Consider the following 230,141-nt stretch of genomic DNA (forward strand, 5'->3'; position numbering starts at 1 on the left):
ATGGTGTTCACCTGCGGCACGGCCGCGATCAGCTTGTCGACCGGCACCTTCGCGGCCGTGTACGTGGCGCTGTTGGCGGCATCGGCGCCGGCGCCGGCGATCGTGCCGCCGGTGGCGAGGATCACGACGTTCGGCTTCTTCACCGCTGCGGCGGTGCCGGACTCGGGCATCTCGCGGGCGCCGAGGGGAGCCGCCCCGAATCCGCCGGCCAGGGCCAGGGCGAAGATCGCTCCGCGCAGGGGTAGGGCCGCACCGCTTCGGCAGGAGAACATCGGAAATCCTCGATGGTGGACGGGAGGACGAGTCGGACTCGACGCGGGGATGGTAGCCGCGCCTCGGTCCGAGGCAAGGATCATGCAGGGCTCGGACATGCAGGGCGCGGCGGATCGTTACGCCCGCTCGGGCGTTAGTCGGGGTTGTTGTCCGCTCGGAGGTAAGCCCCATGCTGAATCTCGCCGGCCTGCTCGAGGAACTCGAGCGGAGCGAGCCCGCACGGGCCGCGATGTCGATCCTCGAGGCGTCCCTTGCCCGCCGCTCGGTGGAAGAGCAGGGGGCCTTCTGGCGCGCCGTCGACATCTACTACGTCTCGCGGAAGGCCCCGCCGGAGGCGACCGACCCGGCTACGGCGACGGCTGCGCCGGAGCTGGCCGCGGTGTCGTAAGGCCCGGCCGACAGGAACGGCGCCGCTTTCGGCTTCGCCTGCGGCGCCAGGCATCGACACGGACGGCAGAAGCCGTCGTGGCTTCGGGGTCGAAGCGCCGCGTTCAGGCGCGCACCGGCACAGCCGGGGTCCTGCCCCCGCCGCTCTCGGGCTCGGTGCCCGCGCGCACCGCGCCACGGGTCTCGGGCATCAGTGCGAAGTACAGGACGAAGCCGAGCGCCGCGATGGCCGCCAGCGCCAGGAAGGCGGTGGAATAGCCGGCGGACACGATGATGACGCCGGCGAGCGTGGCGCTCAACGAGGCGCCAATTCCCTGAGCCGTGGCCACGGCGCCCTGGGCCGCGTTGAACCGGCCGCCGCCGCGGGTCAGGTCGGCCACCACGATCGGGAACAGCGCGCCGTAGACGCCGGCGCCGATCCCGTCGAGGAGCTGCACGCCCACCAGCCAGAACGGGTTGTCCGACAGGGTGTAGAGCACGCCGCGCAGCGCCAGGATCCCGAAAGCGGTCAGGAAGATCGGCTTTCGGCCGATCACGTCGGCCTTGGCGCCCACGAAGATCGCCACCGGCACCATCACGCATTGCGCCGCCACGATGCAGACCGCGATCAGCGACGTCGCGTGGTCTTTGCCCGACAGGTGCGTCAGGAGCTGGCCCACCGAGGTCAGCATCGCCGCGTTGGCGAGGTGGAAGATCGCGCAGAGCACGGCGAACAGGAGCAGCGCCCGGTTCTGCAGCAGGGTGGCGAGGCCCGAGGGCTTCTCCTGGGCCTGCTCCTCCTCCTCGGTCATGCCCCGGGCGAGGTCGTTGTCGATGGCGTCGGCCGGCACCATCAGCATGGCGCCGATCGAGAGCGCCGCCAGGATGCCCATCAGCCAGAACACGACCACGGGCCCGAAGAAATAGGCCAGACCGCCCGCCAGCGCGGCGGAGACCGCGTTGCCGGCATGGTTGAAGCCTTCGTTGCGGCCGATCCGCTTGGCGAACATTTTCGGGCCGACGAGGCCGAGGGTGATCGCGGCGAGCGCCGGAGGGAAGATCGTGCCGGCGACGTGGGCGATCGATTGGGTGGCGGTGACGAGGTAGAAGTTGGTGATGAACGGCAGGACGAGGCAGCTCGCCGTCACCGCGATGGCACCACCGATCACCACCGCGCGCTTGTGGTTGGTGGCGTCGATCAGCGCCCCGGCCGGCGTCTGCGCTACGAGGCCGAGGATCCCCGCAATGGTCATCACGAGGCCGGTGGTGGCCTCGTTCCAGCCCTGGTCGGGACCGCGCACGGCGATCAGGTAGATGGCGAGGTAGGGGCCGAGGCCGTCACGCACGTCCGCGAGGAAAAAGTTGAGCGCGTCGAGGCCGCGCAAAGCCTTCGCGGAGGTAGTCCGGCTGCCGCGCGCGCCCGCGCCTGTCTCGATCCTGTCCATCCCGCCGCGATCCCCCGATCGACGAATGGCCCGGTCCCGATCCGGGCCGCGCCGTCGCATGCGGGGCTCGACGCCCGCGCGTGCCAACGGTTCCCGGCCGCGGCAGTCCTCACGCCGGATGTGAACGCTTCTCCGGTCCCAGAGGCGTCAGCTCGGGTCGATGTCCCGCGCAGCGTCCGGATTCCCGACAGCTTCTGTCGTCTCTTCTGACAGATCGGCCCCTGGCGCAGCGAGGCCATAGCGCTCGATCTTGGCGTAGAGGAGCTGCCGCTGGATGCCGAGTCGGCGGGCGGCGCGGGCGCGGTTGCCGTCGGCCTCGCGGAGCGCGGCGGCGATCATGGTCCGCTCCAGGCGGGCGACGGCGCCGGGCAGATCCCCGGCCAGCCAGCTGTCCGCCGTATCGCCGCCACGCCGGTCGGTCCGCATCGCCGGCAGGTCGATCGCCTCGGCCGCGATGGCGCCACCGCGCACCAGCATGGCCGCTCGCTCCACGACGTTGCGCAACTCCCGGACGTTGCCGGGCCATTCGTAGGCCAGCAGGCGCGAGGCGGCTCCACCGCTGAGGCGCTTGCCCGAGGGCACGAGGAAATGCTCGGCCAGGGGCACGATGTCGGCGAGGCGCTCACGCAGGGGCGGCAGGGTGATCGGTACGACGTTCAGCCGGTAGAACAGGTCGGCCCGGAACCGACCCTCGGCGACCAGCTGCGGCAGGTCGCGATGCGTCGCCGCCACGAGGCGGACATCGACCCGGGTGGACCGACCCCCCAGCGGGGTCACGACGCAATCCTGGATCACCCGCAGGATCTTGGCCTGCATCGCCGCCGGCATGTCGCCGATCTCGTCTAGGAACAGGGTGCCGCCCTCGGCCTCGTGGAAGGCGCCGGCGCGGTCCGCGATCGCGCCCGCGAAGGCCCCCCGGACATGGCCGAACAGCGCGCTCTCCAGGGCATCGGCCGGGATCGCCGCGCAGTTCACCGGGATGAACGGCCGCGCGCGGCGCCGCGAGAAGGCGTGCAGGGCCCGGGCGACCTCTTCCTTGCCGGTGCCGGTCTCGCCCTGGATCAGGATCGTCGACGCGCTGTCGGCGACGAGGCCGATGGTCTTCTGGATCTTCCGCATGCCCGCGCTCGATCCGATCAGAACCGGATGCTCCGGCGGCGGGGCGGCGCTGCCCGGATCGAACCGGGCCTCGCGCAGCATCGCGTCGAGCACCGCGGCGAGGTCCGCGCGGCCGATCGGCTTGGTGAGGTGGTCGTGCGCGCCGAGGCGCATCGCCTCGATGGTGTTGGCCGGGCTCGCGAAGGCGGTCAGCACCGTCACGGGCGGGGGCTCCGGCAGGGCACGGATCCGCTCCAGCGTGGCCATGCCGTCGAGGTCGCCGGGCATGCGCAGGTCGAGGAGCACCGCCGCCACCGGCCCCTCGTGCAGCCGCGCCAGCGCCTCCGAGCCGGACGCGACCGGGACCGGTGTATGTCCGAGATCGGTCACCGTCTCGGCGAGCCCGTCGCGCAGGGCTCTGTCGTCGTCGACGATCAGGATGGTTGCCATGGCAGATCCAGGACAAAGGTGGTCTCGGGGGCGTCCGCGACCAGCCTGGCCTCGCCGCGATGCGCCAGGGCGATCTCGCGGACGATCGCGAGGCCGAGGCCGGTGCCGTCGGGCCGGCTGGTGACGAAGGGCTCGAACAGGCTGGCGCGAATCGCCGGATCGATGCCGGCGCCGGTATCGGCGACGCTGAGGCGCAGCCGCAAGGCGCCGTCGGCCGTGACGCGTTCGGCCCCGAGGCGGATCCGGCCGCCCGGCGGCGCGTGCTGCAGGGCGTTCAGCAGCAGGTTGTCGAGGGCCCGGGCGATCTGCGCCCGGTCGAGATGCGGATGGTCCGTGGCGGGCAGTCCGTCGACGGCGATCGCGACCCGAACGGAGCGCGCGTGCGCCAGATCCTCGTGCAGATGCGCGCATTCCGCCAGGAGGGGCGCCACCGGCGTGGGAGTCCGGTTGAGCGCCCGCGCCTGCGTCAGGTTGAGGAGATCGCGCAGCAAAGTGTCGACCCGGGCGATCTGGCCGAGCACCGTCTCGAGGGCGGAGGCGGCGCGGTGCGGATCGCCGCTGACCAGGGCGTTCTCGGCCTTCAGCCGCATCGCCGCGATGGGATTGCGGATCTCATGGGCGATGCTCGCCGCCAGCCGGCCGACCGCGGCCAAGCGCTCGGTCGCCACGATGCGGGACTGCGCCTCCCGCAGCCGACCGCCTGCGGCGTTGAGGGCGTCCACCAGCCGGTCGAGCTCCCGCTCGCCGGTGCGGTCGAGATGCGGCAGATCCTCGCCGTCCGGGCGCGGCGCTGCGAGTGCCGCTTCCAGGCGGGCGATCCGCCCGGAGAAGCCGTACAGGAACCAGCCCAGGAAGGCCGCCGACCCGAGCACGGTCGCGGCCAGGAAGCCGAGCCCGGCGAGGAAGCGCGTGTAGGTCGGGCCGTCGTTGACATGCGCCCGCGCCATCGCCCACGCGGTGAGGCCGGCCTCCGGCCCGTGCAGGGGGCAGGCCTGAAGCATCAGCACCTGGGTCCGGCTCGGCCGGCGGTCCGAGACCGCGTGGTCGACGCGCAGGGCCTGGGCGTTCAATGCCGCGATGGCGTCGTGCTCGGCCGCCGGAAGGTCGGTCTTCGGTCCGGTCCCCTCGTAGGTCGGATAGGCGTAGGCCACGGACTTGCCCGAGGCGCTCCAGATCCCGCCCTCGATGCCGGGGAAGCGCGCCAGCGCGGCGGACACGGTGCCGACGCGGTCGCCCTCTGTGATTCCGCGGCCGCGGGCGCGGACCAGGGCGGCGTAGCGGTCGATGATCTCGCGGCAGGCGCGCCCGACCGCGAGATCGGCCTGCGCCACCTGGACGCCGGTCGATTGATTGTACACGCCGAACATCAGGTAGGCGGTCGCAGCCGCGGAGGCGAGCAGCAGGACCCAGAGCGCGAGCAGCCGGGCGCGCAGGCTGTAGGCCGTCACGACGAAGTCCGACCGGGCATGGCGCTGGCTCCTGCGGCGGCGCCGTGCGCGCCCGGACCCATCCCTAAGCCAAGGCCCGGCCCGGTGACCACTCGAAGACCGCACGCGGGCCGCGATGCCGAGTGAACCGCGCGCGAGCCGTCCCGAGCCAGGCCCGGGACCGCCGGGAGAGGAGCACAGCGTCCGGTGTTCCTCTCGGTAGCAAGACAGTCAGTCGTCGACGGGAACGCGACCGCTCACTTGCGGTTCGTGATCAGGCTGTCGACGTTCTTGTTGGCTTCCTTATTCTCCTTCCGCTGCATCGCCACCTCGTGCTTGGTGTCCTTCATCGACATCTCATCACGCTTGCCCTGGGGCATCTCCTTCGGGGCCGCCAGAGCGGGCGTGATAGACCAGACGCAAGCCAGGCAAAGAGCAGCGCGTGCCGTAGTCTTGAACATGATGCCTCCTCCATTCAATCGATAGTGCAGGACGTCTTGGTGATGTCGCTGGTTCCTCATGCGTGGATCACGGACGTGCGATCTGTCGCGGCGTCGACATGGCGCGTGCAGGCGGGCGTCGCGCGGATGCCGTCGTCTCAGGGCGGACCCGACGGGTTGACCGGCAGCGCGTCGCTTCCGAGCTGCAGGCAGGTCAGCATCGCCACGTAGGATGGGGCGCCGCCGATCTGGCTCTCCGCCGCACAGGTCCGGCGCTCCGCCACGTCGAACGTGGCCCAGCGCCTGATCAGGGTGCGCCGCGCGGCAGCCTCGTCGGACAGGCAACCCCGGTAGCTCGCCCGATCGACGGCGCTGGATCCCGCCCGGTGCTCCGGTGCGCAGATCGCCCGGATATTGAAAACCGGAACCCCCGACGCCCGCGCGGACGCCGTCAGGGTTCCGCCGAGGAGCAGTTCGAGTCCCAGGACGGTCGAGATCCAGAATCGCCGCACGCGACCCTCCCGTGTACGTGCCGACCGGGCCGCGCCTGAGATCCATCGGGCGCGGCCATCATCAGCGGTCGTTCACTGGCCGGTCTTGGCACCCGCGGTCGTGCCCGTGGCCTGCGGCGCGCCCTTGTCGGCCGCGGCGGCGGTCGCCTTCTGAGGCACCGCGACCGCATCGATCACGTCGAAGCGCATGTTGTCCTGGGCTGTCTTCAGAGCCGCATTCGCTTCGTAATACTTGCCCTGTCCGATCAGCGCCGCCGCTTGGTCAACATTTGCGATGGTCGTGTTCAGCGGCAGAACTGCCATCGTGAAGTTGACGTCGACATGGGCGAGCTTGAGCTTCTCCAAGGCGCCTTTCTGGTCACCCTGTGCGAGGTTCTTGTTCGCCTCGGTCACCGCCGAGGCCTTGGTGGGCGTGGCCACGAAATCGTCGCCCAAGGTCAGCTGCGCGTCGACAGGCACCCAGGCGACCTGCTCCTTGGAAGCCGGCTTGGCTCCGGCCTTGTCCCCCGGCGCGGTCGCCTTGTGAGCGGCCATGTCGGCCGGCGACTTGAGCTCGGCCTCGGCCTTGGTGAACACCGCGTCGTCGGACTTGGCCTTCGCGAAGGCCGCCTGAGCCTTGGCGATCATGTCCTTGGCCTGGCCGGGATTGGCCTCGAAGATCGCGAGGCGGGTAAGCTGGAGATCCCTGAAGCCCTGCGCGCCGTCCTTCGAGAGCTTGCCGACATCCTTGTCGATCGCGGTCTGGCTCGCGCTGACCTGCGTGCCGTTGTGCTGGGCCGCCTGCTCCGCCGCGTAGGCCGTTCCGCCGACGATTGTGGTGAGCACGAGGGCCGCAACCATGGATTTATGGTAGGACATAATGAAATATCCCTCTATTACCGGAGAAAAGGCCTTCATCTGCATTGGCCTTATTCATTCCGTGTTCAGATAATAGACCGGCGATGATTTGGTGGCATGTCCGCAAGATTAAAAAACGGCAATGCGGCTGCCGGCATCGGACATCGGACGGCGATGGCGATCCCTCGGCGGCGTCGCGGGTTCCTCCGCGGCGCGCGCTCAGCGCGGCAGGAAGCGGGCCGCGCGCGCTTCCAGCAGGCGGACCAACGCGGGCGCCATGAACGCGTAGGCGTCGGGGACATCGAGGCAGACGAGGCGGACCCCGCGCAGATGTGCCCCGAAGCGCCGCATCAGCTTGCGCCGGTGCGCGGGCTCCATGACGACGACGATCTCGGCCCAGGCAAGATGGTCGACGTCCACCGGCTCGTCGGCGTCGGGCGACACGCCGGCGCTGGCCGTCTCGATCCCAGGGACGCGCGCGAAGATCTGCTCTGCAGTCGGGCTGCGGGCGCGCGCCCGGCCGCAGACGAACAGGATCCTCACACGCCCTCCGCCAGGACGGATTGCCGCTCGAACAGGGCCCGATACGCCCCGTTCGGGCGACGCTTCAGGGTTGCGTGGGGGCCGTCCTCGACGATGCGGCCGCGGTCGAAGACGAGGATGCGATCGAGGGCCCGCACCGTCGACAGCCGATGGGCGATGACGATGGCGGTGCGCCCGCGCATCAGTCGGATCATGGCCTCCTGCACCAGCGCCCCGGATTCCGAATCCAAACTCGAGGTCGCCTCGTCGAGGATCAGGATCGGCGCATCCGCCAGGAAGGCGCGGGCGAGCGCCACGCGCTGGCGCTCGCCGACCGAGAGCTTGACCCCGCGCTCGCCGACCAGCGTGGCGTAGCCCTTGGGCAGCCGCCCGATGAAGGCGTGCGCGTTCGCGAGATGCGCCGCCCGCTCGATCTCCTGCGCCGAGGTGCCGGGGCGGGCATAGGCGATGTTCTCGGCCAGGGAGCGGTGGAACAGCACCGGTTCCTGGGGCACGATGGCGACCTGAGCCCGCAGGCTCGCTTGGCTCGCCGACGCCACGTCCTGTCCGTCGATCGCCCACATGCCGCGGGAGATCTTCCGGACCGTGGAGCCCGAGAAGGTGTTGGCGTGCCACTCCGGGGAGAAGCGCTGGACCCGGCCGAAGCCGTTGCGGACGATGCCGCTCATGGTGTGCAGCGAGAGCGGCACCACCAGGCTCCACGCGACATGCCGCAGCACCGCGGTGGCGAGGCCGAGCCCGGTCATCGCCAGGAAGGCGGGCCACGCCGCCTCCAGCGCCGCGCGGCGCTCGTTGCCGGAAAGGGCATCGACCAAGCGGCCCGCGTAGAGCGGCAGCAACACTTCCGCCAGGGTGGCGAGCGTGATCGCGCCGGTGAGACCGGCGACGAGGGGCCAGCGCCTGTGCCAGCTGCGGACGACGAAGGCCAGGACGCGACGGACCGCGTCCGCCTGCCGGGGCGAGGACAGAGACATGCATGTGCCCAACGCGGGCAGGCGTCGGCTCCGAGCGACGCGGGCGCACCATCGCGAAGGATGCGCGCCGGCGAAATGAGACGGGCGTGTATTCAGGAGCGCCGGGCAGCGGGGCCGGGCGAAAGCGGGAAGCGTTTAGCCGACCCGCACGGGGGCGCGGTCAAGTCCTGCGGGGAGGACGGCAAACACAGCACTCATGCAGCTCCCTCCCGATGCCAGCGCGACAGTTCCCGAGGCTAGGAGAGCCCGAACTGATTCGCAACGCGCGGCGCACGGTCGTGCCAATGTGGGTTGCGCCGCGCCCGGAACGCTTCTCAGTCGACTGGGCGGCCGCCTCGCGCCGACCGGCGCGCCGGGATCCGTCCCGATGAGGGCGCCAACCGGTCACGCTTTGTTGAAAAGCTGACGCAGGCCGGTGTAAACATGTCTGTGCAAGTCTGGCCTCTGGCCAACGACCTGGTTGCGCGCTTCTTGATTGCTGCGACGCATCCGCAATTGGAGACGGACGGTGTCGCACTCCCTGGTGGACCGGGACGCGCTCGATGAACTCACGGCCGTCATCGGCGCGGAGAAGCTCGTCGGCCTCCTCGACCGGTTCGTCGTCAGTCTCACCACCGCCTTCGAGGGGCCGGATCGCGCCAATGACGATTACGGCCGCGAGGCGCATACGCTGGTCTCGATGTCGGGCATGCTCGGCTGCGCCGAGCTGTCCCGGGCCTGCCGCGGTCTCGAGGAATCCGCCAAGGCCGGCGACGATCTGACTGGATCGCTGATCGACCTCAGAACCCTGCGCGACCGGACGATCGCGGCCCTCCGGGACCTGCGGGCGCAGACCCGGCTCAGCGCCTAGCGCCGGGCAGCAAAGTCCGGATCAGGCCGCCATCACGGCGTCGAGGGGCGCCTCGAAGGTCAGCACCGCGCCCTCGCGGGGATAGCTCAGGTGGGCGGTCCCGCCGAAGCTGTGGGCGAGGCTGCGGGCGATGAGACGGGTGCCGAAGCCCGTCCGGGTCGGAGGCGTGACGGGCGGTCCGCCGCTCTCCTCCCACCGGAACCGGAGCGTCTGCCCGCCCGCCGCCTCCGCGACGTTCCAGGTGATGCGGACCCAGCCTGCGGCCACCGACAGCGCGCCGTACTTGGCCGCGTTGGTCCCGAGCTCGTGCAGCATCAGCGCCAGGGTCATGCCGTGCCGCGGGCCGAGCGTCAGATCGGGGCCGGCGATGCGGAAGCGGCCCGCCACGCCGTCCCCGTGGAGGGACACGGCCCCCTCGACCAGGCCCGTCAGTGAAGCCCGGGCGAAGGAGCCCTGCAGCAGGACGTCGTGGGCCTTGGCCAGGGCCAGAAGCCGCGCGGCCAAGGCCTCGCCGGCCGCCTCCAGCGAGGGCGCGTTGCGCATCGTCTGCGTGGCAACGGCCTGGACCATGGCCATCGTGTTCTTCATGCGATGGGCGAGTTCCTGCATCAGCAGCGTCTGGTTCGCCTCGGTCAGCTTCAACTCGGTGATATCGCGTGACACGGCCAGGATGCGCTCGGGCCGGTCCGGTGCCGCGCCGATCGGCGTGACGGCCACGTCCCACCACCGGATCGTGCCGCCGGTCTCCGACTGGGCCTGAAACCGGCTCGGGCGTCCGATCCGCGCCCGGTCCAGGGCCGCGGCCACGGCCTCCCGATCCTCGGCGCGCGTCCAGGCCTCGATCCAGGGCCGGCCGATCGCCTCCGCCTCGTCCGCGGCGGCGGACAGGGCCGGGCCGTCCTCGCTGGCGGTGATCAGGCACCCGTCACGGTCCAGCAGTTCCAGGAAATCGTTTGTGGCTTGCTGTGACCCCGACGGGAGCAGCCGGTCGGTGGCGCGTGGTGCCATCGCCGAGCCGAGCCCGGAAGATCCCCGGAATGTCGGCCTGTGCGGCGTCGCAATCCATTCGGCCGCCAGGCGCCCGGCTTCGACACGGCTCGCCGCTTCGACGATCCGACCGAGCCGCCGGCTCCGCTGCCGTTCCCGGTCCGCCTGCGTTGTGGCCTGGGAGAGCAAGTGGCGCAGGCGGATGTTCTCCGCTTCGAGCGTCTCGACGTGGCACTCAACCCCGTCGATCCGCGGCCGTACGATGTCCGCATCCATCGCCCGCCTTCCCCCCTCGTCGTCGCGACGGGGCGCCCGTGCAAGGCGCACCGCCGGAGGTCTCCCGATCACGCGGCGCGGCGACGCGAAGTCGGAGCCTGAGCGGCACTGGCGGTCTGAACCGCTTCTGGTGCCGTCTGGCCACTCGCAGCCAAGCGAATCGCTGGACGTGTCACGCTAGCATGGCGCGCGGGATAATCAAACGAGTACGGTATTCGGTCGCAGGTGAGACGGTTTTAATTGCCGAGTGCAGGCGCGAAGACGGTTACTTATTTCGCATCAGCAGCACGAGCCAGCCGATCCCCAGGATGAAAATAATTAATCCGATCGAGACGAAGACGGGGGTGCCGAGGTCGATCAGCCGGGGCGCGAGCTGGGTGGCGAAGGCCGCCACCACCAGGGCCACGGCGACCCGCGCGGCGGCGCGCTCGATGCCGCGGGTGACCTTATCGAGGCCCTTCACCTCGATCTCGACGGTGACGCGCCCCTGCTTGAGGCGCACCAGCATCAGGTGGATCAGGGTCGGCAGCTCCGAGGCGGCACCATACAGACCCACGCCCAGAGCCTCGGCCTTCTGCTTGAGGGCCGAGAGCGAGAACTGCGTCTGCATGCTGGCGCGCACCGTGGGACCGGCGGCGGCGAACAGGTCGAAGTTCGGGTCGAGGTGGCGCATCACGCCGTCGGCGGTCACCAGCCCCTTGAACAGGATGGCGAGGTCGGTGGGCATGGCGAGGTCGTTCTCGCGGGCCATGTTCATGAAGTCGGTGAGCACGAGTCCGAGATTCAGCGGAATCGACGAGTGGCTCTCCACGAAGGACTGGGCCGAGACCTGGAGGCGGGTCAGGTCCGGGTTGCTGGTGCCGGTCCAGTCGAGGAGCACGGCCATGAGGCCGTCGGCATCCTGCTTGAGCATGGCGCCGATCAGCACGAGCAGCTGCGAGCGCCGCCGCTGCGACAGCCGGCCGATGATGCCGAAATCGATGAAGCCGATCTTGTTGCCGGGCAGGGCCAGCATATTGCCGGGGTGCGGATCGGCGTGGAACACGCCCTCGATCAGCGCCATCTGCAGGAACGCGTCGGTGCCCTTCTGGGCGAGCAGCTTCTTGTCGATGCCCGCCGCGCGCAGGGCCGCCTCGTCGTTGGGCGGGATGCCGTGGATGAAGTCCTGCACCAGCACGCGCTCGGAGCAGTATTCCCAGTGGATCTTCGGGAAGACGATGTCGTCGCGGTCCTCGAAGATCTGGGCCAGCAGCTCGCAGTTGCGGGCCTCGTTCAAGAGATCGAGCTCGCCGTTCAGCCCGTCGGCCAAATGGCGCATCTGCTCCCGCGGCTGGTAGCGGGCCATGTCGGGCCACTCGTTCTCGACGATGCGGGCGCCGTGCGCCATCAGACGCAGGTCCGCCTCGATGATCTTGCGCAGGTTCGGTCGCAGCACCTTGACGATCACGTCCTCGCCGGAGTGCAGCCGCGCCCGGTAGACCTGGGCGATCGAGGCCGAGGCGATGGGGTTGGTGTCGAACTCGGCGAAGACCTCGAAGGGCGAGCCGCCGAGATCGAGTTCGAGCTGCGGGCCGATCTGCTCCCACGTCACCGGGACGACCTGGCTGTGGAGCTTCTGCAGTTCCTCGGTCCAGGCCGGCGACAGGAGATCCGGCCGGCTGGCGAGGACCTGCCCGAACTTGATGAAGGTCGGCCCGAGCGCCTCGATCGCCCGGCGCAGCCGCTCGGGCTCGGACAGGCGGGTGACGTCGACCCGGGGCTGACGGCGCGGCACCAGCGGCAGGTAGCGCAGGCCGAGCCGGTCCACGACGCGGGTGACGCCGAAGCCGATCAGGATCGTGGCGATCTCGGACAGCCGCTGACGGTCGCGGGCGGCAACGAAGGCTGTCTTCAGCATGAGTGGGGCGATCCGGTCGGACGGGATTGGGCGTCCGGACAGCACGAGCATAAGGACTTTTTTGCGGTCGCGAACCCCGGGAAGCCCGTCGCGGCCGAGAGAGCCGTCGCCGCAGGCGTCAGGCGGGGGCGCGTTCCCGATCCTTCCGCCCGTGCAGGATGCGGACGATCAGGAGAGCCGCGCCGTCCGCGACAGGGTCGATCCCGTGCGCGTGCGAGTGGGGGCGCACGGGCGGTCCGACGTCACACTGTCCAGGCGCCGTTCGGGGATGGGATGCCGGCATCCGGAACGCGTCGAACAGGCCGTCGCGGTGGCGCCCGCCGCGCAGGCCTCGGCGACGCTGTCCTGATCGCGTCGGACCGGGTCGCGCGCGCAGTCACTCGCATGCCTTTCGCGGCCCGTATCGGCTGCGCTTCGGTTCCAGGCTCCATGGCCTCGGGATGGCCCCGGGCAGCAAGACGTTCATCCGGCCCCCCCTGCGCTCCGGGGCAAGGTGTGCCGACGACGATCAAGAGCTTGACCGGATCCGGCCGCGTCGTGCGTTTCAGAAGGCGGGCTCCAGCCCGCTCGCCCGGTACGCCGCAGCCGCCGCCGGCGTCGTCAGGCCGGCCAGGAACCGGGCGGCGCCGGCCCGGTCGGTCGCATCGCGCAGGATCGCGGCCGCGAAGGTCGTCACCTCCTGCACCGGCTCGGGGAAGGGGCCGACCACCGCGATCCCCGGCACCACCATCAGCTCGCTGATCTGCTGGACCGCGATGTCCGCCTCACCGGAGACGAGCTTCTCGGCGGTGAACCCCTGCGGGATGATGGTCGCCCGGGCGTTGACCGCGTCGGCGAGGCCGAGCCGCGGCAGCAGGCCGGCGAAGTAGATCCCGCTGGCCCCCGCCCGGGAATAAGCCACGGACCGCGCCTCCACGAGGGTGCGTTTCAGCGCCTCGACGCTCGTGATGTCCGGATGAGGAGCGCCCGCCTTGACGGCGATGCCGTAACGCGAGCGGACGACATCGACCCGGCTCTCCGGCTCCACGCGGCCTTCCGCGATCAGCCGGTCCATGGCGTCCGACAGAACCACCACCGCGTCGGCCGCCTCACCCTCGGCGAGCGCCTTCATGATCACGGTGGTCGGCGCCCAGTGGATCGCCGTCCGGCCACCCGCAGCCTCGCAGGCCGGGATGACATGCGCGTCGAAGGCGCCGCGCACCACCAGGGCGCATTTCAGCCGTGTCACCGTCTGCGCGTCTGCCATGTCGTGTTCCATCGGGTTGCGTGGGCGACTGTCGATCCACCGATCGGATGGCCGCGCCCGGACTTCATCAGGATGCGGCGTCCGGAGGGGCGCGCCGTCGCCCGGAAGCCTGGGCGCCGTCACCGCGGTGGCGCCGCCCGTGAATAATCGATCCCCGCGAACCCGCCGCCCTGGTAGCGCTCGACCACCGGGTCGCCGCTGGTCTTGCCTTCCAGGGCCGCGGCGTAGGAATCCGCGCTGTCTTGCGGGGTCCAGCCGATCACGGCGCGCCCGTCCCGCCGCCACCATGTCATGCGGCTGTTGTTGGACGCGGCCCAGATCACCACCGAACCGGCCGGTCCGAGGCTCGGCGCCAGGGTGGCGCGGGCGATCAGCCGGGTCAGGTCGGCGTAGGACAGCCAGGTCGCCAGCATCCTGGCGTCGGTGGGCTCCGGAAAGCACGAGCCGATCCGCAGGAAGACGCTCTCCACCCCGTGCTTGTCGCGGTAGAGGCCGCCCATCAGCTCGCCGTAGGCCTTGGACAGGCCGTAGAAGCCGTCCGGCGCCAGGCTGCAATCGTCGTCCAGTACCGCGGAGCGCGGGTGGAACCCGATGGCGTGGTTCGAGGAGGCGAAGATCATCCGCGCGCCCTCGCGGCGGGCCGCCTCGTAGACGTGGTAGAGGCCGCGGATATTGGGGCCGATCACCGTCTCGAACGGATGCTCCACCGAGATCCCCCCAAAGTGGAGGATCGTGCCGCAGCCCTCGGCCAGCCGCAGGATCGTTGGCCCGTCTTCCAGGTCGGCAAGCTGGAAGCGCGCCCCCGCGGGCAGGGGGTCGGGGAAGGGGACGCGGTCGGTGAGCCGGAGGGTCCATCCCTGTTCGCCGAGGGCGCGGGTCAGCACGCGCCCGAGCGCGCCCGAGGCTCCGGTCAAGAGGACGGGTTTCTGCGGGACGGTCTCGGTGGTCATTGGATGCGGCTCCGGAGAGCGCTCTCGGCCGACGGTGTCCCCGGTGCGGCGTGGGAGAACGCGCGATCGATAGGGATAGACAGCTGCGCGCGGTGGCGGGGCCACGATACACGGCAGCGATGCCGTTCTCACCTCGCGACGCGCAGGGCCCCTCTCCCGTACGGGAAAGGGGATCCGCGCTCCGCTCGGATTCCGTCCGGTCACGCGGCCCGTTCGGAACGGACCGTGTCCCGGATGTCGGGTTTTGTCCCGCAGTCCGTGACGGTCGGCTGCAATCGGGTACGGCGATGCGAGCGGCGAGGGTGGCGGTGAGCCCCGCGGCTGCACGACGCTCATGGCCAACGGCGCCCCTGCCTCAGCCCCGCCGCGGGATGCGGCGGAGGAAATCGGGGTTCAGCTCCGACAGGCGGTTCACGCCGATCAGCGCCATGTCGCGGTCGAGCTCCTCCTTGAGGATCTGCATGGCGAGTTCGACGCCCGCTACCCCGCCCAGCGCCGCGGCGAACATGAAGGGCCGGCCGAGCAGGACGAAGTCGGCGCCGAGCGCCAGGGCCTTCATCACGTCGGTGCCCCGGCGGATGCCGCTGTCGACGATGATCTTCAGGCCGCCTTTCCGGGCGGCGATCTCCGGCAGCACGTCGAGGGGGGCGACGGCGTAGTCGAGCTGGCGGCCGCCATGGGTCGAGAGGATCACGCCGTCGACGCCGCACGACCGGGCGATCTCGACATCCTCCGGCGCCAGGAGCCCCTTCACCAGCAGGTTGCCGGACCAGCGCTTGCGGATCGCCTCCAGGTTCTTCCACGAGAGCTGGTCGCGGGCGATGGTGTTGCGCACCGCCCCCTGCGACATCATCGGCGGTCCGCGCGTCGCCTCGGTGTTCTCGAAATGCGGCGCCCCGTGCTGGAGGAAGGTCCGGGCGACGGTGCCCAGGAGCCAGCGCGGGTGCGTCGCGCTCTGCCACGCCACCTTGGGCGTCACCTTGATCGGCATGGAGAAGCCGCTGCGGGTGTTGTGCTCCCGGTTGCCCAGCGTCGGCGTATCGGCGGTGACCACGAAGGTCCGGTAGCCCGTGACCTCGACCCGGTCGAGCAGACGGTCGATCCGGTTCTGATCCCCCGGCAGGTAGCCCTGGAACCAAGCCTGCGGGTTCTGGGCGTACACGTCCTCCAGCTTGATCAGCGAGGACGCGCTCAGACACATCGGCAGGTTCATCCGCCGCGCCGCCTCGGCCAGGACGAGGTCGCCCCGGTAGGCGATGAAGGCGGCGCCACCCAGCGGACCGATGCCGAAGGGCGCCGCGTAGGTCTGGCCGAACAGCGTCGTGGCGGTGTCGCGCCCTGAGGTGTCCCGCATCAGCCGGGGCAGAAGGGCGTAATCGGCATAGGCACCGCGGCTCTGCGCCAGGGCCGATCCGGTCTCGACCCCGCCGGCCACGTATTGAAAGATCATCGGCGGCAGGCGTTTGCGTGCGTGCCGCTCGAAATCGTCGAGCGCCAGCAGGTCGCGGAACCGGTAGGGCGTGACCGCGTCGCTGCGCTTCAGGCTGGTGACGATCGCCTGCGGGGCGGCGATGCCCGCCGCCGTCGCGTCGGCGCCGCCGATGGTTGGCGCCGCGCGCTCGGGCGTTCTCAACTCGGACGCTGGCCGGTCGAGCGTCGCCATCGGATCCTCCTCCGGGCCGCCCCGATACACGGCTGTCTTGAAAGCGCTTTCAGATAGTCAGGAGGCGAGAGGGGTGTCAATATACTGCTGGTTCGAGGGTCCGGCCGCGTCTGGCGTCGACGTGCTGCGGATATGCCGTCGATCCGGGATGATGCGCATCGCGCTGACCGTCGATGCTGGCTGAGGGAAGCAGACGATTTCGACGCGGGAGCTGACCGGGGCTTTGCCTGGAGACATTCTCGACCCGCCATCCCGGGGCCCGGTGGCGCGGGATGTCGCCCGCCGCGCCGGTGTTTCCACCGCCACCGTCTCCCGGGTGCTCAACGGCTTCGCCGGGGTCCGGGCCGACAAGCGGGAGGCCGTGATGCGCGCCGCGCAGGACCTCGGCTTCGTCGCCAACGGGGCGGCCCGGGCGCTCTCGACGCGCCGGTTCATGGCGGTCGGCGCCGTCGTGCCCAACATCGAGAACGAAGCCTTCGTGCGTGTCCTGTCGAGCTTCCAGGACCGGCTGCGGCAGGCAGGCTACACCCTGGTCGCCGCCAATGCCGGCTACGACCTGGAGGACGAGTTGCGGGAGGCGACCTTCCTGCTGGAGCGCGGCGTCGACGGGCTGATGCTGGTCGGCGACATCCACCATCCGGACCTCCATGCCCGGATCGCCCGCGCCGGGATCCCGATGGTCCAGACCTTCAGCCTGTCCCGCGAGCGCCCCTGCGTGGGCTTCGACAACGCCGCCTCGGCGGCCCGGGCGGCCAACTACCTGATGGATCTCGGGCATCGCCGGATCGGTGTGATCTCGGGCCTGCGCAAGGACAACGATCGCGGCGGCGCCCGGGTGACGGGCATCGCGGCGGCGCTCGCTGCCCGCGGCCTCGGTCTCGCCCCGGAGCACGACATCGAGATCTCCTACGGGATCGGCGGCGGCCGCGACGGATTCCGCCAGATGCTGGCCGGCGGAGAGCCGCCGACCGCGATCATCTGCGGCACCGACCAGATCGCCTTCGGGGCGATGATCGAGGCCCGGGCGCGGGGGCTCTCCATCCCCGGAGACCTGTCGGTGATCGGCCACAACGATTCCGACTTCGCGCCCTTCCTGGACCCGCCGCTCACGACGATCCGCATCCACTCCGCCGAGATCGGGCACGCCGCCGGCGACCACCTGATCGCTCGGATCCAGGGCAAGCCGGTGGTGCGCCTCACCGAGATCGACGCCGCGTTGATCCTGCGCGCCAGCACCGCTCCGCCCGGGCGTCGCGGAACCTGACCTGCGCTATCTTGCTACCCATTTGAAATCGCTTACAACACCACGACCGGCCGCGGGCCGGCGCTTCGACCAGCCCGGGACACGGCATGGCTCCCCGCATCGTCCTCCTGCACGCGACACCGGTCGCCATGGCACCGATCCAGACCGCCTTCGCGGAGAACTGGCCGGAGGCCGAGACGGTCAACCTGCTCGACGATGGTCTCTCGCTGGATCGGGCGAAGGAGCCGGCCGCGATCTCGGAGGCCATGATCGAGCGCTTCGTGCGGTTCGGCCGCTACGGCCACGACATGGGTGCCGACGGCATCCTGATCACCTGCTCGGCTTTCGGGCCGGCCATCGACCGACTGATGGAGGCCGTGCCGGTGCCGGTGCTCAAGCCGAACGAGGCGATGTTCCGTGCCGCCATCGCCAGGGGCGAGCGCATCGGCATGCTGGCGACTTTCGGCCCCTCGGTCGGCACGATGACGGACGAGTTCGAGGAATTCGTCGCCGAGACCGGACGTCCGGCGAGCCTGCGGACGATCCTGGTGGACGACGCGATGGCGCGTCTGCGCGCCGGCGACGCCGAGACCCACAACCGTCTGGTCGCCGAGCGGGCACCGGAGCTTGCCGATTGCGACGCGCTCATGCTGGCGCATTTCTCCACCTCCCGGGCGGCCGAGGCGGTGCGCAAGGCCGTGGACGTCCCGGTCCTGACTGCGCCCCATGCCGCGGTCGACCGGATGCGGGCGATGGTCGAGACCGGCGGGAGCGCCTGAACCATGAAGCTCGGTGCCTTCCAGGACCGTCTCAGCGGCCATTGCGGTTTCCTGTTCACGGAGCTGCCGCTCTCCGAACGCTTCGCGGCGGCGGCCCGGGCGGGGTTCCGTGCCGTCGAGCATCCCAACCTGTTCGCGACGCCGGCCCGGGAGGTCGCGGGCTGGCTGGAACGGGCGGGCGTGCCGCTGGTCCAGACCGGCTTCCCGGCAGGGGACGCCGCCAAGGGCGAGAAGGGCTTCGCGGCGCTGCCCGACCGGGTCGCGTACTATCGCTCCACCATCGAGCCGACCCTCGACTACGTCGCGCAGCTCGGCTGCCGGATGGTCCACCCGATGGCGGGCGTCCGTCCCGCGGGGGTCGAGCGGGCGCGGCTCTGGGACACCTACCTCGACAACCTCGCCTTCGCGGCCGATGCCGCCGGGGCGCGCGGCATGACGGTGATCGTGGAGCCGATCGGCCCCGGCTCGATCGCCGACTACGTGATCGACGACCCGCTGGTGGCCGTCGAGGCGATCCGGGCGATCGGCCGCGACAACGTCAAGCTGCTGTTCGACGCCTATCACTGCGTCTGCCTCGGCCACGATCCGGCGGCGCTGATCCGGGCGCACGCGCCGCTCATCGCCCATGTCCAGATCGCCGACGATCCCGGACGGCACGAGCCCGGGACCGGCACGATCGCCTTCGACCCGATCTTCGCCGCCCTGGAGGCGGTCGGCTATTCCGGCTTCGTCGGCTGCGAGTACCACCCCGCCGCCGGCACCGAGGCGGGGCTCGGCTGGATTCGGGCGGCGGCGGTCTAGGGTTCGGGCCGGATCCTCAGAACCGGGCGGCGACGCCGCCGATGATCGTGCGGGGCTGCCCCGGCGTCGCGTAGCGGTTCTGGAACGCGCGATCGTAGAACGTCGCGTCGAACACGTTGTCGACGTTCAGGTAGATCCGCACGCCCGGTGCGATCTGATAGTACGAGATCAGGTTGACCAGCGTGTATTGCGGCAGGTTGAAGGTCGAAAGCGCCGTTCCCGCGGCGCGCCGGCCGACGAAGTCGAGGCCGCCGCCGAGCCCGAGCCCTTTCAGGTCGCCGCTCTGGAACTCGTAGACGGTCTGGAACGCGAGGCTGTTGGCGGGCACGTTGGCGATGCGCGTGCCGACCGGCAGGGTGTTGTCGCGGGCGACGGTGGCGTCGACCCGCGTGTAGGTCCCGATCACGCGCCAGCCCGGGGCCAGGTAGCCGGCGGCGGTCAGGTCGAAGCCGCGGCTGCGGACCGTGCCGGTGGCCACGCTGAAATTCGGGTCGACCGGATCGGTGCTCAGGATGTTGGAGCGTCGGATCTCGAACAGGGCGGCGGTGGCATCGAGACGGCCGTCGAGGAGGCTGACCTTCGCGCCGGCCTCGTAGCCCTCGCCCGCCTCGAACGCGAAGGGCCGGCCGCTGCGATCCGTGCCGATATTGGGCCGGAAGGAGCGCGCGTAGTTGCCGTAGACCGCCACCGTGTCGGTCAGGTCGTAGAGCAGGCCGAAGCGCGGCGTCGCCACCAGGCCCTGCAGGCCGGTGGTGGCCTTGGTCAGGTTGTTCGTCGAGACCAGCCCGAGATCCTCGACCCTGACGCCCAGGAGGGCGTGGAGTCGGGGCGTGAGGTCGATCTGGTCCTGCACGTAGCCGGCGTAGCTCTCGGTCTTCTGCAGGAAATTCGTGACCCGCGCGGTGATCGGCGGCAGCGGCTGTCCGTAACGGGGCGCGAGCAGATCGAGGAGGAACGGGTTCGTCGCCACATTTGAGCGGTCGAACACCTCGCGATAGCGATAGAGCTCGTATTCCAGCCCGAGCAGGAGCGTGTGGCGGAACGGGCCGGTCTCGAACTTGCCTGCGAGATTCGCCTGCAGGTCGAGGTCGGACCATGTCAGGTCCCGCCATTCCAGCGTCCGCCTCTGGGTCCGCCCGTTCGGCAGCAGGCCGATGGCGCCGACCCCGTAGCCCGACAGGTTCCCGCCGAGCACCTGGGCCCCGGCATTCAGCACCCAGTCCTGGTCGAACCGGTGCTCGACGCGCAGCTGGCCGAGGGCGTTGTCGACATGGGCCGGGGGCAGGCCCGGCTCGCCGATGAAGCGGCTGCGCGGCAGGGCGCGCAGGTTGCCCCCCAAGGGCACGATGCCGCGGTCGAAGGTCTGCGCGGTGCTGATGAAGTCACCCTCCAGGGTGATGGTCGTGTCCGCGTTCGGCTTCCAGGCGATGACGGGGGCGAGGGCGTAGCGGTCGCTGGTGACGAAGTCCCGGAAGCTGCCGTTGTCCTCGACGGCGCCGGTGATGCGCGCCAGAACCTGCCCGCTCTCGTCGAGGGCGCCGGTGGCGTCGAAGGTGCTCCGCTTGGCGCCGAAGCTGCCGTACTGCGTGCCGACCGTGAGGGAGCGCGCCGCGAGGGGTTGCTTGGTCACGATGTTGAAGGTGCCGCCGGGGTCGCCGCGGCCGTACAGGAAGGCCGACGGTCCTTTCAGCACCTCGATGCGCTCGATGGAGACGATGTCGGGGCTGTTCGGGTAGCCGCGGTTGATCGGGAACCCGTTGCGGTAATACTCGCCGGTGGCCAAACCGCGGATCGTGAATTCGGTCAGGCCGAGGCCGCCGAAATTGTTGCCGCGGCCGACGCCCGCGAGGTCGAGGGCCGTGTCGATCCGCGTGGCCGCCGCGTCCTCCAGCACCTCCTGCGGCACCGCCACGATGGTCTGGGGCACCTCGCGCACGGGCGTGTCGGTCCGCGTGGCGCTCACCGCCCGCGTGGCCCGGTAGCCGTCGATGCGGGACGGCCCGTCGCCGGTCCCGGCCACCGAGAGCTCCTCGAGCTGGACCTCCTGGGAGTTGTCAACGATAGGTTGTGCCCAGCCGGAAGTCGGAAGAAATACTGGAGCGAGGAAGAGAGAGATTCGGGCCGCGCGCCTGGAAACGCCGCGCGATGCCTGCGTGCAAGGTCTTGCACAGTTACGCCAAACCACGATGTCGACCGTTCTGTTTCGGATGGCGCCAGATACGGTGCAGAAACATTCACGGTCAAGCTTGATTGCGAAAGGATTCGCAAAGCTAGATTTCGAATAATTACAATCTGATCGGGATCGACAGTTCGGCCGGGCTGGCGGAGCGCGCGGCGTACGGTTGAGCAGCTCCGTTGTTGCCTCGAACTTCCGGTGCTCGTGTGTGGACGAGCGAGCGGTGGATGTATCGGAGCCGTTCGGCCCCATCATCTCGGGCCGCTTCGCCGAGCCCGGGATCCAGCCCCACCGAGGCGAGAAGATCTCGCACGGACCCCGGCTCCGGATCGCCCGCCTCCGGCATGCAGCCTGCGGCAACGGGATCGCCTTCGACCCGGGATCACGGCGCGACGTCGCGGCTGAGCCGGCGTCCAATATCGACGCGGAGGCGAAGCTTCTTCAGCCCGGCACCGGCTCGCGGTCAGGCGCCGCCGAGCAGCCGAGCCCGACGCTCCAGCACGGCGGGCCAGACCTCCGGGTTGACGAGCCGCGGCGGCGTCTCGCCCCGGAGCAGGCCGATGATCTGCTCCGCGCCCCAGGCCGCTACGGTGCGCCGCGCCTCGTGGGTGACGCCGGCGGTGTGGTAGGTCGCCACCACGGTGTCGAGCTGCAGCAGGACCGAATCGAGGGGCGGCGGCTCCGGCGTCCAGACATCGAGGCCCGCCCCCGCGAGGTGTCCGGCGGTGAGCGCTGCGGCGAGCGCCGCCTCGTCATGGATGCCGCCCCGGGCCGTGGTGATGAACAGCGCCCCCGGCTTCATCGCCGCGAAGGCCCGGGCGTCGAAGCTGCCCCGGGTCGTGTCGTCGAGGGGGCAGTGCAGGGAGACGATGTCGGACTCGGCGAGCAGCCGCGTTCGGTCCACCGGCTCTGCGCCGCGGGACCGGATCTCGGCGTCCGGGAGCAGGGGATCGTGGGCGAGGACCCGCATGTCGAAGCCGCGGGCCAGCTTGGCGACCGCCCGGCCGGTATGCCCGATCCCGATCAGGCCCAGGGTCGCGCCGCCGATCTCGTGGCCCATGAGCGATTCGCGGGTGAAGCCGCGCGCGGTCCGGAGCAGGCGGTCCGAGACGCAGATCTTGCGCGAGACGGCGAGCATCAGGCCGATCGCCAGCTCCGCCACCGAGCGGGCATTGCCGCCCACTTGGTTGATCACCGCGACGCCGGCCCGGGTGCAGGCAGCGGCGTCCACCGTGTCGAAGCCCGCCCCGCCCGACGAGATCGCCAGAAGGTTCGGGCATTCGGCCAGCAGGGCGTCGCTCACGTGCCAGCGGAGCGGCAGCTCGTTCCGCGCCGGAGAGACGTGGAAGACGTGGGCCTGCGCCAGAAGCGCCCGGAGCTTGTCCTCCGGGCCCTGCAGGTCGCCCACCTGCAGGTCGATATCGGGCTCGGCCCTCAGGCGTTCGTCGAAGGCCGGATCGATCCAGACGTTGAACCGGCAGACGCGCTTGAGGGCCGCCACATGTTCAGCCCTTCACCACCGCGTCGATCGCATCGATGACGTGGTCGATGTTGTGGGTGTTGACCGCGGCCACGCAGATCCGGCCCGTCTCCAGGGCGTAGACCTCGTGCTCCTCGCGCAGGCGGGTGGCCTCCGCGGGGCTGAGACCCGTGTAGGAGAACATGCCCTTCTGCGTCTTGATGGCGTCGAAGCCGCGCTCGGGGTGGCGCTGCTGCAGGCTGTCGGCCATCCGCTCACGCATGGCGCGGATCCGGTCCCGCATCTCGCCGAGCTCCCGCTCCCAGTCGGCGCGCAGCTCCGGATCGGTGAGCACGATCTCGACGATCGCGGCGCCGTGGGTGTGCGGGTTCGAGTAGCTCGCCCGCACGAGGCGCTTGGCGAAGGACTCGACCTTGGCCTTCGCGGCCGGATTCTCGGCCACGATGGTGAGCGCGCCGACGCGCTCGCCGTAGAGCGAGAACGACTTCGAGAACGAGGAGGCGACGAGGAACTCCTGGCCCGACTCGGCGAAGAGGCGCACCGGCTCGGCATCGGCATCGAGGCCATTGCCGAAGCCCTGATAGGCGATGTCGAGGAACGGGATCAGGCCGCGCTCCGCCATCAGGGGCACGAGGTCGCGCCACTCGTCGAGGCTCAGATCGGCGCCGGTCGGGTTGTGGCAGCAGGCGTGCAGCACCACGATCGACCCCTTCGGCAGATCCTGGAGATAGGCCTTCATGGCCGGATAGTCGGCGCCGCCGGTCTCGGCCGAGAAGTAGGGATAGTCGACCACGGTGAAGCCGGCCTGGGTGAACAGGGCCTTGTGGTTCTCCCAGCTCGGGTTGCTCACCGCCACGGTGGCGTTCGGGAAGAGCTTGGCCAGCACGTCCGCGCCGGTCTTCAGGGCGCCGGTGCCGCCGATGCTCTGGAGCGTCGCCGCCCGGTTCTGGGACAGGATCGGCGCGCCCTTCCCGAACAGCAGCTCCTGGACCGCGTCGCGGAACGGCTTGGTGCCCTCGATCGGACGATAGGTCTTCGGCAGGCCCTTCTCGATCCAGCGCTTCTCGGCGGTCTGCACGGCGCGCAGGCGCGGCACCTTGCCGTCCGCATCCGTGTACACGCCGACGACGAGGTTGAGCTTCTTCGGGCTCGGGTCGGCGTTGAAGGCCTCGAACAGGCGCATGATCGGGTCGAGCGGCGCGTTCTGGATGCCGGCGAACAGCGAGGTCATGATCGTCAATCGTCCCAGAGGGTCTCGGCCGGCGACGCTTGGAGGGGCGCCGGCACGCCCGGCGACGGGCCGGGCCGACGCCCTTATTCCGCACATCGCGCCCGCCCGCCAGCGCTTCTGCGCGCATCAGCGTCCCGATCCGTTCAACGATCCGGTGACGTCGCTCTTCCGGATGGGGCTCCGACGGCCCTAGAGTGCCGCCATGATGCGTCGCCTCATCCCGATCCTCGCCGGTCTCCTCGCGGCTAGCCCGGCCGTCGCGCAGGCTCCGGTCCGGATCGGGCTATCGGCCCCGCTGACCGGGCCGGACGCCGCCTTCGGCCAGGGGCTCCGGCAGGGGGCCGAGCAGGCGGTGGCCGATCTCAATCGCGCCGCCGGCGGGCGCCCGCGCTGGGTCCTGGTCCCCGCCGACGACGGCGGCGAGGCCCGGCAGGCCGCCGCGAACGCCAGGAAATTCGCCGCCGACGGCGTGCGCCTCGTGGTCGGGCCGCTCGAATCCGGGGCGGTCGCGGCCGCGGCGCCCGTCTACGAGGAGGCCGGGGCCGTCATGGTGGCGCCCGCGGCGGCCTACGGGCCGCTCACCGGCCGGGGCCTGTGGAACCTGTTCCGCCTGGGCCCGAGCGACGCCCAGCAGGGCCGGGCGGCCGGAGCCTACCTGGCGAAGGCCTTCGCGGGGCGCCGGGTCGGGATCCTCAGCGACCGCTCCACCTTCGGCCGGGGCCTCGCCGACGCGGTGGCGGCGCGTCTGAAGGAGGCCGGCACGCCGGAGGTGCTGTTCGACGGCTTCGCCCGGGGCAGCCGCGATTTCTCGGACCTCGTCGCCCGGCTGAGGGCGGCGCGGCTCGATGCGGTGTATTTCGGCGGGCTCGCGCCCGATGCCGCCACCCTGCTCCGCGCTTTGCGCGCGGCCGGCCTCGGCACGACCCTGGTGGCGAGCGATGGCATCCTCGACCTGAGCTTCGCCGCGGCGGCCGGCGCAGACGGGGACGGGACCGTGATGACCCTGGCGCCCGATCCGCCGCGCCTGCCCGAACCGCGCGGCGCCCGCCCGGCGCCGCGGAGTCCCGAGGCCGAGAGCGTCGCGGCCGGGGCCTACGCGGCCGTGGAGCTCCTGACCCAGGCGACCGAGCGCGCCCGGGCGGCCGATCCGAAGACCGGCCGCATCGCCGACGGCCGCAAGGTGGCCGAGGCCCTGCGGGCGGGGCCGTCGCGGACGCTGCTCGGATCGGTGGCCTTCGATGCCCGGGGCGACCGCTCCGCAGCGCCGATCGCCCTCCGGATCTGGCGCCGGACCGCGGATGGGCGCCTCGACTATGCCGGCAACGACGCGGAGCCCTGAAAGCCGGCGATGAAAACCGGCGAAACGTGTCGATGACGGAACGGGTTCGGCGTCCGTGACTTGCGGCGGGTTCCCGCGGGGACTACATGCGGGCGGTGCTGCTGAGCTGGCGCGGGCGGTCCACCGGATCGGATCCGCGCCCTGCGGCGTTTCCCGAGCTCGATGACAGCTGAACACGCATTGCCGGAACGCCTGCTGCCGGACGGTCCGACTGGAGAAGGTGCATGGCGAAAGAAGAATTGATGCAGTTCGACGGTCTCGTGATCGAGATCCTGCCGGACGCGCGCTACCGCGTGCAGCTCGACCAGGGCCACGAGATCGTGGCCTACACGGCCGGCAAGATGAAGAAGAACCGCATCAAGACGCTGGCCGGCGACCGGGTCACGGTCGAGATGTCGCCCTACGACCTTGAGAAGGGGCGCCTCGTGTTCCGCCACAAGGACGAGCGCTCGTCCGGTCCCCGTCCGCCCGTGCGGGGCGGCCAGTTCCGCCGCCGGTGAGGATCCGGGGCGCGAGCCGGGCTTCCCCGGCCGCGTCCGCCTACCTGCTGCTGACCGTCACGGCGCTCCTCTGGGCCGGCAACGCCGTCACCAGCCGCTGGGCGCCCGGCCACGTCTCGCCCCAGGTCATCACGACGCTTCGCTGGGCGGTCGCCTGCCTGGTCCTCATGCCCTTGGCCGGCACCCGCCTCCTGGCCGCTTGGCCGGAGCTTCGGCCCCACTGGCTGCGCATCCTGCTGATGGGCGGCCTGGGCTACACGGCCTTCAACTGTCTGTTCTATGCGGCCGGCGTTCATACCGGCGCGATCAACCTCGCCCTGTTCCAGGGGGCGATCCCGGTCCTGGTGATCGTCCTGAACCGGCTCGCCTACCGGGTGTCGGTCACGCCTGGGCAGGTGCTCGGCGTCGTTCTGACGCTGATCGGCGCGGGGCTCGCCGCCACCCATGGCGACTGGTCGGTGCTGACGAACCTCGCCTTCAACCGCGGCGACGTGCTCGTCTTCGCGGCCTGCCTGCTCTACGCGGGCTACACGGTCGTCCTGCCGACGCGCCCGAAGGTGCCGGCGCTCGTGTTCTTCGCCGCGATGGCCATCGCGGCGTTCGTCACATCCCTGCCGCCCCTGGCCGTCGAGTGGGCGACGGGGCACGCCGTCTGGCCCAACCGCGCGGGCTGGATCATGGTCGCCTTCGTCGGCCTCGGGCCTTCGCTTCTGGCGCAGCTCTTCTTCATGCGCGGCGTCGAGCAGATCGGCCCGAATCGCGCCGGCCTGTTCGTCAACCTCGTGCCGATCTTCGGCGCGATCCTCGCCGTCCTGCTGGTCGGCGAGCCGTTCGGGGCGACGCAAGCGCTCGCCCTGGCCCTGGTGTTGGCCGGGATCGCCTGCGCCGAGCGCCTGAAACCGGCGCTCGCCGCGGAGGCGACTCCGGAAGCCGCCTATTCGCAGACGCGAACGCGGCGGATGTAGACGTCGCCGTAGGGATCGATGGTCCGGCGGCGCTCGAAGTGGCAGACCGGGCCGTAATCCTCCTCGACGTAGACCGGCGGCGGGGCGCGGTAGACCGGGCGGCCCGGATAGTAGCCGTTGTTGGCCGACGCGATGGCGCCGCCGACCGCCAGGCCGCCGAGCACGCCGAGGGCGGCCGCGCCGCCGGCACCGATCCCGTCGCGGGCCTGGGCGGCCGGTGCGAGGGTGGCGAGGCTCCCGACGACCAGGCTCGTCGCGAGAAGGTACTTCATGACATCCCCCTGAAAGCAGGCGATTCGCGCCGATCGATCGGCACAGTCCTGCTAGCACACCCGAGCTTTGGGGCGTTTGTTCGGCCGCACATGCCGGCTTGACGCGAGGTGCTCCGCCGCACCAAACCCGGGGGGAGAGCGAGAGGGGCGGCGACCGGCATGGTGACACGGGGCTTCGTCGGACGCAGGCAGCCGCCGGAAACGGGCGCGCGCCTGCCGCCGGGTCAGTATCTCACCGACGATTTCCCGATCCTCCAGATCGGTCCCAACCCGACCGTTGACCTGTCCACCTGGACGTTCACGCTGCGCGCGGGATCGCGGCCGATCAAGGCGTGGAGCTGGGCGGAATTCGAGGCGCTGCCTCGCACCACCTGGAAGGGCGACATCCACTGCGTCACCAAGTGGTCGAAGTTTGACACGACCTGGGAAGGCGTCAGCTTCGACGACCTGCTGGCGGATGCCGGGATCGAGGCGCCGACGAACTTCCTGCTCGCGGAATCCCACGACGACTACACCACGAACGTGCCGGTGGCCGACCTCGTGGGCGGTCGCGCCCTGGTGGCGACGCGCTACGAGGGCCAGCCGATCCACCCCGATCACGGCGGCCCGGCGCGGCTCTTCGTGCCGCACCTCTACTTCTGGAAGAGTGCCAAATGGGTGAAGGGCCTGCGCTTCACCCAGGTGGACACGGCCGGCTTCTGGGAGCTGCGCGGCTACCACATGTACGGGGATCCCCGGCGTGAGCAGCGCTACATCGGTGATTGAGTCGGTGATCGAGCCCGTCGTCTTCCGCTGGCACGAGGCGGAGATCACCGCGCTCTCGCCGGTCACGCCGCACGTGAGGAGCGTCCGTCTGCGCTGCAGCCTCGCCGAGGCTTACCGGGCCGGGCAGCACGTCGATGTCCGCCTCACCGCCGAGGACGGCTACCAGGCGCAGCGCAGCTACTCCATCGCCTCGGCCCAGAACGGCAGCGGCACACTGGAGCTGATGATCGAGGCCCTGCCGGACGGCGAAGTCTCGGGCTGGTTCTCGCATTTGGCCGAAATCGGCGACAGGGTCGAGCTGCGCGGGCCGATCGGCGGCTCGTTCTCCTGGGACGGCCCCGATGGCGGGCCGCTGCTCCTGGGCGGCGGCGGGTCGGGCGTGGTGCCGCTCCTGGCGATGCTGCGGCGGCGGGCGCAGGGCTGGCGGCAGATCCCGGCGGCGCTGATCTACTCGGCCCGCACCCGGGCGGAGGCCATCGCGGTGACCGAGCTGGAGCGGCTCGCGGAAGCCGATCCCAACTTCTCCCTGCATCTTGCGACGACGCGCGAGCCCGGCGGCAAGCGGATCGACGCGCCCCTCGTCGCCGATGCCCTCGCGCGGATCGGGGCGCCCGGGAAGGTCTTCCTCTGCGGCTCCAACCGGTTCGTGGCCGCAGCCTCGGACCTGATCCTGGCGGAGGGCGTCGCGCCGGGCCTGATCCGCACCGAGCGCTTCGGCGCCTGAGCGCCGGGGCCCCGCGCCGGCATGGCGGGGCGAGGGCGGAGTCGATCGGGTCCCCGTCTTCAGGACCTGACGGAGCCCGTCACGGAGTGCGCAGAGGAAAGGCCGTCGGTGACGAACCCGATCCCCGCGAGGATCACGGGCTGAAGATCAGCACGAGGTAGACGAAGAACAGCACGAGATGCACCGCGCCCTCCAGCACGGTGGTGCGCGAACCCGAGAAGGTCTGCGCGCTGAGGATCAGCGTGACGGCGAGGAGGGTCATCTCGGTGGGCTTGAGGCCGAGCACCACGGTCTGGCCGGTGAGCAGCCCGATGGTCAGGATCGCCGGCACGGTGAGGCCCACCGTCGAGGTGGCCGCGCCGAGGCACAGATTGATCGCCCGCTGGAGTTCGTTGCGGGCCACGGCCTTCAACGCCGAGATCCCCTCCGGGGTGAAGACGATGGCGGCGATCAGCACGCCGCCCAGCGCCGAGGGCGCGCCGAGGGCCGCGATGCCGTGGTCGAGGATCACCGCGAGGCTCTTGGCGAGGATCACGATCGGCAGGACATTGGCGAGCAGCAGCCCGATATGCTTGGCGATGCCGCCCCCCGAGATCGAGTCGGCGCCATGGGGCGCCTCGGCGCTCTCGCGGGCTTCCGCATCGATGAAGAAGTCGCTGTGGCGGCCGGTCTGGATCAGCAGAAACACGCCGTATAGGGCGAGGGTGAACACCGAGAACGTCACCGCCTGCAGGATCGTCAGGGTGCCGTCGCTGGTGGAGCTGGTGAAGTTCGGGATGATCAGCGCGATGGTGGTGAGCGGGATGATCACCGACAGGAAGGCCGAGGCGCCCTGAAGGTTGTAGCGCTGCTGGTGATGGCGCAGGCCGCCGACCAGGAGGCCCAGCCCGACCACGCCGTTCAGCACGATCATCAGGACCGCGAACATCGTATCGCGCCCCAGCGTCGGCGCGTCCTTGGCCGACAGCATCACGGCGGAGATCAGCGCCACCTCGATGATGACGATTGAGAGGGTCAGCACCAGGGTGCCCAGGGGCTCGCCCAGACGGTGGGCCAGTTCCTCGGCCTCGTGCACCACCCCGAAAGCCGCCCAGACGATCACCGCGAGCAGCCACGCGAACAGGCCGCCGGCGAAGAGCGGCCGCGACAGGTCTCCGAGCCAGTCCTTGCCGAACCACGCGAAGGCCAGAACCGTCGCCCAGGCTACCGCCACCCGCAGGGCTGCCATCATGATGAACGTGTACTCCGGTCGGGGCGCGTCGCGGCTGCGACAGGCGAAACTTGACCGTGCCTTAGCAGGTCGCCGCACCAGAGTCGGCCCTTCGTCCCGGCTTCGTCCCGGCTTCGCACCGCTCGCAAGGACGCGGTCCACGGCCCATCGTGAGGGCGGAGGTTCGAGCACCCCGCAACCGGCGCGTCCCGGATTGAGCGCCTGCAACCGCCCCATGCTGCGGCGGGAGTGGTCAGGCGGCTCGCGACGCGTTACCGTCTCGACACCCGAATAAAGTCCGGCGCCTGATTCCCCCGCCGCGCGATGGCGCGCTGCCGGGCGCGGCACGGCCGTTGAGAGTTTCCGAAGCTTGCCTTTCCCGACCCTGCCCGCCCCCCTCGCGCGGGCCCTGAGCGACCGCGGCTATGCCGATCCGACCCCGGTCCAGGCCGCCGTGCTTGAGGCCGCCGCCGGCTCCCGCGACCTCCTCGTCTCGGCCCAGACCGGCTCCGGCAAGACCGTGGCCTACGGCCTCGCCATGGCCAGTATCCTGATCGGGGAGGCCGACCAGCTGCCACCCCCGGCGGCGCCCCTGGCCCTCGTGATCGCCCCGACCCGGGAACTCGCCCTGCAGGTGCAGCGCGAGCTGTCCTGGCTGTACGGGCCCGCCGGCGGCCGCGTCGCGGCCTGCGTCGGCGGCATGGACCCGCGCCGGGAAAGCCGGATGCTGGCGGAGGGCACCCACATCGTGGTGGGCACGCCGGGGCGCCTGCGCGATCACCTCGAGCGCCGCAACCTCGACCCGACGGCCCTGCGGGCCGTGGTCCTCGACGAGGCCGACGAGATGCTCGATCTCGGCTTCCGGGAGGATATCGAGTTCATCCTCTCGGCGACGCCGCCGGAGCGGGCCACCTACCTGTTCTCCGCGACCCTGCCGAAGGCGATCGAGACGCTGGCCGAACGCTACCAGCACGGCGCGCTCCGTCTGGCGATCAAGGGCGAAACCAAGGGACATGCCGACATCGCCTACCGAGCGGTGCGGATCATGCCGCGGGAGACCGAGCACGTCGTGCTCAACCTCCTGCGCGAGGCCGATGCCGCGACCGCGATCGTCTTCTGCAACACCCGCAACGCCGTCCGCCATCTCCAGGCCAGCCTGACCGAGCGGGGTTTCTCCGTGGTGGCGCTGTCGGGCGAACTCGGCCAGGGCGAGCGCAATGCCGCGCTCCAGGCCCTGCGCGACGGCCGCGCCCGGGTCTGCGTCGCCACCGACGTGGCCGCCCGCGGCATCGACCTGCCGTCCCTGAGCCTCGTCATCCACGCGGACCTGCCGCACGATGCCGAGGTGCTCCAGCACCGCAGCGGCCGTACCGGTCGCGCCGGCCGCAAAGGCACCTCGGTGCTGCTCATCCCCAATTCCCGGCGACGCCGCGCCGAGCAGATGTTCGCCATTGCCAAGGTGAGCCCCGAATGGTCGGGGCCGCCCTCGGCCGACGAGATCCGGCGCCTCGACGGCGAGCGCATGCTCTCGGATCCGCTCTTCGCCGAGCCGCCCGCCGAGGAGGATGTCGCGCTCGCCGAGACGCTGCTCGCCGGCAAGAGCCCGGAGGAACTGGCTGCCCTGCTGGCCCGCGTCTACCGCACCCGCCTGCCGGCTCCCGAAGAGGTCAGCGATCCCGGAGAGGGCCGCGCCCCCCGGGGCGAGCGTCCGCCCTACGACCCGATGGATCCGGAGCGGATCGCCGCCATGGGGCCGGCGGTCTGGTTCCGCCTCAACCTCGGCCGCCGCGACAACGCCGACCCGCGCCGTCTGCTGCCGATGCTGACCCGGCGGGGCGGCATCGGGCGTCAGGAGATCGGCGCGATCCGGATCTTCGACCGCGAGACCAAGTTCGAGGTGCGGGGCAACGCGGCGGCACGCTTTGCCGAAGCGTTCGCCCGCAATGGCTCGCCGGATATCCAGGTCGAGGCGCTGGTGGGCGATGCGGGGCCGGATGAGCGCAGGGACCGACCGGGTGGTCCGAAGGGTTTTGCGAGCCCGCGCGCCGGGAAGCACCAGCGCAAGGTGGATCGCACCGGGCCGAAGAGCGATAAGGCCGGGCGCCATTCCAGACGGGCCTGAGCGCCGGATCGGAAGACTTGCCCGGCCCCCGCGCGTGGGGGCCGGAGCCGCAGGTCAGAACACGTTCTTCACGGCGTTGCCGAGGGCGTCGACGCTCTCCTTCAGCTTCCGGCCGGCTGGTGCGAGGGACGGGAGCTTGATCCCGAGCACCTCGGTGTCCTCCGCCTCGGCGGGTTCTGCCTGAGCCACGGTCGCGGGCGCTGTGCCGGTGGCCTTCTCGGCCGCCCGCGCCGGCGCAGGCGCCTTGCGGGTCGCCACCGCCTTAGAGGCGGGCTTCTCGGGGCGCTCGATCTTCTGGACGCGCTCGACCTTCTCGGCGCGCTCGACCGGCGCCGGGCGCTCGGTCCGCTCGGTCGCGGGAGCCGGATTCGGCACGGCCGGTTCAACGAGTTCGCGGGCCCGGACCGTCTCGGACGCGCGGGGCGTCTGGAGCGACGCCGTGCGGGTCGACGCCAGCGGCGCGACCTCCCGCGTGGCCGCCACCGGCATGACGGGCGTCGGGACCGGGATGCGCTGCGTCGGCGGGACCGGTGCCGCGGCGACCTTGGCGGGCTGTGAGGCGGCCGAGGGCGGGGCGGCGGGGGCCTTCGCGGGCGTCACGATGGGCGAGAAGGCCTCGGGCAGCGCGACCATCCGCAGGGCCGGCGCCTCGGGCTTGGCGGGCACCGCCGCCGCCGGCGCTGCCTGGACGGAGCCCTTGATCACGGGCAGCCCGTCCTTCAGCTCTGGCCAATCGGCGGCCTGCTTGGACGCGACGATCCGCACCGGCGTCGGCGCCGCGAGGCCGGCCATCACCGTCGAGGCGGCAACGCCGAAGCCCACCAGCGCGCCCGCGCCGGCTACGCCGAACAGCACGACCTTGAGGTTCAGCGACGGCCCGGGCTTGGCCGACGGCCTCCGGTCGGGCCGGGTCTCGGACGGGTCGAGGTTGAGATCGATCATGGTCCGGGGTCTCTGACTCGATACACGCCGCGCGCGACCGGGCTCCCCATGACCGGCCGCCACTCTTCGAGGATTCGAAGCTGGTTCGACTCTGTTGGCGATAGAGAAGCTGCAATACGGCGCAATGATGTCGGCCCGAATTGCCAGCCCAGCCAGTCGTGACCCGGCTATCCACAACATAACGCGCCGCCGCTTAAGAATCGGTATTCGGACCGCCCGTGCCGATGCGCGCGTCGGGGTCCGCGCGGCCATGGCCCGGTCGGCCGCGGGGCGCGGCATGGACTTCGCCGGCACGGTCGCTATGCGTCACGGCGTGAATACGAGCCCGACCCTGACCCCGAGATCCGCGGTACCCGCCGCGCCGAAGAGACCCCGCCCCGGCCTTTGGCCCTGGTCCGGCTGGTCGACGCGCGCGCGGCTCGTCGCGGTGGTGCTGCTCATCGATGCCTTCGCGGCTTTGATCTCCTGCGCGGTCATCGTGCTGAACGCCCGGTCGGCGGTGCGCGTCGAGACCCGCGCCTCCCTCGCCACCGTCGAGTCGCTGGTGGCCGACACGATCCGCCTGTCCGACACGGCCTCCCCCGACACGCTGCTCCAGACGCTCGACCTCCGCTTCAAGGTCCTGCGGCATGTCCGGGTCGCGGTGCTCGATGCGGATGGCGACCAGATCGGCCGGCCGTTGCCGCCGACCCGCGCGGACCGGGAGGCACCCCACTGGTTCGCCGACCTGATCATGCCGCCGATCGAGCGCCACGCCCTGCCGATCGTCGTCGACGGGCGTCGGCTCGGGACGGCGCAGATCACCACGCAGCCGATGGACGAGATCGACGAGATCTGGGGCTATGCCCGTGCGCTCTCGCTGACCACCCTGGCGATCAACGCCGCGATGCTGATCGCCCTCTACATCGCCCTGGGCCGGATCCTCGCGCCGCTGCGGCGGCTCGGCGCCGGCCTGACCCAGCTGGAGCATCACGACTACACGGCCCGCCTGGAGCCGCCCGGTGCCCGGGAGCTGGCGGTGATCGCCGAGCGGTTCAACAAGGTCGCCGAGGCCCTGGGCGAGGTCCGGGCCGCCAACGGCCGCCTCAACCGCCAGCTTCTGACCGCCCAGGACGACGAGCGCCGCCGGACAGCCCTGGAGCTGCACGACGAGTTCGGCCCCTGCCTGTTCGCCCTGGAGGCCAACGCCGCCTCGATCGGCCGTATCGCCTCCGGCTCCGCCGAGCCCAGCCGCGAGAAGCTCGCCGCCCGGGCGGCCGAGATCAGCGCCATCGTCGGCCAGGTCCAGACGGTCAACCGGGAGCTCCTGAACCGCCTGCGGCCGCACGGACTCGGTCAGGCGCCCCTCGCGACCTGCCTGGACCTGCTCCTGCGCGGCTTCGGGCAGCGCCACCCCGGCCTCAGTTTCGTGGGCCGGTTCGACGGTCTGGCCAAGGGCTACGGCGACCTCGTGGACCTCACGGTGTTCCGGTGCGTGCAGGAGAGCGCCACCAACGCCGTGCGGCACGGCGCCGCGACCCGGGTGGAGGCCGAGGCGACCGAGGCCGAGGGCCGGCTCGACCTCACCATCCGCGACAACGGCACCGGAATCCCCCCGGAACACGGCACCGGGCTCGGTCTGTCGGGGATGCGCGAGCGCGTGGAGGCCCTCGGCGGCACCTTCGCCCTTGACAATGCCGGCCCCGGGGCGATCGTCCGGATCATGATCCCCGTTCCGCCTGACCGGGGCGACGAGACCAGCACCGCGCCGAGCGCATGAACGCCATCGCATCCCAGATCGACGCCGCCGCCACGCGCCTGCCGGTTCTCGTCATCGATGATCACCCCATCGTCCTGCAGGGCTGTCGACGCGTCCTGGAGGATTCCGGCGTGGAGACCATCGCGGAGGCGACCACCGTCGTCGGCGGCTACCGGATCTTCCACCGGCTCCGTCCGCCGGTGGTGATCTGCGACCTGACCTTCCAGGGCAGCGGCATGGCCGGCCTCGGCCTGATCCGGCGCATCCGGGCGGTGGCGCCCGAGACGCGCATCCTCGTCTTCAGCATGCACAACGACCCGGTGATCGTCGCCCGCGCCCTCGAGGCGGGGGCCCTCGGCTACGTCCTCAAGGATCACGCCTCCGCCGAGCTGTTCGAGGCCTTCGCCAAGGTGCGTATCGGCGAGGTCTACCTCGACCGGCGGCTGGCCACCGAGGTGGCGATGCTGCGCGCCGACGCCCGCCGCGCGCCGGAATCGCAGCTGACCCCCCGCGAGCAGCAGATCCTGGCGCGCCTCGCCCAGGGCCGCTCCTACGGCGCCATCGCGGCCGACCTGTCGGTGAGCTACAAGACCGTGACGAATGCCTGCTCGCAGATGCGCCAGAAGCTCGGCGTGCGCACCCTCGCCGAGCTGATCCACGTCGCCGTCACCCACGCGCAGCGGCAGGGCTAGGGCGTGGCGTCTCTCGGACTGGCCGAGGCGGGCGCGCCGGTCTCGTTCTCGCAGGAGGCCTGGGCGCGCAACGCCGCCGCCTACGAGACCATCCGGTCGATGCCGTTCAATGCCGAACTCGCCGCCGGAACGCTGCCGCAGGGTCGGTTCCGGCACTACATCGTGCAGGACGCGCACTACCTGATCGGCTTCGGCCGGGCGCTGAGCCTCGCCGCCGCGAAGGCGCCGGATCCCGACGCGATCGTGCAGTTCTCCCGGGCCGCGCAGGAAGCGATCGTCGTCGAGCGCGCGCTCCATGGCGGCTTCTTCCGCGACTACGGCATCGGCCCGGAGACCTTCGCGGCCACGCCCCTGACGCCGGCCTGCGATCATTACGTCTGCTACCTGCTCGCCACCGCCTATGCCGATCCCTTCGCGGTGGTCTGTGCCGCGCTGCTGCCCTGCTTCTGGATCTACAAGGCGGTGGGCGACGACATCTTCGCCCGCGCCGCGCCCGGCAACCCGTACCGCGCCTGGATCGACACCTATGCGGGGGCTGACTTTGCCGAGGCGGTGGCGGCCATGATCGCCGCCACGGATCGGGCCGCGCGGGACGCGTCGGCGGCCGAGCGCGCGCGGATGCATCAGGCCTTCACGCAGGCCACCCGGCTGGAATGGCAGTTCTGGGACAGCGCCTACCGCGACGCGGCCTGGTCCCTGTGACCGGCCCGGCGCGCCCGTGACCGCGCCGGAGGCTCGCCGCCGGGATCTCGTCGCCGCGGCACTCGCCGCCGCCCTGGTCCGGCCGCTCCGTCCGGCGCAGGCCGCCGGCTCTGCAGACGCGCCGGACCCGATTTCGCCGGAGCCGATCCCGCTGGACCGCCCCGTCCGGATCGCCATGCTGCTCTATCCGGGCCTGACCGCCCTCGATCTCGTGGGCCCGCAGACCTTCCTGGCCGGCCTCGCTCCGGGCAGCCTCCACCTCGTCGGTGCGGAGACCGGTCCCGTCACGAGCGATACCGGCCTCGCCCTGGTGGCGACCCACAGCTTCGCGACCTGCCCGGCGGATCTCGACGTCCTGTTCGTGCCCGGAGGCGACGGCACGCCCGCCCAGATGGGCCATGCGGCGCTCCTCGCCTTCCTGCGCGACCGCGCCGCCCGGGCCGGCTGGATCGTCAGCGTCTGCACCGGATCGCTGATCCTGGGGGCGGCCGGCCTCCTGCGGGGCTACCGCGCGACGTCGCACTGGAGCGTGCGCGACGCTGTGCTGCCGCTCCTCGGCGCCGAACCGGTGGCGGAGCGCGTCGTGTTCGACCGCAACCGCGTCACCGCGGCCGGGGTCTCGGCGGGGCTCGACCTCGGGCTGGCGCTCGCCGCCCGCCTGCGCGGGGCCGACTACGCCCGCACCGCGCAGCTCGTCGCCGAATACGCTCCGGCACCGCCGTTCCGGGCCGGCACACCGGCGGAGGCCGGTCCTGCCGTTGTCCGGGCCGCCGAGGCGATTCTCGCGCCGCTGGTGACGGGGGCCGAGGCCGTGGCGCGCCGTTGAGGGCCGCGCCGGCGATGCAACTTCGCCACGGTCGGGCGCCACGTGCGGCGCCGTGCTTGACGGAGCGACGCCGGGGACCGAACTGTTGCGCTGCACGATCCCCCCGGAGCCGCCATGTCCCTGATCGCACGCCTGCGCGCCTACGCGGCCGAGGCTCTCGGCGTCGGCAACCCCGAGACCGTGGACGAGACGCATCTCGCGGCCACGGCGCTCCTCGTCCACGTCGCCCGCGTCGACGGCATTCTGGCGCCGGCCGAGAGCGAGCGTCTGTCGCGCCTCGTCCAGGGTCATTACGCCGACGGGCCGGATGCGGCACGGGCCCTGATCGAGCGGGCCGCCGCCATGGACTCGGAGGTGCGCGACGTGGCGAGCCTCGTGGAGATGATCCCCCACGAGGCCGACCGGGCCGAGCGCGAAGAGCTGCTGACCATGGCGTGGTCGGTCGCGGCGGCGGACGGCAACGTCGACGAGTTCGAGGAGGCGCTGGTCGAGCGCCTCGGCCGCCTGCTCGGCTTCGACGAGGCCGCCATCTCGGCCGCCCGGCGGAGCGGTCAGCAGGGTGTCGCAGCCGCCTAGCCCTCGCGTCCCGCCATGATCGCCAGTCTGGCGCTGATCCTGCTCGCCCAGCTGCTGGGCGAGGTTCTGGCGCGCGGCGCGGGCGTGCCGGTGCCGGGGCCGGTGATCGGCATGGGCTTGATGTTCGCGTTCCTGCTGCTGCGCGACAGCGCGGGGCTCGGCCTGTCGCGCTTCCTGCCGAAGCCGCTCACCGATGGGACGCTCGAAACGACGGCGCGCGGCCTGCTGATGAACCTGTCGCTCCTGTTCGTTCCGGCGGGGGTCGGCGTCGTCGGCCGCCTCGACCTACTCCGGGCCCAGGGTGCCAAGCTCGCCCTCGTGCTGATCGTCTCGACGGCGCTGTCGCTGCTGGTGACCGTCCTGGTCTTCCGTGCCGTGGCCGCCCGGGTCGAACGGCGTCGACCCGACGGAGAGCCCTGACGCATGGGCGGCGATTTCTCGCTCTGGGTCTATCTCGCCAAGACGCCGCTCCTGTGGCTGACGGTGACGCTGACCGCCTACGTCCTGGCGCACCGGATCGCCGCGGCCACGGGCCGTCACCCGATCGCCAACCCCGTGCTCATCACCGTGGCCCTGGTCGGTGCGGTCCTGGCCATCACGGGCACGCCCTACGGGACCTATTTCGAGGGTGCGCAATTCGTCCACTTCCTGCTCGGACCCGCCACCGTGGTTCTGGCCATGCCCCTCTACGAGCGGCGTGCCACGGTCCTGCGCGCCCTCGCGCCGATGCTCGCGGCCCTCGCCGCCGGCTCGGCCACCACGCTCGCCGTGGTCATCGCCCTCGCGCGGCTCCTCGACATCCCGCAGCCGGTCCTCGTCTCGCTGGCCCCGAAATCCGTGACGTCGGGGGTGGCGATGGGTATCGCGGAAGCGCTGGGCGGCGATCCGACGCTCACGGCCATCCTGGTGATCCTCACCGGCATCATCGGGGCGATCCTGGTCACGCCGATGATGAACCTCCTGCGCATCCGCGACATGCGCGCCCGCGGCTTCGCGGCCGGGCTCGCGGCCCACGGCATCGGGACGGCGCGCGCCTTCCAGGTCAGCGAGGTGGCCGGGACCTTCGCGGGCATCGCTATGGGGCTCAACGCCTTCGTGACGGCGATCCTCGCCCCCCTGGCGCTGCACCTGCTGTTCTGAGGCCTCAGGCGTCCAGACGGTCGGCCACCGCCTCGGCGAGCGACAGGCTGGAGGTCAGCCCCGGGCTCTCGATCCCGAACAGGTGCACGATCCCGGGCAATCCGTGCTCCGCCGGGCCGTCGATCCGGAAGTCGGCCGCCGCCTCGCCCGGCCCCGTCAGCTTGGGGCGCAGGCCCGCATAGTCCGGATACAGCGCCCCGTCCGGCAGACCGGGCCAGTACCGCCGGATCGCGCCGTAGAAGGCCTCGGCGCGCCGGGGATCGACCCGGTAATCGAACCCGTCCACCCATTCCACGTCGGGCCCGAAGCGGGTGCGTCCGGCGAGGTCGAGGGTCAGGTGGATGCCGAGGCCGCCGTCGATCCGCGGCGCCGGGTAGATCAGCCGCGAGAAGGCCGGCTTGCCGGTGCAGCCGAAGTAGTTGCCGCGGGCGAGGCGCAGCCTCGGGACGCGCTCGGCCGGGTAGCCCTCCGTGCGGGCGGCCAGGGCCGGGGCGCCGAAGCTCGCGGCATTGACCACCGCGTCGAAGGCCATCGTCCCCGGCTCGGCACCGCCGAACGCGACCTGCCATTGCCCGTCCCGCTGCGTCAGTCCCTCCACCGGGGTGCGCAGGGCGAGGGCGCCGCCGTGGTCCTCGATCTCGCCGAGCAGGGCGAGCATCAGCGCATGGCTGTCCACGATGCCGGTGCGCGGCGAATGCAGCGCCACCGTGCAGGTGAGATTGGGCTCCAGGCGCCGGGCCGCATCGCCGTCGAGCAGCTCCAGGCCCGCCACGCCGTTGGCCTCGCCCTGCCGGCGGATCGCCGCGATGGTGTCGGCCTCGGCATCGTCGGACGCGACGATCAGCTTGCCGCAGGCGCGATGCGGGACACCATGACTCGCGCAAAAGTTGTATAGTCGATGCGAGCCCGCGACGCAGTGATGCGCGCGTTCCGAGCCGCTTGGATAGTACATGCCCGCATGGATCACCTCCGAGCTTCGGGCCGATACGCCGGTTCCGAAGGCCTCCTCGGCTTCCGCTACCACGATGGCGTGTCCGCGCAGCGCGAGCGCCCGCCCGATGGCGAGACCGACGACGCCGGCTCCGACGACCAGGACCTCCATGTTTTCGGGCTCTCCATCGCGCCCCGACGGGCAGGTGAGTCTTCAATACCGCACTTCAATCGGAACCACGACGCGTCCGTTGATTCGTCATTGACCCTAAATCTCAATCCTAAGTAGAAATATCGGCGTCACAAATGCGCGTCTCGGTTGTGGCGACGGTGATCTGGCGCATAATGGGTCATTCACCGCCTCCGGCCGGGGCCGAAACCGTCTCACGAACATAGATCCGGCCGTCGGCGGCGAAGCATCCGACGGAAGCCACGAGAGCCACAACCGAACAACGTCGAACCGAGGTGATGACCATGCCGACGACATCGCCGAGCGTCGAACTCGCCGCAAAGATCCTGAGCGCCTACGTCACGCGCAACAGCGTCCCGGCGGGAACGCTCCCCGACCTGCTCTCCGAGGTTCACCGCTCCATCACCGCCCTGGACCAGCCGGTCGAGCCGCAGGTGAAGCGCCCGACCGAAGCACAGATCCGCGCCTCGATCCGGCCGGACACGCTCATCAGCTTCGAGGACGGCAAGCCCTACAAGGCCCTGCGGCGGCATCTGACGATGCGCGGCCTCACGCCCGAGGCCTACAGGGCCAAGTGGGGCCTGCCGGTCGATTACCCGCTGGTCTCGGCGGTCTACAGCGCCCGCCGCTCGACGATCTCCCGCCAGATCGGGCAGGGGCAGCGCCTGCGGATGCAGCAGGCCGCGGAATAGCCGGCGCGATCCCTCGCCGGTGCCGGCGAGGGGCGATTGTCACGTCCAGTCCAAGGCCGGGACCTCGGCGCCCGCGGTCGCCACCTCCTGGATCAGCAGGGCCACGAGCCCCGACCATCCGGTCTGGTGCGCGGCGCCGACCCCGCGACCCGTGTCGCCGTGGTAATATTCGTAGAACAGGACCAGATCGCGGAAATGCGGATCCTCCTGTTCGATCCGGCTGTCCCCGTAGACGGGCCGTCGCCCGTCCGGGCCGCGGGTCGAGAGTCCGATCAGACGCCGTGACAGGTGGGCGGCGATCTCGCGCAGCGAATAGGTCCGTCCGGAACCGGTCGGTGCCTCGACCCGGAAATCCGGGCCGTAATAGTCGTGGAAGCGGTTCAACCCGGCGATCAGCAGGTAATTGACCGGCATCCAGACCGGGCCCCGCCAGTTCGAGTTGCCGCCGAACAGGCGCGAGCGCGACTCCGCCGGCTCGTAGGCGAGGCCCAGGTCGCTGCCGTTCCAGGCGAAGCAGAACGGCGCGTCCGCATAGACGCGGGAGACGGCCCGCAACCCGTGCTTCGAGAGGAACTCGTTCGGATCGAGGGCGCGCTGCAGCAATGCCTTCAGCCGGTGCCCGCGCAGCAGCGACAGCAGCGCGGTCTGGCCCTCGCCGGGTTCGTTCCAGCGCGAGACCAGGGTCGCGAGGTCTGGGCGGTTCTTCAGGAAGAACAGCATCCGGTCGCGCAGCGATGGAAGCCGCTCCAGATCGCAGGCATTGATGACCGCCACCGCGAAGATCGGGATCAGACCGACCATGGTCCGGGCCCGGATCGGGAGCCGCTGTCCGTCACGGGTCTCGATCACGTCGTAGAAGAAGCCGTCCAGCTCGTCCCAGACACCGGCGCCGGTGGCAGCCGCGATGAGGAGGAAGTGCTCGAAGAACTTCTCGGCCATGTCCTCGTAGGTCGGGTCCTCGAGGGCCAGCTCGATGGCGATCCGCATCAGGTTGAGAGCGTAGGTCGCCATCCAGGCCGTCGCGTCGGACTGGGTCAGCGAGGCGCCGTCGCCCACCGGCTTCGACCGGTCGAAGATGCCGATGTTGTCGAGGCCGAGGAAGCCGCCCTGGAACAGGTTGCGGTCGTCGGAATCCTTGCGGTTCACCCACCACGTGAAGTTCAGGGTGAGCTTGTTGAAGATCCGCTTCAGGAAGGCGTGGTCCGGCGTGCCGGTCAGCGCCCGGTCCAGCTCGAAGACCCGCCAGGCGGCCAGCGCGTGGACCGGCGGATTGGCGTCTCCGAAGCCCCATTCGTAGGCCGGCAGCGCGGCGTTCGGATGGGTGTAGGCCTCGTCGACCAAGAGCAGGAGCTGGTTCTTCGCGAAATCGGGATCGATCAGCCCGAACACGATCGCCTGGAGGGCCAGATCCCAGGAGGCGAACCACGGATACTCCCAGGCATCCGGCATCGAGATGATGTCGTTGGCCCGCAGATGGGCCCAGTCGCTGTTGCGGCCGTGCCGCCGCTCCGGCGCCGGTGCGGGCTGCGCCGGGTCGCCGGTGAGCCATTCGCGCACGTCGTAGTGGTAGAGCTGCTTCGACCAGAGCATGCCGGCGAGGGCCTGCCGTTGCACGAGCCGCATCTCGGGATCGGCGATCGGCGCCTGAAGCGCTCCGTAGAAGTCGTCGGCCTCCGCCTCCCGGTCGGCGAAGACGGCGTCGAAATCCGCGAAGGGCTCGCCCGGCGCGGTCTCGGGGCGCAGGCGCAGGCGCAGGGTCCGCGTCTCCCCGGGGCCGAGATGGAGATCGTAGCGGGCGGCGCACTTGGTGCCCGACAGGGCGTTGGCGGCGGCCCGGTTTCCGCCCGCGACGCACCGGTCGATCCCGTCCTTGTAGAAGCCCTCGGCCGAACCGGTGCCGAACAGCCGATGCGTGTTCGTCTCGTTCTCGGTGAACAGCAACTCGCCCGCACCCTCGGCGAAGAAGCGCAGGCCCAGCATCTCGGGATGGCGCGCCCAGACCGAGCCATCCGAACCGGCCATCAGCTCCGGCTTCTGGACGCCCTGCTTCCAGGACCATGTGTTGCGGGCCCAGAGCTGAGGCAGAAGCGTCAGGTCGGCGGGGTCCGGACCGCGATTGGTGGCGGTGACCCGCATCAGGATGTCGTCCGGAGACGCCTTGGCGTAGGCGATCGCGACGTCGAAATAGCGGCCGGCGTCGAACAGGCCGGTGTCGAGGAGCTCGTATTCCGGGTCGTCGAGACCGCGCCGCGCATTCTCCTCGACCAGCCGCTCATACGGAAAGGCCGCCTGCGGGTACTTGTACAGCATCCGCATGAAGGCGTGGGTCGGGATACCGTCGAGGTAATAGTAGAGTTCCTTGACGTCCTCGCCGTGGTTGCCCTCCTGATTGGTCAGGCCGAAGAGGCGTTCCTTCAGGATCGGGTCCCGCCCGTTCCACAGGGCGAGGGACAGGCACCAGTTCAGATGCCGGTCGCCGAAGCCGCCGATCCCATCCTCGCCCCAGCGGTAGGCGCGGGATCGGGCGTGGTCGTGGGGCAGGTAGTCCCAGGCGTCGCCGCCCGGGCTGTAATCCTCCCGCACCGTGCCCCATTGCCGGTCGCTGAGATACGGCCCCCAGCGGCGCCAAGCCGGGTCGGAGCGGGCCTTCACGAGACGGCGTCCCTCGGCGGTCTCGAAGAGGTTGCGCGGCACGCCGTTGGGCTTGGTCATAGGCTCGCTGCTCCTGCCCCCGCGGTCGCATCAACCGATAGTGCCGCGCCGCCGACAGAAAAAGTCCGGGCCCGCGCCGCGGCCCGATCCGCGCGGGATCGGGTCACACGATGCGGATCGACAGGTCCGGCAGGCCCTCGATCGAGCCCGCGAGCATGTCTCCCCGCACCACCGGCCCGACATTCTCGGGCGTGCCGGAATAGACGATGTCGCCGGCCTTGAGCTCGAAGGCCTTCGACAGTTCGGCGATCTGCTCGGCCACCGACCAGATCATATCCGACAGGTCCGCGTCCTGCCGGAGCGTGCCGTTGACGGAAAGCCGGATGCGCCCGCGCCCCGGATGCCCGACCCGTGCGACGGGCAGGATCGGCGTGATCGGCGCGGAGTGGTCGAAGCTCTTGCCGATCTCCCAGGGCTTCTTCTGGTTGCCCATGCCGCGCTGGAGATCCCGGCGGGTCATGTCGAGGCCGGTGGCGTAGCCGTAGACGTGATCGAGCGCCTGCCCGACCGGGATGTCCCGGCCGCCCGATTTCAGCACGGCGACCAGCTCGATCTCGTGGTGATAGTTCTGCGTCAGCGACGGATAGGGATGGTCGGCGAGGCCGTCCGCGACCACCTGCACGGCGTCTGCGGGCTTCTGGAAGAAGAACGGCGGCTCGCGGGACGGGTCGGAGCCCATCTCGCGGGCATGGGCCGCGTAGTTGCGGCCGATGCAGTAGATCCGCCGGACCGGGAAGACCTGCGCCTCGCCCAGGATCGGAATGGTGACCTGTGGCAGCGCGAACAGTGTGCCCGGCTGCGCCTCCCCTGCAGCGGCCTGACCGAGGGTCCCGGCACCGCCCACGGCGACCGCCCCGAGCACGTGACGCCTGTTGATCGTGGCCATGACCTTCGTCCCTCTGCCCGGCTGCGTGCTGCCGCGGACCGCACAACTCGGTCGGCGATACGACGGGGCTGCCCCGGCCGCCAGCGGATGCGGGCCTGGTCGGGGATCCTCAGCCGGCCCGTGTCACCCGGATCCCGCTCCGGTCTGCCGCGACGCGTAGCCGGGTGTAGTCCGCGATCGCGGGATGGCCGGTCGTCACCGGCTCGTGATGGGTCGCGGTGACCACCACGATGCCTGCGCCCGCGGCTTCGGCCGCCCGGATGCCGGCCGGGGCGTCCTCGAAGACGAGGCACTCCGACGCCGCGGCACCGAGGCGTTCGGCCCCCAGCAGGAAGCAATCCGGCGCGGGCTTGCCCTGCGCCACGTCCTCGGCGGCGACCAAGAGGTCGGGGACCGGCATGCCGGCCGCCGCGAGCCGGCGCTCGGCGAGCCGCCTGGGCGCCGATGTGACGATCGCCCAGCGCTCGCGCGGCAGCGCCTCCAGGAACGACTGCGCGCCCGGGATCGCGATGATGTCGCCGACATCCTCCATCTCGGCCTCGGTGATCGCGGCGGCCTCGGCTTCGGGATCGACGCCGGGCAGGTTCAGCCGCCGGATCGTCTCCACCGAGCGCACCCCGTGGATCGTCGGCAGGAAGGCGGCCACGTCGAGGCCGTGCGCCTCGGCCCAGCGCGACCAGATCCGCTCCGCCGACGCAATCGAGCTGATGATCGTCCCGTCCATGTCGAACAGGAGCGCGGCCAGGGGACGTGTCGGGAAAAATGTCTCGGGCATGGGGGACCGCTAGGCCGCCGCCGCCGCCCCGGCAACCGACCCGCGCGCATGGCCGCGTCACGCGGGCTGGCGAGCCTCCGGGGCCGACTCGGCGCGCGAGCGGCGCGCTGTCGCGGGAGCCCGGCCCGCTTCACGGGCCGATGCCTTTGGTGTAGCGCGGGTGCAACCCCGGGCCGTCGGCGGCCCTGCAACCGCGAATATCATCCGACCATGCCGAGCCGCATCGACGCCACCTTTGCCCGCGCCCGCGCGGAGAACCGGTCCGTCCTCGTCACCTACGTGATGTCGGGCGATCCCGATCCCGAGACCTCGCTGGAGGTGCTGTCGGCGCTCCCGGGTGCCGGCGCCGACATCCTGGAATTCGGCCTGCCGTTCACCGACCCGATGGCGGACGGTCCGGCGATCCAGGCCGCCGGCCTGCGGGCCCTGAAGGCGGGCCAGACGGTCGCGGGCACCCTCGACCTCGTGCGCCGCTTCCGCGCCGGCAACGACACCACGCCGATCGTGCTGATGGGCTACTACAACCCGATCCACACCTACGGCGTCGACCGCTTCCTCGACGACGCGGTGGCGGCCGGCGTCGACGGGCTCATCGTCGTCGATCTCCCGCCCGAGGAGGATTCCGAGCTGTGCCTGCCGGCCCTCGGCAAGGGCCTCGCCTTCATCCGGCTCGCCACGCCCACCACCGACGAGCGGCGCCTGCCGGCGGTCCTCGCGAACACGGCGGGCTTCGTCTACTACGTTTCCATCACCGGCATCACCGGCACGGCGACACCGGATTTCGGCAAGGTCTCCGAGGCGGTCGCCCGCATCCGCCGCCACACCGAGCTGCCCGTGGTCGTCGGCTTCGGCGTCAGGACCGGCGCCCATGCGACGGCGATCGCCAAGGGCGCGGACGGCGTCGTGGTCGGCTCCGCCCTCGTGGACGCCCTGGTGCGCTCCCTCGACGGCGAGGGCCGGCCTCAGGCCGGAAGCGTTGCGGCGGTGACGGAGCTGGTGCGGGAACTCGCCGCGGGCGTGCGGGCGGCGGGCGTCGGACGGGCCGCCTGACGGCCGGATCGGGGACCCCTGGCGGCGGCGTGCGCCGCACCTGATATCTGCGCGGGCTTGAAGCGGACGGACGCAAGTCGATGGTCGAACCGATGAACTGGATCTCGGAGGTGGTGCGCCCCCGGATCAAGACCCTGTTCAAGCGCGAGACGCCCGAGAATCTCTGGGTCAAGTGCCCGGATACGGGGCAAATGGTGTTCCACAAGGAGGTGGAGGCGAACCACTGGGTCATTCCCGGCTCCGAGCATCACCTGAAGATGGGCGCCCAGGCGCGCCTGAAGATGATGTTCGACGAGGGCACCTGGATCGACGTGGCGCTGCCGGAGGTCGCCACGGACCCGCTGAAGTTCCGCGACGAGAAGCGTTACGTTGACCGGCTCAAGGAAGCCCGGGCCAAGACCGGCCTGCAGGATGCGTTCAAGATCGGGTTCGGCCGGGTCGGCGGCCTGCCGATGACGCTCGCGGCGCAGGAATTCGGCTTCATGGCGGGCTCCCTCGGCATGGCGGCGGGCGAGGCCTTCGTGCGCGGCGCCGAGACGGCGCTGGAGAAGCGCACGCCCTACGTGCTGTTCGCGGCGTCGGGCGGTGCGCGGATGCAGGAGGGAATCCTGTCCCTGATGCAGATGCCGCGGACCACGGTGGCGGTGCGCCGGCTCAACGCGGCGCGGCTCCCCTACATCGTGGTGCTGACGAACCCGACCACCGGCGGCGTCACCGCCTCCTACGCCATGCTGGGCGACGTCCACCTCGCCGAGCCGGGCGCCCTGATCTGCTTCGCGGGACCGCGGGTGATCGAGCAGACCATCCGGGAGAAGCTGCCGGACGGTTTCCAGCGGGCGGAGTACCTGCGCGAGCACGGCATGGTCGATCAGGTGGTCCACCGGCACCAGCTCAAGGAGACGATCACGCGTCTCTGCAGCCTCCTGACCCAAGCGCCCCAGGCCGCCGCGCCGGCGGCACCCTCCGAGGCGGCCTGACCCGGCGATGGCCTCGTCCGATGCCCTGATGGCGCGCTTCCTGGCGCTCCACCCCCGCACCATCGACCTGTCCCTGGGCCGGATCGAGCGGTTGCTCGCGCGGCTCAACCATCCCGAGCGCCGCCTGCCGCCGGTGATCCACGTCGCCGGGACCAACGGCAAGGGCTCGACCATCGCGTTCATGCGGTCGATCCTGGAAGCCGGCGGGCTGGCTGCGCATGTCTACACCTCGCCGCACCTCGTCCGGTTCCACGAACGGATACGCATCGGCGGGATCGGCGGCGGCCACTTCGTGGACGAGGATCGTCTTGCCGACGCGTTCGCCCGCTGCGAGACGGCCAATGCCGGCGAGCCGATCACGATGTTCGAGATCACCACGGCCGCGGCCTTCCTGCTGTTCTCCGAGAGCCCGGCCGACGTGCTGCTCCTGGAGGTCGGCCTCGGCGGCCGGCTCGACGCCACCAACGTGATCGACCGGCCGGCCTGCGCGGTGGTCACGCCGATCGGCCGCGACCACGCCGAGTATCTCGGCGACACGGTCGAATCGGTCGCGACCGAGAAGGCCGGGATCTTCAAGCGCGGCTGCCCGGCGGTGATCGCCGCCCAGGATTACGCCGAGGCCGATGCCGTCCTCTGCCGGCGTGCGGAAGCCGTCGGCGCCGGGCCGGTGTTCGTCGGCAACCAAGACTTCTCCGTGCACGAGGAACGCGGCCGCCTCGTCTATCAGGACGAGACCGACCTGTTCGATCTGCCGCGGCCGCGCCTCGCCGGGCGCCACCAGCTGGTCAATGCCGGCACGGCGATCACCGCGCTGCGCGCCGCCGGATTCGGCGATATCGGCACGGCGGCCCTGGAGCGGGGCCTCACCGAAGTCGATTGGCCGGGGCGTCTGCAGCGTCTCGGTCGCGGCCGTCTGGCCGCCCAGCTCGATCCCGGCACCGAGCTGTGGCTCGATGGCGGCCACAACATCGACGGCGGCCGGATCCTCGCGGCCGCCATGGCGGATCTCGGCGAGAAGAGCGACGTGCCGCTCGTCCTCGTGGTCGGCCTCCTCGGCACGAAGGACGCCGACGGGTTCCTGCGCAATTTCGTCGGACTGGCCCGCGCCCTCGTGGCCGTCCCGATCACCGGGACCATGGCCGCGCGCCCGGCCGAAGAGGTCGCGCGGATCGGCGAGGAGGTGGGTCTCTCCACCTACGCGGCGCCGAGCATCGAGGCAGCCCTCGCCCTGGTGCGGGACATCGCCTTCGAGCGCCCCCCGCGAATCCTGATCTGCGGATCCCTCTACTTGGCCGGCATGGTTCTCGCCGCCAACGACACGCCGCCGGTCTGAGTCGTCTCCAGTGCGGCCGACCTGCGCGCGGCCGCCGTATCAAGTGGCGGGAACGCCGGACATCTGTGAAGTCCGGATTTTGCATTCGAAAATCCGTCGAATCGCCGCAATCGCGCGGATGGAAACCCGTCCACGGCCACGCTTTCCTCCCGCTGTGGCAGCTAAGCTACATCCTCCCGGGGCTCGATCGCATAATTTCATCGGCGATCGGGCTTATGCTGGGGATCACAGTAATGAAGAAGCTTCTCACGTCTCTCGCGGCTTTCACCGCACTCACCGCTGCCGCTTCGGCCGCCGACCTTCCGCGCCGCGCTGCGCCGCCGCCGGTGTTCACGCCCGTTCCGGTGTTCACCTGGACCGGTGCCTACTTCGGTATCAACGCCGGCTACGCGTTCGACGCCAGCAGCAACTCGACCCGCGGCTTCGTGCAGACGCCCGGCAACCCGGTCGCTCTCGTCCCGGGCGGTCTCGTTCCCTACCAGGCCCTGCTGCCGAACGGCTCGTCGCTGATCTACAGCAACGACAGCCGCGAAGGTTTCTCGGGCGGTGGCCAGATCGGCTACAACTGGCAGCTGACCCCGGGCTCCGGCGCCGTGATCGGCTTCGAGGCTGACGCCCAGTACCTCGACTTCGGCCGTCGCGCTCGCTTCGCCACCAACGCCGTGGCGATCAACCCGGGCTTCATCCCGGTCAACGGCACGCTCAACACCATCGACTTCTTCGGCACCGTCCGCGGTCGTCTCGGTTGGGCCTTCGACCGGACCCTGGTGTACGCCACCGGCGGTTTCGCCTACGCCACCGGCACGGATGACGGCGCTCGCGTCGGCCTGCAGAACTTCGCTGGCCGCCGGAACGACTTCAAGACCGGCTGGACCGTCGGCGGCGGTGTCGAGTACGCCCTGCCCACCGACTCGTTCCTGAACTTCTTCCGCTCCTCGGCCGTCACGCTGAAGGTCGAAGGTCTGTACGTGAACCTCGACAACAACAACGGCCGCGCCCAGGCGCCGCTGGTTGGTGCTGCGATCTCCCCGGTCGGCCTCGTGCCGGTGTACTCGCTCTCCGGCATCAGCCGGAACGAGAACGCCTTCGCCGTCGTCCGCGCCGGCCTGAACTACAAGTTCGGCTCGTACTAAGACCTGATACCGGATCCCGGGCTCGACCCCGGGATCCACCAACAATCTTGGGCTCGAAACCGAGAAAGCCCGGCCTCGCGGCCGGGCTTTCTTTTTTATCGTCTAGGTCTTGGGAGTGGCTCAGGCGGTCTGGGCGCCGATCCAGCGCGACAGGTCGCCCTTCGGAGCCGCGCCGACCTTCTGGTCCACACGCTCGCCGTTCTTGAACAGCAGCAGCGTCGGGATCGAGCGGATGCCGTACTGGGCGGCGATCTGCGGATTCTCGTCGACATTGACCTTGGCGATCTTCACCTTGCCCTGCAGGTCGGTGGCGATCTCCTCGAGCGCCGGACCGATCTGACGGCACGGGCCGCACCACTCCGCCCAGAAATCCACCACGACGGGCTCGGCGGACTTGAGAACGTCCTGCTCGAAGCTCGCGTCGGTTACCTTCACCGTCGCCATAACGTTACCTTTCGGAAGCCGCCGTCCGTCGGACGGCGTCGAACGGGCAGGGGCCCGTGCGGTCCCGCCAGAATTGGCGACGCCCCGGCGCGCGGTCAAGAAGTCCGACCGACCCGGCCCGGCGGCCGTCGCGGTGGGCGCACCACCCATGTGCGGTGCCGCATGCCGGTCGCCGTGCTCGCCCGGACGGCCGGAACGGACCATTCACGCCTCGATGCCGACCCGGTCCAGTGCCGCCGCAACGTCGTCGGTGCCGAGGGTGCGGATCACCGGGCCCGAGGTCCAGACGAGGATCGGCTGGATCGTCCGGCCCGGATAGATCTGCGCGAGAAGGCGCGCATAGAGGGCGATCTGGCCGGCCTCCGCCGCGGGGAGGGGGGCGTCGGGTTCGGGCGGGCGGCCGGTCTTGAAATCCGCGATGCGGACGACGTCCGCCGTCACCGCGAGGCGATCGACGCGTCCCTGAACCGCGCGCTCCGCGCCGGCTGCCCGGACACGCCCCGACAGGGCCACCTCGGCGCGGGCATCCGGGCTGAAGAGAGGCGCGAGATCCGGGTCATCGATGATTCGAAGGACCGACCGGACGATCGCGTGCGGGGCCGCGCGCGGGAGGCCGGGCGCCCGGGACCGCACGAAGGCGAGCCCGGCCGCTTCCCGGCGGGCGGGCTCCACGCGGGGCAGGTGCTGGAGCAGGGCGTGGATCAGGATCCCGCGCCGCCGGGCCTGCGCGTCCGCGAGGCGCGGCGGCGGTACGCGCGCGCCGTCCGCCGCCTGGAGTGCGCCGGACGGGCTCAGGGCCTCGACCTCCGGTTCCGGCGGGACCGGGCTGCGCAGCCAGTCCGGCTCCGGCTCCGGAGACCGCGTAGCCGCGGAGGCCGCCGCCGCCGGGGCCGGCATCTGCGGGGCGCCATCCTGCCAGAACGTCGCGGGTCCGTAGGACAGGTCCAGCGTCCGGCCGGCACCGAGCGCCGCCTCCAGGCCGGCATGGATCATCCGGCACCACGCCGCCTCGCTCTCGCGCTCGTGGCCGCGGAAGGGCGCGACGATGAGCCGGTCGGCGGCGCGGGTCATGGCGACGTAGAGCAGGCGGTTGTGCTCCTGCCGGGCCTTCGCGAGCAGGGCCGCCCGCGCGGCGTCGGTGGCGGCGCAATCCTGGGTCCGCCCGCCCGACCAGACCGGCGGCAGGGCGATCTCCGTCGCCGGGAGCGGCAGGAGGGGCGGATCGTTGCGGCCCAGGGGCTCGCAGCCGTCGAGGATCACCACGACCGGCGCCTCCAGACCCTTCGCGCCGTGGACCGTCATCACCCGGACCTCGTCGCGGCCCGATTCGAGGTCGCGTTTGACGGTGTGACCGGCCTCGGCACCGACGTAGCGGGCGAGGAAGCCGCCGAGGGACGGCGCGTCCTCGCCGGTCTCGGCCTGGGCGGCGGCTGCGAGGAACACGTCGATGGCGTCCCCCGCCTCGCCGCCGAGACGGGCCACAAGCTTCGCCCGTCCCCCCTGCGGCCCGAGGAGCCGCGCGTAGAAGCCGAACGGGCCGTGGAGCCCGGCCAGCGCGATCCACCCCGACAGGGCCTCGAGCCCGCGCCTTGCGGCCGGGTCGCCGGACGCGGCATGGCGGTGCAGGGCGTCCTCCAGAGTCTCTGCGAGATCGCGGCGGGTGGCGATCCGCACGAGGTCGTCGTCGGTCAGCCCGACGAGCGGCGTCTTGAGGGCGGTGGCGAGGGTCAGGTCGTCGGCCGGCAGGAGACCCGCCCGCCCGGCGGCGACCAGATCGGCGACCGCGATATGGGCGGAGACCTCCAGCCGGTCCTGCCCGGCGACCGGAACGCCCAGTCCCTTCAGGGCGCGGATCACCTCCTCGAAGGCGGGCCCGCGCTTCCGGACCAGGATCAGGACGTCCCCGGGGCGCCAGATCCGACCGGTGGCGTCCCCCGTCGTGGTCCAAGTCCGCACCGCCTGCGCAACCCGGCGGGCTGTGACGATCGCCGGGGCGCTGGTCTCCGGCGCGTCGACGGGAGCGGTCCAGGCATCCGGCTCGGCGGCGGGTTCCGGCTCGGCGATCGGCCACAGCTCCACGGCGCCGGGCGCCCCGGGCCGGGCGCTGGCATGCACGGTCGTGCGCACCGTGTCCTCGAAGGACAGGCCGTCATTGTGCGCATCGATGGCGAAGACCGCGTCGACGGCGCGCAGCACGAGGTCGGTCGAGCGGAACGACAGGGTGAGCGGCACGTCCTCGAAGGTCAGCCCGGCCGAGCGCGATTCCGCGATCCAGGATGCGCGGGTCAGGGCGAATTCCCGCGGCTCCGCACCCTGGAAGCCGTAGATCGACTGCTTGGGATCGCCCACCGCGAAGCGCGTGCGGCTGCCGGTCCGAGCGCCCTCGCCGGCGGCGAATTCCTGCGTGATCGCCCGCAGGATCGCCCATTGCTCCGGATTCGTATCCTGCGCCTCGTCGACCAGGACGTGGTCGATCCCGCGATCGAGCTTGTAGAGGACCCAGCCGGCCCCGACCCGCCCGAGCAGATCCAGCGCCTTGTGGATCAGGTCGTCGAAATCGAGGGCGCCGAGGCGCGCCTTCTGGGCCTCCACGCGGCGGTGGATCTCGGCGGCGATCCGGAACAGGGCCTGCGTCCGGGCATGGGCCCGGGCGGCGCGCAGGCGGTCGAACAGCGGCTCCAGCCGATCCCGCTCGGCGAGCAACGCCGCCTTGGCATCGGCCGGCACGCTCTTGGTCCCGAGGCTGCTGTCGGCCTTGGGCTCGTCCTTCTGGGTGAAGAAGACCGCGCGGTAGAGGGCCAGGGCCTCGGACCGGTCGGGAAGATCCGTGGAGCCGGTCCGTTCGGCCTCGGCGGCCGCCAGGGCGTCGGCGAGCTTCTCGTCGTTGGCCTTGCCGGTGCGGAGTGCCGCGATCAGCGCTTCCCGATCCTCCGGACGGCACCCGGGGCCGCCGTCCAGGATCCCGGCCTCGATCCGTTCGGCGGAATCCTCCGGCGCCAGGCCCAGCGCCCCGTGCAGCCGCCCGAAGGCTTTCTCGAGGCCTGCCGCATCGCCGATGAAGCTCCGGGCCCGCATGGCCGAACGGATCGCGGACCGCAGGGTGTCGCCCGTCGCCTCGGGCGTGACCCGCGCCAGGGCGGCGCTGAGCGGCGTGTCGCCGTTCGCCACGGCATCGGCCAGCACGTTGGCCATCTCGATGTCGAACAGCTCCTGGGCCTTGGACTCGTCGAGCACCACGAAGCGGGCCGGCACGTTCGCCTCGAAGGGGAACATGTGCAGCAGCCGCTCGCACAGGGCGTGCAGGGTCTCGATCTTGAGGCCGCCCGGCGTCTCCACCGCCCGGGCGAAGAGGCGGCGCGCCAGCCGCAGGCGCTCGGGCCCGGCGCGCTCGCCGGTGAGGTCGGCGAGTTCGGCGGCGAGGGTCTCGTCGTCGAGCGTCACCCAGCGGCCGAGGAGCCGGAAGACGCGGATCGCCATGTTGGCCGCGGCGGCCTTGGTGAAGGTCAGGCAGAGGATCCGCCCGGGCGGGGCACCGTCGAGGAGCAGCCGCACCACCCGGTCGGTGAGGACCTTGGTCTTGCCGGCGCCGGCATTGGCCGAGACCCAGGCGGAGGCGCGCGGATCGGCCGCCCGCCGCTGGTTGGCGCGAGTGAGGTCATCGACGACGAAAGGGGCGGGGGCGTGCGAAGTGGCGCTGCTCAACGGTCCGGTCCGGCTCGGCTGCCGGGTCTCTCTACAACAGAAACGCGCCCGCGGGCCCGCCAAGGCGTCACAGCAGGCATTGCGGGATTGCCCCCGGCGCGGCGGCGTCCCATGGATGCGGACGATCCTGTCCGCGACACCGAACACGCCCGTGACCCAGCCGACATCCGAGCCGGCGCGCCCGCCGATCCGCTTCCGCGGCCGCTCCTTCATGGCCACCGTCCTGGCGCCGATACCCCCGGTGGCCGAGTGGTTCGGCGACCTGGACGCCCTCAATCGCCGCGCCCCGAACTTCTTCGCCGGCCGGCCCGTGATCCTCGACCTGTCCGGATTGCGGCTCACCCGCGAGGATCTCGACGGGCTGCTCGCCGAACTGGCTGCGCGCAACATCGCCGTCCTGGGGATCGAGGGCGCGGCGCCGTCGCTCCTGGGGGCGGGCGCCCCGCCGGCCCTCGCGGGTGGCCGGCCCGCGGGCGAGGTCGCCACGCCGGACGAATCCGCCTCGGACGCGTCCGCGTCGACCGAGCCCCAGCCCAAGGAGACGGCCCGCTCGCTGATCCTCGACGCCCCCGTGCGCTCCGGCCAGACCGTGCTGCACCTCGAGGGCGACGTCACGGTCCTGGGCGCCGTCGCCTCGGGCGCCGAGGTCATCGCCGGCGGCTCGATCCACGTCTACGGCGCCCTGCGCGGCCGCGCGATCGCCGGCGCGGCCGGAAACCCGACGGCGCGGATCTGGTGCCGCCGGTTCGAGCCGGAGTTGGTGGCGATCGACGGCCTCTACCGCGCCGCGGACGACCTCGACCCGGCCTTCAGAGGGCAGGCCGTCGAGGTGCGGCTGCTGGAGGATGCGATCAAGCTCAACCTGTTCGAGCGGGGTTGAGCGGCGTTTCCCCGCGGACGTTCGGGCCGTCGGTCGAAGGACGGGGCGCCTGACTCCGCTCGCGGGCGGGCCGTGAAAGCGTCCTCCGCTGCTCCGATACAAGGATCCCGGCAGAATTTGCCGACCGGATCAGAAACTTAACCCTTCGGTAACCATACCCGCCGTCAATGGTCCGGTAAGGACTCTTAACGGGCGGACATGAGCGAGACCCACCCCGAGCCGATCGATCCGGAGACCGCCCCCGCGGCGGCTCCTTCCGCGCCCCGGCCGCTCAGCCTGCGCGGACGGGCCTTCAAGGCCCTGGCCCTCTCCCCCGAGCCGCCGCTTCCCGAGTGGCTCGCGGGCCTCGACGCGGCGCTCAAGCGCTCGCCGACCCTGCTGAAAGGCCGGGCCGTCATCCTGGATTGCGCCCAGCTCAAGCCCGAGCCGGACGCCCTCGAAATGTTAATGAACGAACTCAAGGCCCGCGGCATCGCGGTCCTGGGCATCGAGGGCGCCGACACGGTCCTGGACGGCCTGCCGCCGCTTCTCGTCAAGGGACACCCGTCCGAGAAGGTCGAGATCCCGAGCGTCCCGGCCGAGCCGGAGCCGCAGGTGGTCACCTCGATCACCGTCGAGGGCTCGGTCCGCTCCGGCCAGAGCGTCATCAATCCCACCGGCGACGTGACCGTGATGGGTTCGGTCTCCTCGGGGGCCGAGATCCTGGCCGGTGGTTCCATCCACGTCTACGGCGCCCTGCGCGGTCGCGCGATCGCCGGAGCCGCGCGCAACCCGCGCGCACGAATCTACTGCCGCAAATTCGAACCCGAGTTGCTGGGGATCGACCGCCTCGTGCGGACGGCGGAGGACATGGGCACGGCCCTGCGCGGCAAGGCCGCCCAGGTCTGGCTCGATGGCGGCAACATCCGAATGGCAAGCCTGGATTAAGGGAGATCGACGCGTGGCAAAGGTTCTCGTCGTCACATCGGGCAAGGGCGGCGTCGGCAAGACGACGACGACCGCAGCCCTCGGAGCGGCCCTCGCCCAGGGCGGGCAGAGCGTGTGCGTCGTCGACTTCGACGTCGGCCTGCGCAACCTCGACCTCGTCATGGGCGCCGAGCGCCGGGTCGTCTACGACCTCATCAACGTGGTCAACGGCGACGCCAAGCTCCCGCAGGCGCTCATCAAGGACAAGCGGCTGGAGACCCTGCACCTGCTGCCGGCCTCCCAGACCCGCGACAAGGACGCGCTCACCGACGCGGGCGTCGCCCGGGTGATGGACGAGCTGCGCGACAAGTTCGACTGGGTCATCTGCGACTCCCCGGCCGGCATCGAGCGCGGCGCCCAGCTCGCCATGCACCACGCCGACGTGGCGGTGGTCGTGACCAACCCCGAGGTCTCCTCGGTGCGCGACTCCGACCGGATCATCGGCCTCCTCGATTCCAAGACCGCCAAGGCGGAGAAGGGCGAGGACATGGAGAAGCACCTGATCCTCACCCGCTACGACCCGATGCGGGCCGACCGCGGCGACATGCTCAAGACCGAGGACGTGCTCGACATCCTGTCGATCCCGCTGCTCGCGATCATCCCGGAGAGCCAGGAGGTGCTGCGCGCCTCGAACCTCGGCTGCCCGGTGACCCTCAACAACCCGCTCTGCGCCCCGGCGCGGGCCTATGCCGATGCGGCCCGCCGGCTCAAGGGCGAGACCGTTCCGATGAGCCTGCCGGTCGAGCGCAAGTCCTTCCTCGACAAGCTGTTCATGCGGAGGGCGGCGTGAGCATCCTCGGACTGTTCCAGAAGCGCAGCTCCGGCGCGGTCGCCCGCGACCGCCTGCAGCTGATCCTCGCCCACGAGCGCGCGGAGTCGGGTCGCCCCGACCTCGTGATCCAGCTCCGGGAGGAGATCCTGGCGGTGATCGCCAACCATGTCGCGGTCGAGCCCGACAAGGTGAAGGTCACCCTGGAGCGCGGCGAGGGCGTCTCGACCCTCGGCCTCGACATCGAGCTTCCGCTCGGTGCCTCGGCCAAGCTCGACGCCAAGCTGGCGGCCAAGCTCGCCGAGGTCGCGGCCAACAAGGGGTCGGCCAAGCCGGCCTCCTCCAAGAAGGCCGCTTGAGCCGGGCGGGGACCATCCCCGCCGGCACGGTAGACCGCAAGCCGCGCCCGGCCCGCCGGGTGCGGCTTCGTCGTGCCGGTCCCCTGTCGATCCGCGGCCTTGGCTCTCGACCGGGCGCGCCGTCGCACCATGTCGCAAATCTCGGGGGAGATTGGTGAAAGGGTAGCCATGCCGAGCGCCGCGACGGATGACGGGATCCGGCTCCACTACGAGGAGAGCGGTCGGGGTACGCCGCTGATCTTCGTGCATGAATTCGCCGGCGACCATCGCAGCTACGAGGCGCAACTGCGCCATTTCGGAAGGCGCTACCACGCGATCGCGTTCAACGCCCGCGGCTACCCGCCTTCCGACGTCCCGGAGGCCGTCACCGCCTACTCGCAGGCGCGTGCCGCCGACGACATCCTGGCCATCCTCGACCATCTCGGCGCGCCGAAGGCCCATGTCGCCGGCATCTCGATGGGCGCCTTCGCAACCCTGCATTTCGGCCTCCGGCATCCCGACCGCGCGCTGTCGCTCTGTCTCGGCGGCTGTGGCTACGGCGCCGAACCCGAGCGGCAGGCGATGTTCCGCGCCGAGGCCGACGCCACCGCGGCGATGCTGCGTCGCGACGGCATGGCCGCTTTCGTCGAGCGCTACGCCGTCGGGCCGACGCGGGTGCAGTTCGAGGCCAAGGATCCGCGCGGACATGCCGAATTCAAGCGGATGCTCGCAGAGCACTCGGCCCTCGGCTCGGCCAACACCCAGGCCGGCGTGCAGAAGGGCCGCCCGTCGCTCTACGATCTCACGGACGCCTTGCGCCGCATGGCCGTTCCGACCCTGATCGTCGCCGGCGACGAGGACTGGCCCTGCCTCGCCCCGAGCCTCATGCTGAAGCAGGTGATCCCGTCGGCGGCCCTCGCGGTCCTGCCCAATACCGGCCACGCCCTCTCCGTCGAGGAGCCGGATGCCTACAATCGACTCCTCGACGAATTCCTGGCGCAGGTGGAGAGCGGCCGCTGGCCGATGCGCGATCCCCGGGCGATCTCGGCGACGATCACCGGGATCAAGGGCTGACCGGATCCCGGGGGATCAGACGGAATCGCGCCGGCCGGTCCGGCTGCGTCGTCACCACCGCCTGGGGCAGGACCGGTTCGCGCTCGTCGAGCACGAGCCGGAATCGCGCCAGCAGACGCGCCAGGGACAGGACGGCCTCGCTCAGGGCGAACTGCGCGCCGATGCAGACCCGGGGGCCTGCTCCGAAGGGCAGGTAGGCGAAGCGCCGCGGCGCGGGGGCGCCCGGCAGGAAGCGGCCCGGATCGAACGCGTCCGGATCCGACCACAGCGTCCGGTGCCGATGGAGTACCCAGGGGCTGACCATGACGATGTCGCTCGCCTTCACCGCATGCCCGGCAACCGAATCGGGACCGAGCGCCCGCCGGACGACCACGAACGCCGCCGGATACAGCCGCAGCGTCTCGTCGATCACAGCGCGGGTGAGCGGCAGGCGACCGTCGCTCTGGCAGCCGGTGGGATCGGTCAGGTCGGCGCTGCGCGCCTCAGCGGCGACCCGCTCCTGCATCTCCGGGGCGAGGGCCAGCAGGTAGGCCGCCCAGAACAGCGTGCCGGCCGTGGTCTCGTGGCCGGCCAGGATCATGGTGGCGACCTGGTCGCGCAATTCGTCGGCGGTGAAGGCAGCCCCCGTATCGGGATTGCGCGCCGCCGCGAGCAGGTCGAGGAGGTCGCCCGCGTGCGGCCTGTCCCGCTCGGCGTCCCGGCGCGCCGCGATGATCCGGTCGAGGAACGGGATCCAGCGGCGGCGGAACCGCGCGCGGGACCAGTCGAGGGGCACCGGCCAGCCCGGGGGGATCACGATGTCGAGGAGATGCGGCCGGCCCATCCGCTCGGCATATTCGGCGATGAACCGGCGCAGCTCCGCGCCGCGCTCGTCCATGCCCACCGAGAACATGGCGCGCCCGGCGATCTCGAGGGCGAGCCTGTAGAACGACGTGAACAGATCGACCGGCCCCGTCGCAGCCTCGGCGGCGATCCGATCCATCCCGTCCGCCACGGCGGCGTCGATATGGGGCACCAGCCCGTCGATGGCCCGTGGCGTGAAGGCGGGCGCAAGGGTCCGGCGCTGGTGCCGCCAGGCCGAACCCTCGCTGATCAGGAGTCCGTCGCCGAGGATCGGGCGCAGGATGCGGGTCGTTCCGGTGGTGCGGGCGTAGTTCGCCTGATTCTCGACCAGAACCCGGCGGATCGCCTCCGGGTCGCTCAGGACGAAGCTCGACCGTCCGAGAAGCCCCCGGCGGGTGACCGGCTCCTCGAAGGCGCGCCGGGGGAACCCCTCCAGCGCGTTGTCGCGAATCGAGCGCAGGTAGGCGGCGAGCAGCAGCTCCCGCTCCGGCGGCGCACGGTGCGGCGGCACCACGCGCGGCAGGCCGGCAAGGCTCGGGGTCGTCCGGTCCGGTCTCGCGCTCGCGTCCGAAAGTATGGGCATGTGGCGCCATCCTGTGCCGAAGACGGGCAAGCCTGTAAACCGCCGCCGGCACGCCGCGCGGACCGGTCACGCCTACGTCATTCCGCGGCCGTCCGCAGGCGCGTTTCGGCACTTCCGAGCGCCAATCGCGCGGGGAAGCGGGCCGGATCCGAGTCCGTCGAGAGGCTGGCCACCAGGCTGGCCCGGGGCAGGGTGGCCTCCGTCACGTCGAGCAGCGTCCCGACGCCGCGCTCCAGATGCTCGTCCACCCGGTCGACCACGAGGATCTCCGGCTCGCGCAGGATTGCCCGGGCGAGGCCAATTCGCACCCGGACCCGCTCCGGCAGGAGCTGCCCGCGATTTCCGACCTCCTTCTCGAGGCCGCGCCGCTGGATCGGCCGCTCCAGGTCGAATTCCCGGAACACCGCGCGGGCTTCCCGCTGGATCAGCGTCTCGCCGTGCATCCGCACCGTGTCGATGCGGCCGAACAACAGGTTGTCCAGCACGGTGCTGCGCGGGTTGATCCGGTTCGGATCGTAGGATTCGACGTCGTATCCGTCGTCGCCGTGCATGAAGCCCTGCACGACACCCCGTGCGCCGACGATCCGCTTGGTCAGCGGTTGATTGAGGAGGCCGAAGCGCATCCGCGGCTCGACATAGGCCAGGGCCAGCGCCAGGAAGGCCACGCTGTCGGCTTCGCTGAGGCGCCCCGCCGCGGGCAGGCGACCGAGGCGGCGCAGGTAATCCGGCAGCGCGTCCGGGGTGATCAGCGAGAACCGCCGGAACAGCGGGTGGCCCGGCGGCACGTCGGCGAAAATGTCCTTCAGGTTGCTGGCGATTGCGACGCCCATCCGGTCGAGTTCGTCGAGGAGCTTCACCTTCTCCAGCGCCTCGCGGAACATGGGCACGCCGGCGAGACGGCGCGGATCCGTCAGCGACGTATCCCGGGGGACGCCGAACAGCAGGTTCTCCGCCACGGTCGCCTGATCGTTGTAGCGGCCCCGGGCGAACGGAATCACGAGGTCGGCGAGGCCCTTCTGGGCGAAATGCTCCCGCAGGTGCTCCCGCGCCGCGATCATCCGCTGGCCCACCGGCGTGTCGTGGGCCACCGAACTGAGGGCGCCGAGCCCGAACCTGTAGAGATCGTCGCCGAGGTCGAGCCGGCCGAGCAGGTCGAGCAGACGCTCGTCGAGATCCAGGGCGTCGCGAACCCCGAGGCGTCCGAAATCGATCCAGGGATCGTCGACGCTGTCGCAGGGATTGCCGGTCTTCACCGCCTCGTTGATCCGCGTCTTGCTGAGATCGAGGATGTGCGTGCGCAGCGGCTGGACGCGCAGCCCGTACAGGACATTGTCGCGCAGCGTTCCCGGGAACAGCACGGGTTGGATGCCGGCATACGCGATGCGGTGCGCGTGATCCCGTCGCGGCAGGGTGGACAGGTCGTGATCGCCGATCCGGATCGTGCCCCCGGGCGGTAGCTGCAGCCCGGCCAGGACCCGGGCGAATTCCTGCGCCACCGGGCCGGCCGGCACCAGGGCAAGCCGCCCCGGCAGGCGGATCTCGGCGTCGCCGACCTCGATCGGGGCGCCCCCCTGCGGATCGCGCAGGGACAGGCCTTCGAGACGCAGCGGGCTGCCGAGGCGTGGCGGCGGCAGCTCGGCTTCGCGCTCCACCGGCCGCAGGCGGTGCGGGCCGAAATGGGCCGCCACGGTCTCGTACTTGACCTCGACGTCGAGGCGCTGCTGATCCCAGTCGATCAGCTCCTTGAGGGGCGGGGGCAGATCGCGATAGGCGGCGAGCACCGCCACGAGCTGGCCGATGTCGAGCTCTCCCTTCAGGGCGAAGTACCCGCCGATCGCGTAAAACAGGAACGGCGTCACCTGCGCGAGCAGGTTGTTGAGGTACTTTACCGCGAACTTGCGGCGGTAGATTTTCAGCCGCAGATCGTAGAGGTCGTAGAGCCGCCCGCCGATCTCGGCCCGCTCCCAGCGGCCGGTGTCGTTGAGCATCACCGCCTGCAGCCCGTCGAGCACTTCGGCGACGCGGCCGGCCAGGGCCCGGGAGGCGATCTGGCGCTGCCGGCTCAGGCGGATGATCTCCCGTCGCAGCCGCGGAATCACGATCATCTGCACGGCGACCATGCCGCCGGCCGCGATGCCGAGCCAGATGTTCTGCATCATGATGAAGGCCAGCGCGGTGGCGGCCTGGCAGCCCTGGAACACCGGCACCACGATGGCGTCGCCGATGAAGGCGCCGATCGGCTCGACCTCGTCGCGAATGATCGTCGCCGTCTCGGAGGATTTCACCTCCCGCTGCGTCTCCGGCGAGAAGCGCAGCATCAGCGCGAAGAGCTGGAAGCGCAGGCGGCGCAGCATCCGCTCGCCGAGCATGCCCTTCTGCAGGTTGATCCAGAACTTGAACGCGCCGTTGATCAGGACGAGGCCGAGGAACAGGCTCGACAGGCTCAGGAGCAGCTCGAAGCGGTCGAGCTGGAAGCCCTCGAACAGGTGCGTCGTGCCGCCGCCGAGCGCCGCGGGCCAGTCCACGGTGAGTTCGAGGAATGGGGCGGTCGCCTCGCCATGCGCGTAGGCCTTGCCGGTGATCGCGTCGTTGACGATGCGCTTCGGCAGGTCGAGGGAGGCGAAGTAGAACGGGAGCGACGCCAGCACGACGGCGCAGATCCTGAGCTGATTGCCCTTCGAATAGCGCCAGATGTACGGGAACAGCCGCGGCTCAAGCGCGCGCATCGTGTCCTTCCGACGAAAGCCCGCCCTGGCGGCCCGAGGGCCGAATCGCCGCAGTCGGACGCTTGACCCTGGTCGATACGCTACCCGAGGGATCCGGTTTCATCCAATACACCCCGATACGGACGGCGGCGCGCCGGTCGCGGCGTGATCGCGCCGTCATATAGGGTATCCTGCGATGCGGGGGGCATGCAGATCTGCCCTGCAACGGCGGCTCGCGCCGGGCCCAGCCGCAGGCGTGGCGCCGGTGCCGCAGTCGGGAGCCGCCCCCAGCAATCCGGCCCGCGCGGTGCGCCCATGACGTCAGCGGCCTTGCTCAAGAGCGCGCGTCCTTATATTGCGACGCAACCACCACGACTCCGTACCTGAACCGGCGCGGACGGCCGCGCCGCGCGGCCGCCAGGGAGCCGGCACAACCCGTTTCGGGCCGCCATGAATCTGCGCAACATCGCCATCATCGCTCACGTCGACCACGGCAAGACGACGCTCGTCGACAAGCTGCTGGCTCAGTCCGGCACCTTCCGCGAAAATCAGCGGGTCGAGGAGCGGGCGATGGACTCGAACGACCTCGAGAAGGAGCGTGGCATCACGATCCTCGCCAAGGCGACGTCGGTCGTCTGGAAGGACACCCGCGTCAATATCGTCGACACCCCCGGCCACGCTGATTTCGGCGGCGAGGTCGAGCGTATCCTGTCGATGGTCGACGGCGTGATCGTGCTGGTGGATGCGGCCGAAGGGCCGATGCCGCAGACCAAGTTCGTGGTCGGCAAGGCGCTCAAGATCGGCCTGCGTCCGATCGTGGCGATCAACAAGGTCGACCGGCCGGACGCCCGGATCAACGAGGTGGTGAACGAGGTGTTCGACCTGTTCGCGGCCCTCGACGCCACCGACGAACAGCTCGACTTCCCGATCCTCTACGGTTCGGGCCGTAACGGCTGGATGGCCGACAGCCCGGAGGCCGACCCGTCGGTGGGCCTGGAGCCGCTGTTCGACCTCGTGCTGAAGCACGTGCCGCCGGCCAAGACCGAGGATGGGCCGTTCCGGATGCTCGGCACCCTGCTGGAGGCCAACCCCTTCCTCGGCCGGATCATCACCGGCCGGATCGCTTCGGGCTCGGTGAAGCCCAACCAGTCGATCAAGGTCCTCGACCGCACCGGCAAGGTCGTCGAGACCGGCCGCGTGTCGAAGATCCTCGCCTTCCGCGGCCTTGAGCGTGCGCCCATCGACGTGGGCGAGGCGGGCGACATCGTGTCGATCGCCGGCCTCATGAAGGGCACCGTGGCCGATACCTTCTGCGACCCGCAGGTCGACACCCCGATCCAGGCGCAGCCGATCGACCCGCCGACGGTGACGATGTCGTTCATCGTCAACGACAGCCCGCTCGCGGGTACCGAGGGCGACAAGGTCACGAGCCGCATGATCCGCGACCGCCTGTTCAAAGAGGCCGAGGGCAACGTCACGCTCAAGATCGAGGAGGCGGCCGACAAGGACTCGTTCTACGTCTCGGGCCGCGGCGAGCTTCAGCTCTCGATCCTGATCGAGACCATGCGCCGCGAGGGCTTCGAGATCGCCGTCTCGCGGCCGCGCGTCGTGTTCGAGCGCGACGAGGCCGGCGGGCTCCTGGAGCCGATCGAGGAGGTCGTGATCGACGTCGACGAGGAGCATTCCGGCGTCGTCGTGCAGAAGATGTCCGAGCGGAAGGCCGAGATGCTGGAGATGCGGCCGTCGGGCGGCAATCGCCTGCGCCTCGTCTTCCACGCCCCGACCCGTGGCCTGATCGGCTACCAGGGCGAGCTGCTCACCGACACCCGCGGCACCGCGATCATGAACCGGCTGTTCAAGGCCTACGAGCCCTACAAGGGCGAGATGCCGGGCCGGCGCAACGGCGTGCTGATCTCCAACGACCAGGGCGAGGCTGTCGCCTACGCCATGTGGAATCTGGAGGACCGCGGCCCGATGATGATCGAGCCGGGCTGGAAGGTCTACCAGGGCATGATCGTCGGCGAGCACAACCGCGAGAACGACCTCGAGGTGAACGTGCTCAAGGGCAAGAAGCTCACCAACATCCGCACCACGTCGAAGGACGAGGCCGTGCGCCTCACCCCGCCGATCCGTATGACCCTGGAGCGCTCGCTGGCCTGGATCCAGGACGACGAACTCGTCGAGGTGACGCCGAAGTCGATCCGCCTGCGTAAGGCGATCCTCGACCCGAACGACCGCAAGCGGGCGGAGCGCTCCAAGGAAAACGCCGCCTGAGCTGAACGACCGGCAACCGGGCGCTCAGGCCCGGTTGCTGATGCAGCCCTTATGTCCGGCTGATCTCGGGCCCATCGAACCCTTATGCCGGGGACAATACCTCGGTGCGGCGGACCCGAGAGGCCCGCGTGAACCCCGTGACACCGATGTCCGTCGCGTTGAATCCAATCCCGTCGCTCCCGCCTGCCGCCTCTGCGCCGCCCTCCTATCTCGTCGGTCAAGACGGCGAGGGGCATTGGGTGGCCGTGGAGGCTGGTGGGCGTGCCGGAGGTATCTTCCGCAGCCGTCAGGATGCGATCCGCTACGCCTGCCTCGAGACCGGCTGCCGCCCCGGCGACGTGCCGCTGGCGGCTGGACCGATCCCTCTCCGCCTCTCCTGAGCCGCGAGCAGCCGCACCGCGTCGCGGTGCGGCTCTGTCGCGTCAGCTGCCGCCGGGATCGGTCTCGTCGTTCTGCGTGCCTCCGGAGGGCGTGCCCAGGCCGGGCTTGCCCTCGGTCTTCGCGTTCGGGTCCTTCACCGCGTCGGGGGCGACGTTCTTCGGCTTCTCCGGCTGCGGATCGGTCTCGCGGCGCTCGGTCATTCCTGGGTCTCCTGCTCGGCGCGTGAATGGCCGCCCGCGACTTTGGTGTCGGCGGCCGGGCCCCGCGAGGCTTTCTGGTCCGAATGGCCGCCGGAAGAACCGCCGATGGCGGGCGGCGCGCGTCCGGGCTCGCCGGTCGAACCCCAGCCCTCCTTCGACTCGCTCCGTGGCGTTCCACCGGATCCCATGTCGGTGATCGCCGCCTGCTCGGGTGTTTGGTGACCACCCCCGGCCGGCGGGGTTCCGCGCGACCCGACCGCGTCGTCAGGCTTGCGGGTGACCGTCTCGGACTCGCTCGTCGCTCGGCTCATCAGCGCTTCCCGTCGTCCTGACCGACGGCGGCGGTGGCACGGTCGATGGCTTCGCCAAGGTCGGTGCCGCTCCTGGCCTGGTCTTCCATCTGGCCGAGCTTCTCGCGCGAGGTCCCGATCTCACTGGCCTTGTCGGCTTCAGGACTTTCCCGCGGCGTCTGTCCGGTCTGCTCTGTCATGGCTCGCCTCGCTGCCTCTTCGAGGGACAACGGAGGCGGCGCAGGAGGGTTGCGGGGGCCGAGGCGATCGACCGTCGGCGGTCCCCTGATGTCAGGGGCCGACGATCCGCGGCAGGACGGCCTCAGTCAGGCGACGCACGGAATCCTCGGCAGCCCCGCGATCCGCCGCGCGGGCCTCGATCGTCAGCAGATCGCCACCCCGGAGGATGACGGCGGTCGCGCCCGCACCGCGTTCCAGCGCGTAGACACTCAGCCAGCCGATCGCCGGGCCGGCCGGCAGGGCCGAGAGTCGGCAATCCGGGTTCCGCCGAACGCAGAGCGTTTCGAGCGCGCCGAGGGACGTCCTGCCGGAGCGCACCCGCTCTTCCGTCCCGTCGGTCAGGCGCCCGAGCTGCAGCTCGATCGTCGGCGCACCCCTGCAGGACGAACAATTCACGCCGAGATGAAGCGGTGCCGCCTGCGCGGCGGCCTCCGGCCCGAGGGCGGTTCTGGAAGCTTCGGCCAGCCCGGTCAGGTCGTGCAGCGCGAAGCCCTGCGCCAGCGCGGCCTGAGCCCAGAGGCTGAGCAGAAGAATAAGGAGACCGCGCATCAGAGAATCGCCACCCGATCGACGGGTCTGGCGTTACCGGAAAGGCTTTTCCGGATCTAGATGCGGCGCTTTTCGGAACGGCGCGAACTATATCAATTGGTCTGTAGTGTTTATAGGCAAAATGGACGGAACTGAAGTTTCCAAAGATCACTTTTACTATTCGAAGGTTCTCTTGGCGTAGTGGTCCCATTCGGGCGGTGCGCCAAATCCGGCCTCTGTGGGGTATATGTCTCGCGCCGAACGGTGCCGGCGCGACTCCCGGGACACCCGTGTTGGAGCGGCCCGAGGGCCGCTCCGATAGCGCCTAACCGATTCCGTCGAACAGGGCCGACGAGATGTAGCGCTCGGCGAAGGAGCAGGCGACGGTCACGATGCGCTTGCCCTGGAATTCGGGCCGCTTGGCCAGTTCCAGCGCCGCGGCGACGTTGCCGCCGGTGGAGATGCCGCCGGGGATGCCTTCCAGGCGGGCGAGGGCCCGGGCGGTCTCGAAGGCGGCCTGATTGGTGACCTTCAGGACGCCGTCGAGGATGTCGGTGTGAAGGTTGTCCGGAATGAAGCCGGCGCCGATACCCTGGATCTTGTGCGGGCCGGGCTGGCCGCCGGAGATCACCGGGGAATCCTCCGGCTCCACGGCGAAGACCTTCAGGTTCGGCAGGCGCGGCTTCAGCACCTCGCCGACGCCCGTCACGGTGCCGCCGGTGCCGACGCCGGCCACGAACGCGTCGAGCTGGCCGCCGGTGTCGCTCCAGATCTCCTCGGCAGTGGTCTTCCGGTGAATCTCGGGGTTGGCGGGGTTCGAGAATTGCTGCGGCATCACGGCACTGGGGATCTCCTTCAGGAGTTCCTCGGCCTTCGCGATCGCGCCCTTCATGCCTTGTGCGCCGGGGGTGAGCGCCAGCTCCGCTCCCAGGAAGGCGAGCATCTTGCGCCGCTCCAGCGACATGGTCTCGGGCATCACCAGGATGAGCCGGTAGCCGCGGGCGGCGGCCGTGAAGGCGAGGGCGATGCCGGTGTTGCCCGAGGTCGGCTCGACCAGCGTGCCGCCAGGCTGGAGCTTGCCGGAGGCCTCCAGCGCGTCGATCATGTTGACGCCGATGCGGTCCTTGACGCTGGCGATCGGGTTGAAGAATTCGAGCTTGAGCAGGATCTCGGCATCGACCCCGTGCTCCTTGGGCAGCCGGTTGAGGCGCACCAGCGGGGTGTTGCCGATCGTCTCGGTGATCGAGCCGTAGACCCGGCCGTGGCCGACCTTCGCCGGTGCGTTGATGGTATCGGCCATCGGGGAACTCCTGCGCGTGTTGAGGGATCTGACAGATCTCGGGTCCGGGACGGGCCGCGCCAAGGGATCGCTCACGCGAGGCCGGCCCGGCCGGTTCCGGACGGGAGGCTGCGATATCGCGTTGCCGCGGCCGGAGCAATCGGGCTAAGTGCCCTTACCGAAAGTTCTTTTCATTATTTCCAGGGCATTCGGCCCCGGATGGAAGGCCTTTATCGATTGGTCCGAGCCTGATGGAATTTCATTCTCCAGCCCGCGTCGAGACGACCGGCGGGATCGGCGCGTCGTCCGCATCGGGAGGGCTGGGACGGCCCCGAGGGCCGACTCGTCGGGTCGCTCTGTTGGCCGGCTTCGGGGTGATCCTGGCGCGGCCGACCTGGGGAAGCGAGGTGGTCCGCCTCGTGCTCGCCACCGCGACGCCGGGCGGCGGCTTTCCAGCCTTCGGGGAGACGCTCGCCCACGCCATCGCGGCCGTCGACCCGACTTTGGCGATCGAGCGGCGTGCCACCGGCGGGTCGGCCGAGAATGTCGGCCTCCTCCGCACCGGCCGGGTCGATCTCGGCCTCGTACAGGGCGCGTACGCCTATCCGGCCCTCGCCGAAGGCGGCGACCTGACCGTTCTGGCGCCGATGTACCCGACGCCGGGCCTGTTCGTGGTTCCGGCCGGCAGTGCGATCCGCTCCGTGTCGGATCTGCGCGGGCGCAGGGTCGTGCTCGGCACCCATAATTCGGGGCTCACCGTCATGGGCCGGAGCGCCCTCAGCGCCTCGGGTCTCGATCCCGAGCGGGACATCAGCCCGATGCTGCTCGACCGGGCCGGCGACGGTCCGGCCCTGGTGCGGGAGGGCCGCGCCGACGCGCTCTGGGGCGGCGGCCTCGACTGGCCGGGCTTCCATGCTCTGGCCGCCGATCCGGGCGGAGCCCGCTTCTTCGGGCCGTCCGAGGCGGGGATCGCGCGCCTCGCGCAGCCGGGCGCGGCGACGCGGCGCCTGACAGTCCCGGCGGGCAGCTTCGCCGGCCAGACGGACCCGATCGAGACAGTCGGATCCTGGAGCTTCGTGCTCGCGCGGCCCGGACTCCGCGAGGACGCGGCCTATCGCGTCGCGGCGGCGCTGGCGCGCACGGACTTGCCCACCGCCCAGCCGAAGAACCTCGTCGGCCTCGTCCCGGCGGACAGGATCAATCCCGGGACCGCCCGCCTCCTCCGCGAAGCGGGCGTGAGCCTGCGCTGAGTCCGCCGGGCTTCAGCGGAAGGAGGCGACGCGGCGGTCGCGTTTCCGCTCGGCTGCCGGCTGGTAGGCGATCTCGGCGTGGTGGGTGCAATAGGGCAGCCCGGTGATCGACCGGGCGCCGCAGAACCGGAATTCCGGGGTCGTCGGATCGCCAAGCGGCCAGCGGCACATGGATTCCCGCAGGTCCATGATGGTCACGCGTTGCGAGACCGCCAGAGCCACTGGCTCCGGAGCCGGCACGGGCGCGGGCGCGGGAAATTCGGGGGCCGGACGATGGGCGAGGATCGCTACCGGCTCGGGCGCCTGTGTCTCGACCACCGCGATGGCGGTCTCGATCTCGACGGTCTTCGACGGCGGCGCGGCGGCGGGAGCCTCCTCGCCACCCCGGGCACGCCCGGCCAGACCGAGGCGATGGACCTTGCCGATCACCGCATTGCGGGTGACGCCGCCGAGCTGCGCCGCGATCTTGCTGGCGCTCTGCCCGTCTTCCCACAACCGGCGCAGCAGCGCCACGCGATCATCCGTCCAGCCGAGAACCGGTTCCATCATCCCCTCCGCCCCCTGCGGCTCGGCTGCGTTCCCGAAAGCGAGGCCGTGTGTTCAGGCCGCCGGACGCCTTATCTCGGCCGACCGTGTCGCCGCGCAGACCGCGCCCTCGCGCGCCGGCTGCCGCACCGCGTGCGACACCCTGTCTCGCCAGGCCACGGGGGAACCCTAGCGCGGCGTTCGCGAGCGTTGCAAGGGCGGCCGGTCCCCCGATGCGGGCCGCCGCGGCGCCTGTCCACCGGCAATGGCGGCGGCCGATGGCCCCTCGGCCGTGCGATCGAGGGGGCCACGCTTGTGCCCGGATCCCGTGGAAACGTGACCCCTCCGCAACAGCGCGGCCATATCGTCCTGCTCAGCCGGCTATGGTGGAACAGGCTGTACGGCCAAGCTCGTTCCGTGTGGCAGAGTGGGCGCGTTACGCGGTTCAAGGAAGCGACGATGGGTTTTCGTCAGGTCAGCCTGCGCATGGCAGTGGCGTTCGGGCTGGCGGGGCAGGTCGCGGCGTGCGGCAGCGTCCCGCGGACTCCCTACAGCGCCGAGCAGGCCGCGCTGGCGACCATCCCCGGCGTCCCCGGTGCGCGCGTCTTCGCCGACGCGTCGGTGGACACGATCGCGGCGCTCGCCGCCAATCCGGAGCGTCGCCTCAAGGGCTTCACGTATCTGGCCCTGTCGGGCGGCGGCGGTGACGGCGCCTACGGGGCGGGCGTGCTCAACGGCTGGACAGCCTCCGGCAAGCGCCCGGAATTCACCCTGGTGTCCGGTGTCTCGACCGGCGCGCTGATCGCCCCTTTCGCGTTTCTGGGACCGGCCTACGATCCCTATCTGACCGAGTTCTACACCAGCGGCGTCGCGGGTGAGCTGGTGGCCTCGCCCAACCTGGCAAACGTGCTGTTCGGCTCCGGATTGTTCGGTGACGGACGCCTGCGCAGCCTGATCGACCGCTACGTCACGGCGGATCTCCTCAAGGCGGTTGCCGAGGAGCATGCCAAGGGGCGGCGCCTCCTCGTGGTGACGACGAACCTCGATTCCCAGCGGGCGGTGATCTGGAACATGGGCGCCATCGCGGCGAGCGGCGTGCCGAACGCCCGGGAGCTGTTCCGCGACGTATTGGCGGCCTCGGCCAGCATTCCGGCGGTGTTCCCGCCCCAGTTCATCGACGTTTCGGCCGGCGACACGCGTTTCCAGGAGATGCATGTGGACGGCTCGGTGGTGACGCCGGTCTTCACCCTGCCGCAGAGCCTCCTGTTGCGCGACGGACGGATCCGTACGGGCGGCAAGGCCGAGATCTACGTGGTGATCAACGGCCGTCTCGAGCCGGATTTCGAGGTCACGAAGGACAACACGCTCTCGATCGTCGAGCGCTCATTCACGACGGCGAGCCGGGCGCGCTCCCGGGCCACGCTCACCGCGACCTACGCGCTCGCGCGTGCCAACGGCATCGGCTTCAACCTGACATACATTGACGAGAACGGCCCCAAGGCGTCGGCTGCCAAGGGCTTCGACACCGCCTACATGCGCGCGCTCTACGATGCGGGCCTCGAGAAGGGCCGGAGCGGCACCTTCTGGCAGCATACGGTTCCGGCTTCGCCGGTCCTCAGAGAGACCGCGAGCGTCGTGGCGCACTGATCGAACGGGGTTTTGCCGCGCGCCCGGCAGGGCGCGCGGTGGACGATGTCAGGTCCCGGAGTTGGATTGCCGGCGCAGGCCCGGTCCTGCCGACCTCTTATTTGCCCAGGATCTTCGTCACGAGGCGGCCGAGCGGGGTCGCCGAGCTGGCGTTCCGGTCGTCGCGGTACACGGGACGGTTCTCGTTGCCGAGGATCTTGGTGACGATGCGTCCGATCAGGTTCATGGCTCGGCCCTCCGTTATCGCGCCCAAATGGCGCAGCTTCCTATCAACGGGTGAGATGTGGGCCGCGTTCCAGATCACGCTCCCGATCGGCCGGCTCAGATCTGCATCAGGCGGATGTTGTTGGTGTTGCCGGCCGAATGGAACGGGATGCCGGCGGTGACCACGATGATGTCGTTCGGCTTGGCGAAGCCCTCGTCCTGCGCATGGTGGCGGGCCTTCGTGGTCATTTCCTCGTAGCTGTCGACATCCTCCGTCAGGACGCTGTGCGCACCCCAGAGCAGGCTCAACCGCCGCGAGGTTGCGACGTTCGGGGTCAAGGCCAGGATCGCAGCGGCCGGACGCTTGCGCGCCACCCGTGCCGCCGTGGTCCCGCTCGCCGTGTAGGCGACGATCGCGGCGGCGCGCACGGCCTCGGCGAGATCGGCCGTGGCGGTCGCCACCGCGTGCGGCGGCGTCTCCTCCTCGCCCGGCTCCGAGGCCGCGATGATCGAGTGATAGAGCTTGTGCCCCTCCACGCTGCGGATGATCCGGTCCATCATCGCCACCGCCTCGACCGGGTAGCGGCCGGTCGCCGATTCCGCCGAGAGCATCACCGCGTCGGCGCCGTCATAGATGGCGGTGGCGACGTCCGACGCCTCGGCCCGGGTCGGCGCCGGGGCGTTGACCATGGAGTCGAGCATCTGGGTCGCCACGACCACGGGCTTCACGGCCAGCCGGCAGGCCCGGATCAGCTCCTTCTGCCGCGCCGGCACGTCCTCGTGCGGGATCTCGACGCCGAGATCGCCGCGGGCGACCATCACGGCATCGGAGAGCCGGATGATGTCGTCGATCCGGTCCAGCGCCTGCGGCTTCTCGATCTTCGACATGATGCCGGCGCGGTCGCCGATGATGCCCCGCGCCTCGATCACGTCGGAGGGCTTCTGGACGAAGGACAGGGCGACCCAGTCGACGCCGAGATCCAGCCCGAAGGCGAGGTCGGCCCGGTCCTTCTCGGTCAGCGGCGAGAGGTCCAGCAGGGTGCCCGGCAGGTTCACGCCCTTGCGGTTCGAGATCGGTCCGCCGGTGATCACCTCGGCGGTGATGGAAGTCCGCTCGGGCCCTGTGACCCGCACCCGCACCCGCCCGTCGTCGATGAGGAGTTCCTGGCCCGGCACGACGGCGTCGAAAATCTCCGGGTGGTGCAGCGGGATCGCCTGCTTGTCACCGTCGGCGCCCTCGAGGACGAAGCGCACCGTCTCCCCGGCCTGAAGATCGAGCCGGCCGCCCTGAAGCGTGCCGATCCGGATCTTCGGTCCCTGGAGATCCTGCAGGATGCCGATCGGCCGGCCCACCTCCTTCTCCAGGTCGCGGATCGCCGCGTGGACCTTGGCGTGATCCGCCTGGACGCCGTGGCTGAAGTTCAACCGGAACGTGTCGACGCCGGCGAGGAACAGGGCGCGGAGCTGGTCCGGCGTGGAGCTGGCGGGACCGACGGTTGCGACGATCTTGGCGTGGCGGTGACGGCGCATGCGGGTCTCGCCCTCCTGGGGCTGTCTCTGGGAATCGAGCCGGGCGCTCGGTCGCGCCGCCGCCGCACATAACAGTGCCCGGCACCGCCGCGGCTCCGGCCAGGCGATGTTTGGCGCGGCGGACTGATTCGGCCGGCGCCTATCTGGCCGTCTCCCGGGCGATCCCGGCAAGCCCGGCGTCGAACACGCCGGTGATGTCGGCGACCGCGTCGGCGTCGCTCATACCCTCGGCGTCGAAGGTCGCGCTCCAGATCACCGTGGACCCTTCACCGTTGGGGCGGACCGCCAGTGTCGCGTTGTAGGCGCGCACCGGCAGGGGGCCCTGGATGAAGCTGTAGCTGTAGCTCATGCCGGTCTCGTCGCGCGCGGTCTCGACTTCCGCGATCGTGCCCAGGCCGCCCTTGACGACGAGGCCGCGGATCTGCGCGCGGATGCCGTCGTCGTCGTCCTCGCCCGACAGGATGCAGCGCTGAACCTGCGGGTGCCAGTTCTGGATCGCGCAGAAATCGCCGATCAGGGCCCAGACGGCAGCCGGCGGGGCCGGGATGTCGCGGCTGCGGGTGACTTCCAGGGCACTGGCTGGTCCGGCGGCCAGAAGGGCCGTACCGATCGCCGTGAGATAAGCACGTTGCACGGTTCGGTCTCCTGGCGTTCGGACTGTCATGACGCGACTTGGGGCGGAGCCGCCGTCACGGCGAGTCCCCGCTGAAGGTGCCGTCGCGGGCTCGGTGTGCTACGTCGCGCGCATCTGGATCACCGGAGATGCCCATGGACGATCGCGCTGCGCCGATGCGGCCCGCGACCTGGAGCGGCCCCCTGCGGACGGTCCTGACGACCGGAGCCTCACTTCTGATCGGTCTGGTGGCGCCGACGCTCGCCGCCGCGGGGCCGGACCAATTCCCGCCGGCCACGCCCCAGCCCTTCGAGACCTGCCGGGCCGATCTGATCGCCTGGGTCACGGCGCGGGCCGTGCCGCAGAGCCTCGCCGAGGCGCAGCTCGCCACCCTGACGCCCGATCCGGACGTGCTCGCCGCAACGCAGAGCCAGGGGGAGTTCGTCCGGCCGATCTGGGACTACATCGAGGCCAGCGTCACGCCGGCCCGCATCGAGGCCGGTCAGCGCAAGCTCGCCGAGCACGCCGACACGCTCGCGGCCATCGAGGCCCGGTACGGGGTCGACCGCCACATCCTGGTGGCGTTCTGGGGCGTGGAATCGAGCTACGGCGCCGTGCTGGACAATCCGGCGGTGGTGAAGCCGGTCGTCCGCTCGCTGGCGACGCTCGGCTGCAGCGATCCCAATCGCGCCACCTACTGGCGCGACGAACTGACGGCAGCGCTCCAGATCCTGGCCTGGAACCAGGCGCCCCTCGATCGGATGCAAGCGGGGCTCACCGGATCTTGGGCCGGCGCCATGGGGCACACGCAGTTCATGCCCAGCGTCTACCAGCGCGAGGCGGTGGATTTCGACGGCGACGGACGTCGCGACATCTGGACCTCGGTGCCGGATGCGCTCGCGTCGACGGCTCATTACCTCATCACCCACGGCTGGAAGCCCGGAGAAAGCTGGGGCGCCGAGGCGGCGCTGCCCGAGAATTTCGATGCGGCCCTCGCCGACGAGACGACGGTCCGCACCATCGCGGCATGGCGGGCGCTCGGCGTGAAGCCTGCGCGTGACCGCGCGATGCCGGACGAGGCCGAGGCGACCCTGATCCTGCCCGCCGGAATCCGCGGCCCCGCCTTCTTGCTGCAGCCGAACTTCGCGGTGATCCTGCGCTACAACACGACCCTGGCCTACGCGCTCACCGTCGCGCTCCTGTCGGATCGCCTGAGCGGCGACCCGGGCCTGGTGCACGACTGGCCGCGGGGCGACCGGCCGCTCACGGCCGACGAGCGGCGCGATCTGCAGACCCGGCTCACGGAGCGCGGCTTCGCCACCGGCGGGGTCGACGGCAAGATCGGCCCCAAGACGCGGGCGGCACTGCGCGCCTTCCAGGGGTCGATCGGATTGCCGGCGGACGGCTATGCCGACGCCACGCTGCTGGACCGGATCCGGGCGACGCCCTGAGTGGCGTCTACGCCAGGTAGGCGGGCTCGTCCCGGGCCAGCACCCGCTTGACGCTCTCCAAGTGCAGCCGCGCACTCTCGGCGCGTCCCGCCGCCTCCTGGGCCGCCACGTGCCTGACGATCGCCTCGGGCACGGTCTTGAGCGTGCGCCCCGTGCTCATGGCCAGGACCTGCGCCTGCGCGGCGCGCTCCAGATAGTAGAGATCGTCCCAGGCCTCCGCGATGGTCTCGCCCAGCACCATCACGCCGTGGTTCTTCAGGAACACCACGTCCGCCTCGCCGGCGCTCTCGGCGATCCGCCGGCCCTCGGACGCGTCGAGCGCCAGCCCGTTGTAATCCTCGTCCACGGCGATCCGGCCGTAGAAGCGCAGGGCCGTCTGGCCCGCCCATAGCAGCGGCTCGCCCTCCAGCATGGCGAGGGCCGTCGAATAGGGCATGTGGGTGTGGAACGCCGCCCGGGCGCGGGGCTTCAGCCGGTGCAGCTCGGCATGGATGTGGAAGGCGGTGGCCTCGGGCTGACCTTCGCCCTCGACGACGTTGCCGTGGAAGTCGCAGAGCAGAAGGCTCGACGCGGTGACCTCCGCGAAGGCGAGGCCGTAGGGATTGACCAGGAACAGGTCGGGCCGCTCCGGCAGCACCGCCGAGAAGTGGTTGCAGATCCCCTCTTCCAGACCGTTCCGGGCGGCCCAGCGCAGGCAGGCGGCGAGGTCGATCCGGGCGCGACGCACGCTGTCGGCGTTCAGGGGCTCGTTGCTGCGGGCGGGCGGGCTTCCCGGGGCGGTAACGGCGTGCGCCATGCGTGCGGGCTTTCCTGTTTCTCGGGATCGGGCCGGGGACTCGGCCGGTGCCGCACTCTATCTACTTGCGTCCCTGAGCGCAGCCGATCTGCGCTCAGCTGCGGCCGTCGGTGACCCCACCGACGAGGTTGAGGCCGAGCAAGAAGTCCGACGCAAAATCCGTGCGGATGACCGGCTCGCGGGGCACCGCCTCGCGCAGGAGATCGCGCTCGGCGCGCCGCGCCGCGACCGCCTCCTCCACCGACACGCGCCGGAACGACAGGCGCGCCCCGCCCCGGACCTGCGCCAGCCGCCCGAGATCCGGTCCGATGACCGTGGCGATCTTCGGGTAGCCGCCGGTGGATTGCCGATCGGCCATCAGGATGATCGGCAGGCCGTTGCCGGGGACCTGGATCGCCCCCATGGCGACGCCGTCGGAGACGATGTCGTGCCCCTTGGCGTGCTTGAGCGGCGTGCCGTCGACGAAGCAGGCCATCCGGTCGCCCCGCGGCGAGACCGTCCAGGGACCCGCCAGGAAGGCCTCGATCTGGTCGGGGGCGAAGTAATCGTCCTGCGGGCCCAGCACCACCCGGATCACCCGGCCGTCGCGGTCGAGCCAGGGGGCGACGAGCCGCTGCGGCGCCCCGTCCAGGGTCCGGCCCTCGGCGACGGGCAGGCGGTCGCCCGCAGCGAGGCCGCGCCCGTCGAGGCCGCCGAGCCCCGAGCGAGTATGGGTCGCCGCCGATCCGAGGACCGGCGCCACGTCGAGCCGCCCAGCGACCGCCAGATAGCCCCAGGCGCCCGCATCGCCGGCCCGCACGACGAGCCTCTGGCCGGGTTCCAGGGTGAGCGCGACCGTATCGGGCAACGGCACCCCGTCCAGCGCGACGCGGAAACCCGGCGCGAGCAGGACGATCCCGACGGTTCCGTCCTCCGCCGAGACGGTGACGCCGCCGGTGGAGATCTCGACGGCGGTGGCGTCGAGGGCGTTCGATGCCGCCCGGTTGGCGGCGGCGTGCATCAGCGGGTCCATGGGACCCGCGGCCGTGATGCCGTAGCGCAGGTAGCCGTGCCGGCCCCCGTCCTGCAGGGTTACGCCGGGTCCGGCGGACTCGATGACGAGGGCGAGCATCAGTGGGGCTCCCCGCGCCGGGCCACCGGCTCGCCTGCCGCCTCCCGGGCTGTCAGGGCGTCGAAGGTCGCGGAATCCACCGGTTCGAAGCGGATCTGGTCACCCGCGGCGACGAAGAAGCTCGGGTCGCGCTCGGGCGCGTAGAGACGGGCCGGCGTCGCGCCGAGCACGTACCAGCCGGTCGGCATCGGCACGGTCGCCACGGCGGCGAGACCCCCGCCGATCATGACGGCGTTGCGCGGATGCGGCGGCCGCGGGCTCGCGCGCCGGGGCACCGCCAGGGCCTCCGGCAGGCCGCCGAGATAGGCGAAGCCCGGCGCGAAGCCGTACATGTAGACCCGGAACGTCGTGGCGGAATGGGTCGACACCACCGCCTCCGGCGACAGCCCGCTGCGCTCGGCGACCTGCGCGATGTCCTCGCCATGCGGAGAAGCGTAGCAGCAGGGCAGGGTCCACAGGGTCGGACTGGACGCGCGCGCGGTCGCGCCCGACACCAGCGCCCGGACCCGTTCGGCGAGCGTCGCGCGGTCGAGCACCAGCGGATCATAGTGCAGCATCAGGGAGCGGTAGGTCGGCACGCGCTCCCGCAGCCCCTCGGGCGGATCCGCCCCGAGGGCGTCGTCCAGCGCCAGGACCCGGTCGCTGATCGCCGGGTCGACCGTGCTGCCGAACTCGACCACGAGGGCCGCCTCGCCGGCGTCGAGAAGCCGGGGCTCCGCGACCGCGCTCACGGCCGGAACGGCGCCAGCGTGACGCCCGCGCCCTCCAGTCGGGTCCGCACCGCGCGGGCCGTGGCGACGGCGTGGGCGGAATCGCCGTGGACGCAGATCGAGCGGATCGGCGTCGGCAGCGTCCGGCCGTCCGCCGTGAGGATCGCGCCCGCCTCGACCATGCGCAGGACCCGGTCGGCCGCCTCGCCGGCATCGGTGATCATCGCGCCGGGCTGGCTGCGCGGGATCAGGAGCCCGGTCGGCGTGTAACCGCGATCGGCGAAGATCTCCTGATGCACATCGAGGCCGCAGGCCTCGCCCGCCGGCACCTGGGCGGTGAGCGCGATGGCGAGCAGCGCGAGGTCGCGGTCCACGGCACGGACGGCCCGGGCGATCGCGTCGGCCACCGGCCGCTCCTCGGCGGCGACGTTGGCCAGCGCCCCGTGCGCCTTGACGTAGGTGATGCGGTGGCCGGCATAGGCGGCCAGCGCCTGGGCGGCGCCAATCTGGTAGGCGACGAGCCGCTCGATCTCGTCCGGGCTGAACGGCATCCGCCGCCGCCCGAAGCCCCAGAGGTCGGGGAAGCCCGGATGGGCGCCGACCGCGACGCCGCGCGCCTTCGCCAGCGCGAAGGTCCGGGCCATGATCTCGGGGTCGCCGGCATGGAGGCCGCAGGCGACGTTGGCCGAGGTGACGATCCCGAGGATCGCCGCGTCGTCGCCGCAGGCATAGGCGCCGTAGCCCTCGCCGAGGTCGGAATTCAGGTCCACGCTGGTCATCGCCGCCGCTCCGCGTGCCGATCGGGTCTCATAGGGCCGCAACGGGCTCCGGCTCGCTCGGATCCGCGCTGCAAGAATCGAGCGCGCGGCCCGCCGTCTCGGGCAACAGAAGCGCCGCGACGATCACGAGGCAATAGGCGCCCGCCGCCACGACGCCGATGGCGATGCCGAGTGTCAGCGAGCCGCTGAGATGGCCCACCACGGCCGGGCAGATCGCGCCCGTGGCGCGGCCGAAATTGTAGCAGAAGCCCTGCGCGGAGCCGCGGATCCGGCTCGGGAACAGCTCGCTCAGGAAGGCGCCCATCCCGGAGAAGACGCCGGAGAGGAAGAAGCCGAGGGGGAAGCCGAGGACCAGCATCACCGGGTCGGTGATCGGAATCAGCGTGTAGGCCAGGACGAGGAGACCGGCGCAGAAGCCGAACAGAATGAAGCCCAGGCGGCGCCCGATGCGGTCGGAGAGCCACGCGCTGGTCAAATACCCGACGAACGATCCGAAGATCAGCATCAGCAGGTAGCCGCTGGTGTTCAGGACCGAGAGGTTGCGCTCGGTCTTCAGGTAGGTCGGGAGCCACGTGGTCACCGCGTAGTAGCCGCCCTGCATGCCGGTCGCCAGCAGGCTCGCCAGCACGGTCCGGCCGATCAGCGGCCGGGAGAAGATGTCGAGGAAGCTGCCGGTATCGCCGACGTCGCGCATGGCGGCGCGCGTCTGCCGGTAGACTTCCGGATCCTCGATGTTGCGGCGGATCCAGAAGATCAGCACCGAGGGGAGGGCGCCGAGCCAGAACAGGATCCGCCACGCCACGGCGGGCTCCGCGAGGGCGAACACGGCCCAGAAGGCGATCGCCGCGCAGGCCCAGCCGACCGCCCAGCTCGACTGGACGAGGCCCACCGCCTTGCCGCGATAGCGGGCCTGGATCGTCTCGGCGATCAGCACGGAGCCCACCGACCACTCGCCGCCGAAGCCGAAGCCCTGGAGCGCGCGGGTGACGAGCAGTTGCTCGTAGGAGTGCGTGAAGCCGCTGAGCACCGTGAACAGGGTGAACCACGCGACGGTGGCCTGCAGGACGACCACCCGGCCGTAGCGGTCCGCCAGGATCCCGGCCGCCCAGCCGCCGATGGCCGAGGTTACCAGCGCGGCGGTGGCGATGTTGCCGGCCTCGACCTTGGTCAGGCCCCAGACCACGACCAGCGTCGGGATCAGGAAGGTATAGACCATGTAGTCGAACGCATCGACGCCGTAGCCCGCGAAGGCCGCGCCCAGCACCCGGCGCTCCGCCGGACTCGTGTCTTTCACCCACATGGCGCAACTCCTTGGCGGACAGGCCGTCATGCGGCCGGGAGGGTCACAGGAACGGCAGGTCGCGGTTGAGGAGGTCGGTGATCAGCATGTGACCGGGCGCGTGGGTGATGCAGAGCGGCAGCCGCGCCGCCATCGCCACCGCCTGGGGGGTGACTCCACAGGCCCAGAAGACCGGGAGCTCGTCGGGCTCGATCGGGACCGGATCGCCGAAATCCGGCCGCGCGAGGTCGCGGATACCGATCAGGCTCGGGTCGCCGAGATGGATCGGCGCTCCGTGGACCGCCGGCATCCGGGCCGTGACCTGCACGGCCTTGATGGCGTCCGCCGCCTTCATCGGCCGCATGGAGACCACCAGGGGGCCGTGGAACGGACCCGAGGGCCGTGTGGCGATCGAGGTCCGGTACATCGCGACGTTGCGGCCGAGGGCGACGTGGCGGAGCGGGATGCCCGCCGCGATCAGGCCGGCCTCGAACGAGAAGGAGCAGCCGAGGACGAAGGTGACGAGGTCGTCCCGCCACACGCCGGTCAGGTCGGGCAGCTCCGCCACGAGTTCGCCGCCCTCGTAGACGCGATAGCCGGAAACGTCGGTGGCAAGGTCGAGATCGCTGCCGAGCGTCGGAAGCGTGCGGGCGCCGGGCTGCGAGACGCCGAGGATCGGGCAGGGCTTCGGGTTCTGCTGGCAGAAGCGGTGGAAATCCTCCGCCATGGCCCGCGGCAGGATCATCAGGTTGCCCTGCGCGTGGGCGGGGACGAGACCCGAGGTGTGACCCCGGAACCGACCCGCGCGAATCGCGCGCCGCGCTTCCGCCGCATCGGCGAAGACAGGTGCTGCGCCGTCGGCGCCCAGGTGCTGGCTCACCGCGATGATCTCCCTGGCTGGTTGTCGAGCGCCGGGCCGGCATCGTCGGCAGCCCGGATTCCGCAAGATCCCGATCGCTTCAGCGATTCATGTCCTGCAGCAACGATCCCATCGCGCCGCAGGGCACGCCAATCGTGATTGCGAATGAGGCGCGATAAACCAGTCTTATCGGCCGGCGGCCCAGGTTTCGGCCACGTCCTGGGCGAGGCGGGCCGCATCCGCCACGAAATGGTGGGCTGGCCGCTTCATGTGCATCGCCGTGAAGGTCAGATTCGAGAGCAGCGGCTCGGCCGGCAGGACGCGGAGGGTGCCCGCGCGGATCTCGGCCTCGACCACCGCCGGCGGGATCACGCAGATCCCGAGGCCCTCGATGCCCATCTTCACGATGGTGGCGAGCGAGGCGCTGGTGTGGATCTGGCTCGGCAGGAGGTTCTCCTGCAGGACGAGGTCGCGCAGTTCGACATAGGGGCTGGTGTTGCGCGGGTAGGTGATGAGCGGATGGTGCAAGAGCGCGCCGAGGCTCAGGGGCGCGTCGCCCGGCAGCAGGCCCGGCGCGGCGATCCACGCGACAGGGGTGCTGAACAGGGCACGGTTGACGAAGCTCGGCAGGGTGATCGGACCCACGAGGAGTGCCAGATCGATCTCGTCGGCGACGAGGGCGGCCTGCATGTTCGGCGAGATGTCCACGGTGATGTCGACGCCGATCCCGGGATGGGCGGCGCGCATGCGCTCGATGAAGCGCGACAGCCACAGATGGACGATCGTCTCGGACACGCCGAGCCGCAGGGTGCCCCGCGTGCGTCCGGTCTCGTGAAGGGCCACGCTCATCTCGTCCTGCAGAGCCAGGAATCGCTCCGCGAAACCCAGGAGGAGACGCCCCCGCTCCGTCAGGGCGACGTCCCGGCTTCGGCGCTCGAACAGCGTGCCGTATTCATGCTCCAGGGCCGCGATGCGCTGGGAGACGGCCGGCTGGGTCGTGTTCACCTTCTCGCTGGCGCGGCGAAAGCTGGAGAGTTTCGCAACCCAGTAAAACACTTCCAAGCTGCGGAAATCCGCCATCCCGCGATTGTCCCGCTCCGCCGTCGTGGCCGATCATATCGCGCCCTCGCGCGCTGGCATGCAAGCCGTCGGCCCTCGCGTATCGGCGCGGGATCACCCCGTCCCGCCGCGAGGTCCGCCCGCCCGGATGACAGGGGCGCGGTTCAGGGCGATGGAAATTCCGAAAGCCAGGCGCTCCCGTGGCGCTTCGGGCGGCATCAATCAGCGCAGGCGCGAAGCCTGAGGTCCGCGTGAAATCCCTTCCAGAAGCACCGACAAGCGCCCGACATCGCGAGCGGAATGCTCAGGTGTGGGCGCAACGGTTTCGGGCGGCCCCACACATGCGGAAACCCCGGGAGCGGAATGCTCCCGGGGTTTTGTCGACCTCGCGACCAGGTTGATCGGGCTGGGATGCAAGGGTCGAGCGAGGGGCATCGCCATCCCGCGGCGACCGGCATGCAGAGGACCAGTCCCATGCCAAGTCTCCGCGAGGGGCGATGGCCCCTCGAGTCACGCTCGGCTTAGTACGAGCCGAACTTGTAGTTCAGGCCGGCGCGGACGACGGCGAACTCGGTCTTGGCGGCGGCGCCGTTGAGGTAGGCGGTGCCGTTCGGGGGCAGGAGGTTGCCGTAGAAGACGCCGCCGGCGGAGTTCTTCTGGCGGTCGAGGCTGACGTACAGGCCTTCGACCTTCAGGGTGACGGCCGAGGAGCGGAAGAAGTTCAGGAAGGAGTCGGTGGGCAGGGCGTACTCGACGCCGCCGCCGGCGGCCCAGCCGGTGCGGAAGCTGTCGCGGAAGCGGTTGCCGGAGAAGTTCTGGTCGTCCTGGCCGGATCCGTAGGCGAAGCCGCCGGTGCCGTACACGAGGGTGCGGTCGAAGGCGTAGCCGAGGCGGCCGCGGACGGTGCCGAAGTAGTCGAGGCCGTTGCCGCTGGTGGCGACGAAGGCGGGCGGGTTGGAGAAGGCGACGCCGGGGAAGCCCAGGAAGCTGTAGTTCTGGGTGGCGTTGGCGCGGCGGGCGAAGTCGACGTACTGGGCGTCGGCCTCGAAGCCGATCACCACGCCCGAGCCCGGCGTGAACTGGTAGTTGTAGCCGATCTGGGCGCCGCCCGAGAAGCCGTCGTTGTTGTTGCGGTTGTTGACGCTGACGACGCCCGAGGTGCCGGGGGAGTTGATCAGCGAGCCGCCCGGCAGGGCGTAGCTGGTGGTGTTGCGGCTGTTGGCGTCGAAGCCGTAGCCGGCGTTCACACCGACGTAGAAGCCGGTCCAGGTGAACACCGGCACCGGCGTGAACACCGGCGGCGGCGCAGCGCGGCGCGGCAGGTCGGCGGCGGACGCCGCGGCCGTGAGAGCGGTGAATGCAGCCAGAGAGGCCAGGATCTTGGTCATGTCCGTGTTGGTTCCGTTAGCAGCGTCTGCTGGTCTCGACGTATCAGGCGCGCGATCGGGAAGATGTAGCTCGCCGGCAACACTTGGAAATTCGCGCGCGTCCCGATCTCGGCATCCTTAACGGTTCTATACCGCAGAAATGTTACTCAAAGACGAACAGGAAGATCTATCGTCGTCTACGAGTTGTCCTCTGAGCCGCGGCGCGCAGGATTGCGCCGGCCTGCGTTTGGTCGGCGTGCCTGACCAAGCAGCCTGGAGGCCTGCTCCAATGCCTTCACCGCTCCCTTGCGGCGCGTGAGTTCGGCGGTCTGATGGTTGTCGCCATCGATGAAGAGAAGGGCCGGCAGGACGATGACCGCACCGACTGTCGTGGCGACTTGGTCGCTGCGGCGCTTTTCATCCTGCGGCCCAACCGCCTGTGCCGCCCGCGCGGAGACCCGTCCCGCCTCTTCGCGGATCTGCGCACAGGTTAAATGGCTGAGCTGAATCGGCGAAACCGACGTCGCCGCGACCTTCTCGTCGTGTGTTTATGCGGGGATCCTTAAGATACGGTCCAGATATCGGCTATGGCGTCGTCTGCAAAAATCGGCCGTTATCAAATTACAGGGACGAAAAGGACCAGCCATGAAATAGAAATTTATGTCGAATAACGTTCTGGCCGGGTCGATCTATCGCGATCGTGTGACCGATCGCACGGGTTGCACCGGGACGGCTGGACCGATGACGGATGACTTCCAGACAATGTTCGGGCCTCCGAGCGGCATTCCCGCGGCTCCTCGCCGGTTGCGACGCGGACTGTCGTTGCGCGGACCTCGATGGGCGGTCAGGCTCGTCGAACATGGCGCGTGCCGAGGGGGCATATCCGGGGACGAATCGGAACGCCCCGGGCTTCGCCGTCGACCCGCCCGCCGGCGGCCCGCCCCTGCCGCTCCGTGATCGTTCGCGGCTCGATCCGGGCCGCCGGCGGGCGGGCGCCGCCTGCGGGATCGGACATGAGCGCCGGACGACCCGCTCCGCCCGGATCCCCTCCGCGTTCGGCGCAGCCCACCGCGGTCCCGCTGCCATCGATCCGGTGGCGCTGGCGTGACCGTTGCACCTGAAGGTCTCCATCGGCAAAGACCCTGCCGCGATACGTCTCCGAACGCATCGAAGCGTCTCGCGACCGAGAATGGACCATGACGCACCAATGCGCAGAGGTATCGGCGATCGGCCGCGGACGGCATCGATGAAGGCGGCCGACGAAGGCGATCGCGTGGGCGCCATCTGCCAAGCCCTGCGCCGGGCCATCGTGGAACGGGCGCTGGCCCCCGGCGACCGCCTGCCCGAGGATGCCCTCGGCGAACGGTTCGGCGTGAGCCGCACCATCGCCCGGCAGGCCCTGTTGCGGCTGGCCGGGGAAGGCCTGGTCGACCTCCGCCGCAATCGTATCGCCGTCGTGGCGACGCCGAGTTGGGAGGAGGCGCGTGACACCTTCGACGTGCGCCTCGGCCTGGAGCGGCTCGTGGTGCGCCGCCTCGCCGGACAGCTCAGCCCCGAGCAGCGTCAGATTCTGCTGGATCAGATCGCCCGCGAGGAGGCCGCCCGGGGCGGGCCCGAGGCGCTCTCGATCCGGCTCGCGACCGAATTCCATCTGATGCTCGCCGAGATGACCGGCAGCGCCGTGCTGACCCGGTACGTCGCCGAACTCGGCTATCGCTGCGCCCTGATCCTGTCCCTCTACAGCCGGCCGCATTCCTCGGACTGCGCCGTGAGCGAGCACCGCGACATCGTCGCCGCCCTGGTCGCGGGTGATGCCGAACGCGCCGCCGCGCTCATGGACCACCACCTCGATGCGGTCGCCGAGCGGGCGCGCATCGTGCCCCCGACCCCGCGCGAGCGCGATCTCGGACGCCTGCTGGCGCCCTACGTCGCGGGCGGCGGAGCCTGAGCCTTCGGCGTCAGGCCGTGAGGCCGTGCTTCGTCAGCAGACGCTCTGCGCTGTCGTTCCAGACCTCCATCCCGACGATCAGGCCGTCGCGCACGGTGAAGCGGTCGACGTAGCGGTTGCCCTCGAAGGGCGTGCCGTCCGGCCAGGCGCCGTAGAGCGTCCCGAGGCTGTAGACCGTCGTGACGCCGTCGCCCGGGACCACGTCCAGCCGCTCCATCCGCTTCTTCACCCAGGCGTAGCGCCCGGCATTGAAGGCCGTGACCTCGGACGGATGGTTGAAGACCCGCGCGCCGGTGAACACGATCCGGGTGCCCGGCGCCATGTAGCGGGCGGCCGTCTCGGGATCCGGGACCATCGAGGCCTCGAGATAGGCGGTGACGTTGGCGGCGTCGCGCGCGGTCGCCGCGCTGTGGGTCACATCGGTCATGGCAGGCCTCCTGTCGGCCCTAACGTGCCGCAAAAGGCCGGTCCGTGCATGCAGGAAGTGTATGCACTTTGACACGCGATTGAGCACATTATGCCTCCTAAGGTGCACGCACGCGGCGCCGGGAGCGGCCGAGCACCGGAATCTCGCTGGCATGGAGGTTGCGGTCTTCTGGGGCGACCCGCCCCCGGAGACACGCCATGGCCTCCTTCCTGCCCCCGACCCTGCGCCGCTTCGCGGTGACGACGAGCGCGCTGCTCGGCCTCGCGGTCTCGACCGCGCAGGCGGCCGACACCGTCAAGATCGGCCTCGTGACGGCCCTGAGCGGCCAGTCCGCGAAATCCGGCGAGGCCATCTCCCGCGGGATCGGGCTCGCCATCGACGAGATCAACGCCAAGGGCGGGGTGCTCGGACGGCCCCTCGAGCTCGTGGCCCGCGACGACGAGGCCAACCCGTCCAAGGGCGTGCTGGCGACCCGCGAGCTGATCCAGCGGGTCGGCGTCGTCGCGGTGGTCGGCGGCCTCGACACGCCGGTCTCGATGGCGATCGTGCCCATCGCCAACCAGATGAAGGTGCCGTTCATCGGCCCCTGGGCGGCCGGCACCGGCATCACCCGCAACGGTGCCGCCGACAATTACGCCTTCCGCGTCTCGGCGGTCGACGCCCTCGTCGACGAGGCGCTGGTCGCCTACGCGGTGAAGACCTACGGGGCGAAGAAGCCCGGCATGATCCTCGTCAACAACGCCTGGGGCGAGTCGAACCAGAAGGGCCTCAAGGACGCCCTGCAGGCGGCCAACCTCCCGGCGGCGGGCATCGAGAAGTACGAAGCCAACGACGTCGACATGGTGCCCCAGCTGTCCAGGCTGAAGGAGGCCGGGGCCGACGCGCTGTTCCTCGTCGGCAATGTCGGTCCCTCGGCCCAGGTGGTGAAGTCCCTCGACCGGATGGGCTGGTCGGTGCCGGTCGTCTCGCATTGGGGGCCGGCGGGCGGCCGCTTCGACGAGCTCGCCGGCCCGAGCGCCGCCAAGGTCCACTTCATCCAGACCTTCACCTTCGCGGGCAACACGTCGCCGAAGGCGAATACGGTGCTGGACGCGCTCAAGGCCAAGTACCCGGCGATCAAGTCGATGGCCGACGTCACCCCCGCCGTCGGCATCGCCAACGCCTACGACGCCACGCACTTGCTGGCGCTCGCCATCGAGGCCGCGGGTTCCACCGAGGGCCCGAAGGTCCGCGACGGCTTCTACAAGATCGGCACCTATCCGGGTCTGATCAAAACCTACGACAAGCCCTTCGCCCCCGGCCAGCACGACGCACTCGGCCCGAACGACTACGTGTTCACCCGCTTCAAGGACGGTGAGATCGTCGCGGTGACCAACTGAGCCCCGCGATGCTGACCTCCATCCTCGTCAGCGGCCTCGGCCTCGGCAGCATGTACGGGCTCGTGGCGCTCGGCTTCCACGTCACCTACGCGGTGTCGGGGACCGTGAACTTCGCGCAAGGCAGCGTCGTCACCCTGGGCGCGGTCCTGGCCTACGCGCTCGGCGTCACCCTCGGCTGGCCGATGCCGGCCGCGATCGTCCTGGCGCTCGCCGGCTGCGCCCTGTTCGGCCTTGTGGTCGAGCGGGCGCTGGTCCGTCCGTTCGTGGCCCGCGGCTCGGATGCGTGGCTCCTGGCGACGGTGGCGGGGGGCATCGTCCTCGACAACACCGTGCTGTTCACCTTCGGCAAGGAGCCGCGCAGCCTGCCCTCGCCGCTGGCGACGAAACCCGTTGAGATCCTCGGGACCGGCATCTACCCGTTGCAGCTCGTGATCCCGGTGGTCGGGATCGCCCTGGCCTTCGCGATCCGCACGGTGTTCCGCCGGACCGATCTCGGCCGTGTCCTCCTCGCCGTGGCGCAGAACGCCGATGCCGCCCGCCTGATGGGGATCGACGTGCGCCGCACCGTGGCCTGCGCCTTCGCGCTCTCGGCGGTGCTGGCCGGCATCGCGGGCCTGCTGATCGCGCCGCTCTTCTCGGTGTCGGCCGAGCTCGGCACGCTGTTCGGCATCAAGGCCTTCGCGGTGGCGATCCTCGGCGGCATCGGCTCCGCCACCGGGGTGATCCTGGCGGGGCTGCTCTACGGCCTCGTCGAGGCCGGCGTCACCGCCACCCTCGGCTCGACCTACACGCAGCTCGTGGTGTTCTCGGTGATCATCCTGGCCCTCACCCTGCGCCCCGACGGCCTGCTCGGCCGCGCCGCGGTCAACAAGGTCTGACGCGATGCCGTACCTGCGCTCGGCTCCGGTGACGCGGCTTGGCATCGCCGGCCTCACCGCCGCCGCGCTCGGCCTCGTCGCGCTGACCGCGGGCTACAGCCACTTCGTGATCGCCCTCGTGGCGCTGACGACGGTGGCGGGGGTCGGCCTCAACGTGCTCCTCGGCCTGACCGGGCTGATCTCGTTCGGCCATGCCGGCTTCTACGCGATCGGCGCCTACGCGAGCGCGATCCTGACGCTCCAAGGCGTCAGCTTCTGGCTGGCACTCCCGGCGGCGGCGCTGATCGCGGCGCTCGTCGGCGGCCTCGTGGCGGTGCCGGCGATGCGGGTGAAGGGCCCCTACCTCGCCATGCTGACGATCGCCTTCGGCTTCATCGTCGAGCACGGCCTGATCGAGGGCGGCGAGCTGACCGGCGGCCAGAACGGCTTGGTCGTCACGGACGCGCCGACGCTCCTCGGCGAGCCGGTGAGTGCGGCCGGGCTCGCGGTGCTGGCGGTGCTAGCGGCCGGCGCGAGCCTCGCCGGGTTCGACCTCCTCGCCCGCAGCCGCCTCGGCCGGGCGATGCGCGCCGTGCGCGACGCCGACGTCGCGGCCGCGGCGCTGGGCTTCGATCCGGTCCGGGTGAAGGCCCTGGCCTTCGCGATCTCCGCGGCCCTGACCGGCCTCGCGGGGGCTGTCCTGCCGCCGCTGATGCTGTTCATCGCGCCGAGCTCGTTCCCGTTCTCGCAGTCGATCCTGTTCGTCCTGTCGGTGATCGTCGGCGGTGCCGGCACGGTGCTCGGCCCGCTCCTCGGGGCGCTCGTCACCGTGCTGCTGCCGGAGGCGCTGTCCGGCCTCGCCGAGTACCGCCTGCTGTTCTTCGGGGTCGCGACCCTCGCGGTGCTCTGGCTGGTGCCCTCGGGGCTGGTCGGCAGCCTAGCCCGGCTGCTGCCCCGCGGCCGCGCCGCGCCGGCCGCCGGGGACAGCGAAGAGGTGTCGCTGCCCGGCACGACGGCGCGCGATCCCCTGGTCCTCGAGGGCATCGGCATCCGTTTCGGCGGCATAACGGCTGCGGAGCGGGTCGACCTCACCGCTCAGCCGGCGGCGGTCACCAGCGTGATCGGCCCGAACGGGGCCGGCAAGACCACCGTGCTGAACATGATTTCGGGCTTCTACCGCCCGACCGCCGGGGCGATCCGGCTGGGAGGACGCGACCTCGCCGGGCGGCCGGCGCACGTCGTCGCCCGCGCCGGCATCGCGCGCACCTACCAGACCACGCGCCTGTTCGGCTCGCTCCCGGTGGTCGACAACGTCGCCCTCGGCTTCGCGCCGGGCCGGCTGTGGCGCCGCGCGCGGGCGCAGGACCGCGCGACGGCCGCGTCGCTCCTCGCGTTCGTCGGCTACCGGGGCGCCCTCGACCGCTTGGCCGCCGAATTGCCCCATGTCGACCGGCGGCTCGTGGAGATCGCCCGGGCGCTCGCCGGCGGCCCCACGGTGCTGCTTCTCGACGAGCCCGCCGCCGGCCTGTCGCGGGCCGACACCGACCGGCTGGCCGGCCTGATCCGCCGGATCGCCGACAGCGGCGTCGCGGTCGTCCTGGTCGAGCACGACATGCCGCTGGTGATGGGCATCTCCGACCACATCCTCGTCATGGATGCCGGGCGCCCGATCGCACGCGGCACGCCCGCCGAGATCCGGCGCGACCCGGCCGTCCTGCGCGCCTATCTCGGCGGCGCCGACACGCCCGCCCGGCCGCGAAGCACGCCGTGGCAGGGGCCGGCGGATGCCGTCCTCTCCGTCCTCGACCTGACGGCCGGCTACGGCGCCGCGCCCGTCCTCGATGGCATCCATCTCGACGTGCGGCCGGGCGAGACCGTCGCCCTGCTGGGCGCCAACGGCGCCGGTAAGTCCACGGCCATGCGGGCTCTGGCGGGACTGCTGCGCCCGGTGGCGGGATCGATCGTGTTCGACGACCGGCGCGTCGAGGCGCTGCCCGCGCACCGGATCGCCCGCAGCGGCCTCGTCCTGGTGCCGGAGGGCCGACAGGTCTTCCCGGAGCTCAGCGTCGTCGAGAACATCCGCCTCGGCGCCTTCGGACGCGGGACGCCGATCGACCCGGCCGAGGTCGAGCGCCTGCTCGACCGGTTCCCGCGGCTGCGGGACCGGGCAGCGAGCCGGGCGGGCCTGCTCTCAGGCGGCGAGCAGCAGATGCTGGCCATCGCCCGCGGGTTGATGGCGCATCCGCGCATCCTGCTCCTCGACGAGCCGTCGCTGGGCCTCGCCCCGGCGATGATCAACGCCCTCTACGCCACCGTGGCCGAACTGCGCGACGAGGGCGTCACCATCCTGATCGTCGACCAGATGGCGGCGCTCGCCCTCACGGTCGCCGACCGCGGCTACGTGCTGGAGCAGGGCCGGGTGGTCGCGCGCGGAACCGCCGCGGCGCTGTCGGCGGACAAGGGGCTGGAAGCGGCCTATCTCGGTGCGGCGTAACAGGGTCTCCACATGGACACGAATGCGGGCCACGGCCGCTACAGCTTCAGCGCGCTCCCGGACCGGCCGGTCTACGACTGGCCCGAGGGCAAGCGCCTCGCCGTCTATGTCGGGCTGAACCTGGAGACTTTCGCGTTCGGCGAGGGCCTGGGCGCCGAGCTGGCGCCGGGCGGCCCGCAGCCGGACGTGCTCAACTACGCGTGGCGCGACTGGGGCAACCGGGTCGGCGCGTGGCGGATCGCCGAGATGCTGGACGCCCTGGCGATGCCCGCGAGCGTGCTGGTCAACAGTAACCTCTACCGGGACTGCCCCGGGCTGATCGAGGCGTTCCGCGCCCGCGGCGACGAGATCGTCGGCCACGGGCGGACCAACGCGGAGCGGCAGGGCACCCTCGACGAGTCCGCCGAGCGGGCCCTGATCGCCGAGACGACGGCGGTGATCGCCGCGCAGGAAGGCCGCCCGCCTTCCGGCTGGCTCGGCCCCTGGATCTCGCAGTCGCGGGTGACGCCCGACCTGCTCGCCGAGGCAGGCTACCGCTACCTGCTGGACTGGGACCACGACGATCAGCCCACGTGGTTCGCGACCCGCAACGGCGGCCGGATCCTGACGGTGCCGTACCCGCAGGAACTCAACGACATCCCCGCCATCGTCGCCCGCAAGGAGACGGGCCGCCAGTTCGCGGACGCCATCGTCGACGCCTTCGACGAGATGTTGGAGCAGGCGCAGGCCGCGCCCCTCGTCATGGGCATCGCGCTCCACCCCTACATCGTCGGACGACCGCACCGGCTGCGGCCCCTGCGGCGGGCGCTCCAGCACATCGCCGACCACCGCGGCGGCATCTGGCTCACCACCGCCGGGGCGATCGCCGACCACATCGTCGCGCAGGAGGCCGGGCCGCGCTGACGCGGCCCCAGTCCGGGCCGGGGGGCCTCAGAGCACCTGCGACAGGAACCGGCGCGTGCGCTCGTCCTGGGCGGAGGCGAAGAAGGTCGCGGGCGGGCCGTGCTCGACGATGACGCCGCGGTCGGTGAAGTAGATGTGGTCGGCGACGTCGCGGGCGAAGTTCATCTCGTGCGTGACGAGCATGCAGGTCATGCCCTCCTCGGCGAGTTCCCGGATCGTCACCAGCACCTCTTTGACCGTCTCCGGATCGAGGGCAGCGGTGACCTCGTCGAACAGCATCACGTCCGGCCGCATTGCCAGCGAGCGGGCGATGGCCACGCGCTGCTGCTGGCCGCCGGACAGCTCGCCGGGATAGGCGTTCTCCTTGCCGGCCAGCCGGACCTTGGCGAGGAGCGCCCGCGCCCGCGCCTCGACCTCTCGCTTCTCCTGACCGAGGACGTGGATGGGAGCCATCATCACGTTCTGCAGCGCGGTCTTGTGCGGGAACAGGTTGTATTGCTGGAACACCATGCCGACCTTGCGGCGCAGCGCCAGCTTGTCGAGCCGCGGATCGGTGACGTCGATCCCCTCGACCTCGATCGAGCCCGCGGTGACCGGCACCAGCGCGTTGATGCAGCGGATCAGCGTCGACTTGCCCGAGCCCGAGGGGCCGATGATGCAGACGACCTCGCCCTTGCGGACGTCGAAGCTGATCCCCTTCAGCACCTCGAACGTCCCAAAGGACTTGTGCACGTCGGCGATGCGGACGATCGGCTGATCGGGCGTCCAATTCGGGGACGGGGTGGCGGCCGGGGTCGCGCGCATCATGGTCTCAGCGGGTCTCGAAGCGGCGTTCCAGAGCGGCGGTGAACCGGTCGATCGGGTAGCAGTAGAGGAAGAAGCAGAGCAGGGCGAAGCCGTAGAGCGGGGCGAACAGCTCGGGGCGGCCGCCCTCGGCGGCGTGCACCTGTGCGGTCAGCGTCAGCATCTCGGTGACGCCGACGATCGACGCCTGCACCGTCGCCATCGCGATCAGCGAATAGACGTTCATCCAGGGCGGCAGCATCCGCTTTGCGCACTGGGGCAGGATGATGCGCCACATCGTCTGCCGCCGGGTGAAGGCCAGGGATTCGGCGGCCTCCCACTGGGTGTTCGGCACCGAGCGCACCGCGCCGCGGACGATCTCGGCGACGTTGGCCATGACCGGCAGGCTGAAGCCGAAGGTCGCCTTCACCCAGTCGGGCAGCGGCACGCGGAGGCCGAACACCGTGATCTGGAACGGCACGAGGAACATCACGAAGAACAGCAGCACCAGCCAGGGCACGTTGCGGAAGACCTGCGTGGCGCACCACGCGAGGCGGGGCAGGATCCGCCCCTCCGCCAGCATGGCCAGCCCGAGCCCGATGCCCGCCACCGTGCCGATCGCCATCGCCATCAGCGAGATCGCGACGTTGAAGGCGAAGCCCGTGAGCAGGAGCGGCGCCCACTTGATCACGACCTCCAGCGGCGACAGCGCGGCGGCCCCACCCTGCGCCCAGGCCGGGACGGCGACGAGGGCGAGCCCGGCGAGCAGCCAGAGATGGGCCGGGCGCAGGCGCGACGCTGCGCGGTCCTTTGGGAGCGCGAACGGCAGGAGGACCGGCAGGTCCCCCGGTCGCCGGCCCTGCGAATCTGGGGCGCTCATCGGCCGTATCCCGGGATGCGCAGGGCGCGCTCCCAGCGGTGCATGATCCAGACGAGCACGCCGACGAGGACCGCGTAGGTCGCCAGCAGCACCAGCATCATCTCCAGGACGTTCTGCGACTCGGACCAGATCTGCTTGACCGCGTACAGGGTCTCCGGGACCGCGATGGCGTAGGCCAACGTGGTGGTCTTCAGGAGGTTGATGAGGTTGTTGTTCAGGGCCGGCAGGCATACGCGCAGGGCCAGCGGCAGGACGACGTACCGGTAGGCCTTGAAGCGGGTATAGCCCAGGGCCTCGGCGGCCTCGACCGTGGTCCGGGGCACGGCCTCGATGCCGGAGCGGAAGATCTCGACATTGAACGCGCCCGCGAACAGCGACAGCGAGATGATCGCCCACTGGACGTTGTTGAGGATCGGCGCGCGCAGGCCGTCGGCCGAGCGGATGTCCGGGAGCAGCGTCCCGAGGCCGAAGTAGAAGAAGAAGATCTGCACGAGCGGCGGCGTGTTGCGGAACACCACCACGAAGCCGTTGACCAGCGCCCGCAGGACGCGCGACGGCCCGCTCTGCAGGAGCGCCCCGACGGCGCCGATGACGAGGCTCGCCAGGATGGTGCTGATCCCGAGGATTAGCGTCATCCGCAGGCCGGCCACGTACCGGTCCCAGTCGTAGGGATCGTAGAAGATTGTGAAGTTGAAGCCCGTGGTCTCGTAGAGCTGCTGGAACCACGCCTGGATCGTGGCGATCATCGCGGGTGAACGCCCGGCTTCGTCGTGCAGGCGCGCATCAGTTGGTCGCGTTCTTGTACTTCTCGTACATCGCCTTCGAGTAAGCGGTCGGCTCGATGCCCCACTTCTTCTCCTCGTTGACGATGAAGCCGGTCTTCATCCAGTCCTTGGTGGCGTCCTCGACCGCGGCTTGGAGCGTGGTGTTGCCCTGCGCCACCGCCATCATCCACGGGGCGTCGAGGATGCCCTTGAGCGGCAGCGCGTAGTTAGCCTTCCAGTCGTCGTCGAGCAGCTTACCCTGCAGCATGCTCTGGTCGTAAACGTAGCCGATGCAGTTGCCCTGCTTGAGCGCGAAGAGCGGCTTCTCGGATCCGTCGAAGGCGACGATCTCCGCCCCGTAGGTCCGCGCGACGTCCTTGTTGTACCAAGCCCCCGAGGTGGCGCAGACCGGCTTACCCTTGAGCTGCGCCCAGTCGGTGATGCCGGACGACTTGGGCAGCAGGACGTTGACGAAGTCGGAATAGTAGTTCGGGTCGATCGCCTGGACGACGCGGCGGCGCTCCGGCTTGTCCGAGAGGGTGGCGATCAGCAGATCGACCTTGCCCTGCTGCAGGAACTCGATCCGGTTGGCCGAGACGACCGGCACGAGTTCGAGCTTCACGCCCAGGCGCTTGGCGAGGTCGGCGGCAAGGTCGGGCTCGAGGCCGATAATCGTCCCACTCGGGTCGCGGAAGCCGAACGGCTTGTAATCCGCCTTCACGCCGACGATCAGCGTCCCGCGCTTCTTGATCGCGTCGACGCCGTCGGCGGCCGTGGCCCGGCCGGGCAGCGCGACGGCCGAGAACGCCGCGAGCGCGGCCAGCGCACCGGTCGTCAGAAGGGTGCGGATCGTGAGGCGCATCGGATCTTTCCTGCTCGGGTCAACCGATCTTGGCATGGTTTCTAGCAATCCACGAGCCATTAGCCGGCGCATCAACTGAAACGTGCCAAGGCGAAGGGCGTGAGATCGACTGTGCCGCCGGTCCCGGCCAGTTCTGCCGCGACGGCCTCGCCGATGCCGGCCGAGTGCTTGAAGCCGTGCCCCGAACAGGCGGAGACCACCGTGACCCGGTCCATCGCGGGATGCCGGTCGATGATGAAGCCGCGGTCGGGGGTCACCGTGTAGACGCAGGCCGCGGCCTGGACGACCTCCGGGGTCGCGCCGGCCACCCGGTTCGCGACGCGCAGCCGGTACATCTCGGCGGATTCGGACAAGTCGACGCGGCGCTCCACCCCGTCTGCACTGGTAATGGTGTCGTACTGCTCCGTGGCGACCTTGATGGACCCGTCGAGCGGCGGGAAGCCGTAGAGGTATTCGGTGTCGCCCGTCCCGTACATCCAGATGAAGACCGGCGAATGCGGCCCGTAGGCGGTCTCGTCCGCCAGCGCGTACCAATGCAGGAGCTGACGGCGGACGGTCAGGAGCCGGTCGAATGGGCTCCCGAGCAGCGGGGCCGTCCAGGCGCCCGCGGCCACGACGGCGCGGTCGGCCAGGATGGTCCCCTCCGCGGTGTCGATACGGACGCCGCTCCCGTCCTGCTGCAGCCCGACCACCGCGCAGTTCGTGCGGATCTCGGCGCCCGCGGCCCCCGCGCGGCCGAGCTGCACCGCGAGGCAGCGCTCCGGGAACACGTAGCCGCCGCCCGGCTCGTAATAAGCCTTCTCGTCGCCCGCGAGGTTGAGGAATTGCGGGAACCGGCGGGCCACCGCCGCACCGTCGAGCACCTCGTGGGCGATGCCGGCCCCCTGTGCCGCGCTAATCGAGCGTCCGACGAAATCCGGCTTCCCGTGATGGGACGAAGTGCCGTGGCCGGGTGCCATGACGAGGGCGCCGCAGGCATTTAGCAGGGTCTCGCCGGTCTCGGCCTCCAGCTCGCGCCAGATGCGGTGCGAGGCGGTGACGAAGGGAACGTAGTCGGCGCCCTCACCGACCGCCTGCCGGGTGATCCGCGTCTCGCCGTGGCTGGACCCGAGCGCGTGGGGCGGCGCGAAGCGGTCGAGCCCGATGACCGCGGCGCCCCGCTTCGCCAGCTGGTAGAGCGCGGCGCTGCCCATCGCGCCGAGTCCCAGAACGGCGACGTCGTAGCGGCGGCTCACGGCCGGCACTCCTGGAGGCTGCCGGGACGGGACGCCGCCGCAGCGCGGAACGGGGGCAAGTCGGCAGGTCGAGGCATCCGGAGGCGGTCTCGCGCGGCACGGGAAGACGACACACAGGATGATGGATGCCAAGCATCGCGTTTGACCAGGACGGACGGTTTCTTGCACGGCTGAGCCGTGTGAGGCCGGAGAGCGCTGGCGGAATGGATGCAGAGACCGCAGATTCACCGCAGGAGATCGGCTTCATCCTCGTGCCTGGCTTCGCGCTGATGTCGTTCGCCTCGGGCTGCGAGCCGTTCCGCGCGGCCAACGATCTCGCCGGGAGACCGCTCTACCGGCTGCGCTACTTCGGCGAGGCGGAGGGCCGGGTCGCCGCCTCGTCGGGCGCGGAGGTCCCCACCGAAGCGCTGCCGCGCCAGCGCGGCCATCTCCATACCCTCTTCGTCTGCGCGGGCGGCGAGCCGACCGGGTGGGACAGGCCCGAGATCCACGCGACCCTGCGGCGGATGGCTCGGCTCGGCGTGCGCATCGGCGGCATCTCGGGCGGTCCCTACCTGATGGCCGCGGCGGGCCTTCTGGCCGATCGCGCGTTCACGCTCCACTGGGAATATGCCGGCGCCACGGTCGAGACCTTCCCCGACGCGCGCCTGAACCGGGCGCGCTACGTCGCCGACGGCGATCGCCTGACCTGCGGCGGCGGCGTCGCGCCCCTGGAGATGGCCCACGCCCTGATCGCCGAGCGCATGGGTGAGGCCTTCGCCCGCCGCGTCTCCGACTGGTTCCTCCACACCGCCATCGGCGCCGCCGACGACCCGCAGCGGGCCTCCGCGGTCGAGCGCTATGGAATTCACCATCCGGCCCTGCTGACGGTGCTGGAGACGATGGAGAAGACGGTGGAGGCGCCGCTCGGCCGCCTCGCCATGGCGCGCCTCGCGTCCATCAGCCCACGCCACCTCGACCGGCTGTTCCTCGAGAAGCTCGGGTTGAGCTTCTCGGCCCAGTACAGGGCCATCCGCCTCGCCCATGGACGGCGTCTGCTGCGCCAGAGCCCGCTCCGGATCGGTGAGATCGCAACCGCCTGCGGGTTCGCGAGCGCGGCCCATTTTGCCCGCTGCTACCGGTCCCAGTTCGGCTGCAGCCCGTCCGCGGAGCGAGCGTGACGACCGTTCGGGCAATCCGAGCGGTCAGTCCCGCGCGTCCGGGAGAGCCTTCGGATCGGCGGTCTCCTCCCGGCGCAGCGCGACGCCGCTGGTGCCCTGGGCCAGCATCGCCCGCAGCAGCGCCTCCATCTGCCCGGCGGCCGCCTCGACCGAAAGGCCGCCCTCCCGGATGTTCGAGAGGCAGTTGCGCCGGGAATCGGGCAGCCCCGGCTCCGGGCCGAACGTCACGTAGCAGCCGAGGCTGTCCGAGGCCGACAGGCCCGGCCGCTCCCCGATCAGCACCACGACGCAGCGCGCCCCGAGCCGCGCCCCGATGGGATCGCCGATCGCCACCCGCCCCTGGCTCGCGACGACCACCGGGGCGAGGCTCCAGCCCGCCCGGCGCACCCGCGCGGCGAGCGCGGAGGCGGCGGGGACCGCGTTCAGCGCGACCGCCGTGGCCGAGAGCCCGTCCGCGATCACGATGGCGACGTCGAAGCCCGGCCCGTGCCCGTCGAGCACCGTGGCGGATTCCGGAGCGAGGCTGCGGCCCCGGTCCGGCCGGCGCAGGTACTCCGTCCGGTCGGACGCGGCGGAGCGGACCTCGACCGACTCCAGGCCCTGGGCCCGCAGAGCTGCGCCGATCGCGGCCGCGTCGAGGGGCGTCCAGACCGCCTCGCGGGCGCGGGCATGGTCGAGGCCGAAGGCGAGCGCCGCGCCGGTGGGAAGGCCGGCGCCGTGCGCGCCCAGGGCGATGCGGGCCTGGGTCAGCCCGCGCAGATCGCGCAGCGTCGGGGTGCCCGCGTGGGCCGGCTCGGCCGGCTCGCTCACGCGGCCCGCCCGGGCAGGAGCCGGGTGGCCGCGGCGAGGGCCGGGGGCAACTCACCCGTGGCGCTGGTGAGCCGGCCCTGCGCGTCCGTGATGCGCACGTCGCGCAGCCACGCCTCGAATTCCGGGGCTGGCGGACGGCCCAGGGTCTCGCGGGCGAAGACCGCGTCGTGGTGGGACAGCGACTGGTAGTTCAGCATCACGTCGTCCGCCCCCGGCACGGTGATGACGAAGTTGACGCCGGCCGCGCAGAGCAGGGTCAGGAGCGCGTCCATGTCCTCGCCGTCGGCATCGGCATGGTTGGTGTAGCAGACGTCCACGCCCATCGGCAGGCCGAGCAGCTTGCCGCAGAAGTGGTCCTCCAGCCCGGCCCGGATGATCTGCTTGCCGTTGTACAGGTATTCGGGGCCGATGAAGCCCACGACCGTGTTGACGAGGAGCGGGTCGAACTCGCGCGCCACCGCGTAGGCGCGCGCCTCCATGGTCTGCTGGTCGACGCCCCAATGGGCGTCGGCCGAGAGGGCCGAGCCCTGGCCGGTCTCGAAATACATGACCTGACCGCCCGCCGGGCAGCGGCCCAGCGCCCGCGCCGCCTCCGAGGCCTCGCGCAGGACGGCGAGGTCGACGCCGAAGCCGGCATTGGCCTTCTGCGAGCCGGCCACCGACTGGAACACGAGGTCGACGGGCGCGCCTTTCGCCATGGCCTCGATCGCCACGGTGACGTGGCCGAGGCAGCAATGCTGGGTCGGCACGTCGAGGCGCAGCCGCAGGGTCTCCAGAAGCTCGACGATGCGGATGTAGTCCGGCAGGGAATCGGTGGCCGGGTTCACCCCGATGACCGCGTCGCCCGAGCCCATCAGCAGGCCGTCGAGGGCCGAGATCAGGATGCCCTCGGACGAATCGGTCGGATGGTTCGGCTGGTTGCGGGTGGCGAGGCGTCCGGGCAGGCCGATCGTGGAGCGGAAGCGCGTCACCACCGGCCGCTTGGCGGCCACCGCGACGAGATCCTGCAGCCGGCAGATCTTGGAGACCGCCGCGACCATCTCGGGCGTGAGGCCGGGCGCGAGGGCGGCGAGCGCCCGCGCGTCGGCGGCGGGGGAGAGCAGCCACTCGCGGAAGGCGCCGACCGTGAGGGACGAGACCGGCGCGAAGGCCGCCGCGTCGTGCCGGCGGGCGATCAGGTCGGAGACCTCGTCCTCCTCCGAGGGGATCAGCTCCTCGGCCAGGAAGGTCTTCAGCGGCAGGTCCGCCAGCGCGATCTGCGCGGCCAGGCGCTCCACCGGCCCGTCGGCGCAGAGGCCGGCGAGCTGGTCGCCGGACCGCTCCGGCGTCGCCTTGGCGAGGAGGCGGCGCAGGTCGGGGAAGGTGAAGCGTGTGCCTTCGATCGTCGTCGCGTAGGCCATGGCGGGCGCTCCCGGCGCGCTGTCGGACGTCCAGAAGACCCGATCCTGCAGCATGTCGAGGCCGCCGGGGAGCGGGAACGGCACCGCCATCGGCGAAACTGACGCGTTCCGTCCGGGATCGCGCGCGGCGGATGCCCGCCCTCAGGCCGGGAGCACGACCACCTTCGTCTTGACGGGCGTCTGCGCGTAGAGATGGATCATGTCCTGGCTGAGCAGGCCGACGCAGCCGCTGGTGATGCCCGTGCCGATCGATTCGGCGTCGCTGCTGGCGTAGATCGTGTAGAGCGTATAGGCGCCGTTCTGGTAGAGGTGGAGCGTGCGGGCGCCGAGCGGGTTGTCGAGTCCGCCGGGCATGCCGCGGGCGTATTTCGCCGCCTCGGGCTGGCGCCGGATCATCTCCTTGGGCGGGGTCCAGGTCGCCCATTCGGACTTGCGACCGACATACGCGTTGCCGTTCCACAGGAAGCCCTGACGGCCGACATTGGCGCCGTAGCGCGTGGCAGCGCCGTCGCCCTCGATGCGGTAGACGTAATAGTTGGCGGGATCGACGACGATCGTGCCGGGCGCTTCCGACGAGGCGTACTGGACGGTCCGCCGATAGTATTTCGGGTTGACCTTGCTGATGTCGACCGCCGGGATCGGGAATTTCTCGTTCGGCATCGGCCCGTAGGTCTTCGCCGCCTCGGCCATGAGCAGGGTGTCGGTCGTCCCGCACCCGCCGAGCGAGAGGGCGCCGATTCCGAGAGCCGAGCCGGCCAGGAACGACCGGCGGCTGAGAAGCCCCGCGTCGGGTCCGGGGCGCCCGCGCTCGTCGAGCCCGCCGGCCATGCGATCGTCCGTCATCATCGCCCTGGACTTCCCTGTCCTGCAGCCCGGCGCGACCGCGCAACGTGCCTCCGTCGCGCGAAAGGCCAAGCTTGAGAGTGCCGCGTGCCAGCGCGCCTGGCAAGCTTGTCTCTACAGAGCCGAGAGCAGGCGAATTGCGTCGCAAGTGTGGTCGATATCCGCGATCTCCAGACTTCGTCGCCGAACATCCGATGCGCATGGGCCGGCCGCGCGTGTCCTTCGGGACGGTGTCCCGATCCCGCCTGCCGATGCGCGGCAGGCCGGTCCCGTCGCCGCTTCAGGCTTCCGGATGTCGCCTGAGGGCGTTCGAAAGTCTCAGAACTGCACGCCGCGGGTCAGGCTGCCGTCCACCACGAGGTTGGTGCCGGTGATGAAGCTCGCGGCCGGGCTCGCCAGGAAGACGGCCGCGCGGGCCACCTCCTCCGGACGCGCCATCCGGCCGGTCGGGTTCAGCCGGAGCGCCTCGGCGAACAGCGCCGGGTTGCCGGTCTCGATCTGGTGCCAGACGCCGCCCGCGAAGTAGGTGTTGCCGGGCGAGACCGAGTTGGCGCGGATGTTCCGGGGCGCGAGCTGGAAGGCCAGCCCCTGCGCGTAGTGGATCAGCGCCGCCTTGAAGGCGCCGTAGGGTCCGGCCGCGAAGTCGATCTCGCGCCCGGAGACGCTGGAGATGACGACGATCGCGCCGGCCTCGGAGCGTTCGAGGAACGGCATCGCCGCCTCGACCGCCGTGACGGTGCCCATCATGTCGACCGTGAAGCCGCTGCGCCACGCCGCCTCGTCGCTTCCGACGGCCAGCGCGCTCACGTTCGGCACCACGATATCGAGGCCGCCGAGCTCCCCTGCGGCCTCGGCGACCCAGCCGCGCAGGGCGGCGGGATCGGCGACGTCGAGGGCGCGCCCGGTCGCCGCCACGCCCTTGGCGCGCAGGGCGTCGACCTTGGCGGCGACCTCCGCGGCGTTGCGGGCGCAGAGGGCGACCGCCGCCCCCTCGTCGGCAAGCAGGTCGACGATCGCCGCGCCGATGCCCTTGGTGCCGCCGGTCACCAGCGCCCGGCGGCCTCTGAGCCCGAGATCCATGCCATCCTCCTCCGTCGCCGATCAGGCGTGGGCGATCGCCTTCGTGATCGAGGCGCCGAGCGTGTACTTCGGATCGACCATGTTGCCGAGCCGCACGCGCCCGCACTGCGTGAGCAGCATGTAGGCGTCGATCTCGTCGAAGCCGAAATCGGCGGCGAGCCAGCGGACCAGCTCCCGGTAGGCGATGCGCGCGGCGTCCTCCATCGGCCGGGCCGAGCCGATCGTCATGTAGAAGTCGGCGGTCTCCAGCCGCGGCCAGCGGAAGGTCCAGCCCTTGATCAGGTCGATCTGCACCGTCGTGTGGGTCGGGTGCTCCACCGCTACGCCGCAGAGCTCGCCGTCGCCCTGCGCGGCGTGGCAGTCGCCGAGATACAGGAGCGCGCCCTCGGTATTCACCGGCAGGTAGATCACCGCGCCGACGCCGACGTCGGGCAGGTCCATGTTGCCGCCGTAATAGTCCGGCTGCAGAGAGGAGATCGCCTCGATCTCCGGCGAGGTGCCGATCGTGCCGATGAACGGCTGGTAGGGCAGCGTGATCCGGTCGTTCCAGCGCACGCCGTTCTCGGCCGTCACCTCGAGCTTGCGCACCCGCTCGGGCAGGGACGGGTTGAGGAGCGCGGTGTCGCCGGTGGCGACGAGGCCGCCGAATTCCGGCATGATCAGCGTCGTACCGCAGGGCTGCGGGCCGCGCGGCCGGATCGAGCGGATCGCCACCGCAAGGCAGTCGCCCTTCTCGGCGCCGTTGACGTAGATCGGCCCGTTCTGCGGGTTGAGATAGGGGAAGTTCAGGATCTGCGTCGGGCTGTCGGTCTCGTGGCGGATCTTGCCCTCGAAGGCGTCGTGGGTCTCGACGGTGACCACGGCGCCCGGATCGACGGTGAGGACCGGCTCGGCGAAGGGCCCGTAGACGTAGTGGTAGCGGCCCTGCTCGGCCTCGGTGATCGTGTGCTCCTGGCCGGACTTGCCGCCGGCGACACCCTTGCGGGCCATGATGGACTGATCGAGCCACTGCATGGTCGTCTCTCCCTTGGTTGACGGATTGAGGTGTCAGACGGCGAGGTGGCGCCGGACGAGGTCGCGGTCGTCGAGGTCCCGGGCCGTCAGCTCCGCGACGATCCGGCCCTTGTCCATGACGTAGCTGCGCTGGGCCATGGCGCGGATCAGGTCGAGGTTCTGCTCCACGAACACGATCGTGACCCCGGTACGGCGGTTGAGATCGACCAGGGTGCGGCCGATCTGCTGCACCACCGAGGGCTGGATGCCCTCGGACGGCTCGTCGAGGAGGATCAGGGCGGGTCCGCCGACGAGGACGCGCCCGATGGCGAGCTGCTGCTGCTGGCCGCCGGAGAGGGTTCCGGCCCGCTGCTTGCGCCGCTCCCGCAGGATCGGGAACGGCCCGAAGGCGCGCTCGTAATCCGGCCGCTCGCCCTTCGGCAGCAGGGACGCGCCGACCGTCAGGTTGTCGGCGACGCTCATGCGCGGGAAGACGTCGCGGCCCTGGGGCACGTAACCGATGCCGAGGCGGGCGCGCCGGTGGGCGGCGAGGCCCTCGACCGCGGCGCCCCGGAAGGCGATGCCGCCCCCGGAGGCGGGCAGCAGCCCGACGAGGCTGCGCATCAGCGTCGACTTGCCGACGCCGTTGCGGCCGATCACCGCCACGATCTCACCAGGCCGGACCGCGAGGTCGACCCCCTGCAGCACGGGCTTGCCGCCGTAGCCGGCCCGCAGGCCGGTGGTCGCGAGAAGCGGCTCAGGCATCGGCGACACTCCGCAGGGGTGGCGCATCCGTCTCGCCGAGGTAGATCGCCGCCACCCGCTCGTCCGCGATGATCGCGTCGGTGGTGCCCTGGGCGAAGATGCGCCCGACATGGAGCACGGTCACCCGCTGGGCGATCTGCCGGACGAAGGCCATGTCGTGCTCGATGGCCAGCACCGCGACGCCGTCGCGGTTGAGGGCCTGTACCATCGCGCCGGTGGCGAAGGTCTCGTCCGGCGACATCCCGGCGGTGGGTTCGTCGAGGAGGAGCAGGCGCGGCTTGAGGCTGATCGCCATGCCGATCTCCAGCCACTGCTTCTGCCCGTGGCTGAGATTGCCGGCCCGCTCGGAGGCCGCCGCGCTGAGGTTGAGGAAGGCGAGCAGCCGGCGGATCTCGGCGCCGAGCGAGGCCCCCTCGAGATGATGCTGGAGCGCAATCTCCAGGTTGTGGGCGACCGACAGGCTCGGGAAGATGCCCGGGACCTGGAACTTGACGCTCATGCCCCGGCGGATCCGCGCGAAGGGCTTGAGCGCGGTGATGTCCTCGCCGGCGTAGAGGATCTGCCCCCGCTCCGGCGTGTATTCGCCCAGCAGCAGGCGGAAGAAGGTGCTCTTGCCGGCGCCGTTCGGCCCGATCAGGCAGTGGATCTCCCCCGCCGCGAGGGCGAAGTTCACGTCGTTGGTGACGTGGAGGCCGCCGAAATGCTTGCTGAGAGCGCGGGTCTCGAGGAGCGGAGTCATCGGCCGGCCTCCCGGCGGCGCAGGCGGCCGAGCCCGCGCATGGCTGCCACCACCAGGCCGTCGGGCGCCGCCAGCACCACCACGACGAGGAGCAGGCCCATCACCACGAGGGCGTACTGGCTGCCGTAGATCGTCAGCGCCTGGAAGCCGCCGAGGACCACGAGCGTGCCGATCAGCGTGGCCGTCAGGTCGCCGCGGCCGCCGACCGCGACCCAGATCACCGGCAGCGCGGCGGCGGTGAGGCCCATGCTGGAGGGCGTGATGTACTGGCCCCAGGCGGTGTAGAGGGTGCCGCTCAGCCCCGCGAGGGCCGAGCCGATCACGAAGGCGGCGAGCTGGTAACGCCGGACGTCGTAGCCCAGCATCTCGGCCCGTTCCGGGTTCTCGCGGATCGCCACCAGCACGTTGCCGAACCGGGCGTTCACCAGGATGCGCAGCGCGAGGTAGACGACGATCAGCAGACCCAGGAGGCCGTAATAGAGGGCGACGTCGGGAAACAGCACGATTTCGCCGTCGAACCACGGCACGGTCAGGGGCGGCATGCCGCTCATGCCGTTGTAGCCGTTGAGGCGCGCCGCCCCGATCTTCCATTCCGGGCCGGCGGTCTGCGCCATGAAGCGCTCCAGGGCGAGCGTCACCGACAGGGTGATGATGCCGAGAAACACGCCGCCGATCCGGCCGAAGAATAGGAAATAGCCGAGGAGCGCCGCCATGACGGCCGAGAGGGCCACCGCCAGCACCAGGGCCGCCAGGGTGAAACCGTAGGCGGCGCCGACATTGAGGGTGAGCACCCCGTAGGCGTAGCCGGAGAGGCCGAAGAAGGCGGTCTGGCCGAAGCTCAGCGCGCCGCCATAGCCCCAGATTAGGCACAGGCCGAGCGCCATGAACACCCAGCAGAAGAAGTAGGCGGTGTTGCCGACCGTGTAGCCGTCCGCGAACCACGGATAGGCGATGGCGGCGGCGATCACGATCGCGAACGCGGTCCAGAAGGCCGGCCCGCGTCCCAGGGTCTGCGGGCCTTCGAGGCGCCGGAGCAGGGTCATCGCCAGACTCATCACCATGGCCTCACGCCCGCTCGCGCAGGATCAGGCCCGAAATGCCCCGCGGCAGCACCCGGATCACCAGGATCACCGCGACGAGGAGCCCGATCTGCCCGAAGAGCTGGCCCTGCCACGTGGTGAGCAGTGCCCGCACCGTGCCGAGTACGAGCGCCGCCGGCGCCGTGCCGAGGAAGATGTCGGCGCCGCCGACCACCACGGTGACGAAGGCCTCCATGATGAAGGTCGTGCCCATGGTCGGCACGATGGTCATGGTCGGCGCGTAGAGCCCGCCCGCGAGGCCCGCCAGCGCCGCGCCGAGGCCGAAGGTCAGGGCGTAGACGGTGCGCGTGTCGACGCCGAGGGCCTCGGCCATGTGCGGCACCTGGATGGTGGCCCGCGCCAGGGTGCCGAAGCGGGTGGCGTTGAAGGCGAGGTAGAGCCCGGCCAGCACCGCGACGGCGGCGACCATCAGGACCACGCGATAGGTCGAGTAGGAGTAGCCGCCGACCGCGAAGCTGCCGAGCGGCGTGCCGATCCCCGGCATGCTGGAGCCCAGCAGGATCAGCGTGCCCTGCGTCGCCGCGAGGCTGATGCCCCAGGTTGCCACGATCGTGTCCAGGGGCCGGCCGTAGAGGTGGCGGATGACGAGGCGCTCCATCACCATGCCGACGGCGCCGGCCGCGAGCGCCCCCGCGAGGATGCCGAGGGGCAGGGGCAGCCCGGCCCGCGTCGTCGCCGCGGTCACGTAGGCCCCGCACATGATGAGTTCGCCGTGCGCGAGGTTGATGACGCCCATCATGCCGAACACCACCGCGAGACCGCAGGCGGAGAGCACCAGGAACGAGAACGCGTCGCCGATCTGGTAGAGGAACGTGAAGGCGTGGGTCAGCAGATCCATCCAGGAGGCCCGATCATGACGGAGGGGGCCGGGGCGCACGGGCCCCGGCGGTATCGTGCGCCTCAGGGCTTGGGCGGGTTGCTCGGCGTGTACTGCGCCATCGGATCCTTCTGCGTCAGGTCGCAGCCGGCCTTCCCGAGCCAGTAGGGCTGGATGTTGTCCCAGGTCTTCGGGAACGAGATCGCGTGCTTCTCGTCGACCTTGGCGAGGGAGATCGTGTGGGAGGCGTGCTGGCTCTTGGGGTCGATGCAGACCTTGCCCTCCGGCGCGTCCACGCAGACGTCGCCGGCCGCGATGACCTTGCGCAGGTCGGCCCGCTTGGTCGAGCCGTTCGCCCGCTCTACCATCTGCTTGTAGAGGTAGACCGCGAGGTAGGAGTTCTCGGCCTCCTGGTTGACGTAGGGCTCGTTCGGGAACTTCGCCTTCCACTTGGCGAGGAAGGCCTTGCTCGACGGGCTGTCGACCTCTTCGATGTAGTTCGTGGTCACGTACATGTTGGCGAGGCTCGGGGGCTGGAAGCGCTTGTGCTCGTAGCCCTGGCCGATATTGACCGAGGACCCCATCGGGATCTTCAGGTTCGCGGCCGCCGCCTGCTCGTAATAGGAGGCCTGCGCGGTGCCGACGAGCAGCGTCATCAGGATGTCGGGCTTGGCCTTCTGGATGTTCTGGATCGTCTGCGAGAACTGCGACACGCCGAGGGGGATGAATTCCTCCCCGACCATCTCGCCGCCGTTCTCCTTGACGATGTTGCGCACCCACTCGGCCGAGATCTGACCGAAATTGTAGTCGGCCGCGATCGTGTAGACCCGCTTGCCGAACTTCTCCATCATCCACGGGATCAGCGTCGAGAATTGCTGCTCCGGCACCGCGCCCGTGATGACCATGTGGCCGTCGCAGACGCCGCCCTCGTACTGGTTGTTGTAGAAGACGAAGCCGTCGAGCTGGTCGACGATCGGCCTGTAGGCTTCGCGGGACGCGCTGGAGAAGCCCGCGAAGACGGCGTTGACCTTGTCGCGCTGGAGCACGCGGCGCATGAATTCCTGATAGCGCGTGTTGTCCGACTGCGTGTCGTAGATCACGAGTTCCAGCTTGCGCCCGGCGATGCCGCCGGCGGCGTTGATCTCGTCCGCGGCGAGTTGGATTCCGTGGACCTTGCCGATCGTGGCGAGGGCGAAGTCGCCGGACTGGTCCTCGAGGACGCCGAGCTTGATTGGGTCGGCGGCGCGGGCCGCGGGGGCGGCCAAAGGTGTGCTCAGGAGCAGGGCGGCCGCGAGGGCGGACAGGCGGGATCCGCGGGGCGTTCTCGGCATCAGGGCATCCTCGTCTTCGGGGGGGCGAAAGAACTTCAGGATCGGGCCAGTCGCGGCGCCACGGTGGGCGCCACGGGAGACGGCCGGGCGCGGATCAGCGTTTCGCAGTACGCTTCGAGGGGTTGGCGGGCGCGCATCGCTTCGCGGCGCAGGGCCTCGTAGGCCGCGTCGTCGTCGAGGCCGTGCTCCTGCATCAGCCGCAGGATCGCCTTGACGACGTGGCGCCGGCCGCGCCGCCGCTCCTCGTGGCGGGCCAGCCGTTCCTCGAGCACGCGCCGCCGGTTGTGCTCGTTCACCGCGAGGAACAGAGCGGCGTAGACCGAGGCACCGTGGATCGGCTTGCGCAGCAGCCCGGTGGCGCCGAGCTGGAGCAGCCCCTTGAGCCGGCTGGGCGCCTCGGCGCCGACGAGCCCGACCACGGGCACCGGTGGCAGATCGGAGACGGAGCTCGCCGCGATGCCCGGCAGCGGCAGGTCGCCGTCCACGATGACGATGTGGCGCTCGGGGTCGAGGCTCTCGAAATCGAGCCAGGGCGCTTCGCCGGCCGGGACGACCGAGGCGACCGTGAGCCCCAGCTTCAACAGGGTGCCGGCGAGAACGTCGGTGGCGGTGCCCGGCGGCGCGATCAGCAGGGCCTGCGCGCCACTGAAGTTCTGGATCAGGCGGGGATTCATCATGGCACCACCCGCAGGCGCGGACGCCGGCTCACCGGCACGACGCGCGGGTCGCTGCGCACGAGATAGGGATCCGGCGCCACCGGCTCGTCCGCCTGCGCCACGATGCTGAAGCGGGCCGCCGCCGTCGAGAGGCCGATCCGGGGCGTCAGACAGGCATGGAGCGTGGTCTCGTCGAGACGGACCGGCCCCTGCGGCGCGTCGAACGCGTCCATGCAGGCGGTCCTGCGCACCGTCGCGGCGTCCTCCGTCCCGGCCCGCGCCAGCGCCCGCGCCAGGAGATGGACCGCGATGTAGGAGGATTCGGTATCGGCCGACGCGGTCGGCCCGTCCGGAAAGCGCGCCGCATAGGCGGCCGTGAAGGCCCGGTTTCGGGGAGAGTCGATCGACGTGAAGTAGACGCTCGACGACAGGTGACCGTCGACCGCCTCCGGCCCGATCTCCTCCAATTCCGGCTCGGCGAGGCTGCAGCTCGCCACCGGCAATGTCCGCGGCTGGTCGATGCCGCGCGCGCGGCAGGCGTTCCGGAAATCGCGGAAGAAGCGATACGCCGACGTCCCGATCAGGGTGTTGAAGACGAAGTCCGGCTTCGCGTCCAGAATCGCCTCGATCACCTGCCCGAGGGCGGTCTCGCCCACTGCGAGATAGCGTTCACCCGTGACCTGGCCGCCCGCGATCGCCAGCGTCTCGCGCAGGATCCGGTTGTTCTCCCATGCCCAGATGTAGTTGGACCCGACGCAGAAGGCGGTACGGCCGCCCCGGGCGAGCAGGTATCGGACCAGGGGGACGATGTGCTGATTCGGTGCGGCGCCGGTGTAGATCACATTCGCCGACGTCTCGAAGCCTTCGTAATGCGATGGATACCAGAGCAATCCATCCCGCTTCTCGAAGATCGGGATGATCTCCTTGCGGCTCGACGAGGTGTAGCAACCGACGACGTGGCGGATGCCCGCGCCGAGGAGCTGTTCGGCGCCGGCGACGTATCCGGCGAGGGCGCCCTGCGGGTCGCAGATCACCGGCTCGAGGGTGATGTCGCCCTGCGCGTTCACTTCCTCGACCGCCAGCCGTGCCCCGTTCAGCATGGCCCGCCCTACGAGGCCGTAGGGACCGTCCGTGGAGAACAGGATGCCGATGCTGTGATGGCTGAGGCCCATGCAATCCTTCAGAACGCAAAAAGCCCGCCAGTGCGTGAGCACTGCGGGCGGCATCGCCGGGAAAGGTCGAGACATTGTGGCGCGAAATTGGGCAGCTTTGCCCCGCGCCTGAAAACTAGGCTCTTCGGTTATGAAGCCCGTGTCAAGGCCCGCGCGGTCCTTTCGGAGGTTGCGTCCCGCCCCTCTCTGCGCGGCCTTCGACGCGGCTCTTCAGCCCTGCCACCCGTTCCTTCCGGCGCGGGACCACGTCAGCTTCCGCGATAGGTCGCGTAGCTCCACGGCGTGACGAGCAAGGGGACGTGATAGCGCCCGTCCGGGTCGCAGACCCCGAATCGGACGGGGATGACATCGAGAAAGGGTGGCGATCCGTCCAGGCCCGTCCGGGCGAAATACGCGCCGACGTGGAAGAGCAATTCGTAGGTGCCGGCCGACAGGGTCGCCTCGTCCAGCAGGGGACCGTCGGTCCGCCCGTCGGCATTGGTGACAGCCGAGGCGATAGGCTCCGCCGTCCCGTCGGCGGCGAGGCGGCGCAGTTCGATGACCACGCCGGCAGCCGGCCTGCCCGAGGTGGTGTCCAGCACGTGCGTCGAGAGATGGCCCATGGCGAGAATCCTATCGACGACCCGTCCGCGGGCCCGGCGGAGGCGAAGGCGGGTGAGACGAGCACGCGGATCCCGCAGGTGCAACCCGAAAAGAGGACGTCATCCCTCCAACCGCTCCTCACGTCTCCGAACCTTCGCGCGCGGCATCGGCGCGCCGGCACGGATCCGAGGACTGGTCGCAATCCCGGCTCTCGCGCCAGGCTGGCGACAGGCGCCGATGATTATTCCGATTTCCGGAATGATGTGCTGCGCAGAACGCGCATTCCGCCGAAGCCGCGACGGCAGCATTCTACCGTCGCGGCGCGGGGCAATCCCGGCCACCGACGGAGAACCGCCACCATGAAGCTCTACCATCATCCCCTCTCGGGCCACGCGCACCGGGCTCGCCTGTTCCTGTCCCTGGTCGGCGCGCCGCATGAGCTGGTCGAGGTCGACCTGAAGGCGGGCGAGCACAGGACACCGGCCTTTCGCGCGATGAACCCGTTCGGTCAGGTACCGGTGCTGGACGACGACGGCGTGATCGTCGCCGATTCCAACGCCATCCTGGTCTACGTCGCGAAACGGCTCGGCCGGTCGGATTGGCTGCCCGAGGATCCGCAGGGCGCGGCGGCGGTCCAGCGCTGGCTATCGGTCGCGGCGGGTGAACTCGCCTACGGACCGGCCGCCGCCCGGCTGATCACGGTCTTCGGCGCCACGTTCAATCCGGAGGAGGTGATCGCCCGGGCGCACACGCTTCTGGCGCGGCTCAAGGCGCATCTCGATGGGCGGGACTGGCTCGCGGCCGAGCGGCCGACCATCGCGGATGTGGCACTCTACAGCTACCTGGCCCGGGCCCCGGAGGGCAACGTGGATCTGTCGAGCTATGCGAACGTCGAGGCGTTCCTGCGCCGGGTCGAAAGCCTGCCGGGCTTCGTCCCTCTCGCGAAGACACTCGCCGGCCTCACGGCCGCGGGGTGACCGGCAGGCCTGGATGCAACCGCATCCGGGAGCGGAATCGAGCGGAGGGCGCCATGATGGATGACGGTCAGACCTTTGCGAAGCTGCCGACCTGGCATGCCGGCGAAAAGTCCATTCAGGAGACGGTCGGCGCCGCCGAACGGATGGAAATGATCGGACAGAGGGTGGTGCGGGACTTCATGCCCGATCAGCACCGCGCCTTCTATGCGCAGATTCCCTTCGTCGTTCTCGGCAGCGTCGACCGGCGCGGCGATGCCTGGGCCACGCTTCTCGCCGGCGGCCCGGGCTTCATCACCTCACCGACACCGACGGCCCTCGACATCGCCGTGCGGCCCGACCCGGGCGATCCCGCGGCTGAGGGTACGGGGGAGGGCGACGCGATCGGTCTCCTCGGGATCGAGCTGCACAGCCGTCGACGGAACCGCGTCAACGGGATCGTCCGATCCACGGCCGGCGGGATCCTGCACTTCGACGTCGATCAGAGTTTCGGAAACTGTCCGCAGTACATCCAGCTCCGCGACATGACCGTCCTCGGGGATCTTCGCGCGCCCGTCGCTGCCCCGGTCGAGGAGCGCGCGGATCTCGACGAGGCGGCGCGGTCCCTGATCGCGGCGGCCGACACGTTCTTCGTGGCGTCGTATGCCGACCGCGAGGGCCGGCGCCAGGTCGACGTCTCGCATCGCGGCGGCAAGGCGGGCTTCGTCCGTGTCGCTGCGGACGGTACGCTCACGATCCCCGACTTCGCCGGAAACCTGTTTTTCGCCACCCTCGGCAACATCCACCTCAACGGCAGGGCAGGGCTGGTCTTCACCGATTTCGCGACGGGTGATCTTCTCCACCTGACCGGCGACGCCGCCGTGATCCTGGATTCGCCAGAGCTCGCCGCCTTCCAGGGCGCCGAGCGTCTCTGGAGCTTCCGGCCGCGCCGGGTCATCCGTCGGCGGGGCGCCCTCCCGCTGCGGTGGTCGTTCCAGGCGGATGGATGGTCGCCGAACGCGCTGATGACCGGCGACTGGGTGGAGGCGGCCGATCGCGTCCGGGCGACCGAGCGTGCCGCGCATTGGCGGCCCTTCCGGGTGACGAAGATCACCGACGAGAGCCGCTCCATCCGGTCCTTCCATCTGGCTCCGGACGACGGAGCCGGACGGCTCTCGCACCGTGCGGGCCAGCATCTCCCGATCCGCGTGACGCTGCCCGGAGCGGACGCGCCGGTGATCCGCACCTACACGCTCTCGGTCGCGCCCTCCGACCCGACCTACCGCATCAGCGTGAAGCGCGACGGCATCGTCTCGCAGCACCTGCACGACCGCCTCCAGGTTGGGGACATCATCGAGGCGCGGGCGCCCGGCGGCGATTTTTCCCTCGATGCCCACGCGGCGCGCCCCGCGGTGCTGCTGGCCGGCGGCGTCGGGATAACGCCGCTCCTGGCAATGCTTCGGCACGTGGTCTACGAGGGCCTGCGCACCCGCAACATCCGACCGACCACGCTCATCTACGCCGCACGTGCGCGGTCCGATCGCGCCTTCGACGCGGAATTGTCCGAGCTGGCCGCAGCGGCACAGGGCTCCGTCCGGATCGTGCGCGTCCTGAGCGACGTCTCCGACGCCCGGGCCGGCGTCGATTACGAGGCCGCGGGCCGGATCGACATGGCGCTGCTCACGCGCTTCCTGTCTTTCGCCGATTACGACTTCTACCTGTGCGGGCCGCCGACCTTCACGCAGGCGCTCTATGACGGGTTGCGCGGCTACACCGTGTCGGACGACAGGATCCACGCGGAGGCGTTCGGCCCCTCCGCGCTGGTCCGGACGGCGGGGTCGGAGGGCGCCACGCCGCCCCGCCCGCCACCCTCAACGAAACCGGTGCCCGTCGCCTTCCTCGACACCGGCAAGGAGGCGCGCTGGACCCCCGAGTCCGGTAGCCTCCTCGACCTCGCCGAAGCCCGCGGCCTCGCACCCGCCTTCAGTTGCCGGGAAGGCAGTTGCGGGACCTGCCGCACAAAGCTGCTCGCCGGCGCCGTGACCTATCGCAAGGAACCGAGCGCCGCCGTAACTGAGGACGAAGTGCTGATCTGCTCGGCCGTGCCCGCCGAAGGCACGGACCGGGTGCAGCTTGCGCTGTGACGCCCGGCACGCTTCACCCGACTCCGTTTTCCACCTTCCGGGATCGTCGGCGGCCGATCATTGTGCGCGGCGTCGATATCGGGCCCGGGTCCCGCAACCTCGCGCACCCCAGGAGTACACCATGTCCCGTCCCCCGCTGCCGCCCTTCGATGAGCAGAGCGCGATCGCGAAGGTCCGCCTCGCCGAGGATGGCTGGAACGGCCGCGACCCGGCCAAGGTCGCCCTGGCCTACACGACCGATACCCGCTGGCGGAATCGCGCCGAGTTCCTGAACGGACGCGCGGAGGTGGAGGCTTTCCTGACCCGCAAGTGGAACCGGGAGCTCGACTACCGCCTCATCAAGGAGCTCTGGGCCTTCACCGGTAACCGGATCGCCGTGCGCTACGCCTATGAGTACCACGACGACAGCGGCCACTGGTTCCGGGCCTACGGCAACGAGAACTGGGAATTCGCCGATGACGGGCTGATGCGCTACCGGCACAGCAGCATCAACGAGCTGCCCATCGCGGAAGCGGACCGCAAGTTTCACTGGCCCCTCGGACGCCGGCCGGACGATCATCCGGGCCTGAGCCATTTCGGGTTCTGATCACCGGCCCGGCGGGTGAGGGGAGCCTGGACCGGGCGTCGGCGGCGCGGTCCGTTTCGCGAAGCCCAGGAGCGAGGCCTTGGATCGTTGGCAAACCATGCGCGTCTTTGCCAAGGTCGCCGAGACGGGGAGCTTCGCGCAGACCGCCCGCCTCCTGCACATGAGCCCGCCGGCCGTCACGCGTGCTGTGGCGGCCCTCGAGGAGACCATCGGCGCCCGGCTCCTGATCCGGACGACGCGCTCCGTGAAGCTCACGGAGGCGGGCAGCCGCTACTACGAGGATTGCCGGCGGATCCTGGCCGACATCGCCGAGGCCGAGTCGGCGGCGGCCGGCTCCAATGCGACGCCCTCGGGGACGCTCGCGGTCACGGCCTCCGTGCTGTTCGGGAAGATGCACGTCCTCCCGATCGTGACCCACTACCTCGACACCTACCCGACCATGTCGGCGCGGACCCTGTTCGTCGATCGGCCCGTCAACATCGTCGAGGAAGGGATCGATGTCGCGATCCGGATCGGCCGCTTGACCGATTCCGGATTGACGGCGGCCCGGGTCGGGTCGGTCCGCCATGTCATCTGCGGCGCCCCGGCCTATTTCGCGCGCCACGGCGTGCCGACGACGCCGGCGGATCTGAAGCGGCACCGGATCGCAGTCTCCACCGGCGCCTGGGCGTCGCCGGAATGGCGGTTCGCGGGGAACGAGCGGGTGGTCGTCCATCCCACCCTTCAGAGCAACACCAACGAGGTTCCGATCGCCGCCGCCCGGTCAGGCTGGGGGCTGACGCGGGTCCTGCACTACCAGATTGGCCCGGATCTGCTCGAAGGCCGCCTCAGGATCGTGCTCGACGAGTACGAGGAGGCACCGATACCCGTCCACGTGCTGTATCCCGAAGGCCGGCGCGCACCCGCGAAGGTGCGGACCTTCGTCGACCTCGCGGTGTCGCAGCTGCGCGCCAACCGGACTTTGAACTGAACCATCGCGGCGCAGCCGCCGACCCGGCCGAGTGCGGTCGCATTGGTCGCAGCCCCGGATGAGGAAAGGGTGGTTCACTCTCAGGTTAGCTTTCTATGATCTTCCGCATCCAGTGCGGGTAGGAGGCGAGACGTGACGACATCCGAGCGCTCGACCCTGCGCAGCTGCGCTCCTGTAACGGGCCGCGCGGATCGCGATGCTAGGCGCTCAGCGTGCATGGATCGGTGGTGCGGTCTGCGCACTCCGCCGCGCCCGGCCGCGACCTGAAGGGGAAAGACGCATGGACCAGTGGACCCGTCTGGACCCGATCTACGATTCCGAGGCGGCCGCCCGAACCATTGCCGCCGCCGCCGCGGCGCGCGCGGATGCCCAGGACCATGACGGCGGCTTCCCGCAGGACGATGTTGCCGATCTCGCGCGGCTCGGGCTGCTCGCCGCCCCGGTCCCGGTGGAACAGGGCGGGGCCGGCCTGGGGACGGAGCCGGGAGCCGGCGCCCTGGCCGAGGTTCTGCGGTTGGTCGGCTACGGCAGCCTCGCCCTCGGCCGACTCTACGAGGGACACGTCAACGCCATCCAGCTCATTGCCCGGTACGGCACGCCCGACCAGCGAAGCCGCCTGTTCGCCGACGCGCGCGCCGGTCATCTGTTCGGAGTCTGGAATACGGAGCCGGCCGAGGGCGGCTTGCGGGTCGAGGCGCGCGATACCGACGGACAACTCCTCGGCGTGAAGACCTTCGCGTCGGGCGCCGGCTACGTCACCCGCGCCCTCGTGACCGCCCGGCATCCGGACCGGGCCGGCGTGGCGATGATGGTGGTGCCGCTCGAAGCCGGCACCCGGGCCGATCTCTCGGCCTGGCGCGCGCAGGGCATGCGCGCTTCGGCGACCGGCACGGTCGATTTCACCGGTCTCGCCGTCAATGCCGGCGACATCCTGGGCCAGCCCGACGATTATTTCCAGCAGCCGGCCTTCTCGGGCGGCGCGTGGCGCTTTGCTGCGGTCCAGCTTGGCGGCATCGAAGCCGTGTTCGATGCTTGGCGCGGCCACCTGAACCGGACCGGCCGGGGCGGCGACCCGCACCAATTGGCCCGCCTCGGCGAGGGAGCCATCGCGGTCGAGGGGGCGCGGCTCTGGATCGAGCGCGGCGCGCAGGTCGCATCGGACGCCGGGATGCCGCCCGCACGCGTGGTCGCCTACATCAACTTGGTCCGCCTCGCGGTCGAGCGCGCCGGCCTCGATGTCCTCCAGCTGGCCCAGCGCTCGGTCGGCTTGCAGGGATTCATGCGCGGCCATAGGCTGGAGCGGCTCGCGCGCGACCTCGCCACCTATCTGCGCCAGCCCGGACCGGATCATGCGCTCACCGCCGCGGCGTCCGAGATCCTGCAAGCCGACGCCATGGCCGGAGACCTGTGGACCGAGACCGCGGCATGACCAGGCCGATGAACCGCGAAGCCGCGCCGCAGAGTGTCTGGCTGGACACCCCGCACCGCTACGGCCGCATCAGCCGCGGCTTCCACTGGCTGATGGCCGCCCTCTTCGCGTGGCAATTCACGGGCGCGCTGCTCTACATCGCGATCGGTGACACCGCGCTCACGCGCCTCGTCGGCGGGAGCCACTTCACCCTTGGCTTCACGCTGTTCGTGCTCGTGCTCCTGCGCGGGGCCTGGGGACTCGCGAATCTCCACCGGCGCCCGTCACATCCGGGCGCTCCGGGGCGCGCCGCCGTGGCCGGTCATGGCCTGATCTATCTGCTGATGATCCTCGTCCCCGGCCTCGCGCTGCTGCGTCAGTACGGTTCGGGCAAGCCCTTCGCGCCCTACGGTCTCCCCCTGATGCCGGAGCGGGACACGAAGATCGCCTGGATGATGCTTCCCGCCGATCTGTTCCATTACTGGCTGGGCTTCACGCTCCTGGCGGTCGTCCTCGGCCATGCCGCGATGGCCTTCCTGCATCGCAGGTTCTGGAACGAGGCCGTCCTGACGCGCATGACGTGAACGGCGGTGCGCCGGCGCTCGAGGTCCTCAGGCCGTCGGGTCCTCCGCTGCGGCCGGTCTCCGGTCGGGCAACGGCGCGTCCAGGGTGAAGACGACGCCGCGGGGGCGGTACTCGATTTCCGCCGAGCCTCCCATCTCGGCGGCCAGCGCCCGCTCGATCAGGCGCGTGCCGAAGCCGCCGCGGGCCGGCGCCGTCACCGCAGGTCCGCCGATTTCCTCCCAACGGAACCAGAGGTGGGCTGGCCTCGCCCCATCCACCACGTCCCAGTTCAGGATCACCCGTCCCCTGTCGTTCGACAGGGCGCCGTACTTGACTGCGTTGGTCGCCAGCTCGTGCAGCGCCATCGTGAAGGCGAGGGTCAGGCGCGGCGTCAGCCACACCTCCGGGCCGTTGATCAGGAACCTCTGCCTCGCGCCGCCGCGGAACGGCTGCAATGTGCCCTCCACGATCACGGTCAGCGTGGCGCCGATCCAGCTCTCGCGGGTCAGAACGTCGTGGGCGGCCGAGAGCGATTGCAGCCGTGCGTCGAGGGTCTTGTGGGCCTCCTCCACGGAGGATGCGTTGCGCAGAGTCTGGTGCGCGATGGACTGCATGGTCGCCATCGAGTTCTTCACCCGGTGGTTCAGCTCGTCGGCCAGGAGGGTGCGGTGCTCCTCCGCGCGCTTGCGCTCGGTCACGTCGATGGAGACGCCGGCCATGCTCAGCGGCTGGCCGACCGCGTCGTAGAAGGTCTGGCCGCGGATCTGCAGCCAGCGCAGCTCGCCACGCGGCGTGCGCGCCCGGTACTCGATGTCGTAGTCGCTATGCTCGCGGATCGAGGTCTGTACCGCCGCCTGCATGCGCGGGCGGTCCTCGGGATCGATCGCCGCGATCAGATCCTCGTAGCTGAACGGGTCGTCGGCCGCCCGTCCGAAATTCTCCTTGCAGGTTTCGGAGGCCACCAGGCGCATGTCGGCGAGATCGAGGGTCCAGGAGCCGAAGCGTCCGGCCTTCAGGATGAAGCGCAGCCGCTCTTCGCTGCGGGTGAGGTCGCTGGTGCGACGCTCCACCTCCAGCTCCAGCGCCAGCCGGTCGCGATGCATCCGCGCGAGCTTGTCCCGCTCCAGGGTCACGTCGAACTGCGACGCGAAGAAATAGGTCAACTCACCGTCGCGATCGAAGACCGGCGAGATCAGGAGCCGATTCCAGAAGAGCTCACCGCTCTTCTTGTGGTTCAACAGCTCGATCTCGATCGGCACCCGGCGCGCGATGGCCGCTCTGATCTTGGCGATATCGGCGCGGTTGGTCTCGGGCCCCTGCAGGAACCGACAGTTCCGCCCGATGATCTCGTCATGGGCGTAACCGGTCAGCGTGGAGAAGGCGGCATTGACGAAGACGATCGGATTGTCCGGCTGATTGGGATCGGTGATCAGCATAGGCATCCGCGTCGCCCGAACGGCGGATACGAACGGGTCGGAACTCGCGCCGATGCGCGCAAACTCCGCTTCGAAGCGGGTGCGTTCCTGCTGATCCGTCAATGCCCCGTCGCCCCTGCCACGACCTGCACATGGCGGCCTTCGACCGTGATGGCTCCTCGTATCACAGGGATTATCGCTTGTGCGCAATCATCTTAATGGCCAAGACGCCGCAGGCCGGTCGCTGCACGCGGCGACCGGCCGCCACCCCTAGGTCCTGGCTGGATGAGGCCCGAATCCTGCCGGCGGGCGCGAGCCGAGATGGTCCCGCAGGGTTCGGCCCTCGTACTCGGTGCGGAACAGGCCGCGCCGGCGAAGCTCCGGCAGGACCAGCGTGATGAAATCCTCGAGGCCGCCGGGCAGCGTCGGGGGCATGATGTTGAAGCCGTCCGCCCCGCCAGCCCGGAACCGCTCCTCCATCTCGTCCGCGATCTGGGCGGCCGTGCCGATGATCTGCGAGTGGCCGCGGGCGCCCGCGATGCGCAGGTAGAGCTGACGCAGGGTCAGACCTTCGCGACGGGCGAGATCGACCATCAGCTGCTGGCGGGACTTGATGCCGTCCGTCTCGGGCAATTCCGGGACGGGCCCGTCGGGATCGTAGCCCGACAGGTCGTGGCCGCCGATCATGCGTCCGAGCAGCGCGAGGCCGACGACGGGATCGATCAGGTCCTGCAGGGCTTCGAACTTCGCCCGCGCCTCGGCCTCGCTGCGGCCGACGACGGGAAACAGGCCCGGCATCACCTTCAGATCGTCCGGGGCGCGGCCGAACTGCGCCATCCGCTCCTTCAGGTCGCCGTAGAAGGCCACCGCCTCCTCCAGCGTCTGATTGGCCGTGAACACGATCTCGGCGGTGCGCGCCGCCAGATCCTTGCCGGGCCCGGAGGAGCCGGCCTGCACCAGCACGGGCTGTCCCTGCGGGGTGCGCGAGATGTTGAGCGGGCCGCGTACCTCGAAATGGCTGCCGCGGTGGTTCAACGGGCGGAAGCCATCCGGCTTCGAGAATTGCCCGCTGGCGCGGTCGATGATCACCGCGCCATCGTCCCAGGTGTTCCAGAGGCCGAGGACCACGTCCACGAACTCCTCCGCGCGCTCGTAGCGGTCGGCGTGGCGGGCGATCCGGTCGCCGCCGAAATTCGCCGCCTCGGCGTCGGTCGCGGAGGTGACGAGATTCCAGCCGGCCCGTCCACCGCTGAGGTGGTCGAGGGACGCGAACCGGCGCGCGACGTTGTAGGGCTCGTTGAAGCTGGTGGAGGTGGTGGCGACGAGACCGATCCGACTCGTCACCGCCGCGAGTGCCGACAGGAGCGTCACCGGCTCGAAATGGGTGGAGCGCGCGGTGCGCTCGCTGGAGCGGAGATCGAGGTCGCGGATGCCGGTGCCGTCCTCGAGGAAGATGAGATCGAACTTGGCGGCTTCGGCCCGCTGCGCCCAGCCGACATAGCGCTCGAGGACCAGACCGCCGTCGGCCTCGCTGGAGGAATGGCGCCAGCCCGCAACATGGTGGCCGGTCGCGTAGAAGAATGCGCCGAGGCGCAGGGTGCCCTGTCTCATCGAACCGACCGTCATCGAGGCTGATCTGCTCCGTGCCGCGTGAGCAGGCCGGAGTCTAGCCGACCCACCCGTGCAAGCGAACCCAGCGTTGTACGCGCGGGGCTCATCCCGCTTCCGCTGGGACGGTACCGGCCGGCACCGGGGCAGGGCCCGTGGCGCGCGTCAGCGGGACACGGACGTTTCCGGCGCATTCCCCGAGGGAAGGTCGTGCAGATCGGACGTGGCATGCCGCGCGTGCCGCGTTGCCAGGGAGCCGCGCGCCTCCTGCATCGGCATGAAGGCCGAGAAACCGACCGCGCCCGGGACGGTGTTGTAGATCGCCTCCATGCCGCCGCGCATGTGGTAGGTCTCGTGCCAGATGCCGACGCCGCGCGTGTCCCGCAGGAAATCCCGCCACCAGATCCGATGGGGCTCGGATTTCGCCCAGGCGACCATGCTGTCGATGTCGCGCCAGTACCAGCGCATGCCCAGATGCAGCGGGCGCAGGCTGAAGATGATGTTGTTCTCGTAGTGCAGCAGGCCGTCCGGGCGTTCCGCGCCGACCGTGGCGATCCGCGGTCCGAAGCCGAGGAGAGTCCTGACGCCGGCGAGCGTCCGGACCTTCATGCCGAGATAGATCACGACGAGATCCGGATAGCCCGAGAAGTCCGGGACCCGCTCGTGCCGGTTCGCGCCCATGCTCGTCCCCATGATCGCGCCTGTATCGCCGCGTGACTCGCCCGAACCCGTAAACCGATAATATTCACCGGCCTTTCTGCAAATCAATATTCGCGCACGAAGGGTCGGCACATCTCGTGATCGAGCGATGAATGACGAAGGCCGATCCCGACGCCATGTGCCGGGCCCCCCGGGGGGACGACGCACCGGCTCTGCCATCGACGTTACCGGAGGGTCGCATCCAATCCGACGTCGGTTCAGGTTGGGGCACGCCGGCTGCCGGACGTCCGCCCGGGATTCCGCGTGGCGCAGACCGGTCGCGATGAACCGGGATGCGCGACCGCCAGGAGGCTCGACACGCTTGCGCGCCGCGCACGTCCCCGATGGCGCCGAGCGGCCCCCGTCGTCGGACGCAGGGCGTGTCGCTGGCCTGAATGGATGCCGAGAAGGGTCGGAGAACCGCAGTGGCATCGCCGCTCCGTTCAAGCGCAAAATATTCTCGTGCCGTCGCAAAATGACGAACATTCTTGCTTTCATCCAGCAAAGTAGGGAAAGCCGTTTCGTTGACTCCTTGGCCGACCGACAGGATCTTGTATTCACTGTCACGGTGAGGGCAGCGCAGGGAAGATGAAGACGCATGGGCGGTCCGGTCATGTCCCCGGGACGAACAGGGACGCCGTCCGGATCGGGTGGACGGTTCGCGCTCGAACCTCGCCGCGGTCCGAAAGACCCGTCCGGCTGATCTGCCGCCGCTGCTGACTCCACGAACGCGGCCGCCTCGAAGGAACCGGCTCGGATCGCACCGCGAACCGGGACCTGTGCTACGGCGCCGCAGACCGAACGCCTCCCGCCGCACCCGCTACAGACGCCAGGCCCGATTCATGATCCCGAACCGCCGATCCCTCCTGGCCGCCGGCCTCGCCCTGGCGTGCCTGGGCAGCCTCTCGTCGCGCGAGGCCCGGGCCGAGGATCCGAAGGAGGTCCGCCTGGACTGGGCGACCTACAATCCGGTCGGCCTGCTCCTGAAGGAGAAGGGCTTCCTCGAGGAGGCGCTGGCGCCGCGGGGCATCAAGGTCCGCTGGGTCCAGTCGCTCGGCTCCAACAAGGCGCTCGAATTCCTGAACGCCGGCGCCATCGATTTCGGCTCGGCGGCCGGCGCCGCAGCCCTCGTGGCGCGGATCAACGGCAATCCGATCAAGGCGATCTACGCCTATTCGCGCCCGGAATGGACCGCGCTCGTCACCCGCAAGGACAGCGGCATCGCCAAGCCCGCCGATCTCAAGGGCAAGCGCGTCGCCGTCACCCGGGGCACCGATCCGCACATCTTCCTGATCCGCGCGCTCCAGAGCGCCGGCCTCACCGAGCGCGACGCCAAGCTCGTGCTGCTGCAGCATCCGGACGGCCGGACCGCCCTCGACCGCGGCGACGTCGATGCCTGGGCCGGCCTCGATCCGATGATGGCGGCCGCCGAGATCGAGAACGGCGACGTGCTGTTCTACCGTGATGCCGCCGCGAACACCTGGGGCCTGCTGGACGTCCGGGAGGAGTTCGCGACGGCCCATCCCGACCTCGTCCGGACGGTGATCGCCGCCTACGAGCGGGCCCGCGCCTACGCGCTCGTCAACCCCCAGGCCCTCGCCGCGTCCCTCGTTGCGGCCACGAAGCTGCCCGAGCCGGTGATCGCCCGTCAGCTCGAGCGGACCGACCTGTCCCAGCCGGCGATCGGCGCAGCCCAGGCCCAGTCGATCAAGGCGGCCGGAACAGCCCTGCAGCAGGCGGGGGTGATCCCGGCGGGCACCGACGTGGCCGCGGCCGTCGACGGCCTGCTCGACGCGCGCTTCAATCCCGTCGCCGGACAGTGAGCGGCAGCGTGCCGCTGCTGCGGCGGGGCGGCCGCGCGGGTTTGGGGCTTCTGTTGCCGCTCGTCGCGGCGATCGGTTGGGAGATCGCGGTGGCGACGGGCGCGGCCTCCGGACGGCTGCTCCCGCCGCCGAGCCGGATCGGCGCGACCCTCTGGGAGCTCGCGGTGTCGGGCGATCTCTGGCTTCACGTCGAGGCGACCCTCGTGCGGGTCGGCCTCGGCTTCCTGTGCGGGGCGGCGGCCGGGATCATCGCGGGTGCCCTCGTCGCGACGATCCCGCTGCTGCGCTGGCTCGTCGATCCGAGCCTGCAGGCCCTGCGCGCCGTCCCGTCTCTGGCCTGGGTGCCGCTCTTCATCCTGTGGTTCGGCATCCTGGAGACGCCGAAGGTGCTGTTGATCGCCGTGGGCGTGTTCTTCCCCGTCTATGTCGGCGTCTCGGGGGCGATCGCCTCGGTGGACCGCAAGCTGGTCGAGGTCGGGCGGATCTTCCGCCTGTCCCGCCTTGCTCTCGCCCGCCGGATCCTGTTGCCGGCCGTGCTGCCGGCGACCCTCGTCGGCCTGCGCACGGGGCTCGGTCTCGGCTTCCTGTTCGTCGTGGCGGCGGAACTGATGGGCGCCTCCGAGGGCCTCGGCTATCTGCTCGTGGACGGCCAGCAGTTCAGCAAGCCGGATCAGATCGTGGCGGCGATCATCGCCTTTGCCCTCGTGGGCAAGGCGGCCGACATGGCCCTGCTGACGCTGACACGGCCCCTGACCCGATGGCAGGATACCGTGCGGGACAGCCTGTGACCGCAGGATTGGGGCTGACGCGCGGCGCGGAACCGGGGACGGTCCCGCGCCGCGGTTCCAATCCGATCCCCATCCCGCGACCGCGCGAGAGACGCCCGTGCTGACCGTCGACGACCTCTCCAAGACCTATGCCGACGGCACGCGGGCCCTGTCGGGCATCGACCTGTCGGTCCAGCAGGGCGAGATCGTCGCGCTGATCGGCGGCTCGGGCTGCGGAAAGACGACGCTGCTCCGGCTGATCGCGGGGCTCGATCAGGCGAGCCAAGGCGCCGTGCAGGTCGACGGCGAGACGATCCGCGCGCCCCATCCGAGCGTCGGCGTCGTGTTCCAAGAGCCGCGGCTGCTGCCCTGGCTCGACGTGGCCGGCAATGTCGGCTTCGGCCTCGCCGACCTCCCGCGGTCCGAGCGCCGGGCGCGCGTGACCCATGCTCTGGAGCGGGTCGGCCTCGCCGAGCACGGTGGCCGCTGGCCCCGGGAACTGTCCGGAGGCCAGCAGCAGCGCGTGGCTATCGCCCGGGCCTTCGTGGCGCGGCCGCGGGTCCTGCTCCTCGACGAGCCGTTCTCCGCCCTCGACGCCTTCACCCGGAAGGGATTGCACGAGCAGCTCCTCGATCTCTGGGCCGAGTCGAAGCCGACGATCCTGATCGTCACGCACGATGTCGGAGAGGCCGTCACCCTGGCCGACCGGGTGGTGGTGATGCGGCCGCGGCCGGGACGCCTGGACGAGACCGTGCCGATCGGGCTCGCCCGGCCGCGCGAACCGGTGGCGGCGACCTACGAGGACGCCGTGCGCCGCGTGCTGGCCGCCCTCGATCACTCCCTGCGCCCGGCCTCGGCCAACCGGCCGGCCGCCCCCGAGACCCGCGCGAGCTGGTGGTAGGACCAGCGGCGACCTGCGGCGCGAGGCCGGATCGGCCGGCCGTCAGGACCCGATCGCGGTCAGCTCCAGATCCGCGGGATCCACGCGCCGGAATCGGGCGAAGCGGAGCGCCAGCACCGGCAGGATCAGCAGGTTCAGCACCGTCGAGGTGACGAGGCCGCCGAGGATCACGAGCGCCATCGGGCCCTCGATCTCACGGCCGGGCTCGCCGGCGCCGAGCGCCAGCGGCAGCAGACCGAGACCCGTGACCAGGGAGGTCATCAGGATCGGCACCATCCGGTCCGCGGCGCCCTCCGCCGCCGTGGCCGCGTCCCAGGATCGCCCGTCCCGGGTGACCATCTGCTCGTAATGGGCGATCAGCATCACGCTGTTACGCAGCGAGATGCCCGACAGGGTCACGAACCCGACGATCGAGCCGAGCGACAAGACCCCGCCGGTCAGCGCCGCCGCGGCCACGCCGCCCACGAAGGCGAAGGGCAGGTTGACGAGCACCAGCAGCAGGTTCGCCGCCGAACCGGTCACCATGGCGAGGAGCACCACGATCCCGAAGCCGGCGAGCCCGGCATGGACGAGGAGGTCGCGGCGGGCGGCCGCCTGGGCCTCGGCGGCGCCCGAGAAGGTCACGTAGACCCCCTCGGGCAGCCGAACCTCGCGGGCGATCTTGCGCTTGGCCGCCGCCACGAATCCCGCCAGATCGCGGTCGGCGACGTTGGCGGTCACCGCCTGCACGCGCTGTGCTCCGAGATGCTGCACTTGGTATCGGCCGGCGCTCTCGTAGACGTCGGCGACCTGCGACAGGCGGACATAGCGCCCGCCGGGGGCCCGCAGGGGCAGGTCCCCCACCGCGCTGAGGCGATCCCGCACGCGTGCGTCGAGGATCACCAGCACGTTGAACACGGCGTTGCCGCGATAGGTCTGGCCCACCGTGTCGCCCTGGTAGGCGGTGCGCACCGCCTCCAGCACCTCCACGGGATCGAGGCCCCAATGCCGCAGATCCACCGGGCGCAGCGCCACCGTGACCTGCGGCAGCCCGGCGGGCGAGGCCTGCTGGACGTCCCGGGCACCCTTCACCTCCGAGAGTTCCTGCGCGACCGAGCGGGCCGCCGCTTCGATCCGGTCGAGATCGCTGCCGATCACGTTCACCACGACCGGTGCGGTGAAGCCCGAGACGGTCTCCTCGATGCGCTCGGTCAGGAAGGTCTTGAGCGAGAAGGCCGCCCCCGGGAAGCCGGCGATCAGCGTCCGGACGCCGGCCTCGACGCGGCGCTGGGCAGCCCCGTCGAGGCCGGGCTCCAGATCGATGTGGATCTCGCTGTAATGCGGCCCGGCGGTATCCTCGGCGGCCTCGGCGCGCCCGATCTGCGCCGCCACGGCGCGCACGCCGGGGATCTCCTTCAGATCGCCGGTGATCAGGGTCCCGAGCCGCTGCGATTCCTGCAGGGAGGTGCCGGGAATGGCCACCATGTGCAGGATCATGTGTCCCTCCTTCAGGTCGGGGAGGAACACCGCTCCGAGGGTCGGCAGGATGGCGGCCCCCGCAAGGGTCACCAGCAGCGCGCCGGCCATGGCGATCCGCGGCACCCGCCCGATGCCGGCGAGCAGCCGCAGATAGGCAGCCCGGCTCCAGCGCACCACCGGCGGGTCGGGCGGAGCGGCGCCCGCATGGCGCGTCATACGACTGCCGAGGAGCAGGATCGCGAGGGCCGGCGTGACCGTGAGCGCGACCAGAAGCGAGGCGACGACCGCCGCGATGTAGGCCAGCGCCAGCGGACCGAACAGCCGGCCGGCGACGCCGGTCAACGCGAGAATGGGCAGGAACATCAGGATCACCGCGAGCGTCGCGTAGGCGACCGACGTCCGCACCTCGAGCATCGCGGCCAGAACCACGCGGGGGATGCTGCGCCGTCCGCCCCGCGCCTCCCGCAGGCGGCGGGAGACGTTCTCGACGCCGATCACCGCGTCGTCGACCACCTCCCCGATGGCGAGGGCCAGCCCGCCCAGCGTCATGGTGTTGAGGCTCTCGCCCCAGGCTTGGAGAACGAGCGCGGCGGTGATCAGCGACAGCGGGATCGCCGCTGCACTGATCACCGCCGCCCGCCAATCCGCCAGGAAGACGAGGAGTACGATCATCACCAGCACGCCGCCCAGCGCCAGCGCCTGGATCACGTTGCCCGTGGCGACATCCACGAAGTTCGCAGGCCGGAACAGGTCCGCCCGCAGGCTCACGCCCTCGCGCTTCAGAACCGGGCGCAGCTCGTCCAGGGCCGCCTCCAGGCGGGCCGTCACGGCGCGCGTGTCGACGCCCACCTGGGCGCCGACCATCAGCAGCACGCCGGGCTTGCCGTCCACGAGGGCCGCGCTGATCGCCGGCTCCGGGGCGGCCGTGACGGTGGCCACATCCGAGAGCACGACGCTCGCCCCGCCATCGTTGTGCAGCACGATCTGTCCGAGCGCCTCCGGCGTGAGGGACTGTCCCTCCGTCCGGAGCAGGACACGCTGGTTCGGCGTGTCGACGAAGCCCGCCCCGCGCACGCCGGTCCCCTTTCGGGCGGCCGCCAGGACGTCGTTGAGGCCGATCTGGAAGCGGATCAGGTCGTCGGAGCGGACCTGAACCTGCAAGGCGCGCACGCCGCCGCCATAGAGCGAGACCTGGGCGATGCCGGGCACCGCCTGGAGCCGCCGGCGCACGGTCCATTCCGCGATCTGGCGCAGGTCCATGGCGTCGCGGGCCTCGGCGGTCAGCCCGATGAGGAGGACGGTGAGCGTCGAAGAGGTGAGCGGGGTCATGGCGGGGGCTGCCACGCCGTCGGGCATGCGGCCGGCCAGCGCCGCCAGACGCTCGTTGACCCGCTGGCGGATCCGGTCGACGTCGCTGCCGGGCCTGAACGCCGCGGTGATCACCGACAGGCCCTGGATCGAGGTGGAGCGCAGGGTCTCCAGGCCGGGCAGGCCGCCGACCGCCACCTCGACGGGCTGCGTGACCAGCACCTCGACCTGTTCGGAATCGAGGCCCGGTGCTTCGGTCTGGATCGTCACCGTAGGCGGCGCGAACTCGGGGAAGACATCGTACCGGGCCCCCGCGAGGACGTAGAGCCCGAAGACCAGGACCGCGCAGGCCAGCGCGAGGACCACCCGCGGCAGGCGGACGGCGAAGCCCACGAGGGCGGCCTGCAAACCGCCGCCGCGGCCGGCTGCAGGGGAGGGCTCAGTCATCGTCGTCGCCCACGACGCGGATGCGGCTCTTCATCTCCTCCGAGAGGAGCGCCTGCGCCCCCCGCAGCACGATCTCGCTGCCGTCCGGCAGGTCCTCGACGACGAAGGCATCGGCCGACATCGGGGCATCCGGCCGGACCGGATGGCGCACGTAGGCGCCGTCGCCGGTGCCGCGATACACCCAGGTGCCGCCCTCTCCGTGGACGACGGCATCCTCCGGCACGAGGACGCCCTTGACCGCGCGGGACGCCGGCAGGAACGCCATCGTGCTGGTGCCGGGCAGGAGGCCGCTGTCGCCGGAGACCAGGTAGAAGAAGCTCTGCCCCTGGATCCGCGGATCGGTCCGCGTCGCGGGCGAGACCGGCCGGAGGGCAACCCGCGCGCTCTGGGGCGGCACCTCGGCGAAGGCGGCCTGCGGCGCTTCGGAAAGCGTCTCCCCGGTCGGTAAGGTGACCTGCATGAGGAAATCGGTCCGCTCGATCAGGCGCGTCACCAGCGGAGACCGCTCGATGATCGCCTTGCCGAGCACCGAACCCCATTCCTGGCGCGCCGTGGCGGCGAGCGTCCGCAATTGCGACTCCGCCACCGTCATCGACGCCTGATCGGTCAGAAGCGTGCCCTCGGCGGTTTCGATCTGCGCCACCGCCACCACGCCGGCGCCGAGGTTACGGGCCCGGCGGGCAGCACTGGCCGAGACTTCGACACGGGCGCGCGCCGTCTGGAGCGCCGCGACGGCGCCCGCATAGCTGTTGGTGAGTTCGGTGATCCGGGCAAGGTCGAGGACGCTGCCGTAGGCGGTCAGCTCCTGCCGGTGAAGCACGGCTGGCCGTGACTCGGCCACGAGCCCGATCCGCGCGCGCTCGATTGCCGTCAGCCGCACCACCGTCCGTCCATCCTCGACGGCGGTGCGCGGCGCCGGAAGCTGTGCCGCTGCAGGTGGACCATCGCGCCAATCGGGGACGAGCGCCGTTGCCCGCGCCCGCATCTCCGCGATGATGGGGCCCGCATCCGCCCGCAGCCTTTCGCCCGGTGGCGTGACGGCGAGACCGGCCGCGGCGAGCACCATCCCTCCGATGAGCAGCATCGCCCGGCGACCACCCACGTCGCACTCCTCCCCTAACCTCGATTGCCGAATCTACCCGGTTTTGATGCCAGATACACCCGAACTTGGCCGGTTCAAACCGGTTCGCTCAATCGGGAACCAGGGTTCGCCGCGGCCGGAGGACAGGAACGAAAAAGCCCGCCTCGACACTGCGAAGCGGGCTTTCATAGAGCGGGAAAGGGTACGATTCGGATCAGCAGCCGTCGTCGGAGACCGGAGCGGTCTGCCTGTCAGCAGCGGCCTTGTTCATGGCGCCCACTGTGCCGGGCGAGGCGGGCTGCTGGCCACCAGCCAGATTCGCGGCAGCCGGGTCCGTCGACTTCGACTTCGCACCCGCATCGGTCGGGGCCTGTCGATCCGCGGTCTGCGTCGCGCCGGCGTTGTTCATGGCGCCGACCGTGCCAGGCGAGGCGGGCTGCTGGCCGCCGGCCAGATTCTTGCTCGACTTGTCGACATCGGAGCTGTTCGGGTTGGAAGCCTGCTGATCAGGGGTCTTCGATTTTGTGGTTCCAGTGCTGCACGGGGCCGCGAAAGCGGGACCGGCAGCGACGGCCAGAAGCGCAACCGCGCCCGCCAGACGTGAGACCTTCATCAAACGCTCCTCCAAGATTCAACGAACGTCCAAGTGCCTAATCGTCCCATGAGTTCCGTGCCGATTGTCTAAGATCTTCGAAACGGTCGGGTCCGATCGGGACATCTGCGCGTTTGACGTGCCCCGAGCTGGTGAAAACAGACCTTCGTCGCAGGGGGGCGCGCATGGGTCGCCCCGCCGGGCCTGGGTGCGGCATCGTAACTCGGGCGGCGCCGCCGGAGCGTGATCCGGCGTCGGTTCGGTCGATCAACGGCGTCCGCCGCGCGAGCCGCCCCTACCTCGTTTGGTCGAGTTCAGCGCCCGCATCGGTCGGGCTAGCGTCGGATCGCGAGGGGCCGAGTCCGCGGCTGCGTCGGGCCGTAGAGGTCTCGCGCGTCCGAGATGGCACTGCCTCATCCGGGGACCCGAGATCGAACGATGGCGTTTCCACGCGACTTGGCCACCCTCGAAACCGGACATGCGGCGGGCGTGGCGTGGTCACCGTTCGGCCCGTCCGGCGTCGGTCCTCGCTGGAACGGCGCGGCGCGCGACGAAGGCGCGACCGATGCCATGCCGAAGCTCGGCGTCGCCGCCATCCCGTGGATCGCCCTGTTCGTCTTCGCGCCCGTGATCGGCGAGCAGATCAAGCTGCCGGGTCTCGAAAGGCTGATCTGGGCCTGTGCCGATCTCGCCGCCCTGGTGTTCCTGGTCCTGCGCCGCGACCTTGCCGCGACCCTGTTCGGAAGTCGGTTGCTGCTGCTGACTTGGCCGCTCCTGGCGATCGTGTCGGCTCTGTGGTCCCTGACACCCGGCCTCTCGGCCTATTACGGATTGCAATTGCTCGCGACCATCGTGGCCGGCATTGCGCTGCGCACCACGATGGGTCTGTCGCGCATTATCCGGATTGTCTTCCTGGGTCTTCTGTTCGCTCAGATCCTGTCGGCCATCCTCACGGTCGTGGCCCCGAGCCTCACACGCGGGATGAACGGCGACTGGGCCGGCATCTATTCACATAAGAACGTTCTGGGCTCCATGGCGAGCTTGCAGATCCTGTGCGCAGCCTGCCTGTTCCTCCAGGGTTGGAACCGACTCCTCACCGCTGTGGGGTTCGGCCTCGCGCTGGCGCTTCTCGTGGCAACCCACTCGGCCACGGCGCTGGTGGCGGCGATGGTGGGACTGGCGCCCCTTGCCGCGATCTTCGCGTGGCGGCAGGGCAAGCACGTGACGGGCTTCTGCCTCGGCCTCGTCATCGCACTCGCGGGCATTGGCATTGTCGTGCTCGCCGCGCGAGGCGCAGACATCTCGGCGAGCCTGCTCTCCGACCTCGGCAAGGACAGGACGCTGACGGGCCGTACGATCCTCTGGCAGTTCGGACTCGATCAATTCTGGCGCGAGCCGCTGATCGGTGTCGGATACAGAGCTTACTGGGACAGCCCGCTCACAACGGCCGCATATCTGCATTTCGTGACCAAGCAAAAGCTTTGGTTTTTCCACAACAACTTCATCGACGCCATCGTCGCGTTCGGCATCGTCGGTCTCATCGTCTTTACGGTGACATTCCTCGATATGGGGCGCCGGGTTATCGCGCACTTCGCGCGCTCGTCCGGATATGTGGAGGCTTGGCCGATCCTGTTCATGAGCCAGCTCTGCGTCCTCATCTGCCTGGAATGCCCGCTCTTCATCAATCACGGTCTGCACCAACTCCTGTTCGCGGCGCTCTTGCCGGTCATGGGGTCAGGGAACGTCGCGGGGCGGATGATTCATGGGCGTGCGGCCTTTCGGGCTTGAGCCGTGTCTGACTGTGGCGGCGGGGCCTGGACGCGGGCACGAACTCCGTCGGCCCCCCGTCTCGTGAGCCGGCACCACACAGAGGTGAACACGATGTATTGTTTTGGAATTTCCTTGCGTCGTTTTCCGGAACGGCACGCGTACATCTCCCGTCATCTCGCCGCAGCCTGGGGGCCGGATTTCGAGGTTGCCGGGTACGAGGGAGCGGTCCCGGATCCGCGCGTTCCGCCCCCGCCTCATCTGTCGCCTGGGCAGATCGGCTGTGCGATGTCCCACATGGCCGCCTACGAACGCCTGATCGCCCGCGATCTGCCGTATGCGCTCATCGTCGAGGATGACGTCGTCCTGCCGCCGCAGATCCACGGGATCGTGGCTGGCATCGAGGCCGCCCTTCGACCGGGCGATGTCGTCTTGATGTTCAACTGGCCGAAGAACATCGGGGTTTTCAGTACCGTCGATGCCGTGCCGATCGGCAATCACCGCTTGTGCTTGCCCATGCAGATGAGCGGTCTCGGCTCCACGGCAGCCTATGTGATCACGCGGGAGGCCGCCGAGGGAATCCTGCGCGTCAATCGACCCGTCGTGGTCACGTCAGACAACTGGAACTATTTCTTCGAGAACGGCGCACTCACACGCGGTCGCGTGGTTTCACCGAATGTTGTCGCCTTGAAGCCGTTCGAGTCCACGATTTTCGTGTCCGGCTCGAAGCTCGGCGCATTCTTGAAGAGCAATGCCCTATTCAAACCCCTGCTTGCTGCGCGGCGCAGGGTCCTGACGGAAAAGATGCCCGTCAATATGACCTTCACGAACGAGATTTCACCCTTCGCGTGACATGAGCCGTTCCCGAGCCCGGATCAGGCCGAGGGACAATTGTACGCTGTCTTTGCGATTTTAAGACTGGCTGCGCAGGCTGCCCGTCCGTCAAAAATATTTAAACAAATTCGTTTTATGTGCGTTAATACTGGATGACCATACGTTTCAATGAGGGTCTGTCCGGGTCTGTCGCTCCACCTGTCCGCCGTGATGCGCGGCGGAAGCGTCCGCTCGACGTTCGCAGCCGGAGGCCGCCATCCGCCGCGGCGAAGACAAGCATCCTGTCCCGTCGACGGCTTGCGCAGCGGCAGCCCCCCTGATCGCCCGGTGTGGTTCGGCCGAGCGGTTTGCCGGTCACATGGCGACCCGGAAGGCCGCGCGCCCGTTGCGGATGATCGACCCCAACGCTCCGACGATACAGGTCAAGATGGCTCCATCGATCACGAGAAGGGTGATGGTCCGATTCCATAACCGGTCGAGACCGAGATTTGTGGTGACGATGTCGGGCCGCGCCGGGTCGGCCATCACCACGAGGTCGAAATTGGCGGCCTGCGGGCCGGAGAAGACGTAGTTCACCCGCCGTGTCGTGCTGCCCCGAGGCGTGGATAGCGTCAGTGTCGCATTGCAGATGTGGATGACGAGCTTGGCGTTGCACTTGCCATCTGCCACCCGTGCGCGCGGGACAGGCTGCGCCGTCTCGCGGACCTGCCAGTCCGAGATCAAGACAGGGGCCGTGTAGAGCGCGCTGGCTGCCAGGATGCCGCTGAACAGGACGAAGCCGAACAGCACTCCGAAGATCACGGTCCAGCTGGTGCGCTCCGATGGCAGCCGCAGGGTTTCCTCGGCCTCTGTCTTCGCAGGGGGAGTCATGGCGATCCTCAAGCAGGATGGGTTTCGAGAGGGACGGCGGGGGTCGCGATCGGCGCACGTTCGGCCAGAAGGCGGCGAGCCTGATGGGCCGCTTGATAGCGGGCGATCAGATCGGCGAAATCCTGCGGCTTCATCTTGCGCGGCAGCCCGACCGTGAGGGTCACGATGCGGCGCTTGGGGTCGAGCTTCATCGCGTGCCGGCCCGGTGCCCGCTCCGGCCAGTCGGCGCCGGGCAGCAGCAACAGCCGTATTGCGATCCCGCCGCGGCTCAGCGTCATGTCGAGATCCGCGATGGCCGCCCAGGGTATCACGCGGTCGAGGCCCGGCGCCGTCAGCCCGGTCGGACTCAGGATCAATGTGATCGGCTCCCCCCGCGCCAGCACGAAGGCGCCGGCAACGCAGAAAACAGCAGCAAGGGCCAGCATCACGACCAGAATCGTGCGGGCCTCGTAAGGCGACAGGCCGGGGATGCGGACCAGCGCGAGCGGCAGCGCGGCGGCGGCGAAGAAGCCGCCACTCACCGCGAACGCGAGGCCGCGGGCACGGTGGCTGGCGCGCAGCACCCGATCCTCGGGACCGACTTCCGCGGCGGTGGCCTCCAGATGGGCGCGCGCGGCTGCCTCGCGCGCCTGGACTGCGCCAAGGAAGTCCTGCGTTGCGGCCCGGCACAGGCCGGACGGATCGGTGAAATAGGCTGCGAGCTGTTCGCGGGCGCGAGCCGGAGGCGGGGCTCCAGCGGCCGTCAGCAGGTCCGCATCGACCGCCAGGCCGAGGGCCGCGATGCGCTCGCGGGTCGGCGGATGGGTGTCGGTCGGGTGGGCCTGTCCGTCTTCGAGACGCGCCGCCGGATCGTCGAGGCCGCGCGCCATCGCCCGGTCGAGAGCCGCCGCCACGAGATCGGAGGAAGCCGCGGCCGGCGCGGCGGCAGCGGTCTCCAGAACGGCCACGATGCCCGGACGCACGGCGCCGGAGCGGAGGAGCGCCCGGGCCGAGGCGGCGGACGAGGTCGCAGCCGCGCCGGCTGCATCGGCGGCGAATTCGCGCTTCCGGCTCCAATGGCGCACGGCAAGGTGAAAGCGCTCCATCACGAACAGGCCGAGCCGCACCGACGGTCCGAGCAGGCCGAGACCGCCGCGCTCGCGCTCCAGGAGCGCATCGAGGGAACGCCCGACGCCCGTGTAGATCGGCAGGAAGCGCTGACTGTAGGCGGTGTCGCCGCCGGCATAGTGAGCGAGTTCGTGCCCGATGATCGCCGCCGTCTCGTCCACGCGCATTAGGGCGAGATAGGGAAGCGGTACGTAGAGGATCCGGCCCTCGAGACGCGTGCCGCCCGGTTCGAGTACGGCCGGACCCGCGCTGACGAAGAAGCCCTCGGTGAGGCCGACGACCAGGGCCTCGGGCTTGAGCGCGCTCATCCGATCGGCAATCGCTTCGACGAGGCGCCAGAGACCCGGAGCTTCGGCCGGCGCGATCTGGCGCCCGAGGATCGGCAGAGGCTCGGGCTCGAAGGCAACAAGCGCTTGGCGCAGGCCGATCAGTGCGCCCCCCGCGGCGATGATCGTGCCGCCGGCCGCAGCGGCCGCGAGGCCCAGGAGCTTTGCGCCCCCGCCGGTGAAGCCGCCCTGGATGAGCAAGCCTGCCTCGAAGAGAACGATGGCGACGAAGCCTGCGGTCGCCGCGACGATCTGAGCGGCGAGCACGACGGGGAGCAGCCGCCGCACCAGCGAAAAGCCATGAACCAGCGTCTGGCGGGAGGTGCGTCCGACCCGCCCGAGCACACCGCCGACGACCAGGACGAGCAGGGAGAGCGTTGCCGCGATGCCGCCACCGAGGACCGCCACCGGCGGCAGCGTGCGGCGCCAATCCATCACCGCAGCGAGGGTGCCGGCTTCGTCGCGGGCCTCGCGCGCCTTCACCACGGCGTAGGGGCCGCCATAGAGGTGGCCGTCGTGGCGGAACTGCAGGCGGAAATCGGGGCGCCCGTCCCGGGGAGCGCGGGCCTCCAGATCCGCCACAGCCGCGGCGAGCCGGTCATGCTCGGTCGCGAATTCCCTCCAATCGTCGGTTCCGCGCTGGCCCTGCCAGAGTCCGAGCAGCAGGATTGCGAGGGGCAGCAACACGGTGGCCGCGATGAGGCTCGCGAGGATGCGCATACGCGAGCGCTCTGGCAGGGACGTTTCCTCGGCGATGGCTCGCTCCTGAAGTGTCGTCGGCACGATGGCCGTGCGCCCAGCCAATAGGCTGGCCACGCGGATGATCAGTCAACGTGGAGACCGAGATTGGACCAGATATAACCATGATGAGAGGCAATAAAGATTGGGCGCAATCGATCTGATATCCGACATGGGTTCGGGATTTCTACCCAATCCATGAATCTCGTCAATAGAATGCTGCCGGGTTCAGTCGGATCTGCCGGCGCGTCCCGCCGGTGCGTGTCGGCGAACCCGGCTGCGGGCAAGGCCGTGATGAGCGCCGTCCAATCTCGCGCGTCTCGCGCTCCGGGCTCAGCTCCGGCTGTCGCAGATCCATTCGGCGCGGTCGGCCGGCGCGGTCATCGGAGACATCGGATGCATTCCGAGCGGTCGGTCGGCCTGTCGGTCGGTCGATGTCGCGGGGCTCAGGCTGCCGGCTCGTCTGAATCCGACGGGTGGGCGGCGGCGCAGTATATTGAGAGAGATCAATGCTCAGCTGTGGTATCATGATCAAGGATGCCGCGATTGCGAGTTGCGACCCGGCGCGGCTGTTCAAGCGATCTGCGTCGCAGGGCGCTCAGGCCAGCTTCTCGCACGAGACCCGTCTTCTTCCGCCGCGAGGAGAAACCTTGATTATGGCGCCGAGCCGACACAGGCCCCCTCCGGAGTATCTGCCCGCACCCAGCCATTCCGCCGCGGCAGCGCAAGGCGACGTGTCGATCCAGCGCAGCCCAGGGTGAGGCCGGGGCGGGGACGCGCGCGGCGACCGGCGCGTCTGTCCGTGGCGGGTGCGCGCGGGGTGCACGGGTGCGGCGCATGTGCGCCTCATCCCGCAGGCCCGGTTGCAGGAATCGCGGCGCTTCGCGCCGACGGCCTGCACGTCGGTCGTCGAGCAGAAAATTCTCCTGACGCGGGACAGAGCGGCCCGGCTTCGAACGGCTCTCGGCCGGTTCGTCCGAACCGTCGATGGCACGCGTGCAGACGGGTTCGGGATATGCAATCGATGCAGTCTCGACGAATAAAATTCGGTGCCGATCAGCGCGAGAATATTTGGATCGGTTGCATATACAATAATCGGAGGGGCCCGTGACAGGCAAAATTGCATCACCTTCAGCCGATATCGATCAGGCCGTCGTGCAGTCCAAAGCCGCCCGCGTCGGTGCCGACGTCTTGGCCCTGTATCGCCAACTTGCCGCGACGCTTCGACAGAAAGGCCGGTCCGAGGCAGCCGCCATGGCCCACCTCTCTGATCCCACCGCGCGTGCGGCGCACCGGTGCGCCTTTCAGCTCTACGGTACCGCAGCCTCCGAACTCGACGATGTCATCGCGGATCTCCTCGCCAGCCTCGAACGGCCGTTCACGGAGGTCTCGACGGGTCCGATCTTGACCGTTGTGGTTGGTGACGGGACGGGCCCGTAGATCGTGATCGCAGTGGCGCAGAAAGCAGGCCGCTGGCAGAGGCTGCGGTTTGGACACGCGTCAGGTCGGCCAGGGCTTGGGCAGATGCCGCGGACAGGCCGGTCTCAAGCCGCGGGCGCAGAATGGTCTGGGTCTCGATGCTCGTCTCTGCGATCTGCCGGCGCGTCGCATCGGACAGGACATCTTACAAACGGTGTGATGTCTCGAGATTTTTAGCGGAAAAGTCCCACTCCCGTCGGGATCTGTTCGTGGGTTATCGGCATTCGTCGGTGCGCTTTCAATCGACCTGCATTGAAGAGGCTGCGTCTCAAGCAAACGGCATCCCTGCGCATGACCGCCCCGCCTGATCGCGACCCGTCGCGCGCTGGTTGCGGGCGTGCGGGCGATCACGGTTTGACCGACTTCGATGCGAAGGCGGGCGTGGGAAAGCCGGCTCGTGCCAGGGCTCTGAAGGCTCTGCAGACGGGACATGATCGGCGCCGTTGCCGCCAAGGCTTGTGCGACGCTCAAGCGCAACCCCGAGGGGCACTCTTTCGATACAGGGTCGACGGGGCCGCTTCGGTCGCCGCTCTATAGCGGCGCGTCATCGCGGATTATGCCGAACGGCGTTGTGTCCGTGCTCGGCGATCGGGCTCAGCCGCTTGGGCGTGATGGCCGGCTCTCATTGCGCCGGTCCTATGCGCGCCCGGCATCTGACGACGTATGATGTGCCGCAAAGTCCTGGTCGGCACAGATCATCGCCCCGGGGCGGTGCCCATCCTCCCCAGGGCTCAGGCGCAGACGTCGTGGAAAAGATAGAAGCCGAGGCGGCTATTCGCCTCCTGAGCCGCCTTGGACTGGAAACTGACCGGCCCATCCGTCTTGCTGCGGACCGTGTAGCCGAATGCCCAACTCTCCGCGTCGAGGAAACTCGGCACCGGACGGTCCTCGCGCACGGCGCAGCACAGGCCTGGCTTATGCTTGCGGCAAAACACGTTGTAGGCGTCGCGCAGTTGCTCTCGCATCGGCAGGGCCCTCCCTCAGGATTGCCCTTTTGGCGGAACACCGGCGTCCCAGTCTTTGATCCAGCGCAACGATCGAACTTTCGCCTCCCGGGCCGCCGAGAGGATCCGCCGGATCCGCGTGCTTCGGCTCATGGGCCTCCCATACGGGCTACGCTTCCCTGTCGTCCGAAGTCGCGCCCTGCTTTCGCCGGACCGAAAATCGACTGCACGCGCTCGGTCGAGCGGGCCGCGCCGATGGGCATCGAGAACTGATCCATCCCCGTCTCACAACGGTGGAATGGCCCGAATGGTGTCGCGCGTACCCCGCATGGTCAGCACAGGGCCGACTTGGCTGAGAGTGGACACAGGAATGCCGATCTCTCCGCCTCCCAACAAGCGCCGGCGGGCGACGATCGCCAGGAGCGTGGTCCCGTCCTGCCCGACCCTGACTTCGCGGACGCGCCCGACGCGCACACCCTGATCGGCATAGAGATGCCGCCCGCGCAGCGTGGGCATCAGAGACGCGGCGTTTTCCTGGATCACGGAATTTCCGCGGTCCATAAGCGGCGAGCGAAGCTCCTGGGCGGTTGCCGTGCGCGCAAGCGCGATCAGAGCCAGCAGGCATATCCGGCCGGTATGATGTCGCGACATCTGACGCGCCTTCCTGGCTACGGGCAGACAGCGTTCCGACGCAGGCCCGGTGAGGCATCCGGATCGATCCGGGCTGCCCTCCCGCCATCTCGGCGGGGGCTGACCTCAGAGTGTCCGTCCTCCCGCCGTCGAAAACGCGGTCGATCCGAATTTTTCCGCACCGCGCTCGAAGCGGCACATTGCCAAATGAAACGATTCAAGCGGAGCCGGAATATCGATCGCGACTGGCTTATGAGGCTGATGAAAGAAACTTATTATCGTGTTTCACGCGAAATTTTTTAAGTCCAGCTCCTGCGCTGTCATTTCCAAATTGCGAAACAATTTTTCTCGCGCCTTGACCTAAATCAAATCATATCCCCGATAAATACGCTTTCCGGAATGTCAAAACCGTAATCCGACAACGGTCACCGCCGCAAGACAACGGCGGCTCCATCGGTTTTGTTGATGTACCAGACCATCGCGGTCCTGTTCGCATTCGTCTTCGCCTACAGCCTCGTGGCGGTCCCGCTGGAGCGCAGTCCACTGGCCGGCGCCGTGATCTTCGCCGCCTTCGGCTTCGCTGCAGGGCCGGCCGGGTTGCGCATCATCACGGTGAACGCCGAGGCCCATCTTCTTCAACGGTTGGCCGAGTTCACGCTGGCCCTCGTACTGTTCACGGATGCCGCCAAAGCCGACCTCGGCGTGCTGCGACGCTCATACGCGATCCCCGGACGTCTCCTGCTCATCGGATTGCCGCTTACAATCCTGTTCGGCTTCCTGGTCGGTACCATTCTATTCCCGGAATTGGGCTTCCTCGAATGCGCCCTTCTCGCGACGATCCTGGCGCCGACGGATGCGGCCTTCGGAAAGGCAGTAATCACGAATCCGGACCTCCCGGGCCCAGTGCGCGAAGGGCTGAATGTGGAGAGCGGCCTGAATGACGGCATCTGCGTCCCGGTCCTTCTGATCTTCCTGACGCTCGCCGCGGGATCCGATCCGGGGCGGCCCCCGTTGGATCTTGCGGTCCACCATTTCGGCACGGAGATCGGTGTCGGCCTCGTCGTAGGCGGCGGGTTGGCCGTTCTGGGCGTCGGGGCCCTGCGCTATGCCGGCAATCGCGGCTGGATCGACTCGGCTTGGCGGCAACTCCCCGCGGTGGCGCTCGCGCTTACGGCGTTCGCGGCAGCGCAGGCTCTGGGCGGCAGCGGCTTCATTGCATCCTTCGTCGGCGGCCTCGTCGCCGGTGGCATGGCGCGGCACCGCGTGGTCAAGCACGAGCTGCTCTGCGCGGCCGAGGGGGCCGGCGACGTCCTGGCCCTGTCGACCTGGGTGCTCTTCGGGGCCGTCGTGATCGCGCAGGTCCCGCAGCGGCTGACCTGGGCGGTCATCGTCTACGCCGTCTTGAGCCTCACCGTGATCCGCATGCTTCCGGTCTGGCTGGCTCTGACGGGCACGGGCCTGAAGACGGACGGCAAGCTGTTCATCGGCTGGTTCGGTCCGAGAGGGCTCGCCAGCGTGGTCTTCGCCGTCATCGTGCTCGCGGCCGATCTTCCGGGACGTCAGGCCCTGACGACGACGGTCGCGGCCACCATCATCCTCAGCATCCTCGCGCACGGCTTGACCGCGAACGCGCTCTCCGCAGCCTTCGCGCGCCGCGCCGCGCCGCGCCGCGCCGCGCCGCGCCACCGCCGCCGATCCGGCGCAAGCCGGCAAGGCTCCTTCGGCCGGTCCTGAGACGGCCCCTGAACGGAGCGTCGCGCGCCGACAGGGGCCACATGCTGTCTCGGCCGATCAAGCGGGCGACCGGTGACGCCATACACTGCGGTGCGCTTCGGAGAGCGAGGGCGCCTGATCCTTGATCTCGCTCAAGGGGGCGCTGGCGAAGCGGCGTACTGTCTCTCCCGCCAGGAGAATTCACGATGCCGACTTTGGCTCCCGCACGGCCATCGTCTGACACGCGCCGCCACGAGAAGGACGATCGGCTGATCGCGGCCGCGCAGGCGCTGCCGGAGCTTCGGGTGGCGGTCGCCCATCCCTGCGCCGTGGCCTCCCTGTTCGTCGCCGGGCAGCGGGCGGCGCGTCTGATGCCCGAGGTCTAGCCGATGACCCCGGTCCTGCTCGTCCTGAATGCGGGCTCGTCGAGCCTCAAGTTCCAAGTCTTCATCCTCGGCGATGGCGAAGAGCCGCAGCGTATCTTCCGGGGCCTGTTCGAGGGGCTCCGTGAAGCGCCCCATCTGCGGATCCGTGATCGGACCGGCACGACGGTGGCCGACGAGGACTTCGGCAGCGACGGGGCGTTCGGCCACGAGGACGCGCTCCTGCACGTGGCCGCCTGGATGCGCGCGCACAGTGGCGGCTTCGAGCTGGTCGCCGTCGGGCACCGGATCGTCCATGGCGGGATGACCTATTGCGAGCCCGTGCGCGTGACTGCGGAGGTCCTGGAGGCCCTGGAGCGCCTCGTGCCGCTGGCTCCCCTCCACCAGCCGCACAATCTCGAGCCGATCCGCATCTTCCGGCGGCGCTTCCCCGATCTGCCCCAGGTCGCCTGCTTCGACACGGCCTTCCATGCCGGTCAACCGGAGATCGCCCGGCTTTTCGCCCTGCCGCACGCGATGATGGAGGGTGGCGTGCGCCGCTACGGCTTCCACGGCCTGTCCTACGCCTACATCGCTTCGGTGCTCCCGGAGTATGATCCCGCCCTGGCGGCCGGACGCGTGGTCGTGGCCCATCTCGGCAACGGCGCCAGCCTGTGTGCGCTGAACCGCGGCGCCAGCGTCGCCACCACGATGGGCTTCTCCGCCCTCGACGGGCTGCCCATGGGGACGCGCTGCGGCAGCCTCGATGCCGGCATCGTGTTCTACATGCTCCGCGAGATGAAGCTCGGCCCGGACGAGGCGGAGCGCATGCTCTACACGCAGTCGGGCCTGCTGGGCGTGTCCGGGATCTCGAACGACATGCGCACGCTGCGCCGCGTCGCGGCGCGCGAGCCCGATGCCCGCCGAGCCATCGACCTGTTCGTCTATCGGATCGGTCGTGAACTCGGCTCCCTCGTCGCCGCAATGGGCGGCATCGACGCTCTCATCTTCACGGCCGGCATCGGCGAGAACGACGCCGCCACCCGTGCGGAGGTCCTGCGGGGTGCCGCCTGGGCGGGATTCGAACTCGACGACGCGGCCAACGCTTCCGGCGGCCCCCGCGTGACCCGAGGTCCCGGGCCGACCGCCTGGGTCATTCCGACGGACGAGGAACTGATGATCGCGCGCGGCACGCGCGCCGTGTTGTCTCGGCCCAGGAGCAGCCGGCCGCAGCCGGCGCTTTGAACAACGGGAGCTTGCCATGGACGCCGTGAGAACCAGGTCGCCGGCCGATCTCGAACTCGCCGACGAGACCTTCATGTCGGCCGCCGAACTCGGTGCCTACACGGCCAAGTTGAAGGCCGCCAAAGCCATGAAGGCGCTGAAGGCCGAGGACCAAGCGAGTCAGGCGCGGGCCGAGCTGATCAAGACTCTGTCCAAGACCATCGAGCTCACGCCCGAGAAGGTGCAGGAGATCACGCGGCCTCTCCTGCACAAGCTCCGGGTCGCGGCCGAGCAGGGCAAGAACGAGTTGCTGGTCATGCGTTTTCCGAACGCGATGTGCACCGACAGCGGGCGAGCCATCAACAATGCCGAGGCGGACTGGCCCGACACCCTGACCGGGCGGCCCCGGCAGGCATACGAGTTCTGGCGCGAGCGACTGCGCCCCCTCGGCTATGGCTTGTCGGCGATGATCGTCGACTGGCCCGACGGCATGCCGGGCGATGTTGGTTTCCTCCTGACCTGGGAAAAACTCCGCGTGTGATTCAGGACACCCCGGGATGGCGATCATGACCGAGCAGCGGACACAGACCGCCACCTCAGCGGGTGAACGACCTGCGCTCCCGGATCTCTTCGCGTTGCTGAGCGCTGGCTGAGGTCACGGCGAAGCGGGTGACCATCCTGGCCGCGCGGGTTCTCTCCGTCGAGGAGCTGAACGGCGATTAGATCGACGCGGAGATCCTACAGCTCCAGACGCAGCGGGATGCGACGCGTGACGAGGCGACGCGGGCCCGTTTCGATGTCTCGATCGCCCGGCTCGAAGAGTTCAAGGCCGGGCTCGGGCTTTGAAGGGTCGATGTCCGGGCGCGCGGCCTCCCCTCAGTGCAGTTCCGGAACGAAATGCCCCTTGGTGAGAGTGTCGTCGTAGGCCTTGTCCTTGAGGCGCTTCGGCAAGACCACGGCCTCGCGCTTCACTTCCTTGTAGGGGATCAGGCTCAGCAGATGGGCGATGCAGTTGAGACGGGCGCGCCGCTTCTCATCTGAGCGGACGATATGCCAGGGCGCCTCATCGATATCGGTCGCCGCCAACATCTCGTCCCGGGCGATCGAGTAGTCGTACCAGCGACTGTAGGACTCGAGGTCCATGGGACTGAGCTTCCACTGCCGGAGAGGGTCATCGATCCGGGCCAGGAAGCGGCGCTTCTGTTCCTTCCGGCCGACTTCGAGCCAGAACTTGATCAGCTGCGTTCCGCCGCCCACGATGAAGCGCTCGATCCGCGGGCACAGATCGAGGAAGCGGCGATATTCAGCGTCGCTGCAGAACCCCATGACGCGCTCGACGCCCGCGCGGTTGTACCAGCTCCGGTCGAAGATCACGATCTCGCCGGCCGCCGGGAAGTGCTCGATGTAGCGCTGAATGAACATCTGGGTCTTCTGCCGGTCGGAGGGGGCCGGCAGCGCGGCCACGCGAAACACCCGCGGGCTCACCCGCTCGGTGAGCGCCTTGATCGTGCCGCCCTTGCCGGCAGCGTCACGTCCCTCGAAGACCACGACGATGCGCGCGCCGGATCTCCGGACCCAGTCCTGCAGATGGCAGAGCTGCACCTGCAGCGCGCGGAGTTCCCGCTCGTACGCCTTGCGCTTGAGCTTGGGCTGCGCCAGCCCCTCGTCGGTGGCTTCGTCGTCGGTCTCGGGCTCCTGTGCCCGCGTCGCATCGTCCGTCACCGCCCAGCCTCCTCATCCTGCCCGGCTCGACCGCGCACGGTCACTCGGCCGGCATGTGCTCCTGCGTTCCGGCCGGCTCCGCCGCCGCGTCGTGCCGCGTCCCGTTCCCGCCCAGAAGGCCCCAGGCCCGCTCACGCAGGCTCTGGAACAGCACGTAGAGGGGCGGGATCACGAAGATCCCGATGAAGGACGCGGCGATCATTCCGCCGAACACGGGCGTCCCCACGTTGCGCCGCGCGAGTTGCGAGGCGCCGGCGGCGATGACCAGCGGAAACAGGCCGAGGATGAAGGCGAAGGAGGTCATCATCACGGGCCGGAAACGCAGGCGCGCGCCCTCGGTCGCCGCCTCGTGGAGCGGCACGCCCCGATCGCGCTGCTCCTTGGCGAACTCGACGATCAGGATGCCGTTCTTGGCTGCGAGTCCGATCAGCACCACCATGCCGATCTGCGCGTAGAGGTCGAGGGTGAGCCCGCCCCACACCATCGCCGCGTAGGCGCCCAGGATCCCGACGGTGACCGACAGCAGCACCGGGACGGGGATCGTCCAGCTCTCGTAGAGGCCGACCAGGAACAGGAATGCGAACAGGACGGCGAAGCCGAGGATGATCGCGGTCTTGCCCTCGGCCCGCTTCTCCTGGAACGCCGTGTCGGTCCACTCGCCCGCGAACCCCGCCGGCAAGGTGCGGCCCGCGACCGCCTCCATGGCGGCGAGCGCCTGGCCCGACGAGATGCCCGGCGCCGGAGAGCCCTGCACGGTGACCGCCCGCAGGTTGTTGTAGCGGATCAGCGCCGGCGGTCCGACCACGATCCGCGCTTCCGCGAGGGAGCGCAGCGGCACCATCTCGCCGTCCTTGTTGCGCACGTTGATGCGGTAGATGTCGTCGATCCGCGTGCGATCGGCGGCCTCGGCCTGGACCTGCACCTGCCACGTGCGGCCGAACAGGTTGATGTCGTTGACGTAATAGCCGCCCAGCGAGGCCTGCAGCGCCTGGAAAACGTTCTCCAGCGGCACCCCGAGGATCTGGACCTTGTTGCGGTCGATGTCGAGAAACACCGAGGGGTTCGTGGCCGAGAACGTGCTGAAGACGCGGTTGAGCTTCGGCTCGTCGTTCGCCGCCACGATCAGCCCGCGCACGACCTGGGCGAGGTCCTTCGGATCGCCGCCGCGCAGGTCCTCCAGGACGTAGGCGAAGCCGCCGCCGGTGCCGAGGCCGATGACGGGAGGCGGCGCCAGGGGCACCACGGTCCCGCCCGGGATGTCTCGGAACTGACGGCCGAGCCGGGCGATCACGGCCGCCGCCCCGTCCGCGGCGCCGGTGCGTTCCTCGAACGGCTTGAGGGTCACGACCAGGAAGGCCGCGTTGCCCTGCGAATAGTTGTCGATGAAGTTGAGGCCGATCACCGATGTCGTGTCGGCGACCACGTGCTCCTGCCGCAGGATCGCCTCGGCATGCGCCACCACCTCGGCGGTGCGTCCCACCGCGGCGCCCTCGGGCAGCTGCACCACGACGAAGAAGGCGCCTTGATCGTCCTCGGGCAGAAAGCCGGTGGGCGTCATCTTGGCCAGCTGCAGCGCGCCGTAGGCGGCCGCGCCGGCGAGTACGAGCCCGATCACCGAGAAGCGCACGATCCGCGCCACCACGGCACCGTAGCCGTCGCGCACCCGGTCGATCGCCCGCATGACGACGCCCATGATCCCGCGGCGGGGACCCTGATGCGGCCGCAGAAGCACGCCGCACAAAGCCGGCGACAGGGTCAGCGCGTTGACGGCCGAGATCAGCATCGCGACCGCGACGGCGACCGCGAATTGTCGGAAGAGCTCGCCGGAGATGCCGGGGACGAAGGCGACCGGCACGAAGACCGAGAGCAGCACCAGGGTGATGGCGATGATCGGCGCCGTGATCTCGGCCATCGCCCGCTTGGTGGCCTCCCGCGGGGAGAGATCGGGATGCTCCTCCATCACGCGCTCGACGTTCTCGACGACCACGATGGCGTCGTCGACGACGATGCCGATGGCCAGCACCAGGGCGAGGAGCGAGACGGAGTTCGCCGAGTAGCCCACCGCCTTCAGGGCGATGAAGGTCCCGATCAGGCTCACCGGCACGGCGAGCGTCGGGATGAGCGTCGCGCGCAGGCTGCCGAGGAACAGGAACACCACCACGACGACGAGCACGAAGGCTTCGATCAGGGTCTTGCGGACCTCGCGCACCGTCTCGGTGATGAAGGTGGTCGGGTCGTAGGTGACCTTCCAGGCGAGCCCCTCGGGGAAGGACTTGGCCAGCGCGCCGACCCGGGCCTGGACTTCCTTCAGGGTCGCGAGGGCGTTCGCGCCGGGGGACTGGTAGATCGCCACCACCGTGGCGGGGCTCCCGTTCAGCCGTGTCTCGCGGTCGAGATTGGCGGCGCCGAGCTCGATGCGGGCGACGTCCCCGAGCCGCAGCACGGACCCGTCCGGATTCGTGCGCAGGATGACGTTGCGGAACTGCTCCGCGGAGTTCAGGCGCCCCTGCGTCTGGATGCTGAGCTGGAGCTGCTGCTCGTCCGAAATCGGGCGTGCGCCGATCCGGCCCACGGGAGCCTGCACGTTCTGCGTGCGGATCGCTGCGATGACATCGCCCGTGGTCAGGTTGAGACCGGTGAGCTGGTCGGTCCGCACCCAGGCCCGCATCGCGTAATCCTGCGGCCCCCACAGGGTCGCGTCGCCGACGCCGGGCGTGCTCTTGATGCGGTCGAGCAGGTTGATCGTCACGTAATTCGAGATGAAGAGCGGGTCCTGCATGCCCTTGGGCGAGTAGACCGCCAGCACGCCCAGCAGCGCGGAAGATTTCTTCTTGACCGTGACGCCCTGCTTGCGGACGTCCTCGGGCAACTTGGCCAAGGCGATCTGAACCCGGTTGTTGACGTTGACGGCGTTGATGTCCGGATCGGTGCCGAGTTCGAAGGACCCGGTGAGCGTGTAGCTGCCGTCGTTGCCGCTGACGCTCTTCATGTAGATCATCTTGTCGACGCCCACGACCTGAGACTCGATGGGCTGTGCGACGGTCGATTCCACCACCTCGGCGGAGGCGCCGGGATAGGTCGTCGTCACCGAGACCTGGGGCGGCACGATGTCGGGGTACTGGGCCACCGGGATGGTGAACAGCGCCAGCGCTCCGGCGATCGACGTGACGATCGCGATCACCACCGAGAGGCGCGGCCGGTCGACGAAGATCGCCGAGACCATGGCGTCAGATCCTGCCGGCCGACTGGGCGATCGGGTTCGCCTGCACGGTGATTCCGGGCCGCACCCGCTGCAGGCCGTCGACGATGACGAGCTCCCCGGCCGACAGGCCCTCGTCGATGACGGCATCCGGGCCGGTACCGGCGGAACCGAGTTTGACGCGCCGGGTCACGGCCCGCCCGTCCTCGACGACGAAGACGTAGACCCCGCCCTGGTCGGCGATGAGCGCCGCTTGCGGGACGACGATCTTCTGCTCGGGCTCCCCAATCTGAAGGGCGACCTGGACCAGCTGCCCGTCGCGCAGCACGCCCGCCGGGTTCGGCATGACGGCGCGTACCAGGACCGTGTCGGTCGTCCGGTCGACGCTGATGTTGACGAAATCGACCCGTCCCACCTGGCCGTATTCCGATCCGTCCTGGAATCGGATCCGGATGCCGACCTTGCTGCGATCGGGGCTTTTCGCGCCCTGCTGGTAGCGCAGGAACTCGCGCTGGCTCACCGGGAAGATGACGTAGATCGGGTCCTGGCTGACGATCGTGGTCAGCACGCCGCTGTCGGGCCCGACGACGTTGCCCTTCGTTACGCTCGTTCGGCCGATCTGGCCGGCGATGGGGGCGGTGATATCCGTGTAGCCGAGGTTGATGCGGGCGGTCTGGAGATTGGCCTCGTCGCCCGTGACGGCGCCCTTCGCCTGATCGAGGGCGGCCCGTGCTTGATCGCGTGCAACGACGGTCCCCGAATTCCGGTCGAGCAGCTCCTGTGCCCTCTGCAGTTGGATGGCGGCCAGAGCCTGCGCCGCCCTGCCGCGCTCCAGGGCGCCTTCGGCTTGCCTGACGGCGGCTACGAACAGATCGCGCTCGATTCGGTACAGAGGGGCCCCTGCCTTCACCGGATCGCCCTCCTTGAACAGGACCGCCTCGAGATAGCCGGTCACGCGGGCGCGCACCTCGACGCGCCCCACCGCCTCGACCCGGCCGACGAAGTCCAGCGCCCTGTCCAAGGCCTTGCGCTGCGCCGTCACCGTTCCGACCGCCAGCGCGGCAGGGGGCTCTCCCTCGCCACGCGCCGAGGGGCCGGGACCGGTGATCAGCAGGGCAACCAGCACGAGAAGGGGGACGCGGACCATCGCAAAGCCTTGCCGCACCGTCTCACGGCTGCGGGGTGGTATTCTGGCAGCTTTCCGCGGGATCGCTTGATCGAGCAGGACGCGTCCGAGCCGAAGCTGCGGCCTCCCCCAGCGCGTTTCGGTCCGTGACCGACGCTCCCGCATGAAACGCCCCGTGCCAGGGTGAGCGTGGTCGTGCGCGCTGGCCGCGTGACGGCTGCTGCGACATCCGGCGCTTTAGCCCCGTCCGGCCTTGTCCTGATCCGGCAGGTCCAGGTGACTCCCGTCGCGAAACAAGAGCGCCTGCAACCGCCCAGGGCCGAGCACGCGGCTAAGCTCTCGAAACGTGAAATACGGGATCAGGGCGACGGTCATGATCAGGACGACGGACGCCCAGCCGAGGACGCCCCCGCCGCCGATCATCGGCACGCTATCGACCAGCGTCTTTCCCCGCCAGAGCCCGATTGCCATATCCTCAAGCGCGTAGAAACAGACCATCAGCAACGCGAAGAGGCCGGACCGGGTCAGGATCGGATAGAGCAGTGGACCGCTCCGAACGGCTGTCCGGGTGTCGAAATGCTCGGCAATCAGCATGATCTTCGCCAAGATCCACGCATTGAGGAAGGCCAGCCCATAAAATCTATAGACGATGCCGTGACGCGACAGGACGGCATGCTCGTGCAGGATCAGAATGCCAAATATGACCCATAAATAAACAAATATACCAATAAAACTTTTTAGTTCTGCTAAAATTCTTGTTCCGATGCCTTTCATTCGATTGCGGCGGATTGATTTCGGATGATTTGATCCGTCGGCATCGCCTTCCGAAATGCGAGGGTGTGAAGTAATCATGGTTCGATCCAGCGACCGAGCGTCAGACTATTGTCGGCGCCTTCGGGCGATGTGTCGTCCTTTTAAGGTGTTTCACGGTGAAGCCCGTCCGATGGCTCGCGTCTCGATCTATGCCTGACGCGGAACGGACGCGCGGCTGGATGCGACACCCGCCGGACAATTTTCGACAGGGTTCCTGTCTGGCCGCTCCGCGGTATTGGCCAAGTCCCATGTTGGATTTGACGCAGTGCGAGCCTGTTCAGGATTGCAGACATTCGCGTGGGCGGCTTGATCGGGTGAGACGTCGTGAATTCGAGGGAGCACCCGATTCATGGCGTGTCTGCTTTCCGGCTCCGATCGCGATCGTATGCCGGCCGATGTGGTTCGACCGCGCCATCCCGGCGTTCGGCAGCGCCGCTCGGCAAGGCGTTGCCGGGGTCTGACGGGTGCGTTGAACCTGTCGGAACGGCGCCGCGGACCGGTCTTGCCCCCGCAACATCCGGGCGCTGCCTGGGGGCGCCGACACCAAAACATCAAGATTGTCCCAAATCATCAAGCATCAAATTCGGCTTATCTCTATGTAAACATTCGTACTGATCGTGGCATTTGCTGCAAGGCTTCGGAGGGCGTCATGATTGCTCGTCGGTCACCTGCGCTGTCGGCCTTGTCCGGAGCCATGCTTGCGGCCGTAAGCTGCTTCGCCTGCTTTCCGGCATCTGCCCAACCGCTCATCGTCAGGGTCAATCCGCGTCTGGCCCAGCAAGGTGTCCTCATGTTCGGCAACGAACCCGGCACGATCCAAACGCTTTTCGAGACAGGGCCACGTTATAGCGACCCGAGCGGTGTGCGCGTCGGCCGGGGCAGTCAAATTCCGGGATGGCTGGAACTCGGATCGTTCCAAAACGTCGCGATGCCCGGCCTGAACCCGGTCGGCTACTACGGCTATTACATTTCTCCCGATGATCGCGCGGTCATCGTCGACCTGGATTCGCGTCAGGTCGTACAGGTCCTCCGTCGGTGAATAGAGGGACATGCCGGGATCCGCGGCGCCTGGAACTTCCCTGACGGGTCAAGTCGGGCGGCGCGCCGTCGAAACTCCCGGGGATGGGGCCACCAAGCCATTTCCAGCGCGACGAGGGCGCGAGCCGGAACAGGGGCCCGACCGACGGGATCGTTCGGCCGCCCGACCTTGCCGGATGCCCGGTCTTCGAGACGGGAAGCCGCTCTCCGCCCTGGGCCAAGGGTGGCCGATAACGATCCCGGATCGGCGCGCCGGTTCGATCGCATTGTGACGCCCGCTCGTCGCGAGGCAAAGGTCAAGCTTTGTCCGGCGACCCGAATTCGGGTGTCTCTCACAGGATCAGTGCAAGCGCTGACTGTGACGATGATAGAGATTGAACAGCAGCAAACCACATATCGCCGCTGCATTCACAAAGAGGGCCCAGCCATAGCTGCTGATATGGGGCGCCACAGGATACTCGATCGCGCCGAGGCCCAGCAGTAGGCCGAAGCCTGCCATGGCTGAAAAAATACCAGCGAATACAATCATATCCGCCTCCAAAAGTATTTTTTCCTTACGCTTCACCGTTCGAAGCGATTTCATTAAACTATTATCAGGGCGGACGAGCATACTCAAGCGGTGTTTGTCCGGTTCCACGAGGCGGCGCGCGCCCAGGGATTGCAGACATGCGAGCAGGGCCAAGCTGTCGCGACGCTTATGAAGTCTTCAATCCACCTTTTCTCGGTCTCGACCGTCGCGATCGGGGCGCGTGCGACGTTCAACCTGCGCCAATGATCGCACTGGCCGATACGAGGCCCCGCCACGCGTTGGCGCGTGACGGTCACATCCCGTGCCGGGCCAGCGCGAGGAAGTCATCGGATGGGACTGGAAGCGGCCGGTCCGTCCCGCAGGGCCCGCCTGCCAGGCGGATCCGAATGGCCCGGCAGGTCACCGCCGGCCGGCCGCTGCCAAGCTGGTTCGGTCGACGATCTCGACGGCACCTCGCCGCAACGCGATCAGACCGGCCTCGGCCCATTGGGCCAGGATGCGGCTCACCACCTCACGTACGCTACCGATGTCGTCCGCGAGCTTCTGGTGGGTTACCGCGGCCACGCCCTGCGGACCGGCTTCGGACAGAAGCCGCTGGGCGAGCCGCTGTTTGAGCGGCGAGAACGCGACCTCGTCGATCAGCGTGAACAGGCCGGTCATCAGCCGCGTGTAGTCGCCGAGAACAAAGCTTCGGAAGGCTGCGCTTTCACCCATCAGGTGTTGGAAGGTGCCAACCGGAAGGGCTGCGAGTTCGGTTCTCTCCTCGGCCACGCTCTGGGCCGGGAAAGTACCGCCGGACAGGAGGCACTGCGTCGTCAGCGCACAGGTGCCGCCCGGCCCGACCTTGTAGATCAGAACCTCACGCCCGCTCTCCGACATGCGAAAGATACGCGTCCGTCCTTCGAGACACATCAGGTAGTGGGCGCATTCGCCATGGAGTTCGTAGGCCGTCGCGCCGGCCTCGAGCACCGGGAATTGCACGGTGCCCCGCGCGATCTGAAGATGCGCGGAACTGAGCGCCTGAATCGGAGGAAAGCGCGCGATCCAGCGCTCGAGCTTCTGCGCGTCCGTCATGGCTGGCGTCGTTCTCCGGCCGTGACGACGGGCTGATCGTCCGGCACGTGGTGCGTGTTTCTCCCGCCACGTCGGACTTGTGTGACCGGGGTCACCGACCGGGCGCGGCGGCTCGGGATAGCATTGCGGCACACTGAACACGATATGGACGCCAGCGTTGCGTGGCGTCTGCCGGGAGTGAACCGATGCGCCGTCTCGCCTTCAGCTTCATGATCGCTGCCCTTGCCGCCGGCCCTGCCGCGGCCGAACAGGATCTGCTGCTCGGAGCCGACATGGCCTCCCCCGCGATGACGAAGGCCGAGATGGGCCGCGCCGACATCGAGGCGATGATCAGGGCCTCGGACGGCAAGCCCCTCGACCTGCACGACAAGGCGTTGTCGGGCCTCGACCTGTCCGGGCTGAACCTCCGGGGCGCCAACCTGCGGACGGCGCGCCTGAACGGCACCAATCTCCGCGGGGCAGATCTCAGCGGGGCGAACCTCGAACAGGCGTGGTTCCTGAAAGCCGATCTCTCCAGCGCGAAACTCGCCGACGCGAGGATGTTCGGCATCACCGCCCGGGATGCCAACCTGAGCGGCGCCGATCTCAGCCGATCCACGCCGATCGGCGACTTCAAAGGCGCCAATATGAGCGGTGCGATGCTGGTTGACCTCAAGGGCGGCGCCGACATCAGGAACCAGTCCATGGGACTGATGCGGGCGGTGTTCACTTCGGTGAACCTCTCGGGGGCGAACCTCAAAGGGGCCGACCTGGGCCGGTCGCGCCTGGAATATGCCGACCTCAAGGATGCCGACCTGACCGACGTGGTGCTGATGGGCTCGGACCTGTCCGGTGCGAACCTGACCGGTGCCACGGTCGCCGGCGCGGACTTCAAGAACGTCGATGTCAGCGGCGCCAAATTGCTCGACCTCAAGGGCGAGGCCAGCGCCAAAGGCTGGGCCCAACGCGTGAATGCCGACCGCGCCGTCACCCGGGTTTCTCCGTGAAGCTCCGATCGGCGGCCGCTCCGGCCGGCTCCGTGGATCGAGACATCGGAGGCCGTTGGCCGTCCGGGCTCACGAGCCCGACGCGCCCTTACAACCCGGCCTCGGCCCCGCCCTTCAGCTTGACCGGGATGGTCAGGTAGCGGACGCCGTTTGCCTCCGCCGGGGGGAACTTGCCGGCGCGGATGTTCACCTGGATCGACGGCAGCAGCAGGCGCGGCGCCGCAAGCGTGGCGTCGCGGGCGGTTCGCATCGCGGTGAACTCCGCCTCGGTCACGCCCTCCTTCACGTGGACATTGCGTGCGCGCTGCTCGCCCACCGTGGTCTCCCAGGCGTACACGTCGCGCCCGGGCGCCTTGTAGTCGTGGCACAGATGCAAGACCGTCTCGGGTGGTAGCGCGAGGAGCTTGCGGATCGAGCGGTAGAGGGCGTGTACGTCGCCGCCGGGGAAATCCGCACGCGCGGTGCCGAAATCGGGCATGAACAGCGTGTCGCCGACGAAGACATGGTTGCCGATGCGATAGCAGATATCGGCCGGCGTGTGGCCGGGCGTGTAGAGCACCTCGACGGCGAGATTGCCGATGTGGAAGGTTTCCCCGTCGGCAAAGAGGCAATCGAAATCGCTGCCATCGGTTTTCAGGTCCGTGGCATTGAAGACCGGACGGAAGATTTTCTGCACGTCCTTGATGTGCTCGCCGATGCCGATCCGCGCGCCGGTCTTCGCCTTCACAAAGGGTGAGCCGGACAGATGATCGGCATGGGCGTGGGTCTCCAGCGTCCAGACCACCGAGAAGCCCGCCTCCTCGGCCGCCTTCAGCATCGCCGTGACGGAGCGCGTGTCGACGCTGCCCCCATTGTGGTCGTAGTCGAGCACGGGATCGATGAAGGCGGCCTGTTTGGTCTCGGGATCGGCCACGATGTAGCTCACCGTATTGGTGGGCTCATCGAAGAAGGCGCGGAAGACGGGTTCGGTCATGTGATCTCTCCTGTCGGTGTCGGGCGTTCCGGGATTGACGCGTGGCGGATCTGGTTGCGGCAGATGCGGATCTCAGCGGACGTGGCGGCCGGGCTGGCGCCCGCCAGCCCGGCCCCGCGCAAGTCCCGCGCCCGCAACGCTCACGGAGCTGCGGCGAAGGCACTGCCATTGCGGTAGAGCATGAAGCCGGCGACGCCGAAGATCACGGTGGCAAAGACTGTATTCAGCGCGCCCTTGTAGCCGGCGAGTCGGTTGGCAAGGCGCATGCCGAGGACGCCGCCGGCAAGTCCGCCGGCTATGAACTCGCCCGCGACCGCCCAATCGACCAGGCCCGACAGGGCGTAATTCAGCGCGGTCGCGAGGCCGAAGGCGCCGACCGCGAGCAGCGAGGTGCCGACCGCTGTGATGAGCGGCATGCCGGTCGCGAAGACGAGGCCCGGCACGATCAGAAACCCGCCTCCGATCCCGAAGAATCCCGATAGCATGCCGACCGCAAAGGCGATGCCCACCACTCTTCCGCTCGGTGTCGGGCCGCAGCCGACCGGCTCGGCCGAGCCCTCCTGTCGTGTCCGGCCCCGCAGCATGTGGATGCCGACGACCACCATCAGAAGCGCAAAGAGGAACAGCAGGCGCTGTCCGTCCACGGCCTTGCCCAGGGATGACCCGACGAGGGCGCCCAGGATGCCGACGAGGGCGAAGACAAGGGCGCAGCGCCAGCGCACGTTGCCGGCCCTGGTGTGCCCGATGAGCGTCAGGAACGCGTTGGCTGCGACCGCGAGCGCTCCTGTCCCGATGGCGAGGTGCGGTTGGGCAATGCCCACCACGTAAAGCAGCAGCGGCGTTGCCAGGATCGAGCCGCCGCCGCCGATCAGCCCGAGCGTAAATCCGACCCCTGCGCCGGAAAGAACAGCAGGAAGAGCACTCATCTGCAGTGTCTTCCGATCTTCCGCTAAACCGACATCCGACGGGTGGCAGGGCAGGACGCGCCTTGAGCCGTCGCTCATTTCACTTAAGAATATATCGATAGGCCCGAGCCTGACTCTCTCCGCGCATATGACGGTCCGTTGCCGCTGCTGTCAATATGTTATCTTATCGATTCAGCCTATCATATACGTATAATATAGAATGATGGATGCGACGATGGAATCAAAGCGCCTGACGCCGGATCTATCGGTCGCGGGGCAGATCTTTCCTGCCGATCTCGTGCATATCGCGCAGGCCGGCTTCCGGGCCGTAATCTGCAATCGCCCGGACGGAGAGGGCGTGGATCAGCCGAATTTCGCGGAGATCGAGGCCGCTGCTCACGCCGCGGGGCTCGAGGCCCACGATCTGCCCGTCGTGTCCGGCAAGGTCTCCGACGAGAACGCGGCGGCATTCGGCGTCGCGCGCGCGGCGCTGCCCAAGCCTCTCCTCGCCTATTGCCGCACGGGAATGCGTTCGGCGACGCTGTGGTCGTTCGACGAGGCGGCCCGCGGCCGTCCTCTGCCGGAGATCCTGTCAACGGCGAAGGCAGCCGGCTACGACCTGTCCGGCGTTGTCGGGCGCATCGCCGCGGGCGGCCGCATCCGGAAGGCATCGGCCGATCTGTTCCACAGCGTGGTCGTCATCGGCGGTGGGGCCGGCGGCATCGCCGTGGCGGCCAGTCTCAAGGCGCGCAAGCCCGATCTCGACATCGCGCTGATCGAGCCCGCCGATGTGCACTATTACTAGCCAGGCTGGACCATGGTCGGCGGCGGAATCTTTTCGCCCGCCGTCACAGCCAGGACCATGGCCTCGCTGATTCCCACAGGCGTATGCTGGATCAAGGACGCTGTGGCTGCCTTCGAGCCGGATCGGAACACCGTGATCTTGGAGGGGCACCAAACTGTGCGCTACGATCGACTCGTCGTCGCGCCCGGTCTGACGCTCGATTGGGCCGGTGTCGCGGGGTTGACCGAAACCCTCGGGCGGAACGGCGTCACCTCGAATTACCGCTACGATCTGGCGCCCTACACCTGGGAACTCGTACAGACCCTGCGCGCCGGCCGCGCCCTGTTCACGCAGCCGCCCATGCCGATCAAATGCGCCGGCGCGCCGCAGAAGGCGATGTATCTCTCGGCCGATCACTGGCTACGCCAGGGCCGGCTCAAAGATATCGACGTCGAATACTACACGGTCAGTCCGGCGCTGTTCGGCGTCGAGGATTATGTCCCCGCATTGATGACTTATGTGAATCGTTACGATGCGCGCCTGAACTTTCGCCATACGCTGACGCGGATCGACGGCCCCGCCAAGCGCGCGTGGTTCTCCCGCCAGACCGAGACCGGCATCTGCGAGACGATCGAGACCGATTTCGACATGATCCACGTCGTGCCGCCGCAACAGGCGCCCGATTTCATCCGTGCGTCCCCGCTCGCCGACGCGGCCGGCTGGATCGCCGTTGATCCCGCGAGCCTGCGCCACGCGCGCTTTCCCGCGATCTACGCCTTGGGCGATGCGATCGGCGCTTCCAATGCCAAGACGGCCGCCGCCGCGCGCAAACAGGCCCCGGTCGTAGCCCACAATCTCCTCGTCGAGATGGGGCATCTGCGCGGGGCCGAAGTCGCCTACGACGGCTACGGGTCGTGCCCCCTGACGGTTGAGCGCGGAAAGATTCTGCTCGCGGAATTTGGATATGGCGGAACGCTGATGCCGAGCTTCCCCGCTTGGCTGATCGACGGCACGAAGCCGAGCCGCGTGGCGTGGCTGCTCAAGGAACGGATGCTGCCCCCGCTGTACTGGAAGGCTATGCTGAAGGGCCGAGAGTGGATGGCGAAACCGCAGCGAGCCGAACGGACCGCCTGATCGGGGAGGCCGGTGCCCGCCTACGGGCTGGCGCCTCCGCCCTCAGCGGCTCACCGTGATCGGTCCCGTCGAGCGCGGGGCGGTGAACCGAAAGAGCAGCATCCCGGCGAGCATCGCCGCAACGAACAGCGCGACCTCCGGCAGGCCGAGTGTTAGACCGGCCAGGGCCGGGCCGGGGCAGAAGCCGGCGAGTCCCCAGCCGATCCCGAACAGGACGGCGCCCCCGAGCAGGCGGGCATCGACGCTCCGGTTCGCCGGTATCTCGAACCGGTCCGCGAGGGCAGGCCGGGGCATCCGGGCCTTGACCGCGTAGCCGAGGGCCGAGACGCCGACGGCCCCGGCCAGGACGAAGGCGAGGCTGGGATCCCAGGCCCCCGCGACATCGAGGAAGCCCAGCACGCGTGCGGGGTCCATCATGCCCGACAGGGCGAGCCCCGCTCCGAAGAGCAGGCCGCTCGCGAAGGCTGCGAGGAGGCGCGGGGTGTTCATCGGACCAGGCCGTGCCGAATGAGGAAGACGGTGATGATCGCGGCGGCCATGAACGTCGCGACTGCTGCGAGGGAACGCGGCGAGAGCCGCGCGAGGCCGCAAACCCCGTGGCCGCTGGTGCACCCCGACCCCAGACGCGTCCCGAACCCGACCAGAAGCCCGGCCCCGACAAGCATCGGCCAGGAGGCATCGATGCGGATTTGCGGCCAATGGCCCGCCGTCGCTCTGAACAGGGCAGGGCCGGCGAAGAGGCCCACCAGAAAGGCCACCCGCCAAGCCCAGTCCCGAGAGCCCGGGCCGAGCAATCCGCCGACGATGCCGCTGATCCCCGCGATACGGCCATTGGCGAGGAGCAGTAGGGCCGCCGAGGCGCCGATCAGGGCACCACCGGCGAGGGGGGCGAGAAAGGCATTCATGGCGCGTCTCCGATCTGGCCGAACATCGCGGCCTGCCCGAGGGCCCGTTCGCGCGCGTCGGGGCCGCGCGCCGCCAGGCGCCGCTGCGGGCGGTTGACGATCAAGATATCCTCGATCGCATCGAGGAGCGCACGCGTGCGGGCCTCCGTCAGGCTGTAGAATACGACCTTGTGCGCGCGCCGTGTGGTGACGATCCCGGCGTTGCGTAATTCGCCGAGCTGCTGCGACAGGGTCGGCTGACGGATGCCGAGGCGCTGCTCGATCTCCGAAACCGAGTGCTCGCCGTCCGTCAGCAGGTAGAGGATGCGCAGCCGGTTAGGGTTTGCGACGAGCTTGAGCAACTCGGCGGCCGCGCTCGCCTTGGTCTCGTCCGTGCCGGGTGCCATCAGACGCTTTCCAACCTGTAATACCAGTCGGTCCCGCAGCCGCCGATCTCTTCGCTCGTCATCGGTGGATTCGCCAGCACCGGCTCGCCCGGTTGCCATCCCTCGGGCGTCGAGACGTCGGCTGCGTCGGAGGCCTGAAGCGCCCTCACAAGCCGCAGGATCTCGGCGACGCTGCGCCCTACCGTCAGCGGGTAGGTCACGAGGGCGCGCACGATCCCCTCCGGATCGATGACGAACGTGGTGCGTACCGTGGCGCTCGACGCCGCTCCCGCCGGCAGCATGCCATAGGCACGGGCGATGCCCATGGCCGGATCCTCGACGATCGGGAACGGCATCCGCACACCGAAACGCTGCTCGATGCTCTGTTGCCACGCCAAGTGCGACGACAGGCTGTCGACGGAGAGGGCGAGGAGGTCGCAATCCAGGGCCTGGAAAGCCTCGTGGGCCCGGGCGAAAGCCACGAACTCGCTGGTGCAGACCGGCGTGAAGTCCGCGGGATGCGAGAAGAACACCAGCCAGCGGCCCCGATAGGACGACAGCGTGCGCGGGCCCATCGTGGTGCGGGCCCGGAAGTTCGGTGCGCCGTCCCCGATAATGGGCGGGCCGGCGGGGTGAGGCACAGCGGTGACGCCACTGTCGATATCGATAGCCATGAAGCGACCTGAGGGAAGCGCGGCTCTGACCGCTTACGGGTCGAACCGGTCAATCTCGATTTTATATGGATCACTGCTTCAGACAACGCGAAATATGGATTGACGCACGGGCGATGCCGGGAGGGCCATGGCTCAGTGTCCCGCGCCGCGTCTGGGACGATTCGAGGCTTACGCGAATTTGCGCCGCGAACCGGCCTTCAGCGAAGATCGATCTCTCTCTCCCCCTCTGGTTGGCCATTCCGGCAGCGGGCGAACAAGCACGCCGACGCCCTGTGACCTGGACCGGCGGCCGGATCGTCCGTCTGTGGCGCCCCCTCCGGCCGCATGCGAGGGGGGATCGTCAGAGTCCCGAGGCTTGGTCTAAGAGCATCATCCGGGAGGGCGTCCGATGGCAGGCGCCTCGAACTATGCGGGGGCCCATGTTGGCCGACGACGCCACGCTGCGCCGGCTGCTTGCAGGAATCGCTCGAGGTGAGGCGGACCGGCTCGCTGAACTCTACGATGTCTCAAGCCCGAAACTTTACGGGCTGATCCTGCGTATCCAACGCGACCGCGGCTTGGCCGAGGACGTACTCCAGGACGTCTACATGCGGATCTGGCAGGCAGCGGGCAGCTATCGGCCGGAAGCCGGGCCGCCGCTGCCCTGGCTTATTACCATCGCACGGAACCGCGCCATCGATAGCGTACGCCGGAAGGCGGAGGTGCAGGGGCCGGAATTGGACAGCGGCGAGGATTGGGTGGACCTGCTGATCGATCCGCACGACGAGGCGGGCGCGTTTCAAGACCGCAATGCCCTCGTGGCATGTCTCGGCCGACTCGAACCGTCGCACCGGGATTGCGTCGTGCTGGCCTATTGTGAGGGGCGCTCGCGTGAGGAACTGGCCGCACGGTTCGATCGTCCCGTGAACACGATCAAGACCTGGCTCCACCGGGCGCTCGGCGCCTTGAAGACCTGCCTGGAGACGGTGTCGTGAGCGGTACGAGGGCGCCAGACCCCGACGATCCCGATCTGCGTGCTGCCGAGTACGTCCTCGGAACGCTCGACGCGCAGGAGCGTGCGGCCATGGAGGGCGAGGCCGCGCGCGATCCGGTCGCACGGGCACGGATCCAGGCTTGGGAACGCCGCCTCGGCCCGCTCGCGATGGTGATCCCCGTCGAGACACCGCCGCCGCATGTCCGCGCTGCACTCTTGCGGAGGCTTCCGGCGGCGGGACGCGCGGAGTTGCATCAAATCGAAGCCCTGCGCTCCCAGCTTCGGCGGTGGCGAGTCGCCGCGGGCGGGGCCGGGCTGCTGGCGGCTGGCCTCGCTCTGGTCCTGACGCTCGGACCCTGGCAGAGGCCGTCGGATGGCCGCTATCTGGCCGTGGTGCAGGGCGGGGGTACGCTCCCGGCGCTGATCGTGCGCGTCGATACGCGCACCGGCGTCGCAATGGTGAGGCCCGTCAGCGCCGAGGCACCCGCGGATCGAAGCCTGGAAGTGTGGTATGTCGGTGCCCAGGGGCCGCGGCCGCTCGGCCTTGTCGGCACGGCGGCGAGCCAGATGAGGCTGCCGGCGGGGGCCGCTCCGGATGGCGTGATCGCGGTCTCGGTGGAGCCGCCCGGCGGCTCGCCCACCGGCCAGCCGACCGGTCCGGTGGTCTACACCGGCAAACTCATCGCGGACTGACGCGATCTCGGCAGCCGCAGCGGTCAACGTTTGCGAGAAATCGGCGTCGGCAGCCGGATCAGGGCCGCCGACGCCGGACCGTCCGGGTGGATCAGGGCATCAGCACCGCATTGACGACGTGGATGACGCCGTTCGATTGCATGACGTTCGGAATGGTCACCGTGGCGGTGTTGCCCTTCACGTCGGTCACATAGACCTTCTTGCCCTGCACCTCGACGGCGAGAGGCTCGCCCGCCACCGTGGTGAGCGTGCCCTGTCCGCCGCCCTTCTTGGCGAGCGCCATCAGATCCTTGGCGGTGTAGACACCCGGGACCACGTGGTAGGTCAGGATCTTCGTCAGCGTCGCCTTGTTCTGCGGCTGGACGAGGTTCTCCACCGTGCCCGGCGGCAGCTTGGCGAAGGCGGCGTTCGTGGGGGCGAACACCGTGAACGGACCCGGACCGTTCAGCGTGTCGACCAGGCCGGCGGCCTTCACGGCGGCGACCAGCGTGGTGTGATCCTTCGAGTTGACCGCGTTCTCGACGATGGTCTTCTGGGCGTACATCGGCGCGCCGCCGACCATCGGGTTCTTGGCGTAGGCTGCGCTGCTCGCTCCGAGACCGAGCGCGAGGGCCAGAGCAAGCGCCTTCATGCGGTGGCTGTTCGCTGTGGGCATCGTTTTTCCTTCCATCCGACCCCGACGCAGGGGTAGCACCCGCCCTTACGGGGGCGTCGGACGGAAAGTTTCGTAGCGGCCGCAGACCGGCGCCGGTCGGCTCGGCGGCGCTCTCCCTTAATGGGGGCATGGCCATCGTCGTGTCGGCGATGGGCCCCCGGAGCCGCAGGCCTTCACGCGGGTCTCGATGTCGCCACCGCGACCCAAGCGGCGGGCACCTGCACCGCCACGGCTCATTCTTCGGACGGTCTCGCGGATCCTCCGGTGGCGCCTCCCGCGATGGCCGGGTGCGGATGAGGGGGGCGCACCCGCAGGAACGGCTACTGATCGAGCAGACCGGCGAGCTTCAGCGCCACGCCCTGCGAGCCCTGCACCTTCAGGCGGCCGGTCGAGAAGGCCATCATCGGGCTGAGCCGGCCCTCCACGAGCTTGAGCAGATTGTCGGAACTCAAGCGCATCACGGCATCGGCCTCGCCCTCTTCGGCGATCGACACGGCGACCGTGCCGCCGGTCGCATCGAGCAGGATGCCGCCGCCATCGGTGAGGTCGAACCGCACCCGGTATCCGAGCGCGCTCAAGGCCCCCGACCGTTCCTCGATCGAGTCGACCAGCAAGCCGAGATCCGCCATCCGTTCCACTCCATCAGTCGCATGAGGATTCCCCGGAGGTCCGGGGCGGTCAGAACATCGCCTCGTCGAGGGCCATCATCGCGCCCTTGCCGGACTTGATCGCCGCCAGCAGGCCGGCAACCTGGGGCAGGATGCGCTCGATGAAGAAGCGGGCGGTGGCGAGCTTGGCCTCGTAGAAGTCCCGCTCCGGCGTTCCGTCGGCCAGCGCCGCCTGCGCCACCTTGGCGGCGCGCACCCACATGAAGCCGAGCGCCACTAGGCCGAACAGCCGCAGATAATCGGTCGCGGCGGCGCCGGCCTCGTCCGGATCCTTGAGGCCCCGTTGCGCGATGTGGGCGGTGGCGAGCTGGAGCGCACCGAACGCCTTGGACACGGGCAGGGCGAGGGGCGCCAGGGCATCGTCCTCCAGCGCCGCGTCGAGGAAGGCGAGGACCGGGTGGAAGAAGCCGCGCAGCAGCCGGCCGGCATGGGCCGGGAGCTTGCGGCCGACGAGGTCGAGGGCCTGCACGCCGTTGGTGCCCTCGTAGATCATCGAGATCCGGGCATCGCGGACATACTGCTCCATGCCGTGGTCCCGGATGAAGCCGTGGCCGCCGTAGACCTGCAGGCCGATGCTGGCCGCCTCGAAGCCGAGATCGGTGAACAGCGCCTTCACCACCGGCGTCATCAGGGCCGAGAAATCCTCCGCCCGCCTCCGTTCGGCCGGATCGGGATGGCGCTCCATCACGTCGAGGCTTCGGGCGACCCAGCCGCCGAGCGCCCGGGCGCCCTCGTTGTAGGCGCGGATCGCCATCAGCATGCGCCGCACGTCCGGATGTACGATGATCGGGTCTGCGGCCAGGTCCGGCCGCTTGGCACCCGAGAGCGCGCGCCCCTGCAGGCGCTCGCGGGCATAGGCGACGGCGCCCTGGTAGGCCGCCTCGCCGGCGCCCAGCCCCTGGATTCCCACCGACAGGCGCTCGCTGTTCATCATCGTGAACATCGCGCGCATGCCCTTGTGCGGCTCGCCGACGAGCCAGCCGACGGCGTCGTCGAAGGAGAGCTGGCAGGTGGCCGAGGCCTTGATGCCCATCTTATGCTCGAGGGCGCTGCAGGTGACGCCGTTGCGCGCCCCCGGCGTCCCGTCCGGCGCGGGCAGGAATTTCGGCACCAGGAACAGGCTTATGCCCTTCACGCCCTTGGGGGCATCGGGCAGCCGCGCGAGGACGAGGTGCACGATGTTCTCGGTGAGGTCGTGATCGCCCGCCGAGATGAAGATCTTCGAGCCGGTGATCCGGTAGGAGCCGTCGTCCTGCGGCACCGCGCGGGTCCGCAGCAGGCCGAGATCCGTGCCGCAATGGGCCTCGGTCAGGCACATGGTGCCCGACCACGTGCCGTCGACGATCTTGGGCAAGTAGGCCGCCTTCAGCGCCTCCGACGCATGACCGGCGATCGCCTTGTAGGCACCGTGGCTCAAGCCCGGATAGAGCCCGAAGGACAGGTTGGTCGAGCAGATCATCTCCTCGACGAGCTTGTTGATCGTCTCCGGCAGGCCCTGGCCGCCATAGGCGGGGTCGGAGCCCATCGCGGTCCAACCGCCCGCGCGGAACGCCGCGTAGGCCTCGGGAAAACCCTTCGGCGTCCGGACGACGCCGTTCTCCAGGCGGCAGCCCTCCGCGTCACCGGAGGCGTTGAGCGGCAGGAGCCGCTCGGTGCAGAACTTCGCCGCCTCCTCGAGGATGGCGTCGGCGACGTCGGGCGTGATCTCCTCCAGGCCGGGCAGCGGCTCGGAACCCGGATCGGCGTGCAGTTCGTGGAGCACGAAGCGCATGTCGCGCAGCGGGGCCTTGTAGGTCTGCATGATCGTCAGTTCCTCACCGGCCGGCCGGTCTCGAGCACGCTCTCGAACCGGTCGAGGGTTGCCTCGGTGCGGACGAGGCGCATGAAGCTGTCGCGCTCGAGTTCCAGGATGGCATCCTCATCCAGGGTATCGAGGATGTCGGCCTCTCCTCCGGACAGGACGGAGGCGAGTTCGCCCGCCACCACGAGATCGTGCTTCGTGGCGATGCCGCGCCGCGCGAAGCCCTCGGCGGCCATGCGCAGGGCGAGGCCGCCCGCGGAACCCGGCAGAGTCAGAGGCACGGGCTTCGGCGGCGCATAGCCTGCGACCAGGGACAGCGCTCTGGCCTTGGCATCGGCGAGCAGCCGGTCGCGATTCATGGTGATGCCGTCGTCGGGGCGCAGGAACAGGAGGTCCCGCGCCTCCTCGGCCGACTTCGCCACGGTTGCGGTCGAGACCGTCTCGAACACCCTGGCGACGGCCGGCATCGGCCCCTTCGGCAGTGTGCCGGAAGCCTGCCAGCGGCCCAGCATCTCCGTGCAGCCGCCCCAGGCCGGCACGAGGCCGACGCCGCACTCCACGAGGCCGATATAGCTCTCCGCATGGGCCTGGACGGCATCGCTGTGCAGCAGGATCTCGCAGCCGCCGCCGAGCGCCATGCCGGAGGGTGCGCTCACCACCGGAAACGGCGCGTATTTGAGCTGCCGATAGGTCTGCTGGCCGAGATGGACCAGCTTCTCGATCTCCCCCCACGCCGCGATATTGGCGGCGAACAGGGCCAGCCCGAGATTGGCGCCAACCGAGAAGTTCGTGCCCTCGTTGTAGACGACCAGCGCCTTGTAGCGGTCCTTCACGAGCTTGATCGTCTTGCCGAGCAGGACCATGACCTGCTCGTCCAGGGCGTTGCTCTGCGACGTGAACTCGAAGCACACCACGCCGTCGCCGATGTCCCACAGGGCCGCCGAGCCGTTCGTCAGGAGCGGCTCTCGGCCGAGCTTGATGTCTGCGAGCCGCAGCACGCCGTCGGGCCGGACGATGTCGCGGTAGCCGCCCCCGGGCTGGAGCACCTGCCGGCGGCCGTTCTCGACCCGGTAGAAGCTGCGGCCGTCGAGACCCGCGAGGAGCGGCGGGACCGGCCGACCGTCGCGGGCGAGGCGATCGGCCAAGTAGGCGCCGCCGATCCGGTCGATCAGCTCGAACGGTCCCCATGTCCAATTGTAGCCGAGGCGCATCGCCTCATCGATCGCCGCGACGTCGTCGCTCGCCTCGCCGACGAGCCCGGCGGCGTACGACAGGGTCGCGCCGATGACGCGCCACGCGTAGGCGCCCGCCCGGCCGGGCAGGTCGAGTACCGCGCGGGGGCCTTTCGCGTCCTTCAGCTCCGGCAGGTCCGCCTTCCGGGTGGGCCGGTAGGCGCCGCTCGCGAGATCGATGGCCTCCTTGGTCTTCTGCCCGCCCGTGCGGTTCAGGCGGTAGAATCCGCCCTTGCCCTTACGCCCGGTGAAGCCCGCGGCGATCAGCCGGCTGACCAGCGGCATATCGCGAAAGGAGTCGTGGAAGGCGTCCTCCGGCGGCAACGCCGCGCGCAGGCTCGCGGTGGTGTGCGGGATCAGGTCGAGGCCGACGAGATCGACGAGGCCGAACACGCCGGTCTTCGGGATGCCGAAGGGGCGTCCCATGATGGCGTCGGCCTCCTCGACCGGGACGCCGAGGTCGTCGGCGGCCGTGATGGCGTTCTGGATCCAGGTGATGCCCAGGCGGTTGGCGATGAAGCCCGGTCGATCCTTGCAGCGCACGACGCTCTTGCCGAGCCGGCGGTCGGCGAAGTCGGCGACCGTCTCGGCGAGGGCCGGATCGGTCTGCGGGCCGGTCACCAGTTCGAGCAGCCGCATGTAGCGCGGCGGGTTGAAGAAGTGGGTGATCAGGAAGTCGCGCCGGAAGGATTCGGGCATGCCGTCGACCAGCGCATCGAGCGGAATCGTCGAGGTGTTCGACGAGACCGCCGTGCCGGGCCGGCGCACGGCGTCGATCCGCCGATAGAGCGCCCGCTTCGCGTCGAGGCGCTCGATGACCACCTCGATGATCCAGTCGACTTCGGCGAGGCGGTCGAGATGGTCCTCGACGTTGCAGGCCTCGACGCGCTTGGCAGCCCGCGGGGTCATGAACGCCGCCGGCTCGGTCTTGAGCATCCGGGCGATGGCAGCCGCCGCAAGACCGTTCCGGTCGGTTGCGCCCTCCGGCACGATGTCCATGAGCAGGACCGGCACTCCGGCATTGGCCACATGGGCGGCGATGCCGGAGCCCATCACTCCGGCGCCGATGACGGCGACTTTGCGGATCCCGCTCATCAGACACGCTCCAGAAGGGTGGCGATGCCCTGGCCGCCGCCGATGCACTGGGTCGCCAGCGCGAAGCGGGCGCCCTCGCGGTCGAGCAGCGCCGCTGCCTTGCCGACGATGCGCGCCCCCGTCGCACCGAGCGGATGGCCGAGCGCGATCGCGCCGCCGTCGATATTGACCGTCTCCGAGCGCAGGCCGAGTTCCCGGATGCAGGCGAGCGCTTGGCTGGCGAAGGCCTCGTTCAGCTCGACGACGCCCACCGCGTCGACGGCGATGCCGGCGCGGGCCAGCGCCTTCCGGGACGCGGCCACCGGACCGATGCCCATGATCTCCGGCTCGCAGCCCGAGACGCCGATCGCGGCGATCCGGGCGAGCGGCTTCAGCCCGTGGCGTTGGGCATAGACCTCGCTGCAGACGAGGACCGCCGAGGCACCGTCCGTCAGCGGCGACGAGGTGCCGGCCGTGACGCTGCCGTCCTGCTGGAACGCGGGCTTGAGGGCGGCGAGTCCCTCGGCGCTGGCTTCCGGCCGGATGCAGCCGTCCGTCTCGACCGTGCCGGCCTTTGTGGCGATCGGGACGATCTCGGCGGCGAGCCGTCCGGCGGCCTGGGCCGCGGCGGCCTTGCGGTGGCTCGTCACCGCGAAGGCCTCCTGGTCGGCCCGGCTGATCTGCCAGCGGCGCGCCACGTTCTCGGCGGTGTCGCCCATGCCCATGTAGGCACCAGGGTGCGCTGCATGGAGCGCGGGGTTGGGCATCGGGTTGAAGCCCATCATCGGCACGCGGCTCATGCTCTCCACGCCCGCGCAGATGAAGGCCTCGCCGGCGCCGAGCTGGATCTGCCCGGCGGCGATGTGCACCGACTGCATCGAGGAGCCGCAGAAGCGGTTCACCGTGACGCCGCCGACGCTGAGATCGAGATCGGCCAGCATGCCGATCAGGCGGGCCACGTTGAACCCCTGCTCGCCCTCCGGGAAGGCACAGCCGACGATCAGGTCCTCGATGGTGTTCGACGAGATGCCGGCCTCGGCGACGAGCCGGCGCACGACCTGCGCGGCGAGGTCGTCGGGGCGGATCCGGGCCAGGGCGCCCTTCTTGGCGAGGGTGAAGGGCGAGCGGGCGTAGCTCACGATAACCGCTTTGGTCATGCTGTCCTCTCGGAACGATCGCGATGGATCTGCGACGCCGGCGGCCTGCCGACCCGGACGTGCCCTGTTCCGGCGCGCACAAGCCCGGCGTGGGAGCACGCACGAGAACGGGGAAAGAGGTTGTGAGACGCGCGGGCCGATTCCGGCCGCGCGGCCTCGGCCCGCGGAACCGGTCGCCCTAACGACGCGGTATGCCCTAGCGGGCGCGGCGTGATTTCGCCGGCGCCTCGGATGAGGCCAGAGCCGCGAGGGCGTCCTGGGCCTGCTGCTCGATGGCGCGCAGCTCGGCCAGCGTCTCGACGAGGGCTTGCTCCTGATCGACGAGGCTGCCGATCCGGGTCTGGATCCGCTTCAGCAGGGCGCGCAGCTGTTCCTGCTGGGTCGGATCGGCGTCGTAGAGGTCGAGATATTCCTTGATCTCGCGCAGGGAGAACCCGAGCCGCTTGCCGCGCAGGATCAGGATCAGTCGCGCCCGGTCGCGATGCGTATAGACCCGCGTGTTCCCGGCCCGTTGAGGCGTCAGGAGACCCTTGTCCTCGTAGAAGCGGACCGTTCTCGCCGTCACCCCCAGGTCCTTGGCGAGCTGGGTCACGGTGTACAGCGTATCGGACACAGGTGACCTTCTCTTCGGAGAATTCACCGTATTCCCGGTGCGCGCGAGCGGTCAACGTCGTGCCGATACTCGGATGTTGATGGGCCCCGCATCGGCCCGCCGGCGCTCGTCCACCACGCGCTCCGTCTCCGACAGCCTGCCGACCCCGGTCTTGGGCAGGATCGTGCGGATCTCGATCGCCCATCGCCGGAAGCGTCTCCGGAGCGTCGTCGCAAAGCGTCCGTCGATGGCGCGGACCCTGAGCGTCGGCTTCGCCGGCCCATTTCCTTATGCCCTGCTGGGTTCCCACCTTCCCCTCCCTTCACCGGCCTCGCTCTCTCGCGGAGCGTGCGTGATTGGCCGGGCCAGGATTGACGTATAGGTTAGCTTCTATCCCAAAGCGTCAGCCGGCCGCAAGCGGTTCAGACGATGTCGCGAGGGCCGCTGTGACACTCGGCGAAGCTTTGTATTCGCGCCGCCGCACCCGAAGCCCTGTGCCGTACAAGGCGGCCCATCGGCGTCCTCGACGCGGTCCGCCGCTCGCCATCCAGCGCCTCCGCCTCGCGGCGTGAAACCGATTTGTCACACCAGCGCCTTCCCTGCGCCGGCCGGACGCCGGAGTTCATCGGCGCACCGCTTCGCGCTTGCATTTTCTTGCCGCTTTCGGCAGCGTCCTGACCTATTGGGAAGGGGTAATGCCTGCGCGTACCGGCAGTATCGTGACAGTGGCGGCCGCGCAAAGTGTCGGTGTCGCCGATGGTTCTGGCGGCACAGAATTCAGAAAACATGACATCCGCCGGAAACCGGAAGTGGATGCGCGGTAAACCTTGGGGAGGATCGTGATGAGATTTCGGTTTCTGGTGGCCGCCGGAACGGCGTCACTCTGTGCGTCTGTCGCCACGATTGCCGAGGTTCAGGCCGGGGCATTCGGTCTGCGGGAGCAGAGCACGCAGGCGCAGGGGCTGGCGTTTGCGGGCGCGGCCTCGGGATCGGGCGGCGTGTCGTCGATGTTCTGGAACCCCGCGACCATCACGATGAACCCGGGCTTCGTCGCGGAGCAGAACTTCACCTATATCGGCCTGTCCTCGGAGATCCGCCCGGCGCCGGGCACCAATCCGGGCTTCGCGCGGCTGGGCGGCTCGGGCGAGATCGGTCAGGGCGCCCTCGTGCCGGCGGGCGCGACCTCGTACCAGCTGAACGACCGCCTGTGGCTCGGCCTCTCGACCGGCGCGCCCTTCGGGCTCGTGACCAAGCCCAACCAGGTCTGGGCCGGGGAGGTCTACGGACGCTCGTCGCGGATCTTCTCCCTGGCGATCAACCCGGTGATCGGCTTCAAGGTCAACGAATGGCTGTCGATCGCGGCCGGGCCGAACATCGAGTATTTCCGCCTGACCCTGCGGCAGGCGCTGCCGGTCCCGGGCCTCCTGCCGACCGCCTATCCGAGCTCCTTCCTCAAGGGGGAATCCTGGGGGGTGGGCTTCACCGCGGGCGCCACGCTGACGCCCCGCGACGGGACCGTGCTGGGCATCGGCTACCGCTCCTCGGTGCACCACGACATCGACGGCTCGATCGGCGTGCCGCTGCTCGCCCTGGCCCCGCTCGCCGGCCAGGTCCGGGCGAGGCTGAACACCCCCGACAAGCTGAGCGTCGGCCTGACCCAGGCGGTCTCGCCGGTGGCGCGGGTGAACCTCGGCTTCGAGTGGGACAACTGGTCGAGGCTCGGGACCATCGGGATCGTGTCGAAGACCCTCGGCCTGCCGGTGAACACCCTGCCGCTCAACTACAAGGACGGGTTCACCTACGCGATCGGCGCCGAGTACGACGCCTCGCCGAACCTGACGCTGCGCACGGGCTTCGCCTACGAGACCTCGCCGATCGACTTCCGGAACCGTTCGGTGCGGCTGCCGGACGGGGATCGCTACATCGCCTCGGTGGGCGCCAGCTACCGCTGGAGCCGGCAGCTGACGCTGAACCTCGCCTATTCGCACTTCTTCCTGGACCGGTCGCGGATCCTGGCGGGCCTCGGCCGCGACTACAACGTCGGCAACATCGCCTTCGCGGGGGTGGTGGATTCCAGCGCCGACATCGTCTCGGTGGGCTTCCGCTACGTGTTCGGCGCGCCGCCCGCCCCCGCCCCCGCGCCCCTCGTGCGGAAATGGTGATGCGCCTGCGCGGGGCGCCCGGGCGACGCTCGCACTCGAGGACGGCTGCGATCCCCGCTTCGACCTCACGGTCGACCGGGACATCCTGAAGCGGTCAGGCGGCGACGGCGAGTCTGCCGCCTGACTGCCTTCCACGACGAGGGAATCCCCGACGACGCGGCGAACCGCCGGCTGCTCGGACCCTGGTTCTGATAGGGTCTGGTCGCGATGGCCCCAGAAGGCGGCGTCGGCCGCCAGGGCGACGGCCGAGGCGTCCTTGTGGGCGAGCTTGTCGTTGCGGGCTGCGAAGCGGCGTCGGTCCTTGCTTCGGTTGAAAAGGACCTCACGCATTCGCGGGAGCGGGGCCCACCGTGCCGGATCTTCCGCTTGTGGCCGCGCGTGTCCCGGATGACCCGCGTGATCCTGCCCTTGCGTCGGTTCGCGCACAACCAGACGGCATCGCAGCCTGAGCTGGGGGCCAAGCGCCGTGTCCGGCTTGGCGCTTATTCCAGTGCCGCCGGGACGATTGTCACGTCCCGACGTTGCCGGGCGTCAGCGAGCGGATGCGAGGGCAGCCGCGGAGATCGGTGAGCGTATGGGTCTCGGTGATCCGGTTACGATCGCCGCCATGCTGGCTATCCGGGGTGCCGTCCGGGACATCATCAAACGGACCCTGACGTCGCTCTTCGCCGTGCCGCAGCCCGTCGGCGTCGACAACAAGCTCGCCTTCGAGGTCCTCGCCTCTCCGCTCGCCAAGCCCGTGGCTCCGTCAGACCCGCCGAGCTTTCGGCGCCGAAGTCGCAGATTCCACGCCGGCCACGGACGCGGTCGCCGCGCTCGACCCGGTCCACGCAAAGGAGCGCATCGCGTATGACGATGCATGCTCGCCCGATGGCCCGGACGACGAGCTTTTCGCCGAGGGGGCAGATGAGACCGCGGACGCGGCGCCTCACCGCCTCGCAGAGAGCCCAATTGACGCCTCTGCGCGGTCATCGCCCGGGCCGTGACAGTCTCGAACCAAGCGGCGGCGACTTCCTTCCGAAGCCGGGCGACCTCCGCGCAAAGCGCGACGGATCCATTGATCGCTTCTGAGGGGAGGCGTTGGCAGGTGACAGACGCCATCGCGGGAGAGGCGGCAGATGGGTCGCGCGGGGCCTTCTCGAAGCCGAGATCGGCTTGGACGACGCGCCGCTCCGCAACCCTCGTCGGGGGAAGCGCGCGTGTCAGGCGAGCGCCGTGGATGGGCGAGGCGATGGCGTTGCCGCTGAGCGCGGGGCTCTCGGTCGTTTGTGGTGTGATCCCGCCGTTCAGCTGGTGAGCGCGCGATCATTGCTCCTCATCAATCCGTGAATATACTGGTTGCAAGCGCATGATGGAACCAGCTATGGCCGTCTACGGCAAATTCTCAATGCTGATTTGGGCGCCAATGATTTATCTTGCCCCAGTATCGGGGGCGACGGCCGATATCGGTGTGGCGGACGCCAAGGTCACTGGTGGTGAACTCTGGATTATAGGATATTCAGACGAAAAAGATACTGACATTAGTCTGGATGGCCGTTTTTCACGTCAGATCGACCATCGGGGCTACTTCGAATTCCGCGTCATCTATCACCCGGCGACGTGTATCGCGACGCTGCGCACAGCGCGTCAAGAGCGCAAGATCGTGGTTGCCAATTGCGGCGAGCAAGGACCAGCCGGACCTCCGGGACCTCCGGGCGCTGCGGCCGCGACTGGACACAGCAGCAGGGTCGAACAGGGAGACAGGATGGACGGTACCAAGCCGTCCGAGCTCAGCGGATCAGGGGCATCCAGAACGGCCATTGCCGGCCCCCCCTGGCCACCAGGACCGAGCGGGCCGCCAGGGTCCGTTGGCCCACCGGGGCCCGCCGGCCCACCGGGACCCGCTGGCCCGCCGGGGCCTGCTGGCCCGCGAGGGCCTGCCGGGCCAGCAGGCCCCGCCGGCAAGGCTGGTCCACCAGGCCGACCTGCAACAGTGCGGCCCACAGTAGCCCGGACATTGCCCCTTCGTCCGGCGCCAAAGGCCGCTCCCAACCGGCAAGGCGCGAGCACCCCCAATCTTGGTGAAGAACCCGAAGCGAGTGATGGTGTGAGCCCGGAAGACAGGTACTGATCTCTGCACAATCAGGATCCGTCCGTGCCGCCACCGAAGCGGATCGTCTAGAGCCGTGCCCAGCGGTGTTGCGACAGGACGGTGGCTGGAGCGTTGACGGGTGAAGGAGCCAGCGATGCCTTCACCGTTGTCTGTCGATCTGCGCGAGCGCGTCGTGGCGGCCGTGACAGAGGGCGCTTCCTTCCATCAGGCGGCGGCGCGGTTCGGGGTGAGCGTGTCGAGCGCCAGCCGCTGGTCGCAACGGTTTGCGCAGCAGGGTCACGTCGCCCCCAAACCGACGCACGGCGACGACCGCCTGCCGGCGATCGAGGAGCATGCGGATCTGATCTTCTCCCTCGACGAGGCCCGGCCCGAACGCTTCCTGCGCGAGTTGCGCGACGCCCTGGCCGAGCAGGGCGTGCAGACCAGCACGAGCGGGCTGTCACGCTTCTTCGCTCGCCATGGGATCACCCGTAAAAAGGGGCGCTGTACGCAACTGAGCAGGAGCGGGCTGACGTGAAGGCGGCGCGTGAGGCGTGGTTCGCGGCTCAGCCTGACCTCGACCCCGACAAGCTCGTCTTCCTCGACGAGACGGCGGCCGCCACCAACATGGCCCGCCGCTACGGTCGCGCCCCGTGCGGCAAGCGCTGCCGGCTCCTCGTGCCCCAGGGCCATTACATAACAACCACTATCACCGCCGCTCTGCGCACCACCGGCCTGTGCGCCTTCGACCTCGCGGATGGCGCTACCAATGGCCAGCGCTTTCGCGACTACGTCGCCAACCGCCTCGTCCCGGTGCTGCGGCCCGGCGACGTCGTGATCCTCGACAACCTGCAAGCTCACAAGGTCAGCGGCATCCGCGAGCGGGTCGAGGCGGCCGGCGCCCGGCTGCTCTACCTTCCGCCCTATAGCCCCGAGTTCAACCCGATCGAACAGATCTTCGCCAAGCTGAAAGCCCTGCTGCGGAGCGCAGCCGCCCGCACCGTGCCAGACCTCTGGAACGCCATCCGGCACGCTTTCACCCGCTTCACCCCAGACGAGTGCCGCAACAGCCTCGCCGCCGCCGGCTACGACAACGACTTGGCCGTCGCTACGTAAGCGGGAACGGCTCTAGAGCGTTTTCGGTTTGGGCTGAGTCGGCTTGGTGGGGTTCACGCGGCGCTGGGAGGCTGATTCACTAGGCCGGTCGACAGCTGGAGTGATGCATGGGCCGCCCCTACAGCTTGGACCTGCGCGAGCGGGTGGTGACCGCGGCTGCGGCGACCTCGCGCCGTCAGGCGGCCGCCCGCTTCGGGGTCGGCCAGGCAACCGCGATCCGCTGGATGGCGGCGCTCGCCGCGACTGGGACGGTGGCCGCCCGGCCGCAGGGGCGTGCCCGCCGCTCCAAGCTCGACCCGTACGAGACGTTCCTGCGTACGCTGATCGACGAGAAGGTTGACATCACCCTGGAGGAGATGCGCGCCCGGTTGCAGGACGAGCATGGCCTCACCGTCGGGCTCGGCACGCTGTGGGCCTTCCTCGACGCGCGCGACCTGACGTACAAAAAAAGACGGCCCACGCCGCAGAGCAGGATCGACCGGACGTGAAGGCCGCCCGGGAAGCGTGGTTCGAGAGCCAGCCCGATCTCGACCCGGACCGGCTGGTGTTCCTCGACGAGACGTGGACCGCCACCAACATGGCCCGCACCCGCGGGCGCTGTCCCCGCGGCCAGCGGCTGCGCTCCCCCGTCCCGCACGGTCATTGGAAGACCACGACCCTGGTGGCGGGCCTGCGCCTGTCCGGGATCGCCGCGCCGTTCGTGCTCGACGGGCCGATCAACCGCGACGCCTTCCAAGTCTACGTCGATCAGGTCCTGGTGCCCGAACTCGCACCCGGGGACATCGTGATCATGGACAATCTCGGCAGCCACAAAGGCCCGGCCGTGCGCGCGGCGATCGAGGCGGCAGGCGCGCGGCTCCTGTTCCTCCCGCCCTACTCGCCGGACTTCAATCCGATCGAGATGGCGTTCTCGAAGTTGAAGGCGGGGCTGCGCAAGGCCGCCGAGCGCACGCGCGAAGAGCTCTGGACCACAATCGGGCGGCTCGTCGATGCCGTCACGCCCGACGAGGCCGCAAACTTCTTCGTCGCGGCAGGATACGACCCCGATTAAACCGAAACCGCTCTAGCCCTGTTCCACCGAGGCCGTCGAAACCTTCCTGCTCGGAACAAGCGGCCGAACTCTCTTCCTTACAAAACGCGCGGAGATGCCCGGCCGGCCCGAAAGGGATGACGGGCTTAGCGGCTCTGTTCATCGTGCAGCCTTACCGGTTGCGCACTCCGCTTTCCGTGCCTTGCACTCAAAGCGATCCGAGAGGGCAGCCGTTCAGTAGCACCTGAGGCGGCCGGCCAAAACTGGCGCTCATTCGCGCCCGCTCGATTCATGTGGGCCCCTGCCTGTAGGAGGCAGCACTGTCTGCAGGATCAAGCCCAGCACCAGTTTTGTCGACCGACCAAACGACATCCGTCTCGGAAACGAAAATCGGTCGGCCAATTTCCTTCTCCCTGAGCCAGCGCGTAAATCCTGAAAAGCCGCTAGTATGGAAAATCATCGGCCGGCTAAGCGCGCGAAACGCTTTCATCAACGTCTCCGCTTCGGCATCGCTGACCTCCTTTTTGAGCGCTAGGCTCAGAAGCTCCATTCTGTCAGCCACCCTCTTTGGAGAGTAGCCCTTCACAGACGTGAGTTCCCGGGTGCAACTCATGGAGTACCCGGCTCGAGATGTCGGAACCGGAACATCGCCACACACGTATAGGGCACGCCTGGCAAATACCGCGATCGGCCGCTCGTCGGGCGCAGTAAAAAGCACGGCATCGGGCGGCGCTTTCTCGCGAACGACCCGAAGCCAGGATGGCATCGCCTTCGCGTCAGGCGCGATATCCGATGCATAAATGTCCAAGGGGGTCGCGTAGCGCAAATCGGGATTGGTCCAGCGAGGAAACTCGTAGACCACGCACGACAGAAACAAAACGATCAATACGCCCGCCACGACTGAGGATCTCGATCCCCTGTCCGCCCATCGGGTAATTTCAGCCGCGACCACGGGGGCCGCGAACAGCAGCGCCGTGAAGAGGAATTTATATCCGACGCCGTCGCGAACCGCGATCACGACGTAGGCCAACTGAAGTCCGAATGTCACGCCGATGAAAAATAACGTCGGCCAGGATATGATTTTCCATCGAAATATGAGAACTGACAGTAATATCGCGTCTATTGCACAATAGATCCATCCCCACCTGATGAATTGGAGAGGAAAGTCACGAAGCTTCACAAGACTGAAGGGCGGAATTTCCGAATCCCGTCCGAGGAATAGCCCATAGAGAACCACTATGCCGAAGCTCGCGATCCAAAGGGCAAAAATCAGGCCGGTCTTGATAAGAGCCCGACGATCGGACGATCCCACTCCACGGAACTGATGCAGGATTTCATAGGCAATCAGTGCCGCGACGACCGCCATACATGATGGTAAGAAAAGCGGATAAACCAAAGAACTCGCAAAAGACGCTATATTCGCAAGTATGAGAAATGAAGACCGCTTGAAATTAAGGTAGCCCAGTACTGCAAAGACCATCAAGACAAACGAAGACAACCCGAAAACCATCGTGTCCATGTTCTGAATTTTTTCCATCATTGGCGTTATGCGTGCGTCTCCCAATGCATGGTATTCACTTTTGACTATGCCGAGTATGATATCGGGTAGACCGACGGCGAGGAGTGCAATTGCGGTACTTGCGGCTACCTTCGTAGGGTTATGGCGCTGACCCAGGAAAAAAATCGAACACTCTACGATGATGATGAACATCGAAATAAAGTGCAAAATATTAAGCGGTAAGAAAAGTCTCGTTGGCGAAATCGCGACAAGATTTGAAATAAGAGACAGCTGTGTCCACCCGAGCCAACCATAATTTAGCCGAAGCCCAGCCATCTCAAACTCTTCCGGCAATCGCGGCAGCAAATTGATCTGCTGTATAGCCGCAATCTGCATCATGTTGTGCCAACTGTAATCCGTTCTGAATGTTTCCTTTAGAACCGTAAAGATGATCGGGGCCGCCAAAGCGCAAGCCAGAAGCGCGGAATACCCGCAGCCACGAAAATTAAATCTTGGGCGGAAGTAAAGAATAAGAGCGCCCGCTACGAGAGCATTCAGCGCGCATGCTAAGTATGTAAACTGACTGAATTCTAAACCGAATGCTATTGCCACCGGGAGCTCGAGAGACAAAAGTCCCGGCGATAGCACGAAAGCTGCCCAGACTCTCACTCGCATCGGAATCACATCGGCTAGCAAGGCGACCAATAGAAATCCCGGCGCTATCACCGAGGACCCCGCGAGAAGGAGATTCACAGCCTGTGATGCAATCGCCGACATGGTGCCCATGGGAGAACTGCTGCTTATAAGGCAACGATATAATTAAAAACACGCAAGCGCAACTTGGTAGAAATGATATAGGGAACCAAAAATCCAGTCGAAAAGCGATATACGAAACTAATGCAGCTGCTGTGGTTTCTGTCTTGGCTGGATATTGCCCGCTAAAACAGAAGCTATATAAGATAAAATGACGCTCGGCTGTGCGCCGTCAGGGCTCTCTCGCTTCGTAGAATTTGGCGTATGACGCCAACAAACTTGGAGGCTCGCAAACATTTTTGATAGCGAGAGAGTGAAAGCGATCGATTGCGCCTCGGATCTTTGGACGTTGAAAGCAGATCGTGCGATCACGTCATCAGGTGATCAGGGGACCGAATTACGCTCCGCGAATCGATCGTGCCGGTAGGGTTCTTCGCCGTGGCGGCTTCACAAGCCGGGCGACCTCGGCCTTTTCGATCCCCCCCATGGCTTGAACGCTCCAACGTGGTGCGCGACGGCTCCTGGAACGTCCGAACGGATGGAGGCGTACCTCCCCCGGTGGTTCCGATGTTTGAGGCGCCGAACTCTAGACAGGTCAGACGCGAGGGAAGCGCCTGGTTCCGTGGTGCCTGCGATGCATTCGACCGCGGATTTGCGTCTTGGGTTGAGTCCGGTGAGGGAAGATCGGGCCAAAACTAACCGATGCGGGCCATCTTGTTGGCAAATGCTATCAGACGAGTTTGGCTACGCGATCCCATATGTGAACTTCATTAAAGCCCCGTCGTAAATCGCTTAGTGCCGATACGATCAAGATCGTGACAGAATCAATCATTAGCATATTTTCCGCCATTTGAACAAATCTCAGAATTGTTGGTGCCGATAATTTCCATCTACGGTGTTCATCATGCAGATAACGACGATAATCATAAACTGAAGAATATGATCGCGCGAAAGGAGCGTAGACTCTGTAAAATTGTGACCCACACAAAATACAAATATAGCCATAAAAAGAGCGCCAGTTTTGTTGTTGTAGGCGGGATGGCTCAACAATGTCGCGACAGGCCTGACAATAAGAAAGTATAATGCGATTGCGAGGCCAGGCAAACCGATCTGCGACGCGATATCTAAGTATCCGTTATGGCCCTGAGAGGCAATTTCGAACCAGCTTCCTCCTTTCGCATAATCATAGACCGGGCTAACACCTCCGATGTACCAAAAAGAACCATATCCGGCACCAAGACGCCAGTGATCAGAAATATAAGCTATTAATACGCGCCAGATTTGTGAACGACCTGTCAGTGTATCATCGCGATCCAAGGGTTCCATCAGCCATTCACCGTACCACAGCAGAATGACACCGAAACAGAAGGCGCTCGTCATTGCCGCTGCGAAGGCAAGCGGCCAATCGCGATGATTGTTGGCACGAAATGCATGCCCCGATAGCAGGGCCAATAAGGCAAGTGCGGTCGAAGTTTTGGATCCTGTCTTCATCAAAAATAGAAAAGCCGCAATGATAACGATCCATCTTAGAAAGGACAGATGCTTTTGCTCCATGAAGTAAAAACACAGCATGGTTACCGCACAGAGTGCGCCCATAAAGTTTTTCTCGGGATAAATTCCCCGCCAATCACCAATGAGAGCGACATCTCGGCCCGCCTCCGGCTGGTGTATACCGACGCTCGGGAAGAACAGGACGGTTACGTAGCTTGCGAAGAGCGCCAAAGTCAGAGCGATCCGGACATGCGCAATGCTCTTCGCAACACCGAGCGATTGTATGGCAATAGCAACGGACAGAGCAACAATCGTCGTCAAGGCCAAGCGACGGGTCGCAATTGATGGATCTATTGCCCAAACGATACTCAGCCAACAATAGGCCAATATTAGACGAACGTTTCCCGGAAGCGCGGACAAGCCTCGAAAGTCGCGATGGATGCCCGTTCCAGCAAGTATGATTAATAAAATCAGTACATATCCAAGCTGTCGGAACGGATTTCCTTCGGTCATGGAAGCGGTGCCGCCGCTCAACCCATCCTGGGTGATTGGAGCAGTAACGACCATAATACAAAGTGCAAAAAAAGCAATTGATACGACGCTCTCATGAGCGGACGATCGCAAATTTTGCTCGAAGACGCTGAGTGGACCTGTCCTCATAGATATGTTGTCGTCCTCTCTGAGAAAACGAATAGGCTTTAGCTCTGCAAAATCAACGGGAATCCTATTCCGAAAGCGTTGCTAGCGCCGCCTTGCTGCAGCTGCGAATAGACGAAGCGACAGAATCTACACCCAAATCACTTATTCTGACTTTATATCGTAATAGTCGATGTGTCCAGATCGATATAGCCGGTGATTCTCACAATCATTGCCATCATCGCCACTGACCTGACCGGCTGGCTTTGGACCGGGCTGATTGAGAGGATCAGCCAGGACCGAAGGAGCTGGGACATGAAGCGAGGTCAGAAGACGAGCGCGGAGCAGGTCGTGCTGAAGTTGCGCCAGATCGAGGTGCAGACAGCCCGGGGCAAGAGTTTGGCGTTGGCGTGCAAGGAGGCGGAGATCTCTGAGCAGAGCTACTATCGCTGGCGCAAGGAGTACGGCAGCTTGCAGGTCGACTAGGCGCGGAAGATGAAGGATCTGGAGCGCGAGAACGCTCGGTTGCGGCGGCTTGTGGCGGACCTGTCCCTGGAAAAGCAGGTGCTGGCGGACGTCGCCTCGGGAAATTTGTAGCCCCCGAACGACGTCGGCAGGCAGTGGCGGCGATCCAGGAGAAATTTGGCCTCTCGGAACGTCACGCCTGCCGGATCGTCGGCTAGCACCGCGGCACGCAACGCTACGTGCCCACCGTGTTGGCCGACGAGGTGAGCTGACTCGCGCCATCATCGCCCTGGCGTCCGAATACGGGCGCTACGGCTACCGCCGCGTCACCGCGCTGTTGAGAGTAGACGGCTGGCGGGTGGGCAAGGATCGGGTCCAGCGCATCTGGCGTCGTGAGGGGCTCAAGGTCCCCCAGAAGCACCGGCCGCGCAACCGCCCCTGGCTCAACGACGGCTCGTGCGTGCGGCTGCGGCCGCTTTACCGCAATCACGTCTGGAGCTTCGACTTCGTGCAGGCTCAAACGCACGACGGCCGGAGCCTGCGCATCCTGACGCTGATCGACGAGCATAGCCTGGCGTGCCTCGCGCTGAAGGTGGCGCGGCGCATCAACAGCATCGGCGTGATCGAGGCGCTGGCCGACGCCGTGTGCCTGCACGGCCTCCTGGAGCACATCCGCTGCGACAACGTCCTACGTAGCGAGGAAGGACGGCTGGCTAAGCAACAGGTCTTCGTCCGCGAACATGCGCCCGCGGTGTGTTTGTCGTCAACGTCGATCCAGGCGGCTCCTGCCGATCCGGATGAACTCTCGGCCATAGCGAACACAGGATCCAGCCGATGCACGCGGCACCGTGGTCCTCACCGTCCTCCACACGAGATGTCGATCCAGGTAGGAGACCCGAGCATTATCTACAGGGTCGTGGTTCTCACGCCCTCACGGCTCTGCTGAGAGGGGTTCTCCCACCTGGCACCGGTCCCTCGACGAAGGGCCGGTAGTCGGCACCGGTCTTGATGACGGCGTGCACCACGCGCGCCATCTTGGCGGTGATCGCGGTCAGCGCCTTGCGCCGCAGGTCGGCATCGTGCCGGTCGCGGGCAATGTAGCGCTCGAACTTGTCGCGGAAACCGTTCTCCCGCTGCCGGATGGCCACCTGCCCAGCCAGCCAGAGCGTACGCCGGAGCCGGGCGTTGCCGTACTTCGACAGCTTGGTCTGGCCGCGGAAGGTGCCGGATTGCTGGGTGGCCAGATCGAGCCCGCAGAACTTCAGGAACTGCCGGTGATGGCCGAAGCGGCGCAGGTCACCCGCCTCAGCCAGGATGGTCAGGGCGTTGATCGGGCCGATGCCGGGGATGCGGCGCAGCAGCTTGTAGTCGGAGCTGTCGGTCAGGAGGGCGTCGGCCGTGGCCTCGATGGCATCGCGCTGCTGGATCAGCCCGCGCGCCTCGCCGATGACGAGCCGGAACATGCTCACCGCCGGAGCGTCAGGCGGCACCGGCAGGCCGATCGAGCTGCGGGCCGTCTCGTAGATGTCGCCGAGCAGTTGCGCCTTGGCGACCTTGCGCCCGACGACATCCCAGGCGGCAGCGATGAAGGCCTCCTTGCTCAGCGCGGTGATGCTGGCGGGCGTGGGGAAGCGATCGAGGAACGCGAAGAACCAGTCCGAGCGGCTGTTATGGCGGAAGCGGTCGACCTCCGGGAAGTATAGCGGCAGGTAGTGGGTCAGGATCCGATGCAGCACCTCGGTCTTGGCCTTTGAGACGGCGTCGTGCGTCTTGGACAGTTCCTGCACGTCGTTGATGCCGGCGGCGAGCGGGTCGTGGTAGACCTGCGAGGCGCCGATGCGGATCATGTGCAGCATGACCTGGGCGTCCTTCGGGTCGTTCTTGTCCCAGCCGTTGTGCAGGGCCTCGCGGGTGCGGGCGAGCCCCACGGAGGAGATCAGGCGCACGGCAAAGCCGGCCTGGAGCAGGCGCCAGGCGATCGGGCGGTGATAGTTGCCGGTGGCCTCGAAGCCGCAGGTCACCGGCTGACCGAGGTCCGACAGCAGCGCGATCAGACGGTCGTGCTCGGCGCGGGTGTTGAGGACGCTCAACCGGCGTCGTCGGCCGGAGCCGGGCACCTCGATGAGGACCTCGTTGCGGGCCTTGGCGACGTCGATGGCTACGAGAACGCCGGCCGGCGGCGTAAGCTGTTGTCTGGTCATGGTCGATCCGTCTCCGGAATGAGGCTTCGAACACCGTCACTCTAGAGACCTGCCGATCGGCCATGACCGCCCAGGGCGGCGCGCTGCGCTCAGCATGGCTTCGCGCGCCGCCCCAGAACCGTCGAGCCATCTTCCCGATGTGCTACGGCCCTGAGATGATCTCAAAGGCACTGCGCAAATGGGTCGCCAAAAACGGGGCCGCAGATCCAGAGCATTGCACCCCGCTCGCCGTGGGAGAACGGGTACTGTGAGAGCTTCAACGGCAAGCTGCGCGACAAGTGTCTGCGCCAGGAGATCTTCTACTCGCTCAAGGAAGCCCAGGCTGTCATCACCCTCTGGCAAAAGACCTACAACCGCGTTCGGCCGCATCCGTCCCTGGGCGACCTCCCGCCTGCGCCTGTCAGCTACCCGGACCTGGCCTTCCGGCTCCCCATGGCAGCGGCCATGCAGTAGCCTCTTGTAACTTGATCCCGCCCGCGTCGGGTATGCTCCTCGGCGCGGTGGCGAGTGAGAGACCGTTAGCCTCTGGGGCTACCAAGCCCGCAAGTGAGCCAGGGTCCTCGCCCGCCGTTCCATCGAACCCGAACAGTCGCTTGGGCCGCTCAACGCTAGGCCCGGTTGCGCAAGGATGGGATCAGATGGGCGCTCCTGTTGTCGGGATCGACGTGGCTCGTGACCGCCTCGATATTCACGTTCATCCCGCAGAGGCAAACTTCGCCGTTGATCGTACGACCGAGGGCGTGGAGCAGCTGTGCGAACGCCTCCGGCTCCTGAAGCCGAAGCTCGTCGTCCTTGAGGCGACCGGCGGTTTGGAAGCCATGGTGGCACGTTCTCTCACCACCTGGGGGCTGCCAACCGTGATCGTGAACCCAGCACAGGTCCGTGCTTTCGCTCGCGCGTTGGGCCAACGTGCCAAATCCGACCGCATCGACGACACCGTGATCGCCCGGTTCGCGGCGGCCACCAATCCGCCCGTTCGCGCCCGGGCCGATGCCGAGACTCAGGCGTTGGCTGATCTCGTCACGAGACGCCGTCAGATCGTAGGACTGATCGCGTCTGAGCGGCAGCGAGCGAGTCAAGCTCCATCCTGCATTCGAGACCGCGTCCGGCGCGTCATAGAGGCGTTGGATGATCCTCCCTCGGCACCGCGGACACCTCTGATACGCTCATGCTGAGCGGGGAAGGTGTCGGATGGCGAAGACGAGACGCGAGTTCACACCCGAGTTCAAGCGCGAAGCGGTTGCCCTGCTGGAGAGCAGCGGCCGGCCGCAGATGCAGGTCACGGCCGAGCTCGGGATCCAGCTTTCGATGCTGAGGCAGTGGCGCGCCACGCTGAACGGTGCCTCGCCCGGGCCGCGGTCTGCTGGATCGATGGGCGCCTCGCCACCAAGCCCAGTTGCGTCCTCTTCCGATCAGGCCGCCGAGATCGGCCGACTGCGGCGCGAGCTCGACCGCACGCGCATGGAGCGCGACGTACTAAAAAAAAGCCATCGGCATCTTCGCGGAGATGCCCAAGTGACCTTCGCCTTCATCGAGCAGCATGCGCGGACCTGGCCGTTGCGTCTCATGTGCCGCGTGCTCGGAGTCTCACCCAGCGGCTTCTACGGCTGGCGGTCACGGCCTGAGAGCGCGCGCTCGGCCTCCAACCGTCAGCTCCTGGACGACGTCCGGCGCATCCATGCCGCCCATCACCGACGCTACGGTGCCCCACGCGTGCATGCCGCCCTGCGAGCTGAGGGCCGGTCCGTCAGCCGCGGACGGGTGGAGCGTCTCATGCGCCGGCATGGCATCCGTGCTCTGGCGGGTCGTCGGTTCCGGCCCTGTACGACCGACAGCCGTCACGATCTCCCCATCGCGCGCAATCTCCTCAAGCAGGACTTCTCAGCCGCGCGACCCGACACGGTCTGGCTGGCCGATATCACCTACCTGCCGACCGGCGAGGGCTGGCTGTACCTGGCCGCCGTCCTCGATCTGGCCACGCGCAAGATCGTCGGTTGGTCTATGCGCGATCACATGCGCGCCGAGCTGAGCGTAGCGGCATTGATGATGGCCGCCCAGAGGCAGCGGCCGGCCGCCGGGCTGATCTGCCACTCGGATCGCGGCAGCCAGTACGCGGCCGAGGCCTGCCGGAGACAGCTCGCCGGTATGGGGGTGAAGCCGTCGATGAGCCGCACGGCTTGCTACTACGATAACGCCCCGATGGAGAGCTTCTTCCACACGCTCAAGGTCGAGCTCGTCCATCAGCGACGACGGGCGACCCGGGATGAAGCGCGGCGTGATCTGTTCGCTTACATCGAGGGCTACTACAATCGGCAACGCATCCACTCGGCACTCGGCTATCTCACGCCCGAGCAAGCCGAGAGGACCGCGAAATGATCTCCTTGTGTCCGCGACACCGAGGGAGGATCAGCCGCCACGGCACCGAGTAGGCGTTGCCGTCCACGCTGACCGCGCAGTCTGCCCCGACCCGGCGCACGAGATCGCGTGCGGCGGAGAACGGCGGCACGCCCGCCAGGGGCTGCAGCGCCCGGGCCTCGTCCCGGGCGAACCGCGCGCCCGGCGCCTCACCGGTCGTGCCGTGCGCGCGCCGGTCGGCCACATCCCGCGTCCAGGCATCGAGATGCGCCTCCAGGGGGGCAAAGCTCGCGAAGCGGTGGTCGGCCACAGCGTTCCTCTTGACGTAGCCAACGCCGCGCTCGTCCTTGCCCTTCGTGCGCGCCCGGTACGGGGCGCAGGCCCGCACCCGGAGGCCCCAATGCCGGGAGAAGGCGTGCAACCGCGGATGCAGGATGAACTCGCGGCTGACCGGGTCATGGTGCAGGACCAGGGCGCGGGCATTGTCGAGCAGCACCTCATGCGGCACACCGCCGAAGGCTCGAAAGGCGCTCTCCAATCCGGCGAACCAGTCCTCCTGCCGTTCGTGGCCGAAGGCGCGCACGTGCAGTCGACGCAAGTAACCGAGCGTCGCAACGAACAGCGAGACTTGGGTTGGCACACCGCCGATCTCGATCCGCCGCTCGCCGAAGTCGATCTGCATCTGCTCATCTGGCCGCGTCTCGAACCGCACGCTCGCCGTTGCGGCGATCACCAGGTCCCGCCGCAACGGCGCCACAGCCCGTTCCACGGTGCGCAGGCTGACGTGGATGTCCTTCTCGTTGGCGAGGTCCTGGCGCACGAAGTCGGCGTTGCCGGCATGCTGCCGGAACTGTTCGGCCAACCAGTCCATCAAGCCGTCGAGCCGCTTCGATCGAGACGGCGTTTTAGAGGGACGCCAATCCCCCTGACGGAGCCAGTGCTTGACCGTGTTCTTCGAACAGCCGAGCTCGGTCGCGATCCGCTTGGCACCCCAGCCCAGCGCCGTCAGCCGCACCATCGCCGATACGTCGTCCGGCGTCTTCATCTCGGCCCTCCGCGGATCGTCCGTCCGCTGAAGAGCCTGATCTTCGTTCCTGATCATCTCAACCTCCTCGCTCATCGAGGGGGGCAGGTCCTCATGGCGTCAGGGAGGCAGTTTGCCGTGTCACCTGACTTAAGCTCGTTGCTCTGATTGCCACTGCTCGGAAGCTGATCACCATCCTCAACGCCATCCTGAGGGACGGAACGCCATGGCAAACCGCTTGACCGGCAAGACAGTCGCTCACGCGGCTCGGTCCACAATACCGGTCAGGTCATTCCTGGGTTTTAAATTGCACTCTTATCCACGGCTCATTCGCGGCTGAGATATGTAAGCGGCCTTTGAAGGCGAACTAGAGCCGTGCCCGGCGGTGTTGCGACAGGACGGTGGCTGGAGCGTTGACGGGTGAAGGAGCCAGCGATGCCTTCACCGTTGTCTGTCGATCTGCGCGAGCGCGTCGTGGCGGCCGTGACAGAGGGCGCTTCCTTCCATCAGGCGGCGGCGCGGTTCGGGGTGAGCGTGTCGAGCGCCAGCCGCTGGTCGCAACGGTTTGCGCAGCAGGGTCACGTCGCCCCCAAACCGACGCACGGCGACGACCGCCTGCCGGCGATCGAGGAGCATGCGGATCTGATCTTCTCCCTCGACGAGGCCCGGCCCGAACGCTTCCTGCGCGAGTTGCGCGACGCCCTGGCCGAGCAGGGCGTGCAGACCAGCACGAGCGGGCTGTCACGCTTCTTCGCTCGCCATGGGATCACCCGTAAAAAGGGGCGCTGTACGCAACTGAGCAGGAGCGGGCTGACGTGAAGGCGGCGCGTGAGGCGTGGTTCGCGGCTCAGCCTGACCTCGACCCCGACAAGCTCGTCTTCCTCGACGAGACGGCGGCCGCCACCAACATGGCCCGCCGCTACGGTCGCGCCCCGTGCGGCAAGCGCTGCCGGCTCCTCGTGCCCCAGGGCCATTACATAACAACCACTATCACCGTCGCTCTGCGCACCACCGGCCTGTGCGCCTTCGACCTCGCGGATGGCGCTACCAATGGCCAGCGCTTTCGCGACTACGTCGCCAACCGCCTCGTCCCGGTGCTGCGGCCCGGCGACATCGTGATCCTCGACAACCTGCAAGCTCACAAGGTCAGCGGCATCCGCGAGCGGGTCGAGGCGGCCGGCGCCCGGCTGCTCTACCTTCCGCCCTATAGCCCCGAGTTCAACCCGATCGAACAGATCTTCGCCAAGCTGAAAGCCCTGCTGCGGAGCGCAGTTGCCCGCACCGTGCCAGACCTCTGGAACGCCATCCGGCACGCCTTCACCCGCTTCACCCCAGACGAGTGCCGCAACAGCCTCGCCGCCGTCGTCTACGACAACGACTTAGCCGTCGCTACGTAAGCGGGAACGGCTCTAGACGAGGGTTCAATTCTCTCACGCGATGCAGAGATAGCTGAAATCCATCTTGGATCGAGCGACGCCGGCGCCGCCGGTCAACACCTCGAACTGATCAATCACCGATGGAAAGACTGGCGCCGGTTGGCCCGCGCTCGAGTCTCGTCTGTCTTTAAAGCCATTTGTGTACCGAAAAGCCTGCAACCTTTATCATCTGCTCAGCCCTCCGAAAGCAGTATGGTCCCAGAAATCGCACATTTCGATCAGCGTTCTGCAATCAAATTCGGTAAGCGTATCGCCGGAGGACTACCTATACGGGCGATCCATCGTCGGACCAATTCGTTTTGGCTAGATCTCGTTCATGGCGGCCCGAAATGGCTTCGAAGCAATGGCGCATCGCCTCCTTCAGTCTTTCGATCTGTCTGAGCGGAGGTTTGGGTGGATGTCTGAGCTTGACGGTTTTGGAATCGAGCCCTTCCATGACGACCGTGGATCCCGCACCGGTGGCCGATCTCGATGACAGTAGGGCTCTCGAAGCGCCCCGCCGACGTCAGACCGGCAATGGCGTCGACCCGATAGCCGTGCTCGCTCATCGCACCCACGATCGAATGGGTGCTGCAGCCGTCACAACGGTCGAACGCCTGCCGGCCTTTGCGGCTGCGCCCTCGACGAACGAGCCGAAGTCGGCAGCTTCGCAACGGCGTATTCAGGCACCGCGCCGTCAGGTCAGCAACGCCGAGATTGCAGAGCGGGATCGTCAAGCGGAGATCCTCATTCGGCAGTCTGTTCGATCTATCTGCGTAGGATGTCAGAATTGAATGTTCGGCGTTCCGGCGCTGAGACCGGGACTCGGTCGTGACATCAGAGCCGAGCGCGATTTTCAGTGAGCGTAGGCAACCTGAGACGTGCCTTGAACGATGACACAAACGACGCAGCCCGCGCCCGGACAATGATGGATCACAGCGCGGGTTGGGTCGTCGCCGGCCCACGGCACCATTGCGATCGAAGGCGACCCCATGTGGGGCCGAGGCCCTCTGGCCCATCAGATGCCGTTGAATTCTTCATCCTTGAGGCGCCGCTGGAATCAATTCACCACCCGGCCTAGCATTGCGACCGACAGGTGGCTTCTGTCGAGCTGGCTTGCAACCGAACAACACGATTCATCCGCGCACCAGCCAGCCTATCCAGTGACCCTGAGGGCTCTGGAGCCGGGCAATTGAGACCCATTCCCATGCCGTCCGGGGGGCAGTATACCTTCTGCAGTGGCAATCGAGCGGGCCGGTCGAAGCGGCTTCAGCATTGTGTCACGCCGCAGGATATACCGAGTGACGGGAGTTCGATTGTTCTCCGGCGAGCGATATTTTCGTCGGCTCGGTATCGACATGGAGCGTTAGATATGCGTAGTTAATCACCTGCTGAATAATAGAGTGTCTGGATTTGCGCCAAGCTCAGCCCGCACTTGAGGTTCAGGACAGCACCCACGGATCCCGATCCCGATCCCGATCTCGATCGGCTCGGGCTGCTGACGGTTTGATCATTGCGATTTTATTTATTGCGTCGATGCTACTGCTCTGCGCGACCGTACTATATATGACGATGCATCGCATCTTTCCGGCTATTGTCCCGCTACATGCATACAGATCTCTCGCTGTGTGGCATCGCTTTAGCTCGCTTGCGATTCAAGAGATTCGATCTTGGCGCTGATTGATTTGAGCGAGCGAGGCCACTGTGATTGGCCTCTTTGATTGTTACTTGCGATTGCTGCGTTTACTTATAAAGTCGATGCGAACGGTCGAAATCTGACGAAATCAGCTTTGTGCGTCCATCTGAATCACGGGCTCTGAGGCCGGTGCCGTGCGAACAGATTACAGCTTCGGTATCCGATCTGTGATCACAAGGCCAAAATTATTCGGTGACAATCTTGCCATGATATCGACTGTAATCTGCGATACGACCGGCTGCTCATTGACACCAGCGCGAGTCAGGTGCAGTTCACCGCGCGCTGGGAACAGTTTATATTCACCAAAATCGATTGACGCACATTGGCAAGGACGCAAAAGACTCCGTTATGTCGCCACAGACATCGGAGAGGTGACCAAAAGCCAAGCCTCATCTTTCGATCTTTGCGGTAGCGACCGCCGGTCACCTACGGCCTTTATCGAGAAAACGGTGTTTCCATCCATGTAAGTTCGGCTCGGTAAAGTGGCTTTTGGGCACCAGAAGCCAGATTACCTCGGATTTCGTCGGCGCTCCACAAATCGCGTCTGGCTTGGACCCGTTCACCGGACCGCACTCATATTGCCGCTCACATGCCGGTGCCCGAAACCGAGACCAGTGCCCTTCGTCGCTAAGAGGGAGCGATACCATTCGACCGTATGACAGCAAGGCGCATTACCGGCCCGCCCATCCCGGAGCGCCCTTTGGACGTCCGAGACGGCGCACCCAATCGACCGATGCGCCCGGAACGCGAGTACTTTCTCAGCCTTGGCAAAGCTGACGCGATAGTTTCGACGATCTTCACCGACACCCACATAGGAGATCGCTGTTGCAGCCTCACTCGCTAACCAGACTTGGTATGCAATTTCCGAGATCTGGTAATTTTCACGCCCTATGTTGAACACTTGGCCGGCAATGGACCGATCGGGCGCATCAAGGGTAAGCAAAAACGCTTGCGCGACGTCCTCGACGTGAATGAGAGGGCGCCATTGTGCGCCATTTCCGACGACACTGATGCAGCCGAGTTCATAAGCATCGAGCGCCATTTTATTGACCACCAAGTCGAACCGCATCCGTGGCGAAAGGCCAAAAACGGTACCATTCCGCAAGGATACGGTGGTGAAATCCGATCTGTTTCGGCTCAATACGACCTCTTCGGCTTTTGCACACGTCTCTGCATATAAGGTGAGCGGCCGAAGCGTAGAATCCTCATTCACGTCACTGCCAATATGCTCACCATAGACGGCACAGGAACTTGCAAAGAGATAGCGTTTGACCCCAGCCCGCTCAGCGAGCATCACCGAGGCGATCCGTCCCCGCTCATTGATCGAACGCGTTAGTTCGGCATCGAGGTCTCCGGACGGGTCATTCGACAATGCGGCTAAATCAACAACAACGTCGCAATCATCGAAAACTCCTGGCGGATAATTGCGGATGTCACACCGCAGAATCTCCATCGCGGGATGGTCTTGAAGGCTAAGCAATGACTGATGCCCGAAAAAAAAAGCATCGATTGCTCGAACGCGATAGCCGACATTCAGAAGCTGTGTGACGAGAACAGAACCGATGTATCCCGCGGCGCCAGTAACAGCAACTGTCTTCTGCATCGCGAAAACCTCGCTTGGAGCTACCGGATTTCGGGACGCCGAAGCGCCAATATGTGCAGCCCGTCCCGGGGAACGCAGCATCCGTTCTAATCTCGGGCGCCAACAAAAATCCGTTGCATTCTTTTTAGATTGCGATTTCAGTAAGCATCCAGCTTGAATGCCAGGCACATTAACACGGTTTTCACGATAATCTTGAAATCAAGAATAAGGCTTGCGTTTGATACATACCAAAGATCGAGCGCAAGGCGCTTTTCCATATCGGCAGAGTAAGGCGTTGCGCCCCGTGACCCACTAATCTGTGCCCATCCGGTGATACCGGGGCGCACGTTGAACCGAGCATTGTAATTGGGGATTATTTTTCCATAGTAAATGTCGTGGGAAACAGCGTGTGGACGAGGTCCGACAATCGCCATCTCACACTTGATTACGTTTAGCAGTTGCGGAAGTTCGTCGAGACTGCTGCGTCTTAGAAATTTTCCGATCCGAGTTACGCGCACATCGCTGCGACTCGCCTGTTGCACGATGGGTCCGTTTTCTTGAACATGCATCGTCCGAAATTTATATATATTGAATTTGCGACCCTTCAGTCCAGTCCGTTCCTGCCGGAACAAAATAGGGCCAGGACTGTCGAGCGAGATCAAAATGGCGATCAAAACGAAAAGAGGCATAAGAAGGAGGATGGCGGCTGCCGCAACAGTTATATCGATTGCGACATGCGCGCTGTGCCGAATATTGGATGTGTGGTCAGCCCCCGCTCGAGCTTCAGGACCTGAGGTCACAAGCAACCCGTGTTCAGCAGAACTCATCGCTTAAGTCTCCTCGATCTATTTCGCATAATCGATTGAGTCAAAGCGGCGTATTGAAAATATCCTCCCAGTTTTATTTCATGTCACCTGAAAATAAATATAAATAGATAGCGTTCCGACGCGTTATAGTATATCATCAATGACTAAAAGTATAGTTCATTTTCCAATATAGCTCGAATAAGCTTGATATATCCATTTGTTGTATTGGGATTTTTCGAAAAGTACGGCTTCGCGCGAGATTGCACCATACGAACGTTGCGAAATACTATCGCTGAAGGCTGCTGTTTGGCATTTTCGCAGCTCCGAGATTTTTGAGAACGACTTCGCAACTCGACGTGTCCCCAGAACTCGCAAAAGCACTGGTGCGCGGCGCACGCTAATAGGCAGCCCACTCTATAGATCCGGGCCGCATTTCGGACTTGGTGTGCGGCCTCGATGACGTGGCCGAATTCTCTATATCGGCTATAGCACCGTCTGGCAATAGGGTTAATTTTCATACATTGCTTGCATTTACCGGTGCTGAAAATCGGTTTTAACAGATGACTGGTTGATGTTCAGATTAGGTGTGCGGCCCATGAGGGATGGTCCATAGAAACGGTCAAAGTCATGTCAATGATGGCAGGATGACCAGTGCATACGCACCATTTTCCGCTGCTGTGATAATACGAGTCTGGAGTAAATCGGCTCGCGAATACACCATCAGATTATTATACTGTCACAAAGAATATGAAAACCGATATCGCGTGTTGAGCTCGGCGGAACCGAAGGGCCTCTTTCTTCGCAGCTTTTGCTAGAAGGTTGCCCAAATCTGACAAATGGATGGCCCCCCGTCACGCCGCTCGTGTCGCTCTGCCGACGAAAGCAAAGCGCACTTCACTGCAGGCTACGAGACGGATGAAAAACGCAGCCAGAAACGCCCAATCGCTCTGTCTTTCGCGTCGAATAGCCGAACTCTGTCGTGCAAATGCTGCTCGCGATCGGCGGTGACGTTAAAACGGTTTGTCGGTTGAGGGCCCTGGGATGTTTCTCGTGAGCCGAGTGATCGGAAGATGGTAATCAAGCCGTTTGATGCCGGCTAGCTGTCCTCAGATTGCCGATTTTATGAGCGGACCGGCAATTTCTTAACCAGGGATTTGAGGCGCGTTTGATCAATCCAGTTTCCGCTCTCGATGAGGGCGGAGACTCGACTCAAGGTGCCTTTTTAGGTCCATCGAATTCGGTATTGCGTTCCGGTGATCGCCTGGATATAGGTTAACAAACTGTTAAGATGCCGTGTAGGCCCTACTCCCGAGCGCTATAGGAGGGATGTAGAGATGTCGCATTTTGGCCGGTTGTCGACATACTTTAGATGGTCAGGTTCTGTGCAGCGCCGGCTCCGTGCAGACGGGGCCGTGCGACTGAACGACAGTCGTTCCGGTTCTCGTGACGACAACACTTTTCAGCGGCAGCTGGTTCACGGTGCGCTACTCAATGAATCCAGTGGTCGAATGTCCCTGATCCGTGTTGGTGGGATTCCCACCGCAGTGCTATCGCGCAAACAACTGGCACGCCGCATGGATGACGATTGCCGTTTGGTATCTCTGGGGCATCTTGCTGAGCCCCGAATAATCGTCGCGTCAAATGGATCGGTGATTGCGAGATTTCATCTGAATAGAAACTTTCGACGACTGATTTCCAAGGCTTCAATTGTCGATGCTGACGGTGCATCGCTCGTCTTTGCGTCGCGCCTATTCTGTCGAAGTCCCTTGCCTGAGCGGGTGGCGACGACTGATCTCATTCATGATTGCGCCGATCTAGCATCCCAGAAGTGCATACGTTTTTATTTTCTGGGCGGAAAGCCTGAGGTGGCTTTGCGTGCATCGCAAAAGTTGAAGCTGATTTTTCCGAATCTACAGGTGGTTGGGTGCCGCGACGGGTATTTCAATCGCGCCGACGAGGATGAGATCTGTTCTGAGATACTCCGCACAGGAGCGCAGGTCTTATGGCTCGGTCTAGGCAGTCCGATGCAGGAAGAGATCGCTTGTTCATGGCAGAAGAAACTGGGCGGTTTGGCCTGGATCAGAACCTGCGGCGGGCTCTTCGATCACATCGCTGAGGACGTTCCGCGAGCGCCGCGATGGATGCAAGATATCGGTCTTGAGTGGCTTTACAGGATTTATCAGGAGCCGAGACGATTATTGTTTCGCTATTTATGGTCTAACCCCGTCGCATTATTTTATCTTTTGACCAAAACGTACGACGATCCGATCTATCGTGGACCAGTTGTACTAAAATGATATCATATCTTATCTATATCCGAATATTGATTGTGGACTAATTACAGAAAACCGGATCCATGCTCAGGTGCCGGGCTAGGTGACAATCAATGAGGCGGATTGGGATGTGCGCTGCGGTATCGTTGACGGAGCCGATCCAGCGTTCCGTACGGAAAGCCTCGATACGGTCGCAGCCGACCGTTTACTTTTTTGCCAACCATTCGTCATCCGGTGGTGTCGGCGAGCTGTGGAGCGATCTGGCTGCTGGATTGGCGGCTAAGGGATTTCGAACACGTCTCATCGCGCTTTGGCCGAGTGCCGACACATCGATGGCTGGCGATGAACGCGTCCCTTGGCACCACGTGGTCTCTGAGAAGCCACGATCGATGCGCCGTCTTCTCTGCTTGGTCAGAGATCTTGTTCTGCTCTTCAGAAAGGATACGCCAGATTGTGTCGTGACAGCGATGCCTGCCACAAACCTATTGGTGCCCGCGGCGGCTTTGCTTTCCTACCGGCGCATTCGAGCTATCACATCGCATCATACGCCTGCGAATACGTTGAAATGGCCTATGAATTGGCTTGATCGATATGCCTCTGTGCCGCCGAACGTCTCGGCGTCAGTCAGTGTCTCGAAGACGGTCGCGACGTCGTATCACCGGGGGCGGGGGTGGTTGCGATCAAAGCAGCGGGTCATCAGCAACGCGCTTTCTCCTGCGATCGAGCAGCATCTTTCGGAATTGTTCCGGATGAGGCAACCGCGCATCGGGGGTGATGCCCCTTTTCGCGTTATAAGCCTCGGCCGCCTCTCAGCGCAAAAGAATTACGACGTCTTGATCAAAGCGGCGTTGTACATGCCAAACGTGATTGTGAGCATCATAGGGCATGGACCTGAGGAGACGAGACTGCGGTCACTGGCTGACTGCCTCGGTGTAACGGATCGGGTAAAATTTCTCGGACTCATGGGCCGCAAAGATGCACTTCGCATGCTCGCGGCGGCCGATGTCTTCGTGCAGATGAGTCGCTTCGAAGGCCATAGCCTCGCACTCATCGAAGCGGCCAAACTTGGGTTGCCGCTTGTCGTTTCGAATATCCCAGTTCAATTGGAATTTATAACTGACGAAATCGGCCGACACTGCGGCATTTCAGTTGATATCGACGATGCCCGTAGTTTGGCCCGATCGATTGACCGATTGTATTTCGATCATGAATATTATGAGGACATGGCTTTGCGATCAAGACATATCGCGGCAGCACTTTCATTCGATAAAACCATGTCACTCTACGAGGATCTTGTGTCTTAACGTCGGTTTTTGGCCGAGGAATGGGTGACGTTCGTCCAAAAGAGTCCTTCGATACGGAATTGGCAATGAAGCTTACAATCGGGATTAAGGTTTTCAATGAGGCCGCCCGGATCGGGCGGGCGATCGAAACTGCGCTTGAGGCCGCCGCTCCGTACGGTGGTGAAGTCTTGATCGCTGATAGCGGATCCACGGACGGTACGCTGGAGATTGCGTTGCGGTACGACGTAAAGATCGTCCAATTGGCGAATCCAGCCGAGCGCTCGTGCGGCGCTGGTGCCCAACTCGCGTATATGTTCGCCCGCGGAGAGTTCTTCTACCTTCTCGACGGTGATATGGAGATCGATCCTTCATTCCTGCCGTGTGCGATACCATTTTTGGAGACGCATCCGGATTTCGCCGGGGTCGGGGGCCGTGTCGAAGAGGCGAATGTCGAGAACCATGAATTCCGCACACGGAAAATCAATGCGGAAAGGAGATGCGCTTATTACCCTCGTCTGATCGACCGTCTCGATTGTGGGGGGCTTTATCGCGTCTCGGCGGTAAAGCAGAGCGGGTATTTCGCAGACCGAAATTTGAAATCATTTGAAGAATTTGAGCTCGCTTCGCGATTGATTGCGGATGGCTGGAAACTCACCCGGCTCGATGTTCCTGCCGTCGTGCATTATGGGCATACGTCAGAAAGCTATAAGCTCCTGCGGGCTCGATTTCTATCTGGCTACGCGAACGGCGTGGGCCAAGTTTCTCGGGCGATCCTCGCCCGGCCTCGCAGTCGGCAAGCGCTTTCTAAACTTACGCAGTTTTGGACATGCGCTGTCGTCGTGATCTGGTGGGCCGCAATCCTCACATTGACGGTCTTGGCGGTCTCAGACTGGCATTACCTCGCATACCTGCTCGTGGCGATTGTCCTACCCGTGCTGTTTCTCATGCTGCGGCGCGGCTCAGTGCAAGCCGGGCTATACTCGTTCGTGGCGTGGAACACGGTTGCAATTGGCTTTTTTGCGGGGTTCGCCGCATCGCGCCGATCGCCGACGGAACGATTGGAGGCGGTGATCATCAGGGGTTGAATAAATGGCAAGTCACGGTTGCTGATATTGGCAAAATTCGGGCTTGATGTCTCATTCGCGCAAGACGTGGATCTAAAAATCTTGGCCGTTATCTCGATGGCTGTGTTTAAGTGCTTGAGTTTGTATTTCGGAAATCGAGAAAAATGGAAGGCGAGGCTGATTGTGGGCGTCCTGACCATAACTGAATCAGGGGTAGGCCAATTGTTCGCTTTGGTTCAATTCGCGATGCGGCCGAACACCGCGATGCTTTCCGGAAGGCGCGGGTGCGGATCGATCGGCGACCGACAGGTCGGGCAAATCCCTGTGTGGTGCCGGGATCGGGTCAATTGGCGGTCCGTTGCTGCACGAGGGTTCATGGTTCCAGCCAATGTTGGTTGAGTTGATGCTGGCTGAACTCGGTCTTGCGGACCCAAAGATGACCGGGCGATCTGCGGTCGCGCATCGCATGTGGAGGCTCGGTCGGCCGTTCGATCAGCGACGCTCGTCGATGATGCGCCTGTCGCTGTCCGTGTCGTTACGCGGTTTCGCCCTGTTGCTTTGGGGGCTCGTGGTGCTGCCCGTCGCTCGCGCGGAGACCTATCTCTGGCGGCCGGTGAAGATCGGCGGCGGTGGATTCATAACCGGATACTCATCTGATGCCAGCGGGTCGACGCGCGTCGTCAGAGCGGATGTGTACGGAGCTTATATCTGGAGCGACAGGGCCAATCGGTGGATTCAATTGGTGACCACCGCGTCGATGCCGTCGACGTTTCACGTTCAGAACGGACTCAACGAGGGGGTGTACGAGGTCGTCGTTGCCCCGTCCGACGCGCGCCGGATCTATCTGGCACTGAAGGGAAGGGTCCTTACCTCGCGGGATGGAGGGCGGTCATTCGCCGCCTCATCGACAGCTCCGTTCGAGCATGGCTTCGATCCGAATAGCGAGTTCCGCAATTACGGGCCGTTCATTTCGGTCGACCCTGTGCGTCCGGACGTTGCGCTCTTTGGAACTCCGGCCGATGGTCTCTGGCGCACCGAGGACGGCGGCGTGACGTGGTCACGCATCCCGACCGTGCCTCCGGCGATGGATCTACGCCCGGCGCAAGGCGGCCATCAGAGCCCCGGCATCATCACGTGGTTTGAGAAACCGGGCGGCCAAGTCGCAGGGCGCGTCTGGGCGATGTCGGCCGGAAACGGCCTTTTCGCCTCGTCCGACGGCGGCCGAAGCTTTTCCCGGCTGGCATCCGACGGGCAGGGCGGGCCGTCGCTTCTCACGCAGGGCGCCTTCGCGCGCGACGGGACCTTCTTCGGTGTCGATCGCGAGACACGAATGGCTTGGCGTTATCGCGGGGGTGCATGGCAGAGCCTTACATCCAACGGAGGCCTGCCGAGTCTGCCCTTCGCAGCCGTGGCGATCGACCCGGACGATTCACGCATCCTCGTCATCGATCAAAGCGGGACGGTGTTCCGATCGAATGACGGAGGACGGTTGTGGACACGACTGGCGCATGAGTCCCGGGTCGGGTCCGGCGACCCGCCATGGCTTCGCGTCAGCAATGCGTCCTACTTCGCCATGAGCCGTATCATGTTCGATCCTGTGAAGAAGGATCGGCTTTGGGCTGGCGCAGGCATGGGCGTGTTCTACGCCGACCTCTCCGACTCTTCGCGGACTGTGACGTGGGTCAGCCAGACCCGGGGGATTGAGGAGCTCGTCGCGAACGACGTCAACCAAGCCCCAGGGCAGGCCCCGCTGTTTGCGGTCTGGGATTTCGGTATTCACGTCAAGCGGGACCTGACGGCGTACTCAACGACATACGGTCCGAAAGAGCGTGTGCTGATCGCAGCACAGCAAGTGGCGCTGACACCCGCCAATCCGCGATTCGTCGTGACGAATGCGTCCGATACCCGAACATCCTGCTGCTCGGAAGACGGCGATGCCGTGCTGGCCGGGTACAGCTTGGATGGCGGCGACAGCTGGACCAAATTCGCCGCGCTTCCGACGCCGCCGGGGACCCGTCCCGAGGACCCCTGGCGCATGGCGTTCGGTACGATCGCGGTCTCGGCCGGCGACACCAACAACATCGTCTGGGAGCCGACCTATAACCGCGCTCCGTTCTACACGAAAGATCTCGGCCGAAGCTGGCGACGGGTGGTACTGAGCGGCGAGTCCCTTCCGTTTACGGGCTCACATCCGCACATATACCTGTCGCGGAAGACACTCACGGCGGACGGCACGCGGCCCGGCGTCTTCTATCTCGTCCACAGCGGGGAGGGGGCGAATAAGCGGCTCCAAGGGCTTTGGCGGACGGGCGACGGTGGCGAGACTTGGCGCCACGTCTTCAAAGGTGAGATCGCGCCGAACACCGGGTACGCCGCGAAGCTCCGCGCCGTGCCAGGTCGACCGGGCGAGCTCTTCTTCACGTCGGGCATCCCGTACGCAACGGGGACGCCCCTGAGGCGCAGCCGCGACGGCGGGGAAACCTGGACCTCGATCCGCGGTGTCAGCCAAGTGGATGATATCGCTTTTGGTCGACCTAATCAGGCAGGTTATCCTACAATTTTCTTATCCGGTCGGCTGAATGGCGAATATGGATTCTGGCGATCGATTGATGAAGGTGAGAATTGGACGAAGATAGGGGCTTTCCCCGTCGGCAGCTTGGATCAGGTCACTGTTCTCGGCGCCGACACCGATCATTTCGGCCGTGTCTACGTGGGTTACATGGGGTCCGGTTTCCTGGTCGGGGAACCGGCCGACTGCAAAGCGAAGCCCTACGCATTCGGAGAGGACGCAGAATGCTTTTCGCTGCGCTGAGACCCGCGAACGCGGCCTCTTCGGTCCCCGCGGGGGCCCGAAGAACGGCGCTGTGGCGACTCCGGCAATGAGTCTCCGGCTGGGAAATCGTCATCTTAGTCGGGACCTGACCAGCCGGATATGGATCTCGGCAATTCAGCAATCCTGATTGAGGTGGCCCTGTTCAAATCGGCAGCGGAGCTTTCGATCTGTGATGATGCGATCTGTTCTGCACGATCTCACCCGCCGGATTCAGTATGGTCGGTCTCCGAGCTTGGGGGCCGGATCCGTGCTGTCAGGGCACATCGCTTCGGGGGTCGAGGCCGTTCGGCACCCGGCTTGGCCGAAACTCGGGTCTCGCGAGGTTCCCCTCATCCTCGATCTCGACGGAACGCTCCTGCGGACGGATGTCCTGTACGAGAAGGCGCTTGCGTTGGTGCGGGCCGATCCGCTGAACGTCCTGCGCATGCTCTACTGGGCGATGGGCGGCCGCGCCCACCTGAAGCGGCGCATGGCTCAGGCTGTCACGCTCGACATCGAGGCGCTGCCGGAAAACCCCGAGCTGGTCGCCTTCGCAGAGGCCGAGGCCAAGGGAGGCCGGCCGATTCACATGTCGACCGCCACCGACAATGTGACGGCCTCCCAGATCGCCCGCCGCTTCCCGTTCATCAGCAGCGTCATCGCCAGCGACGGGCAGACGAATCTGAAAGGGGCCGCCAAAGCGGCTGAGCTTGCCCGCCGTTTCCCGCTCGGCTTCGACTATGCGGGCGACAGCCGCGCCGATCTGCCGGTGTGGCATGCCGCCCGGCAGGCGATCGTGGTCGGCGCCTCCCCGGGGGTGGAGCGCGCGGCCGGCAGAGCAGCCGACGTCGCCGGCGTCTTCCGGCGCCCGCCTTACGGTCGCCTGCTCCTCAAGAGCATGCGGTCCCATCAATGGGCCAAGAATGCGCTTGTTCTCGTGCCCGCAGTCCTAGCCAACCGCTTCCTCGACCCGTCCGCCCTCGGGTCGCTCGCGATCAGCTTCGTGGCGCTCTGCCTGATCGCCTCGGCGACCTACATCCTCAACGACATCTGGGACGTGGCGGACGATCGTCGGCATTGGTCGAAGAAGAACCGTCCTCTCGCCAGCGGCCAGTTTCCGATCGTCTACGGCCTCGCCGCCGTGCCGGCCGGTCTGGGAGCCGGATTCCTGCTCGGCGCACTGGCTGGCCCGAAGGTGGTTCTCACGCTGGCAGCCTATACCGGGCTGACGCTCGCCTACTCGTTCTATCTCAAGCGGGTGGTCCTGCTTGACGCCTTGACGCTCGCCAGCCTCTTCACGATTCGGTTGGCGGTGGGCACCGCCGCTGTGGAGGCCATCGCCTCGCCGTGGCTGTTCGTGTTCTCGATGTTCCTGTTCACCTCACTGGCCTTGGCGAAGCGCCACACCGAGATCGCCCGTGCCACGGCGCGCGGCGCGGCTCAGATCAACGGACGCGGCTACGTGGCAGTGGATTTGCCCCTCGTGCTGGCCGCCGGTGTCGCCGCGGGCACGTCCGCGCTCCTGATCTTGGTGTTCTACGTGATCGACGACGCCTTCAAGCAGACCTTCTATGGCGATGTGGCATGGCTCTGGGGCTTCCCCCTGGCGCTGTCGATCATCCTGGGGCGAATCTGGGTCGCGTGCCAGCGCGGCACGCTGCAGGATGATCCGGTTGTCTTCGCGCTGACGGACCGGCTGGCGTTGACGGCCGGCAGTGCGCTCGCGATGTGCTTCGTGCTGGCTTGGGCGGGCTTTTCGGTCTGAGATGATGCGGCTCTACCTGCAGGACCTCATCCGCCTCGACCAGCGCGTCCGATTTCTGCTCGCGGGCGGCTTCGCCTCGGGCGTGAGTTGGGCATCACGCTTCCTGTTCAACACCGTAATGCCGTTCGCGCTTGCGGTCGCCACAGCGACCGCGCTCGGCATGGTGATTGGCTTCCTGATCTACCGCAGCTTCGTCTTCCCAGGCTCGTCGCGATCCCTTGCCGCGCAACTCGGGGGGTTCCTCCTGGTCAATCTGATCGGGGGACTCGTCACCGTGGCGGTGGCGATTGTCGCACGCGATGGGCTGTTGATGCCGCTCGGCCTTACAGAGATCGCGGCGCCTGCCGCGCACGCGATCGGTATCATGGCCGGTGCCGTCGCCAACTATATTGGACACAAGACGGTCACCTTCAGGACGGCCTGAATGCTCCTCCGAGAGCGCTGATCATGCCCCCGTGCTGCTGTCCCGCGCGCGGCGTCAAAACGGACTGTCGCGCATCCGCGGATCATCCCCTCGCGCCTTGCCGCGCACGTTCGTCGGCTGGAGCGGCGCGAGACCCGCCGAAGCCGCGCCGGTTAGGCCGAATCGCGCCGCCTGGAGCCCTTCGTTCCGGAAGGCCGGGGATGCTTCGCCTCACCCGAGCCAGACGCCGCGATTTCGCGATCGCTGAGGTGTCGGCAACGTCGTGTCGAACGGTGGTCCGAGCGGCTTCGGCTGGTGCGGTCGTCTTGATCCTGGAACCGCGCGCTTATCCCCGGAATCGGCGGTCGATTCGTTGCCGCGCAGCCAGGTTGTACTGCGCGTCGCGAGCGATCAGGAGGTCGAGCGGTCGGTTCGCTAGCAACCGATCCCGTTAAGCCGCGCCCCGCTGGCGCATGAGCCAGCATCCAGCGAGCAGAGCGGCACAATTGCCAGAGATGAAGACCGCGAGGATCGAGAAAACCAGGCCGCTGCCGATCGTGGAGATGAACGCAACGAGAGCCGCTGCGAAAGCCGAGGCGATGATAAAGACCATGTCTGGGCATCCTCGCTTGGAGCAATCGCCAGCTCACGCCGATCGCGAACTCTCCTCGTCAATCGTTACAGAAGCGTAAACAGTAATTTGCCAGCGCAGCACCTCGGTAAGGCCGACCACCGGACCCCTATCGCGACGACGCTCATGAGCGGTGAACTGGACCGCGTCGCGCCTCAGCCGATGCAACCGAGGACGGCGCCGAGCTCGGCCCCCGGTCTCAACGACGTCCCCGCCGGCACGGCAATCGGGATCTCCTGACCGCAGCTTGGACTTGAGCAAGGCAGCAGCGATCGCGTCGCGCGAGAAACCCGATGGCATCTGCGGGGAACCGCTCAGGCAACGGGGGCCTTCATTGAGCCGGCGCGTGTTTGGGCCCTGCGCCGCGGGTGCGCCGTATGCTCAGGGGGCCGCGACCCTTGGCGACCGGACCGAAGGCGTAAAGCGGCCTCGGCCGTGGCGGCCCGCGGGAGCCTGACGCGCGTCGCGTCGACAGACATCAGAGCAGATCAGACGATCGGACGGCCGTCTCGTGGGGGGCTTGATCTGTTATACCGCGCGGTATTCCGACTGACCGGACGGTGTATACTGATACCGAACAACCCTCCTTCAGCGAGGTCAGCTGAATGGCTGTCCCATTTTATCGACACGCCCTCCCGGCTTGCTACGCTGAACGTGTCGCGTCGGTTCTCGCGAGTCCCTTTCTCACGAGCGGTCCGCGGTGCCAGGAGGTCGAAACGACGCTGCGCCGCTTCTTCGGGGTCGGGAGCGCCAAGCTGACGTCAAGCTGGACGCAGGGCGCGGTCGCAACTTTGCTCGCCCTCGATATCGGACCGGGCCACGAGGTCATCGTTCCTGCCATGACATTCGCCGCGACAGCCAATGTCGTCCGGCAAGTTGGAGCGACACCGATTTTCGTGGACGTTGATGCGCGAACGTTGCTCATGAACCTGACCCAGGCAGGGCAGGCGGTGACCACGAGGACCAGAGCCGTCATCCCGGTTCACCTGTATGGCCAGATGGTGGATATACCGTCGCTCAGGGCCGTGATCCCCGAGTCGGTCAAAATCATCGAAGATGCGGCGCACTGCTTCGAAGGCACGCGAGACGGCCGGCGTCCGGGCCAGCTCGGCGATGCAGCGATCTTCTCGTTCTACGCGACCAAGAATGTGACCTGCGGCGAAGGCGGCGCCGTCGTCACAAACGATTTGGCTCTGGCGGATGCCTTGGCTCAGACCGTTCAACACGGCATGTCGGCGAGCGCGGCCCGGCGATTCGAGGGGCACACCTACCGCCATTGGGACATCGCCCGCTTGGGGACGAAGGCCAACCTCCCGGATTTGCTCGCGGTCCTTCTGGAGCCGCAGATCGCTGAGATCGACCTGCAACTGCAAATCCGGGAACGTCTCTGCAGACGGTATGAGGCTGCACTCGCGGGCACGCCCTTCAGGTGGCCGACCATCGACGCCGACGCTGTCTCGGCGCGGCATCTATTCCCGATCCACGTTCCGGGCGGGGCGCGGGATGCCGTCTTGAATGCTCTCGGCGAGGCCGGGATCGGTGCGACCGTGAACTATCGCTGTGTTCCCTCGCTGAGCCTGTACCGCACCGCGCAAGCGCAGCTTCGTTTTCCCATCTCCTGGCACTGGGGCGAAGGTACGCTCTCGCTTCCGCTATACCCGAGCCTGCGTGAGGATGAGCAGGACGAAGTCATCGCGGCCCTGCGGCGTTCCATTGCGACAACGGGCTTATCGGGCGCCGAGCCTGCACCGATCGCGTTCTGATCACACTTCGGTGTCTCGCATCCCTTGGGTGTGCTCCAGCTGTTCGGCAACGGTGTCGGATGGCCGGGACAAGGCGGGCGTTCACGCCCGATGGCCAATGCGAAGCCGCAGCGTACCTCGCTGAACGGGCGCTCGCCCCGCGTTCCCGGTCGGCAGGATCGATGCGGGCTTCTTCCCCCGGCCCGGTTGCGTCCCTGTCCGATCAGGCTGCCGAGATCGCGCGGTCGCGTTCGTTTGCGCGACCGAATGCCCCGGAGCGCGACGTGCAAGAATGGCCATCGGCATCTTCGCGGAGAGGCCCGAGTGAGCATCGCCGTCACGGCAACAGCGTCACCCAGGCTTGAGCAGCGCTCTAAGATTCTGACTGCGTCCGTGCGCGGCGCTTGAGGTCGGCCATCGCGAAATAGGCCGACGCCTTCCGGAGAAGCTCATTGGCCTGCGCGCCGGGTGTCGAAGCGTGTGCGGCGGCGAAGCGACCGGGAGCAGCCGGTGCGTCCGGGGCCGTCGCGTCGGACACCGGTCGCGAACCGTACATTTCGAGCATCAGGGACGCCGATGCACCCAGGATCAGGCCGAACACGACGCCGAGCCCGAGGAATTGAGCCCCGTTGGGAAACACGGCCCGGAGCGGAGTCGTCGCCGACTGAATCACACGAATGTTCGTCAGCTTTGCCGATCTGAGATCGGCATTGATTTGCTCCTCGGTGGTCCGCTTCGCGTAGAGTTCCGCATTCAAGGTCGCCTGAGCGACATCGCGTTTCAGCCTCTCGAATTCGGTTTGTTTGCTCACAAGCGTCGTCAGGTCTCGGTTGACGGTGCTGATCTCCTGCTCCTGCTGCTTGACGAGATCGAGAAGGCCGGCGATCTCGGAATTGACCTTCAGCAGCGCCACCATTGAGTCCTGATAGACGCGCACCATCAACAAAGGCGGGTCGCCCGCGCCGGCCGTGTTCTCTGAAGGGCCGCGTGACGGCGACCGACCTTTCTCGTCACCGCCGAGATTTTCGACCAGATTCGACACGAACGGAGATTGTGTCACCGGCTTGAGAAGTCGCAGCTGTGCGACAAGCGCCCCTTTTTGACCCTGTTTATCGACCAGCGAGCTGCGCGTTGCCGTCAGAGCCGCCGCAATGTCGCTGGCCCGATGCAAAAGCAGGCTTCGCTCATCCTCCACGGAGTACATTCGTTCGCGGCGGGAGAAATGCTCCAACAGTCGGGAGCGCATCTCCACTTCTTCGTTGAATCGCTTTTTCTGCTCGCGAAAGAAATCGATGGCGCCCGGCGTATCGGCGAGACGGATCTGGCGCTCGATGAACGATTCGGCGACGGCGTTCACGAACGCCGCCGTCAGACGTGGATCCGTGTATTGAAACGAGATTTTCAGGACCTCGGAATTGGGTTCAGTCCGCACCGTGAGGCGTCGGCTCAGGACGGAGGCGACCAGATCGATATCGGAGATGCCTGAGTCCTTACCCCCAGCGTTCTCCGGGACTACTCCCTCTGTGTCACGCCGGCCATGGACGATCTGCCTCAGCCATCCTCCCAATCCGGGAAGGCGGGATTGGCCGACGCCTTTGAATTTATCGAGCCCGACGCGATTGATTGCGCCGCGAACGACATCCTCACTTTCTGCGATTCGAGCTTGAGAGGTGATCAACTCAAGCTGTTTCCGGCTACCATCGGAAATATTTTCCGAAGCTTGACTGACAAGAAGCGATGTCGATGCTTCATAGACCGGTGCGATCAACAAATAAGCAGATAAAAACAGGGCAATACCGGCGCCCACCGCCAGGACCATCAATGCCTTATGTTTCCACATGCATCGCAACACCGTGCCTATCGAAGGCTTCATGTCTTGATCGTGCAGCATAAACGACATCCTGCTGGCGTGCGCTCTATTTATATTCGAGCCGCGGACTTAACGGCGAAACTAAAAAACGCACAAATTACTGCGAGCGTTACTCCATTTTAAGGACTTGATATTTTCTGCGATTAGGCGTTCATTCAAAAGTCGGCGCTTAATCGCTAGTGCTAAAGGATATCGTGACCTTAGCAGGATTCATGCCTGAATTGCAACAACGCTCTTTATTCGCCCTTCGAGGCGAGACGTATTATATTTGAATTGGTGCTGGAACGCTCGTTTGGAAACGAAATCTTTCCATGAAGATCGCCGTTGCACAGGCCGTGCAAATCATCGCGCCCTACATGCTTGCCGTATCCGGCCCATTGGTGCTGTCAGCGACACAATTCGTTCTGTCAGTCGTTCTTGTCCATCTGATGAGCCCGAAGGACTTTGGCACTTTTTCGTTCCTTATGGTGACATCACAATTTCTGATGAGCTTTTCCGGCGCCTTTCTGTGTGCCCCCCTTCCCGTCGTGATGGCGAGAGCCGGCAAAACAGGCGATGCCGCTACTGTCCGGTGTTTGTTTGGTGTAAATATCATCATCGGCTTATTGGTTTTTATAGTGCTTACTGCGCTCAGTGCTGCTCTCGGGATTGAATTACTACCTGCAGCCCTATTCGGAGGGTTTGCAAGCCTGACAATGCTGCGCTGGTTCGGTCGCGCCTATGTGTATGCGATCGGCCTGCCGCAACGTGCCGCCCTGTCCGATATCGTATCCGGCGTCGTCCTCGGCGTCGGCATCGGGTTGATCGCGTGGCAGGGCAGCGCTTCCCCCCTCTTCGCTTACGGATTTCTGATGCTCAGTGCAGCCGGCGGTCTGCTGGCGTTCGGGCCTCGTCATCTCGCGGAACAGCTTCGATTGCCCCGCCTCGAAGAATTGTCGCGCTATGGTGCCGTCTGGAAAGAGCATTCGAGCTGGTCGCTGCTCGGACTGGTCACGACGGAGGCCACCGGCAACACACATGCTTATTTCGTGACCCTGATCTCGGGTGCCGTCGCCTTTGCGGCGCTCGCGGCGAGCGCACTCCTGATCCGGCCGGCCATCATCCTGATGAACGCCCTCGGAGAATTCGAGAGACCGCGTCTCGCACGGCTCGTCGCCCAACAGCGATGGAGCGACGTCGATCGCACGCTGTCCCTGTTTCGATTCATTCTCATGAGCGGCTGGTTCGCAACCTTGGGCCTCGGCGTCATCGTTGCCTACTTCGCGCCCTCCCTTCTGTTTTCGAAAGACTACGATCTGCTTTATGTTCAGAAGGCATTTGTCCTGTGGTTGGCGATCATGGGCCTCCGCCTTGTCCGCACCCCGGAAAGTATCTTGCTGCAAGCCGCAGGGCAGTTCCGGGTGCTGGCTTTCTCAAGCGTCTACTCGTCGGTAATCTCAATCATCCTCGTCGTTGTCATGGTCTGGGTGGTGGGGCCGCTGTACTCGATGGTCGGCGTTCTCGCAGGCGAGGCGATCTTCACGCTGGCTGTATGGCGCGTCGCGCGTGCCTGGCGCTGGAAGGGCAGGCAGGCGTCTCCGCACGTGCAGTTGCCGTGAACGCGTGCAGTCTTCGCGATCACCGCCGCAGACGGTTCATCGTGGCCAGCCGGACGCGCCCGGGCGGCACGGGGCGCGCCGGTCTGCGCCGCTGACGGTCGCCGCGCCCGGCACGACGCCTGCCCCGACCCCGGTTCACCATTCCGAGGGCGGTCTGCAACTGAACTGTGGACTCACCTCGAAGACACGGCGAGCGCTTTCCGTGAACGCGGAGGCCGTCCACACTTGGGTCTGGTGCCGCGGCGGTCTGTCTTGCTCAGATGAGCGGACGGTCTCGCTGCGCTGCGGCCGCCGATCTCGGCGTCAGGCTCCTGACCGTGCGCAACGGGATCGACGGCCCGCGTGATCGCGAGATGGACGCGGCACCCGCAGAGCGGCTGGAGGGCACGGCTGCCGCGCTGAGGCGCCTGCGCGGCGCGAACGCCGTGCAGCGTCGGGACGGCTCGAGACACATCATTTCATCCTGAGCCATAGCCCGTCCGAAGCCGACTCGATCTCGAACAGGCGAAGGGCACGAAACGACCAGCCCGGTGAGACGGAGCCATCTCGGAGATCGAAAGAGGCGAGATGCCTGGGGCAGAGCAGCCGTCCACCGACGCACTGGCCGAGAGACAAGTCTGCCCCCTCGTGCGGGCAGGCCCGCTCGGCGGCTACGATCCGCTCGCCATCGCGCACGAGAAGCAGATGGTATCCTCGGACGGTGATCGCCACCGAGTTCCGCCCGGCGAGAAGGTCGTGCGGGCCGAGGCAAATCCGCTCTGGCCCTTCCGTCTCAGCCACCGAGATAGGCGTCCCGCACGTGGGGATCGGCGATGAGGTCCTGCCCGCGCCCCGCGAGGACGATGCGGCCGGTTTCGAGCAGGTAGACGTAATCGCAGAGTTCGAGGGCCGCGAACGCATTCTGCTCGACGAGCAGCACGGTCGTGCCGGCATCGCGGATCGCCCCGATCACCGAGAACATCCGCTCGACGATGTTGGGGGCGAGCCCCAGGGAAGGCTCGTCGAACAGCACGAGCTTCGGGCGCCCCATCAGCGCGCGGCCGATCGCCAGCATCTGCTGCTCGCCGCCCGACAGCGTGCCGGCCGCCTGGTCGCGGCGCTCCGCGAGGCGCGGAAACTCCCCGTAGATGCGCGTCAGGTCAGCCGCGACCGCCGCCCGGTCGCGGCGGAGATAGGCGCCCATGGCGAGGTTCTCGGCGACCGTCATCTGCGGGAAGACGCGCCGGCCCTCCGGGCAATGGGCGATGCCCGCCGCCAGGATCCGGCGGGGCTCCGCCCCCGCGATGTCCCGGCCGGCGAACCGGATCGTGCCGGAGCGCGGCGCGACGAGGCCGGAGATCGCCCGGAGCGTCGTGGACTTGCCGGCCCCGTTCGCACCGACGAGGGCCACGAGTTGGCCCTCGCGCACGTCGATCGTGAGCCCCTTGAGCGCCGTGACGTGGCCGTAGCCGCAGACGAGGTCGCGGATCTCAAGCATGGACCGCCTCCTGCGCGGCAGCGGCGGCCTGCCGGGCCGCGCTGCCCTGGCCGAGATAGGCCTCGATCACCGCCGGATCGCTGCGGATCCGGTCCGGCGGCCCCTCGGCGATCAGGCGGCCGTAATTGAGGACGACGATGCGGTCGGAGACCTCCATCACCATCGGCATGTCGTGCTCGACGAGCAGGATGGTGACGCCGCGCTCCCGGATCTGCCGGATCAGGCGCACGAAGACCCGCGTCTCGGAGGCGTTCATCCCCGAGACCGGCTCGTCGAGGAGCAGCATGGCGGGCTCGGTGGCGAGCGCCAGCGCCACGCCGACGAGGCGCTGCTCGCCGTAGGCTAGGGCGCCGGCCTTCTCCTGCGCCCGGCCGGCGAGCCCGACCCAGTCGAGCAGCGCCGCGGCGCGGGCGCGCAGCTGCCTCTCGCCGGCCCCCGCGCGGCCGAGGAGCGCGTCGAGAACGGGCGCGCGGCCCGCGGCGGCGCCCATCTGGTGCAGGCCGATCATCACGTTGTCGAACACCGTGTCGTCCGGGAAGACGCTGGTGCGCTGGAAGGTGCGGGCGAGTCCGAGCCGCGTGATCGCGTGCGGCGGCAGGCCCTTCAGCGACGTGCCGCGGAAGCGGACATCGCCCTGGCTGGGCTTGAGGAAGCCCGTCATCACGTTGAAGGCCGTGGTCTTGCCAGCCCCGTTCGGGCCGATCAGGCTGACGATCTCGCCGGCCTGGACGTCGAAATGCAGGTCGGCGATGGCGACGAGGCCGCCGAAGCGGACGCCGACATGCTCGACCGAGAGGATCGCGCTCATCGCTGCACCGCCGGGTTGGCTTCGAGGACCGGGATCGACCGGACCTGCCGGCGGCCGAGCAGGGCCGAGAGACCCGGCACGATGCCTCGCGGCATCACGAACAGGATCACGATCAGCACGAGGCCGTAGACGATCCACTGCGCCTCCGGCGCCATGACCGGGCGGAGCGCCACCGGCAGCAGACCGAAGATCAGGCCGCCGACGACCGGGCCCATCAGGCTGCCCTTGCCGCCCGCCACCACCATGATGACCATGGTGACCGTGGTGGCGAACAGGAACACGTCGGGATCGATGATCCGCAGGTAATGCGCGTAGAGGCTGCCGGCCGCGCCGGCCATCGCCGCCGAAATCACGGCCGCGACGGTCAGCGTGCGGGTGGCGTTGATGCCCACCGAGAGCGCCAGGGACTCGTTCTCCTTCAGGCCCCGCATCGCCCGGCCGAAGCGCCCGCCGACCAGGCGGGCGATGATCAGCCAGCACAGCGTGCCGACGGCCAGCACGAGGTAGTAGTTCTGGAGCTTGGTCTTCAGGGTCCACATCCCGAGGCCCGGTAGACCGAGGGTGATGGCCGGGATGTTGGTCAGCGCCAGCGGTCCCTGCGTCAGCTCGACCCAGTTGAGAGCCACGAGCCGTACGACCTCGGCGAAGGAGATCGTCACGATGACGAAATAGGCGCCCCGCACCCGGAAGGAGAGCCGCCCGATCAGGTAGCCGCAGCCGCCCGCCGCGACCGTCGCCAGCAGGAACCCGACCGCTGCCGGCCACGGCTCGTGGACCGCGCGGATGCCGAACCCGAGATCGACGTCGAAGCCGAGGCTCGTCAGCGCGCTGACATAGGCGCCGATGCCGAAGAACGCGATGTGGCCGAGGCTGAGCTGCCCGGTAAAGCCGAGGAGCAGGTTCAGGCTCATGGCGCCGATCGTCAGGATGCCCGTCACGATCAGCGCGTTGAGGAGGTAGGGGTTGGCGCCGAGACCCAGGGGCAGGGCGACGAGGCCGGCGAGCAGGGCGAGGGGGAGAAGCCGGGTCATCCGATGCGCTCCGCCTTCGCGAACAGCCCGGTCGGCCTGTAGAGCAGGACTGCGATGATGATCAGGAAGCCCATCGCGTCCCGGTAGCCGGAGGAGACGTAGCCGGCCCCCAGTTCCTCGGCGAGCGCCAGGATGAAGCCGCCGATCGCTGCGCCGGTGACGTTACCGAGCCCGCCCAGGATGACGATGGCGAAGGCCTTCAGCTCGGCGAGGCCGCCCATCTGCGGGAACACCACGTAGACGGGACCGAGGAGCGCGCCGGCGGCCGCCGCCAGCGACGAGCCCAGCGCGAAGGTCGCGGTGTAGATCCGGCGGACGTCGACGCCCATCAGCGCCGCCGTGTCGGAATCCTGGAAGGCGGCGCGCATGGCGAGCCCGAGCTTGGTCCGGTTGATCAGCGCATAGGTCAGGGCGATCAGGGTCAACGCCGCGCCGAGCACGAACAGCCGCAGCCACGACACCGAGACCGGGCCGATCTCCAGCGGCGCCTCCGGGAAGGGCGCGGGGATCGCCTTGGCGACGCCGCCGAAGGTCCAGAGCGTGCCCGATTGCAGGATGATCCCGGCGCCGATCATCACCAGCATGGTGGTGTCGATGTCCGAGCCCCGGAACGGCCGCAGCAGCACCAGCTCGATCGCGGTCCCGAGCAGGAGGCCGCCGAGAATCGCCACCGGCAGCGCCAGGAAGAAGTTCAGCCCCAGCGCCGCGACCGCGAGGTACATGACGTAGGCGCCGACGGTGTAGAGCGCGCCGTGGGTGAAGTTCACGACGTTCATGATCCCGAAGATCAGCGTCAGCCCGATCCCCAGCAGCGCGTAGGTACCGCCGAGGATGAGCGCGTTGACGAGGTGCTGGACCAGTTCGTTCATGGGCTTCTCCTGGCAGGTTGCGTGCCGGACGACCGGCGCCTCGCTGCGTGCGGGGACACGCGGGTTGCCAATTCGGGAGCCGGCACCGCGCGTCTCCCTCTCCCGCAGCGACGATGGTCACACATCTTCGTTTTGCACCGCCGCGGGCCGGAGAGCGCGACAGGCCCCCTCTCCCGTGCGGGAGAGGGTTGGGGTGAGGGATGAGAACTCTTCGGATCGAGAGCGCGATCGATGCGCGACAGGACGCGCCTCGTTCTGAAAGCTCTCGTCCCTCACCCTATCCCTCTCCCGCTCGGGAGAGGGGACCCGCGCTCGGTCCTGAAACCGCGTGGCCGAACCCGATGTGTGATTCTGTAAGCCCCCGCCGAGGGGGGAGGGACGGCGCGCGGCGGCAGCCCTACAGTGCCGGCACGATCACCTTCCCGTCCTTGATCTCGATGAGGTAGACGTCGGGCTTGCTCTGCCCGCTCTCCTTCCCGGCGGGGCCGGCCTTGGCGAAGCGGATCGGACCGTTGAGCCCGACGAAGTCGACCGACCAGAAGGCCTTGGTGATCGCGGCCGGATCGGCCGAGCCCGCCTTCTCGATGGCGTGGGCGATCGCGCGGATGCCGTCGTAGCCGCGGAAGCTCTCGGTGACGCCGGCGAAGTCGAAGCCGCGCTTCTTCCACGCGGCGATGAAGGCCTCGGTGGCCTTCGGGTCCGGCGTCCTGTCGGGCGACCAGGGCAGGAACGTCGTGAGGTGCATCGTGCCGTCGGCGGCCGCGCCGGCCTGGGCGATGATCTGGTCCGGGTTCTGCGATCCGCCGGTGGTGATGACCCGCTTCTTCAGGCCGAGCGCCGCCATCTGCTTGAACAGCAGCACGAGCTGATCGACCGAGCTCGTGATCATGATCGTGTCGGAATCCGAAGCCTTCAGCTTGGCGAGCTGCGCGCTCATGTCCTGCGCGCCCTGGTCCATGGTCTCGACGAGGCCGACCGCGACGCCCTTGTCCTTGAGCATCTTGCCGAAATCGGTCGCGGCGCCGCGACCGAAGTCGTTGTTGAGGACGAGGAAATCGACCTTCTTCAGCCCGAGGCGGCCGACCATCGGCGCGAAGGTCTCGGCCTCCAGCGACGAGGGCGGCGAGATCCGGAACACGTAAGGGTTGCCGGAGGTCGTGATCTTGCCGGACGAGGAGGTCTCGACCAGCATCGGCGTCTCGTAATCCGCGAGCTTGGGCATCACGGCGAGCGTCAGGCTGGAGCCCCAGGCGCCCATCATCACCGGGGTCTTGTCGCTGGTGATCAGCTTCTCGGCGACCGCGGCGGCCTCGGTCGGGTTGCTCTTGTTGTCCTCGATCACGAGTTCCAGTTTCTTGCCGAGGACGCCGCCCTTGGCGTTGATCTCGTCGGCGGCGATCTTGGCGCCGTTCACCACGTAGGTGCCCGAGGCCGCGAACGGCCCGGTCAGGGGCTCGTTGACGCCGATGCGGATCGCGTCCGCCCGGGCGCCCGTCGCCGTCAGCGCCAGCAGGATCGCGGTCGTGAGGGTGAACCTGCTGGGCATTCGCGTGTCTCCGGTGCGTTGAGGCGGGGTGGGATCAGGCGCGGCCGAACCACGCCGCGAGGCGCGCGCGGGCGAGGCCGAGGAGCAGGCGGAGCGGGTTGAGGCCGGCGGGGGCCGGGGTCGCGACGCCCGAGAGCCGGGCATCTAGGTTGCGGGCGAACTCCGCCGCGATGCGGCCGGCGAGGTCGCGCACGAGGCCGGGGCGACCGAACTGGGCGAGCGGCCCGGTCAGGGTGTAGCCGACGTCGAGCGCGACCCGGGCGGTGCCCGGCGCCGGTCCAGCCTCGACCCGGTAGCGGATCCGGCCCTCGGTGGCCGAGCGGCCGCCGGAGTCGGTTCCGGCGCCGTGGACCGAGCCGGTCCGCGCCGCCTCCTGCCGCGTGAGGCGGGCGCGACCGTGAAACGTCGCGGCGATCGGCCCGATCCGCGCCTGCAGGCCGCCCTCGACCGCGTCGGGCGCGGGCCGCGCCGTCAGGACCGCGCCGGGCAGGCAGGCGGCGACCGCGTCGATATCGCCCAGCAGCGCGAAGACGGCCTCCGGCGGATGCGCGAGGTCGACCGCCTGCGTGAAGCTGTGAGCCGGCTCAAAGGTGTCGGACAGATCCGCCACCGCGGCGGGCGCGACCGGGGCGAGGGGCTTGGCCGGCGGAGTCAGGGGCGCGACCATCGCCTCGCCGACCCGCGCGCCGACCGGGCCGAGGGCGCGCGCCGCGCCGGTCTCCGGGGGGATGCCGCGCCCGCGCCGGTCCGCGATCACCGCCATCACGGCCCGGACGATGCCGGCATAGCCGGTGCAGCGGCAGAGATTGCCCGACAGGCCGACGCGGATCCGCCGCTCGTCGGCCTCGGGCAGCCGCAGGACCAGGTCGCGGGCGGCCACCAGCATCCCGGGCGTGCAGTAGCCGCACTGGAGCGCATGCTCGCGGTTGAAGGCGGCCCGCAGCTCGCCCGTGATCGCGTCCGTGTCGAGGCCCTCGATCGTGGTGACGGCGGCGCCCGCGCAGGCGCCCGCGAAGGTCAGGCAGGCGCGGGCGGGCTCGCCGTCGAGCAGCACCGTGCAGGCGCCGCAGACGCCGTGCTCGCAGCCCAGATGCGTGCCGGTGAGGTCGAGCCCGTCGCGCAGCACGTCGCCGAGATGGCTGCGTGGCTCGGCCGCGACCCGGACGGCGCGGCCGTTCACCGTCAGCGCGAGGGCCATGCGGGACGCCCCGGGTTCGGCCAGCGCGGCGCTCATGCGGCCTCCGGAAGGGGCTTGGCGTGGGGAACGCGCCCGGCCGCCGCCACCGCGCGGGCGAGACCGGTGACGTGGATGTGCCGCTCGACCGCGTCGGCCATCCCGGCCTCCCGCAGGGCCTGATCCGCGACCCGGGAATCGAAGCGCGCGGCGAAGTCGGCGCCGATGCGGCCGCCGAAGAGCGGGCGCGCATCGGCCAGGAGCACGGGCGGCCCCTCGACCGCGCCGATCACGGCCCGGCCCCGGCCCGCGCCGGGTTCGAGGCGCACGGCTCCGATGGCGTGGGCGAACTCGCCGATCTTCGCACAGTGCTTGACGTAGCCCCAGGCGGCGCCCGCCGGCAGCGCCGGCACGCGCACGGCGACGAGGATCTCGCCCGCGCCGAGCGCCACTTCGAGGGCGCCGGTGACGAAGCGCTCCACCGGCAGGGTGCGGCGGCCGTTCCGGCCCGCGATCTCGACCTCGGCACCGAGGGCCGTCAGGGCGCTGACCCAGTCGGCGGCCGGATCGGCGTGGACGAGGCTGCCGCCGACCGTGCCGCGGTTGCGCACCGGCCGGTAGGCGATCGCCGACGCCACCCGCTGCAGCGCGCCGCCGGTGACGTCGGCAACGCGCCCGTCCTCGATGTCGGCATGGGTCACGCAGGCCCCGAGGACGAGCGTGTCGCCCTCGACCCGGGCTTCGTGGAGCTCGGGGATGCCGGTGATGTCGAGGATGAGATCCGGCTCGACGAGGCGCAGGTTCAGCATCGGCCCGAGGGACTGCCCTCCCGCGATCAGCTTCACGTTGCAGGTGGCCTGTGCGAGGCGGTCCAAGAGCGCGGCGAGGCTGCCCGGCCGCTCCCAGGCGAAGGGTGCGGGCTTCATGCGGCCTCCCGCGCGGTCTCGGCGGGCGCGCGGGCGGCGAGCACGGCCTCCACGATGCGTCGGGGGGTGACGGGGGAATGCAGCATCTCGACGCCCAGCGGCGCCAGCGCGTCGTTGACGGCGTTGGCCAGCGCCGCCGGGGGCGCGATGGCGCCGCCCTCGCCGATGCCCTTCTGGCCGAAGCGCGTGTAGGGCGAGGGCGTCTCCATGTGGTCGATGCGCGCCATCGGCACGTCGGCGGCGCCGGGCAGGAGGTAGTCGGCGAAGGTCGAGGCGAGCGGCTGGCCGCGCCCGTCGAAGCGCACCTCCTCGAACAGCGCCGTGCCGATCCCCTGGGCGAGGCCGCCGTAGATCTGGCCGTCGACCACGAGGGGATTCACCAGCGTGCCGCCGTCCTCGACGATGACGTAGTCGAGGATCTCGACCGCTCCGAGATCGGGATCGACCGCCACCACGGCCGCGTGCGCCGCGTACGAGAAGGTGCCGGAATCGCGCACCGGCTTGTAGCCGGCGGTGACTTCGAGGCCGCCGGGATCGGTCTCGGGCGCGAGATCCTGCGGGCGCCGGTACCAGGTGCGGGCGATGGCCTTGAGCGGGACGTCGCCCGTGGGGCCGACGACGTGGCCGCCCTCGAATCGGCACTCCTCGGGCCGCGCCTGGAGCAGGTGGGCGCCGATCCGCACGGCGCGGGCGCGCAGTTCCTCGCAGGCCGCCGCGACCGCGCCGCCGGCCATCACCATCACGCGCGAGCCCCAGGAGCCGGTGGAGTAGGGTGTCATCGCCGTGTCGCCGTGGACGAGACGGGTGCGCGCCACCGGCACGCCCAGGATCTCGTGGGCGACCTGGGCCAGCGTCGTCTCCAGGCCCTGGCCGTGGGAATGGGCGCCGATCCGCAGCTCCAGGCCGCCGTCCGGGGTCAGGCGGGCGCTGGCCTGCTCGTGGCCGGGCACCATCGGGATCCCCCAGCCGGAATAGACCGAGGTGCCGTGCGCCGCCTGCTCGCAGTAGATCGCGAGGCCGAGGCCGATCCGGCGCCCGTCCGGCTCGCCCTGACGCTGGCGGGCGCGGACCGCCTCCACGTCGATTGCCTTCAGCGCCCGGGCCAGGGCCTCCGGGTAGTCGCCGCTGTCGAAGTGCTTCTTCGTGATGTTGTCGAACGGCATCTGCTCGGGCCGCACGAGGTTCTTCTCGCGCACCGCCTCGGGCGGGATCCCGGCCGCGCGGGCGACGGCGTCGAGGACGAGCTCCAGGGCGAAGCAGACACCGGTGCGCGCCACCCCCCGGTACGGCAGGATCGAGCACTTGTTGGTCGCCACCGACCACGTGCGGCAGCGATAGGCCGGGAAGTCGTAGGGCCCCGGCAGGATGCTGGCGACCTGCGCGGCCTCCAGGCAGGCCGAGAACGGGTAGGCCGAGTAGGCGCCGGAATCGACCGTTGCCTCGCAGTCGATGCCGCGCAGGGTCCCGTCCCGCTCCGCGTAGGCGGTGATGCGGTAATGGTGCTCGCGGCAATTGGCGTTGGCGGTCAGGTGCTCGCGCCGGTCCTCCAGCCAGCGGACCGGGTGGCCGCAGCGGAGCGCGAGCCACGCCAGCGCCACGTCCTCGGCGAGCAGGATCGCCTTGTAGCCGAATCCGCCGCCGACATCCGGCGAGACGATGCGAATGCGCCCCTGCTCGATCCCGAGGCACTCCGAGAGGCCGTTGCGCACGATGTGCGGCATCTGGCTCGCGGTGTGGACGACGAGCTGGTCGAGGCGGTGATCGAGATTCACCACGGTGCCGCGGCCCTCGATCGGCGCCATGCATTGCCGCCCCGTCGAGATGGTGCGGCTGACCCGGATCGGCGCGTCGAGGGCGCTCTCGATGCCGACGTCGACCAGGGTCTCCAGGAAGACGTTGTCGCCCCAGTGCTCGTGGACGAGGGCGGAGCCCGGCTCGCGCGCGGCCAGCATGTCGTGGATTGCGGGCAATTCCTCCAGGTCGAGCACTACGGAGGCGGCGATGTCCTCGGCCTCCGCGCGGGTCGGGGCGACGCACATCGCCACCAACTCGCCCACCTGCCGGACCTTGCCGGTGGCGAGCACCGGCTGCTCGGAGACCTTGAAGCCGGGCAGCCCCGAGACGGCCCGGATCGGCAGCACCCCGTCGAGGTCGGCGGCGGTGAAGACGCGGTCGCGGCAGGCTTCCGGCACGTGGATGGCGCGGATCCGGGCATGCGCCATCGGACTGCGCACGAAGGCGACGTCCTGCAGGCCCGGCAACCGAAGGTCGCCGACATACTGGCCGCGCCCGCGCATCAGGCGGTCGTCCTCCTTGCGGGGCAGGGAGGCCCCGACGCCTTCGCGGCTCATCGGGCGCCTCCGAGAAGGTCCTGCGCGGCCCGGACCAGGAGGCCGTCGGGCCGGCGGAACCCGTCGAGGATCGAGAAGTGGTCGGCGCCCGGGACCGGCAGCAGTGCGCCCGGCGCGTGGGCGGCGCTGCGCAGGGCGTGGAGGTTGCGTGCGTCGTGGACGAGGGCGGGCAGCTCCCGGCTGCCGTAGGCGATCGTCATGGGCTTCGGCGTGACCGCCAGCCGCAGGGGCGACAGCGTCTCGATCTCGACCTCGGTCAGCCCGAGCTTCTTGTTCAGGTAGGTCTCGCGGATCGGCGCGAGGTCGTAGACGCCGGAGATCGCCAGGACCGCGGACACGGCGGGATGTCCGAGGTGGAGAGCGGCGAGGTGCGCCCCCGCGGACCAGCCGGCAAGGATCGTCGGGCCGCCGATCCCGCGCGCCGGTCCGTACACGGCGAGCCAGTCGAGGGCGGCCCCGATCTCGGCGACGATACCGGTGAGGCTCGCCTCGGGTGCCAGCGTGTAGCCCGGCATCGCCACGGACCAGCCGGCCGCGTTCAGGCCCTCAGCGAAGCAGGCGAAATCGGCCCGGGCGTTGCGCTGCCAGTAGCCGCCGTGGACGAAGACGAGGCAGGGCGCACCCGTCTCCGTCGCCGGGTAGAGGTCGAAGCCCGTGCGCGCTCCGGCGGCGTAGGGGATGTCGAGCCAGTCCGGATGCGCGGCCCGGTAGGTCGCGGAGGCCGCGTTGCGGGCCGCGACCTGCGCGGCGCTGTCGGGCACGCCCGCGTTGTTGTCGTAGCAGGCGCCCCGGGCCGCCGCGTCCAGGCTGTCCCAGCGGTGGCGCGGATCCGGCGGTGTCGGGTCGTCGAGGACGATGGCGGGCATCGGCGCCACCTCAGGCCGCGATCGCCTGGGGCAGGATCGGCGAGTCGGCCTCGAATCGCTTCCCCGCGCGCAGGCAGAAGGCCGGGCGCAGCAGGCGGTCGGCGATCACCCGCGTGTCCTCGTTGTCGCGCAGCAGGAAGCGGCCGCGGTCGTCGTGCAGCACCGAGACGTCGGCCGCGTATCCGATCTTGAGGGCGCCGATCCGGTCGCCCATGCGCAGCATCTCGGCCGGATGCGACGTCACCATCGGCACCACGTTCTCCAGCGGGATGCCGAGCGCCATCATCGAGCTCATCGCCTGGGTCAGGCTGAAGCGGGCCTGGCCGAGGAAGGGATGGTTCTCGTCGTCGTGGTGCTCGTCCGGGGTGCCGGCGGGCTTCTTCACCTCGGGGACCTCGGTGTTGTAGCCGTGCATGTCGGCGCCCAGCGTGTAGGGGATCACGCCCGCCGGCAGCGAGGCGCGGGCCACGCGGTAGGAGAAGTGGCTCCCGTGGCCGACATCGACCTTCAGCCCGGCCTCCATGGCCCGGCGGATGATGTGGTGCACCTCGCCCTGCTCGTTGATGAAGCCGCCCGGGTGGCGGGTGAAGGGATGGGCCAGCACGTCGCCCGGCCGCAGCAGGGGGATCACCCGCTCGACGATGGTGTCGGCATCCTCGCCGTTGGCCCCCGATTCCGGGAGGCCCCAGAGCTGGCCGAAATGCACGTAGAGCGGCAGGTCGGCGCGCCGGCTGATCTCGGCGGCCATCTCCATCACCTTGATGCCCCAGCGGGCGAAGCCGCCGATCTCGGCATGGCCCTTGATGCCGCGCACGAGGTCGCGGTTCTCGGTGGCCGACTTCACCGTCGCGTCGATATCGACGCCGTCCGGGCTGTAGAGGTTCGGGTAGAAATGCCCCTCCAGGCCACCGACGAGGTAGGCCGACAGGAAGGCGAGCACCTGCGTCTGCGACCGCTCGGCGATGAAGTGGCGGAAGCCCGGCAGGGTCATGCAGGACGGGCCGCCCTGGTCCACCACCGTCGTGACGCCCGAGCGCACGCCGACCATGTCGGGGTTCAGGCCGAACCGGCCGGTGACGTACTGGTAGACGTGGGCGTGGGTGTCGATCATGCCGGGCAGGACGAGCTTGCCCGTGACGTCGATGACCTCGGCGGCGGCCGAGGGCAGGATCGCCTCCGCCACGGCGGCGATGCGCCCGTCCCGCACCGCGACGTCGCGGATGCCGTCGATGCCGGAGGCCGGGCAGATGACCCGCCCGCCCCGCAGAACCAGATCGTAGCGGCGATTGTCCATGTCGACCTCGTGGTCCCGGCCGGCGCGCGCCGGCCTCGCCCTTGCCAAAAGCGAAGCATGCTTCGTATTCCGGCGTTGCACGCGGCGTGCCAAGACTGGAACCGTTCTGCGGAGTCGGACGATGGATGAGGGTCTGAACGCCGGATTCGCGGCGGGGTCGGCAAGGGCGAACGGGGCGGCGGACACGCGGCACTGGCCTCTGGGCGAGCGCCCGGGCTTCCTCGCCCGCCGCATGCACCAGATCCACGTCAGCCTTTTCGCGGAAAGCTGTGCCGCGTTTCGCGTCACTCCGCTGCAGTACAGCCTGCTGTCGCTGCTGCGGGACCTGGCGGAGGCCGATCAGACGACCCTCGCGAGCGCGGTCGCCCTCGACCGGACGACGACGACCGGCGCCCTGAAACGCCTCGCGGCGCGCGGCCTGGTGAGCCGCTCGACCTCGCCCCTCGACCGCCGCGCGCAGGTCTGTCGGCTGACGGAAGCGGGGGCCGCGCTCCACAGCGCGATGGAGCCGGCGGCGCGGGCCGCGCACGCCCTGACCGTCGAAGCCCTCACCCCGGCGGAGCAGGACACCCTGACCCGGCTCCTGCGCCGCGTCATCGCGGGGCACGAGCACCGGCGCGGCCAGCCCGACATCGTGTAGGGCGCGGCGCCTGCCTAAAGAAGACACAGATTGTTCTGCGTCGAAGAGTTTCGAAAGGTTCCTTATCCCAATACCTTCGGGAAAATTGGACGGGTATTCCATTTACAGAGCGCGCGCCGGTTGCGCATAAATACGGCATGACATGCCCACAGGGCGTGCTGAGCTGATCACCCGACGCATCTGAGCTTCCCAGCCCGGGGCGAATGCCGGCATCCGACAATCGTTCTGCTCACCAATGCCCAATGGGCGCCGCCGGGCGGACGCGTGGTTGGCACATGTCCTGCGTGCGGTGAGCTGCTCACAGCGTGCTGTGGGAGCCTCAATGCCCGAACAGCGAGGGGCCATGACGACGCGCGATGACAGGTCCCGGCCGGCTCGCTCGATGGCGACGGTGCTCGCCGTCCCCGACGCCACGCGCAAGGGCAATCAGGCCTACGACCTGATGCGGCGCGAGATCGTCGCCTGCCGCCTCCTGCCCGGCACGCGCTTCACCGAGGCCGAGGTGATGGAGCGGTTCGAGATCGGGAAGGCGAGCTGCCGGATCGCGCTGCAGCGCCTGGCCCAGGAAGGCTTCGTCAGCTCGATGCCGCGGCACGGCTACCGGGTCAGCCCGGTGACCGTGAAGGATGTCGACGAGGTCTTCGCCCTCCGGATGGAGCTCGAGCCCCTCGCGGCCCGGGGCGCCGCCGGCCGCGTGAACCGGGCGCATCTGGAGCGCCTCGAGCAGGCCTGCCGCCGCAAGATCACGGTGGAGATGGGCAACCAGATCGACTTCTTCCTGGAGGCCAACCGGGGTTTCCACCTCGCGATCGCCGCCGCGGCCGGGAACGGACGCCTGTACCGGACCCTGTCGGGCCTCCTCGACGAGATGACCCGCCTCGTCGCCCTCGGCTTCGGCGTGCAGGGGGTCAGGCCGAACATCGAGAACGACCACACCGCGATGATCGAGCATCTCGTGGCGGGGGATGCCGACAGCGCCGCCCTGGTGGCGCGCCGCCACGTCGAGACGTTCCGCGACATGACCCTGGAGAAGGTCATCGCCAGCCTGCGCGACACCGCCGTGGTGGCGCCGGTGCGGACGTCCCGGGCCGAGGGGGGCGAGCCGTGAACGCCGTCGAACTCGACCACGTCAGCAAGTGGTTCGACCGGCGCGAGGGCGGGCCGCTCCACGTCCTGGACGCCATCGACATCGCGATCCCGCAGCACGCGATCGTCGCGATCCTGGGCGCGTCGGGCTGCGGCAAGAGCACCCTCCTGAACATGATCGCCGGGCTGGTCGAGCCCGATCAGGGTGCCGTCCTCCTGAACGGCATCCCGTCGCACGCCTTCCGCGACTGGCGGGCGATGACCTACATGTTCCAGGAGGACCGGCTGCTGCCCTGGCGCACGGCCGCCCAGAATGTCGCCTTCGGGCTCGAGGCCGGACGCATGGGCCGGGCGGAGCGGGCGCGGCGGGTCAACGAGACCCTGCGGCTCGTCGGGCTCGAGGCCTTCCGCGACGCCTACCCGCACGAATTGTCGGGGGGCATGCGCAGCCGGGTGGCGCTCGCGCGCAGCCTCGTCACCGAGCCCCGGATCCTGCTCCTCGACGAGCCGTTCTCGAAGCTCGATCCCGAGATCCGCGCGCAGATGCACGCGGAGCTGCTGCGCATCGCCGACCTGCGGGCGATGACCCTCGTCTTCGTCACGCACGACGTTGAGGAGGCGGTGGTGTTGGCGAGCCAAGTGGTCGTTCTGCACCCGCGTCCGGGCCGGATCGGTGCGGTCCGGGCGATCGACCTGCCGTATCCCCGCGACCCCCTCTCGGCGGAGGTCGCCGAGGAGGTCCGGCGCCTGCGCATCAGCCTCTCCGCCGCGAGCGCGCGATGCTCGTGAAGACCCCGCCGCGCCTGATCCGGCAGACACGGACGTCCGGCGCCGGACGCCGGGCGGGCGTGCTCCTCCAGAGGCTCGCCCTCCTCGCCCTGGCGCTGGCCGCGTGGCAGCTCGGATCGCTGCACGCGCCGAGCTTCGTCCTGCCGAGCCCCGCGCGGGTCTGGCACGCCTGGCTCGGCCTCGTCGCCACGCCGAGTTTCGCCGCCGATCTCGGCATCACGCTGGGCCGGATCGGCGCGGGCCTCGCCCTCGCGGCCCTGATGGGGCTGCCGCTCGGCCTGCTGCTCGGCGCGAGCCCTCGCCTAGGCCGGTTCTTCGAGCCGGTGCTGACGGTGACCAACACCGTCTCGTCGGCGATCTGGGCGATCTTCGCGCTGATCTGGTTCGGTCTGTCGAACTGGACCACGATCTTCGTGGTGTTCATGACCGCGATGCCGTTGATCCTGACCAACGTCTGGCAGGGCACGCGCACGGTCAGCGCTGAGCATCTCGAACTCGCCCGCACCTTTCGCATGCCGCGCCACAAGGTGCTGACCAAGATCTACCTGCCGACGATCCTGCCCGCCTTCTTCTCGGGCGCGCGCCTCGCCATCGGCTTCGGGGCGCGGGTCGTGCTCGTGGCGGAGTCGCTGGGGGCGAGCAGCGGCATCGGCTACCGCCTGCGGCAGGCGGCGGACCTCGTCCAGACCGATCAGGTCTTCGCCTGGACCCTCACCCTGGTCGCCCTGATGATCGGGCTTGAGACGCTCGTCCTGAAGCCGGCCGAGCAGCGCCTGTTCGCCTGGAAGAAGGTGGCGCAGCCGTGACGGCCGAAGCCACGCGGGGAAACGCCCGTCGCACGTCCTCTCTTTGCACCCCCTGGAGAACGCCTTGAACCGGATCCGCGTCCTCGCCGTCGCCGCGCTCTGCGCGGTCGGCCTGCCCGCCCTCGCGCGCGCCGAGACGGTGCGCATCGGCTACTGGAGCTCCGGCATCAGCCTCGGCTTCGGCGCCGTGCTGGAGGCCGGCAAGTTCATGGAGAAGGAGGGGCTGACGGCCGAATACGTCAAGTTTCCGGACGTGAACGCGCCCACCAAGGCCATGGCCGCCGGGGCGATCGATTTCGCGATCGCGGCGAGCGCGGGAACGGCGCTGAGCGTGACCGCCGACGGCCTGCCGATGAGCATCGTCCTGGCGACGCAGGTGGCCGACCTCGACTTCGTCGTCCTTGAGGACTCGCCGATCAAGACGATGGCCGACCTTAGGGCCAAGAAGATCGGCACTTCGCCCGCGGGCAGCGGCACCGCCGCCATTGCGGCGGCGATCCTGGAGACCAATCACGGCCTGAAGCCCGCCGATTACCAGGCCGTGCCCGGCAACGATTCCCGGCTGGCGCAATTCCTTGTCCAGAAGGACATCGACGCGGCGGCCCTGCGCACCGTGACCCTCGCGCTCCTGCCGGACGTCAAGCTGCGCCGTCTGGGCACCTTCCGGGAGGAGTGGAAGCGCCTCACCCAGCAGGACGCGCCGCCGGTCCTCGGCGTCGGCCTGATGCGCAACGCCTGGATGACCCAGAATCCGGACGCGCCCGCCAAGGTCGTGGCCGCGATGCGCAAGGCCTACGCGTTCGGCCAGGCCGACAAGCCCGGGGTGGCCAAGATCCTGAAGGCCGCCGCGAACCTGAGCGATGCCGATGCCGCCGCCTACGCGGGTCTCTGGGACGGCATCTACACGGTCAGCCTGGAGCCCGCCGACATCGCCTCGCTGAAGCGCGAATTCGACGTGTTCAAGGCGGTCGGCGCCGTCCAGGGCAGCCTGCCCGACACCGCCCTGGTTCCCGGCCCCTACGAGCGGTCTAAGACGATCCCGTAGCCTTTCCGACCTGCAGAAGAGGGTTTTCCCGATGGCTGAGATGATGAAGGCGCTCGTGCTGGAGGCGCACGGCGACATCGACACGCTGAAGGTGGTGAACGACTATCCGAAGCCGTCCCCCGGCCCGGGCGAGGTTCTGATCCGCGTCGGCGCGTCCTCATTCAACTACCACGACGTATTCACCGTGAAGGGCATGCCCGGCATCAAGGTGCCGATGCCGGTGGTGATCGGCCTCGACATGGCCGGACAGATCGTCGAGCTCGGCGAGGGCGTCGCGGAGTGGCGCGTCGGCGACCGGGTGCTGGTCAACCCGCTCAACAAGGCCAAGGGCCTGATGGGCGAGATGCTCGACGGCGGCATGGCCGAGTATTGCCGGGTCTCGACGGGCCAGCTCATCGCGATGCCGCCGGACGTGAGCTACGCGGACGCCGCCTCCCTGCCGGTGGCCTACGGCACGGCCCACCGCATGCTGATCACCCACAACACCGTGAAGGCCGGCGACCGGGTCCTGATCCTCGGCGCCAGCGGCGGCGTCGGGACGGGCTGCGTGATGCTGGCCAAGCAGCTCGGCGCCGAGGTCATCGCCTGCGCGGGCAGCGCCGAGAAGATGGCGGCGCTGACGGCGCTCGGCGCCGACCACGTCGTCAACTACCGCGAGACCGACTTCTCCAAGTGGGCGATCCAGCAGTACGGCAAGCCGCAGCGCCGGACCTACGAGGGCGGGGTCGACGTGGTGATCAACTTCACCGGCGGCGACACCTGGGTGCCCTCGCTCAAGTGCCTGAAGCGCGGCGGCACGCTGCTCGTCTGCGGGGCGACCGCGGGACACGATCCCAAGGAGGATCTCCGCTACATCTGGAGCTTCGAGCTCAAGGTGATCGGCTCGAACAGCTTCTACGATGACGACCTGTCGGCGCTGATGGACATGATCCAGGCCGGCACGCTGAAGCCGACCATCGACAAGGTCCTGCCCCTCGAAGAGGCCGCCGAGGGCCTGCGGATGATCCGCGACCGCGAGGTCATGGGCAAGATCGTCGTCACCCCCTGACACCGTCTGAGGCCGGTCCGCCGCGCGTCGTCGCCCCCAGCCCCGCCCGAGGAGATCCCGAAGCCATGTCCGACACCCCCCTCAGCAAGGAGCAGGTCGAGGCGCTGCTGCTGCGCGGCCCGTTCCACCAGTGGCTCGGCCTCTCCGTCGTCGCCGTCGGCGAGGGCACGATCGAGCTGAAGGCGACGTGGCGGCCCGAATGGGTCGTCAACGCCGAGCGCGGCTACGTCCACGGCGGCATCCTGGCGACGCTCGTCGACCTCACTGCCGACTGGGCGCTGGTCTCCAAGACCGGCCGGGGCGTCCCCACGGTGGACCTGCGGGTCGATTATCACCGCGCTGCGATGCAGGGCGATCTCACCTGCCGCGGCACGGTGGTGAAGTTCGGCAACCAGCTCTCGGTGGCCGAGGCGCAGATCCTCGACGATGCGGGACGCCTGCTCGCGAGCGGCCGCGGCGTCTACATGACGGCGCCGGCGAAATGACGGGGCCGACCCCCGCCGCCCCGGCGGACGGGGCCCTCGACCATGTGGTGGTCAACGTCCTGCGGCGGATGGACGAGGCGGCGGACCTGTTCGCCGCCCTCGGCTTCTCACTGACACCCCGCGGCCACCACTCGCTGGGCTCGATCAACCACCTGATGATGACGGCAGGCCCCTACCTGGAGCTTGTCGGCGTGCCCGAAATGGGGCCGCAGCGGCAGGACGTTCTGGACAGCCCGTTCGGCCTGAATGGGCTCGTGGTGGCGAGCCAGGACGCCGACGCGACCCATGCGCGGCTGGCGGCAGCGGGGCTCGCGGCCGGTCCGCCCGTCGCCTTCTCGCGCCCGGTGACCGTCGACGGCCGCACGGAACGGGCCCAATTCCGCACGGTGCGGGTGCCGGCACACCTGTTTCCGGCGGGTCGCCTCTACCATTGCGAGCACCTGACCCCGGATCTCGTCTGGCGCCCCGAATGGCTCGACCATCCGAACGGCTTTTCGGGGATCGACGCGCTGACGATCGAGAGCCCGGCGCCGGAGGCCGACGCTTCCCTCTACGCGGCCGCGATCGGCGCTCCGGCCGAGGCCGCGGGCACCGGCTTCACGATCCGGGTCGGGGAGACGCGGATCGTGATCGTGCCGGGGCCGGCCGCCCGTTTCGCCGCCCTCGGCCTGCACTTTCGCGGCCTCGACGCCCTCGAAGCCCGCTCGGCCGTCCTCCCGGAGGCGACTTGGGTCCGGCACGGGCCGGACGCGGCCGATCTGACGCTGCCGGCCTTCGACCTCCATCTCGCGTGCCGGGCGGCCCTATGACGTCCGCGACCACGGGTGCGACCAATCTCGGCGACCTCGTCGACCGGTCCGGGCCGCCGGACCGGCCACTCATCATCGGCGTCGCCCCCGAGGGTGGGCCCGAGGTGATGACCCGCGCCGGCCTCGATGCTAGGGCCGACGCCTTCGCCCGCGGCCTCGTACGCGGCGGGATCTCCCGCGGCGCGCGGGTCGCGATCCTCTCGACCAACCGGCCCGACACCGTCGCGGCGCTGCTCGGCGCGATGCGGGCCGGCGTGGTCCCGGTCCCGGTCAATCACAAGTTCCCGCCGGCCACGATCGCGGCCGTGCTCGCCGATTGCGGGGCGCGGCTCGTGCTCTGCGACCGCCCGCGCCGGGCGATGCTGGCGGGGCTCGACCCCGATATCCGGATCGCCGGGTTCGACGATGACGGGCCGGAGGGTTTTGCGGCCTGGCTCGATCCCGGACCCTTCGTGCCGATCGTGCCGGAGCCCGGCGAGGCGGCTCTGTTCCTGTACACGTCCGGCTCCACGGGCCGGCCGAAGGGCGTGCGGCTGAGCCATGCGAGCCACCTCTGGGTGGCGCGGACCCGCGCCGCGGAGACGAACCTGCGCGACGACCGGCTGCTCGTCGCGGCCCCGCTCTACCACATGAACGCGCTGGCCCTGGCGCTCCTCGTCTGCGCGGCTGGCGCCACGATGGTGCTGCTGCCGCAATTCGAGGCGCGGGCCTACATTGCGGCGATCGATCGCCATCGCTGCACGTGGCTCACCGCCGTGCCGCCGATGATCGCCATGATGCTGCGGGAGCCGGATCTCCTGGCGGAGGCCGACCTCACCGGCGTGCGGACGGTGCGAATGGGCTCGGCGCCCGTCAACGACGCCCTGGCCCGGCAGATCCGCGCACTCCTGCCGAACGCCCGCATCCTCAACGCCTACGGGACCACCGAGGGCGGCCCGGTCGTGTTCGGCGACCATCCGGACGGCCTGCCGACGCCGGTCGCGTCGGTCGGCGCGCCGCATCCCCAGGTCTCGGTGCGCCTCGTCGGGCCAGACGGGCCGGCGACCGGCGTTCTACAGATGCGCAGCCCCGCGATCATGCTCGGCTACCACAACCGGCCGGACGTCCCCGTTCCGATCACCGCGGACGGATTCTACGACACCGGCGACGTGTTCCGCCGCGACGCCGACGGGTTCTTTTACTTCCTCGGCCGGACCGACGACATGTTCGTCTCGGGCGGCGAGAACATCTTCCCCGGCGAGGTCGAGCTGGTGCTGGAGCGCCACCCCGACGTGCTCCAGGCCTGCGTGGTGCCTGTGGAGGATTCCATCAAGGGTACCAAGCCCGTCGCCTTCGTGGTCCGCCGGCCCGGCGCCACCGTCGACGAGGCCGCTCTCAAGGCGCACGCGCTCGCCCACGCGCCGGCCTACCAGCACCCGCGCCGGGTCTGGTTCGTCGAGGAGCTGCCCCTCGCCTCGACCAATAAGATCGACCGCGCGGCCCTACGCCGGCGCGCCGAAGAGGCCGTCCGCGCCCCGTGACCGGCCCGGGCGGAACGGCGCTTGCAGGTTGTGTTCCCGCGGCATGCGCGCCCGCAGAAGGCTGCCTCGCGAAGCGCCGCCCGGCGCAACCTTCCCCGCCCGCCTGACCCGGAAAGCCAGGAGTGACCTCCATGCTGCGACGAACCTTCCTCGGCGGTGCCGCCGCCGCGGCCGCCGCCCCCTTCCTGCCGGCACGCCCGGCCCTGGCCCAGGGCGGCCGGGCGAGCGTCCTGCGCTTCGTGCCGCAATCCGACCTGACCATCGTCGATCCGGTGACGACCACCGCCTACGTCACCCGCAACCACGCGCTCATGGTGTTCGACCAGCTCTACGGCCTCGACGCGCAGTTCACGCCGCAGCCGCAGATGGTGGAGGGGCACACGGTCGAGGATGACGGTCGGCGCTGGACCTTCCGGCTGCGCGAAGGACTGAAGTTCCACGACGGCGAGCCGGTGCGGGGCCGTGACTGCATCGCGTCGATCCGGCGCTGGGCGCAGCGCGACAGTCTCGGGCAGGCCCTGATGGCCCGCACCGACGCCCTGGAGGCCCCGGACGACCGGACCTTCGTCATTCGCCTGAAGCGCCCCTATGGGCTGATGCTCGAGACCCTGGCGAAGCTCGGTCCACCGGTCCTCGTCATCATGCCCGAGCGTCTCGCCGCCACCGACCCGGCCCAGCAGATCCCCGAGCTGATCGGCTCCGGGCCGTTCCGGTTCAACACCAAGGAGCGGCTGGTCGGCGCCCGCGTGGTCTACGACCGCAACCCGGATTACCGGCCCCGCGACGACGGTCCGGTGTCCTGGGTGGCGGGGCCGAAGCGGGTCCATTTCGAGCGGGTCGAGTGGCAGGTCATGCCGGATCCCGGAACCGCGGCCGCCGCCCTCCAGAACGGCGAGGTCGACTGGTGGGAGAACCCGATCAGCGATCTCGTGCCGACGCTCCAGGCCAGCCCGCAGATCGCCACGCAGCTCGCCTCGCCGCTCGGAAATCTCGGCACCGGCGTCATGAACCACCTCTATCCGCCCTTCGACAAGCCCGCGGTCCGTCGCGTGGTCCTCGAAGCCCTGTCGCAGGCGGACTTCATGGCGGCGGCGGCCGGTGACGATCCCAAGTTGTGGCGCAAGGATGTCGGCCTGTTCACGCCGGGGACCGCCATGGCCACCGATGCCGGGCTCGACGTGCTCACCCGGCCGCGCGATCTCGCCAAGGCCAAGCGCGACCTCGTGGCCGCCGGCTACACGGGCGAGCGCGTCGTGCTCATGTCGACGAGCGAGAATCCCGTGCTCAGCGCCCTCGGCGAGATCATGCACGACCTGCTCCAGCGGCTCGGGATGAACGTGCAATACGTCGTGTCCGACTGGGGCACGCTGGTCACGCGCCGCGCCAGCAAGGCGCCCCCGGACCAGGGCGGCTGGAACATCTTCAACACGACCTGGACCGGCCTCGACATGGCCAACCCGGTCGTGGAGCAGGTCCTGCGCTGCGGAGGCCCCAAGGGCTTCTTCGGCTGGCCGGACCTGCCCGAGCTGGAGAGCCTGCGCGAGGCCTGGATCGAGGCGCCGGATCAGGCGGCGCGGAAGACGATCGCGGCCCGGATGCAGACGCTGGCGATGCGCGACGTGCCGTACCTGCCGACCGGCCAGTATTTCTACCGGACGGCCTTCCGGCGCGATCTCCGGGATGTGGTCGACGGCCAGTTCGTCTTCTGGAACGCCCGCCGCGTCTGACGGGCGGTGCGCCCCGGCCGCCCGTCGCCGCTCCGGCGACGGGCCGTTGCCACGGGGAGGGCGCTTGAGCCTCAGTGCGCGAAGACGGCGGCCAGATCCCGGAAGCCCTTGATCTCGATCGGATTGCCGCTCGGGTCGAAGAAGAACATCGTGCGCTGCTCGCCGGGCTCCCCGGCGAAGCGGACGACCGGCGGGATGTCGAAGGCGATGCCGGCCGCCTCGATGCGGCCGGCGAGTGCCTCCCAGGCCTCGAGCGGCAGCACGACGCCCAGATGCGGCATCATCACGGTGTGATTGCCGACCTTCCCGCTCCGGGTGGTGGTGAAGGGCTCGCCCAGATGCAGCGAGAGCTGATGGCCGAAGAAGTCGAAATCGACCCAGGTCTCGGTGCTGCGGCCCTCCTGGCAGCCGAGGACGCCGCCGTAGAAGCGGCGGGCCGCGTCGAGATCGGTGACGTGGTAGGCGAGATGGAACGGCGTGAGCATCGACGGTCTCTTGCTTCGCAGGGGAGGGGGTGGCGCTGTCAGGGCGCCGGATCCGGGGCGCGCGCCGAGACGACGCCGCCGACGAGGTTGCAGGACAGCAGGAACGCGCTGTCGAGAGCGCCGCCGCCGGCCGGCACCAGCGCCGCCAGCCGCGCGTCCAGGCTGCGCCGCGCCGCGCGGGCGATGGCCTGGGCCTCCGCGACGGCAACGGCCGCGAACCGGATCGTCTCGCCTGGCCGCACCTGCGCGAGGCGACCGAGATCCGCCGAGATCACCGTGGCGATCTTCGGGTAGCCGCCGGTGGTGTGCCGGTCGGCGAGCAGGATCAGCGGCCGCCCGTGGCCGGGTACCTGGATGGAGCCGTTCACGATCCCGTCCGAGACGATGTTGAAGCCGTCCGCGTGGGCGATCGGCGGCCCGTCGAGGTGGCAGCCCATCCGGTCCGCCCGCGCCGTGAGGGTGTAGGGTTCGGACAGGAAGGTCCGCAGGCCCTCATCGGTGAAGCCGTCGGCCTGCGGCCCGAGCACCACACGGATCGGGCCGCCGAAGGTCGGCCGGTGGGCCGGCGGCAGGGTCAGCGGGCGGTCGCGGGGCGCGGGCGCCGCGAGGGGCAGCAGGTCGCCCGCGGCCAGGGGGTTGCCGTCGAGGCCGCCAAGACGGGTGCGGGTGTGCGTCGCGACGCTGCCGAGCATTGGCGCGACGGCGAAGCCCCCGGCAACCGCCAGGCAGGCGCGCAGGCCCTCCCGCGGGGCGCCGAGGATGAGTCGATCCCCCCGCCGCAGGTCGTGAGCGGTGAACGGATCGAGGGCGCGGCCGTTCAGGCTCATCGCGAAGGGTGCCCCGGCGAGGGCGACGCGGCAGACCTCCGTCTCGCAGACGAGGGTCGGACCGACCATCGCCATTTCTATTACCGCGGCGTCGAGCGGATTGCCGACGAGGCCGTTGGCGAGCGCCAGAAGGTCTGGATCCATCGCCCCGGACCCCGAGATGCCGTAGCGCAGGTAGCCCGGCCGCCCGCCATCCTGCAGGGTCGCGGAAACACCGGGGGCGATGACGTGCAGTCCCTCAGGCATCGATCCGCTCCAGGGTCGCGACGGTCTCGCCGGCGCGGGCGGCCTCGCTGAGGGCGTCGAACGCGGCGCGGTCGATCGGCTCGAACCGGATCAGGTCGCCGGCCGCGAACAGGAACGGTTCGGCCCGGGCCGGATCGTAGGAGCGCGCGGGCGTGCGACCGATGAGCTGCCAGCCGCTCGGCAGCTCCAGGGGCGGCGAGACGCCGGTCTGGTTGCCGCCGATCGAGACGCTGCCCGCCGGGGTCCTGGGGCGCGGATCGGTGCGCCGGCTCGCGTGGAGCCGGGGATCGAGGCCGCCCAGATAGGCGAAGCTGGGGGCGAACCCGATCATGTAGACGCGGTAGTCGCGGCCGGCATGGAGGGCGATCACCGCCTCTGGGGTGAGCCCGGCTCCGGCGGCGAGGTCGGCGAGGTCGGCGCCGTGCGCGCCGCCGTAATGGACCGGCACCCGCCAGCGGCGCAGCGACCCCGTCGCCCCGTCCGGGGGCGGCCAGTGCGCGGCGATCAGCGCCGCGAGATCGGCCCGGGGTAGCAGGTCCGGATCGTAGAGGACGAGGAGCGAGCGGTAGGTCGGCACGGTCTCCAGGAGCCCCGGGCGCCCGGCACCGCGGAGCGCCCCGTCGAGGGCGATGACCTGCGCGTTGATCGCGGGGTCGACCGCGCGGCCGAGCTCCACCGTGAGCGCCCGGTCGCCGCTATCGAGGAGGCGGTAGCCGGGCTCAGACACCGAGCACCTCGGCCATCGGCCGCAGGGCGATCCCCTTGGCGGCGCAGTCGTCCCGCAGGCGGTGCGCCATGGCGACGGCGCCGGGCGTGTCGCCGTGGACGCAGACCGTGTCGATCCGCGTCGGGATGCGCCGCCCGGACAGGCAGATGATCGCCCCGTCCTCTAGCATCCGCGCCACGCGCTCCGACACGGAATCGGGATCGTGCAGCACCGCGCCCGGGAGCTTGCGCGACACCAGGGTGCCGTCATCCGCGTATGCCCGGTCGGCGTAGATCTCCCGAGCGATCGGCAGCCCGAGCTTCTCGCCGGCTTTCTCGGTCTCCAGGCCGGGCATGACCACGAAGATCAGGTCGCGGTCGAGGGTGCGGATCGCCCGGGCCACCGCCAGGGCGAGGTCGGCATCCTCGTTGGCCATGTTGCCCATCGCCCCGTGGGTCTTCACGTGGCGCACCGGGCAGCCGGCATCCTGCGCCAGGGCCAGGAGGGCGCCGACTTGGTAAAGGACCGCCTTCTCGATGTTGGCCGGGCGCTCGCCCTGAATCGGCCGCCGGCCGAAGCCCCAGAGGTCGAGGAAGCTCGGATGGGCGCCGGCCTGCACGCCGTTCGCGGCCGCGCGGCTCAGGGTCTCGTGCATCACCAGAGGGTCGCCGGCGTGGAAGCCGCAGGCGATGTTGGCCGAGGTCGCCACGGTCAGCATCTCGGCGTCGTCGCCCAAGCGGTAGACGCCGAAGCCCTCGCCCATGTCGCAGTTCAGATCGACGATCATCGGTGCATCCTTTCTTGCGCGCGGGGTTCAGGCTTCCGCGACGAGGTGGGCCACCAGGGTCGCGGCCGCGCAGAGATCCTCGATCCGCATCGCCTCGTCGGGGTTGTGGCTGCCGTTCTGGTTGCGGATGAAGATCATCGTGCTCGGCACGCCCTGGCCGGCCAGCGTCGCGATGTCGTGCCCGGCCCCGCTGGCCATCGTGCGGAACGGCATCCCGAGCCGGCGCGCGTGGCCCGACAGGGCCTCGACGAGTGCCGCGCTCATCCGCGCCGGGGTGCTGCCGGTGCGCTCGCCGAGGACGAAGCGCACGCCGCGGGCGGCCTCGATGGCGGCGACGCGCTCGGCGAGCGCCGCCTCGACCCGGTCCAGCACGACGGGCTCGGTGCCGCGCACGTCGAGGCAGAAGCGGACCTCGCCGGGGATCTTGGCGAAGGCGTGCTGGACCGGGTCGGTGGCGACCTCGCCCAGCGTGATCGTGGCCGGGCAGCCCTCCGCCTCCAGTGTTCCCCAGAGGGCATCCAGGCCGGTGATCAGGTCGGCGAGGGCGAAGACGGCGTCGCTGCGCGCGCTCCGCGCCACGGCGCCGGAATGGCCGTAGCGGCCGAAACAGGCGGCCTTGCGATAGCGGAAGCTGCCGCTGATCGCCGTGACGAACCCCACCGGGCTCCCGGCCGCCTCCAGCGCCGGTCCCTGCTCGATATGCATCTCCACGAAGCCGTGGATCCGCGCCGGATCGAGGAGCCGCTCGCCCCGCGCCACCGCCTCCGGACGCAGGCCGAGGTCGGCCATGTGGTCCCGCAGGCTCCGGCCGGTATCGGCGCGGGGCAGGTCGAGAACCTCCGGCGGCAGCAGGCCGAAGGCAGCCCGGCTGCCGACATAGGAGGCCGGGAACCAGACGCTCTCCTCGGCCCTGAACACCGCCACCGTCACGGGACGCGCCGGCACGAGGCCCGCCCGGCGCAGGGCCTCCACGGCCGCGAGGCCGCCGATCACGCCCGCCGCCCCGTCGAAATTGCCCCCGTGGGGCACCGTGTCGACGTGCGAGCCGACCATCCAGGGCGCCAGGGTCGGGTCGCGTCCCGCCATCGTCAGGAACAGGTTGCCGGCCGCGTCGGTCTCGGCGGTGAGCCCCAGCGCCAGCCCGGTGGCCCGCATCAGGGCGTGTGCGCGCTCCTCGCCAGCGCCGTAGGCTGCCCGCGTCACGCCGGGTGCGTGCTGGCTGAAGCCGAGGAGCTCGGCGAAGAGCGCCGCGCAGAAATCCGGGTCGATCGCGAGGCCGGTCATGCCGGCTGACCGGTGCGCGCGTCGTCCAGCCGCCGTTCCCCGACGTCGGGTTCGGCGCGGATCGCGGGAGCGCGGCCGTTGCCGCCCCGGGATTCCGCGGCCGGAGCCCGCCGCGGCGCCGGACCGACCCGGTCGATCGGCTGAACAATGAGGCACGCGCCAGGCGCGCTCGCGCAGGGAATACCGGGATCCATGGGCTCAATGACCATGTTGGAGGCAGCCATGCTCAAAAATACCGCTTGAATGCCGGCGGTATACCGGCTCTGCTAAGACATGGCATCGGATTTGGCAACGTAAAACCGCGCCAAAATCGAAATAAAATCCCCACATTAAGAGATTTGATGAGCAAACATGTAGTATCATAGCGCGAATAACGCGCAGGTATAATCAATCATTCGGCGCATGATCGCATAACATCAGGTTTGACGATGGCTCAGATCGAGACGACCGCGCCCCCGCTCCTGAAGATCAGGAAGCTGCACAAGAGTTACGGCGCCAACGAGGTCCTGAAGGGCATCTCCCTCGACATCCACGAGGGTGAGGTCGTGTCGATCATCGGCGCGAGCGGCTCGGGCAAGAGCACGTTCCTGCGCTGCCTGAACCTCATGGAGACGCCGACATCCGGCTTCATGGATTTCGAGCGCTTCGCCTTCGACTACGAGCAGGGCGCCCGCCGCCAGCCGACGCCGCAGCAGCTCTGCGAATTGCGCACTCGGATCGGCATGGTCTTTCAGAGCTACAATCTCTGGCCGCACATGACCGTGCTGGAGAACGTCATCGAGGCGCCGATCCGGGTGCGGCGGATGCCGCGCCGTCAGGCCGTCGCGGAGGCGGAGGCGCTGCTCCAGCGCATCGGCCTCTACGAGAAGCGGCACGCCTACCCGTCGAAGCTCTCCGGCGGGCAGCAGCAGCGCGTGGCGATCGTGCGCGCCCTGGCGATGGCGCCCAAGGTGATGCTGTTCGACGAGGTCACCTCGGCCCTCGATCCGGAGCTGGTGGGCGAGGTGCTGGCGCTTATCAGCTCCCTCGCGGCGGACGGAATGACGATGCTGCTCGTCACCCACGAGATGGCCTTCGCCCGGGATGTCGGCACCCGCACCCTGTTCTTCGACGGCGGCGTGATCGCCGAGGACGGTCCGCCCGACGACATCATCGGCGCGCCCCGGAGCGAGCGGCTGCGCCAGTTCCTCCGGCGCGTGCTGCACCAGCCCGCCGCGCTCGGACAGACAGCGTGAGCCGCCGGCCCATCACCGGGGAGATCGGACAGCGATGAGCGTCGCGACGTTGCAGGAATGGTGGCTCACCCTCTCGGACGAGGTCGTCACCTACGGCCCCGGCTTCCTCTCGGCGACCCTGGTAGTGCTCGGCGTCACGGTGGCGAGCATCCTGGTGAGCTGGGTCTGCGGCCTGCTCGGTGCGCTGGGCAAGCGCTCGTCCTTCGCGCCCTTCCGAGCGCTCGCGAGCTTCTACGTCTGGTTCATTCGCGGCACGCCGACCCTGATCCAGGTCTTCATCGTGTATTTCGGCATGCCGCAGATAGGGTTGAAGCTTTCGCCGATTACGGCCGGCATCATCGCGCTGGGGATCAGCAGCGGCGCCTACGTGGCCGAGACGATCCGGGCCGGGCTCGCGGCTATCCCCCGGGGTCAGGTCGAGTCGGCGCTCGCCCTGGGCATGAACCCGCGGATCATGATGGTGCGGATCGTCCTGCCGCAGGTGTTCCGCATGATCCTGCCGTCGCTGACCAACGAGGCGATCTCGGCGGTCAAGAACACCTCGCTCCTGTCGACGATCACGGTCGTGGAGCTGACGCTCTACGCGCAGCTCATGATTGCCACGACCTTCCGGCCGTTCGACTTCTACATCGCGGCGGCGCTGATCTACCTCGGCCTCACGTCGATCCTGTCGCAGCTCTCGGCCTATTTCGAGCGGCGCTACGCCCGCCTCTCCTGAGCCTCCCCCGCCGCGGGACGGGCCGCGGCCGACACTTCCCGCCCCGTCTCGAGACCGGAGATCACCATGAACCGTCGCCACGTTCTCTCCCTCGCCGCCCTCTGCGCGGGACTTCTCGCCGCCCCCGTGACCTGCGCGGCCGAAGGCAAGCTGGAGCTGATCGAGCCCGGCAAGCTGATCGTGGCGACGGACAGCACCTTCGCGCCGTTCAGCATGCGCACGCCGAGCGGCGA

Annotated in this window: 200 protein-coding genes and 6 pseudogenes (2 of these 206 running past the window's edge); 88 read left to right on the forward strand and 118 right to left on the reverse strand. The window is 68.6% G+C overall.

All coding sequences use genetic code 11. From position 1 onward, the window contains the following. Positions 1-272, reverse strand: the 5' portion of a protein-coding gene (locus PQI07_RS15065) for a type II asparaginase (RefSeq protein WP_043350954.1). Its footprint begins 850 nt before the window's first position; only the first 272 of its 1,122 coding nucleotides appear in the window; its start codon is at positions 270-272; its stop codon lies off the left edge, out of view. Positions 273-442: 170 nt separating this feature from the next. On the opposite strand from PQI07_RS15065, the gene PQI07_RS15070 reads away from it, so the two are divergent. Continuing rightward, on the forward strand, positions 443-661 hold the full coding sequence (locus PQI07_RS15070; protein ID WP_043350951.1) for a hypothetical protein: 219 nt from the start codon (positions 443-445) through the stop codon (positions 659-661). Between the two features lie 103 nt (positions 662-764). Here the strand turns inward: PQI07_RS15070 and PQI07_RS15075 are convergent, their stop codons facing one another. From PQI07_RS15075 to PQI07_RS15110, 8 genes are all read right to left on the reverse strand, one after another. After that, the gene (locus tag PQI07_RS15075; protein ID WP_053609499.1) at positions 765-2,084 is read right to left on the reverse strand and encodes an MFS transporter; all 1,320 of its coding nucleotides are present in this window, start codon (positions 2,082-2,084) and stop codon (positions 765-767) included. A gap of 147 nt (positions 2,085-2,231) precedes the next feature. Then, a complete protein-coding gene (locus PQI07_RS15080) occupies positions 2,232-3,632 on the reverse strand; it encodes a sigma-54-dependent transcriptional regulator (RefSeq protein WP_043758779.1) in 1,401 nt (466 codons plus the stop codon). After that, complete coding sequence (locus PQI07_RS15085) at positions 3,617-5,080, reverse strand: sensor histidine kinase (protein WP_274926876.1); 1,464 nt, start codon at positions 5,078-5,080, stop codon at positions 3,617-3,619. The genes PQI07_RS15080 and PQI07_RS15085 overlap by 16 nt, the downstream gene beginning before the upstream one ends. Before the next feature lie 236 nt (positions 5,081-5,316). Beyond that, on the reverse strand, positions 5,317-5,520 hold the full coding sequence (locus PQI07_RS15090; protein ID WP_043382839.1) for a hypothetical protein: 204 nt from the start codon (positions 5,518-5,520) through the stop codon (positions 5,317-5,319). Positions 5,521-5,657: 137 nt separating this feature from the next. After that, positions 5,658-6,011: a hypothetical protein gene (locus tag PQI07_RS15095; RefSeq protein ID WP_051044730.1), complete on the reverse strand. Its 354-nt coding sequence runs from the start codon at positions 6,009-6,011 to the stop codon at positions 5,658-5,660. A 72-nt stretch (positions 6,012-6,083) separates the two neighbouring features. Continuing rightward, positions 6,084-6,869, reverse strand: a complete 786-nt coding sequence (locus tag PQI07_RS15100) for a YfdX family protein (RefSeq protein WP_043349166.1) — start codon at positions 6,867-6,869, stop codon at positions 6,084-6,086. Between the two features lie 198 nt (positions 6,870-7,067). Beyond that, positions 7,068-7,391 carry a low molecular weight protein tyrosine phosphatase family protein gene (locus PQI07_RS15105; protein WP_179697030.1) on the reverse strand — a complete coding sequence of 108 codons (324 nt, stop codon included), beginning with the start codon at positions 7,389-7,391 and terminating at the stop codon, positions 7,068-7,070. Next, entirely contained in the window at positions 7,388-8,365 is a 978-nt protein-coding gene (locus tag PQI07_RS15110) for an ATP-binding cassette domain-containing protein (RefSeq protein ID WP_274926877.1), read from the reverse strand. Before PQI07_RS15110 ends, PQI07_RS15105 begins: the two co-directional genes overlap by 4 nt. Positions 8,366-8,873: 508 nt before the next feature. Here PQI07_RS15110 and PQI07_RS15115 point away from each other — a divergent pair. Further along, the gene (locus tag PQI07_RS15115; protein ID WP_043354763.1) at positions 8,874-9,215 is read left to right on the forward strand and encodes an Hpt domain-containing protein; all 342 of its coding nucleotides are present in this window, start codon (positions 8,874-8,876) and stop codon (positions 9,213-9,215) included. A gap of 21 nt (positions 9,216-9,236) precedes the next feature. Here the strand turns inward: PQI07_RS15115 and PQI07_RS15120 are convergent, their stop codons facing one another. The 5 genes from PQI07_RS15120 to PQI07_RS15140 all read right to left on the reverse strand — a co-directional run bounded on the left by PQI07_RS15120 (position 9,237) and on the right by PQI07_RS15140 (position 16,234). Further along, positions 9,237-10,478, reverse strand: a complete 1,242-nt coding sequence (locus PQI07_RS15120) for a sensor histidine kinase (RefSeq protein WP_053609494.1) — start codon at positions 10,476-10,478, stop codon at positions 9,237-9,239. A gap of 265 nt (positions 10,479-10,743) precedes the next feature. Continuing rightward, a complete protein-coding gene (locus PQI07_RS15125; RefSeq protein WP_043382852.1) occupies positions 10,744-12,375 on the reverse strand; it encodes an ABC1 kinase family protein in 1,632 nt (543 codons plus the stop codon). Positions 12,376-12,919: 544 nt separating this feature from the next. After that, on the reverse strand, positions 12,920-13,621 hold the full coding sequence (locus tag PQI07_RS15130) for a substrate-binding domain-containing protein (RefSeq protein ID WP_043354784.1): 702 nt from the start codon (positions 13,619-13,621) through the stop codon (positions 12,920-12,922). Between the two features lie 119 nt (positions 13,622-13,740). Further along, positions 13,741-14,571, reverse strand: coding sequence for an NAD-dependent epimerase/dehydratase family protein (locus PQI07_RS15135; RefSeq protein ID WP_274926878.1), 831 nt, complete (start codon positions 14,569-14,571; stop codon positions 13,741-13,743). A 355-nt stretch (positions 14,572-14,926) separates the two neighbouring features. Further along, the gene (locus PQI07_RS15140; protein WP_274926879.1) at positions 14,927-16,234 is read right to left on the reverse strand and encodes an alpha-hydroxy acid oxidase; all 1,308 of its coding nucleotides are present in this window, start codon (positions 16,232-16,234) and stop codon (positions 14,927-14,929) included. 223 nt (positions 16,235-16,457) lie between these two features. On the opposite strand from PQI07_RS15140, the gene PQI07_RS15145 reads away from it, so the two are divergent. From PQI07_RS15145 to PQI07_RS15155, 3 genes are all read left to right on the forward strand, one after another. Next, positions 16,458-17,498 (forward strand): LacI family DNA-binding transcriptional regulator, encoded by a 1,041-nt coding sequence (locus tag PQI07_RS15145; protein WP_043382860.1) that lies wholly within the window; start codon positions 16,458-16,460, stop codon positions 17,496-17,498. An 86-nt stretch (positions 17,499-17,584) separates the two neighbouring features. Then, positions 17,585-18,256: an aspartate/glutamate racemase family protein gene (locus tag PQI07_RS15150; RefSeq protein ID WP_053609490.1), complete on the forward strand. Its 672-nt coding sequence runs from the start codon at positions 17,585-17,587 to the stop codon at positions 18,254-18,256. Between the two features lie 3 nt (positions 18,257-18,259). Then, positions 18,260-19,057, forward strand: a complete 798-nt coding sequence (locus PQI07_RS15155; protein ID WP_053609489.1) for a hydroxypyruvate isomerase family protein — start codon at positions 18,260-18,262, stop codon at positions 19,055-19,057. 16 nt (positions 19,058-19,073) lie between these two features. Here PQI07_RS15155 and PQI07_RS15160 read toward each other — a convergent pair whose 3' ends face one another. The 3 genes from PQI07_RS15160 to PQI07_RS15170 form a co-directional block, all read right to left on the reverse strand. Continuing rightward, the gene (locus PQI07_RS15160) at positions 19,074-21,077 is read right to left on the reverse strand and encodes a TonB-dependent siderophore receptor (RefSeq protein WP_107088726.1); all 2,004 of its coding nucleotides are present in this window, start codon (positions 21,075-21,077) and stop codon (positions 19,074-19,076) included. A gap of 619 nt (positions 21,078-21,696) precedes the next feature. Further along, positions 21,697-22,734 (reverse strand): hydroxyacid dehydrogenase, encoded by a 1,038-nt coding sequence (locus tag PQI07_RS15165; protein WP_053609487.1) that lies wholly within the window; start codon positions 22,732-22,734, stop codon positions 21,697-21,699. A gap of 4 nt (positions 22,735-22,738) precedes the next feature. Next, entirely contained in the window at positions 22,739-23,944 is a 1,206-nt protein-coding gene (locus PQI07_RS15170) for an amino acid aminotransferase (protein WP_274926880.1), read from the reverse strand. Between the two features lie 202 nt (positions 23,945-24,146). On the opposite strand from PQI07_RS15170, the gene PQI07_RS15175 reads away from it, so the two are divergent. From PQI07_RS15175 to PQI07_RS15185, 3 genes are all read left to right on the forward strand, one after another. Beyond that, complete coding sequence (locus PQI07_RS15175; protein WP_274926881.1) at positions 24,147-25,283, forward strand: branched-chain amino acid ABC transporter substrate-binding protein; 1,137 nt, start codon at positions 24,147-24,149, stop codon at positions 25,281-25,283. Positions 25,284-25,507: 224 nt separating this feature from the next. Next, positions 25,508-25,783, forward strand: a complete 276-nt coding sequence (gene infA, locus PQI07_RS15180) for a translation initiation factor IF-1 (protein ID WP_012320343.1) — start codon at positions 25,508-25,510, stop codon at positions 25,781-25,783. Next, positions 25,780-26,748 (forward strand): DMT family transporter, encoded by a 969-nt coding sequence (locus PQI07_RS15185; RefSeq protein ID WP_274926882.1) that lies wholly within the window; start codon positions 25,780-25,782, stop codon positions 26,746-26,748. Before infA ends, PQI07_RS15185 begins: the two co-directional genes overlap by 4 nt. On the opposite strand, the gene PQI07_RS15190 is transcribed toward PQI07_RS15185, so the two are convergent. After that, the gene (locus PQI07_RS15190) at positions 26,718-27,020 is read right to left on the reverse strand and encodes a hypothetical protein (RefSeq protein WP_043382873.1); all 303 of its coding nucleotides are present in this window, start codon (positions 27,018-27,020) and stop codon (positions 26,718-26,720) included. The genes PQI07_RS15185 and PQI07_RS15190 overlap by 31 nt on opposite strands. Before the next feature lie 159 nt (positions 27,021-27,179). Between PQI07_RS15190 and PQI07_RS15195 the strand changes: the two genes are divergently transcribed. Beyond that, complete coding sequence (locus PQI07_RS15195; protein WP_274926883.1) at positions 27,180-27,785, forward strand: sulfite oxidase-like oxidoreductase; 606 nt, start codon at positions 27,180-27,182, stop codon at positions 27,783-27,785. After that, positions 27,760-28,509: an FAD-binding oxidoreductase gene (locus PQI07_RS15200; protein ID WP_274926884.1), complete on the forward strand. Its 750-nt coding sequence runs from the start codon at positions 27,760-27,762 to the stop codon at positions 28,507-28,509. The genes PQI07_RS15195 and PQI07_RS15200 overlap by 26 nt, the downstream gene beginning before the upstream one ends. 133 nt (positions 28,510-28,642) lie before the next feature. Here PQI07_RS15200 and PQI07_RS15205 read toward each other — a convergent pair whose 3' ends face one another. Next, positions 28,643-29,740: a calcium:cation antiporter gene (locus PQI07_RS15205; protein WP_043346728.1), complete on the reverse strand. Its 1,098-nt coding sequence runs from the start codon at positions 29,738-29,740 to the stop codon at positions 28,643-28,645. Between the two features lie 349 nt (positions 29,741-30,089). Here PQI07_RS15205 and PQI07_RS15210 point away from each other — a divergent pair, with 349 nt between their 5' ends. Further along, positions 30,090-31,841, forward strand: a complete 1,752-nt coding sequence (locus PQI07_RS15210; protein ID WP_274926885.1) for a DEAD/DEAH box helicase — start codon at positions 30,090-30,092, stop codon at positions 31,839-31,841. Between the two features lie 54 nt (positions 31,842-31,895). Here the strand turns inward: PQI07_RS15210 and PQI07_RS15215 are convergent, their stop codons facing one another. Then, positions 31,896-32,783, reverse strand: coding sequence for a hypothetical protein (locus tag PQI07_RS15215; protein WP_274926886.1), 888 nt, complete (start codon positions 32,781-32,783; stop codon positions 31,896-31,898). 277 nt (positions 32,784-33,060) lie between these two features. Here PQI07_RS15215 and PQI07_RS15220 point away from each other — a divergent pair, with 277 nt between their 5' ends. From PQI07_RS15220 to PQI07_RS15250, 7 genes are all read left to right on the forward strand, one after another. Then, a complete protein-coding gene (locus PQI07_RS15220) occupies positions 33,061-34,542 on the forward strand; it encodes an ATP-binding protein (protein WP_274927729.1) in 1,482 nt (493 codons plus the stop codon). Next, complete coding sequence (locus PQI07_RS15225) at positions 34,539-35,213, forward strand: response regulator (protein WP_043346723.1); 675 nt, start codon at positions 34,539-34,541, stop codon at positions 35,211-35,213. Before PQI07_RS15220 ends, PQI07_RS15225 begins: the two co-directional genes overlap by 4 nt. 3 nt (positions 35,214-35,216) lie before the next feature. Beyond that, entirely contained in the window at positions 35,217-35,915 is a 699-nt protein-coding gene (locus tag PQI07_RS15230; protein WP_274926887.1) for a TenA family protein, read from the forward strand. A gap of 16 nt (positions 35,916-35,931) precedes the next feature. Next, positions 35,932-36,741: a DJ-1/PfpI family protein gene (locus PQI07_RS15235; protein ID WP_274926888.1), complete on the forward strand. Its 810-nt coding sequence runs from the start codon at positions 35,932-35,934 to the stop codon at positions 36,739-36,741. 114 nt (positions 36,742-36,855) lie between these two features. Further along, a complete protein-coding gene (locus PQI07_RS15240) occupies positions 36,856-37,317 on the forward strand; it encodes a tellurite resistance TerB family protein (protein WP_043346719.1) in 462 nt (153 codons plus the stop codon). 15 nt (positions 37,318-37,332) lie between these two features. Beyond that, positions 37,333-37,737 (forward strand): CidA/LrgA family protein, encoded by a 405-nt coding sequence (locus PQI07_RS15245; RefSeq protein ID WP_043346716.1) that lies wholly within the window; start codon positions 37,333-37,335, stop codon positions 37,735-37,737. A gap of 3 nt (positions 37,738-37,740) precedes the next feature. Then, on the forward strand, positions 37,741-38,457 hold the full coding sequence (locus PQI07_RS15250; RefSeq protein WP_274926889.1) for an LrgB family protein: 717 nt from the start codon (positions 37,741-37,743) through the stop codon (positions 38,455-38,457). Between the two features lie 4 nt (positions 38,458-38,461). Here PQI07_RS15250 and PQI07_RS15255 read toward each other — a convergent pair whose 3' ends face one another. Next, the gene (locus PQI07_RS15255; RefSeq protein ID WP_274926890.1) at positions 38,462-39,559 is read right to left on the reverse strand and encodes an NAD(P)/FAD-dependent oxidoreductase; all 1,098 of its coding nucleotides are present in this window, start codon (positions 39,557-39,559) and stop codon (positions 38,462-38,464) included. Between the two features lie 302 nt (positions 39,560-39,861). Here PQI07_RS15255 and PQI07_RS15260 point away from each other — a divergent pair, with 302 nt between their 5' ends. Further along, positions 39,862-40,269 (forward strand): Ros/MucR family transcriptional regulator, encoded by a 408-nt coding sequence (locus PQI07_RS15260; protein ID WP_043346732.1) that lies wholly within the window; start codon positions 39,862-39,864, stop codon positions 40,267-40,269. A gap of 39 nt (positions 40,270-40,308) precedes the next feature. Here the strand turns inward: PQI07_RS15260 and PQI07_RS15265 are convergent, their stop codons facing one another. From PQI07_RS15265 to PQI07_RS15275, 3 genes are all read right to left on the reverse strand, one after another. Beyond that, on the reverse strand, positions 40,309-42,981 hold the full coding sequence (locus PQI07_RS15265; RefSeq protein ID WP_274926891.1) for an MGH1-like glycoside hydrolase domain-containing protein: 2,673 nt from the start codon (positions 42,979-42,981) through the stop codon (positions 40,309-40,311). A 103-nt stretch (positions 42,982-43,084) separates the two neighbouring features. Beyond that, positions 43,085-43,867, reverse strand: a complete 783-nt coding sequence (locus PQI07_RS15270; protein WP_274926892.1) for a fumarylacetoacetate hydrolase family protein — start codon at positions 43,865-43,867, stop codon at positions 43,085-43,087. 109 nt (positions 43,868-43,976) lie between these two features. Continuing rightward, positions 43,977-44,642, reverse strand: a complete 666-nt coding sequence (locus PQI07_RS15275; protein WP_274926893.1) for an HAD-IA family hydrolase — start codon at positions 44,640-44,642, stop codon at positions 43,977-43,979. Between the two features lie 210 nt (positions 44,643-44,852). On the opposite strand from PQI07_RS15275, the gene trpA reads away from it, so the two are divergent. The 4 genes from trpA to PQI07_RS15295 all read left to right on the forward strand — a co-directional run bounded on the left by trpA (position 44,853) and on the right by PQI07_RS15295 (position 49,135). After that, positions 44,853-45,692, forward strand: coding sequence for a tryptophan synthase subunit alpha (gene trpA / locus PQI07_RS15280; protein ID WP_043346703.1), 840 nt, complete (start codon positions 44,853-44,855; stop codon positions 45,690-45,692). 80 nt (positions 45,693-45,772) lie between these two features. Then, positions 45,773-46,669: an acetyl-CoA carboxylase, carboxyltransferase subunit beta gene (gene accD, locus PQI07_RS15285; protein ID WP_043346702.1), complete on the forward strand. Its 897-nt coding sequence runs from the start codon at positions 45,773-45,775 to the stop codon at positions 46,667-46,669. 7 nt (positions 46,670-46,676) lie between these two features. Continuing rightward, complete coding sequence (locus PQI07_RS15290; protein ID WP_043346700.1) at positions 46,677-48,002, forward strand: bifunctional folylpolyglutamate synthase/dihydrofolate synthase; 1,326 nt, start codon at positions 46,677-46,679, stop codon at positions 48,000-48,002. A 233-nt stretch (positions 48,003-48,235) separates the two neighbouring features. After that, positions 48,236-49,135 carry an outer membrane protein gene (locus tag PQI07_RS15295; RefSeq protein WP_043346698.1) on the forward strand — a complete coding sequence of 300 codons (900 nt, stop codon included), beginning with the start codon at positions 48,236-48,238 and terminating at the stop codon, positions 49,133-49,135. Positions 49,136-49,255: 120 nt separating this feature from the next. On the opposite strand, the gene trxA is transcribed toward PQI07_RS15295, so the two are convergent. Next, positions 49,256-49,579, reverse strand: coding sequence for a thioredoxin (gene trxA, locus PQI07_RS15300; RefSeq protein WP_010682902.1), 324 nt, complete (start codon positions 49,577-49,579; stop codon positions 49,256-49,258). Between the two features lie 204 nt (positions 49,580-49,783). After that, a complete protein-coding gene (gene addA, locus PQI07_RS15305; RefSeq protein ID WP_274926894.1) occupies positions 49,784-53,281 on the reverse strand; it encodes a double-strand break repair helicase AddA in 3,498 nt (1,165 codons plus the stop codon). A 115-nt stretch (positions 53,282-53,396) separates the two neighbouring features. On the opposite strand from addA, the gene minC (PQI07_RS15310) reads away from it, so the two are divergent. The 5 genes from minC (PQI07_RS15310) (at position 53,397) to PQI07_RS15330 (ending at position 57,308) form a co-directional block, all read left to right on the forward strand. After that, entirely contained in the window at positions 53,397-54,161 is a 765-nt protein-coding gene (minC, locus tag PQI07_RS15310) for a septum site-determining protein MinC (RefSeq protein WP_075380698.1), read from the forward strand. Positions 54,162-54,359: 198 nt separating this feature from the next. After that, positions 54,360-55,088, forward strand: a complete 729-nt coding sequence (gene minC, locus PQI07_RS15315) for a septum site-determining protein MinC (protein ID WP_043382925.1) — start codon at positions 54,360-54,362, stop codon at positions 55,086-55,088. A gap of 13 nt (positions 55,089-55,101) precedes the next feature. Further along, positions 55,102-55,917 carry a septum site-determining protein MinD gene (gene minD / locus PQI07_RS15320; protein WP_043346690.1) on the forward strand — a complete coding sequence of 272 codons (816 nt, stop codon included), beginning with the start codon at positions 55,102-55,104 and terminating at the stop codon, positions 55,915-55,917. Then, positions 55,914-56,255, forward strand: a complete 342-nt coding sequence (gene minE, locus PQI07_RS15325; protein ID WP_043346685.1) for a cell division topological specificity factor MinE — start codon at positions 55,914-55,916, stop codon at positions 56,253-56,255. Before minD ends, minE begins: the two co-directional genes overlap by 4 nt. 168 nt (positions 56,256-56,423) lie before the next feature. Beyond that, positions 56,424-57,308, forward strand: a complete 885-nt coding sequence (locus PQI07_RS15330; RefSeq protein WP_274926895.1) for an alpha/beta fold hydrolase — start codon at positions 56,424-56,426, stop codon at positions 57,306-57,308. On the opposite strand, the gene PQI07_RS15335 is transcribed toward PQI07_RS15330, so the two are convergent. Beyond that, a complete protein-coding gene (locus tag PQI07_RS15335) occupies positions 57,298-58,734 on the reverse strand; it encodes a cytochrome P450 (protein WP_274926896.1) in 1,437 nt (478 codons plus the stop codon). The two genes, PQI07_RS15330 and PQI07_RS15335, sit on opposite strands and share 11 nt — an antisense overlap. A 77-nt stretch (positions 58,735-58,811) precedes the next feature. After that, positions 58,812-61,460: an ABC transporter transmembrane domain-containing protein gene (locus tag PQI07_RS15340; protein WP_043382920.1), complete on the reverse strand. Its 2,649-nt coding sequence runs from the start codon at positions 61,458-61,460 to the stop codon at positions 58,812-58,814. Positions 61,461-61,889: 429 nt separating this feature from the next. Between PQI07_RS15340 and typA the strand changes: the two genes are divergently transcribed. Continuing rightward, positions 61,890-63,713, forward strand: coding sequence for a translational GTPase TypA (gene typA / locus PQI07_RS15345; protein ID WP_043346753.1), 1,824 nt, complete (start codon positions 61,890-61,892; stop codon positions 63,711-63,713). A 422-nt stretch (positions 63,714-64,135) separates the two neighbouring features. Here typA and PQI07_RS15350 read toward each other — a convergent pair whose 3' ends face one another. The 5 genes from PQI07_RS15350 to cysK form a co-directional block, all read right to left on the reverse strand. Next, entirely contained in the window at positions 64,136-64,294 is a 159-nt protein-coding gene (locus PQI07_RS15350) for a hypothetical protein (protein WP_274926897.1), read from the reverse strand. Beyond that, positions 64,291-64,605 carry a hypothetical protein gene (locus PQI07_RS15355; protein ID WP_274926898.1) on the reverse strand — a complete coding sequence of 105 codons (315 nt, stop codon included), beginning with the start codon at positions 64,603-64,605 and terminating at the stop codon, positions 64,291-64,293. Before PQI07_RS15355 ends, PQI07_RS15350 begins: the two co-directional genes overlap by 4 nt. Continuing rightward, complete coding sequence (locus PQI07_RS15360; protein ID WP_053609473.1) at positions 64,605-64,784, reverse strand: hypothetical protein; 180 nt, start codon at positions 64,782-64,784, stop codon at positions 64,605-64,607. Before PQI07_RS15360 ends, PQI07_RS15355 begins: the two co-directional genes overlap by 1 nt. Positions 64,785-64,875: 91 nt before the next feature. After that, positions 64,876-65,373, reverse strand: a complete 498-nt coding sequence (locus PQI07_RS15365; RefSeq protein WP_274926899.1) for a hypothetical protein — start codon at positions 65,371-65,373, stop codon at positions 64,876-64,878. Positions 65,374-65,677: 304 nt separating this feature from the next. Then, positions 65,678-66,652 carry a cysteine synthase A gene (gene cysK, locus PQI07_RS15370; RefSeq protein ID WP_274926900.1) on the reverse strand — a complete coding sequence of 325 codons (975 nt, stop codon included), beginning with the start codon at positions 66,650-66,652 and terminating at the stop codon, positions 65,678-65,680. 338 nt (positions 66,653-66,990) lie between these two features. On the opposite strand from cysK, the gene PQI07_RS15375 reads away from it, so the two are divergent. Further along, the gene (locus tag PQI07_RS15375) at positions 66,991-67,881 is read left to right on the forward strand and encodes a TAXI family TRAP transporter solute-binding subunit (RefSeq protein WP_051044653.1); all 891 of its coding nucleotides are present in this window, start codon (positions 66,991-66,993) and stop codon (positions 67,879-67,881) included. Between the two features lie 12 nt (positions 67,882-67,893). Here the strand turns inward: PQI07_RS15375 and PQI07_RS15380 are convergent, their stop codons facing one another. Beyond that, on the reverse strand, positions 67,894-68,430 hold the full coding sequence (locus tag PQI07_RS15380) for a GcrA family cell cycle regulator (RefSeq protein WP_043346762.1): 537 nt from the start codon (positions 68,428-68,430) through the stop codon (positions 67,894-67,896). Between the two features lie 435 nt (positions 68,431-68,865). Between PQI07_RS15380 and PQI07_RS15385 the strand changes: the two genes are divergently transcribed. After that, positions 68,866-70,053 (forward strand): patatin-like phospholipase family protein, encoded by a 1,188-nt coding sequence (locus tag PQI07_RS15385; RefSeq protein ID WP_043382908.1) that lies wholly within the window; start codon positions 68,866-68,868, stop codon positions 70,051-70,053. A 97-nt stretch (positions 70,054-70,150) separates the two neighbouring features. On the opposite strand, the gene PQI07_RS15390 is transcribed toward PQI07_RS15385, so the two are convergent. The 3 genes from PQI07_RS15390 to PQI07_RS15400 form a co-directional block, all read right to left on the reverse strand. Beyond that, the gene (locus tag PQI07_RS15390) at positions 70,151-70,279 is read right to left on the reverse strand and encodes a hypothetical protein (RefSeq protein WP_043354815.1); all 129 of its coding nucleotides are present in this window, start codon (positions 70,277-70,279) and stop codon (positions 70,151-70,153) included. A 95-nt stretch (positions 70,280-70,374) separates the two neighbouring features. Then, complete coding sequence (pyk, locus tag PQI07_RS15395) at positions 70,375-71,787, reverse strand: pyruvate kinase (protein WP_043382905.1); 1,413 nt, start codon at positions 71,785-71,787, stop codon at positions 70,375-70,377. Between the two features lie 139 nt (positions 71,788-71,926). After that, positions 71,927-72,421, reverse strand: coding sequence for an SRPBCC family protein (locus PQI07_RS15400; protein WP_182591770.1), 495 nt, complete (start codon positions 72,419-72,421; stop codon positions 71,927-71,929). A gap of 134 nt (positions 72,422-72,555) precedes the next feature. Here PQI07_RS15400 and PQI07_RS15405 point away from each other — a divergent pair, with 134 nt between their 5' ends. Further along, complete coding sequence (locus PQI07_RS15405; RefSeq protein ID WP_274926901.1) at positions 72,556-73,851, forward strand: lytic murein transglycosylase; 1,296 nt, start codon at positions 72,556-72,558, stop codon at positions 73,849-73,851. A 7-nt stretch (positions 73,852-73,858) separates the two neighbouring features. On the opposite strand, the gene PQI07_RS15410 is transcribed toward PQI07_RS15405, so the two are convergent. The 8 genes from PQI07_RS15410 to PQI07_RS15445 form a co-directional block, all read right to left on the reverse strand. Further along, positions 73,859-74,647 carry an aldolase gene (locus PQI07_RS15410; protein ID WP_179697005.1) on the reverse strand — a complete coding sequence of 263 codons (789 nt, stop codon included), beginning with the start codon at positions 74,645-74,647 and terminating at the stop codon, positions 73,859-73,861. 94 nt (positions 74,648-74,741) lie between these two features. After that, the gene (locus PQI07_RS15415; protein ID WP_043382899.1) at positions 74,742-75,758 is read right to left on the reverse strand and encodes a 5-oxoprolinase subunit C family protein; all 1,017 of its coding nucleotides are present in this window, start codon (positions 75,756-75,758) and stop codon (positions 74,742-74,744) included. Then, entirely contained in the window at positions 75,758-76,489 is a 732-nt protein-coding gene (locus PQI07_RS15420) for a 5-oxoprolinase subunit B family protein (RefSeq protein WP_043354799.1), read from the reverse strand. The genes PQI07_RS15415 and PQI07_RS15420 overlap by 1 nt, the downstream gene beginning before the upstream one ends. Next, entirely contained in the window at positions 76,486-77,247 is a 762-nt protein-coding gene (locus PQI07_RS15425; protein WP_182591765.1) for a 5-oxoprolinase subunit PxpA, read from the reverse strand. Before PQI07_RS15425 ends, PQI07_RS15420 begins: the two co-directional genes overlap by 4 nt. Before the next feature lie 28 nt (positions 77,248-77,275). After that, on the reverse strand, positions 77,276-78,547 hold the full coding sequence (locus tag PQI07_RS15430; protein WP_053609469.1) for an MFS transporter: 1,272 nt from the start codon (positions 78,545-78,547) through the stop codon (positions 77,276-77,278). A gap of 43 nt (positions 78,548-78,590) precedes the next feature. Beyond that, a complete protein-coding gene (locus tag PQI07_RS15435; protein ID WP_446720979.1) occupies positions 78,591-79,412 on the reverse strand; it encodes a putative hydro-lyase in 822 nt (273 codons plus the stop codon). A gap of 159 nt (positions 79,413-79,571) precedes the next feature. Beyond that, positions 79,572-80,465 carry a LysR family transcriptional regulator gene (locus tag PQI07_RS15440; protein WP_043348775.1) on the reverse strand — a complete coding sequence of 298 codons (894 nt, stop codon included), beginning with the start codon at positions 80,463-80,465 and terminating at the stop codon, positions 79,572-79,574. Positions 80,466-80,965: 500 nt separating this feature from the next. Further along, on the reverse strand, positions 80,966-81,832 hold the full coding sequence (locus tag PQI07_RS15445; RefSeq protein WP_043758726.1) for an outer membrane protein: 867 nt from the start codon (positions 81,830-81,832) through the stop codon (positions 80,966-80,968). A 1,225-nt stretch (positions 81,833-83,057) separates the two neighbouring features. Between PQI07_RS15445 and PQI07_RS15450 the strand changes: the two genes are divergently transcribed. Then, positions 83,058-83,759 carry a GntR family transcriptional regulator gene (locus PQI07_RS15450; RefSeq protein WP_043389194.1) on the forward strand — a complete coding sequence of 234 codons (702 nt, stop codon included), beginning with the start codon at positions 83,058-83,060 and terminating at the stop codon, positions 83,757-83,759. Positions 83,760-83,769: 10 nt separating this feature from the next. Here the strand turns inward: PQI07_RS15450 and PQI07_RS15455 are convergent, their stop codons facing one another. Continuing rightward, on the reverse strand, positions 83,770-84,186 hold the full coding sequence (locus PQI07_RS15455; RefSeq protein WP_043389197.1) for a nuclear transport factor 2 family protein: 417 nt from the start codon (positions 84,184-84,186) through the stop codon (positions 83,770-83,772). Positions 84,187-84,383: 197 nt separating this feature from the next. On the opposite strand from PQI07_RS15455, the gene PQI07_RS15460 reads away from it, so the two are divergent. Genes PQI07_RS15460 through PQI07_RS15475 form a run of 4 tightly spaced genes read left to right on the forward strand, consistent with a single transcriptional unit; the run spans position 84,384 to position 89,819 of the window. Continuing rightward, complete coding sequence (locus tag PQI07_RS15460) at positions 84,384-85,565, forward strand: ABC transporter substrate-binding protein (RefSeq protein WP_043758721.1); 1,182 nt, start codon at positions 84,384-84,386, stop codon at positions 85,563-85,565. An 8-nt stretch (positions 85,566-85,573) separates the two neighbouring features. Beyond that, positions 85,574-86,443 (forward strand): branched-chain amino acid ABC transporter permease, encoded by an 870-nt coding sequence (locus PQI07_RS15465; protein ID WP_043348786.1) that lies wholly within the window; start codon positions 85,574-85,576, stop codon positions 86,441-86,443. 4 nt (positions 86,444-86,447) lie between these two features. Next, positions 86,448-88,916: a branched-chain amino acid ABC transporter ATP-binding protein/permease gene (locus PQI07_RS15470; RefSeq protein ID WP_274926903.1), complete on the forward strand. Its 2,469-nt coding sequence runs from the start codon at positions 86,448-86,450 to the stop codon at positions 88,914-88,916. A 12-nt stretch (positions 88,917-88,928) separates the two neighbouring features. Further along, positions 88,929-89,819 carry a polysaccharide deacetylase family protein gene (locus PQI07_RS15475; protein ID WP_274926904.1) on the forward strand — a complete coding sequence of 297 codons (891 nt, stop codon included), beginning with the start codon at positions 88,929-88,931 and terminating at the stop codon, positions 89,817-89,819. Between the two features lie 27 nt (positions 89,820-89,846). Here PQI07_RS15475 and PQI07_RS15480 read toward each other — a convergent pair whose 3' ends face one another. The 5 genes from PQI07_RS15480 to solA all read right to left on the reverse strand — a co-directional run bounded on the left by PQI07_RS15480 (position 89,847) and on the right by solA (position 94,343). Next, on the reverse strand, positions 89,847-90,626 hold the full coding sequence (locus tag PQI07_RS15480) for an amino acid ABC transporter ATP-binding protein (RefSeq protein WP_274926905.1): 780 nt from the start codon (positions 90,624-90,626) through the stop codon (positions 89,847-89,849). A gap of 4 nt (positions 90,627-90,630) precedes the next feature. Further along, positions 90,631-91,482 carry an amino acid ABC transporter permease gene (locus PQI07_RS15485; protein WP_043389208.1) on the reverse strand — a complete coding sequence of 284 codons (852 nt, stop codon included), beginning with the start codon at positions 91,480-91,482 and terminating at the stop codon, positions 90,631-90,633. Continuing rightward, complete coding sequence (locus PQI07_RS15490) at positions 91,479-92,228, reverse strand: amino acid ABC transporter permease (RefSeq protein WP_179696997.1); 750 nt, start codon at positions 92,226-92,228, stop codon at positions 91,479-91,481. Before PQI07_RS15490 ends, PQI07_RS15485 begins: the two co-directional genes overlap by 4 nt. A gap of 37 nt (positions 92,229-92,265) precedes the next feature. Then, a complete protein-coding gene (locus tag PQI07_RS15495) occupies positions 92,266-93,108 on the reverse strand; it encodes a transporter substrate-binding domain-containing protein (RefSeq protein WP_043348808.1) in 843 nt (280 codons plus the stop codon). Positions 93,109-93,179: 71 nt separating this feature from the next. Further along, complete coding sequence (gene solA, locus PQI07_RS15500; RefSeq protein WP_274926906.1) at positions 93,180-94,343, reverse strand: N-methyl-L-tryptophan oxidase; 1,164 nt, start codon at positions 94,341-94,343, stop codon at positions 93,180-93,182. Positions 94,344-94,546: 203 nt separating this feature from the next. Between solA and PQI07_RS15505 the strand changes: the two genes are divergently transcribed. Beyond that, positions 94,547-95,503 carry a GlxA family transcriptional regulator gene (locus PQI07_RS15505; protein WP_274926907.1) on the forward strand — a complete coding sequence of 319 codons (957 nt, stop codon included), beginning with the start codon at positions 94,547-94,549 and terminating at the stop codon, positions 95,501-95,503. Positions 95,504-95,527: 24 nt separating this feature from the next. Here the strand turns inward: PQI07_RS15505 and eutC are convergent, their stop codons facing one another. From eutC to uraH, 13 genes are all read right to left on the reverse strand, one after another. After that, entirely contained in the window at positions 95,528-96,313 is a 786-nt protein-coding gene (gene eutC / locus PQI07_RS15510; protein ID WP_274926908.1) for an ethanolamine ammonia-lyase subunit EutC, read from the reverse strand. After that, positions 96,310-97,713, reverse strand: coding sequence for an ethanolamine ammonia-lyase subunit EutB (locus tag PQI07_RS15515; RefSeq protein WP_274927730.1), 1,404 nt, complete (start codon positions 97,711-97,713; stop codon positions 96,310-96,312). The genes eutC and PQI07_RS15515 overlap by 4 nt, the downstream gene beginning before the upstream one ends. Before the next feature lie 141 nt (positions 97,714-97,854). Next, positions 97,855-98,559 carry a L,D-transpeptidase gene (locus PQI07_RS15520; protein ID WP_043385757.1) on the reverse strand — a complete coding sequence of 235 codons (705 nt, stop codon included), beginning with the start codon at positions 98,557-98,559 and terminating at the stop codon, positions 97,855-97,857. A gap of 315 nt (positions 98,560-98,874) precedes the next feature. Beyond that, positions 98,875-99,636: an SDR family NAD(P)-dependent oxidoreductase gene (locus PQI07_RS15525; RefSeq protein ID WP_043352173.1), complete on the reverse strand. Its 762-nt coding sequence runs from the start codon at positions 99,634-99,636 to the stop codon at positions 98,875-98,877. Between the two features lie 21 nt (positions 99,637-99,657). Next, positions 99,658-100,650 (reverse strand): acetamidase/formamidase family protein, encoded by a 993-nt coding sequence (locus tag PQI07_RS15530; RefSeq protein WP_053610608.1) that lies wholly within the window; start codon positions 100,648-100,650, stop codon positions 99,658-99,660. A 33-nt stretch (positions 100,651-100,683) separates the two neighbouring features. Continuing rightward, entirely contained in the window at positions 100,684-101,394 is a 711-nt protein-coding gene (locus PQI07_RS15535; RefSeq protein WP_274926909.1) for an ABC transporter ATP-binding protein, read from the reverse strand. Next, positions 101,387-102,133, reverse strand: a complete 747-nt coding sequence (locus tag PQI07_RS15540) for an ABC transporter ATP-binding protein (RefSeq protein ID WP_075380671.1) — start codon at positions 102,131-102,133, stop codon at positions 101,387-101,389. The genes PQI07_RS15535 and PQI07_RS15540 overlap by 8 nt, the downstream gene beginning before the upstream one ends. Further along, positions 102,130-103,176, reverse strand: coding sequence for a branched-chain amino acid ABC transporter permease (locus tag PQI07_RS15545; protein ID WP_420845310.1), 1,047 nt, complete (start codon positions 103,174-103,176; stop codon positions 102,130-102,132). Before PQI07_RS15545 ends, PQI07_RS15540 begins: the two co-directional genes overlap by 4 nt. A 22-nt stretch (positions 103,177-103,198) precedes the next feature. After that, positions 103,199-104,071: an ABC transporter permease subunit gene (locus PQI07_RS15550; protein ID WP_043356373.1), complete on the reverse strand. Its 873-nt coding sequence runs from the start codon at positions 104,069-104,071 to the stop codon at positions 103,199-103,201. Positions 104,072-104,133: 62 nt separating this feature from the next. Continuing rightward, entirely contained in the window at positions 104,134-105,381 is a 1,248-nt protein-coding gene (locus PQI07_RS15555) for an urea ABC transporter substrate-binding protein (protein ID WP_274926910.1), read from the reverse strand. A gap of 35 nt (positions 105,382-105,416) precedes the next feature. Continuing rightward, entirely contained in the window at positions 105,417-106,058 is a 642-nt protein-coding gene (locus PQI07_RS15560) for an ANTAR domain-containing response regulator (RefSeq protein WP_274926911.1), read from the reverse strand. Further along, positions 106,055-107,209, reverse strand: coding sequence for a transporter substrate-binding domain-containing protein (locus PQI07_RS15565; RefSeq protein WP_274926912.1), 1,155 nt, complete (start codon positions 107,207-107,209; stop codon positions 106,055-106,057). Before PQI07_RS15565 ends, PQI07_RS15560 begins: the two co-directional genes overlap by 4 nt. 248 nt (positions 107,210-107,457) lie before the next feature. Continuing rightward, positions 107,458-107,811 (reverse strand): hydroxyisourate hydrolase, encoded by a 354-nt coding sequence (gene uraH / locus PQI07_RS15570; protein WP_053610606.1) that lies wholly within the window; start codon positions 107,809-107,811, stop codon positions 107,458-107,460. A gap of 339 nt (positions 107,812-108,150) precedes the next feature. Here uraH and PQI07_RS15575 point away from each other — a divergent pair, with 339 nt between their 5' ends. The 6 genes from PQI07_RS15575 to PQI07_RS15600 all read left to right on the forward strand — a co-directional run bounded on the left by PQI07_RS15575 (position 108,151) and on the right by PQI07_RS15600 (position 114,436). Then, positions 108,151-108,768, forward strand: a complete 618-nt coding sequence (locus tag PQI07_RS15575) for a glutathione S-transferase family protein (RefSeq protein WP_274926913.1) — start codon at positions 108,151-108,153, stop codon at positions 108,766-108,768. A 56-nt stretch (positions 108,769-108,824) separates the two neighbouring features. Beyond that, positions 108,825-110,888 (forward strand): 2Fe-2S iron-sulfur cluster-binding protein, encoded by a 2,064-nt coding sequence (locus PQI07_RS15580; protein WP_043761349.1) that lies wholly within the window; start codon positions 108,825-108,827, stop codon positions 110,886-110,888. 121 nt (positions 110,889-111,009) lie between these two features. Continuing rightward, positions 111,010-111,474, forward strand: a complete 465-nt coding sequence (locus PQI07_RS15585) for a nuclear transport factor 2 family protein (protein ID WP_075380669.1) — start codon at positions 111,010-111,012, stop codon at positions 111,472-111,474. Positions 111,475-111,553: 79 nt separating this feature from the next. Next, a complete protein-coding gene (locus PQI07_RS15590) occupies positions 111,554-112,444 on the forward strand; it encodes a LysR family transcriptional regulator (protein ID WP_043356396.1) in 891 nt (296 codons plus the stop codon). Between the two features lie 280 nt (positions 112,445-112,724). Further along, a complete protein-coding gene (locus PQI07_RS15595) occupies positions 112,725-113,873 on the forward strand; it encodes an acyl-CoA dehydrogenase family protein (protein WP_043758693.1) in 1,149 nt (382 codons plus the stop codon). Continuing rightward, the gene (locus PQI07_RS15600) at positions 113,870-114,436 is read left to right on the forward strand and encodes a cytochrome b (RefSeq protein WP_446720954.1); all 567 of its coding nucleotides are present in this window, start codon (positions 113,870-113,872) and stop codon (positions 114,434-114,436) included. Before PQI07_RS15595 ends, PQI07_RS15600 begins: the two co-directional genes overlap by 4 nt. 27 nt (positions 114,437-114,463) lie before the next feature. On the opposite strand, the gene PQI07_RS15605 is transcribed toward PQI07_RS15600, so the two are convergent. The 3 genes from PQI07_RS15605 to PQI07_RS15615 all read right to left on the reverse strand — a co-directional run bounded on the left by PQI07_RS15605 (position 114,464) and on the right by PQI07_RS15615 (position 118,132). After that, positions 114,464-115,954 (reverse strand): HWE histidine kinase domain-containing protein, encoded by a 1,491-nt coding sequence (locus PQI07_RS15605; protein WP_274926914.1) that lies wholly within the window; start codon positions 115,952-115,954, stop codon positions 114,464-114,466. Between the two features lie 147 nt (positions 115,955-116,101). Further along, the gene (locus tag PQI07_RS15610) at positions 116,102-117,442 is read right to left on the reverse strand and encodes an LLM class flavin-dependent oxidoreductase (protein WP_274926915.1); all 1,341 of its coding nucleotides are present in this window, start codon (positions 117,440-117,442) and stop codon (positions 116,102-116,104) included. 162 nt (positions 117,443-117,604) lie between these two features. Beyond that, complete coding sequence (locus tag PQI07_RS15615; protein WP_274926916.1) at positions 117,605-118,132, reverse strand: DUF4188 domain-containing protein; 528 nt, start codon at positions 118,130-118,132, stop codon at positions 117,605-117,607. An 848-nt stretch (positions 118,133-118,980) separates the two neighbouring features. Between PQI07_RS15615 and PQI07_RS15620 the strand changes: the two genes are divergently transcribed. The 3 genes from PQI07_RS15620 (at position 118,981) to PQI07_RS15630 (ending at position 121,629) form a co-directional block, all read left to right on the forward strand. Continuing rightward, positions 118,981-119,961 (forward strand): aliphatic sulfonate ABC transporter substrate-binding protein, encoded by a 981-nt coding sequence (locus tag PQI07_RS15620; RefSeq protein WP_179696988.1) that lies wholly within the window; start codon positions 118,981-118,983, stop codon positions 119,959-119,961. A gap of 8 nt (positions 119,962-119,969) precedes the next feature. Beyond that, complete coding sequence (locus tag PQI07_RS15625; RefSeq protein ID WP_236952970.1) at positions 119,970-120,749, forward strand: ABC transporter permease; 780 nt, start codon at positions 119,970-119,972, stop codon at positions 120,747-120,749. Positions 120,750-120,846: 97 nt separating this feature from the next. Beyond that, positions 120,847-121,629, forward strand: coding sequence for an ABC transporter ATP-binding protein (locus tag PQI07_RS15630; RefSeq protein ID WP_043758691.1), 783 nt, complete (start codon positions 120,847-120,849; stop codon positions 121,627-121,629). 42 nt (positions 121,630-121,671) lie between these two features. Here the strand turns inward: PQI07_RS15630 and PQI07_RS15635 are convergent, their stop codons facing one another. The 3 genes from PQI07_RS15635 to PQI07_RS15645 all read right to left on the reverse strand — a co-directional run bounded on the left by PQI07_RS15635 (position 121,672) and on the right by PQI07_RS15645 (position 126,536). Beyond that, positions 121,672-124,842 (reverse strand): efflux RND transporter permease subunit, encoded by a 3,171-nt coding sequence (locus PQI07_RS15635; protein ID WP_274926917.1) that lies wholly within the window; start codon positions 124,840-124,842, stop codon positions 121,672-121,674. Continuing rightward, positions 124,835-125,944, reverse strand: a complete 1,110-nt coding sequence (locus tag PQI07_RS15640) for an efflux RND transporter periplasmic adaptor subunit (RefSeq protein WP_274926918.1) — start codon at positions 125,942-125,944, stop codon at positions 124,835-124,837. Before PQI07_RS15640 ends, PQI07_RS15635 begins: the two co-directional genes overlap by 8 nt. Positions 125,945-126,137: 193 nt before the next feature. After that, the gene (locus tag PQI07_RS15645) at positions 126,138-126,536 is read right to left on the reverse strand and encodes a hypothetical protein (protein WP_043351879.1); all 399 of its coding nucleotides are present in this window, start codon (positions 126,534-126,536) and stop codon (positions 126,138-126,140) included. A gap of 606 nt (positions 126,537-127,142) precedes the next feature. On the opposite strand from PQI07_RS15645, the gene PQI07_RS15650 reads away from it, so the two are divergent. Then, positions 127,143-128,303, forward strand: a complete 1,161-nt coding sequence (locus PQI07_RS15650) for an O-antigen ligase family protein (protein ID WP_251982320.1) — start codon at positions 127,143-127,145, stop codon at positions 128,301-128,303. A 240-nt stretch (positions 128,304-128,543) separates the two neighbouring features. Next, positions 128,544-129,134 carry a glycosyltransferase family 25 protein gene (locus PQI07_RS15655; protein WP_257787427.1) on the forward strand — a complete coding sequence of 197 codons (591 nt, stop codon included), beginning with the start codon at positions 128,544-128,546 and terminating at the stop codon, positions 129,132-129,134. A gap of 336 nt (positions 129,135-129,470) precedes the next feature. Here the strand turns inward: PQI07_RS15655 and PQI07_RS15660 are convergent, their stop codons facing one another. The 5 genes from PQI07_RS15660 to PQI07_RS15680 all read right to left on the reverse strand — a co-directional run bounded on the left by PQI07_RS15660 (position 129,471) and on the right by PQI07_RS15680 (position 135,231). Continuing rightward, on the reverse strand, positions 129,471-129,986 hold the full coding sequence (locus PQI07_RS15660; RefSeq protein WP_274926919.1) for a hypothetical protein: 516 nt from the start codon (positions 129,984-129,986) through the stop codon (positions 129,471-129,473). A gap of 8 nt (positions 129,987-129,994) precedes the next feature. Beyond that, on the reverse strand, positions 129,995-132,139 hold the full coding sequence (locus tag PQI07_RS15665; protein WP_274926920.1) for a M48 family metallopeptidase: 2,145 nt from the start codon (positions 132,137-132,139) through the stop codon (positions 129,995-129,997). A 1,149-nt stretch (positions 132,140-133,288) separates the two neighbouring features. Then, positions 133,289-133,654 carry a hypothetical protein gene (locus tag PQI07_RS15670; protein ID WP_274926921.1) on the reverse strand — a complete coding sequence of 122 codons (366 nt, stop codon included), beginning with the start codon at positions 133,652-133,654 and terminating at the stop codon, positions 133,289-133,291. Positions 133,655-134,367: 713 nt separating this feature from the next. Beyond that, entirely contained in the window at positions 134,368-134,601 is a 234-nt protein-coding gene (locus PQI07_RS15675; protein ID WP_274926922.1) for a hypothetical protein, read from the reverse strand. A gap of 264 nt (positions 134,602-134,865) precedes the next feature. After that, on the reverse strand, positions 134,866-135,231 hold the full coding sequence (locus PQI07_RS15680) for a hypothetical protein (RefSeq protein WP_043758683.1): 366 nt from the start codon (positions 135,229-135,231) through the stop codon (positions 134,866-134,868). Positions 135,232-135,675: 444 nt separating this feature from the next. On the opposite strand from PQI07_RS15680, the gene PQI07_RS15685 reads away from it, so the two are divergent. The 4 genes from PQI07_RS15685 (at position 135,676) to PQI07_RS15700 (ending at position 139,050) form a co-directional block, all read left to right on the forward strand. Beyond that, positions 135,676-136,944, forward strand: coding sequence for a cation:proton antiporter domain-containing protein (locus tag PQI07_RS15685; RefSeq protein WP_274926923.1), 1,269 nt, complete (start codon positions 135,676-135,678; stop codon positions 136,942-136,944). A gap of 185 nt (positions 136,945-137,129) precedes the next feature. After that, positions 137,130-137,309, forward strand: coding sequence for a hypothetical protein (locus PQI07_RS15690; protein WP_043758682.1), 180 nt, complete (start codon positions 137,130-137,132; stop codon positions 137,307-137,309). Positions 137,310-137,312: 3 nt separating this feature from the next. Further along, positions 137,313-138,530, forward strand: coding sequence for an acetate/propionate family kinase (locus PQI07_RS15695; RefSeq protein ID WP_274926924.1), 1,218 nt, complete (start codon positions 137,313-137,315; stop codon positions 138,528-138,530). 16 nt (positions 138,531-138,546) lie between these two features. Further along, entirely contained in the window at positions 138,547-139,050 is a 504-nt protein-coding gene (locus tag PQI07_RS15700) for a hypothetical protein (protein WP_274926925.1), read from the forward strand. A gap of 335 nt (positions 139,051-139,385) precedes the next feature. On the opposite strand, the gene ppk2 is transcribed toward PQI07_RS15700, so the two are convergent. From ppk2 to PQI07_RS15720, 4 genes are all read right to left on the reverse strand, one after another. Continuing rightward, positions 139,386-140,231, reverse strand: a complete 846-nt coding sequence (gene ppk2, locus PQI07_RS15705) for a polyphosphate kinase 2 (protein ID WP_043385808.1) — start codon at positions 140,229-140,231, stop codon at positions 139,386-139,388. A gap of 40 nt (positions 140,232-140,271) precedes the next feature. After that, a complete protein-coding gene (locus tag PQI07_RS15710; protein ID WP_043758674.1) occupies positions 140,272-143,454 on the reverse strand; it encodes an efflux RND transporter permease subunit in 3,183 nt (1,060 codons plus the stop codon). A gap of 4 nt (positions 143,455-143,458) precedes the next feature. Next, entirely contained in the window at positions 143,459-144,577 is a 1,119-nt protein-coding gene (locus tag PQI07_RS15715) for an efflux RND transporter periplasmic adaptor subunit (protein ID WP_274926926.1), read from the reverse strand. Between the two features lie 216 nt (positions 144,578-144,793). Continuing rightward, positions 144,794-145,408: a hypothetical protein gene (locus PQI07_RS15720; protein ID WP_342462438.1), complete on the reverse strand. Its 615-nt coding sequence runs from the start codon at positions 145,406-145,408 to the stop codon at positions 144,794-144,796. Between the two features lie 610 nt (positions 145,409-146,018). Between PQI07_RS15720 and PQI07_RS15725 the strand changes: the two genes are divergently transcribed. Beyond that, positions 146,019-146,408 carry a hypothetical protein gene (locus tag PQI07_RS15725; protein WP_274926927.1) on the forward strand — a complete coding sequence of 130 codons (390 nt, stop codon included), beginning with the start codon at positions 146,019-146,021 and terminating at the stop codon, positions 146,406-146,408. A gap of 339 nt (positions 146,409-146,747) precedes the next feature. On the opposite strand, the gene PQI07_RS15730 is transcribed toward PQI07_RS15725, so the two are convergent. Both PQI07_RS15730 and PQI07_RS15735 read right to left on the reverse strand, forming a co-directional pair. Continuing rightward, positions 146,748-147,023 (reverse strand): hypothetical protein, encoded by a 276-nt coding sequence (locus PQI07_RS15730; RefSeq protein ID WP_139231657.1) that lies wholly within the window; start codon positions 147,021-147,023, stop codon positions 146,748-146,750. A gap of 312 nt (positions 147,024-147,335) precedes the next feature. Beyond that, the gene (locus PQI07_RS15735; protein ID WP_043350376.1) at positions 147,336-148,010 is read right to left on the reverse strand and encodes a Crp/Fnr family transcriptional regulator; all 675 of its coding nucleotides are present in this window, start codon (positions 148,008-148,010) and stop codon (positions 147,336-147,338) included. Positions 148,011-148,195: 185 nt separating this feature from the next. On the opposite strand from PQI07_RS15735, the gene PQI07_RS15740 reads away from it, so the two are divergent. Continuing rightward, positions 148,196-148,996 (forward strand): pentapeptide repeat-containing protein, encoded by an 801-nt coding sequence (locus PQI07_RS15740; protein WP_274926928.1) that lies wholly within the window; start codon positions 148,196-148,198, stop codon positions 148,994-148,996. 88 nt (positions 148,997-149,084) lie between these two features. Here PQI07_RS15740 and PQI07_RS15745 read toward each other — a convergent pair whose 3' ends face one another. Next, positions 149,085-149,969 carry an MBL fold metallo-hydrolase gene (locus tag PQI07_RS15745; protein ID WP_274926929.1) on the reverse strand — a complete coding sequence of 295 codons (885 nt, stop codon included), beginning with the start codon at positions 149,967-149,969 and terminating at the stop codon, positions 149,085-149,087. 140 nt (positions 149,970-150,109) lie between these two features. Then, on the reverse strand, positions 150,110-150,895 hold the full coding sequence (locus tag PQI07_RS15750; protein ID WP_274927733.1) for a sulfite exporter TauE/SafE family protein: 786 nt from the start codon (positions 150,893-150,895) through the stop codon (positions 150,110-150,112). 214 nt (positions 150,896-151,109) lie between these two features. On the opposite strand from PQI07_RS15750, the pseudogene PQI07_RS15755 reads away from it, so the two are divergent. Beyond that, a pseudogene (locus tag PQI07_RS15755) lies at positions 151,110-152,792 on the forward strand (bifunctional protein tyrosine phosphatase family protein/NAD(P)/FAD-dependent oxidoreductase). Between the two features lie 42 nt (positions 152,793-152,834). Here PQI07_RS15755 and PQI07_RS15760 read toward each other — a convergent pair. From PQI07_RS15760 to PQI07_RS15775, 4 genes and pseudogenes are all read right to left on the reverse strand, one after another. After that, positions 152,835-153,281: a YeeE/YedE family protein gene (locus PQI07_RS15760; protein WP_043385825.1), complete on the reverse strand. Its 447-nt coding sequence runs from the start codon at positions 153,279-153,281 to the stop codon at positions 152,835-152,837. Then, the gene (locus PQI07_RS15765; protein WP_274926930.1) at positions 153,278-153,697 is read right to left on the reverse strand and encodes a YeeE/YedE family protein; all 420 of its coding nucleotides are present in this window, start codon (positions 153,695-153,697) and stop codon (positions 153,278-153,280) included. Before PQI07_RS15765 ends, PQI07_RS15760 begins: the two co-directional genes overlap by 4 nt. Before the next feature lie 104 nt (positions 153,698-153,801). Continuing rightward, positions 153,802-154,083: pseudogene (locus PQI07_RS15770) on the reverse strand (ArsR/SmtB family transcription factor); the annotation flags it as partial. Next, positions 154,083-154,736 carry a peroxiredoxin gene (locus tag PQI07_RS15775; RefSeq protein ID WP_043385835.1) on the reverse strand — a complete coding sequence of 218 codons (654 nt, stop codon included), beginning with the start codon at positions 154,734-154,736 and terminating at the stop codon, positions 154,083-154,085. The gene PQI07_RS15775 and the pseudogene PQI07_RS15770, both read right to left, overlap by 1 nt. Positions 154,737-155,155: 419 nt before the next feature. Between PQI07_RS15775 and PQI07_RS15780 the strand changes: the two genes are divergently transcribed. Next, positions 155,156-155,710, forward strand: a complete 555-nt coding sequence (locus PQI07_RS15780; RefSeq protein WP_053611021.1) for a sigma-70 family RNA polymerase sigma factor — start codon at positions 155,156-155,158, stop codon at positions 155,708-155,710. Further along, positions 155,707-156,402, forward strand: coding sequence for an anti-sigma factor (locus PQI07_RS15785; RefSeq protein ID WP_182591740.1), 696 nt, complete (start codon positions 155,707-155,709; stop codon positions 156,400-156,402). Before PQI07_RS15780 ends, PQI07_RS15785 begins: the two co-directional genes overlap by 4 nt. A 91-nt stretch (positions 156,403-156,493) precedes the next feature. On the opposite strand, the gene PQI07_RS15790 is transcribed toward PQI07_RS15785, so the two are convergent. The 6 genes from PQI07_RS15790 to PQI07_RS15815 all read right to left on the reverse strand — a co-directional run bounded on the left by PQI07_RS15790 (position 156,494) and on the right by PQI07_RS15815 (position 163,602). Beyond that, positions 156,494-157,057 (reverse strand): fasciclin domain-containing protein, encoded by a 564-nt coding sequence (locus PQI07_RS15790; RefSeq protein WP_043350407.1) that lies wholly within the window; start codon positions 157,055-157,057, stop codon positions 156,494-156,496. A 320-nt stretch (positions 157,058-157,377) separates the two neighbouring features. Then, complete coding sequence (locus PQI07_RS15795) at positions 157,378-157,686, reverse strand: SCP2 sterol-binding domain-containing protein (protein WP_051044774.1); 309 nt, start codon at positions 157,684-157,686, stop codon at positions 157,378-157,380. A 49-nt stretch (positions 157,687-157,735) separates the two neighbouring features. Beyond that, a complete protein-coding gene (locus tag PQI07_RS15800) occupies positions 157,736-159,526 on the reverse strand; it encodes an acyl-CoA dehydrogenase C-terminal domain-containing protein (protein ID WP_274926931.1) in 1,791 nt (596 codons plus the stop codon). A gap of 5 nt (positions 159,527-159,531) precedes the next feature. Next, complete coding sequence (locus tag PQI07_RS15805; protein ID WP_274926932.1) at positions 159,532-161,853, reverse strand: 3-hydroxyacyl-CoA dehydrogenase/enoyl-CoA hydratase family protein; 2,322 nt, start codon at positions 161,851-161,853, stop codon at positions 159,532-159,534. Next, on the reverse strand, positions 161,853-162,989 hold the full coding sequence (locus PQI07_RS15810) for a thiolase family protein (RefSeq protein ID WP_274926933.1): 1,137 nt from the start codon (positions 162,987-162,989) through the stop codon (positions 161,853-161,855). Before PQI07_RS15810 ends, PQI07_RS15805 begins: the two co-directional genes overlap by 1 nt. A gap of 196 nt (positions 162,990-163,185) precedes the next feature. Beyond that, on the reverse strand, positions 163,186-163,602 hold the full coding sequence (locus tag PQI07_RS15815; RefSeq protein WP_078947327.1) for a MerR family transcriptional regulator: 417 nt from the start codon (positions 163,600-163,602) through the stop codon (positions 163,186-163,188). An 821-nt stretch (positions 163,603-164,423) separates the two neighbouring features. On the opposite strand from PQI07_RS15815, the gene PQI07_RS15820 reads away from it, so the two are divergent. Further along, positions 164,424-165,743, forward strand: a complete 1,320-nt coding sequence (locus PQI07_RS15820; RefSeq protein WP_274926934.1) for an OmpP1/FadL family transporter — start codon at positions 164,424-164,426, stop codon at positions 165,741-165,743. A 1,769-nt stretch (positions 165,744-167,512) separates the two neighbouring features. On the opposite strand, the gene PQI07_RS15825 is transcribed toward PQI07_RS15820, so the two are convergent. Continuing rightward, positions 167,513-167,740 carry a hypothetical protein gene (locus tag PQI07_RS15825; RefSeq protein WP_043758650.1) on the reverse strand — a complete coding sequence of 76 codons (228 nt, stop codon included), beginning with the start codon at positions 167,738-167,740 and terminating at the stop codon, positions 167,513-167,515. 228 nt (positions 167,741-167,968) lie between these two features. Between PQI07_RS15825 and PQI07_RS15830 the strand changes: the two genes are divergently transcribed. Together PQI07_RS15830 and PQI07_RS15835 are read left to right on the forward strand one after the other, a co-directional pair. Next, positions 167,969-168,930, forward strand: a protein-coding gene (locus tag PQI07_RS15830; protein WP_274926935.1) for an IS630 family transposase whose coding sequence is annotated in 2 segments (ribosomal slippage) — positions 167,969-168,320 and positions 168,320-168,930 — 963 coding nt in all. Because the reading frame shifts where the segments join, the coding sequence is not laid out codon by codon here. A 107-nt stretch (positions 168,931-169,037) separates the two neighbouring features. Beyond that, positions 169,038-169,981 (forward strand): IS630 family transposase gene (locus PQI07_RS15835; protein WP_274926560.1). Its coding sequence is split into 2 segments (ribosomal slippage): positions 169,038-169,374 and positions 169,374-169,981, totalling 945 coding nucleotides; the frame shifts between segments, so codons are not numbered across the junction. Between the two features lie 268 nt (positions 169,982-170,249). Here the strand turns inward: PQI07_RS15835 and PQI07_RS15840 are convergent. Next, the gene (locus PQI07_RS15840) at positions 170,250-172,244 is read right to left on the reverse strand and encodes a hypothetical protein (protein ID WP_274926936.1); all 1,995 of its coding nucleotides are present in this window, start codon (positions 172,242-172,244) and stop codon (positions 170,250-170,252) included. Between the two features lie 828 nt (positions 172,245-173,072). After that, the gene (locus PQI07_RS15845; protein ID WP_274926937.1) at positions 173,073-174,362 is read right to left on the reverse strand and encodes an O-antigen ligase family protein; all 1,290 of its coding nucleotides are present in this window, start codon (positions 174,360-174,362) and stop codon (positions 173,073-173,075) included. 291 nt (positions 174,363-174,653) lie between these two features. Between PQI07_RS15845 and PQI07_RS15850 the strand changes: the two are divergent. Further along, positions 174,654-175,488: pseudogene (locus PQI07_RS15850) on the forward strand (IS3 family transposase); the annotation flags it as partial. A 238-nt stretch (positions 175,489-175,726) separates the two neighbouring features. Here the strand turns inward: PQI07_RS15850 and PQI07_RS15855 are convergent. Next, positions 175,727-177,004 carry an IS110 family RNA-guided transposase gene (locus tag PQI07_RS15855; RefSeq protein WP_274926938.1) on the reverse strand — a complete coding sequence of 426 codons (1,278 nt, stop codon included), beginning with the start codon at positions 177,002-177,004 and terminating at the stop codon, positions 175,727-175,729. A 146-nt stretch (positions 177,005-177,150) separates the two neighbouring features. Between PQI07_RS15855 and PQI07_RS15860 the strand changes: the two are divergent. The 3 genes and pseudogenes from PQI07_RS15860 to PQI07_RS15870 form a co-directional block, all read left to right on the forward strand. Further along, a pseudogene (locus PQI07_RS15860) lies at positions 177,151-177,457 on the forward strand (integrase core domain-containing protein); the annotation flags it as partial. Between the two features lie 185 nt (positions 177,458-177,642). After that, positions 177,643-178,146 (forward strand): annotated as a pseudogene (locus PQI07_RS15865) (IS110 family transposase); the annotation flags it as partial. Between the two features lie 49 nt (positions 178,147-178,195). Next, positions 178,196-179,380 (forward strand): IS3 family transposase, encoded by a 1,185-nt coding sequence (locus tag PQI07_RS15870; protein WP_274926939.1) that lies wholly within the window; start codon positions 178,196-178,198, stop codon positions 179,378-179,380. Between the two features lie 28 nt (positions 179,381-179,408). Here the strand turns inward: PQI07_RS15870 and istA are convergent. After that, positions 179,409-180,461, reverse strand: a pseudogene (istA, locus tag PQI07_RS15875) (IS21 family transposase); the annotation flags it as partial. Positions 180,462-180,818: 357 nt separating this feature from the next. Between istA and PQI07_RS15880 the strand changes: the two are divergent. Both PQI07_RS15880 and PQI07_RS15885 read left to right on the forward strand, forming a co-directional pair. Next, positions 180,819-181,780 (forward strand): IS630 family transposase gene (locus tag PQI07_RS15880; RefSeq protein ID WP_274926940.1). Its coding sequence is split into 2 segments (ribosomal slippage): positions 180,819-181,170 and positions 181,170-181,780, totalling 963 coding nucleotides; the frame shifts between segments, so codons are not numbered across the junction. A gap of 473 nt (positions 181,781-182,253) precedes the next feature. Then, entirely contained in the window at positions 182,254-182,592 is a 339-nt protein-coding gene (locus PQI07_RS15885) for a hypothetical protein (RefSeq protein WP_274926941.1), read from the forward strand. A gap of 1,461 nt (positions 182,593-184,053) precedes the next feature. Here PQI07_RS15885 and PQI07_RS15890 read toward each other — a convergent pair. Next, positions 184,054-185,097 carry an NAD-dependent epimerase/dehydratase family protein gene (locus PQI07_RS15890; RefSeq protein ID WP_274926942.1) on the reverse strand — a complete coding sequence of 348 codons (1,044 nt, stop codon included), beginning with the start codon at positions 185,095-185,097 and terminating at the stop codon, positions 184,054-184,056. Positions 185,098-185,234: 137 nt separating this feature from the next. Further along, positions 185,235-185,903, reverse strand: a complete 669-nt coding sequence (locus tag PQI07_RS15895; protein WP_075380640.1) for a sugar transferase — start codon at positions 185,901-185,903, stop codon at positions 185,235-185,237. 1,391 nt (positions 185,904-187,294) lie between these two features. On the opposite strand from PQI07_RS15895, the gene PQI07_RS15900 reads away from it, so the two are divergent. The 7 genes from PQI07_RS15900 to PQI07_RS15930 all read left to right on the forward strand — a co-directional run bounded on the left by PQI07_RS15900 (position 187,295) and on the right by PQI07_RS15930 (position 197,876). Continuing rightward, a complete protein-coding gene (locus PQI07_RS15900; RefSeq protein ID WP_274926943.1) occupies positions 187,295-188,179 on the forward strand; it encodes a WecB/TagA/CpsF family glycosyltransferase in 885 nt (294 codons plus the stop codon). 122 nt (positions 188,180-188,301) lie between these two features. After that, the gene (locus tag PQI07_RS15905) at positions 188,302-189,459 is read left to right on the forward strand and encodes a glycosyltransferase family 4 protein (protein WP_274926944.1); all 1,158 of its coding nucleotides are present in this window, start codon (positions 188,302-188,304) and stop codon (positions 189,457-189,459) included. Between the two features lie 20 nt (positions 189,460-189,479). Next, positions 189,480-190,523: a glycosyltransferase family 2 protein gene (locus tag PQI07_RS15910; protein WP_236961288.1), complete on the forward strand. Its 1,044-nt coding sequence runs from the start codon at positions 189,480-189,482 to the stop codon at positions 190,521-190,523. 382 nt (positions 190,524-190,905) lie between these two features. Continuing rightward, on the forward strand, positions 190,906-193,314 hold the full coding sequence (locus PQI07_RS15915) for a WD40/YVTN/BNR-like repeat-containing protein (RefSeq protein ID WP_274926945.1): 2,409 nt from the start codon (positions 190,906-190,908) through the stop codon (positions 193,312-193,314). A gap of 268 nt (positions 193,315-193,582) precedes the next feature. Then, positions 193,583-195,079 carry a UbiA family prenyltransferase gene (locus tag PQI07_RS15920; RefSeq protein WP_446720955.1) on the forward strand — a complete coding sequence of 499 codons (1,497 nt, stop codon included), beginning with the start codon at positions 193,583-193,585 and terminating at the stop codon, positions 195,077-195,079. Position 195,080: 1 nt separating this feature from the next. Then, positions 195,081-195,503: a GtrA family protein gene (locus tag PQI07_RS15925; RefSeq protein ID WP_051044675.1), complete on the forward strand. Its 423-nt coding sequence runs from the start codon at positions 195,081-195,083 to the stop codon at positions 195,501-195,503. Between the two features lie 1,215 nt (positions 195,504-196,718). Beyond that, positions 196,719-197,876 (forward strand): DegT/DnrJ/EryC1/StrS family aminotransferase, encoded by a 1,158-nt coding sequence (locus tag PQI07_RS15930; protein WP_274926946.1) that lies wholly within the window; start codon positions 196,719-196,721, stop codon positions 197,874-197,876. A 352-nt stretch (positions 197,877-198,228) separates the two neighbouring features. On the opposite strand, the gene PQI07_RS15935 is transcribed toward PQI07_RS15930, so the two are convergent. Further along, complete coding sequence (locus PQI07_RS15935) at positions 198,229-199,746, reverse strand: GumC family protein (protein ID WP_274926947.1); 1,518 nt, start codon at positions 199,744-199,746, stop codon at positions 198,229-198,231. Between the two features lie 290 nt (positions 199,747-200,036). Here PQI07_RS15935 and PQI07_RS15940 point away from each other — a divergent pair, with 290 nt between their 5' ends. Further along, positions 200,037-201,323, forward strand: coding sequence for a polysaccharide biosynthesis protein (locus PQI07_RS15940; protein ID WP_274926948.1), 1,287 nt, complete (start codon positions 200,037-200,039; stop codon positions 201,321-201,323). A gap of 453 nt (positions 201,324-201,776) precedes the next feature. Here PQI07_RS15940 and PQI07_RS15950 read toward each other — a convergent pair whose 3' ends face one another. The 11 genes from PQI07_RS15950 to PQI07_RS16000 all read right to left on the reverse strand — a co-directional run bounded on the left by PQI07_RS15950 (position 201,777) and on the right by PQI07_RS16000 (position 213,665). Then, complete coding sequence (locus PQI07_RS15950) at positions 201,777-202,103, reverse strand: Rieske (2Fe-2S) protein (RefSeq protein WP_083935975.1); 327 nt, start codon at positions 202,101-202,103, stop codon at positions 201,777-201,779. Beyond that, positions 202,096-202,800: an ABC transporter ATP-binding protein gene (locus PQI07_RS15955; protein ID WP_274926949.1), complete on the reverse strand. Its 705-nt coding sequence runs from the start codon at positions 202,798-202,800 to the stop codon at positions 202,096-202,098. The genes PQI07_RS15950 and PQI07_RS15955 overlap by 8 nt, the downstream gene beginning before the upstream one ends. Continuing rightward, a complete protein-coding gene (locus tag PQI07_RS15960; protein WP_043347347.1) occupies positions 202,793-203,608 on the reverse strand; it encodes an ABC transporter ATP-binding protein in 816 nt (271 codons plus the stop codon). The genes PQI07_RS15955 and PQI07_RS15960 overlap by 8 nt, the downstream gene beginning before the upstream one ends. Further along, the gene (locus PQI07_RS15965) at positions 203,605-204,639 is read right to left on the reverse strand and encodes a branched-chain amino acid ABC transporter permease (RefSeq protein ID WP_043387759.1); all 1,035 of its coding nucleotides are present in this window, start codon (positions 204,637-204,639) and stop codon (positions 203,605-203,607) included. The genes PQI07_RS15960 and PQI07_RS15965 overlap by 4 nt, the downstream gene beginning before the upstream one ends. Continuing rightward, positions 204,636-205,508: a branched-chain amino acid ABC transporter permease gene (locus tag PQI07_RS15970; protein ID WP_274926950.1), complete on the reverse strand. Its 873-nt coding sequence runs from the start codon at positions 205,506-205,508 to the stop codon at positions 204,636-204,638. Before PQI07_RS15970 ends, PQI07_RS15965 begins: the two co-directional genes overlap by 4 nt. A gap of 397 nt (positions 205,509-205,905) precedes the next feature. After that, positions 205,906-207,054, reverse strand: coding sequence for an ABC transporter substrate-binding protein (locus tag PQI07_RS15975; RefSeq protein ID WP_274926951.1), 1,149 nt, complete (start codon positions 207,052-207,054; stop codon positions 205,906-205,908). Positions 207,055-207,088: 34 nt separating this feature from the next. Next, on the reverse strand, positions 207,089-208,288 hold the full coding sequence (locus tag PQI07_RS15980; RefSeq protein ID WP_274926952.1) for a xanthine dehydrogenase family Fe-S subunit: 1,200 nt from the start codon (positions 208,286-208,288) through the stop codon (positions 207,089-207,091). Continuing rightward, positions 208,285-209,154, reverse strand: coding sequence for an FAD binding domain-containing protein (locus tag PQI07_RS15985; RefSeq protein WP_274926953.1), 870 nt, complete (start codon positions 209,152-209,154; stop codon positions 208,285-208,287). The genes PQI07_RS15980 and PQI07_RS15985 overlap by 4 nt, the downstream gene beginning before the upstream one ends. Beyond that, positions 209,151-211,505, reverse strand: a complete 2,355-nt coding sequence (locus PQI07_RS15990; protein WP_274926954.1) for a xanthine dehydrogenase family protein molybdopterin-binding subunit — start codon at positions 211,503-211,505, stop codon at positions 209,151-209,153. Before PQI07_RS15990 ends, PQI07_RS15985 begins: the two co-directional genes overlap by 4 nt. Then, positions 211,502-212,371 carry an alpha/beta hydrolase gene (locus tag PQI07_RS15995; protein ID WP_274926955.1) on the reverse strand — a complete coding sequence of 290 codons (870 nt, stop codon included), beginning with the start codon at positions 212,369-212,371 and terminating at the stop codon, positions 211,502-211,504. The genes PQI07_RS15990 and PQI07_RS15995 overlap by 4 nt, the downstream gene beginning before the upstream one ends. 10 nt (positions 212,372-212,381) lie before the next feature. Continuing rightward, positions 212,382-213,665, reverse strand: coding sequence for an amidohydrolase/deacetylase family metallohydrolase (locus tag PQI07_RS16000; RefSeq protein WP_043387769.1), 1,284 nt, complete (start codon positions 213,663-213,665; stop codon positions 212,382-212,384). Positions 213,666-213,786: 121 nt separating this feature from the next. On the opposite strand from PQI07_RS16000, the gene PQI07_RS16005 reads away from it, so the two are divergent. From PQI07_RS16005 to PQI07_RS16050, 10 genes are all read left to right on the forward strand, one after another. Then, positions 213,787-214,305, forward strand: a complete 519-nt coding sequence (locus PQI07_RS16005; protein WP_274926956.1) for a MarR family winged helix-turn-helix transcriptional regulator — start codon at positions 213,787-213,789, stop codon at positions 214,303-214,305. A 343-nt stretch (positions 214,306-214,648) separates the two neighbouring features. Beyond that, complete coding sequence (locus PQI07_RS16010) at positions 214,649-215,413, forward strand: GntR family transcriptional regulator (RefSeq protein ID WP_083683516.1); 765 nt, start codon at positions 214,649-214,651, stop codon at positions 215,411-215,413. After that, positions 215,410-216,180 (forward strand): ABC transporter ATP-binding protein, encoded by a 771-nt coding sequence (locus PQI07_RS16015; RefSeq protein WP_075380626.1) that lies wholly within the window; start codon positions 215,410-215,412, stop codon positions 216,178-216,180. The genes PQI07_RS16010 and PQI07_RS16015 overlap by 4 nt, the downstream gene beginning before the upstream one ends. Continuing rightward, the gene (locus PQI07_RS16020; RefSeq protein ID WP_179696958.1) at positions 216,171-216,986 is read left to right on the forward strand and encodes an ABC transporter permease; all 816 of its coding nucleotides are present in this window, start codon (positions 216,171-216,173) and stop codon (positions 216,984-216,986) included. Before PQI07_RS16015 ends, PQI07_RS16020 begins: the two co-directional genes overlap by 10 nt. A gap of 64 nt (positions 216,987-217,050) precedes the next feature. Then, positions 217,051-218,031, forward strand: coding sequence for an ABC transporter substrate-binding protein (locus PQI07_RS16025; protein ID WP_179696957.1), 981 nt, complete (start codon positions 217,051-217,053; stop codon positions 218,029-218,031). Positions 218,032-218,074: 43 nt separating this feature from the next. Beyond that, positions 218,075-219,079, forward strand: coding sequence for a quinone oxidoreductase family protein (locus PQI07_RS16030; protein ID WP_490356181.1), 1,005 nt, complete (start codon positions 218,075-218,077; stop codon positions 219,077-219,079). 65 nt (positions 219,080-219,144) lie between these two features. Next, positions 219,145-219,564, forward strand: a complete 420-nt coding sequence (locus PQI07_RS16035; protein WP_043354697.1) for a PaaI family thioesterase — start codon at positions 219,145-219,147, stop codon at positions 219,562-219,564. Further along, positions 219,561-220,373, forward strand: coding sequence for a VOC family protein (locus tag PQI07_RS16040; protein ID WP_274926958.1), 813 nt, complete (start codon positions 219,561-219,563; stop codon positions 220,371-220,373). The genes PQI07_RS16035 and PQI07_RS16040 overlap by 4 nt, the downstream gene beginning before the upstream one ends. Then, positions 220,370-221,893 (forward strand): class I adenylate-forming enzyme family protein, encoded by a 1,524-nt coding sequence (locus tag PQI07_RS16045; RefSeq protein ID WP_274926959.1) that lies wholly within the window; start codon positions 220,370-220,372, stop codon positions 221,891-221,893. The genes PQI07_RS16040 and PQI07_RS16045 overlap by 4 nt, the downstream gene beginning before the upstream one ends. Before the next feature lie 131 nt (positions 221,894-222,024). Further along, the gene (locus tag PQI07_RS16050; protein ID WP_053610072.1) at positions 222,025-223,620 is read left to right on the forward strand and encodes an ABC transporter substrate-binding protein; all 1,596 of its coding nucleotides are present in this window, start codon (positions 222,025-222,027) and stop codon (positions 223,618-223,620) included. 71 nt (positions 223,621-223,691) lie between these two features. Here the strand turns inward: PQI07_RS16050 and PQI07_RS16055 are convergent, their stop codons facing one another. From PQI07_RS16055 to PQI07_RS16080, 6 genes are read right to left on the reverse strand one after another with little or no spacing between them, the layout of a single operon-like run. Then, positions 223,692-224,105: a VOC family protein gene (locus PQI07_RS16055; protein ID WP_043357614.1), complete on the reverse strand. Its 414-nt coding sequence runs from the start codon at positions 224,103-224,105 to the stop codon at positions 223,692-223,694. A gap of 38 nt (positions 224,106-224,143) precedes the next feature. Then, a complete protein-coding gene (locus PQI07_RS16060) occupies positions 224,144-225,178 on the reverse strand; it encodes a 5-oxoprolinase subunit C family protein (protein WP_179696953.1) in 1,035 nt (344 codons plus the stop codon). Continuing rightward, positions 225,171-225,905 carry a 5-oxoprolinase subunit PxpB gene (pxpB, locus tag PQI07_RS16065; protein ID WP_274926960.1) on the reverse strand — a complete coding sequence of 245 codons (735 nt, stop codon included), beginning with the start codon at positions 225,903-225,905 and terminating at the stop codon, positions 225,171-225,173. The genes PQI07_RS16060 and pxpB overlap by 8 nt, the downstream gene beginning before the upstream one ends. Next, a complete protein-coding gene (locus PQI07_RS16070) occupies positions 225,898-226,671 on the reverse strand; it encodes a LamB/YcsF family protein (RefSeq protein ID WP_274926961.1) in 774 nt (257 codons plus the stop codon). Before PQI07_RS16070 ends, pxpB begins: the two co-directional genes overlap by 8 nt. 27 nt (positions 226,672-226,698) lie before the next feature. After that, positions 226,699-227,955, reverse strand: coding sequence for a Zn-dependent hydrolase (locus tag PQI07_RS16075; protein WP_274926962.1), 1,257 nt, complete (start codon positions 227,953-227,955; stop codon positions 226,699-226,701). Then, the gene (locus PQI07_RS16080) at positions 227,952-228,179 is read right to left on the reverse strand and encodes a hypothetical protein (RefSeq protein ID WP_075380621.1); all 228 of its coding nucleotides are present in this window, start codon (positions 228,177-228,179) and stop codon (positions 227,952-227,954) included. Before PQI07_RS16080 ends, PQI07_RS16075 begins: the two co-directional genes overlap by 4 nt. Before the next feature lie 204 nt (positions 228,180-228,383). On the opposite strand from PQI07_RS16080, the gene PQI07_RS16085 reads away from it, so the two are divergent. From PQI07_RS16085 to PQI07_RS16095, 3 genes are all read left to right on the forward strand, one after another. Beyond that, entirely contained in the window at positions 228,384-229,190 is an 807-nt protein-coding gene (locus PQI07_RS16085) for an amino acid ABC transporter ATP-binding protein (protein ID WP_043357597.1), read from the forward strand. A gap of 34 nt (positions 229,191-229,224) precedes the next feature. Continuing rightward, positions 229,225-229,908, forward strand: coding sequence for an amino acid ABC transporter permease (locus PQI07_RS16090; protein WP_053610067.1), 684 nt, complete (start codon positions 229,225-229,227; stop codon positions 229,906-229,908). Between the two features lie 66 nt (positions 229,909-229,974). Beyond that, positions 229,975-230,141, forward strand: the start of a protein-coding gene (locus PQI07_RS16095) for a transporter substrate-binding domain-containing protein (protein ID WP_274926963.1). Its footprint extends 631 nt past the window's final position; 167 of the gene's 798 nt are visible here — the first part of the coding sequence; it begins with the start codon at positions 229,975-229,977; the stop codon falls past the right edge of the window.

Source organism: Methylobacterium sp. 092160098-2 (genome assembly GCF_028920805.1).
Classification (GTDB): Bacteria; Pseudomonadota; Alphaproteobacteria; order Rhizobiales; family Beijerinckiaceae; genus Methylobacterium; species Methylobacterium fujisawaense.

Coding starts and splice junctions, on each gene's coding strand:
- PQI07_RS16035 (WP_043354697.1), top strand. CDS start 219,145: ATGTCCGACACCCCCCTCAGCAAGGAGCAGGTCGAGGCGCTGCTGCTG.
- PQI07_RS15855 (WP_274926938.1), bottom strand. CDS start 177,004: ATGACCAGACAACAGCTTACGCCGCCGGCCGGCGTTCTCGTAGCCATC.
- PQI07_RS15335 (WP_274926896.1), bottom strand. CDS start 58,734: ATGCCCATACTTTCGGACGCGAGCGCGAGACCGGACCGGACGACCCCG.
- PQI07_RS15480 (WP_274926905.1), bottom strand. CDS start 90,626: ATGATGCGCGCGACCCCGGCCGCCACCCCGTCCCCGAATTGGACGCCC.
- PQI07_RS15070 (WP_043350951.1), top strand. CDS start 443: ATGCTGAATCTCGCCGGCCTGCTCGAGGAACTCGAGCGGAGCGAGCCC.
- PQI07_RS15620 (WP_179696988.1), top strand. CDS start 118,981: ATGATCCCGAACCGCCGATCCCTCCTGGCCGCCGGCCTCGCCCTGGCG.
- PQI07_RS15840 (WP_274926936.1), bottom strand. CDS start 172,244: ATGGGCACCATGTCGGCGATTGCATCACAGGCTGTGAATCTCCTTCTC.
- PQI07_RS15930 (WP_274926946.1), top strand. CDS start 196,719: ATGGCTGTCCCATTTTATCGACACGCCCTCCCGGCTTGCTACGCTGAA.
- PQI07_RS15090 (WP_043382839.1), bottom strand. CDS start 5,520: ATGTTCAAGACTACGGCACGCGCTGCTCTTTGCCTGGCTTGCGTCTGG.
- PQI07_RS15505 (WP_274926907.1), top strand. CDS start 94,547: ATGGATGCAGAGACCGCAGATTCACCGCAGGAGATCGGCTTCATCCTC.
- PQI07_RS15430 (WP_053609469.1), bottom strand. CDS start 78,547: ATGTGGGTGAAAGACACGAGTCCGGCGGAGCGCCGGGTGCTGGGCGCG.
- PQI07_RS15985 (WP_274926953.1), bottom strand. CDS start 209,154: ATGAAGCCCGCACCCTTCGCCTGGGAGCGGCCGGGCAGCCTCGCCGCG.
- PQI07_RS15725 (WP_274926927.1), top strand. CDS start 146,019: ATGATTGCTCGTCGGTCACCTGCGCTGTCGGCCTTGTCCGGAGCCATG.
- PQI07_RS15485 (WP_043389208.1), bottom strand. CDS start 91,482: ATGAGCGCCCCAGATTCGCAGGGCCGGCGACCGGGGGACCTGCCGGTC.
- PQI07_RS15780 (WP_053611021.1), top strand. CDS start 155,156: ATGTTGGCCGACGACGCCACGCTGCGCCGGCTGCTTGCAGGAATCGCT.
- PQI07_RS15540 (WP_075380671.1), bottom strand. CDS start 102,133: ATGACTCCGCTCCTCGAGACCCGCGCTCTCAGCAAGCATTTCGGCGGC.
- PQI07_RS15110 (WP_274926877.1), bottom strand. CDS start 8,365: ATGTCTCTGTCCTCGCCCCGGCAGGCGGACGCGGTCCGTCGCGTCCTG.
- PQI07_RS15470 (WP_274926903.1), top strand. CDS start 86,448: ATGCCGTACCTGCGCTCGGCTCCGGTGACGCGGCTTGGCATCGCCGGC.
- PQI07_RS15535 (WP_274926909.1), bottom strand. CDS start 101,394: ATGCCTGAGCCGCTTCTCGCGACCACCGGCCTGCGGGCCGGCTACGGC.
- PQI07_RS15765 (WP_274926930.1), bottom strand. CDS start 153,697: ATGAATGCCTTTCTCGCCCCCCTCGCCGGTGGTGCCCTGATCGGCGCC.
- PQI07_RS15595 (WP_043758693.1), top strand. CDS start 112,725: ATGGACCAGTGGACCCGTCTGGACCCGATCTACGATTCCGAGGCGGCC.
- PQI07_RS15275 (WP_274926893.1), bottom strand. CDS start 44,642: ATGCCCGAGACATTTTTCCCGACACGTCCCCTGGCCGCGCTCCTGTTC.
- PQI07_RS15935 (WP_274926947.1), bottom strand. CDS start 199,746: ATGCTGCACGATCAAGACATGAAGCCTTCGATAGGCACGGTGTTGCGA.
- PQI07_RS15970 (WP_274926950.1), bottom strand. CDS start 205,508: ATGAACGAACTGGTCCAGCACCTCGTCAACGCGCTCATCCTCGGCGGT.
- PQI07_RS16030 (WP_490356181.1), top strand. CDS start 218,075: ATGAAGGCGCTCGTGCTGGAGGCGCACGGCGACATCGACACGCTGAAG.
- PQI07_RS15980 (WP_274926952.1), bottom strand. CDS start 208,288: ATGAGCGCCGCGCTGGCCGAACCCGGGGCGTCCCGCATGGCCCTCGCG.
- PQI07_RS15215 (WP_274926886.1), bottom strand. CDS start 32,783: ATGATCGATCTCAACCTCGACCCGTCCGAGACCCGGCCCGACCGGAGG.
- PQI07_RS15775 (WP_043385835.1), bottom strand. CDS start 154,736: ATGGCTATCGATATCGACAGTGGCGTCACCGCTGTGCCTCACCCCGCC.
- PQI07_RS15735 (WP_043350376.1), bottom strand. CDS start 148,010: ATGACGGACGCGCAGAAGCTCGAGCGCTGGATCGCGCGCTTTCCTCCG.
- PQI07_RS16045 (WP_274926959.1), top strand. CDS start 220,370: ATGACGTCCGCGACCACGGGTGCGACCAATCTCGGCGACCTCGTCGAC.
- PQI07_RS15495 (WP_043348808.1), bottom strand. CDS start 93,108: ATGCGCCTCACGATCCGCACCCTTCTGACGACCGGTGCGCTGGCCGCG.
- PQI07_RS15490 (WP_179696997.1), bottom strand. CDS start 92,228: ATGATCGCCACGATCCAGGCGTGGTTCCAGCAGCTCTACGAGACCACG.
- PQI07_RS15700 (WP_274926925.1), top strand. CDS start 138,547: ATGGACGCCGTGAGAACCAGGTCGCCGGCCGATCTCGAACTCGCCGAC.
- PQI07_RS16020 (WP_179696958.1), top strand. CDS start 216,171: ATGCTCGTGAAGACCCCGCCGCGCCTGATCCGGCAGACACGGACGTCC.
- PQI07_RS15270 (WP_274926892.1), bottom strand. CDS start 43,867: ATGGCCACGATCAACAGGCGTCACGTGCTCGGGGCGGTCGCCGTGGGC.
- PQI07_RS15140 (WP_274926879.1), bottom strand. CDS start 16,234: ATGGCGACGCTCGACCGGCCAGCGTCCGAGTTGAGAACGCCCGAGCGC.
- PQI07_RS15080 (WP_043758779.1), bottom strand. CDS start 3,632: ATGGCAACCATCCTGATCGTCGACGACGACAGAGCCCTGCGCGACGGG.
- PQI07_RS15665 (WP_274926920.1), bottom strand. CDS start 132,139: ATGCGCATCCTCGCGAGCCTCATCGCGGCCACCGTGTTGCTGCCCCTC.
- PQI07_RS16085 (WP_043357597.1), top strand. CDS start 228,384: ATGGCTCAGATCGAGACGACCGCGCCCCCGCTCCTGAAGATCAGGAAG.
- PQI07_RS16005 (WP_274926956.1), top strand. CDS start 213,787: ATGGATGAGGGTCTGAACGCCGGATTCGCGGCGGGGTCGGCAAGGGCG.
- PQI07_RS15915 (WP_274926945.1), top strand. CDS start 190,906: ATGCTGGCTGAACTCGGTCTTGCGGACCCAAAGATGACCGGGCGATCT.
- PQI07_RS15965 (WP_043387759.1), bottom strand. CDS start 204,639: ATGACCCGGCTTCTCCCCCTCGCCCTGCTCGCCGGCCTCGTCGCCCTG.
- PQI07_RS15425 (WP_182591765.1), bottom strand. CDS start 77,247: ATGACCAGCGTGGACCTGAATTCCGACCTCGGCGAGGGCTACGGCGCC.
- PQI07_RS15575 (WP_274926913.1), top strand. CDS start 108,151: ATGAAGCTCTACCATCATCCCCTCTCGGGCCACGCGCACCGGGCTCGC.
- PQI07_RS16070 (WP_274926961.1), bottom strand. CDS start 226,671: ATGATCGTCGATCTGAACTGCGACATGGGCGAGGGCTTCGGCGTCTAC.
- PQI07_RS15415 (WP_043382899.1), bottom strand. CDS start 75,758: ATGCTCGCCCTCGTCATCGAGTCCGCCGGACCCGGCGTAACCCTGCAG.
- PQI07_RS15365 (WP_274926899.1), bottom strand. CDS start 65,373: ATGCGCGGTCTCCTTATTCTTCTGCTCAGCCTCTGGGCTCAGGCCGCG.
- PQI07_RS15390 (WP_043354815.1), bottom strand. CDS start 70,279: ATGAACCTGATCGGACGCATCGTCACCAAGATCCTCGGCAACGAGAAC.
- PQI07_RS15460 (WP_043758721.1), top strand. CDS start 84,384: ATGGCCTCCTTCCTGCCCCCGACCCTGCGCCGCTTCGCGGTGACGACG.
- PQI07_RS16080 (WP_075380621.1), bottom strand. CDS start 228,179: ATGGCTGCCTCCAACATGGTCATTGAGCCCATGGATCCCGGTATTCCC.
- minC (WP_043382925.1), top strand. CDS start 54,360: ATGAGCGAGACCCACCCCGAGCCGATCGATCCGGAGACCGCCCCCGCG.
- PQI07_RS15910 (WP_236961288.1), top strand. CDS start 189,480: ATGGGTGACGTTCGTCCAAAAGAGTCCTTCGATACGGAATTGGCAATG.
- PQI07_RS15825 (WP_043758650.1), bottom strand. CDS start 167,740: ATGTCCGGGCTACTGTGGGCCGCACTGTTGCAGGTCGGCCTGGTGGAC.
- PQI07_RS15380 (WP_043346762.1), bottom strand. CDS start 68,430: ATGATGGAACCGGTTCTCGGCTGGACGGATGATCGCGTGGCGCTGCTG.
- PQI07_RS15955 (WP_274926949.1), bottom strand. CDS start 202,800: ATGCTTGAGATCCGCGACCTCGTCTGCGGCTACGGCCACGTCACGGCG.
- trxA (WP_010682902.1), bottom strand. CDS start 49,579: ATGGCGACGGTGAAGGTAACCGACGCGAGCTTCGAGCAGGACGTTCTC.
- PQI07_RS15260 (WP_043346732.1), top strand. CDS start 39,862: ATGCCGACGACATCGCCGAGCGTCGAACTCGCCGCAAAGATCCTGAGC.
- PQI07_RS15440 (WP_043348775.1), bottom strand. CDS start 80,465: ATGGCGGATTTCCGCAGCTTGGAAGTGTTTTACTGGGTTGCGAAACTC.
- PQI07_RS15645 (WP_043351879.1), bottom strand. CDS start 126,536: ATGAAGGTCTCACGTCTGGCGGGCGCGGTTGCGCTTCTGGCCGTCGCT.
- PQI07_RS15525 (WP_043352173.1), bottom strand. CDS start 99,636: ATGGATCTCGGGCTCAGAGGCCGCCGGGCGCTGGTGACCGGCGGCACC.
- PQI07_RS15190 (WP_043382873.1), bottom strand. CDS start 27,020: ATGAAGTACCTTCTCGCGACGAGCCTGGTCGTCGGGAGCCTCGCCACC.
- PQI07_RS15710 (WP_043758674.1), bottom strand. CDS start 143,454: ATGGTCTCGGCGATCTTCGTCGACCGGCCGCGCCTCTCGGTGGTGATC.
- PQI07_RS15465 (WP_043348786.1), top strand. CDS start 85,574: ATGCTGACCTCCATCCTCGTCAGCGGCCTCGGCCTCGGCAGCATGTAC.
- trpA (WP_043346703.1), top strand. CDS start 44,853: ATGCCGAGCCGCATCGACGCCACCTTTGCCCGCGCCCGCGCGGAGAAC.
- PQI07_RS15195 (WP_274926883.1), top strand. CDS start 27,180: ATGGTGACACGGGGCTTCGTCGGACGCAGGCAGCCGCCGGAAACGGGC.
- PQI07_RS15565 (WP_274926912.1), bottom strand. CDS start 107,209: ATGGGCCTCAGCCATCACAGCATCGGCATCCTGTTCTCCACGGACGGT.
- PQI07_RS15675 (WP_274926922.1), bottom strand. CDS start 134,601: ATGCGAGAGCAACTGCGCGACGCCTACAACGTGTTTTGCCGCAAGCAT.
- PQI07_RS15990 (WP_274926954.1), bottom strand. CDS start 211,505: ATGAGCCGCGAAGGCGTCGGGGCCTCCCTGCCCCGCAAGGAGGACGAC.
- PQI07_RS16060 (WP_179696953.1), bottom strand. CDS start 225,178: ATGCCTGAGGGACTGCACGTCATCGCCCCCGGTGTTTCCGCGACCCTG.
- PQI07_RS16040 (WP_274926958.1), top strand. CDS start 219,561: ATGACGGGGCCGACCCCCGCCGCCCCGGCGGACGGGGCCCTCGACCAT.
- PQI07_RS16055 (WP_043357614.1), bottom strand. CDS start 224,105: ATGCTCACGCCGTTCCATCTCGCCTACCACGTCACCGATCTCGACGCG.
- PQI07_RS15750 (WP_274927733.1), bottom strand. CDS start 150,895: ATGAGTGCTCTTCCTGCTGTTCTTTCCGGCGCAGGGGTCGGATTTACG.
- PQI07_RS15685 (WP_274926923.1), top strand. CDS start 135,676: ATGTACCAGACCATCGCGGTCCTGTTCGCATTCGTCTTCGCCTACAGC.
- PQI07_RS15820 (WP_274926934.1), top strand. CDS start 164,424: ATGAGATTTCGGTTTCTGGTGGCCGCCGGAACGGCGTCACTCTGTGCG.
- PQI07_RS15720 (WP_342462438.1), bottom strand. CDS start 145,408: ATGATTACTTCACACCCTCGCATTTCGGAAGGCGATGCCGACGGATCA.
- PQI07_RS16000 (WP_043387769.1), bottom strand. CDS start 213,665: ATGGACAATCGCCGCTACGATCTGGTTCTGCGGGGCGGGCGGGTCATC.
- PQI07_RS15600 (WP_446720954.1), top strand. CDS start 113,870: ATGACCAGGCCGATGAACCGCGAAGCCGCGCCGCAGAGTGTCTGGCTG.
- PQI07_RS15355 (WP_274926898.1), bottom strand. CDS start 64,605: ATGAGCCGAGCGACGAGCGAGTCCGAGACGGTCACCCGCAAGCCTGAC.
- PQI07_RS15350 (WP_274926897.1), bottom strand. CDS start 64,294: ATGACCGAGCGCCGCGAGACCGATCCGCAGCCGGAGAAGCCGAAGAAC.
- PQI07_RS15560 (WP_274926911.1), bottom strand. CDS start 106,058: ATGATGAATCCCCGCCTGATCCAGAACTTCAGTGGCGCGCAGGCCCTG.
- pyk (WP_043382905.1), bottom strand. CDS start 71,787: ATGCGCCGTCACCGCCACGCCAAGATCGTCGCAACCGTCGGTCCCGCC.
- PQI07_RS15680 (WP_043758683.1), bottom strand. CDS start 135,231: ATGTCGCGACATCATACCGGCCGGATATGCCTGCTGGCTCTGATCGCG.
- PQI07_RS15795 (WP_051044774.1), bottom strand. CDS start 157,686: ATGGCGGATCTCGGCTTGCTGGTCGACTCGATCGAGGAACGGTCGGGG.
- cysK (WP_274926900.1), bottom strand. CDS start 66,652: ATGGCCGATACCATCAACGCACCGGCGAAGGTCGGCCACGGCCGGGTC.
- PQI07_RS15845 (WP_274926937.1), bottom strand. CDS start 174,362: ATGAGGACAGGTCCACTCAGCGTCTTCGAGCAAAATTTGCGATCGTCC.
- PQI07_RS15340 (WP_043382920.1), bottom strand. CDS start 61,460: ATGCGCGCGCTTGAGCCGCGGCTGTTCCCGTACATCTGGCGCTATTCG.
- PQI07_RS15250 (WP_274926889.1), top strand. CDS start 37,741: ATGGGCGGCGATTTCTCGCTCTGGGTCTATCTCGCCAAGACGCCGCTC.
- PQI07_RS15410 (WP_179697005.1), bottom strand. CDS start 74,647: ATGGCGCACGCCGTTACCGCCCCGGGAAGCCCGCCCGCCCGCAGCAAC.
- PQI07_RS15360 (WP_053609473.1), bottom strand. CDS start 64,784: ATGACAGAGCAGACCGGACAGACGCCGCGGGAAAGTCCTGAAGCCGAC.
- PQI07_RS15130 (WP_043354784.1), bottom strand. CDS start 13,621: ATGGCAGACGCGCAGACGGTGACACGGCTGAAATGCGCCCTGGTGGTG.
- PQI07_RS15290 (WP_043346700.1), top strand. CDS start 46,677: ATGGCCTCGTCCGATGCCCTGATGGCGCGCTTCCTGGCGCTCCACCCC.
- PQI07_RS15975 (WP_274926951.1), bottom strand. CDS start 207,054: ATGCCCAGCAGGTTCACCCTCACGACCGCGATCCTGCTGGCGCTGACG.
- PQI07_RS15810 (WP_274926933.1), bottom strand. CDS start 162,989: ATGACCAAAGCGGTTATCGTGAGCTACGCCCGCTCGCCCTTCACCCTC.
- PQI07_RS15405 (WP_274926901.1), top strand. CDS start 72,556: ATGGACGATCGCGCTGCGCCGATGCGGCCCGCGACCTGGAGCGGCCCC.
- PQI07_RS15445 (WP_043758726.1), bottom strand. CDS start 81,832: ATGACCAAGATCCTGGCCTCTCTGGCTGCATTCACCGCTCTCACGGCC.
- PQI07_RS15635 (WP_274926917.1), bottom strand. CDS start 124,842: ATGACTGAGCCCTCCCCTGCAGCCGGCCGCGGCGGCGGTTTGCAGGCC.
- PQI07_RS15545 (WP_420845310.1), bottom strand. CDS start 103,176: ATGACCCTGCTCCGGCGCCTCGAAGGCCCGCAGACCCTGGGACGCGGG.
- PQI07_RS15695 (WP_274926924.1), top strand. CDS start 137,313: ATGACCCCGGTCCTGCTCGTCCTGAATGCGGGCTCGTCGAGCCTCAAG.
- PQI07_RS15150 (WP_053609490.1), top strand. CDS start 17,585: ATGGCTCCCCGCATCGTCCTCCTGCACGCGACACCGGTCGCCATGGCA.
- PQI07_RS16050 (WP_053610072.1), top strand. CDS start 222,025: ATGCTGCGACGAACCTTCCTCGGCGGTGCCGCCGCCGCGGCCGCCGCC.
- PQI07_RS15760 (WP_043385825.1), bottom strand. CDS start 153,281: ATGAACACCCCGCGCCTCCTCGCAGCCTTCGCGAGCGGCCTGCTCTTC.
- PQI07_RS15205 (WP_043346728.1), bottom strand. CDS start 29,740: ATGATGGCAGCCCTGCGGGTGGCGGTAGCCTGGGCGACGGTTCTGGCC.
- PQI07_RS15475 (WP_274926904.1), top strand. CDS start 88,929: ATGGACACGAATGCGGGCCACGGCCGCTACAGCTTCAGCGCGCTCCCG.
- PQI07_RS15240 (WP_043346719.1), top strand. CDS start 36,856: ATGTCCCTGATCGCACGCCTGCGCGCCTACGCGGCCGAGGCTCTCGGC.
- PQI07_RS15610 (WP_274926915.1), bottom strand. CDS start 117,442: ATGAGACAGGGCACCCTGCGCCTCGGCGCATTCTTCTACGCGACCGGC.
- PQI07_RS15890 (WP_274926942.1), bottom strand. CDS start 185,097: ATGCAGAAGACAGTTGCTGTTACTGGCGCCGCGGGATACATCGGTTCT.
- PQI07_RS15295 (WP_043346698.1), top strand. CDS start 48,236: ATGAAGAAGCTTCTCACGTCTCTCGCGGCTTTCACCGCACTCACCGCT.
- PQI07_RS15515 (WP_274927730.1), bottom strand. CDS start 97,713: ATGGCCTACGCGACGACGATCGAAGGCACACGCTTCACCTTCCCCGAC.
- PQI07_RS15995 (WP_274926955.1), bottom strand. CDS start 212,371: ATGCCCGCCATCGTCCTCGACGACCCGACACCGCCGGATCCGCGCCAC.
- PQI07_RS15790 (WP_043350407.1), bottom strand. CDS start 157,057: ATGCCCACAGCGAACAGCCACCGCATGAAGGCGCTTGCTCTGGCCCTC.
- PQI07_RS15805 (WP_274926932.1), bottom strand. CDS start 161,853: ATGAGCGGGATCCGCAAAGTCGCCGTCATCGGCGCCGGAGTGATGGGC.
- PQI07_RS15455 (WP_043389197.1), bottom strand. CDS start 84,186: ATGACCGATGTGACCCACAGCGCGGCGACCGCGCGCGACGCCGCCAAC.
- PQI07_RS15555 (WP_274926910.1), bottom strand. CDS start 105,381: ATGCCGAGAACGCCCCGCGGATCCCGCCTGTCCGCCCTCGCGGCCGCC.
- PQI07_RS15745 (WP_274926929.1), bottom strand. CDS start 149,969: ATGACCGAACCCGTCTTCCGCGCCTTCTTCGATGAGCCCACCAATACG.
- PQI07_RS16010 (WP_083683516.1), top strand. CDS start 214,649: ATGACGACGCGCGATGACAGGTCCCGGCCGGCTCGCTCGATGGCGACG.
- PQI07_RS15125 (WP_043382852.1), bottom strand. CDS start 12,375: ATGCTGAAGACAGCCTTCGTTGCCGCCCGCGACCGTCAGCGGCTGTCC.
- PQI07_RS15870 (WP_274926939.1), top strand. CDS start 178,196: ATGGCGAAGACGAGACGCGAGTTCACACCCGAGTTCAAGCGCGAAGCG.
- PQI07_RS15175 (WP_274926881.1), top strand. CDS start 24,147: ATGATGCGTCGCCTCATCCCGATCCTCGCCGGTCTCCTCGCGGCTAGC.
- PQI07_RS16075 (WP_274926962.1), bottom strand. CDS start 227,955: ATGACCGGCCTCGCGATCGACCCGGATTTCTGCGCGGCGCTCTTCGCC.
- PQI07_RS15225 (WP_043346723.1), top strand. CDS start 34,539: ATGAACGCCATCGCATCCCAGATCGACGCCGCCGCCACGCGCCTGCCG.
- PQI07_RS15660 (WP_274926919.1), bottom strand. CDS start 129,986: ATGACTCCCCCTGCGAAGACAGAGGCCGAGGAAACCCTGCGGCTGCCA.
- PQI07_RS15385 (WP_043382908.1), top strand. CDS start 68,866: ATGGGTTTTCGTCAGGTCAGCCTGCGCATGGCAGTGGCGTTCGGGCTG.
- PQI07_RS15255 (WP_274926890.1), bottom strand. CDS start 39,559: ATGGAGGTCCTGGTCGTCGGAGCCGGCGTCGTCGGTCTCGCCATCGGG.
- PQI07_RS15690 (WP_043758682.1), top strand. CDS start 137,130: ATGCCGACTTTGGCTCCCGCACGGCCATCGTCTGACACGCGCCGCCAC.
- PQI07_RS15800 (WP_274926931.1), bottom strand. CDS start 159,526: ATGCAGACCTACAAGGCCCCGCTGCGCGACATGCGCTTCGTGCTCCAC.
- PQI07_RS15450 (WP_043389194.1), top strand. CDS start 83,058: ATGAAGGCGGCCGACGAAGGCGATCGCGTGGGCGCCATCTGCCAAGCC.
- PQI07_RS15220 (WP_274927729.1), top strand. CDS start 33,061: ATGGACTTCGCCGGCACGGTCGCTATGCGTCACGGCGTGAATACGAGC.
- PQI07_RS15925 (WP_051044675.1), top strand. CDS start 195,081: ATGATGCGGCTCTACCTGCAGGACCTCATCCGCCTCGACCAGCGCGTC.
- PQI07_RS15615 (WP_274926916.1), bottom strand. CDS start 118,132: ATGGGGACGAGCATGGGCGCGAACCGGCACGAGCGGGTCCCGGACTTC.
- PQI07_RS15100 (WP_043349166.1), bottom strand. CDS start 6,869: ATGTCCTACCATAAATCCATGGTTGCGGCCCTCGTGCTCACCACAATC.
- PQI07_RS15170 (WP_274926880.1), bottom strand. CDS start 23,944: ATGACCTCGCTGTTCGCCGGCATCCAGAACGCGCCGCTCGACCCGATC.
- uraH (WP_053610606.1), bottom strand. CDS start 107,811: ATGGGCCATCTCTCGACGCACGTGCTGGACACCACCTCGGGCAGGCCG.
- PQI07_RS16090 (WP_053610067.1), top strand. CDS start 229,225: ATGAGCGTCGCGACGTTGCAGGAATGGTGGCTCACCCTCTCGGACGAG.
- PQI07_RS15960 (WP_043347347.1), bottom strand. CDS start 203,608: ATGAGCGCGATCCTCTCGGTCGAGCATGTCGGCGTCCGCTTCGGCGGC.
- PQI07_RS15550 (WP_043356373.1), bottom strand. CDS start 104,071: ATGGATCTGCTGACCCACGCCTTCACGTTCCTCTACCAGATCGGCGAC.
- accD (WP_043346702.1), top strand. CDS start 45,773: ATGGTCGAACCGATGAACTGGATCTCGGAGGTGGTGCGCCCCCGGATC.
- PQI07_RS15530 (WP_053610608.1), bottom strand. CDS start 100,650: ATGCAGTGGCTCGATCAGTCCATCATGGCCCGCAAGGGTGTCGCCGGC.
- infA (WP_012320343.1), top strand. CDS start 25,508: ATGGCGAAAGAAGAATTGATGCAGTTCGACGGTCTCGTGATCGAGATC.
- PQI07_RS15885 (WP_274926941.1), top strand. CDS start 182,254: ATGACGACCGTGGATCCCGCACCGGTGGCCGATCTCGATGACAGTAGG.
- PQI07_RS15120 (WP_053609494.1), bottom strand. CDS start 10,478: ATGGATGCGGACATCGTACGGCCGCGGATCGACGGGGTTGAGTGCCAC.
- minC (WP_075380698.1), top strand. CDS start 53,397: ATGCGGACGATCCTGTCCGCGACACCGAACACGCCCGTGACCCAGCCG.
- PQI07_RS15155 (WP_053609489.1), top strand. CDS start 18,260: ATGAAGCTCGGTGCCTTCCAGGACCGTCTCAGCGGCCATTGCGGTTTC.
- PQI07_RS15520 (WP_043385757.1), bottom strand. CDS start 98,559: ATGATGACGGACGATCGCATGGCCGGCGGGCTCGACGAGCGCGGGCGC.
- PQI07_RS15330 (WP_274926895.1), top strand. CDS start 56,424: ATGCCGAGCGCCGCGACGGATGACGGGATCCGGCTCCACTACGAGGAG.
- PQI07_RS15075 (WP_053609499.1), bottom strand. CDS start 2,084: ATGGACAGGATCGAGACAGGCGCGGGCGCGCGCGGCAGCCGGACTACC.
- PQI07_RS15585 (WP_075380669.1), top strand. CDS start 111,010: ATGTCCCGTCCCCCGCTGCCGCCCTTCGATGAGCAGAGCGCGATCGCG.
- PQI07_RS15895 (WP_075380640.1), bottom strand. CDS start 185,903: ATGAGTTCTGCTGAACACGGGTTGCTTGTGACCTCAGGTCCTGAAGCT.
- typA (WP_043346753.1), top strand. CDS start 61,890: ATGAATCTGCGCAACATCGCCATCATCGCTCACGTCGACCACGGCAAG.
- PQI07_RS15135 (WP_274926878.1), bottom strand. CDS start 14,571: ATGACCACCGAGACCGTCCCGCAGAAACCCGTCCTCTTGACCGGAGCC.
- PQI07_RS15940 (WP_274926948.1), top strand. CDS start 200,037: ATGAAGATCGCCGTTGCACAGGCCGTGCAAATCATCGCGCCCTACATG.
- PQI07_RS15245 (WP_043346716.1), top strand. CDS start 37,333: ATGATCGCCAGTCTGGCGCTGATCCTGCTCGCCCAGCTGCTGGGCGAG.
- PQI07_RS15715 (WP_274926926.1), bottom strand. CDS start 144,577: ATGGTCCGCGTCCCCCTTCTCGTGCTGGTTGCCCTGCTGATCACCGGT.
- PQI07_RS15740 (WP_274926928.1), top strand. CDS start 148,196: ATGCGCCGTCTCGCCTTCAGCTTCATGATCGCTGCCCTTGCCGCCGGC.
- PQI07_RS15580 (WP_043761349.1), top strand. CDS start 108,825: ATGGATGACGGTCAGACCTTTGCGAAGCTGCCGACCTGGCATGCCGGC.
- PQI07_RS15265 (WP_274926891.1), bottom strand. CDS start 42,981: ATGACCAAGCCCAACGGCGTGCCGCGCAACCTCTTCGAGACCGCCGAG.